The organism is Herbiconiux flava, from assembly GCF_013409865.1.
GTDB classification, from domain to species: Bacteria; Actinomycetota; Actinomycetes; order Actinomycetales; family Microbacteriaceae; genus Herbiconiux; species Herbiconiux flava.
The window spans coordinates 1,014,185-1,235,635 of sequence record NZ_JACCBM010000001.1; the positions used below are offsets into that span (position 1 = coordinate 1,014,185).

General features: G+C 71.6%; 222 protein-coding genes, 3 tRNA genes and 1 pseudogene (2 of these 226 only partly in view). 134 read left to right on the forward strand and 92 right to left on the reverse strand.

The genetic code is table 11. From position 1 onward, the window contains the following. Positions 1-789, reverse strand: the 5' portion of a protein-coding gene (locus tag BJ984_RS04735; protein WP_179547047.1) for an AAA family ATPase. Its footprint begins 186 nt before the window's first position; 789 of the gene's 975 nt are visible here — the first part of the coding sequence; the start codon lies at positions 787-789; its stop codon lies beyond the left edge, outside the window. Between the two features lie 22 nt (positions 790-811). Beyond that, on the reverse strand, positions 812-6,889 hold the full coding sequence (locus BJ984_RS04740) for an Ig-like domain-containing protein (protein WP_179547048.1): 6,078 nt from the start codon (positions 6,887-6,889) through the stop codon (positions 812-814). 228 nt (positions 6,890-7,117) lie between these two features. On the opposite strand from BJ984_RS04740, the gene BJ984_RS04745 reads away from it, so the two are divergent. From BJ984_RS04745 to BJ984_RS04755, 3 genes are all read left to right on the forward strand, one after another. Next, a complete protein-coding gene (locus tag BJ984_RS04745; RefSeq protein WP_179547049.1) occupies positions 7,118-8,044 on the forward strand; it encodes a M15 family metallopeptidase in 927 nt (308 codons plus the stop codon). A gap of 70 nt (positions 8,045-8,114) precedes the next feature. After that, positions 8,115-8,642 (forward strand): ArsR/SmtB family transcription factor, encoded by a 528-nt coding sequence (locus BJ984_RS04750; protein WP_179547050.1) that lies wholly within the window; start codon positions 8,115-8,117, stop codon positions 8,640-8,642. Between the two features lie 53 nt (positions 8,643-8,695). Continuing rightward, on the forward strand, positions 8,696-10,009 hold the full coding sequence (locus BJ984_RS04755) for an MFS transporter (protein ID WP_271206401.1): 1,314 nt from the start codon (positions 8,696-8,698) through the stop codon (positions 10,007-10,009). Between the two features lie 29 nt (positions 10,010-10,038). Here BJ984_RS04755 and BJ984_RS04760 read toward each other — a convergent pair whose 3' ends face one another. Further along, positions 10,039-11,517 (reverse strand): MFS transporter, encoded by a 1,479-nt coding sequence (locus BJ984_RS04760; protein ID WP_179547051.1) that lies wholly within the window; start codon positions 11,515-11,517, stop codon positions 10,039-10,041. A gap of 110 nt (positions 11,518-11,627) precedes the next feature. Between BJ984_RS04760 and BJ984_RS04765 the strand changes: the two genes are divergently transcribed. Continuing rightward, positions 11,628-12,230 carry a TetR/AcrR family transcriptional regulator gene (locus BJ984_RS04765; RefSeq protein WP_179547052.1) on the forward strand — a complete coding sequence of 201 codons (603 nt, stop codon included), beginning with the start codon at positions 11,628-11,630 and terminating at the stop codon, positions 12,228-12,230. On the opposite strand, the gene BJ984_RS04770 is transcribed toward BJ984_RS04765, so the two are convergent. The 4 genes from BJ984_RS04770 to BJ984_RS04785 all read right to left on the reverse strand — a co-directional run bounded on the left by BJ984_RS04770 (position 12,227) and on the right by BJ984_RS04785 (position 16,595). Then, a complete protein-coding gene (locus tag BJ984_RS04770) occupies positions 12,227-13,267 on the reverse strand; it encodes a LacI family DNA-binding transcriptional regulator (protein ID WP_179549314.1) in 1,041 nt (346 codons plus the stop codon). The two genes, BJ984_RS04765 and BJ984_RS04770, sit on opposite strands and share 4 nt — an antisense overlap. A gap of 52 nt (positions 13,268-13,319) precedes the next feature. Next, on the reverse strand, positions 13,320-14,177 hold the full coding sequence (locus tag BJ984_RS04775) for a carbohydrate ABC transporter permease (RefSeq protein WP_218869974.1): 858 nt from the start codon (positions 14,175-14,177) through the stop codon (positions 13,320-13,322). Then, a complete protein-coding gene (locus tag BJ984_RS04780; protein ID WP_179547053.1) occupies positions 14,174-15,196 on the reverse strand; it encodes a carbohydrate ABC transporter permease in 1,023 nt (340 codons plus the stop codon). Before BJ984_RS04780 ends, BJ984_RS04775 begins: the two co-directional genes overlap by 4 nt. Before the next feature lie 70 nt (positions 15,197-15,266). Then, positions 15,267-16,595: an ABC transporter substrate-binding protein gene (locus BJ984_RS04785; RefSeq protein ID WP_179547054.1), complete on the reverse strand. Its 1,329-nt coding sequence runs from the start codon at positions 16,593-16,595 to the stop codon at positions 15,267-15,269. 208 nt (positions 16,596-16,803) lie between these two features. On the opposite strand from BJ984_RS04785, the gene BJ984_RS04790 reads away from it, so the two are divergent. After that, positions 16,804-17,730 (forward strand): amidase domain-containing protein, encoded by a 927-nt coding sequence (locus tag BJ984_RS04790; RefSeq protein ID WP_179547055.1) that lies wholly within the window; start codon positions 16,804-16,806, stop codon positions 17,728-17,730. On the opposite strand, the gene BJ984_RS04795 is transcribed toward BJ984_RS04790, so the two are convergent. Next, complete coding sequence (locus tag BJ984_RS04795; protein ID WP_179547056.1) at positions 17,727-18,650, reverse strand: alpha/beta fold hydrolase; 924 nt, start codon at positions 18,648-18,650, stop codon at positions 17,727-17,729. The two genes, BJ984_RS04790 and BJ984_RS04795, sit on opposite strands and share 4 nt — an antisense overlap. A gap of 25 nt (positions 18,651-18,675) precedes the next feature. Here BJ984_RS04795 and BJ984_RS04800 point away from each other — a divergent pair, with 25 nt between their 5' ends. After that, positions 18,676-19,281 (forward strand): TetR/AcrR family transcriptional regulator, encoded by a 606-nt coding sequence (locus tag BJ984_RS04800; protein WP_179547057.1) that lies wholly within the window; start codon positions 18,676-18,678, stop codon positions 19,279-19,281. A 20-nt stretch (positions 19,282-19,301) separates the two neighbouring features. Here the strand turns inward: BJ984_RS04800 and pgm are convergent, their stop codons facing one another. Beyond that, positions 19,302-20,930, reverse strand: a complete 1,629-nt coding sequence (pgm, locus tag BJ984_RS04805; protein ID WP_179547058.1) for a phosphoglucomutase (alpha-D-glucose-1,6-bisphosphate-dependent) — start codon at positions 20,928-20,930, stop codon at positions 19,302-19,304. Between the two features lie 59 nt (positions 20,931-20,989). On the opposite strand from pgm, the gene pheA reads away from it, so the two are divergent. Then, positions 20,990-21,922, forward strand: a complete 933-nt coding sequence (gene pheA, locus BJ984_RS04810) for a prephenate dehydratase (protein WP_179547059.1) — start codon at positions 20,990-20,992, stop codon at positions 21,920-21,922. Here the strand turns inward: pheA and BJ984_RS04815 are convergent. Genes BJ984_RS04815 through BJ984_RS04825 form a run of 3 tightly spaced genes read right to left on the reverse strand, consistent with a single transcriptional unit; the run spans position 21,919 to position 24,508 of the window. After that, positions 21,919-23,334, reverse strand: a complete 1,416-nt coding sequence (locus BJ984_RS04815) for a maltokinase N-terminal cap-like domain-containing protein (RefSeq protein WP_179547060.1) — start codon at positions 23,332-23,334, stop codon at positions 21,919-21,921. The two genes, pheA and BJ984_RS04815, sit on opposite strands and share 4 nt — an antisense overlap. A gap of 48 nt (positions 23,335-23,382) precedes the next feature. Further along, the gene (locus tag BJ984_RS04820; protein ID WP_179547061.1) at positions 23,383-24,036 is read right to left on the reverse strand and encodes a formylglycine-generating enzyme family protein; all 654 of its coding nucleotides are present in this window, start codon (positions 24,034-24,036) and stop codon (positions 23,383-23,385) included. A 37-nt stretch (positions 24,037-24,073) separates the two neighbouring features. Continuing rightward, positions 24,074-24,508: a DUF5997 family protein gene (locus tag BJ984_RS04825; protein ID WP_179547062.1), complete on the reverse strand. Its 435-nt coding sequence runs from the start codon at positions 24,506-24,508 to the stop codon at positions 24,074-24,076. 42 nt (positions 24,509-24,550) lie between these two features. On the opposite strand from BJ984_RS04825, the gene BJ984_RS04830 reads away from it, so the two are divergent. Next, positions 24,551-25,372, forward strand: a complete 822-nt coding sequence (locus tag BJ984_RS04830; protein ID WP_179547063.1) for a LysR substrate-binding domain-containing protein — start codon at positions 24,551-24,553, stop codon at positions 25,370-25,372. 26 nt (positions 25,373-25,398) lie between these two features. Here the strand turns inward: BJ984_RS04830 and BJ984_RS04835 are convergent, their stop codons facing one another. Continuing rightward, positions 25,399-26,439: a diacylglycerol/lipid kinase family protein gene (locus BJ984_RS04835; protein WP_271206402.1), complete on the reverse strand. Its 1,041-nt coding sequence runs from the start codon at positions 26,437-26,439 to the stop codon at positions 25,399-25,401. Between the two features lie 137 nt (positions 26,440-26,576). Here BJ984_RS04835 and serS point away from each other — a divergent pair, with 137 nt between their 5' ends. The 3 genes from serS to BJ984_RS04850 all read left to right on the forward strand — a co-directional run bounded on the left by serS (position 26,577) and on the right by BJ984_RS04850 (position 28,846). After that, positions 26,577-27,839 (forward strand): serine--tRNA ligase, encoded by a 1,263-nt coding sequence (gene serS, locus BJ984_RS04840; RefSeq protein WP_179547065.1) that lies wholly within the window; start codon positions 26,577-26,579, stop codon positions 27,837-27,839. Continuing rightward, positions 27,836-28,678, forward strand: coding sequence for an HAD family hydrolase (locus BJ984_RS04845; RefSeq protein ID WP_271206403.1), 843 nt, complete (start codon positions 27,836-27,838; stop codon positions 28,676-28,678). The genes serS and BJ984_RS04845 overlap by 4 nt, the downstream gene beginning before the upstream one ends. 78 nt (positions 28,679-28,756) lie before the next feature. Then, positions 28,757-28,846 (forward strand) — tRNA-Ser (locus BJ984_RS04850). A 66-nt stretch (positions 28,847-28,912) separates the two neighbouring features. On the opposite strand, the gene BJ984_RS04855 is transcribed toward BJ984_RS04850, so the two are convergent. After that, positions 28,913-29,176 (reverse strand): hypothetical protein, encoded by a 264-nt coding sequence (locus tag BJ984_RS04855; protein WP_173181875.1) that lies wholly within the window; start codon positions 29,174-29,176, stop codon positions 28,913-28,915. Between the two features lie 113 nt (positions 29,177-29,289). Between BJ984_RS04855 and BJ984_RS04860 the strand changes: the two genes are divergently transcribed. Continuing rightward, positions 29,290-29,877, forward strand: coding sequence for a DUF1349 domain-containing protein (locus BJ984_RS04860; protein WP_179547066.1), 588 nt, complete (start codon positions 29,290-29,292; stop codon positions 29,875-29,877). A 125-nt stretch (positions 29,878-30,002) separates the two neighbouring features. Here BJ984_RS04860 and BJ984_RS04865 read toward each other — a convergent pair whose 3' ends face one another. Together BJ984_RS04865 and BJ984_RS04870 are read right to left on the reverse strand one after the other, a co-directional pair. Further along, a complete protein-coding gene (locus tag BJ984_RS04865; RefSeq protein WP_179547067.1) occupies positions 30,003-30,506 on the reverse strand; it encodes an SRPBCC domain-containing protein in 504 nt (167 codons plus the stop codon). After that, on the reverse strand, positions 30,503-30,895 hold the full coding sequence (locus BJ984_RS04870) for an ArsR/SmtB family transcription factor (protein WP_179547068.1): 393 nt from the start codon (positions 30,893-30,895) through the stop codon (positions 30,503-30,505). The genes BJ984_RS04865 and BJ984_RS04870 overlap by 4 nt, the downstream gene beginning before the upstream one ends. 75 nt (positions 30,896-30,970) lie before the next feature. Here BJ984_RS04870 and BJ984_RS04875 point away from each other — a divergent pair, with 75 nt between their 5' ends. The 3 genes from BJ984_RS04875 to BJ984_RS04885 all read left to right on the forward strand — a co-directional run bounded on the left by BJ984_RS04875 (position 30,971) and on the right by BJ984_RS04885 (position 33,044). Further along, positions 30,971-32,281, forward strand: coding sequence for an LCP family protein (locus BJ984_RS04875; protein ID WP_179547069.1), 1,311 nt, complete (start codon positions 30,971-30,973; stop codon positions 32,279-32,281). A gap of 4 nt (positions 32,282-32,285) precedes the next feature. Beyond that, the gene (locus BJ984_RS04880; RefSeq protein WP_179547070.1) at positions 32,286-32,969 is read left to right on the forward strand and encodes an alpha/beta family hydrolase; all 684 of its coding nucleotides are present in this window, start codon (positions 32,286-32,288) and stop codon (positions 32,967-32,969) included. Continuing rightward, positions 32,955-33,044: transfer RNA gene (locus tag BJ984_RS04885), tRNA-Ser, on the forward strand. The genes BJ984_RS04880 and BJ984_RS04885 overlap by 15 nt, the downstream gene beginning before the upstream one ends. A 59-nt stretch (positions 33,045-33,103) precedes the next feature. On the opposite strand, the gene BJ984_RS04890 is transcribed toward BJ984_RS04885, so the two are convergent. The 3 genes from BJ984_RS04890 to BJ984_RS04900 form a co-directional block, all read right to left on the reverse strand. Further along, a complete protein-coding gene (locus tag BJ984_RS04890; RefSeq protein ID WP_179547071.1) occupies positions 33,104-33,592 on the reverse strand; it encodes a hypothetical protein in 489 nt (162 codons plus the stop codon). 103 nt (positions 33,593-33,695) lie between these two features. Continuing rightward, the gene (locus BJ984_RS04895; protein WP_179547072.1) at positions 33,696-34,088 is read right to left on the reverse strand and encodes a VOC family protein; all 393 of its coding nucleotides are present in this window, start codon (positions 34,086-34,088) and stop codon (positions 33,696-33,698) included. A gap of 84 nt (positions 34,089-34,172) precedes the next feature. Beyond that, complete coding sequence (locus tag BJ984_RS04900) at positions 34,173-35,096, reverse strand: LysR family transcriptional regulator (RefSeq protein WP_179547073.1); 924 nt, start codon at positions 35,094-35,096, stop codon at positions 34,173-34,175. A 76-nt stretch (positions 35,097-35,172) separates the two neighbouring features. Between BJ984_RS04900 and BJ984_RS04905 the strand changes: the two genes are divergently transcribed. From BJ984_RS04905 to BJ984_RS04915, 3 genes are read left to right on the forward strand one after another with little or no spacing between them, the layout of a single operon-like run. Next, a complete protein-coding gene (locus BJ984_RS04905) occupies positions 35,173-36,909 on the forward strand; it encodes an L-aspartate oxidase (RefSeq protein WP_179547074.1) in 1,737 nt (578 codons plus the stop codon). 9 nt (positions 36,910-36,918) lie between these two features. Further along, on the forward strand, positions 36,919-37,569 hold the full coding sequence (locus BJ984_RS04910) for a mismatch-specific DNA-glycosylase (RefSeq protein WP_179547075.1): 651 nt from the start codon (positions 36,919-36,921) through the stop codon (positions 37,567-37,569). Between the two features lie 45 nt (positions 37,570-37,614). After that, entirely contained in the window at positions 37,615-38,010 is a 396-nt protein-coding gene (locus BJ984_RS04915; RefSeq protein ID WP_179547076.1) for a RidA family protein, read from the forward strand. Between the two features lie 31 nt (positions 38,011-38,041). Here the strand turns inward: BJ984_RS04915 and BJ984_RS18555 are convergent, their stop codons facing one another. The 4 genes from BJ984_RS18555 to aztA form a co-directional block, all read right to left on the reverse strand. Further along, entirely contained in the window at positions 38,042-39,004 is a 963-nt protein-coding gene (locus BJ984_RS18555; RefSeq protein ID WP_271206404.1) for a PhzF family phenazine biosynthesis protein, read from the reverse strand. Positions 39,005-39,087: 83 nt separating this feature from the next. Continuing rightward, on the reverse strand, positions 39,088-40,053 hold the full coding sequence (locus BJ984_RS18560; protein ID WP_246306431.1) for a hypothetical protein: 966 nt from the start codon (positions 40,051-40,053) through the stop codon (positions 39,088-39,090). 168 nt (positions 40,054-40,221) lie between these two features. Then, entirely contained in the window at positions 40,222-40,584 is a 363-nt protein-coding gene (locus BJ984_RS04925) for a hypothetical protein (protein WP_179547077.1), read from the reverse strand. Between the two features lie 70 nt (positions 40,585-40,654). Beyond that, the gene (gene aztA / locus BJ984_RS04930) at positions 40,655-41,359 is read right to left on the reverse strand and encodes a zinc ABC transporter ATP-binding protein AztA (RefSeq protein WP_271206405.1); all 705 of its coding nucleotides are present in this window, start codon (positions 41,357-41,359) and stop codon (positions 40,655-40,657) included. Between the two features lie 55 nt (positions 41,360-41,414). Between aztA and aztB the strand changes: the two genes are divergently transcribed. The 9 genes from aztB (at position 41,415) to BJ984_RS04975 (ending at position 49,981) form a co-directional block, all read left to right on the forward strand. Then, positions 41,415-42,410 (forward strand): zinc ABC transporter permease AztB, encoded by a 996-nt coding sequence (gene aztB, locus BJ984_RS04935; protein ID WP_179547078.1) that lies wholly within the window; start codon positions 41,415-41,417, stop codon positions 42,408-42,410. Next, the gene (locus BJ984_RS04940) at positions 42,407-43,702 is read left to right on the forward strand and encodes a hypothetical protein (protein WP_179547079.1); all 1,296 of its coding nucleotides are present in this window, start codon (positions 42,407-42,409) and stop codon (positions 43,700-43,702) included. The genes aztB and BJ984_RS04940 overlap by 4 nt, the downstream gene beginning before the upstream one ends. Then, the gene (gene aztC, locus BJ984_RS04945) at positions 43,702-44,649 is read left to right on the forward strand and encodes a zinc ABC transporter substrate-binding protein AztC (protein WP_218869975.1); all 948 of its coding nucleotides are present in this window, start codon (positions 43,702-43,704) and stop codon (positions 44,647-44,649) included. The genes BJ984_RS04940 and aztC overlap by 1 nt, the downstream gene beginning before the upstream one ends. Positions 44,650-44,706: 57 nt before the next feature. After that, complete coding sequence (gene aztD, locus BJ984_RS04950; protein WP_246306432.1) at positions 44,707-45,936, forward strand: zinc metallochaperone AztD; 1,230 nt, start codon at positions 44,707-44,709, stop codon at positions 45,934-45,936. A gap of 186 nt (positions 45,937-46,122) precedes the next feature. Further along, the gene (locus BJ984_RS04955) at positions 46,123-46,935 is read left to right on the forward strand and encodes a polyprenol monophosphomannose synthase (RefSeq protein ID WP_179547081.1); all 813 of its coding nucleotides are present in this window, start codon (positions 46,123-46,125) and stop codon (positions 46,933-46,935) included. A gap of 90 nt (positions 46,936-47,025) precedes the next feature. After that, a complete protein-coding gene (locus tag BJ984_RS04960; protein ID WP_179547082.1) occupies positions 47,026-47,982 on the forward strand; it encodes an AraC family transcriptional regulator in 957 nt (318 codons plus the stop codon). Between the two features lie 112 nt (positions 47,983-48,094). Further along, positions 48,095-48,466 carry a hypothetical protein gene (locus tag BJ984_RS04965; RefSeq protein ID WP_179547083.1) on the forward strand — a complete coding sequence of 124 codons (372 nt, stop codon included), beginning with the start codon at positions 48,095-48,097 and terminating at the stop codon, positions 48,464-48,466. Positions 48,467-48,561: 95 nt separating this feature from the next. Then, complete coding sequence (locus tag BJ984_RS04970; protein WP_179547084.1) at positions 48,562-49,416, forward strand: alpha/beta fold hydrolase; 855 nt, start codon at positions 48,562-48,564, stop codon at positions 49,414-49,416. Further along, a complete protein-coding gene (locus BJ984_RS04975; protein WP_179547085.1) occupies positions 49,409-49,981 on the forward strand; it encodes a TetR/AcrR family transcriptional regulator in 573 nt (190 codons plus the stop codon). Before BJ984_RS04970 ends, BJ984_RS04975 begins: the two co-directional genes overlap by 8 nt. A gap of 21 nt (positions 49,982-50,002) precedes the next feature. Here the strand turns inward: BJ984_RS04975 and BJ984_RS04980 are convergent, their stop codons facing one another. Genes BJ984_RS04980 through BJ984_RS04990 form a run of 3 tightly spaced genes read right to left on the reverse strand, consistent with a single transcriptional unit; the run spans position 50,003 to position 52,471 of the window. Beyond that, entirely contained in the window at positions 50,003-51,418 is a 1,416-nt protein-coding gene (locus BJ984_RS04980) for an MFS transporter (RefSeq protein ID WP_179547086.1), read from the reverse strand. After that, a complete protein-coding gene (locus BJ984_RS04985) occupies positions 51,415-52,083 on the reverse strand; it encodes an NAD(P)H-dependent oxidoreductase (RefSeq protein WP_179547087.1) in 669 nt (222 codons plus the stop codon). The genes BJ984_RS04980 and BJ984_RS04985 overlap by 4 nt, the downstream gene beginning before the upstream one ends. 40 nt (positions 52,084-52,123) lie before the next feature. Beyond that, entirely contained in the window at positions 52,124-52,471 is a 348-nt protein-coding gene (locus BJ984_RS04990) for an ArsR/SmtB family transcription factor (protein ID WP_179547088.1), read from the reverse strand. 175 nt (positions 52,472-52,646) lie between these two features. Here BJ984_RS04990 and BJ984_RS04995 point away from each other — a divergent pair, with 175 nt between their 5' ends. The 12 genes from BJ984_RS04995 to BJ984_RS05050 all read left to right on the forward strand — a co-directional run bounded on the left by BJ984_RS04995 (position 52,647) and on the right by BJ984_RS05050 (position 65,216). Continuing rightward, entirely contained in the window at positions 52,647-53,474 is an 828-nt protein-coding gene (locus BJ984_RS04995) for an ATP-binding cassette domain-containing protein (RefSeq protein ID WP_179547089.1), read from the forward strand. Positions 53,475-53,544: 70 nt separating this feature from the next. After that, positions 53,545-54,636 (forward strand): sugar ABC transporter substrate-binding protein, encoded by a 1,092-nt coding sequence (locus BJ984_RS05000; protein ID WP_179547090.1) that lies wholly within the window; start codon positions 53,545-53,547, stop codon positions 54,634-54,636. A gap of 140 nt (positions 54,637-54,776) precedes the next feature. After that, positions 54,777-55,706 carry an ABC transporter permease gene (locus BJ984_RS05005; protein ID WP_179547091.1) on the forward strand — a complete coding sequence of 310 codons (930 nt, stop codon included), beginning with the start codon at positions 54,777-54,779 and terminating at the stop codon, positions 55,704-55,706. Next, positions 55,703-56,713: an ABC transporter permease gene (locus BJ984_RS05010; RefSeq protein WP_179547092.1), complete on the forward strand. Its 1,011-nt coding sequence runs from the start codon at positions 55,703-55,705 to the stop codon at positions 56,711-56,713. Before BJ984_RS05005 ends, BJ984_RS05010 begins: the two co-directional genes overlap by 4 nt. Beyond that, positions 56,710-57,666 (forward strand): aldo/keto reductase, encoded by a 957-nt coding sequence (locus BJ984_RS05015; protein ID WP_179547093.1) that lies wholly within the window; start codon positions 56,710-56,712, stop codon positions 57,664-57,666. Before BJ984_RS05010 ends, BJ984_RS05015 begins: the two co-directional genes overlap by 4 nt. Then, the gene (locus BJ984_RS05020) at positions 57,659-58,351 is read left to right on the forward strand and encodes a ThuA domain-containing protein (RefSeq protein WP_179547094.1); all 693 of its coding nucleotides are present in this window, start codon (positions 57,659-57,661) and stop codon (positions 58,349-58,351) included. Before BJ984_RS05015 ends, BJ984_RS05020 begins: the two co-directional genes overlap by 8 nt. Next, entirely contained in the window at positions 58,348-58,863 is a 516-nt protein-coding gene (locus BJ984_RS05025; protein ID WP_179547095.1) for a hypothetical protein, read from the forward strand. Before BJ984_RS05020 ends, BJ984_RS05025 begins: the two co-directional genes overlap by 4 nt. Next, on the forward strand, positions 58,856-59,854 hold the full coding sequence (locus BJ984_RS05030; RefSeq protein WP_179547096.1) for a LacI family DNA-binding transcriptional regulator: 999 nt from the start codon (positions 58,856-58,858) through the stop codon (positions 59,852-59,854). Before BJ984_RS05025 ends, BJ984_RS05030 begins: the two co-directional genes overlap by 8 nt. A gap of 59 nt (positions 59,855-59,913) precedes the next feature. Continuing rightward, positions 59,914-61,962 (forward strand): beta-galactosidase, encoded by a 2,049-nt coding sequence (locus tag BJ984_RS05035; RefSeq protein ID WP_179547097.1) that lies wholly within the window; start codon positions 59,914-59,916, stop codon positions 61,960-61,962. Next, a complete protein-coding gene (locus BJ984_RS05040) occupies positions 61,959-62,927 on the forward strand; it encodes an aldo/keto reductase (RefSeq protein WP_179547098.1) in 969 nt (322 codons plus the stop codon). The genes BJ984_RS05035 and BJ984_RS05040 overlap by 4 nt, the downstream gene beginning before the upstream one ends. Further along, positions 62,917-64,224, forward strand: coding sequence for a multidrug effflux MFS transporter (locus tag BJ984_RS05045; protein ID WP_179547099.1), 1,308 nt, complete (start codon positions 62,917-62,919; stop codon positions 64,222-64,224). Before BJ984_RS05040 ends, BJ984_RS05045 begins: the two co-directional genes overlap by 11 nt. After that, positions 64,221-65,216 carry a prenyltransferase/squalene oxidase repeat-containing protein gene (locus tag BJ984_RS05050; RefSeq protein ID WP_179547100.1) on the forward strand — a complete coding sequence of 332 codons (996 nt, stop codon included), beginning with the start codon at positions 64,221-64,223 and terminating at the stop codon, positions 65,214-65,216. Before BJ984_RS05045 ends, BJ984_RS05050 begins: the two co-directional genes overlap by 4 nt. A gap of 45 nt (positions 65,217-65,261) precedes the next feature. On the opposite strand, the gene BJ984_RS05055 is transcribed toward BJ984_RS05050, so the two are convergent. The 3 genes from BJ984_RS05055 to BJ984_RS05065 form a co-directional block, all read right to left on the reverse strand. Continuing rightward, positions 65,262-66,326: a heparan-alpha-glucosaminide N-acetyltransferase domain-containing protein gene (locus BJ984_RS05055; protein ID WP_179547101.1), complete on the reverse strand. Its 1,065-nt coding sequence runs from the start codon at positions 66,324-66,326 to the stop codon at positions 65,262-65,264. Between the two features lie 124 nt (positions 66,327-66,450). Continuing rightward, a complete protein-coding gene (locus tag BJ984_RS05060) occupies positions 66,451-68,226 on the reverse strand; it encodes a cell wall-binding repeat-containing protein (RefSeq protein WP_179547102.1) in 1,776 nt (591 codons plus the stop codon). Positions 68,227-68,297: 71 nt separating this feature from the next. Continuing rightward, positions 68,298-68,627 carry a hypothetical protein gene (locus BJ984_RS05065; RefSeq protein WP_179547103.1) on the reverse strand — a complete coding sequence of 110 codons (330 nt, stop codon included), beginning with the start codon at positions 68,625-68,627 and terminating at the stop codon, positions 68,298-68,300. A 100-nt stretch (positions 68,628-68,727) separates the two neighbouring features. Between BJ984_RS05065 and lpdA the strand changes: the two genes are divergently transcribed. Both lpdA and BJ984_RS05075 read left to right on the forward strand, forming a co-directional pair. After that, positions 68,728-70,128, forward strand: coding sequence for a dihydrolipoyl dehydrogenase (gene lpdA / locus BJ984_RS05070; RefSeq protein ID WP_179547104.1), 1,401 nt, complete (start codon positions 68,728-68,730; stop codon positions 70,126-70,128). A 37-nt stretch (positions 70,129-70,165) separates the two neighbouring features. Further along, the gene (locus tag BJ984_RS05075; protein ID WP_179547105.1) at positions 70,166-71,398 is read left to right on the forward strand and encodes an MFS transporter; all 1,233 of its coding nucleotides are present in this window, start codon (positions 70,166-70,168) and stop codon (positions 71,396-71,398) included. Positions 71,399-71,467: 69 nt separating this feature from the next. On the opposite strand, the gene BJ984_RS05080 is transcribed toward BJ984_RS05075, so the two are convergent. The 3 genes from BJ984_RS05080 to BJ984_RS05090 are packed head-to-tail and all read right to left on the reverse strand — an operon-like array spanning position 71,468 to position 73,048. After that, on the reverse strand, positions 71,468-71,824 hold the full coding sequence (locus tag BJ984_RS05080; RefSeq protein WP_179547106.1) for a hypothetical protein: 357 nt from the start codon (positions 71,822-71,824) through the stop codon (positions 71,468-71,470). Then, positions 71,817-72,419 carry an Asp23/Gls24 family envelope stress response protein gene (locus BJ984_RS05085; RefSeq protein WP_179547107.1) on the reverse strand — a complete coding sequence of 201 codons (603 nt, stop codon included), beginning with the start codon at positions 72,417-72,419 and terminating at the stop codon, positions 71,817-71,819. The genes BJ984_RS05080 and BJ984_RS05085 overlap by 8 nt, the downstream gene beginning before the upstream one ends. Next, the gene (locus BJ984_RS05090) at positions 72,416-73,048 is read right to left on the reverse strand and encodes an RNA polymerase sigma factor (protein WP_309298934.1); all 633 of its coding nucleotides are present in this window, start codon (positions 73,046-73,048) and stop codon (positions 72,416-72,418) included. Before BJ984_RS05090 ends, BJ984_RS05085 begins: the two co-directional genes overlap by 4 nt. Before the next feature lie 132 nt (positions 73,049-73,180). On the opposite strand from BJ984_RS05090, the gene BJ984_RS05095 reads away from it, so the two are divergent. Further along, positions 73,181-74,170, forward strand: coding sequence for a helix-turn-helix domain-containing protein (locus tag BJ984_RS05095; protein ID WP_179547108.1), 990 nt, complete (start codon positions 73,181-73,183; stop codon positions 74,168-74,170). Positions 74,171-74,233: 63 nt separating this feature from the next. On the opposite strand, the gene BJ984_RS05100 is transcribed toward BJ984_RS05095, so the two are convergent. Next, a complete protein-coding gene (locus tag BJ984_RS05100; RefSeq protein ID WP_179547109.1) occupies positions 74,234-74,464 on the reverse strand; it encodes a hypothetical protein in 231 nt (76 codons plus the stop codon). A 92-nt stretch (positions 74,465-74,556) separates the two neighbouring features. Between BJ984_RS05100 and BJ984_RS05105 the strand changes: the two genes are divergently transcribed. The 8 genes from BJ984_RS05105 to BJ984_RS05140 all read left to right on the forward strand — a co-directional run bounded on the left by BJ984_RS05105 (position 74,557) and on the right by BJ984_RS05140 (position 83,288). Beyond that, on the forward strand, positions 74,557-75,573 hold the full coding sequence (locus BJ984_RS05105; RefSeq protein WP_179547110.1) for an NAD(P)-dependent oxidoreductase: 1,017 nt from the start codon (positions 74,557-74,559) through the stop codon (positions 75,571-75,573). A gap of 106 nt (positions 75,574-75,679) precedes the next feature. Continuing rightward, positions 75,680-75,844 carry a hypothetical protein gene (locus BJ984_RS05110; protein WP_179547111.1) on the forward strand — a complete coding sequence of 55 codons (165 nt, stop codon included), beginning with the start codon at positions 75,680-75,682 and terminating at the stop codon, positions 75,842-75,844. Between the two features lie 147 nt (positions 75,845-75,991). Further along, positions 75,992-77,950, forward strand: a complete 1,959-nt coding sequence (locus tag BJ984_RS05115; protein ID WP_179547112.1) for a cell wall-binding repeat-containing protein — start codon at positions 75,992-75,994, stop codon at positions 77,948-77,950. Between the two features lie 46 nt (positions 77,951-77,996). Then, the gene (locus tag BJ984_RS05120; RefSeq protein WP_179547113.1) at positions 77,997-78,938 is read left to right on the forward strand and encodes a hypothetical protein; all 942 of its coding nucleotides are present in this window, start codon (positions 77,997-77,999) and stop codon (positions 78,936-78,938) included. Between the two features lie 143 nt (positions 78,939-79,081). Beyond that, entirely contained in the window at positions 79,082-79,975 is an 894-nt protein-coding gene (locus BJ984_RS05125) for a carbohydrate ABC transporter permease (RefSeq protein ID WP_179547114.1), read from the forward strand. Continuing rightward, positions 79,972-80,838 (forward strand): carbohydrate ABC transporter permease, encoded by an 867-nt coding sequence (locus BJ984_RS05130; protein WP_179547115.1) that lies wholly within the window; start codon positions 79,972-79,974, stop codon positions 80,836-80,838. The genes BJ984_RS05125 and BJ984_RS05130 overlap by 4 nt, the downstream gene beginning before the upstream one ends. Positions 80,839-80,864: 26 nt before the next feature. Then, on the forward strand, positions 80,865-82,256 hold the full coding sequence (locus BJ984_RS05135; RefSeq protein ID WP_179547116.1) for an ABC transporter substrate-binding protein: 1,392 nt from the start codon (positions 80,865-80,867) through the stop codon (positions 82,254-82,256). A gap of 57 nt (positions 82,257-82,313) precedes the next feature. After that, positions 82,314-83,288 (forward strand): aldo/keto reductase, encoded by a 975-nt coding sequence (locus BJ984_RS05140; RefSeq protein WP_179547117.1) that lies wholly within the window; start codon positions 82,314-82,316, stop codon positions 83,286-83,288. Positions 83,289-83,295: 7 nt separating this feature from the next. Here BJ984_RS05140 and BJ984_RS05145 read toward each other — a convergent pair whose 3' ends face one another. Further along, on the reverse strand, positions 83,296-84,318 hold the full coding sequence (locus tag BJ984_RS05145) for a LacI family DNA-binding transcriptional regulator (protein WP_179547118.1): 1,023 nt from the start codon (positions 84,316-84,318) through the stop codon (positions 83,296-83,298). A gap of 98 nt (positions 84,319-84,416) precedes the next feature. Further along, on the reverse strand, positions 84,417-85,586 hold the full coding sequence (locus BJ984_RS05150; protein WP_179547119.1) for a glycoside hydrolase family 32 protein: 1,170 nt from the start codon (positions 85,584-85,586) through the stop codon (positions 84,417-84,419). Between the two features lie 199 nt (positions 85,587-85,785). On the opposite strand from BJ984_RS05150, the gene BJ984_RS05155 reads away from it, so the two are divergent. The 6 genes from BJ984_RS05155 to BJ984_RS05180 all read left to right on the forward strand — a co-directional run bounded on the left by BJ984_RS05155 (position 85,786) and on the right by BJ984_RS05180 (position 92,305). After that, positions 85,786-87,078 (forward strand): ABC transporter substrate-binding protein, encoded by a 1,293-nt coding sequence (locus BJ984_RS05155; RefSeq protein WP_271206406.1) that lies wholly within the window; start codon positions 85,786-85,788, stop codon positions 87,076-87,078. Between the two features lie 79 nt (positions 87,079-87,157). Further along, positions 87,158-88,051, forward strand: a complete 894-nt coding sequence (locus BJ984_RS05160) for a carbohydrate ABC transporter permease (protein ID WP_179547120.1) — start codon at positions 87,158-87,160, stop codon at positions 88,049-88,051. Then, the gene (locus tag BJ984_RS05165) at positions 88,048-88,887 is read left to right on the forward strand and encodes a carbohydrate ABC transporter permease (protein ID WP_173182999.1); all 840 of its coding nucleotides are present in this window, start codon (positions 88,048-88,050) and stop codon (positions 88,885-88,887) included. The genes BJ984_RS05160 and BJ984_RS05165 overlap by 4 nt, the downstream gene beginning before the upstream one ends. 61 nt (positions 88,888-88,948) lie before the next feature. Further along, positions 88,949-90,016, forward strand: coding sequence for a LacI family DNA-binding transcriptional regulator (locus tag BJ984_RS05170; RefSeq protein ID WP_179547121.1), 1,068 nt, complete (start codon positions 88,949-88,951; stop codon positions 90,014-90,016). Next, positions 90,009-90,971: a carbohydrate kinase family protein gene (locus tag BJ984_RS05175; protein ID WP_179547122.1), complete on the forward strand. Its 963-nt coding sequence runs from the start codon at positions 90,009-90,011 to the stop codon at positions 90,969-90,971. The genes BJ984_RS05170 and BJ984_RS05175 overlap by 8 nt, the downstream gene beginning before the upstream one ends. Continuing rightward, positions 90,968-92,305: a NosD domain-containing protein gene (locus BJ984_RS05180; RefSeq protein ID WP_179547123.1), complete on the forward strand. Its 1,338-nt coding sequence runs from the start codon at positions 90,968-90,970 to the stop codon at positions 92,303-92,305. The genes BJ984_RS05175 and BJ984_RS05180 overlap by 4 nt, the downstream gene beginning before the upstream one ends. Before the next feature lie 7 nt (positions 92,306-92,312). Here BJ984_RS05180 and BJ984_RS05185 read toward each other — a convergent pair whose 3' ends face one another. Then, the gene (locus BJ984_RS05185; protein WP_179547124.1) at positions 92,313-92,870 is read right to left on the reverse strand and encodes a P-loop nucleotide/nucleoside kinase family protein; all 558 of its coding nucleotides are present in this window, start codon (positions 92,868-92,870) and stop codon (positions 92,313-92,315) included. Beyond that, a complete protein-coding gene (locus tag BJ984_RS05190; RefSeq protein ID WP_179547125.1) occupies positions 92,867-93,511 on the reverse strand; it encodes a bifunctional 4-hydroxy-2-oxoglutarate aldolase/2-dehydro-3-deoxy-phosphogluconate aldolase in 645 nt (214 codons plus the stop codon). The genes BJ984_RS05185 and BJ984_RS05190 overlap by 4 nt, the downstream gene beginning before the upstream one ends. 41 nt (positions 93,512-93,552) lie before the next feature. Between BJ984_RS05190 and BJ984_RS05195 the strand changes: the two genes are divergently transcribed. From BJ984_RS05195 to BJ984_RS05265, 14 genes are all read left to right on the forward strand, one after another. After that, complete coding sequence (locus tag BJ984_RS05195; RefSeq protein WP_179547126.1) at positions 93,553-94,341, forward strand: DeoR/GlpR family DNA-binding transcription regulator; 789 nt, start codon at positions 93,553-93,555, stop codon at positions 94,339-94,341. Between the two features lie 79 nt (positions 94,342-94,420). After that, a complete protein-coding gene (locus BJ984_RS05200) occupies positions 94,421-95,686 on the forward strand; it encodes an ABC transporter substrate-binding protein (RefSeq protein ID WP_179547127.1) in 1,266 nt (421 codons plus the stop codon). Between the two features lie 54 nt (positions 95,687-95,740). Beyond that, on the forward strand, positions 95,741-96,664 hold the full coding sequence (locus tag BJ984_RS05205) for a carbohydrate ABC transporter permease (protein ID WP_179547128.1): 924 nt from the start codon (positions 95,741-95,743) through the stop codon (positions 96,662-96,664). Then, a complete protein-coding gene (locus BJ984_RS18565) occupies positions 96,661-97,521 on the forward strand; it encodes a carbohydrate ABC transporter permease (protein ID WP_179547129.1) in 861 nt (286 codons plus the stop codon). The genes BJ984_RS05205 and BJ984_RS18565 overlap by 4 nt, the downstream gene beginning before the upstream one ends. After that, positions 97,518-98,483 (forward strand): Gfo/Idh/MocA family protein, encoded by a 966-nt coding sequence (locus BJ984_RS05215; protein ID WP_179547130.1) that lies wholly within the window; start codon positions 97,518-97,520, stop codon positions 98,481-98,483. Before BJ984_RS18565 ends, BJ984_RS05215 begins: the two co-directional genes overlap by 4 nt. Then, entirely contained in the window at positions 98,480-99,475 is a 996-nt protein-coding gene (locus BJ984_RS05220; protein ID WP_179547131.1) for a Gfo/Idh/MocA family protein, read from the forward strand. The genes BJ984_RS05215 and BJ984_RS05220 overlap by 4 nt, the downstream gene beginning before the upstream one ends. Then, positions 99,456-100,445 (forward strand): LacI family DNA-binding transcriptional regulator, encoded by a 990-nt coding sequence (locus tag BJ984_RS05225; RefSeq protein WP_179547132.1) that lies wholly within the window; start codon positions 99,456-99,458, stop codon positions 100,443-100,445. The genes BJ984_RS05220 and BJ984_RS05225 overlap by 20 nt, the downstream gene beginning before the upstream one ends. Beyond that, complete coding sequence (locus BJ984_RS05230; RefSeq protein ID WP_271206407.1) at positions 100,442-101,002, forward strand: VOC family protein; 561 nt, start codon at positions 100,442-100,444, stop codon at positions 101,000-101,002. Before BJ984_RS05225 ends, BJ984_RS05230 begins: the two co-directional genes overlap by 4 nt. Then, entirely contained in the window at positions 100,999-101,898 is a 900-nt protein-coding gene (locus tag BJ984_RS05235; RefSeq protein WP_179547133.1) for a sugar phosphate isomerase/epimerase family protein, read from the forward strand. The genes BJ984_RS05230 and BJ984_RS05235 overlap by 4 nt, the downstream gene beginning before the upstream one ends. Beyond that, positions 101,888-102,874 carry a Gfo/Idh/MocA family protein gene (locus tag BJ984_RS05240; RefSeq protein ID WP_179547134.1) on the forward strand — a complete coding sequence of 329 codons (987 nt, stop codon included), beginning with the start codon at positions 101,888-101,890 and terminating at the stop codon, positions 102,872-102,874. The genes BJ984_RS05235 and BJ984_RS05240 overlap by 11 nt, the downstream gene beginning before the upstream one ends. Positions 102,875-102,887: 13 nt before the next feature. Then, positions 102,888-103,640 carry an SDR family NAD(P)-dependent oxidoreductase gene (locus BJ984_RS05245; RefSeq protein WP_271206408.1) on the forward strand — a complete coding sequence of 251 codons (753 nt, stop codon included), beginning with the start codon at positions 102,888-102,890 and terminating at the stop codon, positions 103,638-103,640. A gap of 230 nt (positions 103,641-103,870) precedes the next feature. Continuing rightward, positions 103,871-104,470, forward strand: a complete 600-nt coding sequence (locus tag BJ984_RS05255; protein WP_179547137.1) for a TetR/AcrR family transcriptional regulator — start codon at positions 103,871-103,873, stop codon at positions 104,468-104,470. Positions 104,471-104,532: 62 nt separating this feature from the next. Further along, positions 104,533-105,630: a zinc-binding dehydrogenase gene (locus tag BJ984_RS05260; RefSeq protein WP_179547138.1), complete on the forward strand. Its 1,098-nt coding sequence runs from the start codon at positions 104,533-104,535 to the stop codon at positions 105,628-105,630. Positions 105,631-105,752: 122 nt separating this feature from the next. Further along, the gene (locus BJ984_RS05265) at positions 105,753-106,760 is read left to right on the forward strand and encodes an LLM class flavin-dependent oxidoreductase (RefSeq protein WP_179547139.1); all 1,008 of its coding nucleotides are present in this window, start codon (positions 105,753-105,755) and stop codon (positions 106,758-106,760) included. An 84-nt stretch (positions 106,761-106,844) separates the two neighbouring features. On the opposite strand, the gene BJ984_RS05270 is transcribed toward BJ984_RS05265, so the two are convergent. The 6 genes from BJ984_RS05270 to BJ984_RS05295 all read right to left on the reverse strand — a co-directional run bounded on the left by BJ984_RS05270 (position 106,845) and on the right by BJ984_RS05295 (position 113,367). Beyond that, a complete protein-coding gene (locus BJ984_RS05270; RefSeq protein ID WP_179547140.1) occupies positions 106,845-108,341 on the reverse strand; it encodes an aldehyde dehydrogenase family protein in 1,497 nt (498 codons plus the stop codon). A 100-nt stretch (positions 108,342-108,441) separates the two neighbouring features. Further along, positions 108,442-109,590: a mandelate racemase/muconate lactonizing enzyme family protein gene (locus BJ984_RS05275; RefSeq protein WP_179547141.1), complete on the reverse strand. Its 1,149-nt coding sequence runs from the start codon at positions 109,588-109,590 to the stop codon at positions 108,442-108,444. After that, positions 109,587-110,558, reverse strand: a complete 972-nt coding sequence (locus BJ984_RS05280; protein WP_179547142.1) for a dihydrodipicolinate synthase family protein — start codon at positions 110,556-110,558, stop codon at positions 109,587-109,589. The genes BJ984_RS05275 and BJ984_RS05280 overlap by 4 nt, the downstream gene beginning before the upstream one ends. Continuing rightward, on the reverse strand, positions 110,555-111,958 hold the full coding sequence (locus tag BJ984_RS05285; protein ID WP_179547143.1) for an MFS transporter: 1,404 nt from the start codon (positions 111,956-111,958) through the stop codon (positions 110,555-110,557). Before BJ984_RS05285 ends, BJ984_RS05280 begins: the two co-directional genes overlap by 4 nt. A gap of 97 nt (positions 111,959-112,055) precedes the next feature. Beyond that, complete coding sequence (locus BJ984_RS05290) at positions 112,056-112,733, reverse strand: GntR family transcriptional regulator (RefSeq protein ID WP_179547144.1); 678 nt, start codon at positions 112,731-112,733, stop codon at positions 112,056-112,058. 73 nt (positions 112,734-112,806) lie between these two features. Beyond that, on the reverse strand, positions 112,807-113,367 hold the full coding sequence (locus BJ984_RS05295; RefSeq protein WP_179547145.1) for a TetR/AcrR family transcriptional regulator: 561 nt from the start codon (positions 113,365-113,367) through the stop codon (positions 112,807-112,809). A gap of 95 nt (positions 113,368-113,462) precedes the next feature. On the opposite strand from BJ984_RS05295, the gene BJ984_RS05300 reads away from it, so the two are divergent. Continuing rightward, a complete protein-coding gene (locus tag BJ984_RS05300) occupies positions 113,463-114,299 on the forward strand; it encodes an alpha/beta fold hydrolase (protein WP_179547146.1) in 837 nt (278 codons plus the stop codon). A gap of 69 nt (positions 114,300-114,368) precedes the next feature. Here BJ984_RS05300 and BJ984_RS05305 read toward each other — a convergent pair whose 3' ends face one another. The 6 genes from BJ984_RS05305 to BJ984_RS05330 form a co-directional block, all read right to left on the reverse strand. Then, positions 114,369-114,839, reverse strand: coding sequence for a DUF805 domain-containing protein (locus BJ984_RS05305; protein WP_179547147.1), 471 nt, complete (start codon positions 114,837-114,839; stop codon positions 114,369-114,371). A gap of 115 nt (positions 114,840-114,954) precedes the next feature. Next, positions 114,955-116,172, reverse strand: coding sequence for an MFS transporter (locus BJ984_RS05310; protein ID WP_271206409.1), 1,218 nt, complete (start codon positions 116,170-116,172; stop codon positions 114,955-114,957). A gap of 31 nt (positions 116,173-116,203) precedes the next feature. Continuing rightward, positions 116,204-117,022, reverse strand: a complete 819-nt coding sequence (locus tag BJ984_RS05315; RefSeq protein WP_179547148.1) for an ABC transporter ATP-binding protein — start codon at positions 117,020-117,022, stop codon at positions 116,204-116,206. Then, entirely contained in the window at positions 117,019-118,071 is a 1,053-nt protein-coding gene (locus tag BJ984_RS05320; protein WP_373877388.1) for a FecCD family ABC transporter permease, read from the reverse strand. The genes BJ984_RS05315 and BJ984_RS05320 overlap by 4 nt, the downstream gene beginning before the upstream one ends. Further along, on the reverse strand, positions 118,068-119,114 hold the full coding sequence (locus tag BJ984_RS05325) for a FecCD family ABC transporter permease (protein ID WP_271206410.1): 1,047 nt from the start codon (positions 119,112-119,114) through the stop codon (positions 118,068-118,070). Before BJ984_RS05325 ends, BJ984_RS05320 begins: the two co-directional genes overlap by 4 nt. Then, on the reverse strand, positions 119,111-120,139 hold the full coding sequence (locus BJ984_RS05330) for an iron-siderophore ABC transporter substrate-binding protein (protein WP_179547149.1): 1,029 nt from the start codon (positions 120,137-120,139) through the stop codon (positions 119,111-119,113). The genes BJ984_RS05325 and BJ984_RS05330 overlap by 4 nt, the downstream gene beginning before the upstream one ends. 149 nt (positions 120,140-120,288) lie before the next feature. On the opposite strand from BJ984_RS05330, the gene BJ984_RS05335 reads away from it, so the two are divergent. The 5 genes from BJ984_RS05335 (at position 120,289) to BJ984_RS05355 (ending at position 124,360) form a co-directional block, all read left to right on the forward strand. Then, a complete protein-coding gene (locus BJ984_RS05335) occupies positions 120,289-121,362 on the forward strand; it encodes a permuted SH3 domain-containing protein (protein WP_271206411.1) in 1,074 nt (357 codons plus the stop codon). Next, positions 121,359-122,126 carry an ABC transporter ATP-binding protein gene (locus BJ984_RS05340; protein WP_179547150.1) on the forward strand — a complete coding sequence of 256 codons (768 nt, stop codon included), beginning with the start codon at positions 121,359-121,361 and terminating at the stop codon, positions 122,124-122,126. Before BJ984_RS05335 ends, BJ984_RS05340 begins: the two co-directional genes overlap by 4 nt. Further along, positions 122,123-123,367, forward strand: a complete 1,245-nt coding sequence (locus tag BJ984_RS05345; RefSeq protein ID WP_179547151.1) for an ABC transporter permease — start codon at positions 122,123-122,125, stop codon at positions 123,365-123,367. Before BJ984_RS05340 ends, BJ984_RS05345 begins: the two co-directional genes overlap by 4 nt. A 145-nt stretch (positions 123,368-123,512) precedes the next feature. Next, positions 123,513-123,932 carry an Asp23/Gls24 family envelope stress response protein gene (locus tag BJ984_RS05350; RefSeq protein ID WP_179547152.1) on the forward strand — a complete coding sequence of 140 codons (420 nt, stop codon included), beginning with the start codon at positions 123,513-123,515 and terminating at the stop codon, positions 123,930-123,932. Continuing rightward, positions 123,929-124,360, forward strand: a complete 432-nt coding sequence (locus BJ984_RS05355; protein WP_179547153.1) for an Asp23/Gls24 family envelope stress response protein — start codon at positions 123,929-123,931, stop codon at positions 124,358-124,360. The genes BJ984_RS05350 and BJ984_RS05355 overlap by 4 nt, the downstream gene beginning before the upstream one ends. Before the next feature lie 88 nt (positions 124,361-124,448). Here BJ984_RS05355 and BJ984_RS05360 read toward each other — a convergent pair whose 3' ends face one another. The 5 genes and pseudogenes from BJ984_RS05360 to BJ984_RS05375 form a co-directional block, all read right to left on the reverse strand. Further along, on the reverse strand, positions 124,449-124,874 hold the full coding sequence (locus BJ984_RS05360) for a hypothetical protein (protein WP_179547154.1): 426 nt from the start codon (positions 124,872-124,874) through the stop codon (positions 124,449-124,451). A gap of 74 nt (positions 124,875-124,948) precedes the next feature. Then, on the reverse strand, positions 124,949-125,527 hold the full coding sequence (locus BJ984_RS05365) for a hypothetical protein (protein WP_179547155.1): 579 nt from the start codon (positions 125,525-125,527) through the stop codon (positions 124,949-124,951). Between the two features lie 116 nt (positions 125,528-125,643). Then, entirely contained in the window at positions 125,644-127,053 is a 1,410-nt protein-coding gene (locus BJ984_RS18570) for an L-serine ammonia-lyase (protein ID WP_246306600.1), read from the reverse strand. 291 nt (positions 127,054-127,344) lie between these two features. Next, positions 127,345-128,211, reverse strand: a pseudogene (locus BJ984_RS18895) (alpha/beta hydrolase); the annotation flags it as partial. Further along, entirely contained in the window at positions 128,211-129,059 is an 849-nt protein-coding gene (locus BJ984_RS05375; protein WP_179547157.1) for an alpha/beta fold hydrolase, read from the reverse strand. The gene BJ984_RS05375 and the pseudogene BJ984_RS18895, both read right to left, overlap by 1 nt. Positions 129,060-129,191: 132 nt before the next feature. Here BJ984_RS05375 and BJ984_RS05380 point away from each other — a divergent pair, with 132 nt between their 5' ends. Beyond that, positions 129,192-129,764, forward strand: a complete 573-nt coding sequence (locus BJ984_RS05380) for a TetR/AcrR family transcriptional regulator (RefSeq protein WP_179547158.1) — start codon at positions 129,192-129,194, stop codon at positions 129,762-129,764. Between the two features lie 19 nt (positions 129,765-129,783). Here the strand turns inward: BJ984_RS05380 and BJ984_RS05385 are convergent, their stop codons facing one another. Further along, entirely contained in the window at positions 129,784-131,139 is a 1,356-nt protein-coding gene (locus tag BJ984_RS05385) for an APC family permease (protein ID WP_179547159.1), read from the reverse strand. Positions 131,140-131,331: 192 nt separating this feature from the next. Here BJ984_RS05385 and BJ984_RS05390 point away from each other — a divergent pair, with 192 nt between their 5' ends. Together BJ984_RS05390 and BJ984_RS05395 are read left to right on the forward strand one after the other, a co-directional pair. Then, positions 131,332-131,607 (forward strand): type II toxin-antitoxin system HicA family toxin, encoded by a 276-nt coding sequence (locus BJ984_RS05390; protein WP_179547160.1) that lies wholly within the window; start codon positions 131,332-131,334, stop codon positions 131,605-131,607. Between the two features lie 72 nt (positions 131,608-131,679). Beyond that, positions 131,680-132,591: a cation diffusion facilitator family transporter gene (locus BJ984_RS05395; RefSeq protein ID WP_179547161.1), complete on the forward strand. Its 912-nt coding sequence runs from the start codon at positions 131,680-131,682 to the stop codon at positions 132,589-132,591. A 14-nt stretch (positions 132,592-132,605) separates the two neighbouring features. Here BJ984_RS05395 and BJ984_RS05400 read toward each other — a convergent pair whose 3' ends face one another. Continuing rightward, entirely contained in the window at positions 132,606-132,863 is a 258-nt protein-coding gene (locus BJ984_RS05400; RefSeq protein WP_179549327.1) for a type II toxin-antitoxin system RelE family toxin, read from the reverse strand. A gap of 95 nt (positions 132,864-132,958) precedes the next feature. After that, positions 132,959-133,480 (reverse strand): hypothetical protein, encoded by a 522-nt coding sequence (locus tag BJ984_RS05405; RefSeq protein WP_179547162.1) that lies wholly within the window; start codon positions 133,478-133,480, stop codon positions 132,959-132,961. 84 nt (positions 133,481-133,564) lie between these two features. Here BJ984_RS05405 and BJ984_RS05410 point away from each other — a divergent pair, with 84 nt between their 5' ends. Next, positions 133,565-134,785: a kynureninase gene (locus BJ984_RS05410; protein WP_179547163.1), complete on the forward strand. Its 1,221-nt coding sequence runs from the start codon at positions 133,565-133,567 to the stop codon at positions 134,783-134,785. A gap of 40 nt (positions 134,786-134,825) precedes the next feature. Here the strand turns inward: BJ984_RS05410 and BJ984_RS05415 are convergent, their stop codons facing one another. Beyond that, positions 134,826-135,281 carry a MarR family winged helix-turn-helix transcriptional regulator gene (locus BJ984_RS05415; RefSeq protein WP_179547164.1) on the reverse strand — a complete coding sequence of 152 codons (456 nt, stop codon included), beginning with the start codon at positions 135,279-135,281 and terminating at the stop codon, positions 134,826-134,828. 22 nt (positions 135,282-135,303) lie between these two features. Here BJ984_RS05415 and BJ984_RS05420 point away from each other — a divergent pair, with 22 nt between their 5' ends. From BJ984_RS05420 to BJ984_RS05445, 6 genes are all read left to right on the forward strand, one after another. Beyond that, positions 135,304-135,549 (forward strand): hypothetical protein, encoded by a 246-nt coding sequence (locus BJ984_RS05420; RefSeq protein WP_173183037.1) that lies wholly within the window; start codon positions 135,304-135,306, stop codon positions 135,547-135,549. A gap of 132 nt (positions 135,550-135,681) precedes the next feature. After that, positions 135,682-137,067, forward strand: coding sequence for an ABC transporter substrate-binding protein (locus BJ984_RS05425; protein WP_179547165.1), 1,386 nt, complete (start codon positions 135,682-135,684; stop codon positions 137,065-137,067). Next, positions 137,057-138,073, forward strand: coding sequence for a carbohydrate ABC transporter permease (locus BJ984_RS05430; RefSeq protein ID WP_179547166.1), 1,017 nt, complete (start codon positions 137,057-137,059; stop codon positions 138,071-138,073). The genes BJ984_RS05425 and BJ984_RS05430 overlap by 11 nt, the downstream gene beginning before the upstream one ends. After that, complete coding sequence (locus tag BJ984_RS05435) at positions 138,070-138,903, forward strand: carbohydrate ABC transporter permease (protein ID WP_179547167.1); 834 nt, start codon at positions 138,070-138,072, stop codon at positions 138,901-138,903. The genes BJ984_RS05430 and BJ984_RS05435 overlap by 4 nt, the downstream gene beginning before the upstream one ends. Positions 138,904-138,979: 76 nt before the next feature. Further along, on the forward strand, positions 138,980-139,270 hold the full coding sequence (locus BJ984_RS05440; protein WP_179547168.1) for a hypothetical protein: 291 nt from the start codon (positions 138,980-138,982) through the stop codon (positions 139,268-139,270). An 11-nt stretch (positions 139,271-139,281) separates the two neighbouring features. Next, a complete protein-coding gene (locus BJ984_RS05445) occupies positions 139,282-140,262 on the forward strand; it encodes an alpha/beta fold hydrolase (RefSeq protein WP_179547169.1) in 981 nt (326 codons plus the stop codon). 31 nt (positions 140,263-140,293) lie between these two features. On the opposite strand, the gene BJ984_RS05450 is transcribed toward BJ984_RS05445, so the two are convergent. Then, the gene (locus BJ984_RS05450; protein WP_179547170.1) at positions 140,294-141,187 is read right to left on the reverse strand and encodes a MurR/RpiR family transcriptional regulator; all 894 of its coding nucleotides are present in this window, start codon (positions 141,185-141,187) and stop codon (positions 140,294-140,296) included. Between the two features lie 208 nt (positions 141,188-141,395). On the opposite strand from BJ984_RS05450, the gene BJ984_RS05455 reads away from it, so the two are divergent. From BJ984_RS05455 to BJ984_RS05500, 10 genes are all read left to right on the forward strand, one after another. After that, positions 141,396-142,952, forward strand: a complete 1,557-nt coding sequence (locus tag BJ984_RS05455) for an ABC transporter substrate-binding protein (protein WP_179547171.1) — start codon at positions 141,396-141,398, stop codon at positions 142,950-142,952. 77 nt (positions 142,953-143,029) lie between these two features. Further along, the gene (locus BJ984_RS05460) at positions 143,030-144,004 is read left to right on the forward strand and encodes an ABC transporter permease (RefSeq protein WP_218869977.1); all 975 of its coding nucleotides are present in this window, start codon (positions 143,030-143,032) and stop codon (positions 144,002-144,004) included. Further along, positions 144,001-144,888 carry an ABC transporter permease gene (locus BJ984_RS05465; protein WP_179547172.1) on the forward strand — a complete coding sequence of 296 codons (888 nt, stop codon included), beginning with the start codon at positions 144,001-144,003 and terminating at the stop codon, positions 144,886-144,888. Before BJ984_RS05460 ends, BJ984_RS05465 begins: the two co-directional genes overlap by 4 nt. Beyond that, entirely contained in the window at positions 144,885-145,820 is a 936-nt protein-coding gene (gene murQ / locus BJ984_RS05470; RefSeq protein WP_179547173.1) for an N-acetylmuramic acid 6-phosphate etherase, read from the forward strand. Before BJ984_RS05465 ends, murQ begins: the two co-directional genes overlap by 4 nt. 11 nt (positions 145,821-145,831) lie before the next feature. Next, complete coding sequence (locus tag BJ984_RS05475; RefSeq protein ID WP_246306433.1) at positions 145,832-147,067, forward strand: anhydro-N-acetylmuramic acid kinase; 1,236 nt, start codon at positions 145,832-145,834, stop codon at positions 147,065-147,067. After that, on the forward strand, positions 147,067-147,687 hold the full coding sequence (locus tag BJ984_RS05480) for a GNAT family N-acetyltransferase (RefSeq protein ID WP_179547175.1): 621 nt from the start codon (positions 147,067-147,069) through the stop codon (positions 147,685-147,687). The genes BJ984_RS05475 and BJ984_RS05480 overlap by 1 nt, the downstream gene beginning before the upstream one ends. Before the next feature lie 14 nt (positions 147,688-147,701). After that, positions 147,702-148,910: a hypothetical protein gene (locus tag BJ984_RS05485; protein ID WP_179547176.1), complete on the forward strand. Its 1,209-nt coding sequence runs from the start codon at positions 147,702-147,704 to the stop codon at positions 148,908-148,910. Beyond that, the gene (locus BJ984_RS05490; protein ID WP_179547177.1) at positions 148,907-150,106 is read left to right on the forward strand and encodes a dipeptide epimerase; all 1,200 of its coding nucleotides are present in this window, start codon (positions 148,907-148,909) and stop codon (positions 150,104-150,106) included. The genes BJ984_RS05485 and BJ984_RS05490 overlap by 4 nt, the downstream gene beginning before the upstream one ends. Then, a complete protein-coding gene (locus BJ984_RS05495; RefSeq protein WP_179547178.1) occupies positions 150,103-151,290 on the forward strand; it encodes a serine hydrolase domain-containing protein in 1,188 nt (395 codons plus the stop codon). The genes BJ984_RS05490 and BJ984_RS05495 overlap by 4 nt, the downstream gene beginning before the upstream one ends. Continuing rightward, positions 151,287-152,933, forward strand: a complete 1,647-nt coding sequence (locus BJ984_RS05500) for an ABC transporter ATP-binding protein (protein WP_179547179.1) — start codon at positions 151,287-151,289, stop codon at positions 152,931-152,933. The genes BJ984_RS05495 and BJ984_RS05500 overlap by 4 nt, the downstream gene beginning before the upstream one ends. A gap of 36 nt (positions 152,934-152,969) precedes the next feature. Here BJ984_RS05500 and nagB read toward each other — a convergent pair whose 3' ends face one another. Then, complete coding sequence (gene nagB / locus BJ984_RS05505; protein ID WP_179547180.1) at positions 152,970-153,737, reverse strand: glucosamine-6-phosphate deaminase; 768 nt, start codon at positions 153,735-153,737, stop codon at positions 152,970-152,972. Between the two features lie 114 nt (positions 153,738-153,851). On the opposite strand from nagB, the gene BJ984_RS05510 reads away from it, so the two are divergent. Next, the gene (locus BJ984_RS05510; RefSeq protein WP_179547181.1) at positions 153,852-154,493 is read left to right on the forward strand and encodes a GNAT family N-acetyltransferase; all 642 of its coding nucleotides are present in this window, start codon (positions 153,852-153,854) and stop codon (positions 154,491-154,493) included. A gap of 10 nt (positions 154,494-154,503) precedes the next feature. Here the strand turns inward: BJ984_RS05510 and BJ984_RS05515 are convergent, their stop codons facing one another. After that, positions 154,504-155,742: a type II toxin-antitoxin system HipA family toxin gene (locus BJ984_RS05515; protein WP_179547182.1), complete on the reverse strand. Its 1,239-nt coding sequence runs from the start codon at positions 155,740-155,742 to the stop codon at positions 154,504-154,506. Beyond that, positions 155,742-156,041, reverse strand: a complete 300-nt coding sequence (locus BJ984_RS18900; RefSeq protein WP_271206412.1) for a helix-turn-helix domain-containing protein — start codon at positions 156,039-156,041, stop codon at positions 155,742-155,744. Before BJ984_RS18900 ends, BJ984_RS05515 begins: the two co-directional genes overlap by 1 nt. A 156-nt stretch (positions 156,042-156,197) precedes the next feature. Between BJ984_RS18900 and BJ984_RS05525 the strand changes: the two genes are divergently transcribed. Further along, the gene (locus BJ984_RS05525; protein WP_179547184.1) at positions 156,198-157,394 is read left to right on the forward strand and encodes an LLM class flavin-dependent oxidoreductase; all 1,197 of its coding nucleotides are present in this window, start codon (positions 156,198-156,200) and stop codon (positions 157,392-157,394) included. 105 nt (positions 157,395-157,499) lie between these two features. Here the strand turns inward: BJ984_RS05525 and BJ984_RS05530 are convergent, their stop codons facing one another. Both BJ984_RS05530 and BJ984_RS05535 read right to left on the reverse strand, forming a co-directional pair. Then, positions 157,500-157,814: a hypothetical protein gene (locus BJ984_RS05530; protein ID WP_179547185.1), complete on the reverse strand. Its 315-nt coding sequence runs from the start codon at positions 157,812-157,814 to the stop codon at positions 157,500-157,502. Between the two features lie 84 nt (positions 157,815-157,898). Next, positions 157,899-158,456, reverse strand: a complete 558-nt coding sequence (locus BJ984_RS05535; RefSeq protein ID WP_179547186.1) for a tetratricopeptide repeat protein — start codon at positions 158,454-158,456, stop codon at positions 157,899-157,901. A 108-nt stretch (positions 158,457-158,564) separates the two neighbouring features. Between BJ984_RS05535 and BJ984_RS05540 the strand changes: the two genes are divergently transcribed. Next, positions 158,565-158,726: a hypothetical protein gene (locus tag BJ984_RS05540; protein WP_246306434.1), complete on the forward strand. Its 162-nt coding sequence runs from the start codon at positions 158,565-158,567 to the stop codon at positions 158,724-158,726. Between the two features lie 136 nt (positions 158,727-158,862). Next, positions 158,863-159,150 carry a hypothetical protein gene (locus BJ984_RS05545; protein WP_179547187.1) on the forward strand — a complete coding sequence of 96 codons (288 nt, stop codon included), beginning with the start codon at positions 158,863-158,865 and terminating at the stop codon, positions 159,148-159,150. A gap of 141 nt (positions 159,151-159,291) precedes the next feature. Here BJ984_RS05545 and BJ984_RS05550 read toward each other — a convergent pair whose 3' ends face one another. Together BJ984_RS05550 and ypfJ are read right to left on the reverse strand one after the other, a co-directional pair. Next, positions 159,292-159,690 carry a tryptophan synthase subunit alpha gene (locus BJ984_RS05550; protein WP_271206413.1) on the reverse strand — a complete coding sequence of 133 codons (399 nt, stop codon included), beginning with the start codon at positions 159,688-159,690 and terminating at the stop codon, positions 159,292-159,294. A 104-nt stretch (positions 159,691-159,794) separates the two neighbouring features. Then, positions 159,795-160,673, reverse strand: a complete 879-nt coding sequence (gene ypfJ / locus BJ984_RS05555) for a KPN_02809 family neutral zinc metallopeptidase (protein WP_179547188.1) — start codon at positions 160,671-160,673, stop codon at positions 159,795-159,797. Between the two features lie 104 nt (positions 160,674-160,777). Here ypfJ and BJ984_RS05560 point away from each other — a divergent pair, with 104 nt between their 5' ends. From BJ984_RS05560 to BJ984_RS05585, 6 genes are all read left to right on the forward strand, one after another. After that, on the forward strand, positions 160,778-161,596 hold the full coding sequence (locus BJ984_RS05560) for a GntR family transcriptional regulator (RefSeq protein ID WP_309298935.1): 819 nt from the start codon (positions 160,778-160,780) through the stop codon (positions 161,594-161,596). After that, complete coding sequence (locus tag BJ984_RS05565; protein WP_179547189.1) at positions 161,593-163,101, forward strand: MmgE/PrpD family protein; 1,509 nt, start codon at positions 161,593-161,595, stop codon at positions 163,099-163,101. The genes BJ984_RS05560 and BJ984_RS05565 overlap by 4 nt, the downstream gene beginning before the upstream one ends. Further along, positions 163,101-164,006, forward strand: a complete 906-nt coding sequence (prpB, locus tag BJ984_RS05570) for a methylisocitrate lyase (protein WP_179547190.1) — start codon at positions 163,101-163,103, stop codon at positions 164,004-164,006. Before BJ984_RS05565 ends, prpB begins: the two co-directional genes overlap by 1 nt. Positions 164,007-164,050: 44 nt before the next feature. Continuing rightward, positions 164,051-165,172, forward strand: a complete 1,122-nt coding sequence (locus tag BJ984_RS05575) for a bifunctional 2-methylcitrate synthase/citrate synthase (protein WP_179547191.1) — start codon at positions 164,051-164,053, stop codon at positions 165,170-165,172. 64 nt (positions 165,173-165,236) lie between these two features. Next, positions 165,237-166,457 (forward strand): cation:proton antiporter, encoded by a 1,221-nt coding sequence (locus BJ984_RS05580; protein WP_173183054.1) that lies wholly within the window; start codon positions 165,237-165,239, stop codon positions 166,455-166,457. Positions 166,458-166,526: 69 nt separating this feature from the next. Then, a complete protein-coding gene (locus BJ984_RS05585; RefSeq protein ID WP_179547192.1) occupies positions 166,527-167,033 on the forward strand; it encodes a nucleoside deaminase in 507 nt (168 codons plus the stop codon). A gap of 45 nt (positions 167,034-167,078) precedes the next feature. Here the strand turns inward: BJ984_RS05585 and BJ984_RS05590 are convergent, their stop codons facing one another. Beyond that, the gene (locus BJ984_RS05590) at positions 167,079-167,591 is read right to left on the reverse strand and encodes an Lrp/AsnC family transcriptional regulator (RefSeq protein WP_179547193.1); all 513 of its coding nucleotides are present in this window, start codon (positions 167,589-167,591) and stop codon (positions 167,079-167,081) included. Positions 167,592-167,733: 142 nt separating this feature from the next. Here BJ984_RS05590 and ald point away from each other — a divergent pair, with 142 nt between their 5' ends. Next, complete coding sequence (gene ald / locus BJ984_RS05595; RefSeq protein WP_179547194.1) at positions 167,734-168,876, forward strand: alanine dehydrogenase; 1,143 nt, start codon at positions 167,734-167,736, stop codon at positions 168,874-168,876. Positions 168,877-169,023: 147 nt separating this feature from the next. After that, positions 169,024-169,425, forward strand: coding sequence for a hypothetical protein (locus BJ984_RS05600; protein ID WP_179547195.1), 402 nt, complete (start codon positions 169,024-169,026; stop codon positions 169,423-169,425). 9 nt (positions 169,426-169,434) lie between these two features. Here the strand turns inward: BJ984_RS05600 and BJ984_RS05605 are convergent, their stop codons facing one another. Beyond that, positions 169,435-172,569, reverse strand: coding sequence for a DEAD/DEAH box helicase (locus tag BJ984_RS05605; protein ID WP_179547196.1), 3,135 nt, complete (start codon positions 172,567-172,569; stop codon positions 169,435-169,437). A gap of 124 nt (positions 172,570-172,693) precedes the next feature. Here BJ984_RS05605 and BJ984_RS05610 point away from each other — a divergent pair. After that, positions 172,694-172,770, forward strand: a tRNA-Arg gene (locus tag BJ984_RS05610). Positions 172,771-172,857: 87 nt separating this feature from the next. On the opposite strand, the gene BJ984_RS05615 is transcribed toward BJ984_RS05610, so the two are convergent. The 3 genes from BJ984_RS05615 to BJ984_RS05625 form a co-directional block, all read right to left on the reverse strand. Next, positions 172,858-173,508 carry a DUF5701 family protein gene (locus BJ984_RS05615; protein WP_179547197.1) on the reverse strand — a complete coding sequence of 217 codons (651 nt, stop codon included), beginning with the start codon at positions 173,506-173,508 and terminating at the stop codon, positions 172,858-172,860. Between the two features lie 96 nt (positions 173,509-173,604). Next, positions 173,605-173,991, reverse strand: coding sequence for a hypothetical protein (locus BJ984_RS05620; protein WP_179547198.1), 387 nt, complete (start codon positions 173,989-173,991; stop codon positions 173,605-173,607). A gap of 113 nt (positions 173,992-174,104) precedes the next feature. Continuing rightward, positions 174,105-174,539 (reverse strand): YchJ family protein, encoded by a 435-nt coding sequence (locus BJ984_RS05625; protein ID WP_271206414.1) that lies wholly within the window; start codon positions 174,537-174,539, stop codon positions 174,105-174,107. Between the two features lie 88 nt (positions 174,540-174,627). Here BJ984_RS05625 and BJ984_RS05630 point away from each other — a divergent pair, with 88 nt between their 5' ends. Beyond that, on the forward strand, positions 174,628-175,488 hold the full coding sequence (locus tag BJ984_RS05630; protein WP_179547199.1) for an alpha/beta fold hydrolase: 861 nt from the start codon (positions 174,628-174,630) through the stop codon (positions 175,486-175,488). Here BJ984_RS05630 and BJ984_RS05635 read toward each other — a convergent pair. Beyond that, complete coding sequence (locus BJ984_RS05635; RefSeq protein WP_179547200.1) at positions 175,394-176,047, reverse strand: TMEM175 family protein; 654 nt, start codon at positions 176,045-176,047, stop codon at positions 175,394-175,396. The two genes, BJ984_RS05630 and BJ984_RS05635, sit on opposite strands and share 95 nt — an antisense overlap. A 159-nt stretch (positions 176,048-176,206) precedes the next feature. On the opposite strand from BJ984_RS05635, the gene BJ984_RS05640 reads away from it, so the two are divergent. Then, a complete protein-coding gene (locus tag BJ984_RS05640; protein WP_271206415.1) occupies positions 176,207-177,661 on the forward strand; it encodes an MFS transporter in 1,455 nt (484 codons plus the stop codon). 192 nt (positions 177,662-177,853) lie between these two features. Here BJ984_RS05640 and BJ984_RS05645 read toward each other — a convergent pair whose 3' ends face one another. Then, complete coding sequence (locus tag BJ984_RS05645) at positions 177,854-178,336, reverse strand: hypothetical protein (protein ID WP_179547201.1); 483 nt, start codon at positions 178,334-178,336, stop codon at positions 177,854-177,856. 100 nt (positions 178,337-178,436) lie between these two features. After that, complete coding sequence (locus tag BJ984_RS05650) at positions 178,437-179,372, reverse strand: aldose 1-epimerase family protein (protein ID WP_271206416.1); 936 nt, start codon at positions 179,370-179,372, stop codon at positions 178,437-178,439. A 212-nt stretch (positions 179,373-179,584) separates the two neighbouring features. Here BJ984_RS05650 and BJ984_RS05655 point away from each other — a divergent pair, with 212 nt between their 5' ends. The 4 genes from BJ984_RS05655 (at position 179,585) to BJ984_RS05670 (ending at position 182,413) form a co-directional block, all read left to right on the forward strand. Next, complete coding sequence (locus tag BJ984_RS05655) at positions 179,585-180,052, forward strand: DUF4190 domain-containing protein (RefSeq protein WP_179547203.1); 468 nt, start codon at positions 179,585-179,587, stop codon at positions 180,050-180,052. 156 nt (positions 180,053-180,208) lie between these two features. Then, on the forward strand, positions 180,209-181,147 hold the full coding sequence (gene cysK / locus BJ984_RS05660) for a cysteine synthase A (protein WP_173183069.1): 939 nt from the start codon (positions 180,209-180,211) through the stop codon (positions 181,145-181,147). 25 nt (positions 181,148-181,172) lie between these two features. Further along, entirely contained in the window at positions 181,173-181,796 is a 624-nt protein-coding gene (gene epsC / locus BJ984_RS05665; protein WP_271206417.1) for a serine O-acetyltransferase EpsC, read from the forward strand. 146 nt (positions 181,797-181,942) lie between these two features. Next, positions 181,943-182,413, forward strand: coding sequence for a hypothetical protein (locus BJ984_RS05670; protein ID WP_246306435.1), 471 nt, complete (start codon positions 181,943-181,945; stop codon positions 182,411-182,413). 93 nt (positions 182,414-182,506) lie between these two features. Here BJ984_RS05670 and BJ984_RS05675 read toward each other — a convergent pair whose 3' ends face one another. The 4 genes from BJ984_RS05675 to BJ984_RS05690 all read right to left on the reverse strand — a co-directional run bounded on the left by BJ984_RS05675 (position 182,507) and on the right by BJ984_RS05690 (position 186,572). Continuing rightward, on the reverse strand, positions 182,507-183,619 hold the full coding sequence (locus tag BJ984_RS05675; RefSeq protein WP_179547204.1) for a BMP family lipoprotein: 1,113 nt from the start codon (positions 183,617-183,619) through the stop codon (positions 182,507-182,509). 138 nt (positions 183,620-183,757) lie between these two features. Next, entirely contained in the window at positions 183,758-184,735 is a 978-nt protein-coding gene (gene add, locus BJ984_RS05680; RefSeq protein WP_179547205.1) for an adenosine deaminase, read from the reverse strand. Position 184,736: 1 nt separating this feature from the next. After that, the gene (locus BJ984_RS05685; protein WP_179547206.1) at positions 184,737-185,702 is read right to left on the reverse strand and encodes a nucleoside hydrolase; all 966 of its coding nucleotides are present in this window, start codon (positions 185,700-185,702) and stop codon (positions 184,737-184,739) included. Between the two features lie 99 nt (positions 185,703-185,801). Further along, positions 185,802-186,572: a nucleoside phosphorylase gene (locus BJ984_RS05690; protein ID WP_173183073.1), complete on the reverse strand. Its 771-nt coding sequence runs from the start codon at positions 186,570-186,572 to the stop codon at positions 185,802-185,804. Positions 186,573-186,674: 102 nt separating this feature from the next. On the opposite strand from BJ984_RS05690, the gene BJ984_RS05695 reads away from it, so the two are divergent. Continuing rightward, positions 186,675-187,454 (forward strand): GntR family transcriptional regulator, encoded by a 780-nt coding sequence (locus BJ984_RS05695; RefSeq protein ID WP_179547207.1) that lies wholly within the window; start codon positions 186,675-186,677, stop codon positions 187,452-187,454. A gap of 35 nt (positions 187,455-187,489) precedes the next feature. Here BJ984_RS05695 and BJ984_RS05700 read toward each other — a convergent pair whose 3' ends face one another. After that, on the reverse strand, positions 187,490-189,496 hold the full coding sequence (locus BJ984_RS05700) for a glycoside hydrolase family 15 protein (protein WP_179547208.1): 2,007 nt from the start codon (positions 189,494-189,496) through the stop codon (positions 187,490-187,492). A gap of 120 nt (positions 189,497-189,616) precedes the next feature. On the opposite strand from BJ984_RS05700, the gene BJ984_RS05705 reads away from it, so the two are divergent. From BJ984_RS05705 to BJ984_RS05715, 3 genes are all read left to right on the forward strand, one after another. Further along, positions 189,617-190,510, forward strand: coding sequence for an SDR family oxidoreductase (locus BJ984_RS05705; RefSeq protein WP_179547209.1), 894 nt, complete (start codon positions 189,617-189,619; stop codon positions 190,508-190,510). 321 nt (positions 190,511-190,831) lie between these two features. Beyond that, on the forward strand, positions 190,832-191,710 hold the full coding sequence (locus tag BJ984_RS05710) for an HpcH/HpaI aldolase/citrate lyase family protein (RefSeq protein WP_179547210.1): 879 nt from the start codon (positions 190,832-190,834) through the stop codon (positions 191,708-191,710). Between the two features lie 65 nt (positions 191,711-191,775). Beyond that, positions 191,776-192,108, forward strand: coding sequence for a hypothetical protein (locus tag BJ984_RS05715; protein ID WP_179547211.1), 333 nt, complete (start codon positions 191,776-191,778; stop codon positions 192,106-192,108). Positions 192,109-192,151: 43 nt separating this feature from the next. On the opposite strand, the gene BJ984_RS05720 is transcribed toward BJ984_RS05715, so the two are convergent. Next, on the reverse strand, positions 192,152-193,507 hold the full coding sequence (locus BJ984_RS05720) for an alpha-amylase family glycosyl hydrolase (protein WP_179547212.1): 1,356 nt from the start codon (positions 193,505-193,507) through the stop codon (positions 192,152-192,154). A gap of 55 nt (positions 193,508-193,562) precedes the next feature. Between BJ984_RS05720 and argG the strand changes: the two genes are divergently transcribed. Next, entirely contained in the window at positions 193,563-195,002 is a 1,440-nt protein-coding gene (gene argG, locus BJ984_RS05725) for an argininosuccinate synthase (RefSeq protein ID WP_179547213.1), read from the forward strand. A gap of 72 nt (positions 195,003-195,074) precedes the next feature. On the opposite strand, the gene BJ984_RS05730 is transcribed toward argG, so the two are convergent. After that, positions 195,075-195,254, reverse strand: a complete 180-nt coding sequence (locus tag BJ984_RS05730; RefSeq protein ID WP_179547214.1) for a hypothetical protein — start codon at positions 195,252-195,254, stop codon at positions 195,075-195,077. An 82-nt stretch (positions 195,255-195,336) separates the two neighbouring features. Between BJ984_RS05730 and BJ984_RS05735 the strand changes: the two genes are divergently transcribed. The 7 genes from BJ984_RS05735 (at position 195,337) to BJ984_RS05765 (ending at position 203,830) form a co-directional block, all read left to right on the forward strand. Then, entirely contained in the window at positions 195,337-196,941 is a 1,605-nt protein-coding gene (locus tag BJ984_RS05735; RefSeq protein WP_179547215.1) for an FAD-dependent oxidoreductase, read from the forward strand. Between the two features lie 53 nt (positions 196,942-196,994). After that, complete coding sequence (locus tag BJ984_RS05740) at positions 196,995-198,314, forward strand: MFS transporter (protein ID WP_179547216.1); 1,320 nt, start codon at positions 196,995-196,997, stop codon at positions 198,312-198,314. Between the two features lie 9 nt (positions 198,315-198,323). Further along, a complete protein-coding gene (locus BJ984_RS05745; RefSeq protein WP_179547217.1) occupies positions 198,324-199,907 on the forward strand; it encodes a carboxylesterase/lipase family protein in 1,584 nt (527 codons plus the stop codon). 72 nt (positions 199,908-199,979) lie between these two features. Continuing rightward, positions 199,980-200,648 carry a trimeric intracellular cation channel family protein gene (locus BJ984_RS05750; protein ID WP_179547218.1) on the forward strand — a complete coding sequence of 223 codons (669 nt, stop codon included), beginning with the start codon at positions 199,980-199,982 and terminating at the stop codon, positions 200,646-200,648. A 157-nt stretch (positions 200,649-200,805) separates the two neighbouring features. Continuing rightward, positions 200,806-201,297: an FMN-binding protein gene (locus BJ984_RS05755; protein ID WP_309298936.1), complete on the forward strand. Its 492-nt coding sequence runs from the start codon at positions 200,806-200,808 to the stop codon at positions 201,295-201,297. A gap of 47 nt (positions 201,298-201,344) precedes the next feature. Continuing rightward, positions 201,345-202,307 (forward strand): FAD:protein FMN transferase, encoded by a 963-nt coding sequence (locus tag BJ984_RS05760; protein WP_179547219.1) that lies wholly within the window; start codon positions 201,345-201,347, stop codon positions 202,305-202,307. Beyond that, on the forward strand, positions 202,304-203,830 hold the full coding sequence (locus tag BJ984_RS05765) for an FAD-dependent oxidoreductase (RefSeq protein ID WP_179547220.1): 1,527 nt from the start codon (positions 202,304-202,306) through the stop codon (positions 203,828-203,830). Before BJ984_RS05760 ends, BJ984_RS05765 begins: the two co-directional genes overlap by 4 nt. Positions 203,831-203,855: 25 nt before the next feature. Here BJ984_RS05765 and BJ984_RS05770 read toward each other — a convergent pair whose 3' ends face one another. Together BJ984_RS05770 and BJ984_RS05775 are read right to left on the reverse strand one after the other, a co-directional pair. After that, complete coding sequence (locus tag BJ984_RS05770; protein WP_179547221.1) at positions 203,856-205,235, reverse strand: cryptochrome/photolyase family protein; 1,380 nt, start codon at positions 205,233-205,235, stop codon at positions 203,856-203,858. A 57-nt stretch (positions 205,236-205,292) separates the two neighbouring features. After that, positions 205,293-205,739: a MarR family winged helix-turn-helix transcriptional regulator gene (locus BJ984_RS05775; RefSeq protein ID WP_179547222.1), complete on the reverse strand. Its 447-nt coding sequence runs from the start codon at positions 205,737-205,739 to the stop codon at positions 205,293-205,295. 408 nt (positions 205,740-206,147) lie between these two features. Here BJ984_RS05775 and BJ984_RS05780 point away from each other — a divergent pair, with 408 nt between their 5' ends. The 4 genes from BJ984_RS05780 (at position 206,148) to BJ984_RS05795 (ending at position 210,648) form a co-directional block, all read left to right on the forward strand. Beyond that, on the forward strand, positions 206,148-206,936 hold the full coding sequence (locus tag BJ984_RS05780) for a DeoR/GlpR family DNA-binding transcription regulator (protein WP_179547223.1): 789 nt from the start codon (positions 206,148-206,150) through the stop codon (positions 206,934-206,936). Further along, positions 206,933-208,030 carry a 1-phosphofructokinase family hexose kinase gene (locus BJ984_RS05785; protein WP_179547224.1) on the forward strand — a complete coding sequence of 366 codons (1,098 nt, stop codon included), beginning with the start codon at positions 206,933-206,935 and terminating at the stop codon, positions 208,028-208,030. Before BJ984_RS05780 ends, BJ984_RS05785 begins: the two co-directional genes overlap by 4 nt. A 93-nt stretch (positions 208,031-208,123) precedes the next feature. Next, entirely contained in the window at positions 208,124-210,280 is a 2,157-nt protein-coding gene (locus BJ984_RS05790; protein ID WP_179547225.1) for a PTS fructose transporter subunit IIABC, read from the forward strand. A 98-nt stretch (positions 210,281-210,378) separates the two neighbouring features. Continuing rightward, complete coding sequence (locus BJ984_RS05795; RefSeq protein WP_179547226.1) at positions 210,379-210,648, forward strand: HPr family phosphocarrier protein; 270 nt, start codon at positions 210,379-210,381, stop codon at positions 210,646-210,648. 62 nt (positions 210,649-210,710) lie between these two features. Here the strand turns inward: BJ984_RS05795 and BJ984_RS05800 are convergent, their stop codons facing one another. Next, positions 210,711-211,409, reverse strand: a complete 699-nt coding sequence (locus BJ984_RS05800) for a winged helix-turn-helix domain-containing protein (RefSeq protein WP_173183094.1) — start codon at positions 211,407-211,409, stop codon at positions 210,711-210,713. A 394-nt stretch (positions 211,410-211,803) separates the two neighbouring features. Between BJ984_RS05800 and BJ984_RS05805 the strand changes: the two genes are divergently transcribed. Further along, entirely contained in the window at positions 211,804-213,297 is a 1,494-nt protein-coding gene (locus BJ984_RS05805; protein ID WP_179547227.1) for an MFS transporter, read from the forward strand. A 22-nt stretch (positions 213,298-213,319) separates the two neighbouring features. On the opposite strand, the gene BJ984_RS05810 is transcribed toward BJ984_RS05805, so the two are convergent. The 4 genes from BJ984_RS05810 to upp all read right to left on the reverse strand — a co-directional run bounded on the left by BJ984_RS05810 (position 213,320) and on the right by upp (position 216,682). Next, the gene (locus BJ984_RS05810; RefSeq protein WP_246306436.1) at positions 213,320-214,384 is read right to left on the reverse strand and encodes an NAD(P)H-dependent flavin oxidoreductase; all 1,065 of its coding nucleotides are present in this window, start codon (positions 214,382-214,384) and stop codon (positions 213,320-213,322) included. 196 nt (positions 214,385-214,580) lie between these two features. Then, entirely contained in the window at positions 214,581-215,189 is a 609-nt protein-coding gene (locus BJ984_RS18905) for an HNH endonuclease signature motif containing protein (protein WP_179547228.1), read from the reverse strand. Beyond that, positions 215,179-215,952 (reverse strand): DUF222 domain-containing protein, encoded by a 774-nt coding sequence (locus BJ984_RS18910; protein ID WP_179547229.1) that lies wholly within the window; start codon positions 215,950-215,952, stop codon positions 215,179-215,181. Before BJ984_RS18910 ends, BJ984_RS18905 begins: the two co-directional genes overlap by 11 nt. A 97-nt stretch (positions 215,953-216,049) precedes the next feature. After that, positions 216,050-216,682, reverse strand: coding sequence for a uracil phosphoribosyltransferase (upp, locus tag BJ984_RS05825; protein WP_179547230.1), 633 nt, complete (start codon positions 216,680-216,682; stop codon positions 216,050-216,052). Between the two features lie 86 nt (positions 216,683-216,768). Between upp and tadA the strand changes: the two genes are divergently transcribed. Further along, the gene (gene tadA, locus BJ984_RS05830) at positions 216,769-217,197 is read left to right on the forward strand and encodes a tRNA adenosine(34) deaminase TadA (protein ID WP_179549336.1); all 429 of its coding nucleotides are present in this window, start codon (positions 216,769-216,771) and stop codon (positions 217,195-217,197) included. 45 nt (positions 217,198-217,242) lie between these two features. Here the strand turns inward: tadA and BJ984_RS05835 are convergent, their stop codons facing one another. After that, the gene (locus BJ984_RS05835; protein ID WP_246306437.1) at positions 217,243-217,998 is read right to left on the reverse strand and encodes a glutamine amidotransferase-related protein; all 756 of its coding nucleotides are present in this window, start codon (positions 217,996-217,998) and stop codon (positions 217,243-217,245) included. Then, positions 217,995-218,957, reverse strand: coding sequence for a cation diffusion facilitator family transporter (locus tag BJ984_RS05840; RefSeq protein ID WP_179547231.1), 963 nt, complete (start codon positions 218,955-218,957; stop codon positions 217,995-217,997). Before BJ984_RS05840 ends, BJ984_RS05835 begins: the two co-directional genes overlap by 4 nt. Positions 218,958-219,006: 49 nt before the next feature. On the opposite strand from BJ984_RS05840, the gene proC reads away from it, so the two are divergent. Beyond that, entirely contained in the window at positions 219,007-219,900 is an 894-nt protein-coding gene (gene proC / locus BJ984_RS05845; protein ID WP_179547232.1) for a pyrroline-5-carboxylate reductase, read from the forward strand. Positions 219,901-219,907: 7 nt separating this feature from the next. Here the strand turns inward: proC and BJ984_RS05850 are convergent, their stop codons facing one another. Then, entirely contained in the window at positions 219,908-220,579 is a 672-nt protein-coding gene (locus tag BJ984_RS05850) for a potassium channel family protein (protein WP_173183103.1), read from the reverse strand. After that, on the reverse strand, positions 220,572-221,451 hold the 3' portion of the coding sequence (locus tag BJ984_RS05855) for a TrkH family potassium uptake protein (protein ID WP_179549338.1). 536 nt of this gene lie beyond the right edge of the window; 880 of the gene's 1,416 nt are visible here — the last part of the coding sequence; its start codon lies beyond the right edge, outside the window; the stop codon is at positions 220,572-220,574. Before BJ984_RS05855 ends, BJ984_RS05850 begins: the two co-directional genes overlap by 8 nt.

The window sequence follows — 221,451 nt, forward strand, 5'->3', positions numbered from 1 at the left end:
GACCTTGGCGGCGCGGATCAGCGCCATCGCGCCGCGCACCGAGACGCCGAGGCGCGACTCGGGGGCGCTGCGGGTCTCCTCGGCGAGCTGCGCGGTGTAGCGCAGGATGGCCGGGTCGACGTGCACGGTCGCCGCGAGGTCGGCCATGTCGGCGACCGCGGAGGTGGTGATCACGGGCGAGAGGCCCGAGGAGGGGTTGCGGTTGGCGGAACCGGCGAGGATCTGCTCGGCCGACGCGAGGTCGGGGTAGCCGATCGACGTCTTGATCAGGAAGCGGTCGAGCTGCGCCTCGGGCAGCCGGTAGGTGCCCGCCTGCTCGATCGGGTTCTGGGTCGCGATCACGAGGAAGGGGCGGCCGACCTCGTGGGCGACGCCGTCGACCGACACGCGGGACTCCTCCATCACCTCGAGCAGCGCCGACTGGGTCTTCGGGCTGGCACGGTTGATCTCGTCGGCGAGCACGATCGAGGCGAAGATCGGGCCCTTGTGGAAGTCGAACGTGCGGGTGTCCTGGTCGTAGATCGTCACGCCGGTGACGTCGGAGGGCAGCAGGTCGGGCGTGAACTGGATGCGCTGGCTGGTGCCCTGCACGGTCGCCGCGATCGCCTTCGCGAGGCTCGTCTTGCCGGTGCCCGGGGCGTCCTCGAGCAGCACGTGGCCCTCGGCGATCATCGCCATCAGGGCCAGGCGCACCACGTGGTCCTTGCCCAGCACGGCCAGGCCGACGTTCTGGGTCAGCCGGTCGAAGGTGCCGGCGAACCAGGTCGCCTGCTCGGGGGTCATCGTCATCGTTCCTCTTTCATCACACGTGTCATCGTCTGACCTTCATCGGCGTGCCCTCGCAGTTCATGCGGGAGGCCTGGTTCTCGAGCGAGTAGGCGCCTGTGTCCTGCGTGTACCAGTTGAGCTGCTTCGAGCCGTTGCCGTTGCCGTCGACCGGGATGGTGGTGCTGAGGTACTCGCCCCCGGTCCACTCGCAGAACACGCTGCTCTGGCCGAGGAAGTTCTCGACCGTGATCTTCATGCGCACACAGGGCGGCCCGTTGACCAGGCCCTCGCCGTCGCAGCTCTTCCACGACGACAGGAAGGCGCCCTTGGGGGGAGCCGAGCCGCTCGACGCGCTCGTCGAGTTCTCGGAGCTCTGCCCGGCCGAGTCCTTCACCACGACGCGGATGGAGTGCTTCTCGCTGTAGGCGTCTCCGACGGTCACCGTGCCGTTGCCGGCGTTCGAGTTGAGGTTCCCGTCGACGTAGACCTCCACCGATGTGATGGGGCGTCCGTTGCCGGCCGGAGCGTTCCAGGACAGCGTCACCGACTTCGCGTTGCCGTTCGCCGACACCGAGGGCTGCGCGAGCGGGCCGAACGGCACTCCGGCGTTCGATTCGCCGCTCGCCGGGCCCTCGTAGTTCGTCCCGTCGAGCGGGGTCGTCGCCCGCACCCGCACCGTGTAGCTCGTGCCGTTCTGCAGTCCGGTGACCTGGTAGGCCTGGGCGTTCCCGGGGATCGGGGTCCAGCCGCCGCCGTTGACGCTGTACTGGTAGATCAGCTCGCCCTGGGAGGCGCCGTTGCCCGAGGCGCTGGCGCCGCGGTCGAAGGTGACGCTGCCGTCGCCCTCCGAGGTGATCGTCGCAGGACCGGCTGCTCCCGGCGGAGTGAAGCTCCGGCGGGGGGCCGAGGCCGCCGAGGGAGCGCCCTCGCCCGCCTTGTTGGTCGCGGTCACCGAGAAGGTGTAGTCGCTCTCCGAGGTGTCGAGCCGCACGGTCTGCTCGGTGGCGGTGAGCCCGGGCAGGCTGTCGACCGGGCTGCCGCCGCGGAGGATGGTCAGCGTGTACTTGAGGTTGTCGTCGCCGTTGCCCGAGGGCTTGCTCCAAGCAACCCGCATCTGCGACTGCCCGCCGACGGGGTCGAGCCGGGTCGTGCTCGGCTGACCCGGGGCCTCCGGCTTTCCGGCCGGGATCTCGGTCGCCGAGAAGGCGCTGAAGTCGGAGGGCTCGGGGGCCTTGTTCACGGCCTGCACCCGCACCTGGTAGGCGGTGCCGTTCTCGAGGCCCTCCCAGACGATCGAGTTGCCCGTCACGCCGTAGCGCGAGGGGGCTCCGCGCGCCGGGGCGGGGGAGATCTCGAGGTTGAACGACTGCACCGCCGAGCCGGGGGTCGGGGGCGTCACCCAGCTCACCTCGAGGCTCTTGTCGCCGAACTTCAGGGTCGGCGGCTGGGGCTGATCGGGACGCGCGTCCGGTCGGGCCACGGCCGAGGAGGGCGACGGGTCTGAGGTGCCCACCGAGTTCGTCGCCGTGACGGTGAAGGTGTACTCGACGTCGTTGGTGAGACCGTCGAGCGTGCACGTCGTCGACGCGCAGGTCTTCGTGTAGCCCTGGGGGCTCGTCACGGTGTAGCTCGTGATCTCGGCGCCGTTGTTCACCGGGGACGCCCAGTTCAGCACGACCGTGCGGTCCTGGATGCTCGTGACCGTCGGCGTCGCGGGGGCGTCGGGGCGGCCCTGTACGGTGAGCTGGATGCGCCCGTCTGCTTGGCGTGACGGGTCGCCCGTGGCGTCGATGATGCCGTAGCGCACGACCATGGTGCCCACGAAGTCGGCCGCCGGGGTCACGGAGACGTCCGAGCCCGAGAAGTCGGCGTTGCCGGTGCCCGTCTCGATGGCGACCTCGGTGATCCTCAGGGGGGTGTCGGGGAACGGATTGAAGTCGTTCGCCAGTACCGGCACCGAGACCGTCTGGCCCTGGTTGGCCTGCGGCACGATGTCGTCCGTGGCCGACGGGGGCGTGCGGGTGGTTGCGAGCACCGAGATCTGCACGGCCCCGCGCACCGGCGTGTTGACGCCGTCGGAGACCTCGATGTCGAGGGTGGAGGGGTTCAGCGGGGCATCGGCATCCGCCCGGGCCACGAGCGTCGAGCCGTCGAGGCGCACCGAGACGCCGGCCGGAGCGTCGCCGACGATCGCGAAGGTCAGGGCCTCGAGCTCGCCCTCGTCGGGGTCCTCCGCGGCGCCGCGCAGGTCGATCGACTGCTCGTCCTCGCCCGCCGCGACGGTGAGCTCGGCGCCCTTGAAGGTGGGCGGGGTGTTGTAGTCCGAGACGACGGTGATGGGGATGACGAGGGTCGCCGTGCGGCCGTCCGGGTCGTCGGGGCCCGTGCCGTCGGTGACCTCGAAGCTCAGGGCGTCGGGGCCGTCGTAGCGCGGCTTCGGCGTGTAGCGGAGGGTGTCGGCATCGGCGAGGAGGTCGTCGCCGTTCGAGTTCGCGGCCCTCACGGTGTCGGCCTCGGTGATGCGCACCGACTTGCCCTCGCCGACCAGCACGTAGTCCGAGAGCTCGACGTCGACCGTTTGGCCGTCGTTCACCACGAGCGGCTCGATGCCCGGCCGCAGCACGGGCGGCAGCGTGTCGCTGCCCGGCACGTTCACGAAGGCCGAGGCGGTCAGGCCGTCCTGGTCGGTGACGGTGTAGGTGATGATCTGCGAGGTCGGCAGCAGGGTGATCTGCAGGTTGCCGCTCGCGAGCGGGGTGGCGGCGGGGTCGGAGCTCGTGACCGTGAGGCCCTCGATCGTGCCGTCGGGGTCGTCGTCGTTCTCGCGCACGTTCACGTCGACGGTCTCGCGGTCGAGCATGTCGGCGACGGGCACCTGGTCGTCACGGGCGATGGGCGAGGCGAGCGGAGCATCCGGACTCACCTGCACCAGCAGCGTGCCGGCCGCCGCCGCACCCCAGCGGTCGACGATCGTGTACTGCAGCGTGTAGTCGCCGGCCTCACCCGGGGCGGTGACGAGCACGCGGCCGCCCTCGACCGAGGCGGTCACGCCGTCGGGCACGGTCAGGCCCTCGGAGCGGATGGCGATGGGGTCGCCGTCGGGGTCGTTGTCGTTCTCCATCACGTCGACCGCGACCGTGCGGCCGGGGCGGGCCGAGATGGCGTCCTTCACCGCGTACGGCGGCTGGTTCGACTCGCTCGCGGGGATGATGCCGACGAGCACGGAGGCCGTGGCCGAGGCGCCGAGCCGGTCGCGCACGGTGTATGTGAACGTGTCGGTCCCGGATGCGTCGGGGTACGCCTCGTAGACGAGCCACGCCTCCCCGACCTCGGTGATGCGCCCCTTGCCCGGCGCCGAGCTCTGGCCCACGAGCTCGACCGAGTCGCCGTCGGGGTCGATGCCGTCGAGCGGGATCGGGATGCGCACGGTCGTGCCCTGCAGCGCCCGGATCGTGACGTCCTGCGGTCGCGGCGGCGCGTTGGTGCCGTCGTCGGGGCCGACGATGCGGATGGTGATGTAGCCGGCGTCCTTCTGGCCCTGCGAGTCGACGGCCTCGTAGGTGGCGTAGACGGTCTTGGGCTCGGGCCCGGCGTTGAAGCGCACGGTGTCGCCGGCCACGAAGATGCTGCCGTCGGCCGGGTCGACCACGGGGTCGATCAGCGTGGGCGAGAGCGAGAGCGTGTCGCCGTTCGGATGGGTGTCGTTCGCGAGCACCGGGATCGTCACGATGTCGCCGACCCGCACCGTGACGTCGTCGTCCTCCGCGTTCGGCGGGAGCAGCCGGTCGGGGGCGGGGATCGGCGTGACGAACACCTCGCCGCGTGAGGAGGCCGCCCCGTTCGACACCGTGTAGGTGATGGTGATCGGGTCGGTGAGCCCGCGGTCGGTGATGCGCAGGATCTCGTGCTCGAGCACCTCGACGCTCACGCCCGCCTCGGCCGGCACCTGCACCGACTGCACGGCGAGGATGCCGCCGTTCGGGTCGGTGTCGTTCGACAGCACGTTGACGAGCGTGGTGCCGCCGTTCGGCAGCTGGGCCGTGTCGCGCACGGCGATCGGCGGGTCGGTGCTGTCGGTGACGGGCAGCACGGTGACGCGCACGAGGCCCTCGGCGGTCTTCGGGCCGTCGGAGACCAGGTACTGCACGTAGTAGTCACCCGGGGTGCTGCTGGTGAAGTCGAAGGTGCCGGTGGTGTAGTCGGGCTGCAGCGCGGCGCCGGGGGTCTCGTTCACCTTCGCCAGGCGGAGCGGTGCTCCCGACGGGCTGAGGTCGTTGTCCATGGGCGCCACGGTCACGCGCTCGTCGACGGTCGTGACGACCGTGTCGCCGTTGGTCACCGGCGCGAGGCTGCCGGGGTCGCGCACCTGGAAGCGCACGGTGCCCTCGGTCTCGGTGCGGCCGTCGGAGACGACGACCGTCACCTCCTTCGGGCCGGTGTCCTGGTCGATGCTGGTGAAGCTGATCTGGCCGTCGGGTCGGTACTGCACCTGGTCGTCGGTGCCGGTCGAGGCGCCGACGACGTAGAGGTCGTCGCCGTCGGGGTCGATGAAGTCGGGCAGCACGTTGTGGTTGACGCTCGCCCCGAGCTCGACCAGCACGTCGGTGACGCGCTTCTGCTTCGGCGGGGCGTTCTCCTCGTCGCCGCGCACGCTGAGCGAGACGGTGGCGGTGTCGCTGCCGCCGCGGCCGTCGTCGACGGTGTACCCGAAGCTCGCGCTGCCCGAGGCGTCGGGCGAGACGACGATCTGCAGGGCCGCTCCGTTCAGGATGCGCTGCACCTCGCCGATCCCGGGCTGGGAGCCCTCGATCTTCGCGGTGAGCATGTCGCCGTCGGGGTCGAGGTCGTTGTCGAGCACGGGCAGCACCACGGTGCGGCCGGGCCGCACGCCGAAGGCGTCGTCCTCGGCCGTCGGAGGAGTGTTCTCCTCGGAGCGGTCGGGCAGCAGCACCTGGAGTTCGTCCTCGGTGCTGTCCTCCTCCTCGTCGGAGTCGCTCTGCTCGGGCGGCGGGGCGATGTCGTCCCAGTTGTCGACCTTCTTCATGTCCTGGTTCACCAGGAACACGACGCCGGTCGACACGTCGTTCAGCACCACGACGTCGCGGTTCACCCGGAAGCGGAGGTCGGCGTTCGCCGCCAGGCCGTCGATCTGATCCTCGACGTCGTTCGCGTCGCCCGAGCAGTCGCGGAGGAAGGCCCCCGATCCGGACCAGGCGGCGTACGCGCATCCGTTCAGGAAGACCGGCGCGGCCGGTGTGCCGGGTTCGCCCCCGGCGGGGATCACGGTGGCCTCGCCGCCGTCGAGGGGCTGCCGGATGAGCGAGGTCTTCGTCGCGACCAGCACGTCGGAGGAGGCCGGCCCGGTGGGCTGCACGACACCGCCCTCGGCGTCGGGCAGCTCGACCACGGAGCCGCCGGGCAGGTGCAGGCTTCCGGAGGAGGCGTCGAAGACGACGGCCTGGTCGCCGACGGTGGTCAGGGTGAGGCGCGCGCCCTCCTCGACCTCGGGGAAGTCGGTGCTGGCCGGCTCGACGGGGAGGCCGCCGTTCTCGTCGCGGTCGTACTCGAGCAGCTTGCCGGCGGAGGTCGACAGCGCGTGCACGTTGCCCGCGGCGTCGGCCACGGCTGCGCCGGCGCCGCCGAGCTCGCCGAGCGGCTCGTCGGGGTCGAGCTGCAGGCCCGCGGCGTTCGACGAGGGGCCGGCCCAGAGCTCTCCGGTCTCGCGGTCGAGCACCGTGAGCGTCGGGCCTCCGAGTGACACCGATGACTCGGGAGGGAGGATGAGGGGCGCCTCGAGCGCCATGGTGACCGGGTTGACCGGGGTGAGGGAGGAGCCCGTGGTGTCGAGCATCAGCACCGTCTCGTCGCGCTGCAGCACGTCGAACTCGGTGGAGGAGGTGCGGAGGCCCCCGTCGATCACCTGCGCGGGGTGGTTGAGGTGCCCGAGCAGCAGCCCGGAGGGCTTCGTCACCCAGACACCGCCGTCGTTGAGGTCGACGTCGGCCGTCTCGATGCCCTCGTAGAGGAACGCCATCGTGGTCACGCCGATCGCCAGAGCGGCGATGGTGGCCACCGATGCCGTCGTCGCCTTGCGACGGCGGATCGCCTCGAACAGCCTCACACGGGTCTCCACATCGTCAACGGTGTCCAGCGGTGTGGGTAAGACGGCGGGTCAGGACACATGGGTGAGCGATTCCTGCGGCTCCCGACTTCGGGTGGGGGGAGCCCCGCACATCGGCAATTCAAGCACGGTTCCGAATTGCCGCCCAAATCGGGTGCCACCTTTTAAGGGGGGAGAACTCCCCATTGCGTCACGGGGTTCCGATGCACCGGGCGTTATGCTCGTCGGGTGTCGAGGTTGATGGACCGCCGGCAGCGGCGCTCGCGGCGTCGCGTGCGCGGAGTGCTGATCGGCGCCGCCTCCCTCGTGGTCGTGGCGCTCCTCGTGGGCGGTGCGCTCGTGGTGACCGGGGTGCTGCATCCCGCCGGTGGAGTGCTGGCGGCTCCGACGGCACTGCCGGCCCCGTCGTTCACGGCGGCACCCTCGTCGTCCCCTGCTCCGACGCAGCCACCCGTGGCCTCGGCCACCGTCTCACCGGCTCCTTCTCCCTCCGCTTCGCCCGAGCCGGCCGCCCCGCCGGCGCCTCCCGCCTTCGACCGATCGGCGAACTCCGTGGACGATCCGCTCAGCCCCTGGGTCGTGGTGAACAAGCTCCGCCCCATCCAGGACGGCGCCGACTACGGCCCGCCCGACCTCGTCGACCTGCCGGGCGACATCCCGAACCCGAACGGCTACCAGCTCCGCGCCGACGCGGCGTCGGCCCTGGTCGACATGTTCCATGCGGCGGCGGGCGAGGCGGGCATCCAGCTGGTCGCGCAGAGCGGCTACCGCTCGTACAGCGTGCAGGTGCGCGCCTACGACTACTACGTGAACTCGCTCGGTGTCGAGGGGGCCGACCTCACCAGCGCCCGCCCCGGCTTCAGTGAGCACCAGACCGGCATGGCGATGGACATCCTCGACACGGTCTCCGGATGCTCGACCGACGGTCGCTGCTTCGCGAACACCCCCGCCTACACCTGGCTGCAGCAGAACGCCCACCGCTTCGGCTACGTGCTGCGCTACCCCGACGGCGGCACCCCCGTGACCGGTTACGAGTTCGAGCCGTGGCACTGGCGCTGGGTCGGGGTGCCGCTCGCGACGGAGCTGCACACGACGGGCATCCCGACCCTCGAGGAGTACTTCGGGCTGCCCGCGGCCCCCGGCTACGCGGGCTGAGGCCCTTCTTCGCAGCCCAACCCCCAAAGAGCTATTTGACGGTCGGATGCGCGGCCCGCACGATGGCTCCATGTCCTCCCTCGACGTCCTCCGCGCCACCGCCCACCCCGTGCGCCTCCGGCTGCTGTCGCTGCTGACGGCCACCGCGATGAGCGCGGCCGAGGCCGGACGCGAGCTGCGGGTCTCCCAGGCCGCCGCCAGCTACCACCTGCGGGTGCTGGAGCGGGCCGGGCTCATCCGCGTCGTCGAGGTGGTGCGGGTGCGGGGCGGTGACGCGAAGCGCTACCGGCACGAGTCGTCGGCCGAGCCGTTCCGGTTGGACGAGGGGGTGGTGGCCGGCGGCGCGGCGTCGGAGGAGCGCGCCGAGTACGTGGAAGCGGTGATCGACGAGCTGCGCCGGCGCTCGGCACTGCGGGTCGCAGGGCCGCACCTGACGACCGACGCCGAGCTGTGGGTCGACCCGGTGACGTGGCGGCGCGTCGTCGGAGCCGTGGGCGCCGCCTCGGCGCTGCTGCACGAGGCCGCGCGTCCGGCGCGCACACCGGGCACGGTGCCCGTGTCGATGACGGCGGAGCTGTTCCCGCTGCGGCGACCGTGAGCGGCGCGCCGCCGCCTGCCTCGGGGTCGCCCGCCGTGCCATCGCCGGCTCCCGTGCCTTCACCGGCTCCACCGTCGCCTGCCGGCACGTCGCTCGTCGGGCGCCCGCGGCTGCCGGGGCCGCTTCGGCGCCGCGCGTACCGGTGGCTGCTCGCGGCCCGCACGACGAGCATCCTGGGCAACGCCGTCGCGCCGATCGCCCTGGCCTTCGCGGTGCTCGACCTCACGGGCTCGGTGGTCGACCTCGGTCTCGTCGTCGCCGCGCGCTCGATCACGAACGTCGCCGTGCTGCTCGCCGGCGGGGTGCTCGCCGACCGGCTGCCGCGCGACCTGCTGCTCGTCGGTGCCTCGCTCGCCGCGGCGCTGACGCAGGGCGTGGTCGCCGCCCTGGTGCTCACGGGCACGGCGTCGATCCCGTCACTGGTGCTGCTCGGCGCGCTGAACGGGGCGGTCGCAGCGGTGAGCCTCCCCGCCGCGGCGGCGCTCGTGCCCGAGACCGTTCCGTTCGCCGAGCTGCGCTCCGCGAACGCCCTGCTCCGGCTGGGGCTCAACGGCTCGAGCATCGTGGGCGCCGCGGCGGGCGCGGGTCTCGTGGCCGCGGTCGGGCCGGGCTGGGGGCTCGCCATCGACGCGGCCGGGTTCGCTCTGGCGGGGCTGCTCTTCTCGCGGATGCGGCTGCTCCGCGCATCCGTCACCCCGCCGCCGCCGGGTCGGCCCGGCCTGCTGACCGGCCTGCGAGCGGCGATCGGCGAGCTGCGCGAGGGCTGGCGGGAGTTCACCCGCCGCCGCTGGGTGTGGGTGGTCGTGGCGCAGTTCGGCGTGCTCAACGCCGCGTTCGTCGGCGCGACGACGGTGCTCGGGCCTCTCGTGGCCGACCAGACGTTCGGCCGGGCCGGGTGGGGCTTCGTGGTGGCGGCGCAGGCCGGTGGTCTCGCGCTCGGGGCGGTGCTGGCGCTGCGCTGGCGTCCGCGCCGGGCGCTCGCGGTCGGGGTCGGCGGGATGGCGCTGACGGCACTGCCCGTCGTGGCGCTCGCAATCGTCGCCGGCGGTCTCGGGCCTTCCGCCGCCGGGGCTGCGGCGGTGCCCGTGCTGATCGTCGCCTTCGCGCTCGGCGGGGTCGCCCTCGAGGTCTTCGCCATCGCCTGGGACCAGTCGCTTCAGACCCACGTGCCCCGCGGGGCGCTGTCGCGCGTCTACTCGTTCGACATGGTGGGCTCGTTCCTCGCGATCCCGCTGGGCGAGGTGCTCGTGGGCCCGCTCGCGCACAGTTTCGGCACCGCGCCGACGCTGCTCGGCTGCGCCGCGCTGGTCGTGGCGGCGACCGCGGCGGCCCTCACGGTGCCGGCGGTTCGGCGCTTGCGCGCATGACGTCGCGGGGGTCTGGGCCCCCGCGGCGGCTAGTGCCCCTCGAGCTCGGGGGCGTCGGTGACGCCCGCGGCGGCCGCCTCGCGACGGCGCGCCCGCAGCGACGGCGCCACGAGCGCCGCGAGGATCGCCAGCACGCCGACCCCCGCCGACGCCCAGAAGCCCACGGTGAACGCGTCGTCGAGCGGAGCCCCCTGCGGGGACACGTTCGACGAGATCAGCGCCGCGATCACCGCGGTGCCCACGCTGCTGCCGACCGTGCGGATGACCGTGTTCGCACTGATCGCCTCGCTGGTCTGCGCGGCCGGCACGCTCTCCACGATCGCGTTGGAGGTCGCGGCGAGGGCCATGCCGATGCCGATACCGGTCAGGATGCCCGACAGCAGGATCTGCCAGGTCTCCCCGTGCCCGAACGCCGGGATCAGGAACGCGACGGTCACCGACACCCCGCCGAGCACCATCGGGATCTTCGGTCCGACCCGCCTGATCAGGATGCCCGCGAGCACGCCCGAGATGACCATCGCCACGACCGTGGGCAGCAGGTAGAGCCCAGCCTCCGTCACCGACAGCCCGAACCCGTAGCCGAGCGCCGAGGGCAGCTGCAGCAGGGTGGGCACCAGGATGAACGTGCCGAACATCGCGAAGCCGAACGCCAGGGCGACGACGTGAGCGGTCCAGACGCCGCGGTGCGTGAACAGCCGCACGTCGATCAGGGGCTCCTTCACCCGCAGCTCCACGAGCACGAACGCCACCAGCGCCACGGCGCCGAGCGCGAGCAGGCCGATCGTCTTGCCGTCGCCCCAGCCCCACTTCTCGCCCTCGCTGATCGCGAGCAGCAGGCCGACGAGGCCGACGGTCAGGATGGCGGTGCCGACGAGGTCGAGCCGGCCGGGCGTCCGCACCGGCGACTCCGGGATGCCGAAGATCGCACCCAGCAGGGCGATGGCCACGAGCACGGCGGGCAGCCAGAACAGCCAGTGCCACGACAGGGCCTCGACGATCGGCCCGGCGGCCACGATGCCGACACCGGCGCCGATCCCGAAGATCGCCGAGAGCAGGCCGATGGTCACACTGACCCGCTCCTTCGGCAGCTCGTCGCGCACGATGCCGATCGACAGCGGCATCACCGCGCCGGCGGCACCCTGCAGGATGCGGGCGACGATCAGCACGCCGAGGTTCGGGGCGAGGGCGGCGAGCACCGTTCCGACGAGGAGCAGCGCGAGAACGACGATGATCACGCGGCGCTTGCCGACCATGTCGCCAAGGCGTCCGAGGATCGGCGTGAGCACCGACGCCGAGAGCAGGTAGGCGGTCAGCACCCAGCTCGCGTCGGTCGTCGCGACGCCCAGGTCGCTGCCGATGGTGCCGAGCGCGGGCGCGACCAGCGACTGCAGCACGGCGAAGGAGAGCCCGCCGAGCGAGAGGAACAGGATGATCGCCGTGCCCCGTCCGCGGGCGGCCGCGGTGGTGGGCACCGAACCTGTGTTCGGGCTCCGGGTGGTGGTGGTCATGACGCTCCTCGGGTATGTAAGCAGATGCTGACTTGAGAAGTATCGTCCTGTGGTTGCTCTAAGTCAACTTTTGTTTACACCCGCCCACGAGCCGGTACAGTGGCTCGGGCATGAGCATCGACGACGAACTGATCCGGTCGGGCCGCGACGCCGCGGTGACCCGACGGGCCCTCGTGCGCGCCGCCCGCCGCCGCTTCGCGACCGACGGCTACCGCGCCACCACCGTGCGCGCCATCGCGGCCGACGCGGGCGTGAACGTGGCCCTGATCAACCGCTACTTCGTCTCGAAGGAGGGCCTGTTCGAGGCGTGCATGGCCCGCACCTCCGACGAGCTCGACACCCAGACGCCGGCCCGCGCATCCGATCTCGAGGCCGTGATCGACCGCCTCGTGCTGCACGTCGTCAATGCACCGGATGGCGACGACCCCCTGCAGCTCCTGCTGCTGCTGCGCTCCTCCGGTGACGAGAACGCCGACCGCATCCGCCGCCGCACCCTCGAGCACTTCACCCGCCGCCTGGCGGCCGCGGCCGGCTGGCGCGAGGACGACCCCGCTACCGCCCCCGTCCTGCTGCGCGCGCAGCTCGCCATCTCCACCCTCCTCGGCGCGGTCATGCTCCGCAGCGCGGCGGCCGCCGAACCCCTCGCCTCGGCCACCCACGACGACCTCGCCGCCCCCCTCCGCGCCACCTTCCGCGCGCTCCTGGCCCGCTAGGCGTCGCGGGGCGTCGTCGACGCCCGCACGATCAGCCGCGTCGGCATCATCGTGACCCGGTCGACCGGCTTGCCCTCGATGCGCCGCACCAGCACCTCGGCCATCGCTCGCCCCAGCTCGAGCGACGGCTGGTCGATCGTCGTCAGAGCCGGCACCGCCGTCGACCCGAAGTAGTTGTTGTCGAAGCCGGCGACCGCGATGTCGTGCGGGATGCGCAGCCCCCGCTCGAGGATGACCGAGTAGGCCCCCGCCGCCATCTGGTCGTTCGCCGCGAACAGCCCGTCGATCGGCTCGCCGCGATCGAGCAGCCGCCGCATGGCCTCGGCGCCCGAGTCGGGGGTGAAGTCACCGTACTCCACGAGGTCGGAGCGCAGCCGCGCATCCGCCATCGCCCGTCGGAAGCCGCGCAGCCGGTCGAAGCCCGGCGGCATGTCCTGGGGCCCCGCGATCGTCGCGATCGAGCGACGGCCCGTCGCGATGAGGTGTGCGGTCGCCTCGGCGGCCCCAGCGACGTTGTCGACGTCGACGAAGTAGCTCTCGCTCTCGCTCTCGAGCAGCGGCCGGCCGCCGTAGACGATCGGCAGCGACAGGTCGAGCCGGTCGTAGGAGTGGTCGCCCTCGTGGTGCGAGACCACGAGCGCCCCGTCGGCGTTGCCGCCGAGCAGGTAGCGACGCGTCTTCTCCGAGCGCATCTCCGACGCGATCAGCATGTTCAGCGTGAAGTCGGTGTCGGAGAGGTAGAGCGCCACGCCCTGCACGACCGTGGCGAAGAACGGGTCGCTGAACAGCTTGGCCGTCGTCTCCGGCACCACCAGCGCGATCACCTGGGTGCGCCGGCTGACGAGGGAGCGTGCAGCGCGGTTCGGGACGTAGTTGAGCTTGAGGATGGCCTCGTTCACGGCCTCGGCGATCGCATCCGACACATTGGGAGCCGCGTTCACCACCCGCGAGACGGTCGCCCGCGACACCCCGGCGGCGGCCGCCACCATCTCGAGCGTGGGGGCCGGATGCGCGTCCCGCCCACGCCCCGACGACATCTCGCTCACGGGGCCTCCTCAGGGTCTGCCGATCTCCAGTGTAGAGCTCGGCTCAGCCCTTGACCGCGCCCGCCATGATGCCCGAGACGAGCTGCTTGCCCGCGAGCACGAACAGCAGCAGGAGGGGCAGGGTGGCGAGCACCGCGCCGGTCAGCACGATCGAGTAGTCGACGTACTTGGCCGACTGCAGCTGGCTCAGCGCCACCTGCAGCGTCGGGTTCTGCGGCACGACGAGCAGCGGCCAGAGGTAGTCGGTCCACGCGGTCATGAACGTGAACAGGCCCAGGATGGCCATCGCCGGGCGCGCGGCCGGGATGCCGACGTGCCAGAACGTGCTCAGCATGCTCGCGCCGTCGACCCGGGCGGCCTCGATCAGCTCGTCGGGGATGACGTCGACGAGGTACTGCCGCATGAAGAACACGCCGAAGGCGGTCACCAGGGTGGGCACGATGACGGCGCCCAGGGTGCCGGTCCAGCCGAACTGCTTCATCACCATGAAGAGCGGGATGATGCCGAGCTGGGTGGGCACCGCGAGGGTCGCGATGACGAACACGAGCAGCCCCTCGCGGCCGCGGAACTTCAGCTTCGCGAACGAGTAGCCGGCGAGCGTCGAGAACAGCACGACCGACACCGTGATGACGCTCGAGACGATGATGCTGTTCAGCAGCGACGTCCAGAACGGCACCGTGTTCATCACCTCGCCGACGTTCTGCCAGAACTGCCCGCCGGGCAGCAGCGGCGGCCACGTCTCGGTGAGCACCGAGCTCGGGCTGGTGCCCGCGATGAACGACCAGTAGAGGGGATAGGTGCCGGCGACGAAGAAGACGATCAGCAGGCCGTAGGTGAGGAACCCGGGTCGCTTGTCGATGCCGAGCGGCTTGCGGCGGCGGGCGATGGTGGTCGTGGTCACGAGCGCTTTCCCTTCTTGATGGCCTTCTTCGCGATGAATCGGCTCTCGACCGAGGCGATGCGCCGCGAGATCAGGAAGTTCAGCACCCCGAAGAGCACGATGATGAGGAACAGGAGCCAGGCGACCGCGGAGGCCTTGCCGAAGTTCTGCCGGTTGAACGCGAGGTCCCAGAGGTAGAGCACCGTGGTCTGGTACTGCCGCTGCGGGCCGCCGGGGGTGGCGGTGGTGGGGTTGAAGAGCTTCGGCTCGGTGAAGATCTGCAGGCCACCGACGGTGGCCGTGACGATCACGAAGATCATGGTCGGGCGGATGCTCGGCAAGGTCATCGAGAAGAAGCGCCTGATCGCTCCGGCGCCGTCCAGCGCGGCGGACTCGTAGATGTCACGCGGCACGGCCTGCATGGCGGCGAGCAGGATCAGGGCGTTGTAGCCCGTCCAGCGCCAGTTGACCATCGAGGCGATGGCGACGTGCGAGGGGAGGGTCTCGGTCTTCCACATCACGGGGTCGATCGAGAGGGTCTGCAGCACGTTGTTGATCAGGCCGTACTTCTCGTCGAAGGCGCTGGAGAAGATCAGCGTCACGGCGACGGGGGTGACGACGTAGGGGATGAGCACGCTCATCCGCCAGAAGGTCTTGGCGCGGATGTTCTGGTCGAGCACCGCCGCGATCAGCACCGCGCCGACCAGCTGCGGGATGGCCGAGAGCAGGAAGATGCTCACGGTGTTGAAGAGCGAGTTCCAGAAGAAGGGGTCGTTCAGCTCGGCGACGTAGTTGTCGAGGCCGACGAAGCCGGCGGGGCCGGAGAGCAGGTTCCACTCGTTCAGCGACACGATGAAGGTGTAGACGAGGGGGAAGAGCCCGACCAGGCCGAACAGCACGAAGAACGGGGCGATGTAGAGGTAGGGGGAGGCCTTCACGTCGAAGCGGCTGCGCCAGTACGCGAAGGGGGTGCGCTGCTTCGGGCGATAGGGCTCGTGCGGCGTCGTGTCCGACGTCGGCGGCGTGAGGGTGGCGGTCATGACGGCTTCCTGGTGGCTGCGGCAGGGAAAGGTGGGGGGTGGGCGGCCGAGGCCGCCCACCCCCGGGTGCTTACTTGTTGACGACGAGCTGGTTCAGCAGCTCGAGCGCGTTGTCCCAGGCCGTGGCGCCGTCGGCCTTGCCCGAGTCGATCTGCTGGATCGCGGGGCCGAAGACCTGCGACTGGATGACCGAGTCGTCCGGGCCCTTGTACTGGGCGACGACACCGTCGGCGCGCTGGGCGAGGATCTCACCGATGGGGGCGTCGTTGAAGAACGTCGACAGCTCGTTCGTGCCCGTCACGGCGGGGTCGGTCTGGGCGGCCGTCACGCTCGGGAAGGTGCCCGCGACACCGAAGGCCGCGGCCTGCGACTTCGCGTCGGTGAGGAAGGCGGCCAGCTCGGCGGCCTCCTTCGGGTGCTTGGACTGCGTGGGCACGGTCAGGAAGCTGCCGCCCCAGTTGGCCGCACCGCCGGGGAAGACGTTGGCGAAGTCCCAGCCGGTGGTGGCGTCGCCGCCCGCGGCGGTGACCTGGCCCTTCACCACGCCGAGCATCCAGCCCGGGCAGACGAAGGTCGCGAAGGTCTGGTCGGTGAAGGCCTTGCCCTTGCCCCAGTCCCAGGCGGTCTGGTTGGCCGACAGGCCCGACTCGGTGGCGGCGGAGAGGGTCGTCCAGAGCTTCTGGAGGTCCTTGTTGCCGTCGACGTTCAGCTCGCCGTCCTTGGTGTAGTAGCCCTCGGGCTGCTGGTTCACCATGGCGTTCCAGAGGAAGCCGGACTGGTCGTAGAACGCCTTGCCGGTCGCGGCCTTGTACTGCTGGCCGACCTCGAAGTACTTGTCCCACGTGGCGTCCTCGCCGCCGAAGAGCGTCGCAACCTCCTCGCGGTCGGTGGGCAGGCCGGCGGCCTCGAAGGCGGTGCGGTTGTAGCAGAGGCCCTCGGGGCCGATGTCCGAGCCGTAGCCGATCAGGCGGCCGTCCTTGTCGGTGGCCTGGGCGAGCTTCCAGTCGACCCAGCGGTCCTTGATCTCGTCGGCTCCGTAGTCGCTGAGGTCGTTGAACTGGTCGGAGACCTGCATCACGGCGCTCAGCCAGCCCTCCTCGACGGCCTGCACGTCGGGCAGCCCGGCGCCGGCGGCGGCCTTGGTCTGCCAGTCGGTCTTGGCGTTGTCGCCGGTGTCGATGTTGGTGGGCTTGATGGTGATGTTCGGGTGGTCGGCCTCGTACTGCGCGTAGAGGTCGTCGTAGCCCATCGTGCCGAACGTCGTGACGGTCAGCTCGACCTTGTCGCCGGAGCCCCCCGACGACGACGAGTCGCCGGCCGAGCAGCCGGCGGCGAGAAGGGCGATGGCGGCCGCGCCCGCAACGGCGGCTACGGCTTTTGTGCGTCGTGAAAGACTCACGGTCACTCCTTTGTGCGTGTCTATGAGAGCGCTCTATCACGCGACCGTGCGTGCTGTGAGAGCGCTCTCTTGGGATTACCAGGAGCGTAAGCGCGTGGTTGTCCCACGTCAAGGAGGACGGCGGAAAATCGTTCGACGGAAGTTCTCGGGCTGTCGAGCCCGTCCCCCTCATAGGGGACACAAATGAAGATGTGTTGCGATGGACCTCATGCCCCGAAGCAGTACCCGACGTCCTTCCGCTCGCCCCTCCCGCCGCCCGCTCACCGCTCTCGTCGCGGCCTTCGCCGTCGCGAGCCTCGCCCTCACCGGCTGCGCGGCCGGCGCCTCCGGCAGCGGCTCCGGTTCCGGATCCGCCGACTCCGCTGCGGCCGCCGCCCGCGTGGCCCTCGAGGCCGTCTCGCCCGCCACCGGCAGTCTCACCGGGGGCGCCGAGGTCACCGTCTCCGGATCCGGGTTCGACGGCGATTCACCCGTCGCCGCGGTGCGCTTCGGCACCGAGGCCGCACCCTCCTTCGCCGTCGTCGACGACCGCACGCTGACCGCGGTGACCCCCGCATCCGTCGACTTCGCCGTGGCCGCCGTGCCCGTGACCGTCACCCTCGAGGACGGCTCGGAGGTCGTGCTCGACGGCGGCTTCGGCTACGAGGTGCAGACTCCGGTCGACAGCCAGATGAACTACGCCTTCACCTACTGGAAGGACTACAACCTCGCCGAGTGGGGCCAGTTCCCCGACAACGACTGCGGCAACTTCGTCAACCAGGCCATGCTCGCGCGCGGCTGGGTGCAGGACGAGAACTGGTACAGCGAGTACGCGACCACCGGCGACTACAGCTACAGCTGGATCCGCGGCAACCAGATGGACGCCTACTACGCCTCCCGTCCCGACACCACGCGGCTCGAGATCACCCAGCGGGACCAGGTCAAGATCGGCGACGTCGTGATGTTCGACTGGGACCCGCAGAACGACAACGGGGTCGACCACACGATGATCGTCTCGAAGGTCACCCCGAACCTCGACGGCACCATCGCGATCAAGATGGTCGGCCACACGCTCGACGCGCAGTACCGCGACCTCGACACCGCCATCACGGTCGAGAAGCCGGGCGGCACCGCGCACTTCTGGTCGATCGCCTAAGAGGCGCCGGCAGAGGCACCGCCGCCGCTGCTGCCGCGACCGCGACCGCCACCGCCGTCGGACCCGGCTTCGACTTCGGCCCAGAAGTCCCCGACGACCCGCGCCAGGGCGGCGGGCTGCTCGAGCGGCACGAGGGTGCGCGCGCCCGCGATCGTGACCGACCGCGCGATCGGCCCGGCGGCGGCGGCCGAGCGCTCGGCGTCGGCCGGGCTCCAGTCGCCGCGGTCGTCGGAGGCCACGAACAGGCTGGGCACCGTGAGCCGCGGCAGCAGCGCCGACACGTCGACCCGGTTCAGGATGAACGATCGCAGCGCGAGGCCCATGCTCCGTCGCTCGGGCCGCCCGAGGCTCTCCAGCACGGTGCTCCGGATGCCCGGGTCGGCCGCCGAGGCGTCGGTGAGCATCGCGTCGAGCACGGCCGCGCGCACCGGACCCACCGGCCCGATCAGCCGCAGCACCGGCGCGAGCAGGTTGATGCGCTGCCGCAGCTCGACCGAGATGGGCTCGACCGGGGCGCTGACCGCGACGAACGAGCGCAGGAGGCCGGGATCGGCCGCCAGTTCGTAGCCGACGTGGCCGCCGAAGGCGTTGCCGAGCCAGTCGACGGGCCGCCCGTCCGGGTTCAGCACGGCGAGGGCGTCGCGTGCGGCGTCGGCGGCGCCACGGATGTCGGTGGCGCGCGTCAGCGCGTCGCTTCGGCCGAGGCCGGGCGGGTCGATCAGGGCGAACGCGCGGGTGGGGTGGGCGCGCTGCAGGAGCGGGAGCATCCGGAACCAGGTGCTGCTGTCGACGAACATCGACGACCAGAGCACGGTCAGGGGGCCGGCGGCGGGGCCGGTGGTGCGCACGTGCAGGCGGCCCAGGCGGGTCGGAACCAGTTGCGCGCGAAGACAGTCATTCGGAGTGAGTGAGGTTGACATGAAAAGTGATGTTAGCCTAAGTCACATGAAAGCGCGAGACTCCGGCGGCAAGCCCCGCGAGTACCGCATGTCGGTGCGGGCCGAGTCGGCCGAGGCGACCGGCGAGCGCATCGTGGATGCGATGCTGACGCGCTTCGCCGACACTCCGTACGAGCGCATCCGCCTCGACGACGTGGCCGCCGACGCGGGCGTGGCGGTGCAGACCGTGATCCGGCGCTTCGGCGGGAAGCCGGGGCTGATGACGACGGTGGTGGAGCGCGAGCTGGGCCGCATCGCCGCCGCCCGCGAAGCCGCGGCGCAGGCGTCGGTCGCGGCCACGGTGGAGGCGCTGGTCGAGCACTACGAGGTGTACGGCGCGCTCATCCTGAAGACCTACTCGGAGGCGCCGCTCGTTCCCGGGCTCGTCGACCTCGCCGCCCGGGGCCGGGCGTACCACGTGGACTGGTGCCGCCGCACCTTCGAGCAGCACCTCGACCCGTCGCTGGACGGCGCGACGCAGCGCCTGCGCCTGGCGCAGATCGTCGCCGTCTGCGACGCGACGACGTGGCGCATCCTGCGCGCCGACGGCGGGCTCACCGCCGCCGAGACGACGACGGCGCTCCGCGCCTTCCTCGCGCCGCTCCTGCCGTAGTTCGAGAGCGGGGCCGGGCGCTACGCGCCGAGGGCGGCGTCGACGATCAGCTTCGCCTCGGCCTGCACGCGGCGGAGGTGCTCCTCGCCCACGAAGCTCTCGGCGTAGATCTTGTAGACGTCCTCGGTGCCCGAGGGGCGGGCCGCGAACCAGGCGTTGTCGGTGACGACCTTGACGCCGCCGACGGCCGCGCCGTTGCCCGGGGCGTGCGAGAGCTTCGCGATGATCGGGTCGCCGGCGAGCTCGGTGGCCGTGATGGCGTCGCCGTCGAGCTTGCCGAGGGCCGCCTTCTGCGCCTTGCTGGCCGCGGCGTCGACGCGCTCGTAGACCGGCGAACCGAACTCCTCGGTCAGTTCGGCGTAGAGCTGCGAGGGGGTCTTGCCGGTCACGGCGAGGATCTCGGAGGCGAGCAGGGCCAGCAGGATGCCGTCCTTGTCCGTGGTCCAGACGGTGCCGTCGAAGCGCAGGAACGACGCTCCGGCCGACTCCTCACCGCCGAAGGCGACCGAGCCGTCGATCAGGCCGGGGACGAACCACTTGAAGCCGACCGGCACCTCCCAGAGGGTGCGGCCGAGCGAGCCCGCGACCCGGTCGATCATGGAGCTGGAGACGAGGGTCTTGCCGATCGCCGCATCCGGCTGCCAGCCCTCGCGACGCGAGTACAGGTACTGGATGGCGACGGCCAGGTAGTGGTTGGGGTTCATGATGCCGGCGTCGGGGGTGACCACGCCGTGCCGGTCGGCATCCGCGTCGTTGCCGGTGGCGATGTCGTACCGGTCGCGGCTCGCGACGAGGGAGGCCATGGCGTAGGGGCTCGAGCAGTCCATGCGGATCTTGCCGTCCCAGTCGAGCGTCATGAACGCCCACTGCGGGTCGACCGTCTCGTTCACCACGTCCATGTTGAGGCTGTAGCGGTCGCGGATGAGCTCCCAGTACTCGACGCTCGCGCCGCCCAGCGGGTCGGCCCCGATGTGGATGCCCGACTTCTGGATCGCGTCGAGGTCGATCACGTTCACGAGATCGGCGACGTAGTGCTCGCGGAAGTCGTAGGTGCCGGTCGGCGCGCCCTCACCGCGGCCCACGCGCTTGACGTCGGCGAGGCCTCCGGCGATCAGCTCGTTGGCGCGGTTCGCGATCCAGCCGGTGGCGTCGGAGTCGGCCGGGCCGCCGTGCGGGGGGTTGTACTTGAAGCCGCCGTCGGCCGGCGGGTTGTGGCTCGGGGTGACGACGATGCCGTCGGCCTGGTCGTCGTGGCCCGCCCGGTTGTAGGCGAGGATCGCGTGCGAGACGGCGGGCGTCGGCGTCCAGCTGTCGCGGGAGTCGGTCCAGACCGTGACGCCGTTGGCGGCGAGCACCTCGAGCGCTGTGTCTTCGGCCGGCTTGGACAGGCCGTGGGTGTCGCGGCCGAGGAAGAGCGGGCCGGTGATGCCCTGGTCGGCGCGGTACTCGACGATCGCCTGCGTGATCGCGGCGATGTGGTCCTCGTTAAAGGCCGTGTTGAAGCTCGAGCCGCGGTGCCCGCTCGTGCCGAACGCCACCTTCTGCTCGGGGTCGTTCACGTCGGGGTGCAGCTCGTAGTAGGCGCGCACCAGCGCGTCGACGTCGATCAGGTCTTCGGGAAGGGCCACAGTGCCGGCGCGTTCGAACATGCCCCAAGTCTGGCACCCGCCGCCCGCCCGTGCCATCGCCGCTCGCTAGGCTCAGGGGCATGTCGGAGACCTACAGCTACCTCGGCCCCTCGGGAACCTTCACCGAGGCCGCGCTCGCCCAGGTGCCCGAGGCACGGGGCAAGGAGTGGCGCTCGGTCAACAACGTGGGCGAGGCGTTCGACGACGTGGTGTCGGGGCGCAGCGTCGCCGCGATGATCGCGATCGAGAACTCCATCGAGGGCGGGGTCACGTCGACGCTCGACGCGCTGGCGAACATCCCGAACCTCAGGATCGTGGGGGAGTACCTCGTGCGGGTGCAGTTCGTGCTCGTGGCCCGGCCCGGCACGCGGCTGGAGGACGTGCGGGTGGTGAACGCGCATCCGGTCGCCTACGCTCAGACCCGCAGCTGGCTCGACGCGAACCTGCCGACGCACGGCCACATCCCGTCCACGTCGAACGTGGCCTCCGCGCTGGCGCTGTTCGAGAACGACCTCGCCGACGCGGCCGTGGCGCCGCCGCAGATCGTGCAGCACCACGAGCTCGAGGTGCTGGCCGAGAACATCGCCGACAACGCCAACGCGGTCACGCGGTTCGTGCTCGTGTCGCGCAGCACGGTGCTGCCGGCGGCGACCGGGGCAGACAAGACGAGCATCATCGCCGAGCTCCCGGATGACCGTTCCGGAGCCCTGCTCGAACTGCTCGAGCAGTTCTCGACGCGCGGGGTGAACCTGTCGCTGCTGCAGTCCCGGCCGATCGGCGACGCCCTCGGGCGCTACCGCTTCGTGATCGACGCCGACGGGCACATCTCCGACGAGCGGGTGGCGGATGCCCTGCTCGGCGTTCGCCGGTTCAGCCCCAGTGTGATCTTCCTGGGGTCGTACCCGCGGGCCGACCAGGCGCCGGTCGAGTACGTCGACCGCTACGACGACGAGGTCTTCCGCGAGGCGCGCGAGTGGCTGCGGGGGCTGATCGACGGCGAGCCGACCGCCTAGCGCGGCCTGGTTGCGAGGCGTTCGATCGCGTTCACCGGGATCGAGACCCAGTCGGGCCGGTTGCGCGCCTCGTAGCTGACCTCGTAGAGCGCCTTGTCGAGCTCGAACGCATCGAGCAGCACGCGCTGCGCCCGCAGGTCGAGCCCCGAGCGCGAGACGTAGCCGTCGATGAACGCGTCCCGCGCCTCGTGCGCCCACGCCCGCGCCGCCTCGGCGTGATCGGACTGCGCGAGCGTGCCCGCGACGTAGTCGAACGAGCGCAGCATGCCGGCGACGTCGCGCAGCGTCACGTCGGGTTCGCTCCGCTCGGCGAGCGGGCGCAGCGGCTCGCCCTCGAAGTCGAGCAGCACCCAGCCGCGCCCGGGCACGGCCAGCACCTGCCCGAGGTGGTAGTCCCCGTGGATGCGCTGGAACGCCGGCCACGAGGCCTCGGCCGCCGCCGCGAACACCTCGTCGACCGCGCTCGCCTGCGACGCGAGCGACGGCACCTCGACGAGCGCCTGCGCGGCCCGGTCGCGGAAGCTCGCGACGATGGCGCCCCGGTCGGCATCCGACGCCTCGTGCACCGGGAAAAGCCGCGCCAGCTCGGTGTGCACCTGGGCCGTCGCCTCACCGAGCGCCTTCGCGAGCTGCTCGAACGACTCGCCGGCCTCGGCCGAGCGCAGCGCCACCCGCCACGCGTCCTCCACCTCGGGGATGAACTCCTGCGCGAAGGCCAGGTGACCGGATGCCCGCCCGGCCTCGACCCGGGGATCGTTCCACGACCCCGAGACCGACCCCACGGCGCGCGGCACGAGGCGCGAACCGGCATCGCTCAGCGCCGACTGCACCACCACGTCGGGATTCTGGCCGTCGCTCAGCACGCGGAACAGCTTGCAGATCACCGGCTGCGCCGGCTTCCCGTTCAGGTGCACGAGATCGAAGATGATCGAGGTGTTCGACTGCTCGCCGCGCAGCACGCGCGAGTCGGTGACCCGGATCTCCGGACTCGTCAGCGCGTGGTGCCCCGTCGCCTCGGTGCCGTCGGGCGACTCGCCCGCGGTCACCTCGTCGTCGAGCATCAGCGCGAGCAGGGCCCGCGTGAAGGCGGGGTCGTGCGGGGCGTCGTAGACGTAGACGGAGCCGCTCGGCCCCTCGACGCGCTCCACGAGGGCGCGCTCACCGCCGAGCAGCGGTGACGAGCGGAACGACAGCGGCACCTGGTAGAGCACGGGCGCCGGTCCCGACTCGTCGAGCAGCAGGTGCGTCTCGAGGCCCACCTGGTGCTTGTGGTCGGTCAGCGTCCAGACGCCGACGCGGGTCAGCGCGGGGCTCTGCTCGGAGGAGGCGTACCAGCGCTGTTCGCGCATCCAGTCCGCGAGCTCCGGTCGCACATCGGTGTATCGGTCCAGGCTCACCGTGGGCACGCTCATGCTCGAACCGTACGCCCGGGGCCGCCGACCCGCCAGAGCGTGGGGGCGCTACTCAGCCGATCGGGCGAGCCGCAGGCCCACGTCGTCGTGCGTCGAGCGGGGTGGCGCGCCGCGTCGCACGTCGGCCCGCACGTTCCACGCGTCGTCGGCGAAACCGCCGCCGCGGAAGACCCTCGATCCGCGCGCGGGGTCGTCATCGGGGTCGAGCAGGTCGAAGCACCACTCCGAGACGTTGCCGAGCGTGTCGAAGAGGCCGAAGAGGTTCGGATGCCGTGCCCCGACGTCCTGCGGAGACCCGACCCCGTCGGCGGCCGACCACGCGACCTCCCCGAGCGGACCGTAGACCGGCCCGGTCGAGCCGGCGCGGCAGGCGAACTCCCACTCGGCCTCGCTCGGCAGCCGGTACCCCTCGGAGTCGCGGTGCCAGACCACGTCCTCGCCGTCGACGCCGTAGGCGAGGTCGAGGCCCTCCCACTCCGAGGCGGCGTTGCACAGGCGCACGGCGCGCAGCCAGCTCAGCTCGACGGCCGGGCGGCGCGGGTGCTCGGCGGTGACCCCGATCAGCTCGGCCACGAGTGCCTCGGTGACCGGGTAGACGCCGATCTCGAAGGGCTCGAGCTGCTCGGTGCGGCGGATCTTCCGCCTCGCATCCACGAGCTGCAGCGTGCCGCCCGGGATCGAGGCCAGCTCGATGTCGGTCACGCTGAAATCGCTGTCGAGTCGACCGAGTGAGCCCAGCTCACTCGGCGCTGGCGTCGCGGCGACGATCCACCGGATCGTCGCTTTCAGCTCCAGCGCGCTTACCTGCCTTGATGTCGTTCACGCGGTGGTTCTCTTCCCGCACCTCGGCCTGGATGCGGCGTTCGGTGACCAGCCACTCGGGCGGTGCCTCGAGCAGCTCCTTGATCTGGGCGGTGGTGAGCGCATCCGTAACCCCGGCGCGGGCGAGACCCGAGATCGAGACGCCGAGCTTGCGCGCCACGACGTCGCGCGGGTGCGGGCCGTTCAGCCGCAGCTCGACGAGCCACTCGGGCGGGGACTGCAGCAGCTCGTTCAGGGTCTCGCGCGTCATCGGCGCCTCCTGCAGCTCCGCGGGGGCCGCGGGCAGGTAGATGCCGAGCTTCTTCGCGGCGGTCGCCGGCTTCATGGTCTGCGGCGTCTTGGAGGGGCTCATCTGCACAGCGTATCCTGGGCGGGCTCGACGAAAGGGGGCGCCATGGTCCTCCGAGTCGCCTTCGTGCCCGGCGTCACCCCGTCGAAGTGGGTGCGCATCTGGGGCGAGCGCTTCCCGGGTGAGCGGCTCGAGCTGCTGCCGCTCGACACCGTCGCGCTGGGTTCGACCGACGATCTGGCGGTGCTCTTCGAGGTGCCGGATGCTCGCGCCGACGATGCGGAAGCCGCCGACGCCGAGCCGGCCGAAGTCGCCTCCGACGATGCCGGCCCCGCCGATGCCGAGCCCGCCTCCGGCCCCGCCGACGTCGTGATCGCGCGGCTGCCCGTGCGCACCGAGGGCGTGCACGCGATCCCGCTGTACGAGGAGCTGCCGGTCGTCGTCGTCCCCGCCGACCACGAGATCACCGCGGTCGACGAGATCGCGCTGGACGAACTCGAGGCGATGCTCGGCGAGCGGATGCACGCCCCCGCCGCCACGCCCACCGGCGGCCCCGACGCGGTCGCCCTGGTCGCGGCGGGCGTCGGCGCCGTGCTGCTGCCGAAGTCCCTCGCCCGCCTCTGGGCACGGAAGGACGTCGACTCCCGCCCCGTGACCGGCGCCCCGTCCACCACGGTCGCGCTGGTGTGGCGCACCGATCTCCCGGCCGAGCGCGCGGCCCTCGTCGAGGAGTTCGTCGGCGTCGTGCGGGGTCGTACCGCCAACACCTCGCGGGCGGCCGGATCCACGGAGCCCCCCGTCAAGCAGAAGGCGACCGCCAAGGCGAAGGCGCGCGCCGCCGAGGCCCGTGCCGCCGAGGCCAAGGCGAAGGCGTCGCGCAAGAAGACGGTGGTGCCGGGGCGCACCCGTCCGCGCCGGGCTCGCTGAGCATCCGCTCGCTTCGCTTTTCGGGGTCAGGCCCGACCGGCTGATTCGCGCGCCGTGACCGCCGCGGCCGTGACCGCGGGCGTGAGCGACGGCACGCGCACGAGCAGCGCCGCCGGAGCGACATGGCTGCGCACGGCCGTCGCGGTGCCCCACTCGTCGCCGTCGAGCTGGATCTCCTCCTCGGTCTCGAGCCGCAGCTCGAAGTCGCGGCCCTTCGCGTAGGTGACCGAGCGCACGTCGTGGTTGAGGTCGATGATGCGCCGGCCCGCGGCCGACTTGCGCAGCACGCCGTTCTCGAAGGCGATCTTGTTCCACACCTTCAGCCAGCCGAAGGGGCCCTCGGGCCGCAGAGCGACGATGTCGAGCAGGCCGTCGTCGGGCTCGGCGTTCGGGATGAGCAGCAGCCCGCCCGGCAGCAGTCCGCAGTTGCCCACGATGACGGTATGGGCGGAGGTCGAGCGCCAGGCCGAGCCGTCCATCCGGAAGCGCAGCCGCACCGGCTTCAGCTCGGGCAGCGCGCGGCCGATGCCGTCGACGTAGGCGAGCCAGCCGACTCGCTTCTTCAGCGCCTTGTTGGTCTTCGCGATCATCTTGGCGTCGAGCCCGAGGCCCGCCATCACGAGGAAGACGTGCTCGTCGACGGAGCCGTCGCCGCGGGTGGCCTGGACCACTCCGAGGTCGATCGCGCGATCGAACCCGGTGAAGGCGGTCATCACCGCGAGCTCGACGTTGGTGAGGTTCAGCTCGAGGTTGCGGGCCAGCAGGTTGCCCGTGCCCACCGGGAGGAGGCCGAGCGGCACCCCCGTGTCGCGCAGCGCCTCGGCCACGGCGCGCACGGTGCCGTCACCGCCGGCCGCCATCACGACCGCGGCCCCGAGGGCGACCGCCGTCGTGGTCGCCTCACCGCCGGCCTCGTGCACGGTGGTCTCGAACCAGAGCGTGGGGCCCCAGCCGGCCGCCGTCTCGGCCGCCTCGACGAGCCCGCGCAGCTTCGCCGCGTCGACCTTGACCGGATTGACCACGATCGCCGCCCGCGGGGGTGTGCGCGTCTCCGCTTCCCGTGCCACGGGATCACCGTACCGTGCGGGGGCGGGGCGTTCCCGCCGCGGGCTGTCCGGCCCTGGCTGTCCGGCGTGGATCCCGCCTGGAGTCTGCGCCCGCTCCCCGCCGCGGGCTGTCGGGGGCGGCCCGTAGACTGGCAGGCGTGATCGATCCCGTCCTCCTGCGTGAAGCCCCTGATGTCGTCCGAGCCTCGCAGCGTGCGCGGGGAGCATCCGTCGAGCTCGTCGACACCGCCCTCGCGGCCGACCTGGAGCGGCGGGCCGCGCTGACCGAGTTCGAGACGCTGCGGGCCGAGCAGAACGCCTTCGGCAAGACCGTCGCCGCCGCCCCCAAAGACGAGAAGAAGGCCCTCGTGGCCCAGGCCCAGGAGCTGGCCGCCGCGGTGAAGGCCGCGCAGCAGCGGGCGACGGATGCGGAGGCGGCGTTCACGGAGTCGGCCCGCCGCATCCAGAACATCGTCGTCGACGGCGTGCCCTCGGGTGGCGAGGAGAACTTCGTCACCCTGCGCGAGGTCGGCACCAAGCCCTCGTTCGGCTTCGAGCCTCGCGACCACGTGGAGCTCGGCGAGTCGCTGAAGGTCTTCGACCTCGCCCGCGGCGCCAAGGTCTCGGGGGCCCGCTTCTACTTCCTCACCGGCATCGGGGCCCGGCTCGAGATCGCCCTGATGAACCTCGCGCTCGACCGCGCGCTCGCCGCCGGCTTCACACCGCTGATCACCCCGACGCTGGTGCGGCCCGAGACCATGGACGGCACGGGCTTCCTCGGCGAGCACGCCGACGAGGTCTACTACCTCCCCGCCGACGAGCTCTTCCTCACCGGCACGAGCGAGGTGGCGCTCGCCGGGTTCCACATGGGCGAGATCCTCGATCTCTCGGCCGGATCGCTGCGCTATGCGGGATGGTCGACCTGCTACCGCCGCGAGGCGGGGTCGCACGGGAAGGACACCCGGGGCATCCTGCGCGTGCACCAGTTCAACAAGCTCGAGATGTTCAGCTACGTGCTGCCCGAGAACGCCGAGGCCGAGCACGAGGCGCTGCTGTCGTACCAGGAGGCCATGCTGACCGACCTCGGTCTCGCCTACCGCGTGATCGACGTGGCCGCCGGCGACCTCGGCTCGAGCGCCGCCCGCAAGTTCGACACCGAGGCGTGGGTGCCATCGCAGGAGACCTACCGCGAGCTCACCTCGACCTCGAACTGCACCACCTACCAGGCGCGCCGCCTCGACACCCGGTACCGCACCGAGTCGGGCAAGACGGCGCCGGTGGCGACGCTGAACGGCACGCTCGCCACCACGCGGTGGATCGTGGCGCTGCTCGAGACGCACCAGCAGGAGGACGGCTCGGTGGTCATCCCCGAGGTGCTGCGGCCGTACCTCGGCGGGCTCGCCGTGATCGAGGCGCCGTGAGCGGGGCTGCTGCGGCTGCTGGGGCTTCCGCCTCGGCTCCGGTCGCGCCATGGCTCGTCGCGCTCGACATCGACGGCACCGTGCTGCACGAGGACAGCTCGCTGAGCGACATCGTCGGCGCCGAGGTGCGCCGCGCCGCCGCCGACGGCCACGAGGTCATGCTCGCCACCGGGCGCTCCTCGGTGCACACGCTGCCCGTGATCGCCCAGCTCGGCATCACCCCGGAGTACGTGGTCTGCGCCAACGGCGCCGTCACGCTGAAGCGCGATCCGTCGGCACCGCTCGGCTATCGGCAGGAGCACGTCGAGACGTTCGATCCGGGGCCGGTGCTCACGACCATCCGCTCGCATCTCGCGGAGGCCGTGTTCGCGGTCGAGGACGACGACGGCAACTTCATGTACACCGACTCGTTCCCGCAGGCGGCGCTCGGCGAGCAGACGCGGCTGGTGACGTTCGAGGAGATGATCGGCATCCGCGCGACGCGGGTCGTCGTGGTCTCGCCCGACCACGACATGGAGGACTTCCTGCAGGTCGTCGACCGCATGGGCCTGCACCGGGTGTCGTACTCGATCGGCTGGACCGCCTGGCTCGACATCGCGCCCGACGGCGTGAACAAGGCCACCGGGCTCGAGCGCGTGCGCGAGGCGCTCGGCATCCCGCGGTCGCGCGTGATGGCGATCGGCGACGGGCGCAACGACCTCGACATGTTCCGCTGGGCGGGCGAGTCGGGGCGGGCCGTCGCCATGGGGCAGGCGCCCGATGACGTGATCGCCGCCGCGACGGAGGTCACCGCCTCCGTCTACGACGACGGGGTGGCGCAGGCGCTCGCGACGATCTGACGCGGCCCTTTTCCTGCGCTCGCAGGTGGGCGGGTATGCTCGTGGCTGATCGTTGCGCCCTTGGGGCGGCGGCGATCGGGAGGGCTGTCCGAGCGGCCGATGGAGCCAGTCTTGAAAACTGGTGGGGTGTCAAAGCCCTCAAGAGTTCGAATCTCTTGCCCTCCGCCAGGTCTTTCCGCTCCGCGGGTGGGCGGATGCTCGGCCCGATCGTCGACGGCCCCCTCCGCCGTGGAGTCACCGGCCCTCTTCGCTGTAGGGGGTGACCGCCTCGTCGGCGTCCTCGGGGGTGGCGCCGTCGGCGTCGCCGTCGCGTTCGCCCGACAGGGGTTCGGCGAGGCCGCGGAAGGTCGCGCCGAGCACGCCGCCGGTCTCCTCGTCGTCGTCGGGGGCGTCGCCGACCGTGCCGCGGTCGTCGCCCTCGAGGCCCTGGGCCAGGCCGTTGGTCTGGTCGAACGGCTCGTTCTCGCCGGTCGGTGTGGTGGTGCTGTCGTCGCTCATGATGGTCTCCTTCGACGTCGTGATGATCGCTCCCAGTCAATGACCATCGGCGAATGACGGCAACGGGGTCGCCCGCCGCGCAGCAGCTGCGTCGCATCCCGTAGCGTGGGGGGATGAGTGAAGGCGTGCGCGTTCCGTGGTCGGAGGGTGCGTGGACGCATCCGCCGGTCGACGCCGAGGAGCGGGGAGAGGCGCTCGTCGTCACCGCGGTCGAGGGCAGCGACGCCTGGCGCGAGACGTACTACGGCTTCGTGCACGACAGCGAGCACGGTCTGCTCGCGCCGTTCGCGGTCGGCACCGCGATGGAGGTCGAGTTCGAGGCGGAGTTCGCCGAGCAGTTCGACCAGGCGGGGATGTTCGTGCGGGCATCCGCTGATCGCTGGGTGAAGGTGGGCGTCGAGTTCGCCGACGGGCTGCTGCAGCTGGGCGCCGTGGTGACCCACGGGCGGTCGGACTGGTCGGTCGCGCCGATGCCCGCGTGGCTCGGGCGGCGGGTGCTCGTGCGGGTGAGCCGCGGCGACGACGCGCTGATCGTGCGGGCCGCGGTCGACGGCGGGCCCCTGCAGTTCGTGCGTGTGATCCCGTTCGAGGCGTCGCTCGAGGCGCAGGCCGGGCCGCTCGTGGCGGCGCCGACGCGCCCGGGCCTCACGGTGCGGTTCCTCGCCTGGCGACGCACCCCGGCCGACGTCTCGCTGCACTGACCCCCGCCCGCCGACGTCCTCGGCGGCTGAGTCGCGGCAGATGGTCGCGTTTCGGGCTGAGTCGCGGCGAAATGCGACGCATTGCCGCGACTCAGCCGCCGCCGCCGTTGCGCGCGGGGGCCGCTTCAGGGGGCGAGCAGGGCGTCGAGGCGGCGGTAGCCCTCGACGACGCCGCGCTCCATGCCGTTCTGCACCATGCCGTCGCGCGCCTCGACGCTCGGGAAGACGCTCCAGCCGCGGATGACCGTGCCGGCGCCGCCCGTGCCGCCGGTGCCGCCCGCCCCGCCGTCGCCCGCCGTGAAGCGGATGCTCTCGAGCGCCACCGAGTCGGGCATCCCCTCCCACTCGAACGTCTGGATGATCAGCTCCTCGGGCCGCACCGTGTGGAACGACCCGCGGAACGCGAACACGTCGCCCGCCGGGTTCGTGTGCAGGTAGCGGTAGTGCCCGCCGCTGACGAGGTCGTAGCTCTCCAGGTCGACGTCGTAACCGTCGGGCCCGAGCCACTGCGCCACGAGCAGCGGGTCGGCATACGCGGCGTAGACGGCGGCGACGGGCGCGTCGAACTCGCGCACGATCTCGATGAACGGCAGGCCCTCGGGGGCCGTGATGGTGGTGGGGTTCGTCATGATTCCTCCTCCTTCTCCTTCGAAGTCGTGGCGGGGGTGATGGGTTCCGGCGACGCAGGGGCAGCGGATGCTCCGAGCACCCCGTCGAGGCGCCGGAACCGCCGTTCGTGCTCGAGCCGGTACCCGTCGATCCACGCCGTCAGCCCCTCGAGCGCCGCCGGCGCCAGATGCACCGGCCGCCGCTGCCCGTCGCGGCTGCGCGTGACGAGCCCGGCCTCCTCGAGCACCCGGATGTGCCGCGACACGGCCTGCACCGTGATCGCGAACGGCTCGGCGAGCGACCCGACCGTCGCGGGCCCTCGGCTGAGGCGGGCGACGATGCTGCGGCGCACCGGATCGGCCAGCGCGAGGAACGCCCGGTCGAGCGCGGCATCGTCGCGAGCATCCATCGTCAACAACTTCGTTTATCAACCAATGCGTTGAATATAGCAGTGTGCCAGACTTCTGCAAAGGAGACCCCCACCATGACGAAGAAGACGCCGATCGCGCGCCACGGCCGCCTGCGCAGTCCCCATCCCCTTCGCGCCGTCGCGACCACCGCGCTCGCCGCCGTCGCGGTGCTCGGGATCAGCGGCGCCACCCTCGGCGCCTACGCCGCCTGGGACGTCACGCGGAGCATCCAGACCGTCTCGCTCGTCTCCGATCAGGAGGCCGCGGCTGCCCAGGCGAGTGGCGCTGACGGGGCCGACATCGCAGCCGCAGCCCCCGCCATCTCGGCCATCGACGGCGGCGTCAACCTCCTGCTCGTCGGCAGCGACAGCCGCACCGGCCAGGGCGACGCCTACGGCGACGACGAGGGCGCCGAGCTCAACGACGTCACGATGCTCATGCACATCGCGCAGGACCACTCGAGCGCCACCGTCGTCAGCTTCCCCCGCGACCTCGTCGTCGACCTCCCCGAGTGCCCCGAGGGCGGCGGCTACACCGCGCCGATCAACGAGTCGCTCGGCCAGGGCGGCCTCGCCTGCACCGTGCTGACGGTCGAGAGCCTGACCGGGCTGAGCATCCCGTTCGCGGCCGAGATCCAGTTCAACGGCGTGATCGAGATGTCCAACGCGGTCGGCGGCGTGCCCGTCTGCGTCGCCGAGGTGATCGACGACCCGTTCACCGGCGTCTACCTCGAACCCGGCACCCACCCGCTGAAAGGGGCGGATGCGCTCGGCTTCCTGCGCACCCGCCACGGCGTCGGCGACGGCAGCGACATCGGCCGCATCTCCTCGCAGCAGGTCTTCCTCTCCTCCCTCGTGCGCACCGTGAAGAGCGACTCGACCCTCACCGACTTCGGCAAGCTCTACGGCCTCGCCAAGGCCGCCGCGAGCAACATGACGCTCTCCGACCGGCTGGCCTCGCCCGACACGATGGTCTCCATCGCGCTCGCCCTCAAGGACATGGACCTCTCCAAGGTCACCTTCGTCGCCTACCCCAACTTCGCCGCCGACTGGGTTCCCGAGGGCAAGGTCGCGCCCGACACCGAGGCGGCCGACATCCTGTTCGCGGCGATCCTGGCCGACCAGCCGGTCGCGGTCGCGGCTCCGGGCGGGGTGGCGTCGGTCGTCGATCCGGCTTCGCCGGGGGCTCCGGATGCTGCCGCCCCCGTCGACCCGTCAGCCCCCGCCGCTCCCGCCGACCCGTCGGCGCCGGTCGATCCCGCGGCCCCCGTCGACCCCGCGGCCCCGGCTCCGGGCACCGTCCTCGCCGACGGATCCACCCTGCTCCCCGACTCCGTCAAGGGCCAGACCGCCGCCGACTACACCTGCTCGGTGGGCAACGAGTAGCGCCGTGCCCGAGCTGCTCTGGACCGGCCCCGCCGACGGCCCCGTGCTCGTGCTCGCGCACGGCGCCGGCGCGGCGATGGACTCGGACTGGATGAACCGGATGGCGGCCCTCCTCGCCGACCGCGGCGTGCGCGTCGCCCGCTTCGAGTTCGCGTACATGGCCGCCCGCCGCGGGCCCGACGGACGCCGCAAGCCGCCGCCGAAGGCCGAGACGCTGATGGGCGAGTACCGCGCCGCCGTCGCGGCGGTGCTTTCGGCCGAACCGGCCGCGCGCCCGGTGCTGATCGGCGGCAAGTCGATGGGCGGCCGCGTCGCCAGCCTCGTCGCCGACGAGCTGCGGGCCGACGGCGAGGTGCGGGGGCTGGTGTGCCTCGGGTACCCGTTCCATCCACCGGGGCGGCCCGAGAGGCTGCGCACCGCGCACCTGCTCTCGCTCGCCACGCCGACGCTCGTCTGCCAGGGCACGCGCGACCCGTTCGGCACGGTCGAGGAGGTGCCGGCGTACGGGCTGGCGGCGAGCATCCGCTTCGTCTGGCTGGAGGACGGCGAGCACGAGTTCAAGCCGCGCGCGAAGCTCTCGGGGCGCACCCACGCCGAGCACCTGACGGCGGCGGCGGATGCGGTGGCCGACTTCGCGCGAACCGTCGGCTATGATGGCACAGGCGAAAGCCAAGGAGACGTCGCATAGTTCGGCCTAGTGCACCACCCTGCTAAGGTGGAGTACCCGTCAAGGGTACCGTGGGTTCAAATCCCACCGTCTCCGCACTGCACCGTCAGATCCCCACGATCTGGCGGTTTTCTTTTTGCCCGTGTGCGGCGGGGTCAGTACCAGGTGACGGTGAAGTTCTTCGGGGCGGCGGTCCGGTCGACCGCGTTGAAGGCGAGGGTGTCCGACGCGGGGTAGTTCAGGTGCTGCGACTGGGGCTGCAGCAGCACGGAGTTGCTGATCGCACCGGGGGCCAGGATTCCCGACCAGGAGAGCGTGGTGGACGAGTACACGGTGCGCGTCACGCCCGACCACTGGGGGGTCTCGGCGATGGCGACGATGAAGAAGTTGTCGGAGTGCTGCACGAACATCCCCGACATGATGACGGACACGGTGCCGGAGAACTCCGTCGTCGACGTGTTCATGATCGAGAGGTTCACCGAGCTGCGGACGTCGCGGTAGGTGGTCGCCGACTCGGGCGACAGCACCAGGGCGAACGCGAACTCGGTGCTGGCTGCCTCCGCCGGAGCGGCGACGGCGGCGGCCACCACCGGCACGGACCAGGCGCCCATCGCGAGGACGGAGCGTCGGTTCAGGTCTGGCACGGTGGACTCCCTCGCGCAGTGATCGGGACTGCCCTTCAGGATCGGGCCCGGGCGCTATCCGACACAAGGCCCGGTTGCGGACATGTCCGCTTCCGGGCATGCGTCACGGGGTCGGGGTGAAGAACTCCAGGGCTGTGCCGTCGGGGTCGGTGAAGCTGAGGGCGGTGCCGTAGTCGGCGTCGACCAGGCCGCTGTGCGCGATGCCGACGGTGTCGAGGTGGGCCGCCCACGCCTCGAGCTCGGCGCGGTCGGCGACCGCGAGGCCGAGGTGGTCGAGGCCGGGTCGGAACGGGCTGAAGCTCTCGCTCGTCGCGGTGTCGTGCTGAGTGAGGCCGAGGTTGACGCCGTCGGGCAGGGTGAAGAGCCGTCGGTGCAGGTGCTCGTCGTCGATCCCGCCCGCGGGCGGGAAGCCGAGGACGCGCTCGTAGAAGGCGGCGGAGGCGGCGAGGTCGCTGACGGTGACGGCGACGTGGTGGATTCCGGTGAACTGGGGCACGCTCGCCACCGTACGCCGGGGCGCGGGCCGCCGCGGTGGCAGTGGCCGCGCCGCGCATCCACGGTCGACCTCGTGGGGCGGGGGTCAGGCGGGGCGCATCGTCGCGGTCGCGCGGGAGGCGAAGGCGCGGGCCGTGGTGGCGACGGTGCGCTGCATCACCTGCACGGCGCGGGACGGGGTGACGTCGCGCGGCCGGGCGAGGCTGATCGTGCGGGTGAGGGGCGGCCCCGCGAGGCGCAGCGAGCGGAGGCCCGGGCGGTCGATCAGCACCATCGCCGGCACGATCGCCACGCCGAGGCCGCGCTCGACGAAGCGGAGCACCGCGTCCATCTCGGCGCCCTCGAGCACGACATCGGGCGTCAACCCGGCGAGAGCGAAGGCCTCGTCGGTGGCCGCCCGCAGGTCGTAGCTGCGGCTGAAGACGATCTGGGGCAGCGCGGCCGCCTGCGACAGCGACAGCGTGGCTCCGGGCGCGACCGGGGGAGCCGCCGCCGAGGAGATCAGCACCAGCTCCTCCACGAGCAGCGGGCTCACGGTGAAGCGCTCGGCGGTGGTCGCGTGCGAGGTCGTGATCAGGGCCAGATCGAGCTCGCCGCCCGCGAGCTGGTCGAGCAGCCGCCGCGAGCCGTGCTCCGAGAGATGCAGCTCGACGCCGGGGTGCTCGGCGTGGAAGTCCTTCAGCACCTCCGCGACGAGGCTGATGCAGAGGGTCGGGGTGGCCCCGAGGCGCACCGTGCCGCGCTGGAGGCCGGCGAGTTCGGCGAGTTCGCGTCGCACGGAATCGGCGTCGGCGAGCATCCGCTTCGCCAGGGGCAGGAGTGACTCGCCGGCCGCCGTGAGGGTGCTGCCGCCGCGGGCGCGCGTGAACAGCTCGGCGCCGAGGTCGTGCTCGAGGGCGGCGATCTGCCGGCTGAGCGAGGGCTGGGCGAGATGCAGGTTCTCGGATGCGCGGGTGAAGTTGCCCTCGCGGGCCACCTCGGCGAACCCTCGCAACTGATCGAGGTTCATGGCGATAGCTTACGCGCATCGTCACAACGCTCAAGATGCATTGGAGTAATAAGAGCACCCATCCTAGCGTTGAGGCATGCGCCCCACAGAACGACAGATCTCCACCACCGTGCTCGTCATCGGCACGGGCGGCTCCGGCCTCCGCGCCGCCATCGAGCTGGCCGAGGCCGGCGTCGACGTGCTTGCCCTCGGCAAGCGCTCCAAGAGCGACGCCCACACCTCCCTCGCGGCCGGCGGCATCAACGCCGCGCTCGCGACGATGGACCCCGAGGACAGCTGGCAGCAGCACGCCGCCGACACGCTCAAGGAGTCCTACCTCCTCGCCAACCCCCATACGGTGCAGATCGTCACCGAGGGCGCCGCGCAGGGCATCGACGACCTCGAGCGCTACGGAATGCCGTTCGCGCGCGAGGGCGACGGCCGCATCTCGCAGCGCTTCTTCGGCGCGCACACCTACCGCCGCACCGCCTTTGCGGGCGACTACACGGGGCTCGAGATCCAGCGCACGCTGGTGAACCGCGCCGCGCAGCTGGACGTGCCGATCCTCGACACGGTGTACGTCACGCGCATCCTCGTGAACGACGACGGCGCGGTGTTCGGCGCCTACGGCTTCGACGTCGAGGACGGCACCCGCTACCTCATCCACGCGGATGCCGTGATCCTCGCCGCCGGCGGACACAACCGCATCTGGCGCCGCACCTCGTCCCGACGCGACGAGAACACCGGCGACTCGTTCCGGCTCGCCGTGGAGGCGGGCGGGCGGCTGCGCGACCCGGAGCTGGTGCAGTTCCACCCGAGCGGCATCATCGAGCCCGAGAACGCCGCCGGCACGCTGATCAGCGAGGCCGCCCGTGGTGAGGGGGGCATCCTGCGCAACGGTCTCGGCGAGCGGTTCATGCACAAGTACGACCCCGAGCGGCTCGAGCTCTCGACGCGCGACCGGGTGGCCCTGGCCTGCTACACCGAGATCAAGGAGGGTCGCGGTACGCCGAACGGCGGGGTCTGGCTCGACGTGTCGCATCTGCCGCGCGAGACGATCATGACCCGGCTGCCGCGCGTCTACCAGACGATGCTCGAGTTGCAGATGCTCGACATCACGACCGACCCGATCGAGATCGCGCCCACCGCGCACTACTCGATGGGCGGGGTCTGGGTGCGGCCCGAGGACCACTCGACCGACGTTCCCGGGCTCTACGCCATCGGCGAGGCCTCGTCGGGGCTGCACGGTGCGAACCGGCTGGGCGGCAACTCCCTGATCGAGCTGCTCGTCTTCGGACGGATCGTCGGGCAGGCTGCAGCAGCGTACTCGAGCGGGCTCACGGCGCAGAAGCGCTCGGCCGCGGCGGTCGAGACGGCGCGGTCGGAGATCACGTCGCTCCTCGAGGGCGACGGGCCCGAGAACGTGCGGGCGCTGCAGCGGGCCATCCGCAACACGATGACCGAGCATGCCGGTGTCGTCCGTGACGAGGAGGGGCTGCGGGCCGGCCTCGCCGAGCTCGACACCATCGAGGCGCGCATCGGCGACGTGGGCGTGCACCCCGACATCGCCGGGTACCAGGACCTCGCGCACGCCTTCGACCTCAAGTCGGCCGCGCTGGCGGCCCGGGCCACCCTCGAGGCGGCGCTCGAGCGGCGCGAGACGCGGGGGTGCCACAACCGGAGCGACTACCCGTCGATGGATCCTGCGCTGCAGGTGAACCTGGTGTGGTCGCCGTCGGGTGGGGTGACGCGGGAGTCGATCCCGGAGATCCCGTCCGAGATCGCGGCGCTGATGGCCGAGGAGGTCTCGGTGGGCGGGAAGCTGCTCGAGTAGCCTTCGGGCATGGCTTCCCCCACCGTAACCTGCCCTGGTGGCAGCACCCGCACCGGCTTCACGCGCGCCGATCTCGACGCGTTCCGGGGCCGGTCGATCCCCGACGTGGTGGGGCCGGCGCCGCGGCTGCTGCTCGTGGGCATCAACCCCGGGCTGCACACCGCAGCCGTGCAGGCGCCGTTCAGTCGGCCGGGCAACCGGTTCTGGCCGGCGCTGCACCGGGCGGGCATCCTGGATCGTGTCGTCGACGCCTCGGCGGGGCTGCTTCAGGATGACCGTGCCCACCTCTTCGCGCGCGGCGTCGGCATCACCACCCTCGTCGCCGGGGCGACCGCGCGGGCCGACGAGCTCACCGCGCAGCAGCTGCGCGACGGAGCCTCGTCGCTCGCCCCGCGCGTCGCCGAGCTGAGGCCGCGGGTGGTGGCGCTGCTCGGGATCACGACCTTCCGCATCGCGTTCGGGCAGCCGCGCGCCGTCGTCGGACGGCAGCCGGCCGATCTGGCGGGGGCGGAGCTGTGGGTGGTGCCGAACCCGAGCGGACTGAACGCGCACGAGAGCGTCGACTCGCTCGCGGCGGCGTATCGGGCGGTGGCTGTGGCGGCCGGGATCGACGTCTACCCCGTGCCGGATCCCTCCGTCGCGCGCGGGGCCGGAACGTAGTCGCAAGGGCTTCCGCGCGGGGGAGTCGGGGTGCCATCGTGGAGGATGGCCATCGAACGGATCCGCCCCGAGGGGCTCGTGCGCAGTCCCGCCTTCAGCCACGTCGCCGTGGTGCCGCCGGGCTCGACGACCGTCTACGTCGGCGGGCAGAACGGCGTCGACGAGTCGGGCGCGGTCGTCGCGCCCGACGTCGGGGCGCAGGCGGCCCGGGCGCTCGAGAACGCCCGCGTCGCGCTGGCCGCCGCCGGCGCCACGCTCGACGACGTCGTGCAGTGGACCGTGCTCTTCGTCGAGGGCGCCGACCTCCGGGCGGGCTACGGGGCGATCGCGGGGGAGCTCGCGTCGGAGCATCCGCCCCTCGTCACGGCGGCCTTCGTCGCGGGCCTCGGCGTGCCCGGCGCCCTCGTCGAGATCACGGCGATCGCGGCCCTGGCCCCCTGACCCGCCCCGTCGGCACCGCGCGCTCGCCGGTTCAGGGGATGGGGGTCGCGGTGCCCTCGACGCGGATGCCGCCCGCGGCCGGGATGGTGGCGACGAGGAGGCTGGGTCGGCCGACGTGGCGGCCCTGGTGGATGGTGAGGCGGGCCGGCGGGGTGAGCGCGCCGAGGTGTCGGAGGTAGCCGCCGAGGGAGGCGGCCGCCGAGCCGGTCGCCGGGTCCTCGGTGATGGCGCCGACCGGGAAGAGGTTGCGCGTCTCGACCTCGAGCTCGGCCGGGGCGGCGGGCGCCGGAGCGGCGGGCGCCGAGGAGGGCACCGAGGCGCGCGGGTCGAGGGCGCCTGCAGCGGGCGCGTGCATCACGGTGACGGTGCCCCGCCAGCCGCGGCGGTCCATCAGCGCGCGGAGGGCCGCCGGGTCGAAGGCGAACGCGTCGAAGGTCGCGGGGGAGGCCACGGCGACCACGGGATGCCAGTTGCCCGCGAACGACTCCAGCAGCGGGAAGCGGGGGTCGAGATCGGCCGGGGAGAGTCCCAGCAGGGCCAGCAGGTCGTCGGCGACGCCCTCGTCGGGCACCCGGACGTCGGGGGTGACGCTGGTGAAGGCGGCGAGCATCCGGTCACCGTCTCGGGTCGTCTCGATCACGATGGGGCCGACGGGGGTCTCGACCGTGAAGGGCCCAGGGCCGCGCTGCTCGGCGAGGGCGACCGCGGTCGCGATGGTGGCGTGGCCGCAGAAGGGCACCTCGGCCGTCGGCGAGAAGTAGCGCGCGCGCACGTGGCGCTCGTCGCCGTCGATGGCGGGGTCGACGAGGAACGCCGTCTCGGAGTAGCCGACCTCGGCCGCGATCGCCTGCAGCGCGGCGTCGTCGAAGCCGCCGGCCTCGAGCACCACCCCGGCGGGGTTGCCGCCCTCGGGCGTGGCCGCGAAGGCGGTGAGCCGCAGCACCTCCGGGGTCGTGTCGGGCGGGGTCGGGTCGGCCGGATGCGCGTCAGTCACCCCTCCATTCTGCCGAACGGCAGCGGGCACCGGGCGCGCCGGGCACGCATCGCCGACGGCACCGTTCCGGTAGGCGGCGGCGCTCAGCAGCGCAGACCGAGGAGGCCCAGGACGACGACGTTCAGGGTGTAGGGCGACCCCGCCGACACGGTGCCGTAGGTGCCGTCGACCGCTTGCACGAGTATCGGGACGGAGCCGAGGCTGAGGACGCCGAGCTGGCTGCCGTTGACCTTGATCGTGGGGGCGTTCGGGTCGGGCGGCACCGCGTTCACGATCACCGTGCCCGGCGTGCTCGCCCTGACGACGTTGTAGCTCGTCGCACCCACCGCCCTCGGGAACGACAGCGTCACCGTGCCGACGGGGTCGGTCGAGGTTCCGGTGCCGTTCGTGCAGGTGACCGTGCCCGGGTCGGGAACCCGGTAGACGCTCTGCGTGATCGCCGACGCCGCCGTCGCGCTCCAGTTCGCGCCGACGCGGCCGGTGAGGGTGAAGGTGGCCGTGACGGTCTGGCCCTGCGAGGCCGCCGTCGTCGTGGTCAGCCGCAGCGCGACGCAGAGGGCGAGCGAGCTGCCCGCCGGCACCGAGGCGAAGGCGGCCGGCAGGGTGAGCGCGCCGGTCAGGGCTCCCGAGGTGGTTCCCGAGGCGGGCACGCTGCTGCCGCAGAGAGCCGCCGTGCTCGCGCTCCAGAAGGTGACCGCGATGTTCGCGGCGAGGGTGCCGTTGGTGTTCGTCGCCGCGACGGTGAGCGCGAGCGGTACGGTGCCGGTGTTCGCGTAGGTGAACGCCCCGAGGTGCGTCGTCTCGGTCACGGGTGGTGAGGTGACCTGCACCGCGAACTGCCCGGTCGGAGGTGTCGTGACGGTCGAGGTCACCGACACGGATGCCGCCGCGGCCGAACCGGCGAGGGTGACGGGGGCCGCGGTCCACGAGGCGCTCGCCGCCCAGCTCGAGGTACCCACGGCGAACACCGACACGAAGACGACCACGATCAGGCGCCATCCCGCGAGCCGGCGCACGGGGCGGGGGCTCGGGTCGGGGCTGTTGGGCATGGTGGGCGAGCGCCTTTCGGGTCGCCGTCAAGTCTGCGGATGCCCGGCCCACCGGCCTCGGAACGCGACCCCCGACGTCGCCGGGGTGACGCATCCGGTCGCGCAGGTGACCACGCACGCCGCGGGCACGGGACCGGTGGCGGGCCTGCGCGCCGCTGGGAGCGCCGGTTACTGCGCCGCGGGCACGGCCGCGGGCACGGCCGCGAGGTGCTCGCGCGACTTCTGCTCCAGGAACGAGCACAGCTCCGCCGCCACCACCAGCTCCTCCGAGAGCTCGTTCAGCCGCTCGACGTCGAGGGTGAGCTCGTCGTGCCGGGGCGCGAACACGACCTGCCAGCTCGGGTCGCCGGGCGCGGTCGGTTCGAGGTAGGCGTAGGGGCCGGCGTTCTTCAGGCGAACCACCACGAGGCCGGTGTCGCCGCCGCTCAGGTCTTCGTGGCGCAGCACTTCGAGCTCGCCGGGCATCGGATGCTCCTCGGCGATGAATTCGGCGAGCCACTCCTCGAGCAGCTCCTTGGTACGGAACGGCACCGGTCCTCCTCTGCACTGGCGACGGGAATGGCCGCTCGGCCACAGCAGAATCATAGGGAATGCGAGCCGTTCACCCGAAGGCGCCCGGAGGGGTTGACGGCTGCCCCTCCGGTGCGACGGTGCCGGGCCCGGTCAGCCGCAGCACGAGTCCTCGGGGGCCGGCCCGCCCGGCCCAGGCGGGGTCGTGCGTGGCCTGCACGACGGTCGCCCCGCGCGCCAGCTCGGCGTCGACCGCCGCGCGGATGAGCTCCTGCGCCCGGTCGTCCACCCCCGAGGCCGGCTCGTCGAGCAGCACGAGCGCGGCCCGTTGGGCGAGCGCCTGGGCGACGAGCGCGCGCTGACGCTGTCCGCCCGACAGCTCGTGCAGCGGCCTCCGCGCGAGCGGCCCGATCTGCAGGGCGTCGAGAGCGTCGTCGACGATGCGGCGGTCGGCGGCGCGCAGGAGGCCGACGGGTCCGCGCGCCCGCCAGCGCCCCATCGACACGACCTCGCGCACGGTCAGGGGCATCCGTTCGGGGGCGGCGCTGCGCTGCACCACGAGTGCCACGCTCGATCGCGGCCGGCGTTCGAGGTGCCCCGAGCTCGGTTTCAGGATGCCCGCCAGCACCGCGAGCAGCGTCGACTTGCCCGATCCGTTCGGCCCGAGCAGCACGGTCAGCCGGCCCTCGGGCGGTTCGAAGTCGACCCGGTCGAGCACGAGCCGGTCGCCGTAGGCGGCGGACACGGCGGTCAGCCGCACGAGCGGCCCGGTCGTCGGAGCGGGTAGGGAGGTCACGCGCCGATCCTAACTTAATGAGAATGGTTATCAATTAACGCTAGGGTCGGTGACCATGACCGAACTGCTCGAGCCCTTCGCCGCCGGCTTCCTGCTGCGTGCCCTCGTCGGCGGCGTGCTGGTGGCGGTGCTCTGCGGGGTAGTGGGCACGTGGGTCGTGATCCGCGGCATGGCCTTCCTCGGGGAGGCGATGGCGCACGGGGTGCTGCCCGGGGTGGCCGTCGCGACGCTCCTCGGTCTGCCGCCCGTCGTCGGGGCGGCGGTCAGCGCCTCCGTGATGACCGCCGGCATCGGGGTCGCGTCGCGGCGGGGGCGGCTGTCGGACGACACCGCCATCGGTCTGCTCTTCGTGGCCATGCTCAGCCTCGGCGTGATCGTCGTGTCGCGGTCGCGGTCGTTCGCCACCGACCTCACCGCCATCCTGTTCGGTGACGTGCTGGCCATCTCGTGGGGGGACATCGCCCTGCTGGCGGGCGCTCTGCTGCTGGCGCTGGGGGTGTGTGCGGTGTTCCATCGCTCGTTCGTGGCGGCGACCTTCGACGAGCGGATCGCCGCGACCCTGGGGCTCCGGCCGTGGATCGCGCGGCCGGTGCTCGTGGGGTTGGTGACGCTCGTCGTCGTGGCCTCGTACCAGGCCGTCGGGAGCCTGCTCGTGGTGGGACTGCTGCTCGGTCCGGCGGTCGCGGCGGGGCGGTGGGTGCGGAGCATCCCGGCGACCATGGCGCTCGCCGCGGCACTCGGCGCGCTCGCCGTGCTCGGGGGGCTGCTCGTCTCGTGGCACGCGGCCACCGCCGCGGGCGCCACGATCGCGGCGATGGCAGCGCTGCTGACGGCGCTGTCGGCGCTCGCCCGAGCGCTCCTCACGGCGACCACCGCCCGCCGCGCCACCCGCCGAACCGCCCGCCGCGCCTCGGGCCGCCGCACCGCTTCTGGCCGCGCCTTTGCTCCGGCCCGCGCCGCCGGTGGCGCCGTCGTCCCCACGACGGCCCCTGTTCCCACCCCCGGCCCCGTCCGCCTCGGCGGCTCAGTCAAGGAGACCGCAGAACTGTGAGCACCTCGTTCATCCCCATCCGCCGGAGTGCCGTCGTCGTCAGCGCCCTCCTCGCCGTCATCGGGCTGACGCTGGCGGGCTGCACCTCTCCGCCGAGCGCGACCGATCGCGCTCCGGCGTCGACGGCCGGCGACGGGCACGGGTTCGTGGCCGGTGCCGCCGAGATGCCCGAACCGCAGCTGCGCCTGATCACGCTCGGCGAGACCGGCCTGCAGGCGTTCGACCCGGCCACCGGCGACTCGGTCGCGCTCCTCGACGAGGCCCAGGGAGCGCTCTCGAGCGACGGCCGCTACGCCGTCGTCACGGAGCCCGACGGCCGCGCGACGGTCGTCGACACCGGCACCTGGACGGTGCCGCACGGCGACCACTCCCACTACTACCTCGCCGAGCCGCGCTCGCTGGGTCGCCTCGACGACAGGGCGGATGCGGGTCCCGCCCGACTGGCGTCGAGCACCACCCTGACCGCCGTGTCCCTCCCGGGTGCCGGCGACAGCTCTGCGGGGGAGGGCCTGGGGATCGTCCTGGATGGGGAGGCGCTCGCTGACGGCCGGCTCGAGGAGCGCGCGCGCATCCCGCTCGCCGCTGGGGGAGCCCTGCTCCCGCTGGAAGATCTGCTGGTCGGCCCGGCACCCGACTCGGAGAACGTGGAAGCGGGCGCGCTCGCGTCGTATTCCGCGGACGGCATACGGCTCGATGTCGAAGCCGACTGCGCTGCGCCCGCCGGCGCCGAGCTCACCCGGGTGGGAGCCGCGTTCAGCTGCGCCGACGGCGCCGTGCTCGCGACCGCCGAAACCGGGGGTGGCTCGATCCGCTTCGAGCGCATCCCCTACCCCGACGACATAGCAGACGGGGATCGCGCGATGTCCTTCGCCGGCCGCCCCGGTCGCCCCGACGTCGCGGCGGTGGCCGGAGGCCGTGGCGCCTGGCTGCTCGACACCCGCGATCGCCGCTGGACGCTGCTGCCGAGTCCCGCCCCGCTGCTCCGCGCGACCGCCGTGGGCGACGCCGACGGCACCGTGGTGGGCGTCGACGTCGAGGGCCGGATCGTCGTGCTCGACGCGCAGAGCGCAGGGGACGGGGCCGCACCCGCACGGAGCGAGCCCGTGCTCGCCGCCGAGATCGTCGACGGGCAGGTGCCGGCCGAGCTCGTGTTCGAGGTCGACGCCGACCGCGCCTACGTGAACGCGCCGTCGGCCGGCACGGTGCTCGAGATCGACTACCGCGACCGGGCGCGCATCGCCCGCACGCTCGACATCCCCGGCGGCGCAGCGGCCCTCGCGGAGGTGGGATGATGACCGCGACCCGCCCGGCCCGCGTCGCCGCGACGGCGGCGATCCTCGCGGCGCTCGCCGCCCTGACCGGCTGCACCGCCACCACCTCCATGGCCACCGACCCGCCGCCCGCCGGCCGCCCCGTCGTCGCCGTCACCACGACCATCCTCGGCGACGTCGTCACCGAGCTCGTCGGCGACCAGGCCGAGGTGCTCACCCTGATGCCGCCCGAGGCCGATCCGCACTCCTTCGAGATCTCGGCGACCGAGGCGGCGCGCCTGCGAGACGCCGCGCTCGTCGTCTCGAACGGTCTCGGCCTCGAGGAGGGGCTGCAGCACCACGTCGACGCCGCCGCCGAGGACGGCGTGCCCACCGTCGAGGCCGGCGAGCTCATCGACCCGCTCGACTACACCGACGGCGACGCCCGCGGCGAGCCCGACCCCCACTTCTGGACCGACCCCGCCCGCATGATCGACATCGTCGACGGCCTCGAGCCGACGCTGGCTGCTGCCGAGGGCATCGACCCGGCCCGCCTCGCCGCCGCCGCCGATCGCTACCGGGCCGAGCTGCAGGCGCTCGACGCCGAGATGATCGGCCGGTTCGAGGCGATCCCGTCCGCGCAGCGGGCGCTCGTGACGAACCACCACGTCTTCGGCTACCTCGCCGACCGCTACGGGTTCCGCGTGATCGGCGCGGTGATCCCGGGCGGCACCACCCTCGCGGCCCCGAGCGCGTCCGACCTGCAGGAGCTCGTCGACGCCATCCGCGAGGCCGGCGTCCCCACGATCTTCGCCGACGCCTCGCAGCCCGACCGGCTGGTGCAGGTGCTCGCCGAGGAGGCCGGCGTCGACGTCGACGTGGTCGCCCTGCACACCGAGTCCCTCTCGACCCCCGGCGGGGGAGCCGCCACCTACCTCGAGATGATGCGCTCGAACGCGCAGCTGATCGCCACCGGCCTGTCGCCCTGACCGGCCGACCCCGACCACAGGCCTGTCGCCCTGACCGGCCGACCCCGAAAGGAAACGATGAACACCAGAACCACCACGCATCGACGGATGATCGCCGCGATCGCTCTGACGACCACGACGCTGCTCGGCCTGTCCGCCTGCGCGAGCACCGCATCCGGAGACCCGGCCGGCGACGCCGGACCCGTCAGCCCGAACGCGGCCGCGTCGACCGGCCCGCGCATCGCCCTCACCTACGACGGCGGACTGCTCGTGCTCGACGGCACGAGCCTCGACACGCTCGCCGACATCGAGCTGGCCGGCTTCAACCGGGTGAACCCCGCGGGCGACGGCCGGAGCGTGATGGTCTCGACCACCGACGGTTTCCAGGTGCTCGACACCGGCGCCGGCAGCAGCGACGGGCCCGAGCTCACCGACCTCGTCTTCGAGGCGCCTTCGCCGGGCCACGTCGTGCGCCACCACGGCCGCACCATGCTCTTCGCCGACGGCACGGGCGAGACCACGATCTTCGACTCCGCCGAGCTGCTCGCGAACGCCGGCGCGGGCCGGCTGCCCCAGACCGAGACGGTTCCCTCGCCCGAGGCGCACCACGGCGTCTCAATCGAGCTCGCCGACGGCACGCTGCTCACGACGATCGGCACTCCGGATGCCCGAACCGGCGTTCGAGCCCTCGATTCCGATCGCACCGAGACGGTCCGCAACGAGGAGTGCCCGTCGGTGCACGGCGAGGGAGCGGTGCGCGGCGAGGTCGCGGTGTTCGGCTGCAGCGACGGCGTGCTCGTCTACGACGACGGCGCCTTCACCAAGATCGCGGCACCCGACGCCTATGGCCGCACCGGCAACGCGTACGTCACCGAGACCTCTCAGATCATGGTCGGCGACTACGACGCCGATCCCGACGCCGAGGGCTACGTGCTCACCGCGCTGACGCTCGTCGACACCGAGGCGAAGTCGTCCCGGGTCGTGTCGCTGCCCGAGGGCGTCGGCTACACCTGGCGAGACGTCGCCCGCACCGCCGACGACGACGCGATCGTGCTCGGCACCGACGGGGCACTGCACGTCCTCGACGTCACGACGGGGGAGTTCGGCGCCTCGTTCCCGGTCATCGAGGCGTGGGAGGGCCCGGCGGAGTGGCAGGACGCGCATCCGGCCCTCGTCGTCGACGGCGGAACGGCCTACGTCACCGATCCCGCGACCTCGTCCATCCACGCGGTCGACGTGGCCACCGGCGAGGTGCTGGCGAGCAGCGAGCTCGCCGGCGTGCCGAACGAGATCGCCGTCACCGGCTGAGCCCGCGCCGCTGCTCCAGCCGCCCACCCTTGACCGGCACCCGGCCGTGCCCCGTCGCTGGGAGGCCGCTGGATGCCCGGCCGCAGTCTGCTGGAGGCCCGCCCCCATTCCGCCGCGAACGGGAGCGGGCCGCCGGCGTTCGCGGTTCCATGGACTCGACACGATGGCTTGAGGGAAGGCGCCGCGATGAACAGAGCCCTGGTGGTCATGCCGACCTACAACGAACTCGAGAACCTCGAGCCCATCGCCCGGCGGGTGCTCGCCACCGGCGCAGCCGACCTGCTGATCGTCGACGACAGCTCGCCCGACGGCACCGGTGAGCTCGCCGACCGGCTCGCGGCGGCCCACCCGGGCGCAGACGGCTCGAGCGCCGTTCACGTGCTGCACCGTGCCGGCAAGGAGGGCCTCGGCGTCGCGTACCTGGCGGGCTTCGCCTGGGCGCGCGAGCGCGGCTACGACGCGATCATCGAGATGGACGCCGACGGCTCCCACCAGCCCGAGGCCCTGCCCGAGATGCTCGCCCTGCTCGAACACTCCGACCTCGTGCTCGGCTCCCGCTGGGTGCCCGGCGGAGAGGTGCGCAACTGGCCGCTCAGCCGCAAGATGCTGAGCCGCGGCGGCAACCTCTACGCCCGGATCGCCCTGGGCATCGCGGTGAAGGACGCGACCGGCGGCTTCCGCGCGTACCGCACCACCGCGCTCGACACCATCGGCCTCGACGACGTCGCCTCGCACGGCTACTGCTTCCAGCTCGACCTGGTCTGGCGTGCGCTGCAGTCGGGCCTCCGCGTCACCGAGTTCCCCATCCTGTTCGTCGAGCGAACGCACGGCGAGTCCAAGATGAGCGGGTCGATCGTGCGCGAGTCGCTCGTGAAGGTCACGCAGTGGGGCCTCGACCGGCGGATGCGGTCGGCCCGCGAGGTCGTGCTGCACGGTCACCGGCTCCCGTCGGTGCGCGCCGGCTCGAGCGTCGCGGGCGCCGGCCTGGCCCGCCTCTAGCCCGAGCGCCGCCGCCGGGCCCGCCTCCCGCCCGAGCGCCGCCGCCGGGCCCGCTGGGAGCCGGACGACGTCTGTGTGAGAATTCGGGGGATGGACGGTGAACCGAGCGCACTGATCCGGACCGAGTCGTCCGGCACGGAGCTCGACGATGCCCGCGCGATGTACCAGGACGGCTACAACGGCTCGGGCTTCCGCGCCGAGCTGAGCGACGAGGAGTTCTCGTACCGCTACACGGTGGCCGGCGGCCCCGACATGACGCTGCGCTCCTCGACCTACCTCGGCACCATCACCGGCACGATCCAGCCCGAGAACGCCTACATCGTCTCGTGGCTGCTCGGCGGCCGCGGCACGATGGACGTCGGTCACGACGAGGTGTCGCTGGTGCACGGCGTGCCCGCGATGTTCCCGACGGGCAAGCCGTACGCCTTCGACTTCGCCGACTACCGGCAGAACCTCGTGCACTTCGACGCCGGCTTCCTCGAGCGGGTGGCGGCCGAGCACGAGGGGCTGCTCCCGGGGCCCATCCACTTCGCCTCGGGGGTGCTGCCGGCTCCGGATGCGCTGCGGCGGTGGAACGCCAGCGTCGACGAGGCGGCCCGGCTGATCATCCGGGGCGAACCGACCCCGCTGCAGCTGGCCGAGATCGACCGGCGCACCGCCGTCGCCCTGCTGGACGCGTTCGCGCATGAGGGCAGCGGCATGCCGACGGTGCTGCTGGCGCCCCGCAACGTGCGGCTGCGGCGGGCGGTCGAGCGGATGCACGCGAGCGCCCATCTGCCCATCGCACCGTTCGAGGTGGCCGAGGAGGTCGGGCTGACACCGCGCGGACTTCAGCAGGCGTTCGCCCGGCAGCTCGGAGTCACGCCGACCGAGTACCTGCGGGCCATCCGCCTGGATCGCGTGCAGGCCGAGCTGCAGCAGCTCGGCCCCGACGAGACCACGGTCGCACAGGTGGCGGCGCGCTGGGGCTTCACGCATGCCGGACGCTTCTCGCGCTCCTACGCGGCGCGCTTCGGCGAGTACCCCCGCACCACCCTGCTGCGCTGAGCTCCCCGACCGCTGTTCGTTCTGCGGACACGACGGGTGCGTTTTGTGGACAGAAGGAGCATTCTCCCAGCCCGCATCCACTCGAATGGATCCACCGACCCGAGGAGGTGCCGTGCCGTTCCGCACGCAGGAGATCCTGACGCAGTGGCTCGAGGACTTCCTCGCCGCCGGCCGAGCGATCGAGGGCACCGTGGAGGTGCTCCGCCAGGACGGCGCCGACGGGGCCGACACCGGTCTCGTGGTGATCGAGCTGGCGAACGCGCCCACCACCCTCTACCTCGAGCCGGTCGCGCCCGGCGACCCGCGCTGGTCGATCACCTTCCTCGCCCGCGACGTCGACGCGGCCCGGTCGCCCGACCGCGTCTCCGCCCTGGCGGCCGAGCTCGCCGTGATCGCGGAGCTCTGCCGGCACCTCGAGGCGCTCTCGGCCTCATGGGACGCCCCCGACCTCCGCCCGAGCGGCGGCCGCCCGGCCCTCCTCTGACCCGCCCTCGGACGACGATGCTTGACAGGCCTGGCTAATGGGATTAGCTTTGGGCTAACAACATTAGCCAGAGCATCCATCGCCGGGAGGCAGCCATGACCGAGTACCTCACCCTCGACGAGGGCGCCATCGCGTACGACCTCAGCGGAACGGGCCCGCTCGTCGTGCTCGCCCACGGCATGGGCGACAGCCGCCACTCGTACCGCTTCGTGGTGCCCGCCCTCGTCGCCGCCGGCTACCGGGTCGCGAACGTCGACCTCCGTGGCTGCGGCGAGTCGAGCACCGGTTGGGCCGGCTACAGCCGCACCGACATCGCCGGCGACCTCGTCGCCCTCGTCCGCCACCTCGGCGGCCCCGCCGTGATCGTGGGCCAGTCGATCAGCGGGGGAGCGGCGACCATCGCCGCGGCCACCGCGCCCGAGCTGATCGTCGGGCTCGCCGAGCTCGCGCCGTTCACCCGCGCGCAGTCGGTCGACCTCGGCGGCCTCCTCCGAAATAGGAACCACCGCGCGGGCACGGTGCAGCTCGCCAAGGTCATGATGACCGGCAGCCTGAAGGCCTGGCTCGCCTACCTCGAGCTCGCGATCCCCACGAAGCCCGCCGACTGGGCCGCGGAGCGTGCGCGTATCGAGACGTCCCTCGGCCAGCCGGAGCGGATGGCCGTCCTCAAGGCCATGACGAAGACCACCCCGGCCGACGCCGGCGCCCAGCTCGCGAACGTGCGCTGCCGCGTGCTCGTGATCGAGGGTGGGGCCGACCCCGACTGGGCCCGTCCCGAGGAGGAGGGTCAGCGCATCCTGGCCGACCTGCCCACCGGGCTCGGCGAGCTCGCGGTGATCGACGGTGCCGGGCACTACCCGCACACCGAGACCCCCGACGCCGTGGTCGCGCTGCTGCTGCCCTTCCTCGCCGCGACGCTCAGCCCCGCCACCCTGGGCGACCGTGCCTAGGGCCGGTCTCGACGCCGCCAGCGTCACCGAGGCGGCGGCCGACCTGGCCGACGAGCTCGGGCTGGGGCAGCTCAGCATGAGCCTCGTCGCCGAGCGCCTCGGCGTGAAGACCCCTTCGCTGTACAAGCACGTCGACGGCCTGGCCTCGTTGACGCATCGCATCGCGGTGCTCGGCGCCACCGAGGTGGGCGACCGCCTTCGCGACGCGATGCAGGGCGTCTCGGGAGGGGAGGCGCTCACAGCGGCCGCGCAGGCGCTCCGCCGCTTCGTGAAGGAGCATCCGGGGCGCTATGCGGCCACCACCGGAGCCCGGCCGGCCGGCCCCGACGACCCCCTGGCGCCGGCCCTCGGCCGCACCCTCACATCGCTCGAGGCGGTGCTGCGCGGCTACGGTCTCGACGACGCCGACCGCATCCACGCGCTCCGGATGCTCCGCAGCGTGCTGCACGGCTTCGCCACCCTCGAGGCGGCCGACGGCTTCCAGATCGACACCGACGTCGACGACAGCTTCCTCTGGCTGATCGACTTCGTCGATGGAGGGCTGCGCGCCCGCGCCTCGTCCTGACAGCCCTCCCGACCGCCCGGTTCAGCGGCGTCGCCGCAGGAACACCGCCACGAGGATCGCGGTCGCCACGGCGATCGCCGCGTTCACCCCGATGGCGCTCCGGATGCCCGGCAGCAGCGTCGCGCCGGCGAACGCCGTGACGATCGCCGCCATGACCGGCGTGCCGAGCGCGATGCCGACCTGCTGGCTCAGGGTGATCAGCCCCGTGGCGAGCCCCTGCTCACCGGCGGGCACGCCGGCCGTCGAGGAGACGGTGAAGGCGACGATCGCGACGAGGTTCGCGACGCCGCCGACGAACACCGCGGCGAGCAGCGGCACGATCCAGCCGGGGGAGTCCGTGACGAACGCGAGCGGCAGCGTGGCGGCGGCTTGCACGAGGAGCCCGGCGACGATCGCCGTCCGGGCGGAGGTGCGGCCGATGATCCGCGGGGCGATCAGCCCGCCCACGACCGTCCCGACGCCGAGCCAGGCGAAGATCAGGCCCGTCGTGATGGCGCCGTAGTCGAGCACCTCCTGCAGGTAGAGAGTCAGCGGGAACACCATCGAGGTCCAGGTCGCGAACGCGACGAGCCCGGCGAGGTTGCCCCAGGCGATGTTCGGGCGGCGCAGGAGGGCCGGGGCGACCAGCGGCTCGGCCACCCGCGACTCGATGCGGAGGAACACCGCGATCAGCACGGCCGCGACGAGCACGGCACCCCAGGCGAAGGGATCGCCCCATCCCTTCTGCCCGGCCGTCGTGATGCCGGAGACCAGGCTGACGAGGGCGAGGGTGACGGTGACCGCGCCGGGGGCGTCGAGCCGGGGGCGCCGCCCGGCCCTCGTCTCCGTCAGCACGAACGGCGCGACGATCAGCACCGCGACGGCGACCACGACGTTGACGTAGAAGGCCCACCGCCAGGAGACGGTGCCCGTGAGGAGCCCGCCGAGCGCGGCACCGATCGTGAACCCGGCTGCCATCAGCGCACCCGAGAGACCGAGCACGCGGGAGCGGGCGGGGCCTTCGGGGAACATGGTCGTCAGCAGGGCCAGCGCCGCCGGGGTGACCATCGCGGTCGCGAGCCCCTGACCGACGCGGGCACCGAGAAGGGTCGCCGGATCCGCCGCGAGGCCCGCGACCAGGGAGGAGGCGCCGAGCAGTGCGATCCCGATCAGGAACAGGCGCCGACGGCCGACGAGGTCGGCCACCCGGCCGAAGAACAGCGTGAACCCGGCGGCGCAGAGCGCGAACGCGGTCACGATCCACTGCAGCTCGGCCGTGCCGAACCCGAGGTCGGCGCCGATGCGGGGGAGGGCGACGCCGAGGATGGAGAAGTCGACGGCCAGCGTGAAGTTCGCGGTCAGCAGCACGATCACGGCTGCGCGCATCCGCACCGGCGGTCGCTCGCGGCCGGAGGACGCCGGGACGGTGACCGAGGTGGCCCGGTCCGCGGGCGTCATCGCGTCACCTCGAGGGCCGGGAGGTGGAAGGCCACCTCCACCGCGAGCAGACCGGCAGCCCGCTCCGCGTCGTCCAGGTGGGCCGGCCCGTAGGTGATGACCGGCTCGAGCACCTCGTAGCCGACGAACTCGAGCATCCCGCGGTGGATGTGGAACAGGAAGCGGTCGATGTCACCGAACGCTCCGTCGGGGGCGAATGCCTCGGCCGGCCCGCCCGTGGTGGTGAGCACGACGGCACGCCGTCCGGCGAGCCGGGCGGTCTCGAACAGGCCGGCGTCACCGCCGGCGACGCCGCCCATCACGAACACCCGGTCCAGCCAGCCCTTGAGGATGGCCGGCACCGAGAACCACCAGAGCGGGAAGGACAGCACGAGCAGGTCTGCGGCCAGCACCCGGTCGAGATCGGCCCGCACCTCCTCGGCGAGGGTGCCCTCCCGCACGGCGGCCCACTGTTCACGCTGGGGTTTGAACGGCCCGTCGACCGGCGCGAATTCGCCTCGGTCGAGCACCGGGTCCCAGCCCCGGGCGTACAGGTCGAGGAGCTCGACGACCCAGCCGTCGGCCTCCAGGGTCCGGCGCGCTCGATGCGCCTGGGCGGTGCTGAACGAGGAGGGCTCGGGATGAGCGTGCACGATCAGCGCGGTCGGAGGAGTGGTGTCAGTCACCCCGACAACATATCGTTAAAACGCGATGCGTTGATATGTACTAGATCGAGCCCGACCCGGCGGCACCGGTGACGGCGTCACCGACCTGCTTCATCCGCTCCTCGTCGAGCCGATAGTGGGTGTACTTCCCCACCCGGGTCGGATGCACGAGGCCCGCGCGCTCCAGCGTCGCCATGTACGACGAGACGGTGGACTGCGCGAGGCCGCTCTTGGCCTGGATGTGGCTGACGCAGGCGCCCACCTCGGCGCGGTCGGCGATCGGGTCGTAGTCGGCGAACGCGGCCTCGGGGTCGCGCAGCCAGCCGACGATCTCCAGGCGCACCGGATTCGACAGCGCCTTCAGCGCGTCGACCAGCGCCTCGGCCGGAATCGGCACTCCATCCACCATGTCACCCGCCTCTTTCCCATCTACGGATCACTCTATGTCGATGGGTGGAGCGAAATGACGACGGGCGGATCGAGCAGGTTCGAATCGGCGTCTTGACACGCTCCGAAGCGTGTGGCAGTTTTACCTAGAACGTTTCAGATGAAACGTTTCAGATCACGAACGACGAGGTTCATCGATGGTTCCCTCCGCACCCGGAACGCAGCCGGCCACCCCCGACGTGGCCCTTCAGGCCAGCAGCATCTCCCGCCGCTACGGCGCCGTCGTCGCTCTCGCCGACGCGTCGATGACACTGCGCCGCGGCGAGGTCATGGGCCTCGTCGGCGACAACGGCGCGGGCAAGTCGACCTTCCTCAAGGTGCTCTCGGGCGCCGTCGTCCCTGACGGCGGGGAGATGGTGGTGGGTGGCTCGCCCGTGAGCTTCCGCCGCCCCTCCGACGCGCTCGAGGCGGGAATCGAGACCGTCTACCAGGACCTCGCCCTCGTCGACACCATGTCGGCCGTGCAGAACGTCTACCTCGGCCGCGAGGAGCTCTCGAAGAACCCCTTCCTGCGCCTGCTCAACGTCGTGAACGACGGCGGCATGCGCAAGCGCTCGCGGGAGGTGCTCTCCGAGCTCGGCGTCGGAATCCAGTCGGTCAACGTCTCGGTGAAGGGCATGTCGGGCGGTCAGCGCCAGTGCCTCGCCATCGCCCGGGCGCTGCTCTGGGGTCGCCAGATCGTCATCCTCGACGAGCCGACCGCCGCCCTGGGCGTGCGGGAGTCGGCCCAGGTGCTCGAGCTGATCGGCCGCCTCCGCGACCACGGCGTCAGCGTCATCCTGGTCAGCCACAACATGCAGCAGCTCGTCCAGGTCGCCGACCGGGTGACCGTGATGCGCCTCGGCCGCACCATCGCCACCCGTGACGTCGCCGACGTCACCCCCGAGGGCATCGTGGGCCTGATCACCGGCGCCGTGCCGGCCGACGTCGCCACCCCCGAGGACACCTCGTCCGTCGTCCACTGACGGTCCCCCCCAGCCACCACCGCGCACCACCCCTGCAATCCCTACCCATCTCACTGAGGAGAACACTGCAATGACGCACTTCACCCGCGGGCGCCTCGCCCGATTCGGACTGGTCGGCGTGGCCGCCGCCGGTCTCCTGCTCACCGGCTGCAGCACGGTCGGCAGCACCTCCGACGCCGGCTCGACCGGCGCCGCCGACGACGGCACCTTCACCGTCGGCTTCGCCGTGGGCGGCCAGCCCGACGCCGACTGGCAGGACCTCCAGGGCGACGTCGCCGAGGGCCTCGCGAAGCAGCGCGGCTGGGACTTCGTCGAGCTGAGCAACGACAACAGCGAGGCGACGGCCACCAAGAACGCCGACATCTTCATCCAGAAGGGCGTCGACGTCGTGATGATGTTCAACGGGCAGCCCTCGGCCAACCCGGTCATCGCCAAGAAGTACGAGGCGGCGGGCATCCCGGTCGTCACCTTCGACATCGCCCAGCCCGGCTGGTACTTCGTCGGCGTCGACAACGCGGCCGCCGGCACCGACGGCGGCACCCGACTCGGCGAGCTCGCGAAGGAGAAGTGGGACTGCAAGGTCGACCTGGTCATCTCGGCCGAGGGCACCGCCGCCGGCCAGATCAACACCTGGCGCACCGGCAACGCCCGCGACGCCGTCAAGGAGACCTGCCCCGACATCCCCGAGGGCAACTACGTCTCCTACGAGGCCGACGGCAACCTCACCACCTCGCTCGCGAACGCCCCCGGCATCTTCGCCGCCCACCCCGACGCGAAGAACATCCTCGTCGTCGGCCTGAACGACCAGGCCGTGGTCGGCGCCCTCCAGGCCGCCACCCAGCTGGGCCGCGACGGCTCGATCATGGGCTGGGGCCAGGACGGCGGGCTCATCACCGGGCCGAACGTCGACCCGAACCTCGTCGGCAGCGTGATGTACTTCCTCGAGGGCTACCCGGCCGGTGCCTTCGAGATCGCCGACGAGATCGCCGCCGGCAACGCCCCGGCCGTGAAGGACACGGGCGATGACGCAGCCGTCAGCGTGCAGCCCTGCGCCGTCACCGCGGACGAGGCGGCGGAGATCCCCTCCATCGACCAGCGCGTCTCCGAGCTCGCCGACGCCCCCAAGGGGACGACGGAGTACGACCTCTACTGCAAGTCCTGATCACCTCACGGTGACCCCCTGCCCGGATCAGCCCTGAACGGTACTGGAACATGACCACGTCACTCATCACCCCGGCCGATCCGGCCGCACCCCGGAGTCCGGGCGGCCCCAACCGCCGCCCGGACTCCCGGGGGCTCCCCGTGAGCGCTCGCGACGCCCTCAGCATCGCGGGCGTCTGGATCACCCTCATCATCGCCACCGCGATCGTGCGGCCCGACTTCCTCTCGACGCAGTCCCTCCTCGCGGTGACCTTCACGATGTCGATCTCCGGCATCCTCGCGGTGTCGCAGGCCATCATCGTCATCTCGGGCGGACTGCTCGACCTGAGCCTGCCGGTCTCGCTCATCCTCAGCGCCTGGGCGACGGTCACGGCACTGAACAACGGCCTGCCGACGCCGGTCGCCGTGCTGATCGGCATCGTCACCGGCATGGCCTGGGGCCTGATCAACGCGCTGATCGTGGTGTTCGGCAAGCTGAACCCGATCATCGTCACCCTCGCCACCGGATTCGGCGGCCTGGCCGTGATGCTCATCTTCTTCAAGTCCGCCCAGATCCCGGCGGCGTCGGACCTGCGGCTCTACGGCCTCGGCCGCTTCCTCGGCCTGCCGAACGTGTTCTGGCCGATGGTGATCGTGATCCTGCTGGGCGGACTGGCCTTCGCCTACACCCGCTGGGGTCGCCGCCTGATCGCGGTGGGCGGCAACGCGTCGGCCGCCAAGGCACGCGGCATCGACCTGCGCCGCATGCGCTTCGCCAGCTTCATCGGCGCCGGCGCCGTGGCGGGGCTCGCCGGGGTGATGTTCTCGGCGGTCACGCCCAGCTTCACGCCGGCCGCCGGGGCGGGCTTCCAGCTGATCGTCATCGGCGCGGTCATCCTCGCCGGCATCAGCCTCTCGGGCGGCAAGGGCAACCTGCTCGTGCTCCTGCTCTCGGTCGGCTTCTTCGCCACCATCCCCACCTCCATCGCCTTCTTCGGGCTCGCCCCCGCCTGGGCGCTCGTGTTCCAGGGGGCGCTGCTGATCATCGCCGTCGGGATCGACGGCTACCGACTGAAAAGGACGGCGCGATGACCGCCACCGCCACCCCACCGGCCACCCTCTTCGACGACCCGGTGCTCCCCGCGCACCGCCGCATCCTGAACTCCTTCCGCGGGCCGGTGGGCAGCATCAGCGCCACCCTCGTGGTGACCCTCCTGGTCGGCCTCGTCTGGGTCGGGCCGAGCTTCTTCTCGCCCTCGAACATCCAGATCGTGGGCGTCAGCGTCGCGATCCCCCTGATCGTCGGCGTGATGGCCTCGTTCGCCCTGCTGGCCGGCGTGGTCGACCTCTCCATCGGATCGATGGTCGGCTTCGGCGCCGTGATCTTCAACCAGCTCGTCGCCGCCGGGCTCGACCCGTGGCTCGTCGCCCTGATCACCGTGGTGGTGGGCGTCGTGGTGGGCCTCACCAACGCCTTCGTGATCGTGCGTTTCGGCGCCGAGCCGCTGGCGGTCACGCTGGGCATGCTGACGCTGCTCCGCGGTCTCTCCCAGGTGATCGTGGTGAGCGCGCCCCCGTCGACCCTGATCGAGCCGCTCTACAACGTCACCCAGGGCGCCATCGCCGGCTTCCCGACGCTGCTGCTGATCGGTATCGGCGTGACCCTGATCGCCGCCGGGATCGTCTCGAAGACCCGGGTCGGCCGCAAGGTGCAGGCCGTGGGCGGCGACGACCGGGCCGCGAGCCGGGCCGGCATCTCGGTGCCGAAGGTTCGGGTTATCGCGCTCGTGGTCAGCTCGGTCGGGGCGGCGATCGGCGGCATCCTCTACGTGGGGCAGCTGGGCTCGGCGTCGAACGTGCTGGGCACCGGACTGGAGTTCCAGATCTACGCGGCCCTGATGATCGGCGGCTACTCGATCACCCGGGGAGGGGTGGGCAACCCGATCGGGGCGCTGCTCGGCCTCCTCGTCGTGGCCGGGATCACGAACATCCTGAACGTCACCTTCACCGACCCGAACTACCTCGACCTGATCACGGCGCTGATCCTGCTGGCCGCCGTGCTGGTCGACCGGTTCCGCGGGGGTGACTCGTTCGAATGAGCGTCGCCACCGTTCCCACCGCCGTACTCGGCCGCACCGGTCTCGAGGTGTCGTCGCTCTGCGTGGGCACCGCCGCGTGGGGCGTCAGCTCGCCCGTGCACGGTGTCACGGTGTCGACCGACGACGCCGTCGCCACCGCTCTGCACGCCTTCGGCGGACCCGTCACCTTCCTCGACACGTCGAACAACTACGGCGACGGGGAGGCCGAGCGCCGGGTCGGCCTCGCCATCGCGCGGGCCGGAGGGGTGCCCGAGGGCTTCGTCGTGCAGACCAAGCTCGACCGCGATCCGGTCACCGGCTCGTTCGATGCCGAGCGGATGCGCGCTTCGCTCGCCGAGAGCCTCGAACGCCTGGGGCTCCCGAGCGTTCCGGTGCTCTACCTGCACGACCCGGAGCACATCGGTTTCGAGGCCGCGATGGCCGACGGTGGACCGGTGGAGACGCTCCGGCGACTGCGCGACGAGGGCTTCGCCGAGCACATCGGCATCTCGGGCGGGCCGGCCTCGATGCTGCTGAGCTTCGTGGAGACGGGGCTGTTCGACACCGTCATCACCCACAACCGCTTCACCCTGGTCGATCGCACCGCCGACGAGCTGCTCACCGCGGCCCACGAGGCAGGTCTCGGCGTGCTCAACGCCGCCGTCTACGGCGGGGGGCTGCTGGCGCAGTATCCCCGAGTCTCCGACCGCTACCACTACGCGGCCGCGCCGGCCGAACTCCTCGACGCCGTCGACGCGATGGGCGCCGCCTGCGCGCGGCACGACGTGCCGCTGCTCGCCGCGGCGCTGCAGTTCTCCACCCGCGACCCCCGCGTCACGTCCACCGTCTGCGGAGTGGTGACGCCGCAGCAGCTCGACGACGCCGTCTCGAGCATCTCGCTCGAGATCCCGGATGCGCTCTGGGAGGAGCTCGAGAGCCTCCGCCCCGGCCGCTCGAACTGGATCGATGACTGACGCGGCGACGACCACGGCCACCGGCCGGCCGCTCGCCGTCGTCGTGCTGGTCGGGGAGGCGGAGCACGGCGACCCCTGGCACGCCCTCGACCAGACGGGGCGGCGGGCGGCCGAGGTCATCGCCGACGAGCTCGGCCAGGCGGTGTCGGTGCGCCTCGCCCGCACCTCCGACGACGCGGAGACCCTGCTCGACGGAGCAGACGTCGCGGTGCTGGACGTCAGCGGCGACCTCGCGGAACCCGAGACCGACTCGTCCGCGCTGGTCGACGCCCTGAGCGCGCACCTCTCCGCCGGCCGCGGTCTCCTGGCCCTGCACAGCTCGGCGATCGCGTTCCGCGACGATCCGCGCTGGGCGGCGCTCCTCGGCGGTCGCTGGGTGCCCGGGGTGACCATGCATCCGCAGATCGGCCACGCGCTGGTGCAGACCTCAGGCGTCGTCGGTGCTCCGCCAGAGAGCGACTTCGTGCTCTACGACGAGCGGTACACCCACCTCGAGACGGACGAGGGGGTGGAGGTGCTGGCGTTCCACACCGAGGACGGCATCGCGCATCCGCTGGTCTGGCGCGCCGAGGCACCCGGCCGGGGGCGGGTCGCCTACGACGCTCTGGGTCACGGCGTGGAGTCGTTCGACTCCGCCAAGCACCGGGCCCTGCTCGCCGCCCTGGTGCGTTGGGTCGCCTCGTGAGGGCGATGTGGCGCGGGCTCCAGCTGGACGCCGTGGACTACGAGATCGTGCGTCTCTCGGCGAGTGCTGGGCGGCCGGATGCCGTCGCCTTCGCCGATGCGCACCACGTGACCAGCCCCAGCTGGCGCCTGGTCAGCGGGTACTTGTCGTTCGAGGTGCAGCCCGAGGACGGCTCACCGCGCGCGGGTGACCAGCTGGTCGTGCGCAGTCATGGTCACCTCGTCGCCCGCGTGCGCCGCATCGCCGAGGGAGGCCGCACGGCCGAGGGAGCCGGCGTGCGGATCGAGTTCGAGCACGATCCGATCACCGGCCCCGACGGCGTAAGGTCCGAGGGAGGCATCGCGATCGTGCCCGACGAGGGTTCTCGGGTCGTCGTCGAGGGTCGCGTGGCCGAGCTGCGGGGCGGGCCGCAGTGGGGCGCGGCGCTCGTGCACGGGCCCGCCGAGATCAAGCTGGACAACCGCATCCGGTTGCTGCGCAGCCTGGAGCGAGTGGGGGGTCGACATGGATGAGGTGGGGATCCGCGACGTCGCGGCTCTCGCCGGGGTCTCGGTGAGCACGGTGTCGAATGCGCTGAACCGGCCGGAACTGGTCTCGCGGAAGGCCGCGACGCGGGTGGCGGAGGCGATCGCCGAGCTCGACTACGTGCCGAACGTCGCCGCCCGGCAGCTGCGCGCCGGTCGCAGCAACGCGATCGGGATGGCCGTGCTCAACATCACCAACCCGTTCTTCTCCGACGTCGTGCTCGGCGCGGAGGAGGTGGCCGAGGAGGCCGGCTACTCGGTGATCGTCGGCAACAGCTACGACTCCGTCGACCGCGAGGCGCGCTACCTCAGCCTGTTCGAGCAGCAGCGCCTCGACGGCGTGCTGATCGCACCCGTCGGCGAGTCGATCGAGATGCTCGACCGCTTCCGTCGTCGCGGAGTGCCCGTGGTGCTGATCGACCGGGTCGACACGAGCGGGGTGCTGCCCTCGATCTCGCTCGACGACGTGCTCGGCGGGAGGCTGGCGGCGAAGCTGCTGGTGGAGGGGGGCGCCCGGCACCTCGCCTTCATCGGCGGGCCGCTGCGGGTGCCGCAGATGCGCGAGCGGCTGAGGGGCTGCCGCGAGATCGTCGAGGCCGCCGGCGCCCGTTTCACGTTCATCGAGACCAGCACCCTGAACCCGCAGCTCGGTCGCGAGATCGGCGACCGCCTCTCCGCGCTGCCGTCAGGGGAGCGCCCCGACGGCATCTTCGCCGGCAACGACCACGTGGCCCTCGGCGTGCTGCAGAGCCTGATCAGTCACGGAATCTCGGTGCCGGGCGAGGTCTCCATCGTCGGGTACGACGACATCGACTTCGCCTCGGCGGCGGTCGTCCCGCTCACCACCGTGCGGCAGCCGAGCCACGACATGGGCGGCAACGCGGCCCGGCTGCTGCTGGGTCAACTCACCGACCGGCACGACCCGGGGCTGCGCATCCGCTTCGACCCGGTGCTCGTGACGCGCCAGACGACACGCTGACCCGGCCGCGGCTCCCACCGCACCACCGACCGACACCACGACAGGAAGACGACACACACATGCACTACGGCGGCGACTACAACCCGGAGCAGTGGGACGAGGCCACCTGGCTCGACGACGCACGATTGATGCGCGAGGCCGGGGTGAACCTGGTCAGCCTCGGCATCTTCGCCTGGTCGCGCATCCAGCCCGACGAGGAGACCTTCGACTTCGACTGGCTCGACCGGGTGATCGACCTGCTGCACGAGAACGGCGTCTCGGTCGACCTCGCCACCGCCACCGCATCGCCGCCCGCGTGGGCCGCGGCGCGCTACCCCGGCATCCTGCCCCAGGACGAGAACGGCGCCACCTACTGGCCGGGCAGCCGCCAGGCCTACAGCCCGAGCTCGCCCGACTACCGGCGGCTGGCGGCGCGCCTGGTCACGGCCATCGCGGAGCGGTACCACGCGCATCCGGCCGTCGTGCTCTGGCACGTCAACAACGAGTACGGCTGCCACCTGCACTACGACTACTCCGACAACGCGGCCCGCCACTTCCGGCGCTGGCTGGAGCGCGAGTACGGCGACATCGAGACGCTCAACCGCATCTGGGGCACCGCGTTCTGGTCGCAGCACTACGGCTCGTTCGACGAGATCGTCCCGCCGCGGAAGGCGCCCTACAGCCACAATCCGACCGGACTGCTCGACTTCAAGCGCTTCACCTCCGACACGCTGCTCGAGCTGTTCACCATGGAGCGCGACATCATCAGGGCGAGCGGGGCGGCCCAGCCCGTGACGACCAACTTCATGGGGGCCTTCCCGCCGCTCGACTACGCGAAGTGGGCGGCCGAGGTCGACGTCGTCAGCGACGACAACTACTTCGACCCGAACGACCCGCTCTCCTTCCGGGGTGCGGCGTTCAGCCGCGACCTGATGCGGTCGCTGAAGCCCGGAGTGCCGTGGCTGCTGATGGAGCAGGCCACGAACTCGGTGAACTGGCGGCCCTCGAACGCCCCCAAGGCGCCCGGCCAGATGGCGGCCCTGTCGATGCAGGCGGTGGGTCGCGGAGCCGACGGCATCCTGTTCTTCCAGTGGCGGCAGTCGCGTCGCGGCAGCGAGAAGTTCCACTCCGCGATGGTGCCGCAGGCGGGCCTGGCGACGCGCACCTGGCGTGAGGTCACCGCCCTCGGTGCCACCCTGGCCGGCCTGCCCGCCCTGCCCTCCGGGGCCGAGGGGGGCAGCGGCGCCCGCGTCGCGCTCGTCTTCGACTGGCAGAACTGGTGGGCGATCTCGAGCCCCGACCACCCCGTGCGGCTCGACTGGCTCGCCCTGGTGCAGCGCTGGTACGCGGCCCTGCACCGCCAGAACATCGCCGTCGACCTGGTGCAGCCGACCGCCGACCTCTCGGCCTACTCGCTCGTGCTGCTGCCGCACGGCTACCTGTTGACGGAGGCGGCGGCCGGATCATTGACGGCGTTCGTCGAACGGGGCGGCCACCTGCTGGTCACCCCGTTCAGCGACATCGTCGACGAGCACGACGCCTTCCGCGAGGGCGGCTTCCAGGTGGGGCTGCGCGGGGTGCTCGGCGTCACCGTCGAGGACTTCGGTGCCCTCGTCCCGCCCGCAGCAGGGCCGGGGCAGAGCTCGGCCGGCGAGACGGCGGGCGGCGTCACGGCGCTCGCCCAGCCCGGGCAGGACCATGCCCTCGTCGACGCGCCGTTCGGCTCGTTCCGCGGCGAGTACGTCGCGGAGGAGCTGCAGCTGCTGGCCGACGACGTCACCGTCGAGGCGCGCTTCTCGAGCGGGCGCACGGCGGGGCTGCCGGCGCTGACGACGCGGTCCTCCGGCGACGGGGCGGCCCACTACCTGGCGACCGTCCCCGATGACGAGGGGATGCTCGCGCTCACCCGCTGGGCCACCCGCGCCGCCGGGGTCGAACCGCTCCTGGCCACGCCGAGCGAATGGGTCGAGGTCGCCCGTCGCGGCGACGTGCTCACGCTGATCAACCATGGACCGGACACCGTGTCGATCGCGATCGCGGGCGTCGACGTCACCACCGGCGCCGCCGTCGACGGGGTCGAGCTGGGCCGCTACGACTGGGCCCTCATCCGCACGGAGGAGAACGCATGAAGTACACCCGGCTCGGCGACTCGGGCGCCCTCGTCAGCCGCATCGCCCTCGGCACGATGAACTTCGGCCCGGTGATCGGCGCCGAGGAGTCCTACGGCATCCTCGACCTCGCGGTCTCGCACGGCATCACCTTCATCGACACGGCCGACGTCTACGGCGGCGCGCCCTGGGGCGACGAGCCCGGCCAGAGCGAGAGGCTGCTCGGCGACTGGATGCGCGAGCGGGGCAACCGCGACGAGCTCGTCGTCGCCACCAAGGCCCAGGGCCGGATGGGGGCCGGGCCGAACGACCGAGGCCTCTCGGCGGTGCACATCAGGGCCGCCGTCGACGCCTCGCTGCGCCGGCTCGGCACCGACCGCATCGACCTCTTCCAGATGCACCACATCGAGCGGGAGGTGCCGCTGGACGAGGTGCTCGACGCGATGACCCTGCTGCGTCAGCAGGGCAAGATCCTCTACCTGGGCTCGTCGAACTTCGCCGGCTGGAACATCGCCCAGTACCGCGAGCACGCGGCCGCCCGGCAGCAGGTGCCGCTCGTCACCGAGCAGTCGGTCTACAACCTCGCCCAGCGCACCCTCGAGCTCGAGGTCGTGCCCGCGGCCGAGCACTACGGGATGGGCCTGCTGCCCTGGTCGCCGCTCGCCGGCGGGCAGCTCGGCGGCGTTCTGAAGAAGGCCGACCGCTCGCGCTCGAAGGACCTCTCGCACCTCGGCGGGCGGCGCCCGCAGATCGAGCGGTACGAGGCGTTCGCCGAGGCAGCCGGTCACGACCCGGCCGAGCTCGCCCTGGCCTGGCTGCTGCACCAGCCGGTGGTCACCGCGCCCATCGTCGGACCGCGCACGGCCGGGCAGCTCACCGGCGCGCTCGCAGCGCTCGAGCTCGAGCTCTCGGCCGAGGAGCTCGCGCAGCTCGACGAGATCTGGCCCGGTCCTGGAGGGCAGGCGCCGGAGGCGTATGCCTGGTAGCGCCCGCCGGCCGGCCGCCGCACCGGGCCGGCTGCCCGCGGTGTTCTTCGTCACGCTCGGTTTCATCCAGGCGATCTGGCCGCTGACGATGGACCTCTACCTGCCGTCGTTCCCGCAGATCGAGCGGGAACTGGCGACGGCGCCGTCACTGGTGCAGTTCACGCTCACCGGGGCGTTCATCGGCATGGCGGCCGGGCAGCTGGTCGCGGGGCCGCTGTCGGACCGGATCGGGCGCATCCGGCCGCTGCTCGCGGCGCTCGCCGTGTACACGGTCGCCAGCGTCGGCTGCGCCCTCGCCCCGAGTATCGAGGTGCTGATCGGGGTGCGGGTGGCGCAGGGGATCGGCGCGTCGGCGACGGCGGTGATCATCCTGGCCATCGTGCGCGACCGCGCCGAGGGCCCGGTGATGGTGAAGCTGCTCGCGCGGCTGCAGCTGATCAACGGCGTGTTCGTCGTGGCCTCGCCGGCCCTCGGGGCGCAGCTGCTCGGGGTGACCGACTGGCGCGGGCTGTTCTGGCTGCTCGTGGTGTACGGGGCGGTGATGCTCGTGGCGGCCGCGACGGTGCTCGGGCGGGGACTGCCGAGGCCCGCGACGGGGGCGAGGGCGGGTGCGACCGGTCGTGCCGAGATGGACGGGGGTGACACGGCTGCGACCGACACCGCTGCGACCGGAGCGCCGGCGGTGCCGGGGGCGCGGCTGATCGATGACTACCGGGCATTGCTCGGAGACCGCCGCTACCGGGCCGCCGTGGGAGCCGGTGCGCTGCAATGGGCGGCGATGATGAGCTACATGGCGTCGTCCGCCTTCCTGTTCCAAGGGGTCTTCGGGCTCGACGAGCTGCAGTACGCGATCGTCTTCGGCGGGCACGGGGCACTGATGATCGCCGGCGCCCAGATCAGCGCGAGGCTGGCCGGTCGCGTCGACATCACCGTGGTGGCGCGGGTCGGTGCCGTGGTGCTCTTCGGCACGGCGCTCGTGCTGCTGGCCGGTCAGCTCTGGCTGCCCGGGCTCGGGCTGCTGGTGTTCCTGCTGCCCCTGTTCGCCTTCACCACCACGTTCGGCGTCATCTCGCCCACGCTTCAGAGCACCGCGCTCGCCGACCACGGCAGCCGGGCCGGCGCGGCCGCCTCGCTGATCGGGGCCACGAACATGATCTCGGGGGCCGTCGCCTCACCGCTGGTGGGGCTGTTCGGGGTGGCCACGACGGTGCCGGCGGCGACCGTCATGACGATCGCGAGCGGGGCGTCGGCGCTCGTGCTCGTGCTGGGATTCCGGACGAGGAGGCGGTGGCGATGAGCACGATCGATCTGAGGGGCGTGGTCGAGGAGGCCGAGCGGGCCGTGGCCGCGCAGCGCCGAGGGGAGGGGTACGCGCGCTTCGCCGAGCGTGACGGCGGCAGCGACCGTGACGGGGGTCCCGACCTCTACGGCACGGCCGACGCCGTCGGGGTGTTCGCCACGCTGGGCCGGCTCGATCCCGACCCCGCGGTGCGCGATCGCCTGGCGGCCGCCGTCGTGGCGTTCCAGCAGCCCGACGGGCGCTTCGTCGACGACAGCCACGGAGTGCTGCACTCCACGGCCACCGCCGTCGGAGCCCTCCACCTGCTCGGACGCCCGGCCCCTCCGCCCGCCTTCCTCGAGCCCCTGTTCCAGCCGTCGGCCGTCGAGCCGTTCCTCGACGGCCTCGACTGGGCCGATCCCTGGCTCGCCTCGCACGACGCCGCGGGTCTTCTCGCGGTCGCCGTCATGACCGGCCTCGACCGGCCCGGCTTCGTCACCGCGTACCTCTCGTGGCTCGACGCGCACGTCGACCCCGCCACCGGTCTGTGGCCCCGCGGCGGAATCGGGCGCCTGGAGGAGTGGCCCGGCCTCTTCGGCAACCTCGGATGCTCGTTCCACCTGCACTTCCTGCTGCGGCACCTGGGCCGCCCCATCCCACACGCGCCCCAGGTGGTCGACACCTGCCTCGAGCTCGCGAGCGGCACCCGCGCGGTCTTCGACGCCGGGTCCTGGGGCTACCCGCAGCTGGACTGGGCCTACTCCCTCTCCCGGGCTTCCCGCCAGTCAGGCCATCGCGTCGCGGAGACGCAGGAGGCGCTCCGCGCGCTCGCCCGTGCGCTGCAGCACGACCTCGAGCACGACGGCGCTCCCTCGGTCACGGGCTCGCACGACCTGCACACCGTCGGCGCGGTGACCGCCCTGGTCGCCGAGCTCTCCGCCGCCCTCGGCGACGAGCTGCGCACGGGGGCCGACCTCACGCCGACCACCGATCTGAGGCCCTTCATCTGACACTGGCCGGGCGTGATTCAGACCTGGCCCGGCCTGACCGCTGCGTCAGGAGCCGGCCGGCTCGCGGGGCCGGGACAGCGCCGCGAGCGCCCGCTCGAGCGGCCCCTGCCCGAGGGTCGCCGTCCAGACGCTCGCGAACACCAGGCTGGCCGCGCTGAGCAGGGCGAACGGCAGCCAGGTGTCGGCGAGCGCTCCGCCCGAGCTCCGCCACACGGCCAGCGCCACGACGTGGGCGGTGTACACAGTGAGGGGCATCGCGCCCACGGCCTGCAGGGGCCACAGCACCGCTCCCGTCACCCGCCGCCAGCCGCTCGCCGATTCGGTGACCAGGAGCAGCGCTGCGATCAGCGCCACGGCGGCGCCGATCGCTCCGAGGTGCACGAGCAGCTCGGTCGAGAGGGGGCGCTCGCCGGGGCCGCCGGTCGCCCGCGGGGCCAGTGTCGCGAGGGCCAGCACTGCCCCGCCGCCGAGCAGCAGGAGCTGCGTGCTCCGGCGGCGCAGCGGGAACCGGGAGATCGCGAACCCGATGGTGAGGAAGCCGAACCAGAGCAGCAGCGGGTACTGTCCGATCGCCGCCCACTCGAACAGCTGGTTCAGCACCAGGTTCCGGGCGAGCTCGTCGCGGGCGGTGATCGGCAGGGCGGCGGCGAGGGCCGAGCCGGCGAAGACGGCCGCCGCGGCGCCGGCCAGCAGCAGCGGGGTGCGCACCCGCAGGACGGGCAGCGCGATCAGGAACAGCACGCCCCAGGTGTCGAGCACCACAGCCACCCCGGAGGCCATGGTCTGCAGCACGAGACCGAGGGCGATCAAGGCCACCCCGCGCACCGCGATCTCACGGCGGATCTCCCGGTCGGAGAGCCCGCGGCGGTCGGTGCTCGCGACGAACAGCCCGAGTGCGATCCCCCCGACGACGGCGAACAGCGTGCGCGGGCGCTCCCCGCCGCCCGCCACGGCGATCAGGTCGAGTGCGCCGGTCGGCAGCGTGGGCTGCACGTGCGCGACGAACATCGTCAGCACGGCGATGCCGCGGGCGATGTCCACGGCGGGGATGCGGTGGGCCGCCCGGGCGGGGAGGCGGCGTGCAGGCGCAGGGGCGGTGGAGGTCGTCACCCCTCCGATCCTCCGGGTGCCGGCCGGCCGGCACCCTCGCCCGCCCGGCGCCCGTCGTCGAGATGACGGGCGGTGTCGCCGGAGTGACCTTCCGGGAGCGACCTGCTCGACACGCCCGGCCGGCTCAGCAGGTCGTGAGCGACGCCACCCCGTCCTCGAGCGACACCGGTCCGCCGAGCAGCGTGACCTTCGTGTTGGAGAAGGATCGGAAGCTCGCCTTCACGTCGGCCGGCACGCAGTTCTGCGGCACGACGAGCAGGGGCGCGCCGAGGGCTCCGGCGTAGGCGGAGCCGGCCAGGGCGTCGGGGAAGTTCACGCCCGTGGCCAGGAAGACCCGGTCGCTCGTGCCGTACGCGTCGTCGTTCACGGCGAGGGCCGTCTCGTAGCGGTCGTCGCCGGCGAGCCGCTTCACCGAGACGCCGGGCAGTGCGTCGAGCGAGGAGGCGACGCCCGCCGAGACGGTGTTCGGCCCGCCCGCGATCGCGACCGTCGAGACCTCGAGGCTCTTCAGCGTCGCCGCGGTGGCCGAGTCGATCGACGAGGCGCCGCCGTTCACGAGGATGACCGGCCGCCCGAGGGCCCCGCCGGCGCCGCTCGCGCTCAGGGCGTCGGGGAAGTTCAGGCCGGTGGCGACGTAGGCTCCGGATGCTCCTCCCGGGAACGCGTAGGCGGCGAGGCCCCGCGACACGGCGAACCGGTCCGCCCCGTCGATGCGCTTCACGGAGTTCGTCAGCTTCGACACCTGCTGCTGCACGGCGCCGGACACGGCGTTCGTGCCGCCGACGATGACGACCTTGGAGGGCTCGAGCCGCACGATCTCGGCCCGCACCTCGTCGGGCAGCGCATCCGGGGTCGTCAGGAGCAGGGGGCCGTGCGCCGCCACCGCCGCGGGGCCGGCCGAGAGGGCGTCGGCGTAGCCGGTGCCGGTGGCGAGGTAGACCGTCTTCGCGCCATCGGGGTAGGCCTTCTTCGAGATCGCGACGGCGCCCTCGAAGCGGTCGTCGCCCTGGATGCGGTCGACGTCGATGTGCGGGAACCCGAACCAGTCGGTGTAGACGAACCAGAAGTTGAGGTTGCCGATGCTCGAGCACCGGTTGCCGTCGCTGCCCGTCACCTTGGCCGCGTCGTTGGGTTGATACGGCGTGTACGAGTAGAGGGCCGCGGTCGCCACCGTTCGGAGGGTGATCGTGGCCGCGCCGCAGCCGGAGTTCGGCGAGTAGTCGATGGACGTCGGGGTGCCCACGGGGAAGCGGGGGTCGGTGCGGTAGTCCTTCAGCTGGCGGGCCGCGTTGTAGACCTGCAGGAAGAAGCCCTTGTAAGCGGGGTCGCAGCTCGAGGTGTCGGGGCATCCGTAGCCGGTGGCCTGGTCGTAGGAGGCGTTGCTCGGGTCGTTGCTCAGCACGACCGAGGACTCCTTCTGGATCAGCGCGAGCAGCGCTTTCTGGCTCACGCCGCAGGCCTTGCCCGAGGCCGCGATCATGGCCGAGGCCTTCGTGTAGCCGGCGGGGACGGCGGTGCAGTCGTTGTTCGCGGGCTGCGCGGGCGAGGCCGAGAAGGAGCGGATGTCGATGCAGTTCGTGCTCGCGCACTGCGGGGTGTTCTTCACCAGGAAGTCCTGCACCTGGTCGGCGCTCATCGCGCCGCCGTCGTACATCTTCTTGTCGGTGATGATGTCGTCGTTGCGGAAGCTCGCCACGCTGCCGGCCGCGAGGTAGGCCTCGAACTCCGGGGACGGGGACGGGGGCGGCGTCTCGGCGGCCGCACTCGGCGTCGGCGTCTCGGCCGCGACGGACGGGGCGGGAGACGGGGACGGCGACGTCTCGGTGGCGGCAGCGGGCGCGGCGGCCGCCGTGAGGAGAGCGGCGACGAGCGACAGCGACCAGAGCATCCGGAATCTCATGGGGGAACGCTAGCCGTCATCGACAGCTGTCGGAAGAGACGCGAGGTGAACTCCCGGTCAGAACGGTGCGGTCAGTACTCGTCGCCCAGGGCCGGCGCCGAGGCATCGGGGTCGGGCTGAGCGCGGGCCGGCCGCAGCCGTGCCGTCTTCTCCTGCATCGACGTGACGGCATCGGGATCGTCGAGGTCGACGTCACGATCCAGCGCCGGAGCCGCGAAGAGCTGGCTCGCCGGGCCGATCAGCAGCCGAACCGTGCCGCGCAGACCCTCGTCGGAGAGGGCCGGCACGACGACCAGATCGGACTTGCCCACATCGGCCAGAGCTTGGGCGTATTCGACGACCGCGTCGCAGATGGCGTCACTCAGCAGAATGAACCCACCCGCGTAGAAGAGCTTCTGCATCTCTCCATACTCCCCCCATCCGGCGAGTTCGCCAGGGGCGACTAGTGTCGATAGCAGGCCGAGAAGCCTCATCCCCACTGTTCTTCCCCGAAGGAGATCCATGTCCTCGCACTACGACGTCGTCGTCCTCGGAGCCGGCCCCGGCGGCTATGTCGCCGCCATCCGTGCCGCCCAGCTGGGCAAGAAGGTGGCCGTGATCGAGTCGCAGTACTGGGGCGGGGTCTGCCTCAACGTCGGCTGCATCCCGTCGAAGGCGCTGCTCCGCAACGCCGAGCTGGCGCACATCTTCCACCACCAGGCCGAGCAGTTCGGCATGTCGGGCCAGGTCGACTTCGACTTCGGCGTCGCCTTCGATCGCAGCCGCTCGGTGGCCGACGGTCGCGTCAAGGGCGTGCACTTCCTGATGAAGAAGAACGGCATCACCGAGATCGACGGCCGCGGCTCGTTCCAGGATGCGCACACGATCGAGGTCATCCTCGGCGCGGGCGGCACCGAGACCGTCACCTTCGACGACGCCATCATCGCGACCGGCAGCACCGTGCGGCTCCTCCCCGGCGTCGAGCTGAGCGACAACGTCGTGACGTACGAGACCCAGATCCTCACCCGCGAGCTGCCCGGTTCGATGGTGATCGTGGGCGCCGGTGCCATCGGCATGGAGTTCGCCTACGTGCTGAAGAACTACGGCGTCGACGTCACCATCGTCGAGTTCCTCGACCGCGCGCTCCCCAACGAGGACGCGGACGTCTCGAAGGAGATCGCCAAGCAGTACAAGAAGCTCGGCGTGAACATCCTGACCTCCACCAAGGTCGAGACCGTCGTCGACGACGGCTCGCAGGTGACGGTGACCTACACGGCGAAGGACGGCTCGCAGGGAACGCTCGTCGCCGACAAGGTGCTGATGTCGATCGGCTTCGCGCCCCGCGTCGAGGGCTTCGGCCTCGAGACGACCGGCGTGCAGCTGACCGAGCGCGGCGCCATCGCGATCGACGACTTCATGCGCACGAACGTCGAGAACATCTACGCCATCGGCGACGTCACCGCGAAGCTGCAGCTCGCCCACGTGGCCGAGGCCCAGGGCGTGGTGGCGGCCGAGACGATCGCCGGCGCCGAGACCCAGTCGCTCGGCGACTACCGCATGATGCCGCGTGCCACCTTCTGCCAGCCGCAGGTCGCCTCGTTCGGCCTCACCGAGCAGCAGGCCCGCGACGAGGGCCACGAGCTGCTCGTGTCGAAGTTCCCGTTCACCGCGAACGGCAAGGCCCACGGCCTCGGCGAGCCGACCGGCTTCGTCAAGCTGATCGCGGATGCCCGGTACGGCGAGCTGCTCGGAGCCCACCTCATCGGCCCCGACGTCTCCGAGCTGCTGCCCGAGCTGACGCTGGCGCAGAAGTGGGATCTCACCGCCACCGAGCTGGCCCGCAACGTGCACACGCACCCCACGCTGAGCGAGGCGCTGCAGGAGGGCTTCCACGGCCTCACCGGCCACATGATCAACATGTGATCCGGTGCGGCATCGCCGGGCGTGGCAGGCTCGTGGGGTGAACCCGCCCGCCGAGTCGCCCGCCTGGCGCGGCTTCGAGCGCGGCGAGCGGGCCTACGCGCGCATCGTCGTGGCCCTCTTCGCGGCCGGTTTCGCCACCTTCGCGCAGATCTTCGACGCGCAGGCGGTGCTGCCCGCCCTCGGCCGTGAGCTGGGCGTGCCGGCGGCCGGTGCCGCGCTGACGGTCTCGGCGACCACCATCGGCCTGGCGATCTCGGTGCTGCCCTGGGCCTCCGTCGCCGACCGCATCGGCCGCATCGCGGCCATGAAGATCTCGCTGGTCTCGGCCACGCTGCTCTCGCTGCTGGTGCCGCTGATGCCCGGTTTCGAGTCGGTGCTCGTGATGCGCGGGCTCGTCGGCCTCGCGCTGGGGGCGGTGCCGGCGATCGCGGTCGCCTACCTCGCCGAGGAGCTGCACGGCTCCTGGGTCGGCGTGGCCGCCGGCACCTACGTGGCGGGCAACACGATCGGCGGCATCGCCGGCCGGCTGGTGGCCGGGCCGCTGTCGGAGGTCGTCGGCTGGCGGTCCGGGCTGCTGGCCGTGTCGGTGCTCGGTGCGGTCGCCGCGGCGACCTTCTTCGTGCTGGTGCCCGCGGCGCGGGGGTTCGTGCGCGTGCGGGAGGTCGCCGTGCCGCTGCGCACGCGCATCCTGTTCCAGCTCAGGGACCCGGTGATGCTCGCGCTGTACGCGGTGGGGTTCCTGCTGATGGGGGCGTTCTCGGCTGTCTACAACTACCTCGGCTTCCATCTGACGGGGGCGCCCTTCCTCGTGCCGGAGACCCTCGTCAGCCTGCTCTTCGTCGCCTACCTCTCGGGCACGGTGGCGAGCCGGGTCTCGGGCGGGCTCGGGCAGCGCATCGGCTACCTGCGCGTGATGCTCGGCGGCATCGCCGTCATGGTGGCCGGGCTGGTGCTGCTGTTCAGCGACTCGCTCGCCGTCGTGATCGTGGGGCTCGTGGTGTTCACGGTCGGCTGCTTCAGCGCGCATCCGGTCGCCAGCGGACTGAGCGGGCGCTGGGCCCAGCTCGGCCGCGGCCAGTCGACGGCGCTCTACCAGCTCGCCTGGCTGAGCGGAACGGCGTTCTTCGGCTGGGCCGTGGGGGTCGTCTACGACGGGGCGGGGTGGTCGGCGACGCTTCTCACGGTGCTCGGGATGTGCGGGGCGGCGGCGCTCGCCGCGGGCGTCGGCATCGGGCTGCTGGGGCGGCGGAGGCCGGTGCCGCCGGCCTGAGCTCGCGCTGCCGTCCCAGGCCTCCCGCTCCTCCGCTCGACTCCGTCGGCGCGCAGCCGGGCCGCGACGTCACGGGGCGGGGGTGGGGGTGGGCGCCTCCGCGTCGACCAGGCGCACGGTGACCGCGATGACGACCGGGGGCGCGAGCGTCGGCTCGTTTTCGATCGCGTGGCGGAGGAGCTCGCCGACGCGGCGGAGGGTGGCCGGCGCCGGGAGCGCGTCGGCGGCGGCGATCTGCGCGCGCACCGTCACGACCCCGAGGGCTCGCTCGACGTCGACGTACGAACCCGGGGGCCGCAGCTCGAGGGTCTCGGCCACCACCTCGGCCGCGGCCTCGAGCGGCGGCTGGGCGGGATAGACCGCGGTCACGCCCTCGGCGGCGCGCACCAGAGCGTTCAGGCGCTGCGAGAGCTCGGCGTCAGACATCGGCGGCACCGCCCCTCGGGTGGACGTCGTCCACCGCCACGTCGACGGCTCCGACCACGAGCTCGGTGTGCCGGGCGAGCTCGGCGCGCACCCGGTGGCGCAGTCGCTCGACGGTCGCGCCGATCGGCAGGCCGTACTCGATCGCGCAGCTGAGGTCGAGGCGGATCACCGCCCCCGGCTCGTCGACGTCGCCGTCCAGCCGGCAGCGGCCCATCACCACCCCGCCGAGGGTGTCGCCCGCGCGCCGCACGATGCCGCGCACGGCCGCCTCGGTCAGGGTGAGTCGCAGCGCGGGGTCCGGATGCGCGACCGGCACGTCCCGTCCCGAGACGATCTCGGCGCGGATGATCTCCAGCAGCCCGGCGATCCACAGCTCGTCGCGGGCGGGCTCGCTCTCGGCCTGCCGGCTCAGCAGCCCGGTCGACAGGCCGGCCAGCCGGCTCAGGTTCGCGAGCGCGAGGCGGCAGCCCGCGGATCCCTCGATCGAGGGGTCGAACGGCGTGCGGCCGCGGTCGAGGTACTCGCCCAGCTCGGCCAGGGTGTGGCCGTCGAGCCCGGGCTCGGGGGCGGAGGCGGCGGAGCGGTCGGGGGTCATCGCCACGCCTCCATCTCCCGCAGCAGGGACTGCCGCGCCCGGGCGAGCAGCCCGCGCACGGTCGACACGGGCAGGCCGAGGGCCTCGGCGATCTCCTGGTAGCGGTAGCCGCCGATCTCACGAAGCAGCCAACACCGCTGCTGCTCCGGCGGCAAGCGGTTCAGCGCCAGCCACATCGCGTCGAACTGCAGTCGCGTCTCGACGATGCGGTCGGGGGAGGAGGCGTCGGGAGCGGGCGGATCCCAGTCGTCGATGTCGTCGTGGCTGCGGCGGACGCGCATCCGGTCGATGGCCTTGGAGCTGACGATGCGCATCAGCCAGGCCCGCACGTGCTCGGGTCTGTCGAGGTCGGCGAGCCGGCGCCAGCCGATCAGGAACGACTCCTGCACCACGTCGTCGGCTTCGCCGTCGCTGCCGAGAAGACGCGAGGCGTAGACGCGCATCAGTGGTCCGTGCCGCCGGGCGAGCTGGGCGAACGCCTGCACGTCGCCGTCGACCGCGCGTGCCGCGAGGAGGGCGTCGTCGGCCGTGAGCAGGGCGTCGTGCTCGATGATGTCCGCCTCTCTCCCGGGTCCAGGGCTCCCCGGTGAGAGTCCCTCGGAGTGCCTATCACCGTCGGCCCGGAACACGACCCGAATATGTCCGTGCAGCGAAAGTCGTGACGAAACGTTCGTTCTCCACGTCTTATCTGTGACCGCGTGTCTGCGACCCCGCAGACGGCTGCCGGGCAGACCCGCCCCGGGGGCCGCGCGGTGCGTGAGATGGAGAGAACGACGAGCAGCTACACAGCAGGCCACGAACCCGGTGGAGCCCTGCGCCGCTTCGAGAGCGCGGGCGCCGACCCGCGTGAGGCGGCGACCACCTATTCCGACGCGTACGGCGGCGGAAGTCTCCGCGTGCGCGCCGCGTCCGGCGACTTCGCCTACCGCTACGCCTACATCGGCGACGAGCGGGTGACCCTCCGCACCTCGGAGTGCTCGGGCGTCCTGAGCGGCGACGTCCTGCACCTGCAGGAGTACGTCGTGGGCTGGTTCCGGCGCGGCGGCGGCACGCTCGACCTGCGCCCCGTCACCCGACGCGGCTCGGACACCTCCGACCCGCTGCTGCTCCCCGCCGAGCGGCGCTTCAGCCTGGAGTTCGAGCCGCACCGGCAGAACCTCATCCACTTCGCGCCCGAGTTCCTCGAGAAGGTCGCGACCGAGCAGCACGCCGGCCCGCTGCAGCCGATCTCGTTCGACTACGCCGCTCCCGCCGACCCCTCGATGCTCGACCGGTGGCGCACCGCCGTCGGTGAGGCGACGCAGGCGATCGCCCGGGTGGGCGCCGGCCCGCTGGTGCGACTCGCGGCCGAGCTCGACCTCGCGCGCGTGCTGCTGCGCCTGTTCCCGTGGCGGGCGTGGGACGTGCCGGAGAGCATCCGCACCCCCGCCGCCTGGCGCACCCGGGTCGCCCTGGACTACCTGCACCACCACGCGCACGACCCGATCGCACCGGCCGACGCGGCCGAGGCGGCGGGGATCCACACCCGCACCCTGCAGCAGGCCACGCGCCGGCACTTCGGCATGTCGCCGTCGACGTACCTCAGGAACATCCGGCTCGACCGGGTGCACCGTGAGCTGACCGAACGCGATCCGGGTTCGGCGACCGTGGCCGAGATCGGGCGCGACTGGGGCTTCGGCAACCTCGGGCGCTTCGCGGCGTCGTACTCGGCGCGGTTCGGGGAGCGGCCGAAGGACACGCTGCGGCGGTAGGCGAGCATCCGCTCGGGCTCGGCTGGTCTGCGCGGCCTCGGCGTCGCTCGCGCATCCGCTCGGCTACAGCTCGCGGCGCTCCTTGAGGCGCAGCCGCCGCGCCTGGAACGCCGAGAGGCCGCCGAGCAGCAGCAGGCCGATCGCCAGTGCCACCGCGACCTGCCAGAACTCGTTGCGGGTGAGCAGGTTGGCGAAGAGCACGATCAGGCAGCCGCCGTTCAGGCCGAGGGCGAGGTAGGACCACTGGGCCGAGGTCCAGCGCGGGCGGTCGGCGGGCGGGACGGGGCTCGGCATGCGTCCATTCAAGCAGAGCGGATGCGCGGGGCCCCGTGTGGGGGCGGTGGCGTGGTGGCGCGGGGGCTGCGCGGCGGCTCTAGAGTGGCCCCGTGAGCGAGAGGGCGGCCGGCGGGCGGATCGCGGTGCTGGGGCTGGGGCGGATGGGGCTGCCGGTGGCGGGGCGGCTGGCGTCGCGGATGCCTCCGGGTGCGGTGACCGGGTTCGACCCCGTGGCGAAGCGGCGGGCCGCGGCCTCGGCCGCCGGCCTGGACGTGGCCGCGTCGGCCGAGGCGGCGGTGCGCGGAGCCGATGTGCTGGTGCTCGTGCTGCCCGGGTCGGCCGAGGTGGAGGAGTTCGTCGCGGGGGCGGACGGCGCGAGCATCCTGAACCTGCTCGAGGCCGGCGCCACCGTGCTCGACCTGACCAGCACCGACCCGAGGGTGGCCGAACGCGCCGCCCACGCGATGGCGACCGGCCGCCCGGGGCGGGCGGGCTCGGACGGCCGGGCGGGCGACATGGGCCGCCCGGGGCGGGTCGGCTGGGTGGGTGCGCCGATGGGCGGAGGCGTGGCCGGGGCCGGGAGCGGCGGGCTGACGCTCTACGTGGGCGGTGCCGCGGGCGACGTCGAGCGGGTGAGGCCGCTGCTCGACGCTCTCGCCGATCCGGCCGGGGGCGGGCGGGTCGAGCTAGCCGGCGCGGGGCCGGGTGACGGATGCACGGCGAAACTCCTGGTGAACGCCCTCTGGTTCGGCCAGGTCGCCGCGGCGGCGGAGGTGCTGCAGATCGGGCGCGAGCGCGGTCTCGACCCGTCGCGACTCGTCGGGCTGCTGGCGCGGAGCGCGGCCGGCGGCGCGGTGCTCGAGGGCTACGGGCAGGCGATCGTCGACGACGAACCGCTGGCGGTGTTCGGCCTCGACCGGGTCGTCGAGGAGCTCGAGATCGTGCGGGGGCTCGCCGCCGACGCCGGCACCGACGCCCGGCTCGCGGATCTCGTCGCCCGCCTGCACCGGGAGGCGCTCGCCGAGTTCGGGCCCGTCGACGGGGAACTCCTGGTGGCACGGCTGATCGCGCGACGGTCCGGCAGATCCGGATCGCCGTCGCCCGATCGGGCGACCCGGGGGGATTGACAGCGGCCGCGATCTGAGCGGCTGGCGTTCCCGGCCGGGTGTGCTGCACAATCGCCTGGTCGGAGAACCCGCCCGACGCCCGATCGATTCTGGAGACGCATCCCCGATGGTCACTCTCGGACTCACCAGCCCCACCGCGGCATCCTCGTCCGCCGCACCCGCTTCCCTGGGCACGGCCCGGTGCGAGCACTGCGGCGACGTCGTCGAGCACGGCGGTTCGTTCTGCTCGGACGATCACGCGGCCGCCTGGCTGGAGACGCCGTTCAGCTGAGGCCGCCCCTGACGTCCCGCTCGCGACCGGTGCTTGGCGGGCTGCGCCCTCCTGGGCCACACTGATCCCGATGGCGTCGTCGACGTCATCGGGGGATCGAGGGGGAACAGGATGACCGGTCGCGCGTTCCGGCGGACAGCAACCATCATGAGCGGGCTGGCCGTGTCGGCCGCGCTGGCGCTCGCCGCACCACTGGGGGCCGCCGCGGCTGCGCCCGCCGCGCTCCCTGCGCCCGCCGTCGGATCGTCGGTCGCCGACGCCCCGACCCCGACGGTCGACCGGTTCGGCGGCGCCGACCGCACGGCCACCGCCGTCGCGATCTCGAAGCAGGCCTACCCGGGCACCGCCCCCGTCGTCTACGTCGTCACCGGCACCGGGTACGCGGATGCGCTCTCCGCCGGTCCCGCCGCGGCCGTGCAGGGCGGCCCGCTGCTGCTCACTGCGGGAGCCACCCTCCCGCAGTCCGTCGCCGACGAGATCACCCGGCTCCACCCGGAGCGCATCGTCGTGGTCGGTGGCCCCGCCGCGGTCGGCCGCGCGGTCATCTCCGCCCTCACCCCGCTGGCGGCCGAGGTCGAGCGCGTCGCCGGGGACACCCGCTTCGCGACCTCCCGCGCGGTCGCCGACTACGCCTTCGGCGAGGGTGCCGCCGAGGCCTACGTCGCCACCGGCCGAGACTTCCCCGACGCGCTCACCGCGGGTGCCGCCGCCGGCTTCCACGACGCCCCGGTGCTGCTGGTCGACGGCCTGGCGTCGGTGCTCGATGCCCCGACCCGCGATCTCGTGACGCGACTCGGTGTCGACGGCTTCGTCGTGGCAGGCGGGCCCGCATCCGTCACCCCGGCCCTCGAGGAGGACCTCGAGGCCATCGCGCCCACCACCCGCCTCGGCGGCGCCGACCGCTTCGAGACCTCGACCGCCGTGAACCTCGACGGCTTCGCCGCCGCGGAGCGCGCGTTCCTCGTGACGGGCACCGACTTCCCGGATGCGCTGGCCGGCTCGGCTGTCGCGGGCAGCGTCGGCGCGCCGCTCTATGCGGTGCGGCCCGACTGCGTGCCCGAGTCGACCCTCGCCGCCCTGCGGCAGCAGGGAGTCACCCGGGTGACCCTGCTCGGTGGCCCGAACGCCCTCGGTGTCGGCGTCGAGGCGCTCGCCGGCTGCGGCGCGGAGCCCCAACAGGCGCCCGTGCGCGTGCCGGTCGCGTGCGACGCAGTGTTGCCGGAGGGCACGGCCGAGGCGCTCGGGGGGTCTGCGCTCGACCCGGTCGCCCTCGCCGGGAACCACCCGCTCGACTTCGCCGACGCCCGGGCCGGCGCGCTCACGTGCAGCTTCAGCGGCCCCGACGTGCCGGCGGGGAGCTACCGTGCCGGCGCGTACCTGACCATCGTTCCCGACGTCACCGACGAGGACTACGAGTGGACGGCGAACGGCGAGACCTTCGGCGGCAGCCCGGCCATCCCGGGCGGCGGCCCCGAGTCGAAGGAGTTCTGCACGGTCGGCGGCACCTTCCCGATCTGCGGTCTGGTCGACCATGTCGCCGGCTACGGCGTGCGCCTCTCGGTGTCGCCCGCCTCGGGCGCGATCACACCCGAGCTGGTCGCGGCCGCCCGCAGCGCGTTCGCGAGGGCGACCGCCGCGGTGGCCGCGGGCGGGGAGCCGGGCCCGCTCTGGCACCCGGCGGGCGCCGACCTCGCGGGTGCGTCGAGCTGTGACGAGCTGATCCCCCTCGACCGGCTGGCGGGCATCGTCGGCGATGCGACGGTGAACGTCTACCGCAGCTACGAGGGCGAGTACGCGCTGGCGAGCTTCCGCAGCAACCGGCAGGTGGGCGGCTTCGGCTGCGGCTGGGCCGGGGACGTGGCGCCGATCCTCTCGGCCGCGGTGCTGCCGGGCGGCGCCGGCTACTTCCCCGAGTCGACGCCGGTCGGCGGAGGCACCTGGGCGCCGGCCACCGGCTACCCGGGCGAGGCCTACGTCTCCTCCTCGGGCGACCAGGTCGCGGTACTGCTCGACAACGCGTGGTTCTCCCTCCGCGTCACGCCGGGGCAGGAGGCGCTGCTGCCGCAGTTCGCGGCGGCGGTCGTCGACACGGTGACGGCCGACTGACCGGGGTGCGGGGCCGACGCCGACGGCGGGAGCCTAGACTCCCGCCATGACGACCGTCGACGACCTGGCCGAGTACGACGCCTTCGGCCCCTGGATCGACGAGGTGCGCAGCCCGTCGGAGGTGCCACGGCTCTTCCGCGCGCATCCGCTCGACCTCGGGGCCGCGTCGCTCGTGCTCAAGGTGCCGCGCAACATCGTGCGCCGCGACGCGAACCCCGCGATGCACCTCTACGACGCCCTGCTGGCGCTCGACCCCGAGGGCCTCGTCGTGCTCACCCGCACCGACGACGCCTTCTCCGCCCGCCGTGTGCCCCTCGCCTCGATCGTCGCCCTGCAGAACGATTCCCTGCTGCTCGACGCCCGCTTCACCGTGCACACCACCGACGGCGACCCCCTCGTCGTGCCCTACAACGGCTCGGCCCGCGAGAGCATCGACCGCCTGATCACGCGGATGCGTGGCCTGCTGACCCCCGCGGCATCACGCCCGCCCGCCCAAGCGCCCGGGGGCTCGCCCACCCCGACGCCGGCGGCCCCGCCTGCCCCGCCGGCGGGCACGCCCGCCGCTACCGGTGTCCGCCTCCCCGACCACCCGCGTGACGCCGGGCTCGTGGCGGCCTACGCCGACTTCGCGGCGGGGGAGCCCGAGATCACCCTGCTCGCGGCCCACCCCACGCTCCGCCTCCGCCCCGCCGGCGGCGCGCTCACCCGAGCCCTGCACGCCGTGCGCCCCATGACGCTGCACGGCGCCGTCGTCGCCGCGACCCCCGGCGAGCTGCACGTGCTCCACCGCCGTGAGTGGCTCGCGCGCGGCAGCCAGGCCGACATCTCCGACGCCCACACGCTGGTCGTGCGGCGACCGGATGCGCGGCCGGCCTCGCACGCGCATCCGCTCTACCCCGACGCCGTCGTGGTTACCCTCCCCACGGGCGGAGCCCCCCTCGAGCTCGTGCTCGACGCGGACACGGCGGCGGCCCTGCTCGCTCACTGACGCCCGGGGAGCAGCGGCGGGCGGCTCCGCACCGGCGAGCATCCGCGGCTGAGGCCGGCCTGTTGACATCTCCCGGCGGCTCTCTTATGCTCGGCCTATCTGGTAGCGCTACCAGAATGGAATGACTCGACGAGGAGACCCCGATGCACCGAGAGAAGCGCAGGCGCGCCAAGCTCACCGGCTGGTGGTTCTTCGGCCCCTTCGCGCTCGTCTTCATCGCCACGGTGATCGTGCCGCTGGCGTACGCGCTCGGGCTCAGCGGGTTCCAGGACAAGTTCATCGGCGGCCTGCAGTTCACCGGTCTCGGCAACTACGTGAAGGTGCTCACCGACCCGGCGCTGGTCGCCGGTCTGGGGCGGGTGATCCTGTTCATGGCGATCCAGGTGCCGATCATCCTGCTGCTGGCGCTGCTCACCTCGATCGCGATCGACAGCGGCAAGCTGCACTTCAGCGGCCTGTTCCGGATCGGGATCTTCATCCCGTACGCCATCCCGACCGTGGTCGCGGCCCTCATGTGGGGCTATCTCTACGGCGACCAGTTCGGGCTCGTCGGTCAGTTCTTCACGGGCCTCGGCCTTCCGGCACCCGACCTCCTCTCGAAGGACCTGGCGATCCCGTCGATGGCGAACATCTCGATCTGGCAGTTCACCGGGTACAACATGCTGATCTTCTACGCGGGGCTGCAGAGCATCCCGCGCGAGCTCTACGAGGCGGCGGCGATCGACGGGGCCGGCGAGTTCCGCAAGGCCTGGAGCATCAAGCTGCCGGCGCTGATGCCGTCGGTGCTGCTCGCCCTGTTCTTCTCGGTGATCGGGGGCATCCAGCTCTTCACCGAGCCGAGCATCCTGCAAGTGCTGGCGCCGACCACGATCAGCAACGACTACACGCCGGCCCTCTACATGTACAACCTCGCCGTGAAGAGCGGCCAGTTCGAGTACGCCGCGGCGGTGGCCGTGTTCATGGGGCTGGTCACCATCGCCGGCGTCCTCATCGTGCAGATCGTTCTGGCACGCCGAAGCAGGAAGGCCCTCGCATGAAGACCGCCACGACGAAGAAGTCCTTCCTCCTGACGGCCGTGATGACCGTCGCCCTGGTGTACTACCTCCTGCCCCTCGTCTGGCTCGTGATCAACTCGACGAAGAGTCAGGGCGACCTGTTCAGCACGCCCGGCCTGGCCTTCGGCAACTCGTTCGACCTGTTCGCGAACATCGACCGGCTGTTCGCCTACGAGGGCGGCATCTACGGGAGCTGGCTCGCCAACACCCTGTTGTACGCGGCGGCGGGGGCCCTCGGCTCGGCCATCCTGTGCTCGCTCGGCGGCTACGCGCTCGCCCACTTCGCCTTCCCGGGCAAGAAGGCGGCGTTCGCCATCATCGTCGGCGCCGTGATGGTGCCGGGGTCGGTGCTGGCGTTGCCGATCTTCTTGCTGTGCAGCCAGGTCGGCATCACGAACACGGCGCTGGCGGTCATCCTGCCCTCGCTCGCGAACCCGTTCGCGCTCTACCTGATGGCCATCTTCGCGGCGCAGTCGGTGCCGCCCGAGCTGCTCGAGGCAGCGCGGATGGACGGGGCGGGCGAGCTGCGCATATTCTTCTCGATCGCGCTGCGGCTGATCGCGCCGGGGCTGGTGACTGTGACGCTGTTCCAGATCACGGCGGCGTGGAACAACTACTTCCTCCCGCTGATCGTGCTGAACGACTCCGGCCTGTTCCCGCTCGGTGTCGGGCTGGCGCAGCTCAACGCTCGGGCCACCCAGAACGACAGCGCGCTGAATGCCGCTGGCCTGTACCCGACGGTGCTGGTCGGGTCGCTGATCGCCATCATCCCGCTCGTCCTCGCTTTCCTCCTCCTCCAGAGGTTCTGGCGCTCCGGCCTGGCCGCCGGCGCCGTGAAGCTCTGACCCACCCCCGAAGAAAGGCAACAATGATGTCCGTCCTTCCTGCCCGCACCGGCCGCACAGGCCGCACAGGCCCTGCCGGCCGCACCCGGCGCACCGGCCGTGTCGTCGGTGCCGTCGCCGCCGCCCTGATGGTCCTTCCCCTCGCGGCCTGCGCCGCCGGCGGTTCGGATGCCGCGTCCGGCACCAGTGACGAAGACCGCTTCGGCTCGCCCGACAACCCGATCACCCTCACGATGTGGTCGTGGGGCGGCGGAGACACCGCCGCCACGGAGAAGGCCTACGAGAAGCTGCACCCCGACGTCGACGTGCAGATCACCCAGTTCGGCGGCAGCGGCGACGTCTACACGAAGCTCGGTGTCGTGCTGAAGGCCGGAGACGGAGCGCCCGACATCACCGCGGTGGAGCTGATGAACATGCCGAGCTTCGCGGCCCAGGGCTACCTGGTCGACCTCGCCGACTACGGGGCCTCAGCCGATTCGTACAACCCCTCGGCCGCGGCCGCCGCATCGTTCGACGGCTCGCTCTACGCGATCCCCACCGACACCGGCCCGCTCGTCATGTACTACAACCAGGCGCTGTTCGATCAGCTCGGCATCGCCGCTCCGACCACCTGGGACGAGTACCGGCAGGCGGCCGAGACGCTGAAGGCCTCCGGCCACTTCATCGCCGACATCGACCCGGGCGACGCGAGCCTGTCACTCGGTCTGCTCCAGCAGGCCGGGGCCACCCCGTTCTCGCTCGAGGGCGACGACGCCGTCACGATCGACTTCACCGGGAAGGAGGCGAGCGCGGTGCAGGACTACTGGAGCTCGATGATCACCGACGGCCTGATCGACACCGAACCGGCGTGGTCGCAGGAATGGTTCAACCACTTCGCCGACGGAACCTACGCGACCTGGCTCACCGGAGCCTGGGGCGGATCGGTGCTGTCCGGGTCGATCCCGCAGGCGAACGGTCAGTGGCGGGTCGCCCCGCTGCCGAACTGGTCGGCCGATTCCGTCAGCGACGGCGTCTGGGGCGGCTCGGGAAGTGCGGTCACCACGCAGAGCAAGCACCCGGCGGCGGCAGCGGCCTTCGCCGAGTGGTTCTCCCGCGACCAGTACCTCGACCAGCTCGACAACGCCGCCAACATGCCCTTCCCGGCCAACCAGGAAGTGCTCGACGACCCCCGGTACGTCGACGCGTCGAGTGAGTTCCTCGGGGGCCAGAAGCCGGGTCAGCTGTACATCGATGCGGCCGCGACGGTCAACACCGACTTCCAGTTCCTTCCCTTCCAGCTCTACGCCAACAGCGTGTTCAAGGACACCGTCGGACAGGCGATCGTCGGCGACGGCGACCTGAGCGCCGGGTTCCAGGACTGGCAGAAGAAGATCGCCGCCTACGGCACCGACCAGGGCTTCACGGTCACCTCCAAGTAGCAGCACCCGCCGGCCCCGCAGTGCGCTGCGGGGCCGGCCCTACGAGAAACGGCACCCATGCGATACACGACCGTCGGCCGCAGTCGACTCGAAGTCTCCCAGCTCTGCCTGGGCACCATGAACATCGGCAGGTTCGCCGACCGCGAGCAGTCCTTCGCACTGCTGGATGCGGCCGTCGACGTGGGCATCAACTTCGTCGACACCGCCAACAGCTACGGAGTGCAGGGCGAGCGGGGCCTCACCGAGACGATCATCGGGGAATGGTTCGCCTCCTCGGGGCGCCGTGACCGGATCGTTCTTGCGACCAAGCTCTACGAGGACCAGGGTGACTGGCCGAATTCCGGCGGGCTGTCGGCGCTCAACATCCGCCGCGCCTGCGAGGCGTCGCTGAAGCGTCTCGGCACCGATCACATCGACGTGCTCCAGATGCACCACGTCGATCGCCGGGCCCCTTGGGAGGAGATCTGGGAGGCGTTCTCGGTGCTCCGCGACCAGGGCAAGATCCTCTACGTCGGATCGTCGAACTTCGCCGCCTGGCAGCTCATGGCTGCACAGCACGCCGCTCATGAGCTGGGATCGTTCAGGCTGCTCTCCGAGCAGTCGGTCTACAACCTGACCCAGCGCAGCATCGAGCTCGAGGTGGTGCCCGCCCTCGAGCACCTCGGGGCCGGGCTCCTGGCCTGGAGCCCGCTCGCCGGTGGTCTTCTGGGCGCTGCGCCGTCGGAGACGACCGTGGGGGAGGGGCGCCGGTCGGACCCGTCCTTCCGGGAGCGCCAAGCGCAGCAGTCCGAAGCGCTGGAGAGCGCTGCGGCTGCGGCTGCCGGCTTCGGCCTCACTCTGGCGCAGGCGGCGATCGGGTGGTTGCTGGCGCAGCCGGTGCTCACCGCCGCGATCGTCGGGCCGCGCACCGCCGATCAGCTCTCGCAGCTCGCGACCAGCCTCGACGGCCACGACGACCGTGGGGCTCTGTGGGCTGAGTTGGACGCGCTCTTCTCCGGGCCGGGAGCCGCCCCGGAGGCCTACGCCTGGTAGGAGACGGTCAGCCCGACGACCGGACGATCAGGGTTGAATCCACGACGGTGCGCGAGCCCGGCCGACCCGGCTCGCGCACCCTCTCCCAGACGAGCTCGGCCATTCGCGCCCCGATGTCGAAGAACGGCACCCGGGTGGTCGTGAGGGGCGGCACCGTCGTCTCGGCCAGCGACGAGTCGTCGAAGCCGATGACCTTCACGTCCTCGGGGACTTTCCGCCCCTGCTCCTGCAGCGTGGTGATGGCTCCGACCGCCATCGCATCGCCGCAGACGACCAGTCCGTCGACGCGACCGGCCCCCAGAAGCTCACCGGCCGCCGTGCTCCCGGCCCGAACCGAGTAGTCGCCGCGGGCCACGGTGCGAGGATGCGCCGCCGGCAGCTCGCGGTCGTAGGCCGCGTACTGCAGCTGCGAGCGAGGGTCGTCGAGTGGCCCGGCGATGAGGCCGATGGCGGTGCAGCCTTCGTCGAGCAGCCGCTGCACCGATCTGGCCACGGCCGATTCGATGTCGACGTCGACGACGTCGAGGCCCGGGCGCTCGTCGAGCGACCCGGTCGCCGCCAAGGGGACGTTCGCGTCGAGCAGCTTCTCCATCACGTCGGGGATGATCTGCGGCGACAGGATGATCGCCCCGTCGACGTGCCGAGCGAGGACGTGGTCGCGCGCGCGGTCGGCCTGCTCGGAACCGCCGGCGATCAGCACGACCAGCTGAGATCCCAGCTCGGTCAGGCGGGAGCTCGCCCCCGCGATCATCGGGGCGATGTTCGGGTCGTTGAAGAACCGCTCACCGGCCATCGGAGCGATCAGGGCCACGCTGTCGGTGCGATTGGTCGCCAGGCTCCTGGCGCCCTGGTGCGGTACGAAGCCGAGTTCGGCCGCGGCCGCGCGCACCTTCTCCGTCGCGGCCGCGCTGACGTAGCGCTCACCGTTCATGGCCCGCGACGCCGTCATCATCGACACCCCGGCCAGTGCTGCGACATCCGTCAGCGTGGGCCGCTTCGGCCCCGGCTGATCGCCCTTCCTGCTGCGCACCCCTGCACCTCTTCCGCTAGCGCTACCAGCAACAGTATCGGGCAGCAACATCCGGTCGCCGAATACGGTCAAGGAGGAAGTGGGTACGACCGGAACGTCTAGCGCACCGCGAACGGCGACGCCGCCCCCACCCCGAACAGCGCCACCCCCGTGAACACCTCGACGGTCTCGCCGTCGACCAACACCTCCACCGCGCCGTCGCCGGCCGGCACCACCGTCTCCGCGCCCTGCCAGGTGCAGACCACCGAGTCGAGCTCGCGCCGGATGGTGAGCGTCCCGTCGGCGCTCGACGCCGTCCACTCCTCGCCGACGGCGATCGCGGTGCGCGCCGAGGCCGAGGCCTCCGCGACCGCGGGGTGCGGCGACGCGACGAGGGTGTCGCCCTCGAGCCGCAGCACGTGCGGCACGCTGAGCGCGCTGCTGCGGCCGACGTCGGGGTCGCTCGCGCCGCGCATCCACGAGATCAGGCAGGGCCGGCCGTCGCGGTCGCGGAAGAACGAGGGTGCGTAGTAGCTGTCACCGTACGTCAGGCGTCCCCAGCTGCTCGCGGTGAAGCGGCCGTCGGCGAACGCGCCCACGGCGTAGGCGACGTAGTGCAGTTCGTCGTCCTGCCAGACCGAGGTGACCATCACGTCCCGGCCGTCGATGCTGAAGATCTGCGGGCACTCCCACAGTGCGCCCGTCCACACCGGGTCGGTCTCGGTCGTGCTGCGCGATGCCGCCAGGCCGTCGAACGACCAGGAACCGAGGTCGTCGGAGACGAACGAGCTCGCCGCGGCGTCTCCGCCCACGATGGCGGTGCCCACGAGCATCCGCCACCTCTCACCGTCGCGCATCACGAAGGGGTCGCGGAAGGCCACGAGATCGAGCGGCGGCGCCTCGGCGACCACCTCTCCCTTGGTCCAGACGAGCCAGTCGTCGTCGGCCGGGGTCGCGGTGCGGATACGGCCCACCCCGAACTCGGGCGTCGAGACCGCGGTGTAGAAGATCGTGGCGCGGCCCTCGTCGTCGACCGCGAGGGAGCCCGACCAGATGCCGTCGTCGCCGTCACCCGGTTCGAGGGCGACCGGATGCTCGGTCCACGAGATCAGGTCGGGGGAGCTCGCGTGACCCCAGCGGCACTCGGGAGCCCACGTCGTGCGGTCGGGCACGTACTGGAAGAACAGGTGGTAGCGGCCGTTGTGCCAGGTGAGCGCGAGCGGGTCGTTCATCCAGCCGGAACCGGGCGTGAAGTGCCAGCGGGGGCGGGCGCGCGTCGCGTGCGTCATGAGGGCGGCTCCTTCTGCTGCCGCCGTCGATGGCGGGCCTGCTGGACAAGTATGGACTTGACAAGACGATTTGGCAAAACGTATTGTCAGTGCTGTCGCCCCGGCGATGCGCGCCGGCACCCACGGCACGTACCCTCGCAATCACGCAACGTCGCACAGAATTGGAGTCGAAGTGATGATGCTTCGCACACACCGACCGGTGTCCCGCCGGGTCCTGGCCGGAGCCGCCGGCGCCCTCGCCCTCGCCACCGCCGTCGTCCTGTCGGGCTGCGGTGCCGGAGGAGGAGCCCCCGCAGCGGGCGACGACTCGATCACCGTGCTCGTCGAGGCCGGTGGCCACGGCGAGCTGCAGCCCATCGCCGACCAGTTCGAGAAGGACACCGGCACGTCGGTCACCTTCGTCGAGCTGCCCTACGACGGCCTCTACAACCGCCTGAACAGCGAGTTCAGCTCGGGGTCGCTCTCGTTCGACGTCGCCGCCCTCGACTCGATCTGGCTGCCGACCTTCGCCGAGGCGCTGACGCCGCTGGATGACATGATGACCGACGAGGTGCAGTCCGACCTCTTCCCGGCGCTCGTCACCGAGGCGCAGGTCGACGACTCCTTCGTCGGGATGCCCGCCTGGACCAACTCCGAGATCCTCTACTACCGCACCGACCTCTTCGAGGACCCGGCCCAGCAGCAGAAGTTCAAGGCCGAGTACGGCTACGACCTGGTCCCACCCACCACCTGGGAGCAGTACGCCGACGTCGCGAAGTTCTTCACGCAGGACACCGACAGCGACGGTCAGGTCGACGTCTACGGCACCGACGTGAAGGGCGCGGTCGAGACCGAGTGGCTCGCCACCCTCTCGCAGACCGGCGAGAAGGACATGGTCGTGGGTGACGACGGCACCGTCTCGCTCGGCGACGCGGACAGCCTCGCCGCGCTCGACTTCTACACCAGCCTCCTGCCGTACGCCCCGTCGGGTGCCGCGCAGCTGGACTGGGCCGGATCGCAGAATCTCTTCAACCAAGGCCAGCTCGCGATGATGCGCTTCTGGGCGCACGCCTACAAGCAGATCCCCGCCGACTCGGCGGTCACCGGCAAGGTCGGCGTGACCACGATGGTGGGCGGCCCCGGCGGGGTCGCCGGCGTGCCCGGAGCCTGGTACCTCTCGGTGCCGGCCGGCACGAGCAAGCAGGAGAAGGCGCTCGAGTTCGTGCAGTACGCCTACGACCACAACGAGCTGTCCGTCGACACCGACCTCGGCCTCGCCTCGCGCATCTCGGTGCTCGAGAAGTACCAGGACGAGCCCGGCTACGAGAACTACAAGCCGCTGGTCGACACCCTGAACGCCACCGCGACGATCCCGCGGCCGGCGAACCCGAACTGGCAGGAGATCGTCGACTCGGCGCTCATCCCGATGATCCAGAAAGCCGTCGTGCCGGGCGCCGACAACCAGCAGCTCCTCGACGACGCCAAGGCGCAGGTGGAGTCCATCACCGAGTGACGCGGGCTGCGGCGCCCCGACCCGACCGGGGCGCCGCAGCGCTCTCCCGCCATCCGTCCCCCGACCCGAAAGTCTCCTCGTGCGTCTCACCGATCGCCGGTTCGCCTTCCTCCTGATGCTGCCGGCCACCGCCTTCCTCGCCGTCTTCGTGGCGTGGCCGCTCGTGCAGTTCGTCTCGGACTCGTTCTTCGAGATCAGCAAGTTCGCCGGCGGCCCGCGCACCTTCGTCGGCCTCGACAACTACGTCGAGGCGTTCACCTCGGGCGACTTCGGCAACGCCGCCTGGCGCACCGTGGTCTACACCGTCATCGTGGTGGTCTTCGAGTTCGTGCTCGGCCTCGCCGTCGCGCTGATGTTCACAGCCCTCGGCAACTCCTCGCGGGTGTTCCGCACGATCTTCCTCTACCCGCTGATGATCGCCCCGATCGTCGCGGGCCTGCTCTGGCGCTTCCTGCTGATCGACAACTTCGGCATCGTCAACCAGCTTCTGACGGATGCCCACATCCTCAGCGACCCGGGCCAGATCCAGTGGCTGAGCGACCCGAACATCGCCCTGTTCTCGGTCGCGATCCCCGACATCTGGCTGACGACGTCGTTCATCTCGCTCGTGCTGTTCGCGGGCCTGCAGAACATCCCCGGCGACGTGATCGAGGCGGCGAGGCTCGACGGGGCGCGCTACCCGACGATCCTGTTCCGCATCATCATCCCGCTGCTGAGGCCCGTGATCGCGGTGGCCCTGATCCTCCGCGGCATCGACGCGGCCCGCGCCTTCGACGTCATCCTGATCCAGACCAACGGCGGCCCTCAGCAGAGCACCGAGACGATGTCGCTGCTCGTCTACCGCACCATGGTTCGGTTCGGCGACCCGGGCCTCGCGAGTGCCATGGGCACCGTCTACCTCGTGGCCATGCTCGCGGTCTCGGTCGCGGCCATCCTGCTCATCTGGCGACCCGGAAGTGAGAACATCCGATGAACGGCCTCGAAACCACCCGAACGAGCTCCCGGGCCATCCTCTGGGTCGCCCTCGTGCTGCTCGTCGTGCTCTACGGCTTCCCCTTCCTCTACATGCTCTTCACCTCGTTCAAGACGCCGCTGGAGACCATCGCGGTACCCCCGACCGTGCTGCCCTCGAGCTGGACGATCGAGAACTACGCCTCGGCCATCGGCCGTGACGGAGTGGTCGCCTCGTTCGTGAACAGCGTCGTGACGGCCGTGCTCAGCACTGCCATCTCGCTGGTGCTGGCGCTGCCGGCGGCCTACGCCGTCACCCGCTTCCGCACCCGCTTCGGTCGCTTCTTCATCGTCGGGGCCCTCGTGATGCGCATGGTGCCGCCGATCGTGATCGGTGTGCCGATGATCGGCATCTTCCGCAGCCTCGGCATCTCCGACACCTCGTTCGCCCTGGCGATCGCCCACGCCACCATCTCGCTGCCGCTGTCGATCTGGCTGATGTCGAGCTTCTTCGAGGCCGTGCCCGAGGAGCTCGAGGAGGCGGCCAAGATCGACGGTGCGAGCCGGCTCGGCGCGCTCTGGCGGGTGGTGCTGCCGGTCACCGCGGGAGGGATCGCGGTCACCGCGATCTTCGCCTTCCTGGCGTCGTGGAACGAGTTCCTGTTCGCGCTGCTGCTCACCGCCACGCGCTCGCAGACGACACCCATCGTGATCGCGAACTTCCAGACCCAGTTCGGCCTCGACTGGGGCGCGATGACGGCACTCGCGGTGCTGTACTCGGTGCCGGTCATCCTGCTCGCCCTCGTGCTGCAGCGTCACATCGTCGCCGGACTGACCGCCGGGGCGGTGAAAGGGTGACCGACTCGGTGAGAATGGTCGCGAGCCGAATCGCCCGGCCTCGAGCATCCAAGGGGACACAGTGGCACGCAAAGCGGTAGGCATCAAGGACGTGGCCCGCGAGGCGGGGGTCTCGGTGACCACGGTCTCGCACATCCTGAACGACGTGGAGTTCGCGCGCGCGAGCGACGAGACCCGCGAGCGGGTGAAGTCGACGGCCGAGCGCCTGGGCTACGGCGCGAACCGCATCGCGCGGAGCCTGCGCCGCCAGCAGTCCGAGATGATCGGGCTGCTGAGCGAGGAGATCGCCACCACGCCGCACGCCGGCCGGATCATCCTCGGTGCGCAGGAGGCGGCCCGGAAGCGCGGCCTCACCCTCGTGCTCATCAACACCAGCCGCGACGAGCTCGACATCCAGCGCGACACGGATGCCCTGCTGCGCCAGCAGGTCGACGGAGTGCTCTACGCCACGATGTACCACCGCGAGATCGACCTCCCCCGCTCGCTGCGGTCGGTTCCGACGGTGCTGATCGACTCGACCTCGCAGGACGGAAGCGTGCCGTCGGTCGTCCCCGACGAGGAGGGCGGAGCGTACGTCGCCGTGAACGAGCTGATCGGGCACGGCCACCGGCGCATCGGCTTCGTCACCAACTCCGACGACGTCCCGGCGACCCGCGGCCGACTCGCGGGCTACCGGCGTGCGCTGGCCGAGGCGGAGGTGGAGTTCGACCCGCGACTCGTGGTCGCCGAGCAGTCCGAGACCCCCGGCGGGTACAAGGCCGCCCGCTCGGTGCTCGACCGCGACCGCGCCGACCGGCCGACCGCCCTGTTCTGCTACAACGACCGGATGGCCATGGGTGCCTACCGGGCCGCGGCGGAGCTCGGGCTCCGCATCCCCGCCGACCTCTCGATCGTCGGCTTCGACAACCAGGAACTGATCGCCGAAGGTCTCTACCCGGCCCTCACCACCGTCGCTCTGCCGCACTTCGAGATGGGCGAGTGGGCCCTCGGCGCCCTGGCCGAGCTGATGGTGGGCGACGCCGACTCCGCCGCGAAGGACAGCTACCAGCCCGCGGTGCTCTCCTGCCCGCTGGTGCGGCGCGACTCGGTCGCGGCACCCCGCCCGGCCGGAGGATCCGCCGGTGACTGAGCTGCTCGTCGTCGGCGAGGCGCTCGTCGACGTCGTGTCGACGCCCGTCGGGCGGCAGGAGCACCCGGGCGGCAGCCCGATGAACGTCGCCATCGGTCTCGCTCGGCTCGGAGCATCCGTCGCCCTGGCGACCCGCCTCGGCACGGATGCCCGGGGCCGGCTGGTCTCGCGCCACCTCGCCGACTCGGGCGTGCGTCTGGCGCCCGGCTCGCTCGACGAGGCGATCCGCACCTCGAGCGCGACCGCCACGATCGGGGCCGACGGCTCGGCGAGCTACGACTTCGACATCGCCTGGGACGTCTCCGACCTGCCCGCGACCGGCTTCGAGCTGGTGCACACCGGATCGATCGGGGCGCTCTTGGCGCCCGGAGCCGACGCGGTCGCCGCGTGCTTCGAGGCCGTCGACGAGGGAGTGCTCCGGTCGTTCGACCCCAACATCCGGCCGTCGGTGCTCGGCAGCCGCAGCGAAGTGCTCCCGCTCGTGGAGCGACTGGCCCGGGCGAGCACGGTGGTGAAGCTGAGCGACGAGGATGCGCGCTGGCTGCATCCCGAGCTCGATCCGCTCGGGGTGACCGCCCATTACGCGCGCCTCGGCGCGCAGATCGTCGTGGTGACGCGCGGCCCGGAGGGGAGCCTCCTGCGTGCCGGCGCCGAGACGGCCGCCATCTCGTCGCCGACCGTCGACGTCGCCGACACGATCGGTGCCGGCGACTCGTTCATGGCCGGGCTGCTGTTCGGCCTCACGACCTCGGTCGGCGCCGAGACGGTCGTCGGGCGAGCGGCGGCCTTCGACGACATCGTGCAGGCGGCCCGGTTCGCCGCCGCGTGCGCCGCGATCACGGTCGGCCGCCCCGGCGCCGACCTCCCGCGACGGCACGAGGTCGGCGTCCTGACGACAGCACCGGCACCGGCACCCGCACCGGCACCCGCACCCGCAGAGAGAGGCAGACGATGAGCAGCGCCAACCGCTACGACGTCACGACGTGGCCCGTCGGGGATCCCGCCCACGACATCGGGGAGGTGCTGAACAGCATCATCGCCGACGTCCACAGCCGCCAGTCGGCCTCGGTCGACTCCGACGGCGGCCGGCCCGGTGCGGTGATCGTCATCCCGCCGGGCGACTATCGGCTGCGCACCCAGGTCGTCATCGACCTCAGCTTCCTCAGGATCGAGGGGTCCGGCCACGGGTTCACCTCGTCGAGCATCCGCTTCAACGTGCCCGAGGAGGAGTGGACGGACCTCCACGAGCTGTGGCCGGGAGGCAGCCGCATCCTCGTCGACCTGTCCGTCGCCGCCGGGGCGAGCGAGCGCGAGGGGGCCGCCTTCGTGGTCTCGCGGAGCGGCAGCCCGCGGATCAGCTCGGTCGAGTTCGCCGGCTTCTGCATCGACGGGCTGCACTTCACGGGCGAGCGTTCGGGCCGGCATCCGGAGAACAGCTACTTCAACGGCAAGACGGGCATCTACGTCGAGAGCGCCAACGACTCGTTCCGCATCAGCGAGATGGGGTTCGTCTACCTCGAGCACGCACTCACGATCTGCAACGCGGATGCGCTGTCGATCCACGACAACTTCGTCGCCGAGTGCGGCAGCTGCATCGAGCTGCGCGGCTGGGGCCAGGCCTCGAAGATCACCGACAACCTGATCGGTGCCGGCCCCGACGGTTACTCGATCTACGCCGAGAACCACGGCGGGCTGCTGATCACGGCCAACAACGTCTTCCCGCGCGGGGCGAGCAGCGTGCACCTGGAGTCGGTGAGCCGCTCGAGCGTGACGGCCAACCGGCTGCACTCGTTCTACCCCGGGATGCTCGTGCTCGCCGGCGGCAGCTCGGAGAACCTCGTCGCCTCGAACCACCTGCTGCGCGACCACGAGCCGTGGACGCCGTTCCTCGGCGTCGACAACGGCCTCGACGACCTCTACGGCCTCGTGCGGGTGGAGGGCAGCGACAACTCGATCATCGGGAACCACGTCTCCGAGGTGATCGATTCGGCGAGCATCCGCCCCGCCGGTGCGCGGCCGGTCGTCATCCGTCTCGCTTCGGGCAGCGGCAACTACGTCGCCACGAACCATGTCGTGGCGCGGGGCGTGCACGCGTCGACGGGTGGTTCGGCCTTCGAGGCCCAGGTGGATGCGCTGCTGGCGACCTCGGCGGCGGAGACCCTGGCCGTCACGGCCGTCGCCGTCGACCCGGCCTCGACGCGGAACACGATCCTCGACAGCGGCACCGACGCCGAGGTGCAGGCCGACCGCGCGGTCAACGCGGTCCGCCCGACCCCGACCGTCGACTGACCCGAGCTCAGAGGCGCGCCACGACGTCCTCGATGTTGGGATGGAGGTCGTTGTTCAGGCGGAGTACGCGCACCCCGGTCCATGAGATCGTGAGGTCTCCCCATTTCGGCCAGAATGCGTCCCAGTCGGCGAGCTTGACCGTGTCGCGGGGGAGACCGCGCTCGGCGAGGCGGCGTCGCGTCGTCGTCTCGGACGCGGACACATGGAGCACGGTGTGGGGTAGAGCAGGCCAACCGGCCTTGTCCGCGGCCTCGGTGAAGAAGGCGGGCTGGTCGAGATAGGCGGCGAACGGCGCGTCGATGACGACGGAGCGACCGAGTCTCAAGTTGTCGTTCGCCACGGCGAACAACGCGGCGTACTCGGCGGGCATCACGTGCTCGAGGTAGTACGCGTTCGACTCCCGCTCGTCGCCCGGCTGCCCGTTGGCGGCGAGCGCTGCTTCCACGAGCGGCCCGGCGAGAGCGTCCTTGTCGAGGTAGACCGCTCTCGTGCGCCGGGCGAGGCGGCGGGCGACGGTGGACTTGCCCGAGCCGGCACCGCCGACCACCGCGAGTGCGAAGGTCATCGCTGTCGGGCTCCGCGGACAGCGGTCAGGAAGTCGGCGGCCGCCGTCGTGACGCGGGAGTAGTCGCCGTCGGGCCTGGCGGCCTTGGTGATGGTGCTGCCCACGCCGACGGCTGCGACTCCGGCGTCGAACCAGGTCTTGGCGTTGGCGGCGGAGACCCCTCCCGCCGGCATCAGGGCGACGTGGGCCAGCGGTGCGAGGACGGCCCTGGCGTACTCGGGGCCGATCTCGGCGGGGAAGAGCTTCACGATGTCGGCGCCCTCCTCGATCGATTCGACGATCTCGGTCGGAGTGTACGCGCCGCTGATCGTCGGCACCTGGTGCCTGTTGGCGGTGCGGATCATCTCTCGGCTGAGGTGGGGGCTGACCAGGAACGAGGCTCCTGCCGAGATGGACGCGTAGGCGCTCGGACCGTCGAGCACGGTGCCGGCGCCGATCGACGCGGCCGATCCGTGGGTCTCGACCAGGCGCTCGATCACGCGGAGTGCTCCCGGGGTGGAGAGGGTGATCTCGATGGCGCGAATGCCTCCGGCGATGGCCGCGTCAGCGGCTCGGTAGGCCTCGTCGGCGTCGTCGAGGCGAACGATGACGATGGTTCCGTCCTCGATGATGTGATTGAGGGTGACGAGTTTGTGCAGCATGCTCGCTAAACTACAACAAAGTGCGACAGAAAGCGACAAAGATGATCACATCGTCCGCTCTGCTGGCCGGGGACCGCCAGGCGCGCATCCGCGCTCAGATCGCCGATCGGGGTTCGGTGCGCTCGGCCGAGCTCGCCGCGGAGCTCGGAGTCTCGATCGTCACCATCCGGCGCGATCTGGCCGACCTGCGGAAAGCCGGCGAGGTCGAGCTCGTCTACGGTGGAGCCCGCTCGGCGGGCGGGCGTGTACCGCCACCCGATCGTCGGGAGCGCACCGGGGTCGAGGTCGAAGCGAAAGCAGCGATCGCGCGGGCGGCGGCAGGTCTGCTGAAGGCGGGTGACACGGTGTATCTCGACTCGGGGACGACCTGCGCGGCCATGGTGCCGTATCTGGCAGCCGTCGACGGCCTGACGGTGGTCACCAACGACCTCACGACGGCGGTCGAGCTCACCGGCGCCGCTCCCGAGGTCTCGGTGATCATGGCGCCGGGCGTCATCGACCCCGCGACGCTCTCGACGGTCGGCGAACTCCTCCCGCCCGTGCTGGCGAACTTCGTCTTCGACGTCGTCTTCGTCAGCGCCAGTGCCTGGCAGCCCGGGGTAGGAGCCACCACGGGCGACCTCAGCTATGCCGCGGTGAAGAGAGCGGTGATCGAGCGGGCCAAAGCGTCGTATCTCCTGGTCGACGCCAGCAAATTCGGCGTGGCCGAGCCGCACGTCGTGCAGCGGTTGCAGGATTTCGATGCCGTCGTGACCGACGAGTCCCTCTCGGCCGAGCACCGTCGAGAGCTCGACCAGTGCGGTGTCGAACTGGTCGCGGCGTCCGCCTGAGATGACTCTTGACACTCGACGGTGGCTCGGTTAGCTTTTCTGCAACCGATCTCAGCAACCGATCTCATTGGAGAGATACATGATCAACAAGCGATGGGGCTTGACGCTGGCCAGCCTGACCATGGCCGGTCTCCTGCTCGCCGGGTGCTCCGCATCCTCCGACTCCGGATCCGCAGACTCTGCCGGACCGGTCACTCTCACCTACTGGGACTTCCTCGACCCGAGCCAGGACAACCCGCGCTCGAACGCTCTGAAGGAGAACATCGCGAACTTCGAGGCGGCGAACCCCGACATCACGGTCGACCTGTCGGTCGTATCACTCGGTGACATGCTCAACCGCCTGCCCCAGGCGGCGGCCGCCGGGCAGGCTCCCGATGTCTTCAAGATGTTCACCCCGACCGTGCCGCAGATGGCGGCGGCCGGAGCGTACGAGCCTCTGCCGGAGGCGGCGACGGAGATCAGCGACTGGCTGCGTCCGACCGACGCGCTGATGGGGCGCGATGGTAAGCAGGTCGCCGTTCCCTACGAGTACCGCACCTGCGCCCTCTACTACAACCAGAAGATCCTCGACCAGATCGGCGCTCCCGTGCCGACGACCTACGACGAGGTCATCGACGTGGCGGGCAAAGCCGCCGCCGCGGGCTTCACCGGGTTCGGGACCGGCTTCTCCGACACGGACAACTCGGCGATCATCAGCACCTTCTTCGACTGCTTCATGAGCCAGGTCGAGCAGGAGATCTGGAACGGCGACGGCGACCCCGACTTCGCCACCAAGAAGGGCGAGGAGTTCGGTCAGTTCCTGGCCGACCTCCGCGATGCCGGAGGGCTCGGGAGCAGCGTCGTGTCCGACAGCTACTCCACCGTCACCGACGGCCTCACCAACGGCACCGTCGCCATGGCCGTGCTCGGCAGCGAGCGGGTCGTCACCCTCACGAAGGCCAATCCCGACGTGAAGTGGTCGGCTCTGCCCACCGCCTCGACGGGAGACTCCACCGGAGCGACCATCGGCTGGACGCTCGGCATGGGTGCCGGCACGAAGCACGCCGACGCGGCCTGGAAGTTCATCGACTACATGACCGGAGCGGAGGCAGGAGCCGTGATGGCGACCGGTGGCGAGGTGCCCACGCGTTCGTCCACCTACGAGCAGCCGTACTTCTCCACGCCCGAGGCGGAGACCGTGAACGCGGTCGCGGACTACGTCGAGAAGAACAGCAAGCCGCACGCCTACTCAGATGACTGGATCTCCATCGCGACGGGGCTCTCCTCGGCCGGACAGGAGCTCTACCTGAACGGGCTCAGCGGCAGCGAGTTCATCCAGTCCGCACAGGACTCCGCCAGCAAGTAGCTCGATCGACAATCCGGGGGGCCCGACCAGGGTCCCCCGGGGAAACGAGTCGTCATGACCCTCACCAGTGCGCCTGTCCTGCAGACCCCCACTCCCGTGGGAGAACGCACCTTCCGCCGCCCCCGCCGAGACCGCAGGGTGTGGCTCTACGTCATCCCGGTCGTCGCAGTCTTCCTCTTCGTGTTCGTCGGCCCGCTGTTCTACACCGCGTGGACCGCGCTGCACGAGACGAACTACTACCAGATCGGCGAGTTCTCCGGTCTCAGCTCGTTCAGCAACCTCTTCGCCGACCCCGACCTGCTGGGGCAGATCGGCACCACTCTCGTCTTCTCCCTCGGAGCGCTCGTCATCGCGCTGCCGGCGGGCCTCCTCTCGGCCATCGTGCTGAACAACCTGCACCGCTTCAAGCGCACCGTCCGCAGCCTGTTCCTGCTGCCGTGGCTGATGTCCCAGGCGACGGCCGGAACGATCTGGCTCTGGTTCCTCAACCCGAACTTCGGTCCGGCATCCGCCATCACCAAGGCGCTCGGGTTCGGCCCCACCGATGTCTTCTCGACACCATCCGCAGCCCTCGTCGCGGTCACCCTGATCACGGCCTGGTGGTCGTATCCGCAGGCGATGCTCCTGTTCCTCGGAGCTTTGCAGACCATCCCCGTGGAACTCCGCGAGAGCCTCACCATGGACGGCGGCGGCATCTGGCGCGGCTTCGTCAGCATCACACTGCCCTACCTCCGCAACACGATCGTCTCGGTCGTGGTGGTGCTGCTCATGCTCTACGTGCAGATGATCACCATCATCCTCGTCACCACCCGCGGTGGCCCGCTCGGGGCGACCGAGACCCTCTCCATGCGGGTCTACAACCAGACCTTCAACGACTTCGACCTGTCGGGAGCCTCGGCGACCGCGCTCCTCCTGTTCGCGATCAACGCCCTCCTGACCCTGGTCGCCATCCGGTTCCGACGTAAGGAAGCCCTGTGACCGCCGCACCTGTCAGCCGCCGCCATCGCGCCGGCAAGGCACTCCGCAACGTCCCCGCCTGGATCTACATCGTGCTGTCGGCCGCGATCGTGCTGCCGCCCGTGGCCTGGATCCTCTCGACCTCGCTGAAGCCCGAGGCCGACACGATCCAGTTCCCACCCGAGTGGATCCCGAGCCCGGTGACCTTCGACGCCTTCACCGGGCTGTTCACCTCCACGAACATCCGCTTCTTCGTCAACTCGCTGATCTACGCCGGCGGCTCGATCGTGCTCGCGCTGATCATCTGCATCCCGGCCGCCTACGTGGCCACCCGCCATCACAGCCGCCGCATGGAGACCCTCATGACGGGCATCCTGGTGCTGTCGATGGTGCCGGCGATCGTGGTGTTCATCGCGCTCTACTCGATGTTCGTCAAGACCGCCTTCATCAACACCTATCCCATGCTGATCGTGGTCTACACCGCGATCATCTGCGGCCAGACCATCCTGTTCCTGCGGAACTTCATCGAGAACATCCCCGTCGAGATCGAAGAGGCCGCTGCGATCGACGGATGCTCGCGATTCCAGATCCTCTGGCGCATCGTCCTCCCCCTGATCCGGCCCGGAATCGCCGCCATCGCGATCTTCATCTTCGTCTTCGTCTGGAACGACTTCCTCGTCGGCACCGTGCTCGCCACGACCGAGGACATGAAGACGGTGCAGAACGGCATCGTCCGCTACGTCACGACCGGGTTCGGCAACTTCTGGGCCCTCTTCTCCGCCTTCGTGATCGTCGCGTTCATCCCGGTGCTCGCCATCTTCGCCGCCTTCCAGCGCTGGTTCATCGCCGGCCTCACCTCAGGTGGGGTGAAGGGATGACCGGGGAGCAGCAGACCAGGGTCGCCGTCATCGGCGCTGCCGGGTGGGCGGGCAGTCGTCACGTCGCCGCCTTTCACCAGCTGGGAGCAGATGTCACCGCACTGATCGATCCGTCGCCCCGAACGCAGGAGCTCGCGACGTCGGTCGGGGCCGAGGTGCTCGGCTCGGCCGAGGAGTTGAGCCCGGACTCCGTGGACCTCGTCGTCGTGTCGCTGCCGAGCAGCTTCCAGCCCGAGGCGGCGGCCGGCCTGCTCCGTCGGGGCTTCCGAGTGCTCGTCGAGAAGCCGATCGGCTCGTCCTCCGACAATGCGGCCGTGCTGGAGGGCATCGAAGGCATCGACGAGACCCTGATGGTCGGGTACACCCTGCATCAGCACCCGGCGGCGCGCGAGCTCGCCGAGTGGATCTCGGCCTCGCACGTCATCGGCGTCAGCGTGCGATCCGCAGCCCGGAAGCTCAGCCTCGACTCGTGGCGGGTGGCTCCCGACGAGGGCGGTGTCGCGGTCGTCAACGGAATCCACGCGATCGAATTCGTCTCGTCGCTCTTCCCGGGCGACGCCGAGGTCATCAGCAGCCACGCCAGCGATGGACTGCACGGAGCCGCTGTGCCGGACTACGCGGCGGCCACCGTGGCGTTCGACGGCGGACCGCTGTTCCGGTTCGAGAGCTACTGGAACCCGTGGAATCACAGCTCCGGACTGAACCGCGACGACTGGTCACTGGAGATCGACGTCGTCGCGCACGAGGGTCGTCGGGTCTGGAGCAATTGGGAGATCCACGCCTGGGACCGGCTGGGGTCGGAGACCGTCCGGCATCTGCCCGAGGTCGACCTGTTCCTCGCCCAGGCCGCGGACGCTCTCCGCTTCGCCGAGGGTCAGGCGCCGACCGTCGGCTACCGGCAGGCGCTGCGCGCCACCCGGTTGGCCGACGAGATCATCGCGCGGGCGGGGGCGCTCGGATGATCCGCGCGCGCACGCTCGTCATCGGGCCCACCCATTGGCACGTTCCGCTGTATACCGACCGCATCGCCACACGGCATGAGGTGATCGGTGTGAGCGACCTGGACCAGGCCGGTGCTGCACCGTTCGCGGAGAGGTGGGGAGCGCCACTCGTGGGGAGCTGGGAGCAGCTCCTCGACGAGCATCCGGATGCCGAGCTGGCTTACGTCTTCGCTCCGCACGACACCATGCGGGACATCTGCCTGGCCCTGATCGACCGCCGCATCCCCTTCGTCGTCGAGAAGCCGGCGGGGATCTCGCTCGAGCAGCTGCGGGAGATCCGCGACGCCGCCGAGATCGCCCACGTGCCGATCGCCGTGCCGCTCGTGCAGCGGGGCGGCCCGACCGAGCGGTGGCTCGAGCAGGCGGGCCGCGCGGTCTACGAGAGCTCGCAGTTCATCGCCGGCCCTCCCGACCGCTACCTCGTCAACGGCAGCCCCTGGATGGTCGACCGGGCGAGGGCGGGTGGGGGCTGCGCCGTGAACCTGGCGCCTCACTTCGTCGACCTGTTCCTGCGGGCCGGCGGATCGACCGTCGCCCACGTGACGGCCGCGATGTCGTCGGCGCTGCACGGCCGCGGAGTCGAGGACTTCGCCTCCCTCGTCCTCACCACCGCCGACGGGCGGGTTGCCACGATCGAGGTCGGCTACGCCTTCCCGGGTTCGCCGCTCAAGCGGCACTGCTCCTTCCTGCGGATCGGCGCTGCCGGCACCGCGACGATCTGGGCCGACGGCCGCGCGAGTTTCACCACCGCCGACGGAGTCACCACGACAGCCGAGCTCGACGTCGACAGCGACCCGCTCTACGGCCCGTTCGTCGACGCCGTCGCCGACACTCTCGCGGACGGCTTCACGGGGCTTCCCGGGATCGAGGATCTGGAGGCCACCATGGCGGTCATCTGGGACGCTTATGCACATGCAGCACGAGGGGGATCCGATGTCCATACCGAGCATTGACGAGGTCGCGGCGGCGGCCGGCGTGCACAAGTCGACGGTGTCCCGCGCCTTCTCCCGCCCCGAAGCGGTGAAGAAGCAGACCCGCGACCACGTGCTGCAGGTCGCCGCCTCGATGGGGTACACGATGAGCCCCCTCGCGCAGGCCCTGCGCACCAAGACGAGCACCCTCGTGCCGCTGATCGTGCCCGACATCACCAACCCGTTCTTCGCCGAGCTCGCGCAGGCCATGACCGCGGCGGCGGGGAAGCGCGGCTACCAGCTCGTGCTGGGCATCGATGATCACGGGGGCGCCACCGGTGGCTACTTGCAGGCGATGCAGTCGATGTACGCGCCCTTCGCCATCATCGCCCCGTTCAGCCGGATCGATCCCGCCGACTACGAGCGGTTCGGCTTCGGCAGCCGGCTGGTCGTGATGGACAGGATCGAGTCGGAGCACCAGGTGTCCACCGTCACGGTCGACAGCGGTGTGGGCATCCGTCTGGCCTTCGATCACCTGGTCGAGCTCGGGCACACCTCGATCGCCTACGTCTCGGGCATCGCCGGCACGCACACCGCCGCCGACCGCCGAGCCGCCTACCTCGAGCTGGCCGAGAGCCACGACATGGCGCCGGTCGAGTTCGACAGCGGCATCGGTGCAGAGGCCGGCGAGCACGGTGCCGAGAGCCTGATGGCGATGGCCGACCGGCCGACCGCCGTGATCGCCGCGAACGATCTCGTGGCGTTCGGCCTGATCAGTGCCCTCGGTGCGCGCGGGGTGCGGGTGCCCGATGACGTCTCCGTCGTCGGGTTCGACGGTCTGCCACTCGGGGCCCGCAGCAACCCGCCGCTCACCTCGGTGCAGCAGCCCATCGCCGAGATGGCACGCATCGCGGTCGAGCTGGCCGAGCATGCCGCCGAGGACGGGCGGGTCGAGCACGTGGTGCTCGAGCCGAGCCTGCTGGTGCGCTCGTCGACGGGACCGGCGCTGTGAGCGAGCTGCGGATGCCCGGGCTGCAGTACGTCGACCATGCCGCCTACACCGTGCCCGATCTCGATGAAGCGGTGCGCTTCTTCGTCGACGTGCTCGGCGCCGAAGAACTCTACCGATCCCGCCGGGGCCCCGACGAGCACTTCATGCCGGCGAACTTCGACGTTCCCGCCGACGCGGTGCTCGAGCTGTCGATGCTCCGGATGCCGCCGAACCTGAACATCGAGCTGTTCGAGTGGGCCACCGGTGATCGTCGCACCGAGCATCCGCGTCACAGCGACCGCGGCGGCCACCACCTGTGCTTCGTGGTCGAGGACGTCGACGCCGCGGCCGCGCACCTCGCCGGTGTTCCCGGAGTGCGGATGCTCGGCGAACGCAAGGAGGTCGCCGGCGACAGCCCCGCGGTCGCCGGCAACCGCTGGACCTATTTCGTCACGCCCTGGGGGCTGCTGATGGAACTCGTGGACCGGTCGCGCGTCGCCGATCCGCCCCCGCTGGTCGGACCGGCGGACTGGACCCGCCCGACAGAAAAGCCTCCAGAGAAGAGTGAGACCTCATGATCATCGCCGGACACACCCTCGGCACCCCGGGCCGCGACCTCGCCGAGGCCCTGAGCCTCTTCAAGGAGGCCGGGCTCGACGCCGCCGAAGTCATCTACCAGGAGGGCTACCCCGCCGCCATCGACCCGGCCGACCCGGGCAGTGCTCGGTCGGCCGTCGCGGCTGCTTCTGCTGCGGGTCTGCCGATCGTGGCCCTCACCCCGTACACCACCGCCATCAACAGCCTCGATCAGGGCGAATGGCAGGCCGGTGTCGACGAGTTCCGGGCCTGCATCGAGGCCGCGCAGCAGGTGGGCGCGAAGCGGGTGCGGGTCTATGCGGGTTCGTGGCACCCCGGCGATGCCGATGAGGCCGCGCGGTGGCTGAGGCTGGCGGCAGCACTCGAGACCCTCTCCGTCGACGCGGTGCACGCCGGTGTCGTGCTCTGCGTCGAGAACCACTTCGGCACGATGACTCAGACGGCGGCTGACACCGCGCGCCTGGTGAGGCAGATCGATGCGCCGTCCGTGCGGGTGCTCTATGACCAGGCGAATCTCACGTTCACTCACGACGAGGAGTGGAGGGCGGCCTTCGCAGTGCAGGGTGACCTGATCAGCCATGTCCACGTGAAGGACCTCGTGTTCAAGGACCCGGATGCTCCGTTCCGGGCATCCGACACCGCTCGCGTCAAGGCGGAGGAGCGGGCGGTCCGGTCACGGGTGGTGGGGGAGGGTGTGGTGCCCTGGGCCGAGATCGTGGGCGAGCTCGTGCGACGCGGGTACGACGACGTGCTCACGCTCGAGTACGAGTACCGCTGGCACCCTCAGGACCTCCCGGATCCTGAGATCGGATTCGCCCAGTCGGCGGCGGCGCTGCGCACCATCCTCGACTCGACGGTCGTAGCGAATGAGTACTGAACGGCTGCGCGTCGGGGTCGCCGGCGCCGGGAACATCGCGACCATCGCCCAGCTGCCCACCTTGGTCGCCCGGGATGACATCGAGCTGACCGCTCTCGTCACCCGCCGTGACGACCCCCAGCCGCTGATGCGGCGGTGGGGGTTCCGCAGCGCCTACCCGGCCGTCGAAGCGATGCTCGAGGCCGAGAACCTGGACGCGTTGTTCGTCCTGACTCCCCGCTCGGAGCATCTGGCCTCGACCCGGTCTGCGCTCGAAGCCGGGGTCGACGTCTTCTGCGAGAAGCCACTGGCCACCAGAGCCGAGGACGCCCAGGAGCTCGCCGAGCTCGCGGACCGCAGCGGCCGCATCCTCATGGTGGGCTTCAATCGCCGCTTCGCGCCTGTGTACGAAGCGGGACGGGCCGCCTTCGGTGAGAGCGGCGCGAGTTTCTGCGTCGCTCAGAAGAACCGCGCCGGGTCGGAATACCGGGCGACGTTCGAGAACGCCATCCACATGGTCGACCTCCTCCGCTGGTACTGCGGCGGCGAGCCCGTCGACGTGACGGCGCACGCCGCCGGTGACGACCCCTGGCAGGAGGACGGGCTGAGCGCCCTCGTCCGCTTCGACAACGGGCACACCGGTGTGCTGATGGCCGCTCGCAACGCCGGAGGCTGGAGTGAGAAGCTCGACGCCTACGGCGACGAGGTCACCGCTGCCGTCACGGCCCCGGACCGGGTGGCCGTCACCCGCGACGGTGCCACGACCGTGCGCGACATGTCGCCCGAAGCGTTCGGCTGGGCGACCGCGACCCAGACCTTCGGCTTCGCCGGAGCCGTGCACCACTTCCTCGACCGGGTGCGGGACCGCCGGGAACCCCTCACCTCGGGTGCCGAGGCCGCGAGGACCCAGCTGCTGCTGGACCGCATCCTCGCCGCAGCCGGTCTGCCGACCGAGGAGCAGCCAGGCCGGACTTGGGCGAGTTATGCCAAGAAGTGAGAAGGAGCAGACCGTGAAGGACCAGATCGTCGTCGTCACCGGATCCAACGGCGGCATCGGCGCCGCGATGGTCGAGGCCTACCTGCGCGCCGGCGCCACCGTCATCGGCGCCGATCGCGGTGACGAGGGCGTCGACGGCCTCGCCGCCTACTACCCGCTCGACGTCACCGAGGAGGCGGGGGTGGTCTCGGCCGTCGCCGACATCGTCGCGACGCACGGGCGCATCGACGCCCTCGTGCACGCCGCGGGCGTGCTCGGCGAGACCCCGGACCCGATGCGGACGAGCACCGCAGAGTTCGAGCGGATCATGTCGATCAACGCGACCGGCACCTTCACGATCGTGCGGGAGACAGCGCAGTCCATGCTGGACACGGGCGCCGCCGGCACGCTGCTGCTGTTCTCCTCGGTCGCGGCGAAGGAGGGGCGGCGCACCTACCTGCCCTACAACGCCAGCAAGATCGCCGTGCTCCACATCATGTGGTCGATGGCCCAGATCCTCGGCCCCTCCGGCATATCCGTCAATGCGATCACGCCCGGCCCTGTCGAGACGAACATGTGGACCCAGCTCGCCGACGCTGCGGGCACCGCGGTCGACTCGGCCGCCCGGGCGCGGGCGGAACGTGCGGCCCAGCTGCCGATGCAGCGCTTCGCTCAGCCTGACGAGGTCGCCCGTGCGGCGCTGTTCCTGACAGACCCGGCGAACCGGTACATCACCGGCGTCAGCCTCGACGTGGCGGGCGGGGCGCACCTCGGCATGGGCTCATAGCCTCCCGGGCTTCTCCATCGGCGGCCTCCTCCAGAACCGCCACGTCATGCCCCCGCTCACCCGCATGCGTGCGAGCGGATCGGGGGTGCCGGGGCAGATCATGGCCGAGCACAACGCGCAGCGCGCATGCAGGCCCGGCGTCAGCTCGCGCGTTCGACCGACGACGTCGTCTCCCCCTCTTAGACCACAGATTCTGTACACCTGTCCAGAACAGGCGTAGGGTCGAGGGCATGAGCGCTGCCGCCGGGTCGAACGAAGAGCTGCGGCGCGGCCTGCAGGAGTCGCTCGACCCCCGGGTCGCCCGCACCCGCACAGGCATCGCGGCGGCGGTGCACCAGCTCTCCGACGCCGGAGGGGAGCTGAGCGTGGCCGCCATCGCGCGCGCCGCCGGCATCAGCCGGGCCAGCTTCTACGCGCACTACGCGAGTCTCGACGAGCTCGCCGACACCCTCCGGCGCGACGCCTTCCTCGCCATCGCCGACCTCTACCAGAACGACGAGCGGCCCGACGCGATGCGCGCCTCGCAGGATCGCCTGGTCGCCCACTTCGCCGGCAACCGCGCGCTGTACGCGGCGGTCGGCGCGCTGCCGGTCACCAAGGAGGGCTACCTCGCGGGCGTGCGCGCCATGGCGGCGGTGATCGAGGAGGCGCTGCTCGAGCATCCGGCCCGCCCCGCGGAGCTCGCCCCCGAGCCCACCGCCCGCTACATCGTCGGCGCCGCGTACGGGCTGCTCGACGCCTGGATCGCCGGCGAGATCGTGCTCGAGGAGGAGGCGCTGGCCGACCATCTGACCCGCCTCCTGCCGAGCTGGTTCAGCGGCATCCGCTGACCCGAACCCGAAGAACGGGGGCGACTCCGAGAGCCGAGCCCCACCCGAAGAGAGGAACACCCATGAAGGCCACCCTGGTACGCGAGATCGGTGCAGGATTCGTCACCGAGGACGTCGAGCTCGCCGATCCGATCGGCCGGGAGGTGCTCGTCGACGTGAAGGCCTCCGGGCTCTGCCACACCGACCTCACCTATTCGCGCAACGACCTCGGCAGCCCGCTGCCCATGCTCCTCGGCCACGAGGTCGCCGGCGTCGTCGCCGCAGTCGGCCCCGGTGTCACCGAGTTCGCCGTGGGCGACCACGTCGTCGGCTGCCTGGTGCAGTCGTGCGGAAAATGCGAGGCCTGCCTCACCGGCCGCACCTTCCAGTGCGAGCATCCCGAGGCCACGCTGCGCACGGGCGACGAGCCCGCCCGCGTCAGCGACTCGCACGGCCACCGGGTCGAGCAGGTCTTCGGCCTCGGCGGCTTCGCGCAGCAGGCGCTGATCCACGAGAACCAGCTGGTCAAGGTCAGCGACGCCATCCCGTTCGCCCAGGCGGCGCTGCTCGGCTGCGGCGTGGTCACGGGCGCCGGCGCGGTCATCAACACCTCGAACACCCAGGCCGGCGATTCCGTCGTGATCATCGGCGCGGGCGGCGTGGGCCTCAACGCGATCAACGGTGCCGTCGTCGCCGGAGCCACGACGATCATCGCGGTCGACGTGGCCGACGACAAGCTCGAGAAGGCGAAGCGCTTCGGCGCGACCCACACCATCAACTCCACGAAGACGGATGCGGTGGCCGAGGTCATGGCCATCACCGGCCGGGGTGCGGATGCGGCCTTCGACTTCGTCGGCATCCCCGCCGTCACCGCCTCCGGTCTCGAGATGGTCCGCCCGGGCGGCGGTCTCTACCTGATCGGCATCATCGACCCGTCGGCGACGCTGCCGCTGCTGACGATCGGGCTGATCGGAGCGCAGAAGCGCATCCAGGGCGTGTACATGGGGTCGACGACGCCGAAGCACGACATCCCGCTCTACGCCGAGCTGTACCTGCAGGGGCGCTTCAACCTCGACGACCTGATGTCGCGCGAGATCGCGCTCGATGGCGTCGAGGCGGGGTACGAGCTGCTGAGGGATCCCGAGGTGACGCGGGTGGTGATCACCTCCGGGCTGAGCTGAGCGTCGCTCGGCCGAGGCGGGGCGAGGCGGGGCGGGCCGAGGCGGGGCGAGGCGGGGCGAGGCGGGGCGAGCTGGTCGGTCGAGTCGGGAAGGGTGCGCCGCCCGCCGGCGTTGACCCTGACATGACCGTTCCCCTCTCGATCCTCGACCTCGCCCCGATCGCACCCGGCGAGACCGCGCGCGACAGCTTCGCCGCCTCCGTCGCGCTCGCCCAGCAGGCCGAGACGAGCGGCTACCGGCGGGTCTGGTACGCCGAGCACCACAACATGGAGTCGATCGCGTCGAGCGCGACCGCGGTGCTGATCGCGCACGTGGCCTCGCAGACGTCGACGATCCGGCTCGGGGCCGGCGGCGTGATGCTGCCGAACCACGCGCCGCTGACGATCGCCGAGCAGTTCGGCACGCTCGAGGCGCTGCACCCCGGGCGCATCGACCTGGGGCTCGGGCGGGCACCCGGCAGCGACCAGGCGACCTTCCGGGCGCTCCGCCGCGACCCGGCCTCGTCGGAGCGGTTCCCTGAGGACGTGCTCGAGCTGCAAGGCTTCCTCGCCGGCGAGTCGCGCGTGCCCGGCGTGGGCGCCACACCGGGTGCCGGCTCGCGGGTGCCGCTGTACATCCTGGGCTCGTCGCTGTTCGGCGCCCGGCTCGCCGCCGCCTACGGGCTCCCCTACGCCTTCGCGTCGCACTTCGCTCCGGATGCTCTGCACGACGCCGTGGCGACCTACCGACGTGAATTCACCCCCTCCGAGCAGCTCGACCGGCCGCACGTCATCGCCGGGGTGAACGCGATCGCGGCCGACGACCGTGACGACGCCGAGCAGCAGTTCGCGCGCATGAAGCGTGCCCGGCTGATGATGCTGCTGCGCCAGAGCGGCCGCATCTCGCTCGAGCGGCAGTTCGGCGACGACGAGCTCGACTACCTGCTGACCACCCCGGCCGGTGCGCACGTCGCCACCATGACGACCTACACCGGCATCGGCACGGGTGCCGAGGTCGCCGACTACGTCGAGGACTTCGCGCGCGCGGCCGACGTCGACGAAGTGATCGTGGCGCACGCCTCCCTGGCGACGGACGCGCGGGTGCGCTCGGTCGAGCTGCTCGCCGACGCGCACGCCCGCGTCGCCGCCTAGGGCGGCCGGGCCGCCGGCTCAGCCTGAGACGCCCGCGTCGCCGCTAGCCGGCGCCACCCGGGAGGGCCGGGAGGGCAGGCGGCCTCACGGCAGCACGAGCACCCCGTCCACGCGCCGCGGGAAATCGACCGGCCCGTCACGCAGCTCGGCCGGCAGCTCGGCCTCCGGCGCGTTCTGCCACGCCACCGGCCGCAGGTACCGCCGGATCGAGGTCGCGCCCACCGAGGTGTGCACCGAGTCGGTCGAGGGCCACGGCCCGCCGTGGTGCTGCGCCCAGGCGACGGCCACTCCCGTCGGGTACTGGTCGTAGAGGATGCGCCCCGCGCTCGCCGTGACCGCGGCCCGGGCCGCGGGAACGCCGGCGTCTCCGGGCTCGAGGAACAGCGTCGCGGTCAGCGTTCCGGGCAGGCCCGCGGCGAGCCGGGCGGCGTGCTCGTCGTCGCGGTAGCGCGCCACCACGGCGACGGGCCCGAAGCACTCCTCGGCCAGGCGGCCGGCCAGCTCCTCGCCGTCGAACTCGACGACGGCCGGGGAGGTCGACCCGGTGGCGGATGCCGAGCCACCGCTCAGCAGCGAGGCGCCGGGAACGGCCGCGAGCGAGGCGAGCCCGTCACGGTAGGCGTCGGCCATGCCGAGAGTGAGCGCCGGCTTGGCGTCCACGGCGGCGACCGCAGAGGCCAGAGCCGCGACGAGGGCGTCGCCCGAGGCGCCCGCCGGCACGAGCGCGATGCCCGGCTTGGTGCAGAACTGCCCGCCGCCCTGCACGATGGACGCGGCGAGACCCGCGGCGATCGTGTCGGCCCGGGCCGCCGCGGCGGCGGGCGAGACGAGCACCGGGTTGATGCTGCCGAGCTCACCGTAGAACGGGATCGGCGACGGCCGGGCCGCCGCCAGCTCGGCCAGCGCGCGTCCGCCACCGGGCGACCCGGTGAAGCTCGCGGCGCGGATCGCCGGCGCCTGCACGAGGTCGATCCCCGCCTGGTAGCCGTAGACCACCGACACGGCGCGCCCCACCACGGGATCGGTCACCTCGGCGGTCACCGACGCGACGAGGGCGCTGGTGGCCGGATGCGCGGGATGCGCCTTCACGACGACCCCCGCTCCGGCGGCCAGCGCGGCCGCGGTGTCCCCGCCCGGCACCGAGAAGGCGAGGGGGAAGTTGCTCGCGGCGTAGACGGCGACGGGGCCGAGCGGAACGAGCATCCGGCGCAGATCGGGCCGCGGGCCCATGGGGGTGTCGCCCGCGTGGTCGATGACGGCCTCGAGGTAGGAGCCCTCGCGCAGCACCTCGGCGAAGAAGCGCAGCTGGAAGGCCGTGCGGCTGAGCTCGCCGTTCAGGCGGATCGAACCGAGGGCCGTCTCGGAGTCGGCGGCGGCGACGACGTCGTCGCGCCGGGCCTCCAGCGCGTCGGCGATCGACTCGAGCAGGCGGGCCCGGCCCGTGCGGCCGAGGGCCTGGAGGCGGGTCGTCGCGGCGGTTGCGGCCGAGACGGCGGCGGCGAGGCCGGCCGAGTCGGTCTCCTCGAGGTCGAGGGTGCGGCGCACGCCGGTCGCCGGGTCGGTGGTGGTGATGGAGGTCATGCTGTCGTGCTCCTTCGTCTCAAGGGGTCGGGTCGGGTCGAGCCGGGCCGCCAGGTCGACGGCGGGCGGCCGGCGGGGCGGCGGTCGGTGGGCTGGCGCCCTACATCCACCCCGTCGACCCGTCCGGCTTCACCGGCACCCGCCGCTCCCAGTGCACCCAGTCGTCCTCCACCAGGGCCGTCTCGTCGATCGTGATGCCCCAGCCGGGCCGGTCGGGCCGCAGCTCGAGGTGACCGTCGACGGGCGTGTAGGGGTCGTGGCACCACGAGACCGGGTCGGGCTTGTACTCGAGGATCGAGAAGTTCGTCGTCGCCGCCGCGAAGTGCACGTTCGCCGCGGTCGCGAGCGGCCCGAGCGGGTTGTGCGGCGCCACGGGCACGTAGTGGGCCTCGGCGAGGTGCGCGATCTTGACCATCTGGGTCAGCCCGCCCACCACGCAGATGTCGGGCTGCACGATGTCGGCGCCCTGCACCGAGAGCAGCCCGAGGAACTCGTTGGGGGAGTAGAGCGACTCGCCGGTCGCGAGCGGCACCGAGAGCGCCGACAGCTCCGCGCGGATGCGCGCCCAGGCCGGCAGGTACTCGGGCCGGATCGGCTCCTCGAGGAAGAGCGGGTCGTTCGGCGCGAGAGCGGCGCCGAGCGCCACCGCCTGCTGCGGCGACCAGAGGCAGGCGTGGGCGTCGAAGGCGAACTCGAAGTCGTCGGGATGCGCATCCCGCACCTCACCGAAGTACCGCCCGAGCTCGGCGGCCACCACCCCGAAGCGGTGCCGGTGCAGCTCGGTGCGGTAGGGGCTCAGCTTGAAGGCGGTGAAGCCCTCGGTCTCGTGCAGCCGGGTGGTGCGGTCGAGCAGCTCGGGCACGTCGGGGGCCGAGTAGAGGCCGGCGTAGACGCGCACCCGGTCGCGCACCGCGCCGCCGAGCAGCTGGTAGACGGGCAGCCCGGCGGCCTTGCCCGCGATGTCCCACAGCGCGTGGTCGATCGCCGCGAGGGCCGCGAGGCCGAGGGCGCCGGGCGGGAACCGCGACGACTGAAGCAGCAGCTGCGCCACGAACGAGGTGCGGCGCGCGTCGATGCCCTTGATCTGCTCGAACAGGTACTCCAGCAGCGGCGGGAAGGCGAGGTCGGGGCCGTGGTTGTACACCTCGGCCCAGCCCTCGAGGCCGTCGTCGGTGGTGATCTTCACCAGCACCCGGGGGCGGTCGCCGACGCGCTGCAGGTAGGTGTCGAGCCGCTCGATCACGGTCATGCGGGCACCGCGGCAGTCTCGACGTCGCGCTGCAGGGGAGGCGCGGCGGGCCAGTCGGCGATCGACTCGCGCACCTCCTCCCGGGCGCTCGCGGAGAGCGGGGCGCTCGGTGGCCGCAGCTCGCGGCGGCAGAGGCCGAGCTGGTGCATGGCCTCCTTGACGACCGCCACGTTGTCGGCCGAGCGGCCCCGGGCCCGCAGGTGCTCGAACTGACGGATGCTCCGCCACACGGTCTCGGCCTCCGCCGGGTCGCCCCCACGGAGCGCCTCGAGCATCGCGAGCGAGGTGGCGGGCACCACGTTCACCAGCCCCGAGGTGAAGGCCCGCGCGCCGCCCTGCCAGTACGACGGGGCGTACGACTCGGCGAGCCCGGCGATCCACAGCACCTCGGATGCCGTGGCGGCGGCCACCTCCGAGCGCACGGTGGCGAACACCACCGGGTCGGGCACCGAGTACTTCAGCGCCACCACGTTCGGCGCCGCGTCGATCAGCCGAGCGATCTCGGCGCCGCCGATCAGCGTCGAGCTCAGGTAGGGCACCACCCCGATCTCGGGCACGGCCGAGGCGATGGCGACGTTGTAGTCGATCCAGCCCTCCGGCGAGAGGTAGGGCAGCACCGGCTGGTGCACCATCACGGCGTCGGCCCCGGCGTCGCGGGCGAAGCGGGCGTCGGCGATCGCGGTGGTGAGGTCGAGCCCCACTCCGCCGATGATCGTCACCCGGCCGGCCGCCGCATCCGTCACCGTTCGGAGCACCGCGCGGCGCTCCTCGGGCGAGAGGGCGTAGAACTCGCCCGTGTTGCCGTTCGGCGTGAGCGCCGTGACGCCGGCGACGACGAGCCGGTCGACCAGGGCGGTGAGCAGCGGATGATCGATCCCACCGCTCGCGTCGAACGGCACGACGGGGATGCCGACGACGGTGGAGAGTCGGGCGATCAGGGCGTCGCGGTCGAGGCCGGATGCGGTCATGACGAGGTCCTTTCGGAGGGCGGGACGGTGGTGCCACTGGGCGGGACGGTGGCGTCGGCGGGTGGGACGGTGACGTCGGAGAGGGGGACGACGGGCTTGATGCGCACCCAGAACCCGTAGATCGCGGCACTGATCAGGCAGCTGAGCGCGGCGAAGACGAGCGGGCCGACGTAGGAGTTGTCGCTGAAGGTGAGGAACAGGCCGATGGCGATCGGGCTGATCAGGTTGCCGAGCTGCGAGCCGAAGTTCTGGAACCCGGCGACCGAGCCGACGGTGTCGCGCGACTCGGCGACCTCGGCCGGCAGGCTGAGGATGGCCGCGCCGGCGAAGGAGTGCGCCGCGCTGGAGACGGTGAGCACCACCATCACGAGCACGTTCGACTCGATGAAGGGGCTGAAGCCGATGCAGGCGCTCAGCACCAGTCCCGCGATGATCGGGATCTTGCGCGCGGCTCCCGCCGAGACCTTCCCCGAGGCCAGCAGGCGGTCGGAGACGATGCCGCCGAGAACGGTCGCGCCGATCGCGATGACGGCGGGGATCGCACCGACCAGCCCGAACTCCTCCTTCGACAAGCCGCGGTCGTTCAGCAGGTAGCTGGGGTACCAGGTGAGGAAGAAGGCGCCGGCGAGCGAGCGGAAGACGTAGCCGAACATCAGCGCCCAGACCTGGTTGTTGCGCAGCAGCGCGCGCCACGGCTTCTTCTCACCGGTCGACGCGGCGGCCACCATCTCGCCCTGGTCGGAGTTGATGTACTCGAGCTCCTCCGCGTTGACGCGGCGGTGCTTCTCGGGGGCGCGGTACACCGCCAGCCACCCGACCACCCAGAGTGCGCCCACGACACCGATGAGCAGGAAGGCGAAGCGCCATCCGGCGAACACCGCGAGCGCGGTGACGACCGGGATCGACAGCGCGGTGCCGATCTGCTGCCCCATGTCGAACAGGCTCGACGCGAAGGCGCGCTCGCGGCGGGGGAACCAGCGCGAGACGACCTTGACGTTGGCCGGCTGCACCGGCGCCTCGCCGATGCCGAGGCCGAGGCGGAAGACGATCGTCGAGACGACGCCGGTGGAGAGGGCGGTGAGGGCGGTCCAGATCGACCACCAGCCGACGGCGATCGGGTAGATCACGCGCGGCCCGAACTTGTCGAGCAGCCAGCCGCTCGGGATCTGGAACAGCGCGTAGGTCCAGAAGAACGACGACAGCAGCACGCCCTGGATGGCGGGGCCGATCTCGAACTCCTCGGCCATGAAGGGCAGCGCCACGGCGAGCGCGGCGCGGTCGAGGTAGGCGATGGTGAGACCGAGGGCCGAGAAGCCCACGATCGTCCAGCGCATGTTCGAGCGCTTCCGGCGGACGTCGGGCGTGGCCGCGGGGGCCGGTTTTGTATCATTGTGAAGCATCGTTGCTCCTTCGTAAGCGACGGTGACCGCTCCGTGAGGAGCGTTGAACGACGGGGCGGCTCGGGATCTTGGCGGTGAACGAGCCGTCTCCCCACTTCTAGGCGGATCCCCCTTCCGGAGTCGGGTGCTCAGCCGGCACGACGTGCCGGCGGGCGAAGTCGGCGATGTGCTCGCGCACGAGTCGCGCGGCGCCCTCGGAATCGCCCGTCTGGGCGACCTCCAGGATGCGGGCGTGCTCCTCGGCCTCCCGCTGCCACGAGGCGCTGCGCGCCCAGGAGCCGGCGGAGATGAGGGCGATCTGGTCGCGCAGGCCGTCGAGGGTCTGCAGCAGCAGCGGGTTCCCGGAGTGGCGGTAGAGGGCGCGGTGGAACTCGCGGTTCGCCATGCTGCGCTCCGAGCCGCTCTCGGCGGCCGAGGCGCGGGCGAGGGCGTCGGCCGCGCCCGTGAGGTCGGCGCCGGAGGCGATGCTGCGCCGCACGGCCTCGGGCTCGAGCAGGAGTCGCATGTCGTAGATGGCGACCGCGTCGTCGTCGCTGAACACCCGCACGATCGCGCCGGTGTACGGGCGGATGACCACCAGGCCCGTTCCTTCGAGCGTCTTCAGTGCCTCGCGCACGGGAGTCTTCGAGACGCCGAGGCGGCCGGCGAGCTCGGCCTCGACGAGCGCCTCACCCGGTTCGAGCTGCCCGTTCAGGATGGCGCTCTTCAGGATCTCGAGCACGTGGGACGTGCGGGACGTCGTCCCGACCGGCCCGAACTGCGTCGTCGCTGCCATGCGCACTCCCTCGTGGTATTTCGTACATCATATATGACGGCCCACCGAGCGCAAGAGCGCGGCCACCCGAGGATCAGGCCAGGGCGGCGTCGACCAGCACCTCGGCCGCCGCGCGGGCGTGGCCGGCCGCTGAGGCGTCGCCTGCGATCGCGGCAGTGGTCTGCGCGCCCTCCGCGAGGATGGCGAGCTGCGGAGCGAGCGACGGCGGAGCGCCCGCCTCGGCCGCGAGGCGCGCCATCTCGTCCTGGAACGACTGCTTGTGGGAGCGGATCAGTGCGCTCACCGCCGGGCTCACGCCGCCGAGCTCGCCGAAGGCGTTGATGAAGCCGCAGCCCCGGAAGCTCTCGTCGGCGAACCAGGCCGAGAGGTAGTCGTAGACGGCGAGGATTCGCGAGCGGGGGTCGCTCCGGGCTCCGACGACCGCGTCCAGTCCGCTGGTCCACTGCTCGTGCCGCCGTTCGAGCATGGCGAGCACGATGCTCTCCTTCGACGGGAACACCGAGTAGAGGCGCCGCAGGCTCACGCCGGCCGCGTCGCGCACCTCGTCCATGCCCACGGCGCTGAAGCCGCGGGAGTAGAAGAGGGCGTCGGCGGCGTCGAGCACGCGATCCCGGGCATCCGTCTCTGCAGTCATATGACCAGTGTACTTGCGCTGAGAACGATGGTTCTCCTATACTCGGACGCAGATGAGAACGAGCGTTCTCACTGTCGGAAGGAAAGGCACACACCATGGGCTACATCACCGTCGGCACCGAGAACACCGACTCGGTCGAGCTGTACTACGAAGACCACGGCACGGGCCAGCCGGTCGTCCTGATCCACGGCTTCCCGCTCGACGGCCACTCCTGGGAGAAGCAGTCGGCCGCGCTGCTCGACGCCGGCTACCGCGTCATCACCTACGACCGCCGCGGCTTCGGGCAGTCGAGCCAGCCGACCACCGGCTACGACTACGACACCTTCGCGAGCGACCTCAACACGGTGCTCGAGACCCTCGACGTGACGGATGCGGTGCTCGTCGGGTTCTCGATGGGCACCGGCGAGGTGGGCCGCTACCTCGGCCGCTACGGTTCCGGCCGCGTGGCGAAGGCCGCGTTCCTCGCATCGCTCGAGCCCTACCTGTTGAAGACCGACGACAACCCCGACGGCGCCGCCCCGCTGGAGTTCTTCGAAGGCATCGTCGACGCCGTGAAGGCCGACCGCTATGCCTACTTCACCGGCTTCTACCAGGACTTCTACAACCTCGACGAGAACCTTGGCAGCCGCATCTCCGAGGAGGTCGTGCGCGCCAGCTGGAACACCGCCGCCGGCAGCGGCTTCTTCGCCGCGGCCGCCGCCCCGCTGACCTGGTTCACCGACTTCCGCGCCGACATCGCGAAGATCGACGTGCCGGCGCTCATCCTGCACGGCACCGGTGACCGCATCCTGCCCATCGACGCCACCGGCCGCCTCTTCGCGAAGGCCCTGCCGAACGCCGACTACGTCGAGATCGAGGGCGCCCCGCACGGCCTGCTCTGGACGCACGCGGCCGAGGTCAACGAGGCGCTGCTCGGCTTCCTCGCGAAGTAGCCCCGCGACGACGAAGGGCCGGCTCGATGCCGGCCCTTCCGATGTTCCTGGGTGCGAGCGCAGCCCCGCCTAGCGGTCGAAGCGCCGGCCGGCCGGGTCGGAGGCCGACACGAAGAACACGAGCAGGATGATCGCACCCACGATCGGGATGAGGATCAGCAGGTACCACGCGCCGCTGCGGTTCGTGTCGTGCAGCCGGCGCCACGCGAGCGCGAGCGTCGGGATGATCGTGGCGAGCGCCCAGATGCCGGCGATCACGGAGACCACGGTGGCGCCGGCCGACATGGTGGTCTCGCCGCTCATGGCCATGCCCGCGCCGCCGGCGGCGAACGAGGCGATATTGAGCACGGCGCTGACGATGAACACGACGAGCGCCCACCACCAGTACTCGCTGCGGCTGGCCCGCCCCGAGAAGGTCGCGTACTTCTGGAAGAAGCGCTTCGCGGCGACGCCGAACGGCGCCCCGTAGTAGGGCTGGTCGAGCGGCGGCTCGCCGCCCTGGGTCTGGTGCGGGTAGGTTGCCGGGCTGCCGGTCGTCATGGCGATCTCCTCGTTGTCGTGCGTGGTCGTCGCCGAGCCTAGGGCCGCGGCGGCCCCGGCCTCCGGATGCCGACGCGCCCCAAAACGGGGGCGGTGCAGGCGGAGAGCCGGCACGCTAGGCGGCCCCGGGAACCCGCCGCCGTGTCGAGAGCACGCCCGCGAACACCAGAGCCAGCAGCCCGGCGATCGGCACGATCAGCAGGCCCACCCGCAGGCTCGTGGCGTCCGCCACCGCCCCGACGATCGGCGGGGAGACGAGGAAGCCCACCCGCAGCAGCCAGCTGACGATCGTCAGCCCCGTGCCGGGGCGGAACCCCGGCAGCTCGTCGGCCGCCTGCATGGCGGCGGGGATGAGCGTGGACACCCCGAGTCCCGCGAGCCCGAACCCCGCGATCGTGCCCCAGACGGTCGGGAAGGCCAGCGCGAGCCCCATCCCGACCAGCACGATCGCGCCGCCGGCCCTAGCCACCGCGCGCTGGCCGAACCGGTCGACGAGGCCGTCGCCGAGCATCCGGCCCACGAACTGCATGCCCTGCAGGGCGACGAAGCCGAGCCCTGCGAGGAAGGCCGAGGTGCCGAGCGAGCCCGAGAGATAGAGCGCCGACCACGAGGCGCCCGAGTCCTCGACGACGGCGCCCACCGAGGCGATCACCACCAGCGCGAGCAGCACCCCGTACTTCGCGAGCGCGCCGACCCGGGCGCGCACCGCAGCGGGGGTGACGGATGCCGCCGGCTCCACGACCTCGAGCGGCTCCGGGCCGGGCAGCAGCAGTCGGTAGGCGACGAGGGCCGCCACCGAGAACAGCACCCCGCTCAGTGCCAGGTGCAGCGGGATCGGCACCGCGAACTGCGCGGCGGCCGCGCCCAGCACGCCGCCCGAGACGGCGCCGATGCTCCAGATGGCGTGGAAGGAGTTCAGGATCGAGCGCCCGTAGAGCCGCTGCACCCGCAGGGCATGGGAGTTCTGCGCCACGTCGGTGATCGAGTCCATCGCCCCGGCGACGAACAGTCCGCCCGCGAGCACCGCCCACGACGAGCCGGAGCCCGCGACCAGGATGCCGACGGCCGACAGGATGGTCGCCACCACCGCCACCCGCGAGGAGCGGAACCGCCGCACCAGGGCGCCCGCGCTCAGCCCGGCGAGCAGGGCGCCCACGGGGAAGGCCGCGACGGCGAGGCCGAACGAGGTCTTGCTGAGGTCGAGCTGCTCGACCAGCTCCGGGTAGCGCGGCAGCAGGTTCGCGAAGATCGCGCCGTTCGTGAAGAACAGCACGGCCGCACCGAGGCGGGCCCGGCGGGCGAGGGACGTCGGGCGCGGGCGTTCGGCGGTCACCGTCCTCACGCTAACAGTCGGAGCGCCGGCCTCAGGCGGGGGAGCGGTCGGCCACCACGTGGTGCCGCCCGAGCGGCAGCATCAGCGGCTTCCCCGAGGTGGGGTCGGCGATGATCCGGTTCTCGAGCCCGAAGACGGTGCGCACGACGTCCTCGGTGAGCACCTCGGCAGGGGTGCCCGCGGCGTGCACCCGTCCGTCGGCGAGCGCCACCAGGTGGTCGGCGTAGCGCGCGGCCAGGTTCAGGTCGTGCAGCACCATCACGATCGTCGTGCCGCGCGTGCGGTTGAGGTCGGTGAGCAGGTCGAGCACGTCGATCTGGTGGCTGACGTCGAGGAAGGTCGTCGGCTCGTCCAGCAGCAGCAGGTCGGTCTGCTGCGCGAGCGCCATCGCGATCCAGACCCGCTGGCGCTGGCCGCCCGAGAGCTCGTCGACGGGACGGTCGGCGAGCGCGACGGTCTCGGTGGCCTCCAGGGCGGCGGCGACCGCGGCGTCGTCGGCGGCGTTCCAGCGGGCGAACAGGCTCTGGTGCGGGTGCCGCCCGCGGCCCACGAGGTCGGAGACCGTGATGCCCTCGGGCGCGATGGGCGACTGCGGTAGGAGACCGAGGGTGCGCGCGAGCTCCTTGGCGGGCATCCGATGCACCTGCTTGCCGTCGAGCAGCACCTGGCCGCCCTTCGGGGCGAGCAGCCGCGACATCGAGCGCAGCAGCGTCGACTTGCCGCAGGCGTTGGCGCCCACGATGGCGGTCACCGCGCCGGGCGGCACGGCCAGGTCGAGGCCGTCCACGACGGTGCGGTCGCCGTAGCCGAGGGTGAGGTCGGCGGCGACGAGGGTGTGGCCACGGGTCACAGCGAGCCTCCTGAGCGGTTCGAGCGGATGATCAGATAGACGAGATACGGGGCGCCGAGCACTCCCGTGACGACGCCGACGGGGTAGCGCGTGCCGAACGCGAACTGGCCCACGAAGTCGGCGACCACCACGAGCAGTGCGCCCACGAGCGCCGCGGGCACGAGCAGGGAGCCGCCCGGCCCCACCAGCCGCGCGGCGATCGGGCCGGAGAGGAACGCGACGAACGCGATGGGCCCCGCGGCGGCCGTGGCGAAGGCGATCAGGCCCACGGCGGCGACGATGACGATGAGCCTCGTGCGGTCGACGCGAACGCCGAGCGCCGAGGCGGCGTCGTCGCCGAGCTGCGTGACGGCGAGGTTGCGGCCCTGGCCGAGCAGCACGGGGGAGAGCAGCACGACCGCGGCGAGCACGGGCAGCACCTGCGGCCAGCTGGTGCCGTTCAGGCTGCCGGTGAGCCAGCGCATGGCCTCCTGCAGGTCCCACTGCGCGGCCTGCGAGAGCACGTAGGCGGTGACGCTGTCGAGCATCGCGGCCACGCCGATGCCGATCAGGATGAGCCGGGTGCCGGCGACCCCGCTGCGGTACGAGAGCAGGTAGATCAGCAGCGCGACGGCGAGCCCGACGACGATGGCGAAGACCGAGACCTCGGTGGCGCCGAGCGAGAGGGTGACGATCGCGAAGGCGGCGGCGGCGCTCGCGCCCGAGCTGATTCCGATGATGTCGGGACTCGCGAGCGGGTTCCGCAGCATGGTCTGGAAGGCGACCCCGCCGAGGCCGAACGACAGCCCCGCCAGCACGGCGAGGGCCGTGCGTGGCAGCCGGAGGCGTCCGACGGTGAACGAGGCGCCCGGAACGTCCTGCCCCAGGATGACGCCGAGCACGTCGGCGGGCGGGTAGAAGGTGCGGCCGGCCATCAGGCTGACGGCGGCCATCACGGCGATGAGCAGGGCGAGCAGCACGATCACGGTGCGGCGGCGGCGGGCTCTCGTGGCGCGGCCGTGCTGCACCGCATCCGTCGTCGCCGTCGGGGCGCGGTCGAGCAGCGTCACAGGCTCTTCACCTTCTGCCGGCGCACGATCGCGATGAAGAAGGGCGCCCCCACGAGCGCGGTGATGATGCCCACGTCGATCTCGGCGGGGCGCGCGACGACGCGGCCGAGGATGTCGGCGGCGGTCAGCAGGCACGCGCCCACGACGGCCGAGAACGGCAGCAGCCAGCGGTGGTCGACGCCGACCAGGAGCCGGCAGGCGTGCGGCACGACGAGGCCGACGAAGCCGATCGGCCCGGCGATCGCGGTGACGGCGCCGCAGAGCACGACCGCGCCGAGGGCCGCTCCGCCCCGGGCCAGGGCCACGCGCTCGCCGAGGCCGGCCGCGAGCTCGTCGCCGAGGGCGAGGGAGTTGAGGCCGCGCGCCGAGAGCAGGCAGATCACGAAGCCCGATATCACGAACGGCAGCACCTGCTGGATGCTCGCCGCGGTCGCCCCGCCGACGCCCCCGATCTGCCACGAGCGCACGCTGTCGGAGATGTCGCCGCGCGGCAGCACGATGGCGCTGGTGAACGACACGAGGGCCGCGGAGGTGGCGGCGCCCGCGAGCGCGAGTTTCAGCGGGGTCGCCCCGCCGCGGCCGAGCGAGCCCACCACGTAGACGAAGACGGCGGCGATCGCGGCGCCGGCGATGGCCACCCAGATCTGCGCCGAGGCGCTCGCCAGGCCGAAGAAGGCGATGCCGGTCACCACGGCGAGCGACGCGCCCATGTTCACGCCCAGGATGCCCGGGTCGGCCAGCGGGTTGCGCGTGACGCCCTGCATCACGGCCCCCGACACGGCCAGGGCGGCCCCCGCCAGCACGGCGAGCAGGGTGCGGGGGATGCGCGTCGCGACCGCGGCCCGGTCGAAGCCGTCGGTGGCGCCGCCGAGGGCCGCGACGATGTCGTCCCAGCCGACTTCGCGCGACCCCACGGCGACGCTCGCCGCCGCGAGCGCCACGAGCACCGCCGCCGCGATCAGCAGCCAGAGCGCACGCAGCCGCCTCGGGCGCCGCACGGCGGCGGCTCCCGAGGCGGCGGGTGCGACGGCGGTCGAGGTCACGCCTTGTCGGCGGCCTCGGCGAGCAGTGCCAGGTAGTCGTCGAGCACCCACGAGATCGACAGCGGCGTGGGGTTCGCGGCGGTGCCGAGCGGGGTGGTGCCGGGCAGGGCGACGATCGCCTTGTTCGCCACCGCGGGCATCTGCGACAGCAGCGGGTCGGCCTCGAGCGCGGTCAGCAGCTCGTCGCCGCCGTACGTGACGATGATGTCGATGTCGGTGAACGCGTCGGCCTGCTCGGCGCTCTGGGTGAGGGCGAAGAGGTCGGTCGTGGCCGAAGCAGTGGCGATGCTCTCGGGGGTGGTCAGGCCGAGGTCGTCGAAGAACATCGCCCGGGTGTCGTGGGTCGTGTAGAAGCTGACCTCGCTGAGGTCGGCGGTGTCGACGTGGGTGAGGAAGGCGGCCGAGGTGCCTTCGAGCTGCGGGTACTCCGCTGCGGCGTCGGATATCTGGGTCTCGAGGTCGGCGATGAGCTCCTCGCCCTCGGCCTTCTTGCCGATGGCCTCGCTGTTCAGCTCGATCATCTCGCGCCACGGGGTGCCCCAGGCGGTCTCGGGGTAGGCCACGACGGGGGCGATCTCGCTCAGCGTGTCGTAGTCCTCCTGCGTGAGCCCGGAGTAGGCGGCGAGGATCACGTCGGGGTCGGTGTCGGCGACGGCCTCGAAGTCGATGCCGTCGGTCTCGTCGAAGAGCACGGGGGTCTCGGCGCCGAGCTCGGTCAGCTTCTCCTCGACCCAGGGCAGCAGGCCGTCGCCGTCGTCGTCGCCGAAGTTGGCGGCGGCCATGCCGACGGGCACCACCCCGAGGGCGAGCGGCACCTCGTGGTTCGCCCAGTTGACGGTGGCCACGCGCTCGGGCTGCGTCTCGATCACGGTGGTGCCGAGGGCGTGCTCGATGGTGATCGGCTCGAAGGCGCCGTCGGTCGACGAGGCGTCGGTGCCGGCCGACGAGGGCGACGAGCAGGCGGCGAGCGAGGCGGTGAGCAGGGCCGCCGTGGTGAGGGCGGCGAAGCGCGTGACGCGGGGCATGGAGGTGCCTTTCGGTGGGATGCAGGAGGGTGCGGAGCTGCGCTGCTGTGACGGCGCATTAGGATTGCCTAACCAAACTACGTGAGTCGTCGGTCCGATTGCAAACCCCCTAGGATTCGATGCGGGGGACAGGAAGGTACGACGTGGGTGTGGCGAGGAGATGGGTCTTCCCGGTCATCCGGATCATTCTGATCGCGGTGATCGCAGTGGCTCTGGGCAAGCTGGCGTTCTTCCCGGACAAGCCGGCCGAGGCCGACCCGGCGGTGCCCACGGGCGCGCTGGTCGAGCCGACGGTCGCCGTCGCGCGGGGCACGATCACGAACGACGTCGTGCTCGACGCGACCGTCTCGGCCGACCCGGCGGTGCCGGTCAAGTCGACCGCCGCGGGCGCCGTCGACGAGGTGTTCGCCGCGGTCGGTGCCTCGATCGCGGCCGGTGACGTGGTGTTCGACGTGAAGGTCGAGATCGAGCGCGACCCCGGCGAGACCGTCGACGCCGAGGGCAAGCCGCTGCCGGCGATCTTCCGCTACGAGCAGGTGCTCGCGCCCATCACGGGCACGCTCAGCTCGCTCGGCGTGATCCCCGGGCAGACGGTCACGATCGGCGAGGCCGCCGGGCAGATGGCGCCGCCGACCTTCTCGGTGTCGGGCTCGCTGCAGCCCGCGCAGCAGTACCGCCTGGTGAGTCAGCCGACCGAGGCGTCGGTGGCGATCACCGGCGGGCCGGCTCCGTTCACCTGCACGGGGCTCAGCATCCGCACGCCGCTGGCGGGGGCGTCGGAGGGCGGCTCGGGCGGGAGCGGCGGGGGCGTCACGGGTGGCGCGACCGACGGCGGGGGAGGCGCAGGCGGGGGTGGAGCATCCGGGAGCACCACCACCGTGAGCTGCCCGGTGCCCGACGGCGTGACGGTGTTCCCGGGGCTCGCCGCTCAGCTGACCATCGCGGGCGGGAAGGCCGAGAACGTGCTCGTCGTGCCGACCACGGCCGTGCGCGGAGCCGCCCAGACCGGCGCCGTCTGGGTCGTCACCGCCGACGGAGCGAACGAGGAGCGGGCCGTCGGACTCGGCCTCAGCGACGGCAGCACGGTGGAGATCACCGGCGGGCTCGCCGAGGGCGACACCGTGCTGCAGTTCGCCCCCGGCGCCTCGGCCGTGCCCGCCGACGGCATGGAGGGCTGCACCACGCTGCCCGACGGCAGCGGCGTCTGCGGACCGGTCTCGTGACCCTGCTGCACCTCGCGTCGGTGACGCGCACGGTGCTGCCTCCCGACCAGCCGGCGCTGACCATCCTGAACGGCGTCGACCTCGACGTGGAGGAGGACGACCGCATCTCGGTCGTCGGCCGGTCGGGTTCGGGCAAGTCGACGCTGCTGAACCTGCTCGGCCTGCTCGACACCCCCACCAGCGGCGTGCTCGAGTTCGCCGGGCGGCCCGTGAAGGACTACTCCTCGGGCGAGCGCGACCGGGTGCGCGGGCGCGAGATCGGCTTCGTCTTCCAGCAGTTCAACCTGCTGCCGGGGCGCACCGCGCTCGAGAACGTGATCATGCCGCTGCTCTACGCCGAGGGGCGGCAGTTCTGGCGGCGGCGGGCCATCGCGGCCGAGATGCTCGAGGAGGTGGGGCTCGGGCACCGCCTCGAGAGCCTGCCCGACCGGCTCTCGGGCGGAGAGCAGCAGCGGGTCGCGATCGCGCGCTCGCTCGTGCGCGGGCCGCGGCTGATCCTGGCCGACGAGCCGACCGGGGCGCTCGACCTCGACACGGGGCAGAGCGTGATGGAGCTGATCGACGAGGTCGCCGCGCGCACGAATGCGGCGCTCGTGGTGATCACGCACGACCCGGCGATCGCCGAGCGGTCGCGGGACCACTACCGGCTCGATCACGGGGTGCTGACGCGGGTGGGGGCCGGTGTTGGTGCGAATGCGAGTTCTGCCGCCGGGGCCGGGGCTGAGGCCGTTGCCGGGGCTGACGCCGGGGCCGGGGCCGCATGAGCCGCCTGCTGACCGGCCTGCTCGGGGCCGTGCTCGAGGCGTGGCAGGAGCTGCGCATCCACCGCACCCGCGTGCTGCTCTCGCTGATCGGCGTCGCCGTGGCCGTCTGCTCGCTCACCACCGTCGTCGCGCTCGGCGGCATCCTGCAGCAGTCGACCGCCGAGCTGAGCGAGCGGCAGAGCGGACGGCCGGCGACGCTGTACGTCTCGGCCTACCGCGACGACGGCGGGCAGGTCGACGCGGAGACGCTCCAGACGGCGTGGACGGAGACCGTCTCGCGCTACGGCATCGATTACGCCAGCCGCGTGGTGAACGCCTCCGTGCCCGTCGACTCGCCGAACGGGGTGCTCTCGGTCGGCACCCAGGCCGTCGACCAGCCCTACGGCGAGATGCACCGGGTGCGCATCTCGGAGGGGTCCTGGTTCAGCGCGGACGACGACGAGCAGCTCGCGCCCCGCGTCATCGTCAACTCGGTCTTCTGGGACTCCCTCGGGCAGCCGGCGCTCGACGCGCATCCACTGCTCTCGCTCGGCGGCGACGAGGGTACGACGGCGGTGATCGTCGGGGTCTACCCCTCGGCCGACTGGGAGACCGAGCCGGCGATGTTCATGCTCGCCGACCAGCTCGCGGCCTTCCAGCAGGCGGATGCCGGGGCCGGCGCCGCGACGGACCCCTTCGCCGGGTCGTCGGTGCAGTACGAGCTGTGGGTGCCGACCGGTGACTGGGAGGCGCTCGCCGCGGCGGTGAAGCGCGACCTCGCGGCGGCGGTCGGAGACGGGGCGACCGTCGACGTGCAGCGGCAGGACGCCGCGCAGTACGGCGACGACCCCTTCCTCGTCACGCAGATGATCGTGGGCGGCATCGCCCTGCTGGTGCTGCTGCTCGGGGCGCTCGGACTCGTGAACATCGCCCTCGTGACGGTGAAGCAGCGGGTGCGGGAGATCGGCATCCGTCGCAGCTTCGGCGCGACCGCCGGGCGGGTGTTCTTCGCGGTGATGATGGAGAGCGTCGTCGCGACGATCGCCGCGGGCGCCGTCGGGGTGGCCGCGGCCATCCTGATCGTGCAGAGCCCGATGGTGCACGACCTCGTCGGTCAGGGGCTCGTCACCGACTTCCCGCCGTTCCCCGTCGACGCGGCGGTGCTGGGGCTCGTGGCGGCGTCGGCCGTGGGGGCGCTGGCGGGCATCCTGCCGGCGCTCGTCGCGGTGCGCGTCAAGGTCATCGACGCCATCCGCTACTGAGCCCGCACTGCGGCGCTGAGCCCGGTGGCGCATCCTCTCTGAATGCTGCCTGGGTGCGTGTGCGCTCCTCGATCCTGATCACGTCTCACTGGTGAAGACCCGCTTCGGAGCCTCCACCCGGGAGGCCCCCACCCAAGGAGAGATCATGACCGACACCACCACCGCCAAGCACTCCACCACCGCCTCGAAGGGCAGCAACACCATCGCCGACGGCGTGGTCGAGAAGGTCGCCGGCATCGCCGCGCGCGAGGTCCGCGGCGTGCACGACCTGGGTGGCGGGGCCGCTCGGGCCATCGGCGCCATCCGCAACGCGATCAACGCGCAGGACCGCGGCCAGGGCGTCAAGGTCGAGGTCGGCGAGCGCCAGGTCGCCGCCGACATCACCGTCGTCGCCGAGTACCCCGTCGACCTGCAGAAGCTCGCCGACGACATCCGCGAGAGCGTCAGCCGCGCGATCACCACCGTCGTCGGCATGGAGATCGCCGAGGTCAACGTGACGGTCTCCGACGTGCACATCCCCTCCGACGACGAGGGCGACGACGCCGCCGAGAGCCGCGTCGCGTGACCTCGCCGACCGCCGCGGGTCGGCACGTCGAGCCGATCGATCTGAGCCAGGTGCCCGCGCCGGCCGGGGTCGAGCCCGATCCCGCCGAGATCCTGGCGCGCACCGTCGCCGACACCGCCCTCGGCGTGAGCGGCGTGCACCGGCTCGGCACCCCCTTCGGGCGGGCCGTCGACTCGGTGCGCCGCTCGGCCTTCGGGTCGGGCTCCAACCCCGGCGTCGTGATCTCCCAGCGTGACGACGGTCTCGCGATCTCGGTGTCGCTCGTGGTCGAGTACCCGGCGAACGTCACCGAGGTCGCGGAGACGGCCCGCACCCAGATCGCGCACGCGGTCGGGCAGCTGCACGAGCATCCGATCGCCGTCGACGTGACGATCACCGACGTGCACGGCCCCTTCGACGCGACGACGAGCACGGGGTCACCGGAGTAATCGGGCGCCGTACGCTCCGGACGAATAATCGGCACCACGGCGACCACTTTGGCGGCGGAGGGCCGGAAACCCGTCCGGAGCGTACGGGTCAGGCGGGGAGCAGGGTGACGGGTGCGTGCTCCTGGCGGATGACGCCGTCGATGACCGCGAAGCCGCGCACCTCGGGCTGGGAGTCGAGGCAGAGGGCGGGCTCGGCGAGGTCGAGCGTGACGCAGACGGGGCCGTCGGGGTAGGTGACCTCGGCGTCGTCGTGCCGCCGCTCGAGGTCGCCGCAGCGGCTGAACACGTTCACGGACTGCGGCTCGAACACCGCGTAGAGGGTCACCCGGCGGCCCGCCCCGTCGCGCAGCGCGTCGACCCCCAGCACGACGGCCTCCACGCGCCCGGCCGGCAGCACGTCGGACAGCGCGAACGTCAGCACCAGGCAGTAGTCGACCGCCGTCTCGACGAACGCGCCCAGCATCGGCCAGCCCGCCCGGTCGGTGCCGCGCGCCTCGGCCTCGCGCTCGCGCATGTCGTCCCTCCTGCCCTCGGTGCGTCCACCGTCGGCCCGAAGGCGATCGACGGAGTGGGGGTTGACATCGCCGCCTACTCGACGCGCCTCGGCTCCAGCTGGTCGCTGAAGGAGAGCGAGTTCTCACCCGGCAGCGTGATCTCGAAGCTGCCCGCGATCACGAACCCGTCGATCTCGGGGTTGTCGGCCGCCCAGGAGACGGCGACGCCGACGTACACGGTGCCCTGCGGAAGGGCCAGACCGGGGGCGACGAGGACGAGCGGTTCGTCGCCCGGGAGCGAACCGCGCACGAAGGCGGGATTGCTCAAGGGGACCACGTCATTGCTGTCGCCGCCCACCGGTACGGTGTCGGTCAGGTCGTCGTCGAAAGCCATCGTGACGACGCCCGCCGTGAGGCCCGTCGACGGGGTGTACCCCGTCAGGGTGATCGTCGCCGAGTCGGCGGTCACCGCCGCACCCGAGTTCGTGATCGCGATCACGGCCAGCACAGCGGTCTCGTCCGGGAGCTCGATGTAGGCGGCAGCGAAGTCGACCGTGATCGTCGTGCTGGCGGCGGCCGCGGGGGCGCCGACGGCGACGGCGATGACCGGCACCGACCACGCGGCTCCGGCGAGCACGGTGCGGCGGTCGACGGGCGTGGTGGGGAGGGCCATGGCGTCAGCCTAGGGAGCAGCCGGCCCCGGACGCGCGCCCCCGACCGGGGCAGGGCCCGGCGGCGATACCCGCAGCAGCCCGAGCGGCACGCGCAGCAGCACCCTCAGCAGCACCCTCAGCAGTTGGGGACGTTCACCGCGAGCCCCCCGCGCGCCGTCTCCTTGTACTTGCTCGACATGTCGGCGCCGGTCTCGCGCATCGTCGCGATCACCTGGTCGAGCGAGACGTGGTGCGTGCCGTCGCCCCAGAGCGCCATCTTCGCCGCGTTCACGGCCTTCGCGGCGGCGAGGGCGTTGCGCTCGATGCACGGCACCTGCACGAGCCCGCCGATCGGGTCGCAGGTGAGGCCGAGGTTGTGCTCCATCGCGATCTCGGCCGCGTTCTCGACCTGGCGCGGGGTTCCGCCGAGCACCGCAGCGAGCCCGGCCGCCGCCATCGACGACGCCGATCCGACCTCGCCCTGGCAGCCGACCTCGGCACCCGAGATCGAGGCGTTGCTCTTGTAGAGCGCCCCGACGGCCGCCGCCGTCAACAGGAACTCCGTCACGATGCCGCGGTGCGCATCCTGAACCAGCGAACGCGGCGTGTAGTGCAGCGCGTAGTACAGCACCGCCGGGATGATGCCCGCCGCCCCGTTCGTCGGCGCCGTCACGACCCGCCCGCCCGAGGCGTTCTCCTCGTTCACCGCGAGGGCCACGAGGTTCACCCGCTCCTGCCAGAACTCGGGCCGCCGCTCGGGGTCGACCACGTCGAGGTGCGCGTGCAGCACCCCGGCCCGCCGCCGCACGTTCAGCCCGCCCGGCAGCACGCCGGTGCGCGTGAGGGCGTTCCGCCAGCACGCGTCCATCGCCTGCTCGATCGCGACCAGGCCGTCGTCGAGGGCCGTGGCCGGGCGCGTGGCGAGCTCGTTCCGCCGCACGACCTCGGCGATCGACAGTGCCGTCTCGTCGCAGCGCGCGAGCAGCTCGTCGCCCGTGGCGAAGGGCAGGGGCACCGGATGCTCGTCCCGCCCGATCGCGCCCTCGTCGTCGCCCTCGCGCAGCACGAACCCGCCGCCGACCGAGTAGTACGTCTCGGTGACGAGCCCCGCGCCCGCCGCATCGACGGCCGAGAGCGTGAGCGCGTTCGGATGCCGCGGCGCGATCGTCAGCGGCCGCAGCACGAAGTCGGCCACGGCGCACCGCACCGCGAACTGCCCGGCGAGCCGCACGACCCCCGAGGTGCCGATCGCGGTGAGCCGCTCCTCGGCCTCCGACGGCAGCGTCGTCTCGGGCCGCAGCCCCTCGAGCCCGAGCTGGATCGCGCCGAAGGTGCCGTGTCCCGACCCGGTCGCCGCCAGCGACCCGAAGAGCGTCACCCGCACCTCGGCGGTGGCGTCCAGCACAGCGGGGGAGAGGGAGTTGGCGAAGGCGTTCGCCGCGCGCATCGGCCCGACCGTGTGCGAGCTCGAGGGCCCGAGACCGATGGTGAAGAGGTCGAAGACGCCGGCCAGTCGTGGCGGCGTCGCCGTGGATGATCCGCTCATCGCGCACTGCTCCTTCATGCCCGGCGTCGTGTGCCGGGCGCTCCGGCCGCGCGGGGTGGGCGGGCGCGGAGTCGTTCGACTGTACCCGCGCGCCCACCGCCGATCAAGACCGCGCCCGGCGGCAGACCGCGGCCGCCCCCGCGTCAGCCGGCGCGTGCAGGAGCCGGACGCGATCGCCGCCGCATCCGGCCCCCTTCGTCGCAGCGCGAGACGCCGCCGCACCCACTCGCCGCGGGTGCGCCGAGCCGCCCGGGACAGTTCGGCGTCGGGCGCGAGCAGCTCGAACAGGTGGTAGCCGCCCGGCCAGACGTGCAGCTCGGCGTCACCGCCCGCGGCCCAGATGGCGCTCGCGTAGGCCACGTCCTCGTCCCGGAACACCTCGGCGGACCCCACCTCGATGTACGTCGGCGGCAGCCCGGCGAGACTGTCGGCGCTCGCCGGGGACTCGTAGGGAGTCAGCGACCCACCGTGCCGGCGGTCGCCGAGGAGGAAGTCCCAGCCCGTCTCGTTGCTCGTTCGGTCCCAGATGCCGACGCCGTCGATCTGCCGCGCGGACACCGAGTCGTTCCGCTCGTCGAGCATCCCGTACATGATCACCTGGCCGGCGAGGACTGGCCCGCCGCGGTCCCTGGCCATCAGGGTGATGCCCGCCGTGAGCCCGCCCCCGGCGCTGCCGCCGATGGTGAACAGCCGCTCGGGGTCGATGCCGAGCTCGGCGGCGTGCGCGGCCGTCCAGCGCAACGCGGTGTAGCTGTCCTCGAGAGCGGCGGGTGCCGGATGCTCGGGGGCCAACCGGTACTCGACGGTCACGACCACGGCATCGAACTGATCGACGTAGTCCAGCACCGGCTCGACGCCCACGAAGCGGTCGCCGAAGATCATCCCGCCCACGTGGGTGAAGAAGAATCCGGGACCGGTGGTGTGGCCCGGGCGGCTGAACACCGAGACAAGGAGCTCGGGTGCGCCGTCTGGCCCCGGCACGATGGTCTCACGGTGCTCGAGATCGCGCTCGGCGAGCAGCTGATCGAGCGTCTTCGTGAAACCCGGACCGCGGAGCGCCTCGAGATGCTCCGGCAGCAGCGTCGGACTGATGGACTGGTTGACGACGTCGAGCACGACCTTCAGTTCGGGGTCGAACGGGGGAGGCGAGATCGTCATCACTTGCCCGCCGCCCGTTCGATCAGCTTCGCCACGTCGGCGGGCTTCTCGAGCATCGAGAGGTGGTCGGCCTTGACCTCGACCACGGTTCCGCCGGCGCGCGACGCCATGGCGCGCTGGCCGTCGGCCGGGATGACCCGGTCCTCGGTACCGATCAGGAAGAAGCTGGGCAGCGTCTTCCACGCCGGGGCACCGGACGGCTCCTGGAGGGCGCCACCGGCGATCGGCCGCTGTGAGGCCGCGAGGACAGCGGCGTCGTGTCGGTCGAGGTGCGCGGCGAACGCCGCCGCGAAGCCAGACCGCTTGACGTAGAGGTCGGGGTTCCCCGCGGGCAGGTTCGGATCCTGCACCGCGTCGAACACCTCACTCGGGTCGGCAGCGAGGGCCGAACCGGGTACCGCCCCCGCGAGCTGCACGATCGTCTCGCCCTGATCGGGTGCGAACGCGTCGATGTAGGCGAGCGCGGTGACGCTGGGGGTCTGAGCCGCGGCGTTGGTGATCACCGCGCCACCGTAGGAGTGGCCGACGAGAACGACCGGTCCGGTGGTGGCCTGGTTCACGAACGCGGCGACGGTTCCGGCGTCGGCGGCGAGGCCGCGCAACGGGTTCGGCGCGGACAGCACCGTGAAGCCGTCCTTCTGCAGGCGGGCGGTGACCGGGGCGAAGCTCGAGGAATCCGCCCAGGCGCCGTGCACCAGCACGATCGTCGGCTTGGCGGAGGGACGAGCGGCGATCTCGGCTGCCGCGGCAGGGACGGCCGAAGCGGCGGCGAGGCCGGTCAGCGCGGCGACTGCGGTGACAGCGGCGGCGAGTCCCCGGTGGGAGCGCCGCGAGCGATGGAGTGACATGGAATGCCTTTCGGTAAGTAGAACGATCGGTCGTTCTTGGTTAAAGAAAGCACTCGGTCCGGCTCCTGTCAACCTGGTTTAGAACAATTTCATCGGTAGATATACCGTTCGTTCTTGTGTATGATCACGGGCATGCCTGCACGCACCCGCGACTCACTTCCGCCTCGCGAGCATCTGCTCGAGGTGGCCGCCGGGCTGTTCTACCGCGAGGGCATCAACTCGGTGGGCATCGACCAGATCGTGCGGGCGGCCGGTGTCACGCGGGCCACCCTGTATCGGCACTTTCCCGGTAAGGAGGCGCTCGTCGTGGCCTACCTGCAGCGCGAGGACGAACTGCTCCGGGCGGTCTTCGCGCAGGGCGAGGCGCAGGCGGTGTCACCCGAGCACATGCTGGAATCCGCGCTGGAGGGCATCGCCGACGATGCGACGCGTCACCATCAGCGGGGCTGCCCCTTCATCAACGCCGCCGCGGAGTTCCCCGACGCCGACAGCGCCGTGCGCCGGGTCGTGGCCGACCATCGGGCCTGGTTCAAGGAGTCGCTCGCGCGCTATCTGAGCGACGCCGGCCGGCCCGAACCGGCCGAGACGGCCGACGCCCTCGGCATCCTGCGCGACGGGGTGCTGATCGGCAGCTACCTCGACGACTCCGCGAGGGTGCGCCGGGCCTTCCTGCGAACCGCGCGGCCTCTCGCCGGGCTCTCCTGAGGAGGCCGGGCGGGTGCCGTCAGGCGCGGCGGCGGTCGCGCATCCGTCGACCGAGCACGGTGGCGAAGTGGAGCACCACGCCCAGCACCAGGAACCCGCCCCCGAAGGCCCAGACGATCGGCTCCTGCTGGGTCAGCAGCAGGATGCACGAGAGCACGCCGAGCACCGGCACGAACGTCCAGACCCGGAAGTGCTCGTGCGAGACCTTGTCCCGCCGCAGCACCAGCACCGCCACGTTCGTGCTGATGAACGAGAACAGCAGCAGCAGCACGACCGCCGAGGCGAGCGTCGCGAGGTCGCCGACGAGCGTCAGCAGCATCGCCACGATCGTGGTGCAGATGATCGCGACCCACGGGGTGCGCCGCTTCGGCAGCACCTTCGCGAGCGGGCTCGGCAGCAGGCCCTCGGTGGCCATGCCGTAGCTCAGCCGGCTCGTCATGATCATCGTGAGCAGCGCCCCGTTGGCCACCGCGATCAGCGCGATCAGGCTGAACAGCCAGTCGGGGATCGGCACACCGCTCGCGGCCACGACCGCCAGCAGCGGCCCCGACGACTCGCCGAGCTCGTCGGCCGGCAGCGCGATCGACGAGGCGAGCCCGACCAGGATGTAGACCACCCCGGCCGTCAGCAGCGCCCCGAACAGCGCCTTCGGGTAGACCTTCGAGGGTCGGCGCACCTCCTCGGCCACGTTCGCCGAGGTCTCGAAGCCGACGAAGGAGTAGTAGGCCACGATGGCGCCGCCGAGCACCGCGAGCGCCGGCGAGGCGTCGGTGGGGAACTGCCCGACGCGCGAGACGTCGCCGCCCCCGCCGCCGAGCATGAGGCCCACGACGACCACCACGATCACGAGCCCCGAGACCTCGATCACGGTCATCACGACGTTGCTCTTCACCGACTCGCTGATGCCGCGCGCGTTGAGCGCCGCCACGAGCAGCAGGAACACCAGCGCCGCGGGGATCGTCGGCACGGGCAGGAACGTCTGCAGGTACTCGCCCGCGAAGGCGATCGCGAGCCCGGCCGCGCTCGTCACCCCGGCGGCGAGCATGCAGAAGCCCACGAGGAACGACACGATCGGCGCCTTGAACGCCCGCTGCGCGAACACCGCGGCGCCGCCCGCCTTCGGGTACTTCGTGACGAGCTCGGCGTACGACCCCGCGGTCAGCAGCGCCAGGATCAGCGCGAGCGCGAGCGGCGCCCAGAGCGCCCCGCCGACCTCGCCGGCCAGCACGCCCATCAGCGCGTAGATGCCCGCCCCGAGCACGTCGCCGAGGATGAACAGGAACAGCAGCGGCCCCGTGATCTTCTTGCGCAGCGGGGTGTCGCCGTCGCCGTCCTCGGTGCCGCTCGGAGCGGTCTCGCGTGTCTCGCTCGTCATGGGGCACACCGTACCCGGCTCGCGTCCCGCTGCCTCCCCCCTTGCCGACCGCCCCGCGTCGAGGCATCTTGCGACAGATGACGGGGCGCCGGCGCTCGGTGCGCGGCTAGGTTGGCGAGCGGATGACCGTGCCCACGGGCATCCGTTCACCATCGTGAACCCACCGAGCTGCACCACCGAAAGGGGCCACCGATGTCCGGCATCGACCACGTCAGCCAGCACCACCGCACCACCCTCGAGAACATCGGCCACCACCCCACCACCCACAACCTGGAGTGGAACGACGTGATCGGCCTGCTCGAGGAGATCGCGGAGGTGCGCGAGGAGCACGACGGCAAGTTCGTCGTGAAGCTCGGCGACGAGCGCCTCGTGCTCACGAAGCCCCGGCACAAGGACGTCGACGAGCAGATGGTGCTCGACCTGCGCCGCATGCTGCGCGGGGCCGGGTACCTGCAGGCGAAGCCCTAGCGGCCGGCCGGCGCTCAGGCGACCCGGCCCGACCAGGCCCCGCGATGCCCGCGCGGGCGTAACGTCGCTCGCATGACCGTCGTCATCGCGTTCCTCGCCAACATCCTCGTGGCCGCCGCCAAGTCGGTCGTCGCCGCGCTCACCGGCTCGGCGTCGATGCTCGCCGAGGCGGCCCACTCGTGGGCGGATGCGGGCAACGAGATCTTCCTGCTGATCGCCGACCGGAGGGCCGAGAAGAAGCAGGACCCCGCGCATCCGCTCGGCTACGGCCGGGACGCCTACATCTTCTCGCTGTTCGCGGCCTTCGGCATCTTCACGGTGGGCGCCGTGGTGTCGGTCTACCACGGCATCCAGAGCCTGGCGGAGCCCGAGGCGGTCGAGGACTACGCCCTCAACTACATCGTGCTCGCGGTGGCCTTCGTGCTCGAGGGATTCTCGCTGACGCAGTCGGTGATGCAGGGGCGTCGCGCCGCGAAGCAGTACGGGCGCGGCTTCTTCGACTACGTCGTGAACGGCTCGAACACGACGCTGCGCTCGGTGTTCTTCGAGGACACAGCGGCCCTTGTCGGCCTCGTCATCGCGGCGGGCGGCATCGGCCTGCACCAGGCGACGGGCGACCCGATGTGGGACGCGGTGGGCTCGATCCTGATCGGGCTGCTGCTCGGCGGGGTGGCGCTGCTCCTGATCAGCCGCAACCGGCGATACCTGCTGGGGGCGGGGCCGAGCAGCTCGTACCGGGCCGAGACGGGGCGGATGCTCCTCGCGCACCCCGAGATCCAGCGCGTCACCTCGCTGTACCTCGAGTTCTCGGGGCCGGGCAAGCTCTTCCTGGTAGCCGCCGTCGACCTGGTCGGCGACCAGAACGAGGACGGCGTGGCCGTCCAGCTCCGCCGCCTCGAGGCCGACCTCGAGCGCGAGGAACTGATCGGCAAGGCCGTCCTCACCCTCGCGGTCAGCGACGAGCCCTCCCTCGACTTCGCCTGAGCCACCCCCGCGCTTCAGCGGTAGACGTCGCGCCGGTTCCGGGCCGAAACCACCACGACCCTGAGCACGCCGTCGTCGATGCGGTAGATCACGCGGAAGTCGCCGGTGCGCACGCGCCGCTCGGGTCGCGCCACGAGCCTCTTCGCAGCGGGAGGACGCGGGTCGTCGGCCGGCAGCTCAATCGCCGCCTGCACCCGCCGCTTGCCCTTGGGCGGCAACTTCTTGATCTCCCTCACCGCCGAGGGGAGAACCTCTACTCGATACCGGCTCATGCGAGACCGAGGTCGCGCTTCACGTCCTCCCACGGGATCGGGGTCAATCTGCACGTCGCCGAACCTGCGCCGCCGTCGGCTCGTTAGGTAGAGCGCTATTCGAACTTGATGTACCACTTGGCTGTGGTCGCGGTGGTGCCGTCGATCCTGAGTACCGCAATGGATCGCGTGACATGGAGTTCGCGCTGGTCGTAGGTAGCGACCGTGCAGTTGTCGGACGTACTGTTCGGCGGCACCTCGGTCGTCCAGCGAAGCAGGGCACCCCAATGGGGAGCGTGAAAGACTCCGTAGATCATCGGCCCGAAGCGCTGATACGAATCGCTGCACGTGAGATAGACGGAGAATTCGGTCGGGTCTCCATCGCTGCGGTGAGGGTCCAGGGACAGCGTGCTGACGTCGACGTTGATCTCGTTGTGAAACCGAGGGTCGAGAGTGATCGAGCGGGAAAGAGTAGGTGGAGCTGTCGGTACTGGGCGTGGTTCGGGTGAACATGCCGGCGGAGGCTCCTCGACGTCGCATTTCGGAAGGCCCGCCGCAGGGCTTGCGTGGGCCATGGCCACAGACCCGAGTAGGAGGATTGCGAAAGTCATCGACCGGGACTTCCAGTTACTGGTCATCTGGCCATCGTAAAGAGAAAGTGAGCAAACGTCACTATATTGCCCCGCTTTGACCCCCGGGCCCGCGTGATGTGTCATAGGGGGATGACCGACCGAACCACGCTCGCCGCGCGGGCCGCCGAGCTCGACGCCGCCGATGCGCTCGCGCCCTTCCGCGACGAGTTCGTCGCCGACCCCGGCGTGCGCGCGTACTTCGACGGCAACTCCCTCGGCCGCCCCTTCGCCGTCACGAAGGAGCGGATGGCGGCGCTCCTCGACGCCTGGGGAGGCCGACTCATCCGCGGCTGGGACGAGCAGTGGATGGTCGCGCCCGAACAGGTCGGCGACCGCATCGGCGCCCTCACCCTCGGCGCCGCCCCCGGCCAGGTCGTCGTCGGCGACTCGACGACGGTACTGCTCTACAAGCTCATCCGGGCCGCGGTGGCCGCCCGTCCCGGCCGCGACGAGATCGCGATCGACGACGACGACTTCCCGACCGACCGCTTCCTCGTCGAGAGCATCGCGCGCGAGTGCGGTCTCACCGTGCGCTGGATCCCGGTGCCCCGCGACGGCGGCCCCGAGCCCGCGCAGATCCAGGAGCTCGTCACCGAGCGCACGGCGCTGCTGCTGCTCAGCCACGTCTCGTACCGGTCGGGCCACCTCGCCGACGTCGAGACGCTCACCCGCCTCGCCCACGACGCCGGCGCGCTCGTGCTCTGGGACGTCTGCCACTCCGTCGGCTCCGTGCCCACCGAGCTCGACCGCTGGGGCGTCGACCTCGCGGTCGGCTGCACCTACAAGTACCTCAACGGCGGCCCGGGCGCTCCCGCCTTCGCCTACGTGCGGGCTGGACTGCAGCCCGAGCTGCGCCAGCCGATCACGGGCTGGATGGGCGCGGCCGATCCCTTCGCGATGGGTGAGCACTACGAGCCGGCGCCGGGAATCCGCCGGGTGCTCAGCGGCACGCCCTCGATCCTCGGCATGCAGCCGATGCTCGACATGCTCGACCTGATCGAGCGGGCGGGCATGCCGGCGGTGCGGGCCAAGTCGGTCGCGCTGACCGGGATGGTCGTCGACGCACTCGACGGCGAACTCGCCGGCCTCGGCCTCACGCTGGCGTCACCCCGCGACCCGTCGCGGCGCGGGGGCCACGTCACGCTCGGGCATCCGGATGCGCAGGCCGTCGTCGCCCGGGCCTGGCAGCGCGACGTCCTCCCCGACTACCGCGCGCCCGGCGGCATCCGCATCGGGCTGTCGCCCCTCAGCACCTCGTTCGCCGAGGTGGCCGACGGGCTCGGCGTGATCGCGGAGTGCATCCGCGGCTGAGCCGACCCCCGCCGCTCGTGTCCGGCCAGGCGGGCGGGGTTCAGGATGCGCTGGCCGGCACCGGCGCGATCCGCCCGATGATCGCCGTCAACCGGGCCTGCAGCTCGAGCAGCTCCTCGACGTCGACGCCGAGCGCCTCGACCACCTGCGACGGCACCTGCTCGGCCCGATCGCGCAGGCGACGCCCTTCCGGCGTCAGCTGCACCGCGAGCTGCCGCTCGTCGCTGGCCGACCGGGCCCGGGTGACGAGGCCCGCCGCCTCGAGTCGCTTCACGAGCGGCGACAGCGTCGCCGGCTCGAGCCGGAGCGCGGCGGCGAGATCGCCGAGCGAGCGAGGCTCCCGCTCCCAGAGCGCCAGCATCACGAGGTACTGCGGATGGGTCAGCCCCAACGGCTCGAGGATCGGCTTGTAGACCCCGATCACCGAGCGGGACGCGACGGCGAGCGCGTAGCAGAGCTGCCGGTCGAGGGCGAGCAGATCGGTGCCGGTCGTCATGATCGTTAGTATACTAATTGTTATGGCACGAAAGAAGGCCCCCCGCGAGCCGAACCCGATGAACCCCTTCGACGGCAAACCCGGCTTCGTGAACCGCCTCAACCGCATCGTCTTCACCTTCACGGGCCCGGCCCAGGTCGGCATCGGCCGCCCCGAGGCGCCCTACGTGCCACCCGCCGACCCCCGCTGCCCCCTCTGCGGCAACCTCATGGCCGACCACACCATCGACCGCACGGGCGAACGCACCCAGCTCCACTGCCCCGCCTGAGGCCGACCCGAACAGGGGGCGTCGTGTCAAGCCCCTTGCCGAGAGGAGAAGCGGTTCTAGCGTTTCTCTCGGTTCCAGGGCCGGAGCCCGGTGCGACAGGTCGTGCCGCGATCGACAGCGACGAGGGCGACGATGGACAGCGCACGGAGGGCATGGGCCGCGACCGCGGTCGTCACGGGGATCGCACTGGGGCTCGGCGGCTGCGCCGTCGGCACCGGCGGAACCGCGAAGCAGGACGACACCGACTACGACTCCTCGGCGGCCCTGGAGGGCGAGCTCACCGTGATGGGCTTCGGCGCGGGTGACGAGGTCGCCACCGCCCGGGTCGATCTCACCGAGAAGGAGCTCGACAGCGACGTCGACGTCGAGCTGATCGAGGGCGACCTCGACATCCAGCAGTTCCTCTCCTCGGTCGCCTCGGGCCAGCCGCCCGAGCTGCTCTACGCCAATCGCGACCAGATCGGCTCGCTGGCCGCCCGCGGCGCCCTGCTGCCGCTCGATGCCTGCATCGCCGGCGAGGGCATCGACACCGGGCAGTACCGCGACACGGCACTCGCGCAGGTCACCTTCGGCGACGAGATCTACGGCATCCCCGAGTTCAACGGCATCCAGATCACGATGGCCAACAGCGACCTCCTGAACGCGGCCGGCCTCACGCTCGGCGACGTGAACGGCAGCGACCCCGCCGCCGTGACCGCGGCCAGCGCGGCGCTCGCGAAGCCCGATGCGAACCCGCCGGTGATCGGCTACGACAGCAAACTGCCGGAGTTCCTGCCGCTCTGGGCCAAGGCGAACGGCGCCGACCTCATCTCGGAGGACGGCCGCACCGCCCAGCTCGACGACCCCGCCGTCGTCGACGCGCTCGAGTGGGCGGTCGGCATCTACGACGCCCAGGGCGGCTTCAGCTCCGTCAAGGCCGTGCGCGACTCGGCCGACTTCTTCGGCTCGGGCAACCAGTTCGCCACGAACGTCCTCGGCGCGATGCCGATGGAGCAGTGGTACCTCAACGTGCTGAACGACGTCTCGCCCGACGCCCCGCTCGTCTTCGACACCGTGCGCGACCGCCAGGGCCAGCCGCTCGCCTACGCCAGCGGCTCGGCCTGGGCCATCCCGGCCGGCAGCGAGAACACCGCGGCGGCCTGCCGCTGGGCGCGGGTGATGACGAGCGTCGACGCCTGGCAGGCGGCGGCGGATGCCCGGCTCGCCGCCCGGCAGGAGGAGGGCAAGCCGTTCACGGGCATCCTCACCGCGAACGTCGAGGCCGACGAGGCGATCCGGGCGATGGTCACGTCGGGCGGCGAGCCCTGGGACTCGGGCGTGACCGCGATGTACGAGGCCAACGACCACACCTTCTCGCTGCCGGCGAACCCGGCCGACGCCGAGTTCAAGGCGGCCTGGCAGGACGCGGTCAACCGCGTGCTGAACGGCCAGCAGGAGCCGCAGGAGGCGCTCGCCCAGGCGCAGGACGAGGCCCAGAAGGCGCTCGACGAGGCCTGGGCGACGCTGGATGGCGAGTGACACGACGGCCCGCCCCCGAGCGAGCCGCGACGCAGGCGGGGTCGACGGCAGCGCCGCCGCCGGTCCCGCACCGAAGACGAAGGCCGCCCCGATCCGCCCGAGCCTGAGGCGGGCGCGGCGCCGCAACCTGGTAGCGGCCCTCGCCTTCCTCTCGCCCTGGATCGTCGGCTTCCTCGTCTTCACGCTCTGGCCCCTGATCTACAGCGGCTACCTCTCGCTGACCGACTACGACGTCATCAACGATCCCTCGTTCGTCGGCCTCGACAACTACGCGCAGCTCTTCGCCGACCCCAAGGTGGCGCTCGCGCTCGGCAACACCCTCTTCTACGCGGTGCTGCAGATCCCCGCGTACGTGATCGTCTCGCTGGTGCTGGCGGTGCTCCTGGATCGTGCCGGGCGCGCATCCGGATTCTTCAGGACCGTGTTCTTCCTGCCCAAGATGACCCCGCCCGTGGCCATCGGCGTGCTCTTCCTGCTGCTCTTCAACGGCCAGAACGGCCTGGTGAACGGCGCGCTCGGGCTCGTGGGCATCGACGGGCCGGCCTGGACGACCGACCCGGCCTGGGTCAAGCCCGGCCTCATCCTGATGAGCCTCTGGACGGTCGGCTCGTCGGTGATCATCCTGCTCGCCGCCCTGCGCAGCGTGCCCGAGGACGTGCTCGAGGCCGCTCGCCTCGACGGCGCCAACGGCCTGCAGGTCACCTGGCGCGTGACCGTGCCGCTGATCAGCCCCGCGCTGTTCTTCATCGTGATCATCAACACGATCAACGCGCTGCAGACCTTCGACGAGGTGTACACGGCGTTCTTCGGCGGCGGCAACACGACCTACAGCAACGACGCCGCGCTGTTCTACGTCATCTACCTCTTCCAGCAGGCCTTCGAGTTCCTGCACATGGGCTACGCCTCGGCGCTGGCCTGGCTGCTGTTCGTGATCATCATGGCGATCACGGTCGTGCAGTTCGTGGTCTCGCGCAAGGTCGTCTACTACGAGGGGGGCGAGCGATGAACCGGCGACGGATGCGCGGCGTGCCCCTGGGCATCGCCCTCGTCCTGGTGTCGGTGGTGTTCCTCTACCCCTTCGTCTGGCTCGTCAGCGCCTCGTTCAAGCCGCGCGGCGAGGTGTTCGACAACGCACTCATCCCGAAGACGTTCACCCTCGAGAACTACGTGACCGTCTGGCAGGAGGCCCCGATGGCGCTGTGGCTGCTGAACACGGTGCTCGTCACGGTGCTGGCCGCGACCGCGGTCACACTCTCCAGCGCTCTCGTCGCCTGGGGCTTCTCGTACTACCGCTTCCGCGGCCGCGGCGTGCTGTTCGCCTTCGTGCTCGGGTCGATGATGCTGCCCGGGGCGGTCACGATGATCCCGACGTTCCTGATCTGGAACTCGCTCGGTGCCGTCGGCACGCTCGTGCCGCTCTGGGCGGGCAACCTGTTCGGCAGCGCGTTCTACATCTTCCTGCTCCGGCAGTTCTTCCTCGGAGTGCCGCGCGACTACTTCGACGCGGCCCGCATCGACGGTGCCGGCCACTTCGGCATGTTCTGGCGCATCGCCCTGCCGCTGTGCAAGCCGGCGCTCGTCGTCACGTTCCTGTTCGAGGCGCAGGCCGCCTGGACCGACCTCATGCGCGGTCTGATCTACCTCCGCGACACCTCGACGTTCACCATCCCGCGAGGCCTCAAGTCGCTCGTCGACGCCTACGGCTTCGGCGGCGAGTGGCACTGGGAGATCATCGTCACGGCGTCGGTGATCACGACCGTGCCGATGATCATCCTGTTCTTCCTCGGTCAGAAGCAGTTCGTCAGCGGCATCAGCACCTCGGGCCTGAAAGGCTGAGCGAGCGGATGCGCGGCCGGCGCTCCTCGTCGGCCGCGCCCGTGCGGCAGACGGGTGCCCGGCATACGGTGAGGGCATGGCACTCGAACTGACCGACACCACCATCGAGCACCGCGGCTCGAGCTACGCGCTCAGCGGCGGCCCGACAGAGTGGGCCATCACCCGGGCGGGCACGCCACTCGGGCACCTCGTCGTGAAGTCCTCCGCCGGCGAGGAGGGCGAGCCCGTCTACACGACCCGCCTGCTCGACGGCGCGGCCGGCAATCTCGAGGGCACCGACTGGGAGCAGGTCGTGCGCGGCCACCTGAACGAGTTCGACCCCGAGATCGCCGACCCGACCTCGGACGTTCCGAGCGCCGGCGGCTGAGCCGCACGCGGATGGTGGAGCGCGGAGGGGACCCGAGTGAGCCGAACACCTCGATCGAGGTGCGGCGCGTCGAGCGCGGCGACGTCTACGCCCGGGTCTCGACGATCGGCTCGCCCGGCGGCCGCGCCTTCGTGCTCGTGGCCGGCCTCGGCGTCGCCGCCACCTACTTCGAGCGGCTCGCGCCGAACCTGAACGAGTTCGGACCCGTGCACGCGCTCGACCTGCCCGGGTTCGGCGGGGTCCCGCATCCGCCCGCCGCGATGAGCATCGAGCAGTACGCCGACCTCGTCGAGGCGGTGATCGACGAGCTCGACCTCGACGACCCGGTGCTCGTGGGTCACTCGATGGGCACCCAGATGGTCGCCGAGGTCGCGGCCCGTCGGCCCGACATCACGACGGTCGTGCTGATCAGCCCCGTCGTCGACCCTTCGGCGCGGCGGCTGCCGATGCTGGCGTTCCGCTTCCTGCACGCCGCCTGGCACGAGCCGTTCAAGGTCAAGCTGCTCGCCGTGGGCTCGTACCTGACCTGCGGGCCGAAGTGGTTCCTGCGGGTGCTGCCGGCGATGATGCGGTTCCGCATCGAGGACCGCTTCCCGCGCATCCGGGCCGCCACCCTGATCGTGCGCGGCGAGCACGACGCCGTGGTATCGGAGGCCTTCGCCGAGTGGGCGGCCACGCGCATCCCGTTCGCCTCGACCTGGGAGATCGGCGGCGCCGCCCACTCGGTGATGCACCAGCACGCCGAGGGCGTGGCCCGGCTCTGCGTCGAGTTCGCGCGGGCGCCCCGCGACACCGACGGCCTGCTCAACCGCATGTCGCACGAGGCTGCCGAGACCCCCGAGCCGACCCACGCGAGCCCGGCGCTCGCGCTCAAGGCGCTCGGCGGGCGGCTGCGCGAGTTCGTCGGGGTCGTGCGGCGCGACGACCGGCTGATCGCCGAGGGCAAGAGCGAGCACGCCGAGGCGATGGCGGAGGAGCAGGGCGAGCGCTGACGCGTCTTCTCCGCGGGTTGTCCCCGTCTTCTCAGCCCAGAGTTCGCTTGCGCAGTGCGGTGTAGGTCTCGCGCAACGCGTCGACCGAGCGATCGAACGAGGCCTGCGCCACGCCCGTGAACAGGCAGTCGATCACCATCAGCTGCGCGATGCGGCTGCCGAGCGCGCCCGAACGGAAGCGGGTCTCGCGAGCCGCGGTGGTGAGCACGACGTCGGCGCCGCGAGCGAGCGGCGACTCCGAGAAGTTCGTGACCGCGACGGTCGTGGCTCCCGCCCCGGCGGCGAGGCTGAGGAACTCGGTGGTGTCGGTGGTGGCTCCGGAGTGCGAGATGGCGATGGCCACGGCCCGGTCGTCGAGCACGGTCGCCGCGGTCCACGCCGCGTGGGCGTCCGGCCAGGTGATGGCCGTGCGGCCGATGCGGGTGAGCTTCTGCTGCAGGTCGAGCGCGACGACCGAGCTCGCGCCGACCCCGAAGATGTCGATCCGTGCGGCTCCTGCCACCGCCGCGACTGCGGCACGCAGCGACTCGATGTCGAGCGTCTCGACGGTGTCGGCGATCGAGAGGGTCTCGTTCAGAGCCACCTTCGACACGATGTCCTCGAGCGTGTCGGAGCGGTCGATGTCCCCACTGACGGAGTTGTAGGCGCTGCTCTCGACGGTCTCTCGAGTGGCCTCGCGAGTGAGATCCATCCGCAGGTCTTGATATCGGGTGTAGCCGATACGACGGTAGAACCTCACCACCGAGGTCGGCGACACCTGGCAGGACTCGGCCAGCTCCGCGATCGACAGCGCGGCGGCGTGCGCCGGGTCGGTGAGGAAGGCCTCGGCGACCCGACGCTCGGACGGCCGCAGCCCTGGCATGGCGGCGCGCATCCGCACCAGGACGGTGCGGGGATCGGGGCGCTCGACGGCCTCGTTCTTCATCCTGCAGCTCCTCGCGGGTCGGTGGAGGCCACATTACTGGCAGCCGGGGTAAGCAATTTACGGAAATCAGTTACAGAGCCGAAACATTTCTTGTAACTTTGTACCCTACGGTTGGTTCAACGTCGACACCGTGGCCCGATCGGGTCCGTCGGCAGCCGCCCCACTGCCCCACATCACACGTCCGATCAGGTAATCCAGGGAGTTCAACATGTCACACGGTTCCCGAGCCGCACGCTGGCTCGCCGCAGGCGCTGCCGCGGTGGCCCTCTCGGTGATCGCCAGCGGTTGCACCGCCGGCGGCACCGCCAGCCCCTCCACGAGCGGCGCATCCTCCAGCGATGGCGCCCTCGTCGTCGGCGTCACCAGTGACCCCGACACGCTCTTCCCGTGGAAGGCGACCCAGTTCCAGTCGGTGAACGTTCTGCAGAACATCTACGGCACCCTCACCGAGTTCGACCAGGACCTCAACGTCGTGCCCGGCCTCGCCGAGTCGTGGGACGTGTCGGAGGACGGGCTGACCGTCACCTTCACCCTGCGCGACGGCGTCACCTTCGACGACGGGAGCGCCTTCGACTCGGCAGACGTCAAGTACTCGCTCGACACGATCAAGGAGGAGGCCACCGCCGCAGTCGCGGCGGCGACCCTCACCTCGGTCACCACGGTCGAAGCGCCTGACCCCACGACAGTGGTGCTGACCCTCGCCACACCCGACGCCGGGTTGCTTGCCGGCCTCGCGAGCGTGAACCTCGCGATCCTGTCGTCGGACGACACGGAGGAGTCGCTGAACACCACGCCGAACGGAACCGGCCCCTTCGAGTTCGACCAGCGCACGGCCAGCCAGTCGCTCACGCTGTCCCGCTTCGACGAGTACTGGGGAGACCCGGCCACTCTGGCTTCAGTTGAGTTCCGTGTCATCCCCGACGAGACCTCGATCGTGTCGGCCCTGCAGTCGGGCAACGTGCAGTTCGCGGTGTTCGACGATCCGCTGGTGGCCCAGACCGCCGAGACCGGAACGGTGACCGTGGAGGAGACCCCGCAGTTGAGCTACCACGCGCTGCAGCTCAACGCGAGCCGCGACGTGCTCTCCGACGTCAACGTGCGCCTCGCCATCCAGTGCGCGATCGATCGCGATCAGGTGCTTCAGACCGCGGCGCTCGGCGAGGGCGAGGTGACCGGCCCGATCACATCGCCGGCGTACAAGTCCGACCCTGACGCGCGGCCCTGTCCCACCCGCGATCTGGACAAGGCGAAGGACTACCTCGACAAGGCCGGCCTCTCCGGCGGCGTCACCATCGACACGATCGTGTCGCAGGGTGAGTACGCCACCAGCGTGAACGAGGCCCAGAACCTCCAGTCGCAGCTCGCCGAGGCCGGCATCACGCTCAACCTCGAGGTGCTCGAGTCGGGTGCCTATGTCGACCGCTGGGTCGCGGGCGACTTCGACGCCGCGGTCGCCCTGAACGGCGGGCGACCCGACCCCGACGGCATGTACGGCCGGTACTTCACCAGCACCGGCAATCTGAACAAGGTGGCCGGCTACAGCTCGCTCGAGCTCGACGCGCTGTTCGCCGAGGGCAAGGCCACCGCCGATCCGGATGCCCGTAAAGCCATCTACGACGACGTGTCGAAGCTGCTCGAGGACAACGCCGTGTGGATCTGGATGTTCACCAGCTACACCTACACGGCAACCGACTCCTCGGTGCAGGGCTTCCAGCCCATGGCCAACGGCTCCCTGCAGTACCTGCGCACCACGACCGTCGGCTGATCCACGCTCGGCTCCCGGGGCGGCGGGCCCGATCCGTCGCCCCGGAGACCGCCGCCCCGGAGGGGAGAAAGGCTTCCATGATCCTGCAGAGAATCATCCGCAACGGCGCCGTGCGCCGGGTGGTGCAGGCGGTGCTGACCCTGCTCGGGGTGGCCGTCTTCGTCTTCATCATGCTGCGCGCGATCCCAGGCAACCAGATCACCGCCGGGCTCGGCACCGAGGCCGCCGCGCTCACCCCGTCACAACGGGCCGCACTCGAGTCGTACTACGGACTCGACCAGCCGCTCGTGCTGCAGTTCTTCAGCTGGCTGGGCAACATCTTCACCGGCAACCTCGGCTTTTCGTCGCGGGCGCAGCAGAGCGTGCTCGATCTGATCACGGCCGCTCTGCCGGTGACCATCGAGCTGGCGATCATCTCGATCGTGCTCGCGCTCGTGATCGGCATACCGCTCGGCATGCTGTCGGCTTCCAAGCCCGACTCCGTCCGCGACGGCGTCGGCCAGGTGGTGGGCCTTGCCGGACTGTCGGTTCCGGCGTTCCTGCTCGGCACCACGCTGCTGTCGGTGCTGGCATCGACGTTGGCGTTCAACCCGAACGGCCAGACCTTCGCACCGCTGCTACAGAATCCGGCCCTCAACCTGCAGCAGATGCTGCTGCCGGCCTTGGTGCTCGGATTCGGCATCGCGGCGCCCATCATGCGCACGGCGCGCACCGCGCTGCTCGAGGTGCGCTCGCTCGACTTCGTGCGAACGGCCAAGGCGAAGGGCGTCCCACCGCGACGCCTCGCGGTGAAGCACGTGCTCGGCAACGCCATGGTGCCCATCGTCACCATGACGGGCCTGCAGTTCGGCTACCTGCTCGGCGGTGCCGTGGTCGTGGAGCAGATCTTCTCGCTGCCCGGCATCGGTCGCCTGGTGCTGCTCGGCATCCAACAGAAGGAGTACGCCCTCGTGCAGAGCACCGTGCTGGTGATCGCGCTCGTGTTCGTGATCGTGAACCTGCTCACCGACCTGCTGTACCGGGTCATCGACCCCCGGGTGCGTGTCGCATGACCGGCGTCGTGGAGACCGCCGGCATCCCTCCGGCGACGAGCGCGAGGGGCGAGCGGCTGCGCGCCATGCTGCGCAGCCCCAGCGCGGTGGCGGGTCTTATCATCTCGGCCATCTTGGTGCTGCTGTCACTGATGGCGCTGTTCGGGCTCACCCCTTACGACCCGGTGGCACAGGACCCGCCGTCGCGGCTGCAGCCGCCGAGCGCCATGCATTGGTTCGGTACCGACCAGTTCGGCCGCGACATGTTCTCGCGTGTCGCCGCCGGGGTGGCCAACTCGACGGTGATCGCCGTGGTCGCCGTGACCGTGTCGGCAGTCGTCGGCACCGCAGCCGGTGTGGTCTCCGGCTTCTACCGGGGTATCTCCGACACCGTCATCGGTGGGATCACGAACGTGCTCTTCGCCTTCCCTCCTCTGCTCCTCGCCCTGTCGCTCGCCTCAGTGTTCGAACGCAACTGGCTGACGGTGGCGGTCGCGATCGCGATCGTCTACGTGCCGATCTTCGTTCGCGTCACGCGCGGGCCCGTGCTGTCGCTGCGGGAGATCGACTTCGTGCGCGCTGCGACGAGCACGGGCATGCGGCGATCGCGCATCATGCTGCAGCACGTGCTGCCGAACATCACGTCGATCATCATCGTGCAGGTCACCCTGTCGCTGTCGTGGGCGGTGCTGACGGAGGCGTCGCTCAGCTTCCTCGGTCTCGGAACGCCGCCACCCGCGCCCTCGCTCGGCTCGATGATCTACGACGCCCGAACCCTGCTCTCCATCGCGCCCTGGACGATGATCGCGCCCGGAGCCGTGCTGGTGCTGCTCATCGTGGGCCTGAACCTGCTCGGCGACGGACTGCGCGACACGCTCGACCCCCGAAACAGAGGAACCCGATGAGCTCCACCGGAATCGACCGCGACGCGACAGGCCGCCTCACCACCGAGGCCGTCGACCCGCGCTACGCCGACATCGACCGGCTGCCGATCGCCGAGCTCGCCCGGCTGATGAACGAGGCCGACACCACGGTGCCGGGTGCCGTGGCGGCCGAGCTGCCCCACATCGTGCCCGCCCTCGAGGCCGTCTCCGAGCGGATGGCCGGGGGTGGCCGTCTGGTCTACGTGGGCGCAGGCACCCCTGGCCGCATCGGCGTGCTCGACGCCTCGGAGAGCCCGCCCACCTTCGGCACCTCTCCCGAGCAGGTCTTCGGCATCATCGCCGGCGGCCCCGGCGCGATCGTCTCGCCGATCGAGGGCGCGGAGGACGATCCGGAGGCCGGCCGCCTCGCGGTCGCTGAGGCCGGAGTCGGCCCAGGTGACAGCGTGATCGGCATCGCGTCGAGCGGCCGGACACCCTTCGTGATCGCGGCCGTCGAGGAGGCGAGGCGCCGCGGTGCGGTGACCGTCGGACTCTCGTGCAACGCCGACGCCGCTCTCAGCCGCGCCGCCGAGTTCCCGATCGAGGTGGTCGTGGGTCCCGAGTTCATCAGCGGGTCGACACGACTGAAGGCCGGCACCGCGCAGAAGCTGGTGCTGAACATGTTCTCGACCATCGTGATGATCCGGCTCGGCAAGACCTACGGCAACCTCATGGTCGACGTGCGCGCCACCAACGACAAGCTTCGGGCCAGGGCGGTGCGCATCGTGGACACGATCACGGGTGCCGGGCCGGCCGAGTCGGCGGCGGTGCTCGAGTCGTCGGGCTTCGACGTCAAGGCCGCCGTGGTACGCATCGTGCGCGGGGTGGGGCTCGACGAGGCCCGCCACCTGCTCGACGCTTCCGACGGGCGTCTCAGACGCGCGCTCGAGGCCGGCGAGGAGGTCACCTCATGAGGGTGATGGGCATGATCTCGGGCACCTCGCATGACGGCATCGACGTGGCGGTGGTCGACATCGACGAGCCGTCAGGCCCTCCGGCGCAAGAGCCGCTCGACAGGTCGGCCGTCGACGGCGCTCCTCTCGTGCTGACGGCCCGGGTGGTCGCCGCCGAGAGTGCACCCTACGAGCCGGTGCTGCGGGCGCGCCTGATCGCCGCGCTGCCGCCGGCGCCGACCACCTTCGCCGAGATGACCGAACTCGACACTCTGATCGGGCAGGCGTTCGCCGCCGCGGCGCAGGAGGTCGCGGCCGGCCTCGACGACCCGGTCGACCTCATCTGCTCGCACGGGCAGACCGTGTTCCACTGGGTGGAGGGCGGCCGGGCGCTCGGCACCCTGCAGATCGGTCAGCCGGCGTGGATCGCCGAGGCGCTGGGTGTTCCCGTGGTCTCCGACGTCCGCATCCGCGACATCACCGCCGGTGGGCAGGGTGCGCCGCTGGTGTCGTTCCTGGACGAGCTGCTGTTCCGACAGGTGCCAGGCCGGGTCGCGGCGCTCAACCTCGGAGGCATCTCGAACATGACCGTGCTCGCTCCGGGCGAGCCTCCGGTGGCCTTCGACATCGGCCCGGCGAACGCGCTGATCGACGCGGTGATCGTGACCAGGGCCGCTCATCCCCGCGGCTACGACGAAGACGGAGCTATCGCGGCAACCGGGACTGTCGACCGGCTGCTGCTCGAGCAGCTGCTCGCCGAGGACTACTACGCGCTGCCGTCGCCGAAGAGCACCGGCAAGGAACTGTTCAACGCCGCTTACGTCGATGCCGCTCTGAGGCGGCGCGCGGCGCCCCTCACGACACCTGACCTGGTGGCGACGCTCACGGAGCTCACCGCCGTCACCGTCGCCGACGCGGTGCGGGTCCAGGACGTGAGCACCCTCGTGGTGTCCGGCGGAGGCTGGCGCAACGGCACCCTGGTGTCCCGGCTGCGGGAGCTGCTGCCCGGCGTCACGCTGCGGGCCACCGACGAGTTCGGAGCGGCGAGCGACGACAAGGAAGCCATCGCGTTCGCCCTGATCGGCTGGTGCACGGCGCACGGGGTGCCGGCGAGCGCTCCTAGTGCGACCGGGGCGAGGCAGGCGCGGGTGCTCGGCACCATCACGCCCGGTTCGGGGCCCTTGCGACTGCCCGAGCCGGTCACGACGCCGCTCGGCTCGATGTCGCTGACGGATGCCCGGGTGACGGACGGCGGGTCGGGGCGCTGATGGCCACCACTCTGAGGCAGGGGACGGCCGCGGATCTGGACGGCGTCGTGGCCGTCTTCCTCGACTGCTGGCGCACGAGCTACGCGACCGTGCTGCCGGCGCGCGTGCGTGACTCCATGACCGAGGCGTCGGCGCGCGAGCTGTGGCGCACCGCTTTCGCACGAGCGAGCGACAGCACCGTGCTGGTGGCGGTCGAGGGCACCGTCGAGGTAGACACAGCGGTCGCCTCGTCCACTCCTGGCTCCCCGGCGGGCGCCGTGCTCGGGGTCGCCCGTTGGTCGCAGCAGGTCGGCTCGACGCGCGGCGACGTCCATTCGCTCTACGTGTCGCCTCGCGCCCAGGGTCGAGGGCTCGGCACCGTGCTGCTCGACGCCGCGGTCGCCCGGCTTGCCGCGTCCGGTGCCGAGGTGGCCCGGCTCTGGGTATTCGAAAGCAACCGCGCCTCCCTCGACTTCTACCGGTCGCGCGGCTTCGCCTTCGACGGACGCCGCCGCACCGAGGCCGCTTACGGAGTGTCCGAGCTCGGTCTCTCCCTGCCGATCACCCAGCGTGCGCCGGCTACGGCTGAGGTTGCGTCGGCGCGCACGACGAAAGCCGGCACCGCGGAGGCAGGAACGTGAGAGGCGACGACGGCATGACCGGCGTGCCCGTCTCGATGCGGTGGCTCGTGCTCTCGTTCGCGGGCCTCGGTGCCACGGCCGCGACGGTGCCGTCGATGATCCCGGCGGTCGCCGAGGGCTTCGGGGTCGACACCACCGCGCTCAGCCCCGCAGTGCCTGCCTTGTTCGCCGGGGTGCTGCTGGGCGTGCTGCTCACCCCGATTGCCGGGCGCCTTCTCGCCCCCTCGACGCTGGTGCGGGCCGGAGCCATCGTGCAGGCTACAGCCCTGCTGCTCGTCGCAGTCGCGCCGACTCCGGCGGCCTTCGTGGCGGGCGCGGGTGCAGCAGGTCTCGGCTTCGGTCTCGTCGAGGCCGCGGGCACGGCGTCCGCTCGTCTCGGCGCCGGTGCCGCCACCCCGCGGCTGCTGGTGCGTCTGACGCTGGCCGTCGCCGCGCTGGGTACCCTGACCCCGATCGCGGTCCTCGCCACTTCGAGCGCCGGTGCCGTGCGGGCGGTGCCGGTGGTCGTCGCTCTGCTGCAGCTGCTCGCCGCTCTGCAGCATCGGCCGCGCCGGTCGCCGGGTGCGGCCGATGTCGTCGCGGGCGGTTCGGGCGGTGCTGCTCCCGCCGGTGCCCGGGTTGAGACGAGGGGCGCCGCATTGCCGGCACTGGGCCTCGCCTCCACGGCCATTGCCTGTTATGTAGGCGTCGAGACCATCCTGTCGGGCTGGTCGGCGACCATCGTGGCCGTCGAGCTGGGAGCCGATCCCGCCGTGGCGGCGCTCGGCACCTCGGCCTTCTGGCTGCTGATCAGCCTGGGCCGGCTCGCGGGCGTGCTCGCCGGCCGACGTCTGCCGGCTGAGGGCCTGGGCATCGGCGCCGCGGTGGCCGTCGCCCTCGCGGTGGCTGGCGCCGCCGTGGTCACGTCCGTGTCGGGGCCGGCTGGTGTCGCGCTGCTGGCGGTGGCGGTCTTCTTCGCAGGGCCCTGCTACGCCATCATGCTCGGCCTCGGACTCGACGCGGTGTCGTCGGCGCGATCGGTCACGGTGGCCTCGGTGCTCGTGGCGGTCGGTGCGGTCGGCGGTGTCGTCGTGCCGTCGATCGCCGCCGTGCTGGACGGAGAGACGGGCTCGGTGCCAGTGGCTCCGGCCGCCGGGGCAGCCGCACTGATGCTGGCGGCACTCGTCGGGTCGAGGATGCTCGTACGCCGCTCGGTGTCGCTCTCGTCCGAGGCTCCGGCATGACCCGCATCGAGCGTGTGGTCGTCCACACCGTCGCCATCCCTCTGGTCCGTCCGTTCGTCACGGCCGTGCGCACGGCGCGGGAGCTCGACACCGTCCTCGTCGAGCTCGTCGACTCCGACGGGCGGAGCGGCTGGGGGGAGGCACCCGCCAGCTGGCGGGTCACGGGCGAGAGCCGACAGGGGATCGCGGCAGCCGTGAAGGGCCCGATCGCCGCTGCCGTGATGGGGTCGCGGGTCGAGGACCTGTCGGCCTCCGCGGCCGCAGTCGTCGGCTCGGTGGTGCGCAATCCGGCGGCGCGTTCGGCGGTCGACTGCGCTCTGCACGATCTCGCGGCCCAGGCGGTCGGGCTGCAGCTCGCCGACGTGCTGCGTCGCACGGTCGCCAGTGGCCGGGGCCTGCCGCCGACGGAAACCACGGCGCCGATGGATGTCGTCACCGACATGACCGTGTCGGCGAGCGACGATCACGACGAACTGGTAGCCGATGCGGTGGCGCAGGTCGCGGCGGGCTTCACGACGCTTAAGGTGAAGGTCGGATTCTCCGGCGGTGGCGCCCGAGACCGGGAGGGGGTGCGCCGGGTGCGTGAAGCGGTGGGCCCGGGCATCCGTCTTCGCGTCGACGCCAACCAGGCGTGGTCGGCCGGCGACGCCATCGCAGTCATCCGGGGCTGGGAGGACGACGGCATCGACCTCGAGTTCGTCGAGCAGCCCGTCGCAGCCCGGCGGCTCGACCAGCTGGCCGATGTGGCGCGCGCGGTGAGTACGACGGTGATGGCCGACGAGTCGGTGTGGGATGCCGCCGACTTGCGCGAGCTCGTGCTCCGCGAGTCCGCCCCGGCCGTGAACGTGAAGCTCGCCAAGTCCGGCGGCCTCACCGAAGCCCTCGCGATGATCGAGCTGGCCGCGCGGTCGGGAATCGATGTCATCGTGGGCTGCATGATGGAGAGCAGCGTGGGCATCGGCAGTGCCGCCGCTCTCGCGTCGGCGCTGCTGGACGAGCCAGCCGGAGAGTCCCGCGACCGCTCCGTCAGCCCTCGCGCCCATGACCTCGACGCCGGCTTCTGGCTGGCCTCTGCCGCAGTGGGCGGCGGACCGGTCGCTGTCGGTGAGCGTATCCGTCAGTCGCCGGGGGCCGGTCTCGGCATCACCGGCCTGACCACGTCGACCGCGGATCGCGCAGCGGGGGTGCCGGCATGAGCGCCTCTGACGTGCTGGGAATCGGCGTCGGCGCGCTGCTCGCCCACGGATTCTCGGGTGCCGTCCTCGGCGTCGCCGCGGGGGGCGAGCGCAGCATCGGCGTCGCCGGGCGCACCGGCCCTGCCGCGGCCGATCCTCCGCTGACGGCCGCGGCGCGCTTCGACATCGCCTCTGTCACCAAGATCCTCGCGACGACCACGAGCCTGCTGCGCCTCGTCTCGCAGCGCCGCGTCGGGCTCGACGATCCGATCGGCCGCTTCCTCCCGGCCTTCAGCGGCGCCGACCGTGCCGAAGTGACCGTGCGCCACCTGCTCTCCCACCGCGGAGGGCTCGCGCCTTGGTGGCCGCTCTACATCGACGCGCAGCGCTCGGGTCGCGATCCGTTCGAGATCGCGGTCGGCCTGCCGTTGGCTTCGCGACCCGGCTCCACTCGCGTGTACTCCGATCTCGGCTTCCTGCTCCTCGGCGGGGTGATCGAGGCGGTCACCGGCACCGGACTGGCGGAGGCGGTGACCGCGCTGGTGATCGACCCGCTCGGCCTCACGGGAACCGGCTACGCGCATCCGACCCCAGGTGACGCCCTGGTGCTCGCCTCGGCCGACGGCGACGAGGTGGAGCGCCGGATGGTGGAGACCGGTCGACCGTACGCGGTGCCGTTCGCCGCCGAAGACTTCGACGGGTGGCGCGAACGGGTGATCTGCGGCGAGGTGAACGACGGCAACGCGTTCCATGCCTTCGGGGGAGTGGCCGGCCACGCCGGGCTGTTCTCCTCGGCCGACGACCTGCTCACCCTCGGCTCCGCCCTCGCCGGGGGGCCATCGGGTGAGGGTTTGTGGAGCTCCGCCGTGGCGGAGGAGTTCTTCGCCGCGAGCCCCGATCCCGAGCAGGCGCTGGGGCTCCGGCGCTACCGGGCAGACCTCGGCCGTGGCGAAGAGGACGTGCTCGGACATCCGGGATTCACCGGTGTGGCCTTCGGGTTCGTGCCGGGTGCCGACACCGCTGTGATCATCGCCACGAATCGCCTGATCGGCAGCGAGGTGACGAACGACCGACTCTGGCGCGATGCGATGCCCGTGTGGCGCGAGGCGCTCGCCGCGCTGCCCCCTGCGCCGTCGCCCCACGATCACATCCCCGAGAACCACCTCCCCGAGAAGCACCTCCCCGAGAAGCGAGAGAACAAATGACCTCCTCATCACCCCTCCTCGCCCTCCGCGACCTCTCCGTGGCCTTCCGCACCGGTGCCGGCGAGGTCTCGGCCGTGCGTGACGTGAGTCTCGAGCTCGCTCCCGGCGAGACGCTCGCGGTCGTCGGCGAGTCCGGCTCGGGCAAGTCGACCACCGCTGCCGCCATCAACAGGCTGCTCCCCGGCAACGGTCGCATCACTGCCGGGAAGGTGCTGTTCGAGGGTCGCGATCTGGCGTCGCTGCGTGAGAAGCAGATGACGGGCATCCGGGGTGCGCAGATCGGCCTCGTGCCGCAGGACCCGATGTCGAATCTCAACCCGCTGCAGCGCATCGGCCATCAGATCGAGGAGGCGCTGACCGTGCACGGCAAGGCCGGTCGAGGCACGGCTCGCGGCAAGGCGGTGGAACTGCTCGAGCTCGTCGGCATCCCCGATCCGGAGAAGAGGGTCGATCAGTACCCGCACGAGTTCTCGGGTGGAATGCGCCAGCGCGTGCTGATCGCCATCGGTCTCGCTTGCCGGCCGCGGCTGCTCATCGCCGACGAGCCGACCTCGGCGCTCGACGTCACCGTGCAGCGCCGCATCCTCGACCAGCTGGCGCTGCTCACCCAGGAGATGGGCACGTCGGTCTTCCTCATCACTCACGACCTGGGGCTCGCGGCCGAGCGCGCCGACCGTATGGTGGTGATGCGCCGCGGCGAGATCGTCGAGTCGGGCGACTCGGCGCAGATCCTCTCGAACCCCGAGCACGAGTACACGAAGCAGCTCATCGCGGCGGTGCCGAGCCTCGCGGTCGAGCGCGCACCGGCGCGTGAGGCCGTCCGCGTCGCCGGGGGTGCTCCGGATGCCCGTGCCGACGACGCCCTGGTGCGCATCGACGAACTCACCAAGGTGTTCACTCTGCGCGGCCGTGGAGGCGCCACGAACGACTTCGCGGCCGTGGACTCGGTGAGCTTCGACATCCCGCGAGGCCGCACGGTCGCCATCGTCGGAGAGTCGGGATCGGGCAAATCGACCACCGCCAATCTGGTACTCGCGCTCGAGACGCCCACCTCGGGCCGCATCGACTTCGAAGGCACCGACATGGTGTCACTCGACCGCAAGGGCCTCTTCGCTTTCCGCCGTCGCGTGCAGCCGGTGTTCCAGAACCCCTACGCGTCGCTCGACCCGCGGTTCCCCGTGGGCCGTTCGATCGCCGAGCCGCTCGTGGTGCACCGCATCGGCGATTCCCGCTCGCGCCGAGACCGAGTGGTCGAGCTCCTCGAGCAGGTGGCTCTGGCACCGGCGCTCGCCGACCGGCTGCCGCACGAGCTTTCGGGCGGGCAGCGGCAGAGGGTCGCCATCGCCCGGGCGCTCGCGCTGTCTCCCGACCTCGTGGTGCTCGACGAGGCCGTCTCGGCGCTCGACGTTGTGGTGCAGGCGCAGGTGCTCGACCTTCTCGCCGAGCTGCAGCAGCAGCTGGGGCTGAGCTACCTCTTCATCAGCCACGACCTCGCCGTCGTTCGCATGGTCTCCGACGTCGTGCACGTGATGCAGCGGGGCCGCTTCGTCGAAAGCGGGACCCCGGAGCAGATCTTCGGGTCGCCGCAGCAGGAGTACACGCGTGAGCTGTTGGCGGCCATTCCGCGCGCTCGCGCGGCCTGACCAGGCGGTTCAACCCGTGGCTCGCGGCACGCTGGCTCAGGCCGGCTTGGCCGCGGCGATCTGCCGGTAGTAGTCGATCAGCCGCAGCCTGCTCGCCGCGGCTTCGTCGACGATCACCGTGGCATCGGCATGCAGCTGCAGCGCCGAAGCGGGCACGAACGCCGAAAGCGGGCCCTCGACGGCCGCAGCGACCGCATCGGCCTTGTGGTCCCCGCTCGCGACGAGCACCAGCTTCCGGGCGTCGAGGATGGTGCCGATGCCCTGCGTGAGGCAGTGCCGAGGCACCTCGTCGGGCGAATCGAAGAAGCGGGCGTTGTCGAGCCGGGTCCGCGTGGTGAGCGTCTTGATGCGCGTGCGCGACGCCAACGACGAGGTCGGTTCGTTGAAGCCGATATGGCCGTCGGTGCCGATGCCGAGAAGCTGAACCGTCACGCCGCCGGCGTCACGGATGGCCTGCTCGTAGTCCTCGCACTCGACCGCGAGGTCGGCCGCCCGTCCGTCCAGTACCCGCACGCGGGCCGGGTCGAGGCGGAGCGGCAGCACCGCCTCCAGCCGGATCACCTCGTGGTAGCTCGCCGGATGGTCTGCGGGTATGCCGACGTACTCGTCGAGCGCGAAGGCGCTCGCCCTGGACAGATCCAGCCCGGCGTCTACCCGGGCGGAGAGCGCTCGGTAGGCCGAGAGCGGGCTGGATCCGGTCGCGAGCCCCAGGGTGAGCTCGGGATCGGTTTCGGCGGCCCTGGCCACGATGCCCGCGGCGACGTCGCCGGCCTCATCGAACGACTCGACGATGATGATCTCCATCAGTGACCTTTCGGGTAAATATGTTTCTCGACCAGGCGTAGCGTTGAAAGAAGTTTACCCATGGGTGCCGAGAGGCGAGGCGGGCGCCGATGACCGTCTTCTACTCTTGTGGTCATGAGCATCGAAGACGTGTGGCCGCTGTTCGCCCTCCGCCTCGAGACTCCGCGGCTGGTGCTGCGGGTCGTGCGCGACGACGACCTGCCGGGTCTCGCCGATGCGGCGCTCGCGGGCATCCACGGCGAGCGGATGCCCTTCATGCGACCCTGGAGCGAGGAGGAGCCCGCGACCCTCCGCCGCTCGCTGGCGCAGTTCCAGTGGCGGCGCCGCGCCGAGCTGCGGCCGGAGTCGTGGGGCCTGAACTTCGCTGTGCTGCGGGACGGGCATCCGATCGGCGTGCAGGACCTCGAGGCCGACGACTTCGGCACCCTGCGCACGGTGGCGACCGGCTCGTGGCTCACCCGCTCGGCGCAGGGCCAGGGGTTCGGCACCGAGATGCGGCAGGCGGTGCTCACCTTCGCCTTCGACCACCTCGGCGCCGACTACGCCGACTCGGGGGCCTTCGACTGGAACGAGCCCTCGCTCGCGGTCTCCCGCAAGCTGGGCTACCAGCCCAACGGCCTCGCCTTCGCGAGCCCGCGCCCGGGCGAACGCGCCACCGAGCAGCGCCTCCGCCTCGCGGCCGCCGACTTCGCGCGACCCCCGTGGCCCGTCGCGATCACGGCCCCGCCGGCGGCTCTCGCAGCCCTCCTCGGGTGACGCTGTTCGCTCACACTCCGCCCGCGGCGGCGACCAGCTCGACCGTGACGTCGAGGGTCGGCGCGAAGCGGTCGAGCTCGCCCCGCGCGATGCGGTGCCGCTTCGCGACCGGGCGCCACTCGCGGGCCGCGTCGGCGACCTCCCGCAGAACGCCCCGCGCCCCGGCAGCGTCGAGGTCGAACGAGGGCGCGTAGTCGAGGAGTGTGCGCAGCTCGGCGTCCGGAGTCGACGCACCGCCGACCGAGGTCACCCGCTGGGCGGCGAGGGCCGGTTCGGGGTTGACGTCGAACGCCGGCGACAGCGTCCAGCCCCCGCGAGCGCGCAGGAAGCCGTGGTTGCGCAGATGGTCGTCGGTGTTGTGCAGGGCGATCGAGAACGCGATGCGCCGCCAGAACTGGCGGAGGTCGGCCGTGGCGCGAGCACTTTGCGCGGCCAGGGCCTCGGCGATCTCGAGGTAGTCGCGCGGTTCGCCGTCGCTCGTCTCCAGCATCGTCATGGCGGAGATGTAGCCGACCCGCTCGGTGCCCGCCCGGTCGAAGCGCTCGAGCAGCAGCACGCTGCGGCCGTCGAGCTCGAGGTGCTGTGTCACCGGGACGTCGATCCCGGCCTTCCCGGCGAGTTCCAGGGCGACGCCCTCCCACGCGATTACGTCCCACTCGTCGCCGGGGTGGGGGAACTTCGCGATCAGGAGGCGCTCGCCATCCTGTACCGAGGCCTTCGGGCGGGCTCCGCCGAGCGATCCCGTTCCGGCGTCGAGCAGCAGCTTCACGGCGGCGAGGTCTCCGGGCTCGTCGCGGGCCACGCGGTCGGCCGCCCGCATCAGCTCGGGCAGTGCGATCAGCTTGGGCACGGTGTCGGCCGGATGCTCGAACGGGCCGTCGGGCGAGGTGCGGAACCGCAGGGCGCCGTGCCGGGTCGCGTCGCTCACGCCGAGCAGGTAGTCGCGGTCGTCGATCATCCCCATGACCTCGCCGGCGGCCGACGCCTCGGCGCGCAGCCGCTTCCCGATCAGCGCGCGTCCCCAGCGATCGGGGGCGGCGTCGGCGAAGGCCCGGGGCAGCGGGGTGGCGAGCGCCTGCGACCCGGCGTGCAGCGGGAGGGCTGGTTCGATCGCGTAGGCCGACGGGTCGGCGAGGTAGCTTCGGTCGTAGCCGAACGACGAGACGACCGTGCGGCGCCGCACCGTCGAGAAGAGCTCCCCGACCGGGCGCGTCGTGCCGCCTTCGTCGAGCTCGGCGAGGATGCGCATCAGGGCCGCACCCGGATGGGCAGCGCCTCGTCGGCACGGGCTCGGCCGAGGTCGGTGCGGTACGGGTCGCTCGCCTCCACCAGCGCGTCGAGCACGCCGAGCGCCCGCGACACCGCGAGCACGGAGCCGAGGCCGACGCCCGGGTCGCCGTGCTCGATCTTCGAGAGCGTGGAACGGGAGATGCCGGCGCGCTCGGCCAGCTGCGCCGAGGTGATCGACTGGAGCTTGCGCCACGCTGCGAGGTTCTCGCCGATCTCAGCGGCGGACCGGGTGACGCGAAGTGGGACGGGTCGGGCCACTTTGGCTCCTTCCGTCTGCAGATGACGACGCAAAGCGCTTTTACGTCGTTGATCTGAGACAATAGCACGCCGCACTGCTGATGCGGGAATACCTGCGGGAGTCAGGCGTTGTAGGAGATACATGCAAACGCATTGATCTGAGAAAGGGTCGCAGCCATGCAGTTCGGAATCTTCACCGTCAGCGACGTCACCACCGACCCCACGACGGGCCGTACCCCGGATGACACCGAGCGCACCCGCGCCATCCTGACCATCGCCCAGCACGCCGACCAGGCGGGCCTCGACGTCTTCGCCACGGGCGAGCACCACAACCCGCCGTTCGTCGCCTCCTCGCCCACCACCATGTTGGGCTACCTCGCGGGCACGACCGAGAACATCGTGCTGTCGACCTCGACGACCCTGATCACCACGAACGACCCGGTGAAGATCGCCGAGGACTACGCGATGCTCCAGGTCATCTCGAACGGCCGCATGGACCTCATGATGGGCCGCGGCAACACCGGGCCGGTCTACCCCTGGTTCGGCAAGGACATCCGGGCGGGCATCCCGCTCGCCGTCGAGAACTACGCGCTGCTCCGCCGCCTCTGGGAGGAGGAGGTCGTGGACTGGGAGGGCAAGTTCCGCACCCCGCTGCAGGGCTTCACCTCGACGCCCCGCCCGCTCGACGGCGTGCCGCCGTTCGTCTGGCACGGCAGCATCCGCAGCCCGCAGATCGCCGAGCAGGCCGCTTACTACGGCGACGGCTTCTTCCACAACAACATCTTCTGGCCCATCCAGCACACCGAGCAGATGGTGTCGCTCTACCGCAGCCGCTTCGAGCACCACGGGCACGGCCGCGCCGACCAGGCGATCGTGGGCCTCGGCGGGCAGTTCTTCGCCCGCAAGAACTCGCAGGACGCCATCGACGAGTTCCGCCCCTACTTCGACAACGCCCCCGTCTACGGCCACGGCCCGTCGATGGAGGACTTCACCGAGCAGACGCCGCTCACCGTCGGCTCGCCGCAGCAGATCATCGACCGCTACGCCACCATGCGTGACCACGTCGGCGACTACCAGCGCCAGATGTTCCTGATCGACCACGCCGGGCTGCCGCTGAAGACGGTGCTCGAGCAGATCGACATCCTGGCCGAGGAGATCGTGCCCGCCCTGCGCGAGATCAACGACTCCCAGCGCCCCGCCGGTGTGCCGAGCAACCCGCCGTCGCACGCCGAGCGCGTCGCCGCCGCCCGGGCCGCGGGCGCGGTGGGCGAGGGCCACGTCGCCGGTGAGGACCACTGGACCGGTTCCACCGCCGAGGACGACCGCACCCCGGCCGCCGCGGGCGCCCACACCGGGGCTGCCTTCGGCCTCTGACCCGCGCGGCGCTCTCTCGCCGTACGCTCCGGACGAATAAAGAGGCCCTCCGCCGCCATAGTGGTCGCGGAGGGCCTTTTTATTCGTCCGGAGCGTACAGCGGCGTCAGCGCTGGGTGATCGCCAGGGCGACGAGGGTCGCGGTGCCGCCGACGAGCAGCACCCAGCCCAGGATGCGCACAGCGAGGTTGCCCCGGAACCGCTGCCAGCGCGTCCGGAGCTCGGGCCGCGCGAACGAGCCGCCCTTCGCCGCGACGGGCCGCCGCGGCACCGCCGTCGGTCCGGCCGGTGCCGGTGCCGGTGCCGGTGCGGTCGCGCGATCGAGGTCGGCGCGCTCGCGGGTGACGTCGAACTCCCAGAGCAGGTCCTCGATGGCCGCGTCGTTCTCGGCCGTCCTGTCCTGTGAAGTGTGCTTCGTCATCAGGCTCCGAGCGTAGGCGCGGCAGCGCGGAGTGCGCGATGGGGAGAACTCCCCATGGCCGCAGCCGCGAGCGCTCGCGGGGCGTCAGTCGGTGGGCCCGCGCAGGGCGGCGGCGTAGTTCGTGAGGGAGCGCCGATAGCGCGGCACGTGCGGCGCGAGCGCCCCCAGCGCGACCCCCACGGCCTCGCGCTCCCGGCCGGCGTCGGCCAGGGCGAGCGCGAGGAAGGCGAGCACCGCGTCCTGCAGCTTCTCGGCCTCGCGGGCGTTCTCGTCGTCTCCGATGATCGGATGCGCGGCCTCCGCCTCGAGCAGTGCCACCGCCTCCTCGGCCTGCCCGAGGGCGCGGAGCGAGCTCGCCAGCTGCACCGTCGCCTGCCTCCGCCGCCACGCGTCGAGCCCCGGCTCCCGGCCGTCGGATCCCGCCTCCAACGCCGCGCGGTAGAGCGGCACGGCCTCCTCGGTGCGGCCGACCGAGTCGAAGCCGCCGGCGCGCTCGAACTCGACCACGGCGCGGGGCACGTCGTCGGCGGCCTCGGCCGTGACGCGCTCGAGCTCGGCCACGAACGCCTCGGGGTCGTAGTCGTCGAACCGCGCCCAGAGATCGTCGACCCGGGACTGCCAGCGTGCATCCGTCGTGCTCATCGCTCCAGTCTCGCACCCGGCTCGGCACCCGCCGGGAGCGGGCTGGGCGAAGCGCGCCCGACCGGCGTGGCTGCCGCCGATGTCGGTGGTGCGGCGCACAATGTCGGCATGAACGATTTCGACATCTGCGAACGCTGCGACGGCTCCGGGGCCGACCCCCTGCAGAGCTTCCACGACGACGAGTTCACCCACTGCCGCGACTGCCGCGGCGACGGCGTGACGCTGTCGTTCGACGAGCTGATCGAGGAGCCCCTGCGCCTCTCGGCCTGATCGCCACCGCCCGTCGCAGCACCCCGCCGCGACACAGCACCGCCGAGAAGTCAAGCCGCAACGAAGCGATAACGAATCGTGGCGCATCGTGCGAAACTTCCCGTAAGCGAGGACGATTTTCCCCAGGGGAGGCGAGATGGGCACCAAGCACTACCGGCGCGGCGACGGTGCCGGCGCCACCGCCGTCGCTCCCGATCCGAGCGATCCCTACGCCGCCTACCTCGACTGGGTCGCCGAGGGCCGCCCGTCGCTCTCCGGCGGCCTCAGCACCGGCCCCACGCCCATGCCGGCGGGGCCCGCGGCCGAGGCTCCGGCCATCCGTGTCACGGCCCACGTGCAGGTGCAAGACCTCGGCGGTGTCGCCGAGCAGCCCCTCCGCCCCTCCCTCTGGCGGCGCCTCACGGCCTTCGGCCGCTCCCGCTGACCCGGCCCGTCGCCTGGGTGCGAGGCGTGCGAGGCGTGCGCGGTTCGCGCGGTGCCGGAAGGTGCCCGACCGCCCGGTTTCGCATTCCGGCCATTCCGGCGAGGACGCCGACGCCGGGTTCGATGGACGGCTGCTGAGACGTCAGCCGGCGCGGCGGTCGGGGGTGTCGGCGGTGTCGGGGGCGCCCGGGCGGGCGATCGAGCCGTTGCGGCCGGGGCCCGGGGCCCAGTCGGGAGCGTCTTTATCGCCGATGAGGCGCCAGACCGAGGGGGTGAGGTCGGGGTGATCGAGCGCGATCTGCCGCAGCACGCGGTAGTTGCGCGCCGCGGAAGGCCGACGCCCGCCGTTCGAGGCGATGTTGTCGGCACGCAGGAGGTAGACCACGAGCTCGTCGACGGTGGGCAGCTCGTCCATGAAGTCCCACGGGTCTTCGCCCGAGAGCAGCCGCTCCTGCACGATCGTGGCGAGCTCGTCGGCCGCCTCGGCCCGCAGCACCTCGAGGCTGGCGTGCCCCCGGGGCAGATGCTCGTCGTACGTCACCCGAAGAGCCTAAGCGGCACCCCCGACACCTGCCCAACCAGAGCATCACTCACGACACGACCCCATCGCTAGGGCGGCAGTGCAGGCAGTGCAGGCAGCGCCGGTCAGAGCTGCGAGGCGTCGACGCCGAAGGTGTCGCAGGCCGTCGGCCCGCCCGCCAGCCCCGCCGAGAACCACTTCTGCCGCGACTGACTCGACCCGTGCGTCCACGCCTCCGGGTTCACCTGCCCGCTGCTCTTCTCCTGGATGCGGTCGTCGCCGATCACCGAGGCGGCGTTCAGCGCATCCGCGATCTGGGCGTCGGTGACCGGCTCGAGGAACGTCGTGCCGTCGGCGTCCGCGATGGTCGACGCCGCCCCGACCCACGATCCGGCGTAGCAGTCGGCCTGCAGCTCGGTGCGCACCGACGCCGAGGCGGGCCCCGTGTCGCCCGAGTTCTCCGACGCCAGCACCCCGGTCAGGTTCTGGATGTGGTGTCCCCACTCGTGCGCGATCACGTACATCTGCGACAGCGTGCCGCCGCTCGCCCCGAACTGCGTGCGCAGCTCGTCGAAGAACTCGGTGTCGAGGTAGATCTGCTGGTCGGGCGGGCAGTAGAAGGGCCCGACGGCGCTGGTGGCCTGGCCGCAGCCGGTGTTCGTCGTCTGCTCGAACAGGATGATGTCGCCCGGCGCCCGGTACTGCGCCCCCACCTGCGCGGCCGCATCCGTCCAGTAGACGTCGAGCGAGGTCGCCGCGCCGGTGATCAGGCAGTCGGTGCCGGCGTTGGCGTCGGCGCCGGTCTCGCATGAGACGGCTTGGTCCTGCGAGCTGTCCGAGCCACCGCTGCCGCCGCCGGCGAGCCCGGTCAGGTCGATGCCCGTGAGCTGCGACAGCAGGAACAGCCCCACGACGACGACCACGCTGCCGCCGCCAATCGCGACCCCGCGACCCCGCTTCGAGACCTTGCCGGAGTCGATCTTCGCGTTCGGGTCGAATGTCATGTGCTGAATGTACTGCGGAACGCGCATCCCGGCCCGTGTATACACAGACGCTTGAAATGACCGGCGAAGGCGCGTAGATTGACCTTGATGTATACAGAGAGCGGATGCGCGTGATGGCCCGCGCCGGTGAACTCGCCTACGAGGCGCTGCGCTCCGAGATCCTGTCGTGGCAGCTCGCGCCGGGCGCCGTGCTGGCCGAGGTGGAGCTCTCGGGCCGTCTCGGCATCTCCCGCACCCCCGTGCGCGAGGCCCTCGCCCGGCTCGTCGCCGACGGTCTTGTGGAGCCGCAGGGCGGCCGCGGCCTCATCGTCACGCCGGTCTCGGCGGCGAACGTGACCGAGCTCTTCGAGCTGCGGCGTGCGCTGGAGACCGAGGCGGCCGCACTCGCGGCCCGCCGCCGGAGCGCCCCCGTCTTCGTCGCCCTGCAGAACGAGCTGCGGGAGGTGCCCGCCCTGCTGACCGATCCCGACCCGGGCCGCCATGCCTACTACGACCTCGCCGTCCGCTTCGACGCGGCCATCGACGAGGCCGTGCGGAACCCGTTCCTCGTGCAGGCTCTGACCGGCGTGCGCACCCACCTGGCGCGCCTGCGTCGGCTCTCCCGCGACAATCCCGCGCGGCTGCTCGAGGCGGCCCGCGAGCACCTCCTCATCGTCGACGCCATCGTCGACGGCGACCCGCAGCTCGCGGCCGACGCCACCCGGGTGCACCTCGCGCGGAGCCTCCGCGCCACGCTCGGCTCCCTCGACGCCGACCCGCCCACGACCCCCGCGCGAGCATCCGGCCCCACCGACGCCCCCGGCGACGCCACCACCGATGCCACCGGCGACGCCACCACCGATGCCGCCAGCGACGCCCCGGGCGACGCCACCCAGACCTACCAGCCCCTCACCACCCCACCGAAAGGCGCCCCCGCCCGATGAACCTCCACGACGTGCGCGTGCACCGCAGCGACGAGAACCTCCCCCGCGAGGGCCAGCTGGCCCACAAGATCGCACGGGTCGCCGCCGATCCGGTCGCGGTGTCCCCCGAGGTGACCGAGATGGTCATCAACCGCGTGATCGACAACGCCGCCGTCGCGGTCGCGAGCATCACCCGCGGTCCGGGCGTCGCCGCCCGCGCCCAGGCGCTCGACCACCCCTACGCCCCGGGCGCCTCCGTCTTCGGCGTGACCGGCGGGTACAGCCCCGAGTGGGCCGCCTGGGCGAACGGCGTCGCCGTGCGCGAGCTCGACTACCACGACACCTTCCTCGCGGCCGAGTACTCGCACCCGGGCGACAACATCCCGCCGATCCTCGCGGTGGCCCAGCACGTCGGCCGCACCGGTGCCGACCTCGTGCGCGGCATCGCCACGGGCTACGAGATCCAGGTCGACCTGGTGAAGGCGATCAGCCTGCACGAGCACAAGATCGACCACGTCGCGCACCTCGGCCCGTCGGCCGCCGCCGGCATCGGCACCCTGCTCGGCCTCGATGTCGAGACGATCTTCCAGGCCGTCGGCCAGGCGCTGCACACGACCACCGCCACCCGCCAGTCCCGCAAGGGCGAGATCTCCACCTGGAAGGCGCACGCCCCGGCCTTCGCCGGCAAGATGGCCGTCGAGGCGGTCGACCGGGCGATGCGCGGCCAGACCAGCCCCACCCCGATCTACGAGGGCGAGGACGGTGTGATCGCGTGGCTCCTCGACGGGCCGGATGCGCGCTACGACGTCCCGCTCCCCGCCGACGGCGAGGCGAAGCGCGCCATCCTCGACACCTACACGAAGGAGCACTCGGCCGAGTACCAGGCTCAGGCGTGGATCGACCTGGCCCGCAAGCTCAACCGCGAGCATCCGGAGACCACCGACCCGGCGAACGTGGTGAGCGTGACGATCCACACCAGCCACCACACCCACTTCGTGATCGGCTCGGGCGCGAACGACCCGCAGAAGTACGACCCGACGGCCAGCCGGGAGACGCTCGACCACTCCATCCCGTACATCTTCACCGTCGCGCTGCAGGACGGCGCCTGGCACCACGTCGACTCGTACAGCCCGGCGCGGGCGGCGCGACCCGACACCGTCGAGCTCTGGCAGAAGGTGCAGACGCTCGAAGACCCCGAGTGGACGCGCCGCTACCACTCGCTCGACCCCGCCGAGAAGGCGTTCGGCGGACGCGTCGAGATCGTGCTCGCCGACGGCTCGACCGTCGTCGACGAGATCGCCGTGGCCGACGCGCACCCCCTCGGCGCCCGGCCCTTCGCCCGCGCCGACTACGTGCAGAAGTTCCGCACGCTCGCCGCCGGCGTGATCGAGGAGGCCGAGATCGAGCGCTTCCTCGCCCTCGCCGAGCGCCTGCCGACGCTCACGGTCGACGAGGTGCGGCAGCTGAACGTCGTCGCCCGCCCCGGCCTGCTCGAGGGCATCACCACCCCGAAGGGACTCTTCTGATGCTGTACTCCACCGTTCCGGCGCACGAGAAGCGCGCCGCCTTTCGCTCGGCGCTGAGTTCCGGCCGACTGCTCAGGATGCCCGGCGCCTTCAACCCGCTGAGCGCCCGCCTGATCGAGGAGAAGGGCTTCGACGGCGTCTACATCTCGGGCGCGGTCATCGCCGCCGACCTCGGCTTCCCCGACATCGGGCTCACCACGCTCAGCGAGGTGGCGACCCGCGGCGGCCAGATCTCGCGAATGACGAACCTGCCCACGCTGATCGACGCCGACACGGGCTTCGGCGAACCCATGAACGTCGCCCGCACGGTGCAGACGCTCGAGGACGCCGGGGTCTCCGGCCTGCACATCGAGGACCAGGTCAACCCGAAGCGGTGCGGACACCTCGACGGCAAGGCGGTGGTCGACGCCGACACGGCGGTCAAGCGCATCCGGGCCGCCGCCGACGCGCGCCGCGACCCGAACCTGCTGATCATGGCGCGCACCGACATCCGCGCCGTCGACGGCCTCGGCGCCGCGATCGACCGCGCCAAGCAGCTCGTCGACGCGGGCGCCGACGCGATCTTCCCCGAGGCGATGGCCGACCTGTCGGAGTTCGAGGCGATGCGCGCCGCGATCGACGTGCCGATGCTCGCGAACATGACCGAGTTCGGCAAGAGCGAGCTGTTCTCGGTGTCGCAGCTCGAGTCGGTGGGCGCGAACCTCGTGATCTACCCGGTCTCGCTGCTGCGCATCGCGATGGGCGCCGCCGAGCGCGGGCTCGACGCACTCGTCGCCGAAGGTTCACTGAAGAGCGAGGTCGCCACGATGCAGACGCGTGCCAGACTCTACGAACTGCTCGACTACCCGGCTTACAACGCGTTCGACTCCTCGGTCTTCGATTTCGAGGTTCCGGATGCTCGCTGAGCACCTCACCGGCCGGCCCACGTTGTTCACGAAGGAGTGCTGACATGACCGATGCGCAGGAGATCAAGAAGGGGCTGGCCGGCGTCGTCGTCGACCACACGGCGGTCTCGAAGGTCAACCCCGAGACGAACTCGCTGCTGTACCGGGGGTACCCGGTGCAGGAGCTGGCGGCGTCGTGCTCCTTCGAGCAGGTCGCCTACCTGCTGTGGAACGGTGAGCTGCCTTCCGACGCCGAGCTCGAGGCCTTCGAGCGGGCCGAGCGGTCGCAGCGCGCCCTGGATCCGGCCGTGAAGCGGGTGATCGACGAGCTGCCGCTGACCGCGCATCCGATGGACGTCGTGCGGACGGCCGTCAGCGTGATCGGCGCGCTCGACCCCTCGTGGGACGACTCGTCGGAGGAGGGGACGCTCGGCAAGGCCGTGCACCTGCTCGCCGCGCTGCCCGCGATCGTGGCGTACGACCAGCGACGCCGCCGCGGGCAGGAGCTCGTGGAGCCCGACGAGTCGCTCGGGTACTCGGCGAACTTCCTGCGGATGACTTTCGGCGACGTGCCGTCGGACGTGGTCGTGAAGGCGTTCGACGTGTCGATGATCCTGTACGCGGAGCACTCGTTCAACGCCTCGACGTTCACCGCGAGGGTCGTGACCTCGACGCTCAGCGACCTGTACTCGGCGGTCGTCGCGGGCATCGGGGCGCTGAAGGGCCCGCTGCACGGCGGCGCCAACGAGGCGGTGATGCACGTGTTCGACGAGATCGGCACGGCTTCTGCGGCCGAGGCGTGGCTCGACGAGGCGCTGGCGTCCAAGCGCAAGATCATGGGCTTCGGGCACCGGGTGTACAAGAACGGCGACTCGCGGGTGCCGACGATGAAGGCCTCGCTGGACACGCTCGTGGCCGAGTACGACCGGCCCGATCTGCTCGACCTGTACGTGGCTCTGGACGAGGCGATGCAGTCCCGGAAGGGCATCAAGCCGAACCTCGACTACCCGTCGGGGCCGGCGTACCACCTGATGGGCTTCGACACCGAGATGTTCACGCCGCTGTTCGTGGCGTCGCGGATCGTGGGCTGGACGGCGCACATCCGCGAGCAGCTGGCGTCGAACGCGCTGATCCGGCCGCTGTCGGCGTACAACGGGGTCGACGAGCGGCACGTGCCTTCGGCCTGAGCGGCACGGCTTGTCGACGCCGCCGCCGTGCGCCAGGATGGTGCTGACGAAGGCGGGGTAGGGGATGGACCAGGCTGATCCGGTCGGCATCGTGCTGATCGCGGCGCTCGCCGTGGCGGCTCCGCTCGTGGCCGCGGCCGTGGGCCGGGTGGCGCGCGTGCCGCTGGTGGTGTTCGAGATCCTGCTGGGCGTGCTGGTGGGGCCGAGCGTTCTCGGCTGGCTCGGCCCCAGCCCCTTCTCGGGAGCGATCGCCGAGTTCGGGCTCGCGCTGCTGTTCTTCATGGCGGGCCGCGAGATCGACTTCGCCGCCATCGCCGGCCGCCCGATCGCCCGGGCCGGCCTCGGCTGGGGCATCTCGCTCGTCGTCGCGATCGCGGTCGGCTACCTGATCGCCCCCGACCTCGAGGCCGCGGTGTTCATCGGCGTCGCCCTCACCTCCACCGCGCTCGGCACGATCATGCCGATGCTCCGCGACGCGGGCGAGCTGTCCACCCCGTTCGGCCGGGCCGTCACCGCGGTCGGCGCCGTGGGGGAGTTCGGGCCGCTGATCGCCATCTCGCTCTTCCTCAGCGGCCGCTCGCCCGGCATCTCGGCCGTCGTGCTGATCGGCTTCACGGCGATCGCGCTGCTGGGCATCCTGGCCGCCTCGCGCGGACCGCGCACCGGCCTCCACCGCATCGTCACCACGACTCTGCACACCAGCGGACAGTTCGCCGTGCGCCTCGTGCTGCTCGCGATCGCGGCGCTCGTGGTGCTGAGCGTGATCCTCGGGCTCGACATGCTGCTCGGCGCCTTCGCGGCCGGCGTGATCTGCCGGGTGCTGCTCTCGGGCGTGAACAAGCCCGACCTGGAGCTCGTCGACGCGAAGCTCGAAGCGGTCGCGTTCGGCTTCCTGGTGCCGGTGTTCTTCATCTACACGGGCATCACCTTCGACCTCGAGGCGCTCCTCGCCGACCCGGTCGCGCTCGTGCTGCTGCCGGTGTTCGCGGTGCTGCTGCTTCTCGTGCGGGGGCTGCCGAGCATCCTTGCGGCGCCCGCCGGATCCTCCCGCGTCGACCGTGCGGCCATCGGCCTGTTCGGTGCGACCGGCCTGCCGATCATCGTGGCGGTCACGGGCATCGCGCTCGACCGCCAGGCCATCCTCCCGGGCACGGCGGCGGCGCTGGTGGGCGCGGGGATGATCTCGGTGCTGCTGTACCCGCTGATCGGCCTGACGCTCCGCCGCCGCTCCCGCGGGGGCGCGCCGCTTCCGCCCGACGACGAGCACGTCCCGGTCGAGGCGTAGCGGCACGCACGGCGGCCGCCGAGCCCGTGACAGCGGCGGCAGCCGCGTGGCGTGTGCCAGGCTGGGCGGATGACCGTGCCGACGCTCGCGCCCTCCGACCTCGCCCCCGCAGACCTCGCGCACCTGGAGCGGGCCGTCGCGCTGGCGGCCGCCGCCCGCGACCGCGGCGACCACCCCTTCGGCGCCCTCCTCGTCACCGCCGACGGCCGCGCGATCGAAGCGATGAACACCGTCAACACGGGGCACGACCCCATCGGCCACGCCGAGACCAACCTCGTCCGCGACTCGGGGCAGCAGCTGGAGCGCGACGAGCTCGCCGCCTCCACGCTGTACACGAGCACCGAGCCCTGCGCGATGTGCACGGGGGCGATCTACTGGGCGGACATCCCGCGCGTGGTCTTCGCCCTGTCGGAGGAGGCGCTGCGCGACCTCGTCGACGCCCAGGAGGGCGTGCCGACGTTGGCCCTGCCGTCGCGCGAGGTGTTCGCCCGGGGCGGCCGCGTCGTCGAGGTCGTCGGCCCGGTCGCGCTCCCCGGGGCCACCGCCGTGCACGAGGGGTACTGGGACGAGGACTGACCCGGCGCCCGCCCCCGCGCGCGGCCCGGGCCCATGGCACTCGGCCTACAGCGCCTCGCGCACCTCGCTCCACGAGCTGCCCTGCTGCATGTGCTGCACCCCGATCAGGTGGTCGAAGACGATGTTGGTCTGCGTCGAGGCGACCGAGTTGTCCATGCTGAGCTCGGTGGCCACGAAGTCGCGCAACTGCCCCGTCGAGGTGCACGCCACGTGGATCAGGAAGTCGTCGGCCCCGCCGAGGAAGAACACGTTCAGGACGTTCGGCAGCGTGATCACCCGCTGCGCGTAGCTGCGGATCTCGGCCCGCGCCTGCGCCTTCAGCCGCACCTGCACGATCGCCTCGATCGGCAGCCCGAGCGACGCCCAGTCGGGCTGCGCGTGGAACGACCGCAGCACCCCGCTCGCGTGCAGCGCCCGCACCCGCACGAGGCAGGTCGACGGAGCGATGCCCACGCGTTCGGCCAGCTCCTTGTTCGGCAGCCGGGCCTCGCGGCAGAGCTCCCAGACGATCCGCTCGTCGATGTCGTCGATCGCCGCTGTTCCGTCGGTGCGCGCCATCACCCTCGTCCTCCGAACCGCGCGGCCAGAATTGCCGCCTCGACCGAATGATATTCGGGAATGATGACAGCGAGCATCCGATCGCCCGATAATCGAGCCAGATCGCGAATGAGACGATCGACGACGAGCGAAGGAGCCCACCGTGATCATCGGGGTGCCGAAAGAGATCAAGAACAACGAGTTCCGGGTGGCGATGACGCCGTCGGGCGTGTTCGAGCTGGTGAAGCACGGGCACACGGTTCTCGTCGAGACGGGGGCCGGCGTCGGCTCGGCGATCGTCGACGAGGAGTATGCGGCGGCGGGAGCATCCGTCGTCGATGTCGATGCGGTCTGGGCCGCCGAGATGATCGTGAAGGTGAAGGAGCCGATCGAGCCCGAGTACGAGCGGATGCGCGCGGGGCAGCTCATCTTCACCTACCTGCATCTGGCCGCCGCCGAACCGCTCGTGGCCGCGCTGATCGCGTCTCGGGCGACGTCGATCGCCTACGAGACCGTGCAGCTCGCCGACGGGTCGCTGCCGCTGCTCGCGCCGATGAGCGAGGTCGCCGGTCGGCTGTCGGTGATGGTCGGCAGCTACCACCTGATGGGGTCGAAGGGCGGTCGCGGGGTGCTGCTCGGCGGCGTGCCGGGGGTGCGGCCGGCGAAGGTGACGGTGATCGGCGGCGGTCAGGCCGGCGAGAACGCCGTGCAGCAGGCGGTCGCGGCGGGGGCGGACGTGACGGTGCTCGACCTGTCGATCCCGCGGCTGCGGCACATCGACGAGGTGTTCGCCGGGCGCGTGAAGACCGTGGTGTCGAACGCGTTCGAGGTCGAGCGGAGCGTGCTCGAGGCCGACCTCGTGATCGGCGCGGTGCTCGTGCCCGGTGCGGCCGCACCGAAGCTCGTCTCGCACGAGCTCGTGTCGCGGATGAAGCGCGGCTCTGTGCTGGTCGACATCGCGATCGACCAGGGCGGCTGCTTCGAGGACTCGCGACCGACCACCCATGACGAGCCGACCTATCCGGTGGAGGAGACGATCTTCTACTGCGTGGCCAACATGCCGGGCGCGGTGCCGGCGACGTCGACGGCGGCGCTGACGAACGCGACGCTGCCCTACGTGGTGCGGCTGGCCGACCGCGGGTGGCGGGAGGCCGTGGAACGGGACGCGGCGTTGGCGGCGGCGGTGTCGACGGTGGACGGGCGGCTGACGCACGGGCCGACGGCGGAGGCGTTCCCGCACTTCGGGTACACGCCGCTCGCGTCGGCGCTTGCCGCGGAGCCCGCGGCTGCGGCTTCGGCGGCTTAGCCCGCCTCGGCCTGACCGCCGGCCCGCGGAGCCGCTGGGCGACGGTCTGGGCGGCGGATGTGACGAAGCGGGGCGCGGGAGCGTCTCAGAGGTGACGCGCGTGGACGAAGCCGCCGCGCGCGGAGCCGCCGCCATCCGAGGAGCACCATGCGATCGTCCCGTTCTCGCCGAAGCCGTCCGCGCGCCGTCTGGGCCGCCGTCATCACAGGGATCGTCGTCAGTCTGCTGATCGTGGGCGGCGTGATGCTGCCCGTGCTCGGCCTGATCGCGGGCGCCGACGCCACGACCGTCGGGGTGCTCGACGTGCCGGTCGGTGCGATCGCGGTGTCGATCCTGATCTGCTCGGTGGTCGCGCTGGGGTGCCTGGGACTGACCTTCGTGTCGCGGAACGGCGCGCTCTCGTGGGTCGCGGCCGTCGCTGCGGTGGTGGCGACGCTGATCGGGTCGGTCTGGCCGCTCGTCGCGACCGGGATGTCGAGCGTCGGCCAGGTGCAGGACCTCGTCCCGTTCATCCAGGAGCTGATCGGGCGCGTCGCAGCCTTCGGCTAGCGCCGCCCGTCAGCCGAGCAGCGCCCGCAGGTCGTCGGCCGTGAGCGCGCCCGCGAACAGCGCGTCGTCGTCGAGCACCGCGTCGAAGAGCTCGGCCTTGTGCTCCTTCAGGGCCATCACCTTCTCCTCGACGGTGTCGGTCGCGACCAGCCGGTAGACGTTCACCGGGTGCTCCTGCCCGATGCGGTGCGTGCGGTCGATCGCCTGCGACTCCGACGCCGGGTTCCACCACGGGTCGAGCAGGTAGACGTAGTCGGCCTCCGTCAGCGTCAGCCCGAAGCCGCCCGCCTTGAGGCTGATCAGGAACACCGGCGCCGTGCCCTCCCGGAACCGCTGCACCACCTCGGGCCGCTGCCGTGTCGAGCCGTCGAGGTATTCGTAGGCGATGCCCTCGGCGTCGAGCCGCGCGGCCACCTTCGCCAGGTAGCTCGTGAACTGGCTGAACACGAGCGAGCGGTGGCCCTCGCCGATCACCTCGCCGAGCTGCTCGACCAGCACGTCGAGCTTGGACGAGGGGATGGACGAATGGGCGTCGTCGATGAGCGAGGCATCGAGGCTGAGCATCCTGAGCAGTGTCAGCGAGCGGAAGACGATGAAGCGGTTGCGGTCGAGGTCGTCGAGCAGCCCGAACAGCTTCTGCCGCTCGCGCTGCAGCACGGTGTCGTAGAGGTGGCGGTGCGCGGGGGAGAGCTCGACGGGCAGCACCTGCTCCTGCTTCGCCGGGAGCTCGGGCGCGACGGCGTCCTTCGTGCGGCGCAGCAGCACCGGGCGGATGCGCTGCCGCAGCGTCGCGAGCGCCCGCGGGTCGATGCCCCGCTCGATCGGGCGCTGGAACTTCTCGGCGAACAGCCGCGCCGACGGGAACAACCCCGGCGCCACGATGTCGAGCAGCGCCCAGAGCTCGAGCAGGTTGTTCTCGAGCGGGGTTCCGGTGATGGCGAGGCGGAACGGCACGTCGAGCTCGCGCGCCGCCTCATGCGCCTTGGAGAGGTGGTTCTTCACGAACTGGGCCTCGTCGAGCACGAGCCCGGCCCAGTCGAGGGCGCGGTAGTGGGCGGCGTCGAGGCGGAACAGGGCGTAGCTCGTGACCACGATGTCGGCCCCCGCGGCGACCTCGGCGAGCCGCGCGGTGCTGCCCTGGGTGGTGGTGACGGCGCGCACGACGAGGCCCGGGGTGAAGCGCGCGGCCTCGGCCTGCCAGGTGCCCACGACCGACGTCGGCGCCACCACGAGGAAGGGCGGCGGATGCGCGGTGGCACCCGCCCGTGCATCCGTCGTCGTCACGGGCTCGCCGACCGCGGCGGCACCCGCCCCGCCTTCGGCCGGGTGCTCGCGGGCGTGGGCGATCAGCGCGAGGGTCTGCAGCGTCTTGCCCAGGCCCATGTCGTCGGCCAGGACGCCGCCGAGCCGGTTGCCGTAGAGGAACGCCAGCCAGTCGAACCCCGCCTTCTGGTAGGGGCGGAGGGTGGCCGAGACGGTGGCGGGCACCGGTGTGGGCGGCACCGGAGCATCCGTCGCCCGGGCCAGCTGCTGCGCCGCCCGCACCGCCTGCCGCCAGGCGAGCGTGTCGGGGCTCTCGTCGGCCGTGTCGTCGAACTCGGCGAAGCGGACGGCCTGGTGGCGGCTGACGCGCAGGCCGGTGTCCCACTCGTCGAGCGCGGTCGACTCCTCGAGCAGCTCGCGCAGGCGGTCGAAGGCCGGATGCTCGAGGGACAGGTACGTCTTGTCGACCATCAGCAGCCGCGTGCGCCCCTTGGCCAGCGCCTTGAAGAGCGGGCCGAACGGCACCCGGTAGCCGCCGATGTTCACCACGATGCCGAGATCGAACCAGTCGCGCTTCAGCGTCTCGACGTGGGTGATGCTGATGTCGGGGTGGCCGATCAGCTCCCGGTACGCCGGCCGCGGCCCGATCACGTCGACCCGCACGTCGGGCAGCGCATCGAGGGCGGGCAGCGCCTTCTCGGCGAAGGCCGCCGCGGTGACGCCGTCGAGGGTGACCGGTGGCGCATCCGCATCGATCTCGAGGGCGGCCGCCGCAGGGAAGCGCCGCAGCGCGCTGTCGAGCTGCTCACGCGCCGATTCGGCGATGCGCAGCTCGGACGTCGGGTCGCGCAGCCCCGCCCACTCCCAGTCGAGCGTCAGCACGTCGTCGGCCAGGAACCGGGCCGTCAGCACGAGCGTCGGCGGCGGCACCGTCGGCAGCGCGACGCTCCCGTCGGCGCTCGCGAGCAGGATGCCGCGCCGGAGTGCGGGGTAGTACTCCTCGAAGAACTGCCCGGTGTCGGCCGCCGGCACGGTGATGGCGGGGCGACCGAGCGCGCGCTGCTCTTCCGTGCTGAGCGGATGCGCGGACGGCGCCAGCACGATCCGCGGCCGCTTGGCGCTCGTCAGGTCGTAGGAGTAGATGCCGTGGTCGCCGATGGCTCCGGCGTGCTGGGCGGGGTGGTGGGCATCGTCTTCTTCATCGTCGCCGTGGTCGCCGCGACCTGCGCCGCCACCGGAATCGGCGGACGTCTCTGTGAACGAGACGAGCGGGGTGAGGCGGAGGTCGCCTGAGCGCTGGCGGGCGTCGAAGGAGACGGACGCGCATCCGCTCACCTGCACCGTGCCGGCCTTGGCCGAGCTGACTAGCGCGATGCCCAGCCGGCGCGCCTCGGCCAGAAGCTGCCAGAGCAGCGGGCTGAGGAAGTCGTCGAGCGTGAGCCAGTCGGTCTCGGGCACGACGTGGGGCGGGCGCGTGGCGCGATGCAGCGCGGCGAACTGCGCGAACCAGCGGTGGTGAGCGGGGTCGAGCGCGAGCCGGTTGACCTGGTGGGTGAACGACCCCCAGGTCACGTTCGCCTTGACGTACGACCCCGAGCCCGCGCGGATGACCGGCCGAACCGCCAGCCGCCTCGGCGCCCCCTCGGACGCCGCCCCCTCAGCGGTCGCCGCGCGGGTGCTCGGGCCGCGCCAGCGGTCGTGGTCGCGCGGAGCCTCTTCGCGCACCTCGAACTGCAGGCCCATGGGGGTGCTGCCTTCACTGCCCGACCCGCCCGACCTGCCCGTCTCGGCGGTTCGTGCGCCCGCCGGCGCGCGCTCCGACCCGGGCGGCGACAGCTCGTCGACGGCCGAACGCCAGTTCGGGGGCGGTGCGGGGGGCATGGGTCAATCGTGGCATCCGCCCCCGACATCGAGGCACTCGCGAGCTGAGGCTGCGTCGACTTTGTGTTGCCCGAACCACCTGCTAGGCTCTGATGTTCGTGCGGGAGATCGTTTCTCACACACTGCGCCCTTAGCTCAGCTGGATAGAGCGTCTGACTACGGATCAGAAGGCCAGGGGTTCGAATCCCTTAGGGCGCACCACACGAAGGCCCCGGTTCCACGAACCGGGGCCTTCGTCGTTCCCTCCGCCCACTGGCCGACGCGGCACCCGGCCGACGTCGATGAAGGTCAGGCTGCGGCGGCCGAGGCGTGGCCGAGCCAGGGGTGGCGGTTGCCCGCCCAGCACCAGCCGAGCTTGGCGGCGCCGCGGCGGGGGCGGCCGTCACGGCCCGTGCCGCCGCTGATCCACAGCGCCGGGACGCGGGCGTCGAGCGTGCCGTCGGACTTGCGGTGTGGGGAGGCGATGGTCATGAAGCAGTGGTTCGGGGCCAGCTGCTCGGGCTGCTGGAGGAGCCAGCTGATGCCCTCGCTGATCGTCAACGGGCGGCGGCCTCGGGCGAGGATCTCGGGCAGCGCCTCGTCGGGCGTGCGGTTCGCCAGGTCGTCGCCGCGGTCGATTCCGTGGGCGAGCGAGAAGCCTTCGGGGCAGGCGTCGAGGTCCGGATGCTCGGTGAACGCGTCGAGGTCGGTGAGGTCCTCGACGACGAACCCGGGCTTCCCGCCCCGACGCAGCAGGGTGACGAGCTGTGAGGGCGCGGCGATCGCGGGGCCGACCACGAGGATCGAGTCCGGACGGCCACGGAGACTCGACGCGCGGCTCCGCAGCTCCTCGGCGCTGATGCCGGCGAGTTCGGGCAGGCCCAGGTCGATCAGGCGCTGCAGCTGCTCGCTGAGCGGTGGGGTGCGGTGGGTCGTGGGGGTGGCGATGGTCAAGGTCATGGTCGGCCTTCCAGGTCACCCGGTCCAACGCCTGGCTGGGTGCCGCCATTCCCCCGCCCGCCTGCCCTTCGGTGGTGGGACGAACGGGGGAGAACGTCAGGCGACGCCGTCGGCGTCGGGGTCGGGGCTGTCGGCGTGGGCGTCGGCGGCCTCGGCCGAGGCGTCGGCTCCGTCGCTGTAGGCGCCGATGCCGTCGGGGCTGCTCGTGCCGGATCCGTTCGGGCCCGAACCCTCGGAGTGCGCTTCGCGGGCGGCGAAGCTCTCGTGGTCGGGATCGAGCGACGACTTCTCGCCGCGCTCGTCGACGCCGTCGGGCTGGTCGGCGGTGTCGCGCTCGTCCGTGGTGTCGCCCGTCGCGCCGTCACCCGCAGAGCCGTCACCTGTCGAGGCGTCGACGGTCGGGGCGCCGAACGAGCCGCCCTGATCGAGGACGTCGGGCTGATCGGCGTCGTCGGGCGCGGGGGTGGTGCTGCTGTCGGTCATGGTGACTCCTCTGTCGGTGCTTCCACCTTGGGCCCGATCCACGGATGCGCAAGCCCGCGAGTGCGCGCCGGTTTCGCGCGGTCGCGGAGCCGGGGCCCTGCGGGGGTCTCGCCTCAGAGGGCGTCGACGTAGTACCAACGGCCTCCTTCCCGCACGAAGCGGCTCGTCTCGTGCTGCGCGCCGGCCGTGCCCTCGTGGCCGGGGTGGGGACGGTGATGCGCCGCGAACTCGACGACGCCCTCGGTGTCGAGGGGGCCGCCCGCCGAGCGGGAGAGGATGTCGAGGCGGTACCAGCGCAGCGAGTCGTCGAGCTCGAGAGACGCCGGACGGGTCGAGGGATGCCACGTCGCGAGCAGGTAGCCGGCGTCACCGACGGCGAAGGCCGAGAACCGCGATCGCATGAGCTGCTCGGCGGTGGGCGCGACGGCCGTGCCGGCGTGGAACGGGCCGCAGCACTCGCCGTAGGGCGAGCCGCTGAGGCAGGGGCAGCGGGCATCGGCGGCGAGGCCGGGTGGCCCGGCGGCGGCTGAGGCGGCGGAGTCTGTCACCCGGCCATTCTCGCGCGCCTAGGGTGGTCGAGTGACTGCGGGTGAGGCGAACGGTGGAGTGACTCCGGATTCCATCGGCGGTGCAGGAGTGGACGCAGAAGCCGCGGACGAGGGCGCGCGCCAGGTCGCCGGCGCCGGTGGCCTCCCGATCGCCTACGAGACGGCGGGCCCGGCGGGCGCAGCGACGGTGCTGCTCGTGCACGGCTTCGCCTCCGACCGCCGCTCGAACTGGGTGCGCACGCGCTGGGTGTCCACGCTCGCCGATGCGGGCTTCCGCGTCATCGCCGCTGACCTCCGCGGCCACGGCGAGAGCGCCCGCCCGCACACGATCGCCGCCTATTCACTGGGTGCCTTCCGCGAGGACCTCACCGCCGTCCTCGATGCCGAGGCGCCCGGCGAGAGCGTTCACCTGATCGGCTACTCGCTCGGCGCCCGCCTCGCGCACGACTACACGCAGACCCACCCCGAGCGCGTGCGGTCGGTGACGATGGGCGGCCCACCCGTCGACGGGTCGTTCGCCGGTTTCGACCTAGCCGCCGCCAGAGCCGCCACCAGAACCGCCGCCAGAACCACGGCGGGCGGTAGCCGGGCGATGAACGGGGAGACCGCCCGGTACGTGGGCATGGCCTCATCCGCGGGCAACGACCCCGACGCTCTGCTCCGGCTGGCCGAGGCGGTTCGGCGGCGGGCGTTCCGGCCGCGCGCGGGTGCGGTCGCGCATCCGCTCTTCATCGTCGCGGGGGAGGACGACCCGGTGCACGACGGCTCCCGGATGCTCGCCGGCGAGCTGCCCGGTGCCCGGTTCCTCGGGTTGCCGGGCCGCGACCACGTCAGCGCCGTGACGTCGCGCGTGTTCAGGACGGCGGCCGCGGCGTTCGTGACCGACGTCGAAGAGGCCCGTCGGAGTGACCCGTCACCCGCCGGGCGATCGCCTGCACCGGGCCGGTGAGCACGAGCAGGAACAGCCCCCAGAGGCCGAGCCCCGGCACGAGCACCACCGCGAGGAAGGTGACGAGCATCATCCCGGCGGTCACGACCGAGGGCACGATCGAGAGTGTGCCGCGCACCGCGGGCGCCACGAGCTCGGGTCGGCGGATCAGGATGGCCTGCTGCCAGAGCAGTGCGAGGCTGCTGAGCAGCATCGTGCCGACGTAGATCGCCGCCCGGCCGTCGTCGGCGCTCGTGCCCTCCGACAGCAGCTCGGTCGGATACGGCAGGAAGACGATTGTGATCAGCCAGAACAGGTTCGCCCAGAGCAGCCACGAGTCGTAGTCGACGGCGCGTTCGTAGACGCGGTGGTGCGCGATCCAGAAACGTCCGATCACCGCGAAGCTGATGATGAAGACCATGAACTTCGGCAGGTCGTCGAGCACGACGTCCCAGACGCTCTGCCCCGAGGCGACGTCGGTGACGCTGTCGACCAGCGGAAGGATGAGCAGCGTGATGGCGATGGCCACGACGGCGTCGCTGAAGTTGACCAGTCGATCGAAGCCCCGCTCGGTGTGCATGGGGCCATTCTGTCGAAGAAACGCGTCGGCGTGCCCGCGGTGCCGGGCGAGCATCCGTCGACCGATCAGGAATAGAGCGGATGCCCGTGCGGTTGCACCCGCGTATCTACTTCACAGGGGGCAATCATCTCGTCGACGCAATCGGGTAACGATCAGAACGTGCAGCAGGACGTGCCGTGGCTCAGCGACGAGGAGCGCGCCCGTCTGAGCGCGCCCGTCAATCAGCGGGCCGTCGTGTTCACGCTCGCGTTCACGGGGCTGGTCGCGGCGTTCATGATGACGCTGCTGACGCCGCTCGTGCCCTCGTTGCCGGCGCTGCTCGACGTCTCGCCCGAGGACGGGCAGTGGGCCGTCACCGTGACGCTGCTCGCCGCGGCCGTGTCGACCCCGATCGCGGGGCGTCTCGGCGATCTCTACGGCAAGCGCCGGATGGTGCTGGTGCTGCTCGCGCTCGTGATCGTCGGGTCGGTGGTCGCGCTGTTCTCGAGCTCGCTGATCCCGCTGATCGTGGGGCGGGCGCTGCAGGGCGCGGGGATCGGCGTGATCCCGCTGGGCGTGAGCATCCTGCGCGACGTGCTGCACCGCGACCGGCTCGGCGGGGCCGTGGCGCTGGTCTCGGCGACGCTCGGGGTCGGCGGCGCGGTCGGTCTGCCGGTCGCCGCCGTGATCTCGCAGTACCTCGACTGGCACGCGCTGTTCATCGTCTCGGGGCTGCTCGCGGCCGTGGGGCTGGTGCTGGTGTGGCGGATGATCCCCGTGAGCACCCTGCGGAGTGAAGGGCGTTTCGACGTGCTCGGCGCCATCGGTCTCGCGGTGGGGCTGACGGGTGTGCTGCTCGGGGTGTCCAAGGGCGGGAGCTGGGGCTGGGGGTCGCCGCTGACGCTCGGCTCTCTCATCGGCGGCGCGGTCGTGCTGCTCGCCTGGGGCGTGTTCGAGCTGCGCACGTCGAGCCCGCTGATCGACCTGAGGGTCGCCGCGAGCCGCACGGTGCTGCTGACCAACCTCGCCTCGATCACCGTCGGGTTCGCGTTCTTCGCGAGCACCGTGGTGCTGCCGCAGCTGCTCGAGGCACCGACCGGAACCGGCGTCGGGCTCGGGCAGACGATGCTCGTCGCCTCGCTCTGCCTGATGCCGAGCGGGCTCGTGATGTGGGCGATGTCGCCCGTGGCCGCGCGGCTGATCAAGGCCCGTGGAGCGCGCTCGAGCTTCATGCTCGGGATCGCGATCATCGCCGTCGGATACGTGCTGGCGCTGTTCCTGATGACCGAGGTGTGGCACACGATCGTGATCGCCACCGCGGTGGGCTTCGGCGTGGGGTTCGCGTACTCGTCGATGCCGACGCTGATCATGGCGGCGGTGCCGGCGACCGAGACGGCCGCGTCGAACGGGCTGAACTCGGTGATGCGCACGCTGGGGTCGACGATCGCGAGCGCGGTGCTGGGCGTGGTGCTCGCCGGGAACCTCGTGACGGCGAACGGGGTGACGACGCCGAGCGCGTCGGCGTTCCAGGTGACCTTCGTGATCTCGGCGATCGCGGCGGCGGTCGGCGTCGTGCTCACGGTGTTCATCCCACGGCACTCCGCGGCCGTGCGCGGCGCGAGCCTGCCCGACTAGCCAAGCGGCTGCCCGACTAGCCAAGCGGCTGCCCGACTAGCCGAGCGGCTGCCCGACTAGCCGAGCGGCTGCACGACCAGCCGGGCGGCTGCTCGACCAGCCCGTGGCACCCCGGCTAGGAGGTGCGAGCCTCACTGACCAGCCGAGCGGACACCGGTCGTCGTGGAGTCTGATCAGGATCGTCGCTCGGAGTCAGTCGCAGAACTCGGTTGCGTACTCCTCGAACTGCTGAGGGGTGAGGAGCGGACTCTCGATCTGGTCGCCTGATGCTGGGGTGAGGACCCGGCCCGGCTTGATCGCGTCCAGATCACTCGAGGTGAAGGCGGCGGAGAAGGCGTTGCCTTCGGAGCCGGACGAGCGCAGTTTGTAGCGCACCTCGTCCTGCACAGATCCCTCGTCGAAAGGCAGGGCCACGTCCCCGCTGGCGGTGACGGACGGCGAGAGAGTGACTTCCTGATCCGGAATCGATTCCCAGCTGCTGTCGTCCGGCTCGTCAGTCGCCCCGCGGTGGAGGGGACCGACGGCCTCGAGCCCCAGGTCGTCGATCGATCCGCGGCAGATCCGGATCAGGACGTCGAGCGATCCGTCGTCGAGCCGGGCGATGCCGAGGGTGCCGATTATGGAAGGGCTGCAGGCGGTCAGCACGAGGAGCAACCCGCCCAGCAGTGACACCACCAGGGGCGATCGGAGTCGTTTCATGAGGTCGGGGTGATCGGTGAGGTGATCGCTCTTGGGACTGGTGGCCGGGCGCGGATCTGGATTCAATGTGGGCGGGTTAGACCGCGGCGATGGTCCAGGCGGCGGTGGTCGACTCGTTCGGCGCCAGGACGATGAGGTCGGTGCCCGAGTTGAAAGCGTCGGGCGGGCAGGTCATCGGTTCGACCGCGAGGCCCGCGCGGTGCATCGTGGGGTCGACGTTGTCGGCCGTGTGCACCTGCACCCAGGCGCACTCGGCGCCGAAGGTCATCGCGGTGGCGGTGCCCTCGGGGGAGCGGACGGTGACCGTCGCGGTGCCGTCGGCGTCGCGCGAGAGCGAGCGGAACGCGTGGTCGATGAAGGTGTCGGCGATGAGGCGCTCGGTGCGGAAGTCGAAGACCCCGCTGTCTTCGCTCGCGACGTCGGCGATCGCGACCGGGATGAGACGGTCGGGCGTGACGGTGAGCACCTCCGCTGCCGGGAGGGTGAGCATCCACTCGTCGACCGGGCCGGGGCCCGCCACGAGGTAGGGGTGCGGGCCGGTGCCGTAGGGCGCGGGGGTCCCGGAGACGTTCGTGGCCGTGACGGACTGGCGGAGGCCGCCGTCGGCGTCGAGCGCGTACTCGACCGCGAGCTCGAGGCGGTGCGGGTAGCCCGCCTGCGGCTCTACGGTCGCGCCGAGGACGACGCGGGAGGCGTCGCGCTCGAGCACCGCGAAGTCGAGCCAGGCCGCGAGCCCGTGCAGGGCGTGGCCGCGGGCGGGCTCGGTGAGGGCCAGCACCTGGTCGATGCCGTCGAAGGTGTAGCGGCCGTCGACCACGCGGTTCGGCCAGGGCGCGAGGGTGGCGCCGCGGTAGGCCGGGCGCAGCTCGTCGAGCCCGAACGGCACCACGAGGTCGCGGCCCCCGTGCTGGAGCAGGCGCAGCGTGGCGCCGATGCTGGCGATCGAGGCGCGGTAGTCGCCGGCTTCGAGGTCGATCCGCGATCCGGACAGGGGGCGGCGGGAGGCGTTCACGGCAGAGCTGCTTTCAGACGAGGCGAGACGGGACGGCAGGCACGCGACGTCGGTCGGTGGACCTGATCGCGCCTCCACGCTAGCGCCTCGTCGGCTCCCGGCCGGGCAGCGGAGGGCTGATCTGTGGACGGTCCGCCGCGCATCCGAGCCTGTGCAGGAGCTTCGCGGTAGGTTCGTGATGCACCTGCTCATCAACTGAAGGGGACACGACGATGACCGACGACAGCCAGCGCCCGGGCGAACCCACGCCGCCTCCCGCCGCACCGCAGTACCAGGCTCCGCAGGGTCAGCAGCCCGCCCAGCCCTACCAGGCCGCCCCTCAGTACAACGCAGCGCCGCAGTACAACGCCGCTCCGCCCGCCGGTCAGGGTCAGGTGGTGCCCGGCAAGACGCTCGGCATCGTCAGCCTCGTGCTCGGCATCGTGGGCTTCTTCTTCCTCGCGTTCGTCGCGCCGATCGCGGGCATCATCACCGGTGTCATCGCCGGTCGCCAGTCCAAGGCCGCCGGGGTCAAGAACACGCCGGCCAAGGCGGGTCTGATCATCTCGATCGTCGCACTGGTGCTGCAGATCATCGGCACGATCATCCTCGTCGTGGTGCTCGGTGGTGTCATCGCCCAGTGCGCCGACCTCGGCCCCGGCGTCTACGAGGTCGACGGCACCACCTACACCTGCGGCTGATCCCGCATCTGATTCGCACCGAAGCCCCGAGGGTCGCCCTCGGGGCTTCGTCGTCCCGCCGCAACATTCGGGCTCTGCGGAGCCTGGCGAACTAGAGTTGGCAGCGACGCTCCACGACCAGTTCACGCTCCAGAAGCTCCCAGAAAGACGGTACCCATGGCTGCTCGCATCTACGACGACGTCACCCAGCTCGTCGGCCGCACCCCGCTCGTGCGCATCAACCGGCTCACCGAGGGCATCGACGCCACGGTGCTCGGCAAGCTCGAGTTCTACAACCCCGCCAACAGCGTCAAAGACCGCATCGGCGTGGCCATCATCGACGCCGCCGAGAAGTCCGGCGAGCTGAAGCCCGGGGGCACCATCGTCGAGGGCACGAGCGGCAACACCGGCATCGCGCTGGCCATGGTCGGCGCCGCACGCGGCTACAAGGTCGTCATCACGATGCCGGAGACGGCCTCGACCGAGCGTCGCGTCGTGATGCGGGCGTACGGTGCCGAGATCGTGCTCACCCCCGGCCCCGAGGGCATCCGCGGTGCGCTCGCGAAGGCGCACGAGATCGTCGACGCCACCCCCAACTCCATCCTGGCGCGCCAGTTCGAGAACGCCGCGAACCCCGAGATCCACCGCACCACCACCGCCGAGGAGATCTGGGACGACACCGACGGCGCCGTCGACATCTTCGTCGCGGGCATCGGAACCGGCGGCACCATCACGGGCGTCGGCCAGGTGCTGAAGCAGCGCAAGCCGGGCGTGCAGGTCGTCGGCGTCGAGCCGCTCGACTCGCCCCTGCTCACTCAGGGCACCGCCGGCCCGCACAAGATCCAGGGCATCGGCGCGAACATCGTCCCCGACATCCTCGACCGCGAGGTCTACGACGAGATCATCGACGTCTCGCTCGACGACGCCCTGCGGGTGGGCCGCGAGCTCGCCAGCGAGGAGGGCATCATGGCCGGCATCTCCTCGGGTGCCATCATGTGGGCGGCCCTCGAGGTCGCGAAGCGTCCCGAGAACGCGGGCAAGACCGTGGTCGCCATCGTCTGCGACCTGGGCGAGCGCTACATCTCGACGCCCCTCTGGGCCGGACTGGGCGACTGACGCGCGGGCAGCGGGCAGGCGAGGCGTGAGCGACCGGTCGGCGCTGCCGGCGGGCGGGTTCGCCCGCGCGCGGGCGCGGCTCCGGGAGGACGTGCGGACGGCGCGGCTGCGTGATCCGGCGGCGCGGTCGGGGCTCGAGATCGTGCTGGCGTACCCGGGGGTGCACGCCGTGTGGGTGCACCGGGTCGCGCATCGGTGGTGGCGCAGCCCGGGGCTCCGGCTGCCCGCGCGGCTTCTGTCGCAGTTCGCCCGGTTCCTCACCGGGGTCGAGATCCACCCCGGTGCCCGCATCGGGCGCCGCCTGTTCATCGACCACGGCATGGGCGTCGTCATCGGCGAGACCGCGGTGATCGGCGACGACGTGATGCTCTACCACGCGGTGACGCTGGGCGGGAAGAGCACCCGGCGCGAGAAGCGGCATCCGACGCTCGGCGATCGCGTGACGGTCGGCGCGGGGGCGACCATCCTCGGGCCTGTGCACATCGGCTCCGACTCGAGCGTCGGTGCAGGAGCAGTCGTCGTGAAGGACGCACCCGCCGGCGCCATCCTCGTCGGCATCCCGGCCCGCGACCTCTCGCAGCACGCCTCGACCGGCCCCGGCTCGCTCACCGACCCCGCCTTCTACCTCGACCCCGGCATCTACATCTGACCGACGCGTCACGCCGCGTCACGCCGAGCCGCGTCACGCCGAGCCGCGTCACGCCGAGCCGCGTCACGCCGAGCCGCGTCACGCCGCGCCGGGTCGGCCGCGCAACCCGGGTGGTCGCGCATCCGTCATCGGGGCAAGCTCGAAGCATGAGCGAGCAGAGAGACGAACGGATGCCCGACCCCACCGATCGCGACAGCGGGCCCGATGCGGCCCACCGCCGGCCCGAGGGAGTGGACGACGCCACCGTCGAGGCGCTCGGCAAGCTGTCGGAGGCGCTCGAGGTGATGGAGCAGGCCCGCGGATTCCTCTACGGCTTCCATCGTCTGACCGGCAAGGCCGACCTCGCGCTGGGCGAGGCCGTCGGGTTGCTGCGCGACGCCGGCCACGAGGAGCTGGCCGAGCGGATCGACACCGAGATCGTGGGGCGGAACGTCATCGAGGGCCGCTGGACGTTCCAGATCGTGGAGGACTTCGACGACGACTACTACGCCGCCTTCAAGGCCGCCGAACGAGACGCCCGCGACCAGCTCGCAGAAGGCCGCCGCCACCTCTTCGAGGCGGAGATGAAGGAGGACCGCCGCACCCACGGCCGCCGCCACCACGAAGCGCGCCCCTGAGCCGCCCACGCCGAAGGGCCCCTGCCGAAGCAGAGGCCCTGAGGCAAAGGGCCCGAGGCAAGACCCTTCGGCGGAGGCCCCGCCGCTCCTGGATCAGCCCTGTGAGGGCGACGACGGCGACTCGACGACGACGGTGCCGGCAATGATGTCCGCCTTCAGCTGGTCGAGCTCGGCGATCACCGACGGGTCGATGCGGCTCTCCCAGTCGTGCAGCGGCGCGATGCCGACGCCGTCGTTCTCGAGGGTGCCGACGTAGGGGGTGCTGTCGAAGTCGCCGGCGCCCGCGGCCGTCGTGACCTCGGAGGCGGCGGTCGTCAGGTTCTTCAGCACCGACGTCAGGTAGTAGGGAGCGCCCTCGGGCTCGGCCTCGTAGGCGTCGTTGTTCACGCCCAGGATGGCGCCGTCGACGCCCCGGTCCTTCATGGCCTCGATCGACGCGAGGAAGAGCGAACCGGCCACCGGCATGATCACGTCGACGTTCTGGTCGAGCAGGCCCTCGCTCAGCGTCTTGGCCTGCACCTGGTCGTCGAAGTTGCCGACGAAGAGGCCGTCCTGGGCCGCCTTGTCCCAGCCGACCACCTTGACCGCCGCGCCGTGCGCCTCGTTGAACTTCGCGACGCCGTCGACGAACCCGTCCATGAACACGGTGACCGAGGGGAAGGGCATCCCGCCGTAGGTGCCGACGACGCCGGTCTTCGAAGCGGCGGCCGACAGGTATCCGGCGAGGTAGGCGGCCTGGGCGGTGTCGAAGAGCACGGGCTTGACGTTGTCGACCTCGACCGGCGTCCCGTCGTCGTCCGAGACGGCCGAGTCGATCAGGGCGTAGTCGATGTCGGGGTTCTCGGCGGCCGAGTCACGGGTGGCGGCGGCCAGCGCGAAACCGACGGTCACGATCAGGCTGCAGTCCTCGTTCACCATGGCCGAGATGTTGCCGGCGTACTGGTCCTCCGAGGTCGACTCGGCGGTGCGGGTGTCGACGCCGAGCTCGTCCGCGGCCTGGGCGACGCCGTCGTAGGTGAGCTCGTTGAACTGGCCGTCCTTGAACCCGGTCAGGTCGGAGACGGCGCACGGCAGGAAGTCGCCGGCGGCGGTTCCGGATGCTCCCGCCTCCGTCTCGGGTGCGCTGGCGCAGCCCGCCAGAACGAGGGCGGCGGCGGCCGTGACGGAGCCGAGGCCGAGGAAGCGGGTTCTCGTGGTGAGGGTCATCGTGATCTCCAGGGTTCGCTGATGCGGTGTCGGAACGGTGCAGGTGGTGCGGGTGGAGCTGATCGGTGCTGCAGGTGCTGCAGGTGCTGCAGGTGATGCGTGGTGCGGTGGTGCGGTGGTGCTGGGGGAGACGAGTGCCTATCGCCCTCGTCCCGCCGCCGCGATCAGACCCGCCCGCACCGAGTCGTCGGCGAAGACCGCCGCCGCACTGGTGCGGTCGAGCCGCTCGAGGTCGGCGGCCGTGAAGCCGAGGGCCGGGCCGAGCAGTGCCCGCTCGGCCGAGAGCGGCGACCCGGTCTGCACCGGGTTGTCGTCGCCGAGCGCGAGGGCCGCACCCGCGCGGGCGAACAGCCCCGCCGGATGCGCGTCCACCGACGGGATGGCCCCGGTGTACCAGTTCGACGTCGGGCAGATCTCGATCACGATGCCCTCATCGACGATCCAGGCCAGCGCCTCGGGGTCGCTCGCGAGGTGCGCCCCGTGCCCGATCCGGCTGGCGCCGAGCAGTTCGACCGCCGACCGCGCGGCGCGGCCCGGAGCCGATTCGGCGGCATGGCAGGTGAGCCCGAGCCCGGCGGCCCGCGCGAGGCGGAAGGCGTCGACGTGCGGCTCCAGCGCGGGGAAGAGCAGCTCGTCGCCGGCCAGGTCGAAGCCGACGACGCCGCGTCCGGCGAAGCGCGCGGCGCTCGCCGCGACCTCCTCGTTGACCGTGGGCGAGTGGTGCCGCAGCGCGGCCACCACGACGCCCGCGGGCATGCCCGTCAGGGCGACGCCGTCGGCGACCCCTTCGCAGACCGCCGCCACGACCTCGTCGAGCGGCAGCGCCTCCGAGACGTGGGTGGCCGGTCCGAAGCGCAGCTCGAGGTAGTCCCCGCCGTCGGCGGCCGCGTCCTCCACCGCCTCGCGGGCGATCCGGGTGAGCATCTCGCGGCGCCGGAAGAACGGGTAGCTCGACGCCACCTTCTGCAGGTAGACGGTGAGGTCGGCGGGGCCGGTGAGCTGCAGAGCATCCGCCCAGCCCGCCGGCGGCTGCGACAGGCCGGCCGCCCCCGCGAGCTCGGCGGCCGTCGACGGGCGCAGCCGCCCCTCGAGATGGGAGTGCAGATCGATCAGCACGTCACACCTCCAGCAGCCGGTCGAGCAGCACGGGCGCGAAGTCGGAGCCGAGCTCGAGCACGACCCGCACGTGCGCGCCGGGCTGGTCCGGATGCCCGAGGAAGCGACCGCGCAGGTCGCAGATGGTCTGGCCCCGGCCCGGCCCGTCGGTGGTGTCGACCTCGACGTGCACCCGCGGCGCCACCGAGGGGCGCACCGTGCCGGTGGCGATGGCCGCCGCGAGCGGGTCGTGCAGCGCCGAGCGGCGTTCGCCGTAGAACGTGGAGTTGAAGTCGAAGTAGAAGTCGAGCATCTCGCCGAGCGCGGTGGCGAGAGGCCGTCCCGAGTCGAGCAGCCGGTGGCGGCCGGCCTCGTCGAGCGGATGGGCCAGCGTCACGTCGAGCGGCACGAGCGTGACCGGCCACGGTGCCGAGAGCACGGCCTGGGCCGCCTCGGGGTCGTTGCCGATGTTGGCCTCGGTGACGGGCGAGATGTTGCCGGGCACGAGCGCCGCGCCGCCCATGATCGTGACCTCGGCGATCAGGGAGGGCAGTGCCGGCTCCCGGCGCAGGGCCTCCGCGAGGTTGGTCAGCGGGCCGACGGCCAGGATGCGCAGCGCTCCGCCGTGCTCCCGGGCCAGCGAGATCAGCAGCTCGGCGGCGTCGACGTCGAGAGGGCTGGCGGCGGCGAGGGGCGCCGAGAATCCGCCGAGCCCCGACGGCCCGTGCACGTGCGTGGCACCTCCATCGAAGCCCGACCGGGTGAACCCGCCCTCGGACGGCTCGGCCGCGCCGACCGCGACCGGCCAGGACCGGCCGGCCAGCGCGAGCACGTCGATCGTGTTGCGGGCGCCCTGGGCGGCGGACACGTTGCCGCTCACGGTGCCGACTCCCACCACCTCGACCTCGGGCGACGCGGCCAGCCAGCCGAGCGCGAGGGCGTCGTCGATGCCGGTGTCGCAGTCGACGTACAGGGGTGCGGGGCTCATCGGTTCTCTCCAAAAGGGCGGGCCAAAATGGCGGGAGCGGGTATGAAGTTGGATGTTATACGTCCAATGTGTCAACGGTGTTACGGAAGAACCGAGTTCTCACAGCTCCAGCCGCACCGCGGTCTCGAGCGCGGCCTCGATGCTCGTCATCCATCCCGCCGCCAGCGCCTCCTTGACGCCGTCGTACAGACTCGTCCCGTCATGCAGGTTGCTCGAAGCCGCACAGATCATCCCGGCCCGCACCCCGCGCAGTCGCGCGACGACGAACAGGGCCGAGCTCTCCATCTCCACGTTCAGGATGCCCAGGCCGTTCAGCTCGGCGATCCATTCCGGCGTCTCGGCGTAGAACGCGTCATCGCTGACGTTCAGGCCCGAGTGCACCGTGGTCGAGGTGCCCGCGGTGAGAGACCGTGCGGTCTCCGCGAGGCTGGTCGCGATCTGCAGGTCGGGCACGGCGGGGTATCCCGGGTGCGCGTAAGCGGCCGTCGTGCCGTCGTTCCGCAGCGTGCCCTCGCTGACGAGCAGGTCGCCGGGGCGGATGCCCGTCTGCAGCCCGGCCGACGAGCCCACGCGGATGAGCGAGGTGACGCCGACCCGGATCAGCTCCTCGGCCGCGATGGCGGTCGACGGGCAGCCCATGCCGGTGGAGGTCGCCGTGATCAGCCGCCCCTTGTAGAGCCCGGTCATGGTGAGGTGCTCCCGCTGGTGCGCGACGGTCTTCACGTCGGTCAGGAACTCCGCGATCATCGGCACCCGGAAGGGGTCGCCGGGCAGCAGGGCGACCGTCGAGACCTCGCCCGGAGCGATCCCGATGTGGTACTGCCGCTCGCCGAGTCCGACCGAGTTCTTGTCGACCGCTGTCGTTGCCATGGTGTCTCCCTGTCTTGAGTGAGTATGATGTTATACATCCGGCTCGGCGTCAATGACCGACGGATGATCGGCACCGACGTCCGCGCGACGAGGAGAACGTCCATGGCAGCTGCAGTCACCACCCTCCGGCTCGACCCGCTCGTGGTGCCCACGGGTCAGCCGCTGCGGGTAGCCGTTTACTCCTCGCTGGCCGAGGCGATCCGCGGCGGGAGGGTCGAGCTCGGCTCGCTGCTTCCGAACGAGGCCGATCTCGGCGTGGCCCTCCGGGTCAGCCGCACGGTGGTGCGCGAGGCTCTGATGCTCCTCGAGGAGGACGGCCTGATCCGCACCCGCCGGGGCATCGGCCGCTTCGTCGCCGAAGCGCTGCCGCAGGTCGGTCTCGAGCAGCTGCGCCCGCTCGAGGCGATCGCCGCGACCGGCGACGTCGCCATCGAGGTGGTGCGAACGCTGCACGAGCTGCAGCCGACGAGTGACTTCATCACCCGCGGGCTGCAGCTCGGGGCAGACGACGACACCTGGGTGCAGGAGAACGTGCTGAAGCGCGACGACGAGCCGGTGGCCCAGATGCTCGAGGTGCTTCCCGCCGGAGCGGTGCTGGCCGAGCGGAGCCCGGAGCTCGCGGCCCGGCTGCCGGAGCTTCAGACGGAGGGCCGCAGCCTCCTCGCGGCCGTGATGGACGTGCTGGGCGGCCGCCTCGGGCCGGCCGTCTACGACGTCTCGGTCGGCCGGGCCGGCGCCGAGCGCGGCCGCACGATCGGCCTGCCGGCGAAGGCCCCGGTGCTGGTGCTCACGCACAACGTGCTGCTCGACGGCAAGCCGATCTACCTGGCGAAGAACCTCATCACCCAGGGCTTCGGCAGCCTCACCATCGCGCAGGGCTGAGAGCGGTCAGCCCCGGCCGAGACGCAGGCTGCAGCTCACTCCGACGACGACGACTCGGATGACGAGGCCGAGCGGATCGACAGCGCCGCGTTGATCAGCGCCAGGTGGCTCAGCCCCTGCGGCAGGTTGCCGAGGAACGCGTGGTCGTCGGCCGCGATGATCTCGGAGTAGAGCCCGACGTCGTTGGCGAGGGGGAGCAGGGCGCGCATCCGCTCGGTCGCATCGCCCACCCTCCCGGTGCGCGCGAGAGCCTCGGTGAGCCAGAAGGCGCAGGCCACGAAGGTGCCCTCCTCCTCGTCGACACCGCTGTAGCGGTAGAGCAGCGGGCCGGCCGAGAGCTCCTCGTCGATGCGGGCGATGGTGGCGTCCATGCGCGAGCGCGGCCCGAAGGCGCGGTCGGCGTGCAGCAGGATCGACGCGTCGAGCCGGTCGCTGCCGGGGTGCATGAGGTAGGCGCCGCGCTCCTCGCTCCAGCCGTGCTCGGCGACCCACTCCTCGATCAGGCGGCGGTTCTTCCGCCAGTGCGACAGGTCGTCCTCGCTCGGCTTGATCTCGCCGATCTCGGCGAGGTGCAGCGCGTCGGTGATCGCCTGCCAGCAGCCGACCTTGCTCGAGACGTAGTGCTCCTCCTCGGGCAGCTCCCACATGCCCGAGTCCTTCTTCGGCCACTCGTGGCAGGCCGCGTCGGCGAAGGCGACGATGAGCTCGCTGGTGCGCTCGTCGAGGATGTTGCCCGCATCCACGTAGCGCGCCATGATGCCCACGACGTCGGCGTAGACGCCGAGCTGCAGCTGGTCGCTGGCGTCGTTGCCCACGCGCACGGGGCCGATGCCGCGCCAGCCCTCGGCGGGGGCGTCGTGCATCCGGCCCGGCAGCGAGCCGTCGAGGCGGAAGAAGATGTGCAGCTCGCCCTCGTACTGCTTCAGCGTCTTCAGCACCCACGACACCGCCGCGTGCGTCTCCTCACGCAGGCCGAACTCGACGAGCGCGCCGACCGTGTAGGCCAGGTCGCGCACCCAGGCGAAGCGGTAGTCGTAGTTCTTGCCGCCGGTGCGGTTCTCGGGCAGGCCCGTGGTGGCGGCGGCCGCGATCGAGCCGGTGGGGCTGAAGATGAGCAGCTTGAGGGCGAGGGCGCTGCGCTGCACGACGTCGGTCCACTCGTCGTCCTCGTCGCCGTCCGGGCCGTCGAACTCGCGGGTCCAGGCCTGCCAGCTCTCGATCGAGCGGTCGATGCCGCGGTCGACGTTCTCGGGCACCGGCACGTGGATCGGCTCGTCGTCGGTGCCGCAGAGCGTCAGCAGGTGCCGCGACCCGGCCGACGCCGTGAAGGCCCCGTAGAACGACAGCGGCCCCTCGGGGAACCCGTCGCCCGGCTCGGAGGGGTCGAGGCGGCCGTGCTCGCTGCCGACCAGCACGAGGTCGATCTGGCCGACGCGCAGGATGGGGCCGTGCACGGTGTCGACGCGCTTGACCCCGGGGATGTCGCTGCCGTTCCCGCCCCCGTCGTCGGCGGTTCCGGATGCGCGTCCCGCGTCGTCCCCGCGGGCCGAGCTGTCGCTGCCGTCCGTGTCGCCGCCTTCGCTCCCGTCGTCCAGCCCCGCCCCGTCGTCCTGCAGGCCGTCGAACACGGCTCCCGGGACGACCGCCCACCGCATCGGCACCGACCCCTCGAGCCCCTCGATCCGCCGGGCGAGCTCGAGCCACGGCAGCCGACCGGCCACACCGGTGACCAGCGCATCCGTCACCCGCACCACGCCGGTCGCGGTGGTGAACGTCGTCTGCAGCACGTTGGTGCCGGTGACGTACTCGCGCTCGGCCGTGAAGTCGTCCTCGGGGCGCAGCTCGAAGCGGCCGCCGCCGGGGCCGTCGACGAGGGCCGCGAAGACGGGGGGCGAGTGCAGGGCCGGCACGGGCATCCAGTCGACCTGCCCGTCGAGGGCGATCAGGGCGACAGTCCGGCCGTCCCCGATGGCGGCGTAGTCGCGCAGGTCGACGTAGCGGGTGGGCAGCTGGGGTGCGGCGTCGGCCGGTGAGGTGGTCATCGCTCTCGATCATGGCCCTGCGCGCACCGCACGGCACCGCTTCGCGCCCGTGAGTACGCCGACTGCCAGCTGTCTGCAAGCCCCGAGCGGATCCGGGGCGACCGTCGTAGCGTGGCGGCCATGTCCGACACCATGTACACCCCCAAGGATCCGACCACCCAGTACCCCCGCCCCCCGTTCCCGCCGCAGCAGCAGGACGGCCCCGGCGACAGCCGCAAGATGGACCCGGCCCCCGACCACGGCGAGACCACCTACGTCGGCACCGGCCGCCTGCCCGGCCGCAAGGCGCTCATCACCGGAGCGGACTCGGGCATCGGGCGCGCCGTCGCCATCGCCTACGCCCGCGAGGGTGCGGACGTCGCCCTGAGCTACCTCGCCGAGGAGCAGGCGGAGGCCGAGGAGGTCGCCGAGCTGATCCGCGCCGAGGGCCGCACCGCCGTGCTGCTGCCGGGCGACCTGCAGGACGAGGCCGTCGACCAGCAGGTCGTCGCCGACGCCGTCGAGGGCCTCGGTGGCCTCGACATCCTCGTCATCAACGCCGGCACCATGCCCACGGTCGACAGCATCGACGACTTCGAGACGGAAACCCTTGACCACGTGCTGAAGGCCAACATCTACCCGCTGTTCTGGCTGACGAAGGCGGCCTCGCCGCACCTCAAGCCGGGCGCGTCGATCATCACCACGTCGAGCATCCAGGGCTTCGTGCCGTCGCCCTCGCTCGCCGAGTACGCGGTCTCGAAGGCGGGCATCGCCAACTGGACCCGGGCCATGGCGCAGCAGTTGATCGAGCGCGGCATCCGCGTGAACGGCGTGGCCCCCGGCCCCGTCTGGACGCCGCTGCAGCCGGCCTTCGTGCCGAACGAGAAGATCGAGGAGTTCGGCAGCGAGACCCCCATGGGCCGCGCCGGCCAGCCGGTCGAGCTGGCTCCGGCCTTCGTGTTCCTCGCCTCGCAGGAGTCGAGCTACGTCGTGGGCGAGACGATCGCCGTCACCGGGGGATCACCCACTCACTAGCTGCAGGCTTGAGGGCCCGGTGCGACTGCGTCGCGCCGGGCGCTCGAGCGGCGGCTGCGCGCTTCGCGCGCGGCCGGGCGAGGCCGGGGGCCTCGCGGTTCGGCGCAACCGTGTCACTCGCGCCCTGTCGGGGGCGAGTTGGGATGGAGAACCGGTCGCCGTAGAGCGGGCGCGGTGGTTCGGGCTCGCGGCAGGGGGCTGAGGGGCGGATGCAGGGGTGACCCTGTGTCCGCCCCTTGCGTTCGTTATGCACGCAATTCGGGAGGTGGGGCGGGGGACCGTAGGGTTGAGGGGCAGCCTGTCGATGAAGAGAGAAGCACCATGACGTCAGAGACCACGACCACGCCGACCAGCGCGCCCACGCCCGCCGCCGAGCGGCACGAGGTGCCCGCCGAGATCTCGCGCTCGTGGCTGCTGCTGTCGGCGCGGCGCACCGACGACTTCGATCGCGCCTCCCGCTCGCGCGCCGACCAGCTCGTGCTCGACCTCGAGGACGCGATCGACCCCAAGCACAAGGACTCCTCGCGCGACGACGTCGCCGCGTGGCTGAGCGGCGGCGGCAGCGCCTGGGTGCGCATCAACGACCGCGCCAGCGACTTCTGGAGCGACGACGTCGACCAGCTCAAGGGCCTGCCGGGCCTGAAGGGCGTGATGCTCGCCAAGACCGAGGACGCCTCGCACGTCACCGAGACCTACGACCGCCTCGGCGGCACCACCCCCGTGCTCGTGCTGATCGAGTCGGCCCTCGGCATCGAGGAGTCGGTGAACATCGCGCGGGCCCGCGGTGCCTTCCGGCTCGCCTTCGGCAGCGGCGACTACCGCCGCGACACCGGCACCAGCGCCGAGGACATCGCGATGGCCTACCCGCGCTCGCGCCTCGTCGTGGCGAGCCGCGTGGGCGGGCTGCCCGGCCCGATCGACGGCCCGACCGTCTCGTCGAGCCACCCCGTGCTGCGCGAGCAGTCGGCCACCGCGGTCGCACTGGGCCTCACCGGCAAGCTCTGCCTCGACACCGATCAGCTCCCCGTGATCAACGAGGCGATCAGCCCGACGCAGTCCGACGTGACCTGGGCGCGCGACTTCCTCGCCGACTTCGAGGCGCGCGGCCGCGTGATCCGCGACGGCAGCGACCTGCCCCGCCTCGGCCGTGCCGAGAAGATCGACCGGCTCGCGCGCGCGTTCGGGGTCGGCCCGCTCTAGGGAGCCTCAGCCGCAATTCGGCCACCGTCGCCCCCGGTGTCGGTGGCGCCCGATATCATCGGCAGATGCCGTTCCGCAGCAAAGAGACCCTGGAGGCCTGGCTCGATGAGTTCCGCACCACCCGCGAGGGGGGTCAGCTCATCAACGTCCTGGTGCAGCATGGAGGCGATGGTGCCGACACCGGCCTCGTCGTCGTGCCCCTGAAGAACGAGACCACCGAGATCTACATGCAGCCGGCGAGCGTGGGCGATCCGCACTGGACCGTGACGCTCGGCGAGCGCACCAAGCCCCTCGAGCTCTCGTCGCTCGACCTCCAGGCACTGGTGGCCGAACTCGCGGTCGCGGCGGCCCTCTGCCAGTTCCTGCAGGACAAGTCGGCCTCCCACACCGAGGCCTGACCCGCCCCACCTGACACGAGAGGTGTCAGGTCGAGCGGGCGGGTCAGTCGCCGAGCACGGCCCAGCCGTGCGGCGGGAGGCTCGCCCGGCCCGCCGCCAGCGACGCCGAGCCCGCCAGCACCGCCGAGGCGCCGCCCGCCGGCACAGCGACGGCCTCGTCGCCGATGTTCAGCGCCGTCACCACCGCGCCCGATCCGGTGGCCGTGCGCACGACCAGCGCCGTGTTCGTGACGTGCAGCACGTCCGACCGTGCCGAGTGCAGCCACGCGTGCCGCCGCCGCAGCGCGATCAACTCACCGTGCAGAGCGAGCAGCTCGCGCGCATCCGGCCCGGCGCCCGGCAGCGAGGAGGGCAGCGACTCCACCGACGGCGGCGAGTCCGGGAACTCCGGCCGCACCGCGTCGTCGCCGCCGAGCCGCTCCTCCTTCACGGCGCGCAGCCCGTACTCGTCGCCCGCGTAGACCATCGGCGTGCCGGCGAGGGTGAACAGCAGGGCGAGGGCGTGCGGCAGATGCCGCGCATCCGGGATCGCCGACGCGATGCGTGACACGTCGTGATTGCCCACGAAGGTGGTGGGAACGAAGCCCTCGAGCAGCTCGTTGCCGCGCTCGACCGCATGCTTCAGCTCGAACAGGTTCGCGTCGGCGATGCCGTGCCAGAGTCCCTGCCACAGCTCGTACTGGGTGAGCGAGTCGAGCCCCGACTCGGCCACGATCGCGAGCGCGTCGCCGTGGATCACCTCTCCCGTGAACCAGGCGTCCGGATGCACGTCCCGCACCCGCGGCAGCACCTGCGCCCAGAACGCCGGCGGCACCGCGTACGCCGCGTCGAGCCGCCAGCCGTCGGCGCCTCGGCCGAGCCAGTAGGTCATGACCTCGACCACGAGGTCGGCCACGGCGGGGGAGGAGTGGTCGAGCGCGACGAGCTGGTCGTGCCCCTCGAAGACGTCGGCCCGCACGGGGTCGCCGGGCTGCCAGCCCTGCCAGTCGACCCGGAAGAGTGCCGCGGTCGCGGCAGACGGCCCCGATTCCTCGAGGGCCGCGAAGGCCGGATGAGCGCGTCCGACGTGGTTGAAGACACCGTCGAGCAGCACGCGGATTCCCCGCTCGTGCGCGGCGGCGACCAGCCGGTCGAAGTCGGCCTCGTCGCCGAGCCGCGGGTCGATGCGGAAGTGGTCGGTCGTGTCGTAGCCGTGGGTGGAGCTCGCGAAGACGGGGCCGAGGGCGAGGCCGTTCAGGCCGAGGTCGACCACGTGGTCGAGCCAGGACTCGATGCGGCCGAGGCGGTGGGCCGGAGCATCCGCCGACGCGCCCTCACCCGCCTCGGGACGCACGGGTGCCCCCGTGAAGCCGAGCGGATAGACATGCCACCACATCACGTGGTCGACCCAGGAGCTCATGCCGTCAGTCAACACCGTTCCGAGGCGGGTGCGGCGAGACCATAGGATTTAGGGCATGTCCAAGGTTCTGAGCAGGCTCCCCGTCGGCGAACGCGTCGGCATCGCATTCTCGGGAGGGCTCGACACCTCCTGCGCGGTGGCGTGGATGCGCGAGAAGGGCGCGGTGCCCTGCACGTACACGGCCGACATCGGCCAGTACGACGAGCCCGAGATCGACAAGGTGCCGGGCCGCGCACTCGAGTACGGCGCCGAGATCGCCCGCCTCGTCGACGCGAAGGCCGCCCTGGTCGAGGAGGGCCTGGTGGCGCTGCAGTGCGGCGCCTTCCACATCCGCTCCGGCGGCAAGACCTACTTCAACACCACGCCGCTCGGCCGCGCCGTCACGGGCACGATGCTCGTGCGCGCCATGAAGGAGGACGGCGTCGACATCTGGGGCGACGGCTCCACCTACAAGGGCAACGACATCGAGCGGTTCTACCGCTACGGGCTGCTCGCCAACCCCCGCCTGCGCGTCTACAAGCCCTGGCTCGACGCCTCGTTCGTGGGCGAGCTCGGCGGCCGCACCGAGATGAGCGAGTGGCTCGTCGAGCGCGGCTTCCCCTACCGCGACTCCACCGAGAAGGCCTACAGCACCGACGCAAACATCTGGGGCGCCACCCACGAGGCGAAGCGCCTCGAGGAGCTCTCGGCCGGGCTCGACCTGATCGAGCCGATCATGGGCGTCGCCGCCTGGCGCGACGACGTCGAGGTCGCCACCGAGGAGGTGTCGGTGCGCTTCGAGGCCGGCCGGCCGGTCGCGATCAACGGTGTCGAGTACGACGACGCGGTCGCGCTCGTCTTCGAGGCCAACGCCATCGGCGGGCGGCACGGTCTGGGCGTCAGCGACCAGATCGAGAACCGCATCATCGAGGCCAAGAGCCGCGGCATCTACGAGGCCCCGGGAATGGCGCTGCTGCACATCGCCTACGAGCGCCTGCTGAACGCCATCCACAACGAGGACACGGTGGCGAACTACCACACCGAGGGCCGCCGCCTCGGCCGCCTGATGTACGAGGGCCGCTGGCTCGACCCTCAGTCGCTGATGCTCCGTGAGTCCATCCAGCGCTGGGTCGGCTCGGCCGTGACCGGAGAGGTCGTGCTGCGCCTCCGCCGCGGCGACGACTACACGATCCTCGACACCACGGGCCCGGCGCTCAGCTACCACCCCGGCAAGCTGTCGATGGAGCGCGTCGGCGACGCCGCCTTCGGCCCCGACGACCGCATCGGCCAGCTCACGATGCGCAACCTCGACATCGCCGACTCGCGCGCGCGGCTCGAGCAGTACGCCCTGGCCGGCATCATCGGCGGCGCGACGGCCGAGCTGGTGGGCGAGCTCGAGCAGGGCGAGGCGAGTTCGATCCTCGAGGGCGGGCACGTCTCCGACTCCGAGGATGCGCTGGAGCGGGCGACGGATGCGGCCTCCGAGGGCGCCGCGTTCGACGCCGGCACCGACTGACGGCCTGCACACGCACGACGGCCCCGGTCGCCCGCTCATCGAGCCGGGCGGCCGGGGCCGTTCGCGTGACCGCTACTCGTCGTAGTTGAGGTTGTCGGCGATGACCTCCTGGTCGTCGCCGAACACGGGGTTGATCTCCTCCGCGTCGTCCTCCTGCACCTCGTCGATGCTGACGGTTTCGTCGAGATCGACGTCCTCCGCGCCGATGTCGGTCAGATCGGGGTCTTCGATTCGGTCGTTCACGTCGGACATGCCGTTCCTCTCGGGGAAGTCGATAGCTGCAACCCCTCCAACTTACGCACCTTTCGGGCAGCGGGAGGAGTGTACTGAGGAGATGTCCCCCACTCACCCCAGTGCCTCGGCCCAGCCGCCCGCCGGACGCTCGCTCTGGCGCGACCGGCCCGCCCGCGCATCCGTCGCGACGCCGTTCGACCCGACCCCCGTCTACGACGTCGCCGTGGTCGGCGCCGGCCTGACCGGGCTGATCACCGCCCTCCGGCTGGCCCGCGCCGGCAAGCGCGTCGTCGTGCTCGAAGCCCTCGACATCGGTGCGCTGGCGTCGGGCAACACGACCGGGAAGGTGTCGCTGCTGCAGGGCAGCCGCTTCTCGAGCATCCGCTCTCACCACTCGTCGCGCATCCTGAAGGCCTATGCCGCCATGAACCGCGACGGGCAGGAGTGGCTGCTGGGCTTCTGCGAGGAGCAGGGCGTGCCGGTCGAGTACCGCACGGCCTACAGCTACGCCCAGCACGCCGACCCGAAGGCGGCCGACACGGTCGACGCCGAGTACCGCGCCGCCCGCGAGGCCGGGCTGCCGGTGTCGCTCGTCACGCCCGACGACGTCGACGTGCCGTTCCCCTTCGCCTTCGGCGTGGCCCTGCCCGAGCAGGCGCAGCTCGACGCGATGGACGTGCTGGAGGCGCTCGCCGCCGCCTTCACCGGTCTCGGCGGGGTGCTGCACACGCAGACCCGCGTCACGGGGGTGCGAGCGTCGAAGCCGGCGCACGTCCGCACCAGCCGCGGCGAGCTGCGGGCGCAGTCGGTGGTGCTCGCGACCGCGACGCCCATCCTCGACCGGGGCCTCTACTTCACGAAGGTCGAGGGTCTTCGCAGCTACGGGCTGGCGTTCGAGGTTCCGGATGCCCGTCCCGGCGCACTCCCGGACGGCATGTTCATCTCGGTCGGCGACTCGGCCGCCGAGGGTTCGCGGTCGGTGCGCACTGCCCCGCACGAGGGGACGGAGCTGCTGGTCATCGGCGGCGACGGCCACTCGGTCGGACGGCCCGGCGACCGCTCCGAGAAGGAGCGCGTGGAGCAGCTCGAGCGCTGGACCGAGGAGCAGTGGCCCGGTGCGCGGCTGACCCACGCCTGGTCGGCGCAGGACTACGAGTCGCACAACCTGATCCCGTTCGTCGGCGCCCTGCCCCGCGGCCGGGGACGGGTCCACGTCGCGACCGGCTACGCCAAGTGGGGGCTGACGAACTCGGCGGGGGCCGCCATCCGGTTGACCGACGAGCTCACCGGGACGCCCCGGCGTGATCGGGCCCACTGGCAGACGGTGCTCGGCACGCGGCTCACGCGGCCGGCCGACCTGGCCAAGGGGGCGGCGGCAGGAGCATCCGTGGGCCTGCAGACGGTCAAGGGGTGGCTGGGCGCCGAGACGCGGTCGACCCCGGTGCCGCAGCCGCGCGAGGGCGAGGGCGTGGTCGCGAATTCGGGAGGGCGGCCCGTCGGCATCTCGACGGTGGACGGCACGACCTGCGCCGTCAGCGCGGTCTGCCCGCACCTCGGCGGGGTGCTGGCGTGGAACGACTCCGAGCGCAGCTGGGACTGCCCGCTGCACGCCTCGCGGTTCGCGGCCGACGGCACGCGGCTGGAGGGGCCGGCGCTGAGCGACCTGCCGACGCTGCCGCGCACGCGTCACCGGCACAGCGTGTAGGGGTGCGGGCCCCCGTCTTCCCCGGTGTCGGTGGTCATGTGTACGCTGTTCACATGACCACCACCGAGGCGCCGGCGCACTGGAAGCGGAACGCCGGTCTGTTCCTCACGGGGCAGACCGTGTCGCTGTTCGGGTCGATGATCGTGCAGTACGCGGTGATGTGGTACGTCACCTTCGAGACCAGGTCGGGGCTGGCGGTCGCGCTCTACGCGCTCGCCGCCTTCCTGCCGCAGGGCATCGTGTCGATCTTCGGCGGGGTGATCGCCGACCGGGTCAACCGCAAGGTGCTCGTGATGATCGCCGACAGCAGCATCGCGCTGGCGACGCTCGCGCTGGCCCTGCTGATGCTGAACGGGCTGACCGATCTGTGGATCATCCTCGTCGCGGTCGGCGTGCGCTCGATCGGCGCCGGGGTGCAGTCGCCGGCCGTGCAGGCGATGATCCCGCAGATCGCGCCGCCCGATCAGCTGATGCGGGTGAACGGGCTGTTCCAGACCATCCAGTCGGCCATGGCCCTGCTCGCCCCGGCGGCCGCGGGAGCGGTGTTCGGCGTGTTCGGCATCGTGCCGGTGTTCTTCATCGACGTCGTCACGGCCGTGATCGGCGTGGGACTGCTGGCGCTCGTGACGGTGCCGACGCTCGCCTCGATCGCGGCGAAGGAGACCAGCTTCCGCTACGACCTCGTCGAGGGGCTGCAGTACATCTGGCGGCACAAGGTCGTGCGCTGGCTGCTGGTGGTGTTCGCCATCATCTTCCTGCTCACCGTGGCGCCCTCGTTCATCACCCCGCTGATGGTCGCCCGCACCTTCGGCGACGAGGTGTGGATGGTCACGGTGCTCGAGCTCGCGTTCAGCGTGGGCATGATCATCGGCGGCATCCTCGTGTCGACGGTGCTCGCGCGGTTCAGCCGGATGGGGCTGATCCTGTTCGCGACCTTCGGCTTCGCGGTGTTCACCACGGCGCTCGGGCTGAGCCCGAACCTCTGGGTGTTCTACGGCTTCATGTTCGGTTTCGGCCTGCTGGTGCCGCTGTTCTCGGCGCCGTTCATGACGCTCGTGCAGGAGACGGTCGACCCCGACAAGCACGGGCGGGTGTTCAGCTACGTCGGCATCGTGATGGCGCTGGCTGCCCCCATCGGCATGAGCGTGTTCGGGCCGCTGGCCGATGTGATCAGCGTGCAGCTGCTGCTCGTCGTCGCGGGGGCGCTGACCGTGGTCGTGGTGGTCGTCGCGATCGCGTTGCCGTCGGGGCGGGCGGCGATCGCGGCGTCGCGGGCGGTGGCGGTGAAGGAGGTGGCAGAGGGCGGCGATGCGTCGCCCGCGGCCGACGGCGGGGTCGTCGACGCCCCGGCCGAACCCAGCCGGCGTGAGTAGCATCGGAGCATGACGCGCGCGGTCCGGGAATCCCTCATCCGCCAGACCATCGCCGGAGCCGTCCGCGGAGCCCGCGACGGCGAGGTGCTCAGCTGGAAGGGCATCCCGTTCGCGGCCTCGCCCACAGGGGAGCGGCGCTTCCGCCGGCCGCAGCCGCCCGAGCCCTGGCACGAGCTGCGCGATGCGACGGCGTTCGGGGCGATGGCGCCGCAGCACGTGCTGAAGTCGATGGAGGTCGACCCCTCGGTGCCGCTCGGTGAGGATTGCCTGACGCTGAACGTCTGGGCGCCGGCCGGGTCCGCGCCGGGTGCGGCGGGTGCGGCCGGCAGACCGGTCATGGTCTGGATCCACGGCGGCGGCTACTTCGCCGGCTCGACCGCCCAGCGCTTCTACGACGCCACCACCCTCGCGGCCGAGGGCGACGTCGTCGTGGTCACCGTCAACTACCGCCTGGGCATCCTGGGCTTCGTCGACTTCTCGAGCCTGAACCCCGGCACCGACTCCGCGTTCCGCCACGGCTTCGACGCGAACGTCGGCCTGCGCGACCAGATCGCGGGCCTCGCGTGGGTGCAGCGGAACATCGCCGCGTTCGGCGGCGACCCCGGCAACGTCACCCTTTTCGGCGAATCGGCCGGCGGAGCATCCGTCATCGCATTGATGGCGTCGCCCCTGACCACCGGCCTGTTCCACCGGGCCATCGCGCAGAGCGCGCCCGTCACCTCGGTCTACGGCCGTGAGCGCGCCGCGACGGTGGCGCACCGCTTCCTCGACATCGTCGGCATCGATCCGGGCGACGCCCACCGGCTGCGGGAGCTCGACCCCTTCGACCTGGTCGATGCGGGCGCCGAGCTGGTGCACGAGGTCTCGGGCGCGGTGCCGGGCACCCTGGCGATGGCCCCGGTGATCGACGACGAGGTCGTGCCCGAGTATCCGCTGACGGCGTTCCGCGAGGGGCACGTGCCCCGCATCCCGCTGATCATCGGCACGAACCACGACGAGTCGTCGTTCTTCAAGCTGATGCGCTCGCCGCTCCTGCCGATCACCTCCGAGAAGGTCGAGCAGATGTTCGCCGAGATCGCCGCCGACAACCCCGGCAGCCCCGGCTTCGACGAGGCGGGCGCGCGCATCACCGGCGCCTACCCGAGCTACCCGCGCCGGCGCACCCCGGCCGAGGTCTCCCGCGACGCGGGGTTCCGGATGCCCAGCATCTGGCTCGCGGAGGCCCACAGCCGGCACGCCCCCACCTGGATGTACCGCTTCGACCACGCCACCCCCCTCCTCCGGGTCACGGGCATCGGCGCCACCCACGCCGCCGAGCTCGCCTACGTCTTCGGCTCGTTCGCGCCGCGCGGCCGCGACATCGTGTTCGGGCTGGGCGGCCGGGCCGAGGCGCTGCGGGTGGCGGGGCGGATGCGCGGCCGCTGGATCGCGTTCGCCCGCGGTGAGGCGCCCGACACCGACGCCGTGCCCTGGCCTCCCTACGACACCGAGGAGCGCCCCACCCTGATCATCGACCGGGAGGAACGGGTCGACAACGACCCCGACGGCGAGATCCGCGAGGCGTGGGGGCCGGAGATCCTCGCCTTCCGGTGACGCGCCGGGCGAGCATCCGCCCCCGTCCCGAGCCGCGCCCGAGGCGCCTCACCGTCGTGATAGGAATGCTGCATGGTCGCCGAGCAGTTCGTCACGCCGTTCTGGCTCGACCTCGCGGCGACCGGCCTCGGCAGCGTGCAGGGCGCGTCGTTCGCGGCCCAGTTCAAGGACAAGCGGCTCGACCTGCTCGGCGTCGGCCTGATCGGGGTGGTCGCGGGCTTCGGGGGCGGTCTCATCCGCGACCTGCTGCTGAACACGGTGCCGGCCGCGCTGGAGTCGAACTGGTTCATCCCCGTGGCGATCGTCGCGGCGCTGCTGGGCATGCTGCTCGAGCGCGTGTTCACCCGCCTGAACGTGCTCGTCACGGTGCTCGACGCCGTCAGCCTCGGGCTGTTCTGCGCGATCGGCACCAGCAAGGCGCTCGCGTTCGGCCTGCCCGTCGTGCCTGCCATCTTCGTGGGCATCGTCGCGGCGGTCGGTGGAGGCATGCTCCGCGACATCCTGCTCGGGCTGCCGATCGGTGTGATGCACGTCGGATCGCTCTACGCCGTCGCGGCGGGCGCCGGTGCGATCTTCCTCACGGTGGCGTTCGGGATGGGCTCGAACATCACCGTCGCGGGCATCGGCTGCGTGATCGTCACGACCCTGATCCGCCTGCTGGCCGTGCGCTTCGGCTGGAGCCTACCCGAGCAGCGCACCATCAGCACCCTCCGGCGGCTGCGCCGGCAGAAGCGCGCCTGAACGTTTCGTCGCCGGGCCCCGTTGTCCGAGGATGAGGCCGTCGGCAGCCCTCCTTGCACACCGGCCTCAGGCCAGGTGCAAAGAAACGCCATAGGGCTCTGCCAGCTTCGCTGAATACCGTCGAGACCGCCCCCGCCCCCAACGACAGGATGCGCCCATGATGACCACCCGACAGAAGAAGATCGGCCTCTCCGCCCTCGCCGGAGTCTCGCTCTCGGTCGCCCTGGCCGGCTGCGCCACCGATGCGACGGCCGAGTCCGGCTCCGGCTCGGCCGACACGGACTCCACCCCGGCCGCCTCGGCCGCGGCGACCCCCTCGTCGACCGCTGCGGCCGACGACTCGACCGGCTCGTCCACCTACCAGGACGGCACCTACGAAGCCACGGGCAGCTACACCTCGCCCAACGGCCAGGAGGAGATCGACGTCTCGCTCACCCTCGCGGGCGACGTCATCACCGCCGTCACGGTCACGCCGGAGGCCACCAACCCGAACTCCGTCAACTACCAGACCCAGTTCGCCGACGGCATCTCCGAGGTCGTCGTCGGTAAGGACGTCGACGAGATCGACGTCTCCCGTGTCGCCGGCTCGAGCCTCACCAGCGGCGGCTTCAACGAGGCCGTCGAGACCATCAAGTCCGACGCGGCCTGACGCCGCCGGTCGTCACCCCACCCGTCGTCGCCGCGCCCGTCTCCGCCATGCTCGCCGATCCCTCCGCTCCCGTCGATCCGTCCGCTGACGGTGCCCTGGCACCGCGGCCGTCGCGGTTCGACTTCGAGGCGATCGGCACGCATTGGCAGATCGAGACGCCGCACTCGCAGCCGCTCGGGCCGGCCACCCGTGCCGCCGTGCTCGAGCGGGTCGAGGCCTTCGACCGCGACTACTCGCGGTTCCGGCCCGACTCGCTCGTCACGGCGCTCGCCCGCGGCGCCGCCGAGGTCGACTTCCCGGCTGACGCAGAGCCTCTGTTCGAGCTCTACGACCGGCTGCACGCCGCCACCGAGGGGGCGGTCGACCCGCTGGTCGGGGCGCGGCTCGAGCAGCTCGGGTACGACGCGGAGTACACGCTGCGTGCGTCGCCCGCGGGTGAGCCCTCGGTTCCGGATGCTCGTGACCGACCCACCTGGCCCACCACCGTCACCCGCACCTCAGCTTCGCCGCGCTCCGGCGTCTCCGTCTCGGCGCCCGCCGGGACCGTCATCGACCTCGGCGCCGCCGGCAAGGGGTATCTCGTCGATCTCGTGGCCTCCGTGCTTCGCGACGCCGGCCACACCGAGTACGTCGTCGACGGGAGCGGGGATCTGGCGCACTCGGGCAGCACCCCCGTGCGGGTGGGGCTCGAGCATCCGCTCGACCCGAGCAAGGCGATCGGCGTCGCCGAGTTCGCCGGCCTCTCACTCTGCGCCTCGGCGAGCAACCGCCGGGCCTGGGGCGGGGGACTCCACCACATCGTCGACCCGCGCACCGGATCGCCCGCCCGCGAGGTGATCGCCACCTGGGTCATCGCTTCCTCGACGGCTCTCGCCGACGGCCTCGCGACCGCCCTCTTCTTCACCGGCGCCCACCAGCTGGCGAAGACATTCCACTTCAGCTATGTCCGCATGTACGCCGACGGGCGCGCCGAGCGCTCCCGTGACTTCCCCGGGGAGCTCTTCGCATGAAAGCACGACTCGACACCTTGATCGGGCGCGTCACCATGTACAACCTGATCGTGCTGGTGCTCGCCGCGCTGGTGGTGACCGCCATCGTCGCCGGCGCGCTGGGGCAGCTGTTCTACACCCCGTTGCAGCTGGTGCTCTCGACGGTGGTCGCGGTCGTCGCGACCGGTGCGGTGAGCTGGCTGCTGGCGCGGCTGTTCCGGACCCGCGCGCACCTGCCGTCGTCGGCGATCTCGGGGCTGATCATCGTCTTCGTCTTCATGCCGACGGCCGACCCGGCCGGGCTCGCGCTGATCGCCCTCACCGGGGCCATCGCAGCGGCGTCGAAGTTCGTGCTGGCCTTCCGGGGGCGGCACGTCCTGAACCCCGTCGCCGCGGCGGCCGTGGTGATGAGCGTGACCGGGCTGTACCCGTCGGCGTGGTGGGTGGCGACGCCGGTGCTGCTGCCCTTCGTGGCGATCGGCGCCTTCCTGGTGCTCTGGCGCACCCGCAAGCTCGCGCTCGGGCTCACCTTCGTGGTGGCCGCCGGGGCGATCACCATCGGGCGGATCATGCTCACCGGAACCGCCTTCCCCGACGCGCTGGTGCTGGCGTTCGGCTCGTTCCCGATCGTCTTCCTCGCCGGCTTCATGCTGAGCGAGCCGCTGACGCTGCCGCCGCGCCGCTGGCAGCAGCTGCTCGTCGCCGTGGTCGTCGCGGTGCCGTTCTCGATCCCGTTCACGCTCGGGAGCGTGTACTCGACGCCCGAGATCGCGCTGGTGATCGGCAACGTCGTCGCCTTCGCGTTCGGCCAGCGGCGCGGGGTGCGCCTCCGCTTCGCGGGCAGCCGCACGCTGACCCCGACCTCGGCGGCGTTCGACTTCGAGCCCGCCTCGCCCGTTCCGTTCCGCGCCGGACAGTACCTCGAGCTGTCGCTGCCCCATGCTCGCACCGATGCCCGAGGTGCGCGGCGGATGTTCAGCATCACCACACCGCCGCCGGCTCGCCTGCACGCGGAGACGCCGGCGCCGGTCTCGCTCGGCGTGAAGCTGTCGGATCCGTCGAGCTCGTTCAAGCGGGCGCTGACCACCCTGTCGCCGGGAGCGACCGTGCACGCGACCTGGGTGGGCGGCGACTTCCTGCTGCCGTCCGACGTCTCGGTTCCTCTGGTGCTCGCCGCCGGCGGGATCGGTGTCACACCGTTCGTCAGCCAGCTCGCCGAACGGGCCCGCCGCGGCTCGGCGGGGGACGTGGTGCTGATCTACTCGGCGTCGGCTGCGGACGAGCTGGCGTACACCGACGAGATCGCCGCCACGGGCATCCGCGTGCTCGTCATCGCGCCCGATCGGCCGGCCGAGCTGCCGCCGGGGTGGACGTACCTCGGGCCGGCCCGACTCACGGCCGATGTGGCGGGCGAGGCGATCCCGGATCTCGCTGCGCGGCGGGCCTACGTCTCGGGCCCTCCCGGGTACGTCGACCATGTCTCGGCGCAGCTGCGGCGGGCAGGGGCGCGGCGGGTACGCACCGACGCGTTCGCGGGGTACTGAGCGGAGCGCCTGACTCGCGCCCGCCTCAGCGGATCGTCGCGTAAGCGTCGAGCGCCGCGCGCCGCGACTCCTTCAGGTCGACCATCGGCTCGGGGTAGGCGGGCGTGCCCGCCTCGGGCACGTAACGGTTCACGTAGGAGCCGTGCTTGTCGAACTTGGAGGCCTGCAGCTCGGGGTTGAAGATGCGGAAGTACGGCGCCGCATCGGGCCCGGACCCCGCGACCCACTGCCAGTTCAGTGCGTTGGCCGCCGGGTCGGCGTCGACGAGCGTGTCCCAGAACCAGGCCTCGCCGACCCGCCAGTCGACCCGGAGGTTCTTGACGAGGAATGACGCCACGACCATCCGCACCCGGTTGTGCATGATGCCGGTCTGCCACAGCTCACGCATGCCGGCGTCGACCAGCGGGATGCCCGTGTCGCCCTGCTGCCATCGCTCGAGCTCGTCGTCGGTGACCTCGGCCCAGGGGAAGCGGTCGAACTCCGAACGCATGTTCTCGGTGGTGATCGAGGGCAGGTGGAAGAGCAGGTGATACGAGAACTCGCGCCAGATCAGCTGACGCAGCACGGCGGCCGCTCCCTCGGCGTCGCTCGAGGCCCGCGCGCGATGCCCGTCGAGCGCATGCCAGAACTGGAACGGGCTGATCTCACCCCAGCGCAGGTGCGGTGAGAGCATCGAGGTGCCCTCCTCGGCCGGAAGGTCCTGGTCGGCGACGTAGTGCGACACCCGCTCGGTGAGGAACGTCTCCATTCGCTCGGCCGCGCCGGCTTCTCCCGGACGCCAGCGCTCGCGCAGGCCGCCGGCCCAATCGGGCACCGGTGCCGCGGGCAGCAGCCCCCAGTCGCCCAGCGCGTCGGACGCGACCTCTCGATGATGTAGCCCGTCGGTCTTCGTCGGCGCCGCCAGCGGATGCCGCGGCGTCGGTTTCGCCATCACCGCGCGGTAGAAGGGGGTGAACACCTTGTACCAGCCGCCCTGCCCGGTCAGCACGGTCCACGGCTCGGCGAGCAGCGAGCCCTGGGAGCTCTCGGCCTCCACCCCCGCCTCCCGCAGACTCGCTTTGAGGTCGCCGTCGATGCCGCGCTCGACCTCGCCGTAACGCCGGTTCCAGAGCACCCGCGTCGCTCCGACCTCGTCGACGAGCCCGGTCACGACCTCGCGCGCCGGACCCCTCCGCAGCGTCAGCGTCAGCCCCACGTCGCGCAGCGACTCCCCGAGCGCCTCGAGCGAGTGATGCAGCCACCACCGCGACGCCCCACCGATCGGCCGGATGCCCGGCGACTCGTCATCGAGCACGTACACGCACACGATCGGATCGCCGCGCAGCACGGCCTCGTGCAGCGCCGGGTTGTCGGCCACGCGCAGGTCGTCGCGGAACCAGACGACGGAAGTTGCTCTCTCGCTCACGTCCCCAGTCAACTCCACGCCGCCGACACCCGCCGCGCCGTCGTGCGGCGGCAGCGCTCAGTGGCCGGAGACGCCCTCGCGGAGCTTGTCGCAGAGACGGGCCAGCTCAGCCAGCTCGTCGGGCGAGAGGTGCCCGGTCATGTGGGCGGTGATCGACTGGGCGTGCACGACGGCGGCCTGGCGGTACACGCCGACCCCCGCATCCGTCAGCCGCACCAGGGTGCCGCGCCCGTCGTTCGGGTCGTCGGCCTTCTCGAGGATGCCCCGCGCGACCAGCCGGTCGACGAGTCGGCTGATGCTCGGCTGGGTGAGCAGCACCTTCTCGCCCAGGTCTTTGATGCGCAGCGTGCGGCCCGGGCACAGCGACAGGTTGAACATGACGTCGTACTCGTTCAGCGACACGATGCTCGACGGGAACTCGGCGGCCAGCTCCCGCATCACGCTCACCTGAGCGCGGAACAACGACTCCCACGCCGCGACCGGCGACACCTCCGCGGCGGCCATGGCACTCCTTCTGCAACGTAGTGGAAGCTCATTCTTCCACGCCGGTGCTCGGGTGAGGCCCGCGCCCGGAGTGCCTGCGCCTTAAATGATTGAGGGCCCGTCGTAGAGGCTAACGACGGGCCCTCTCCCTTGCACCAAGAGTGTCCTGCAATCACATTCCGCGGGAGCTGCCACAGCAAACAACTTCCGCTCCATGAATATATAACGGTCAGATAACGGAGCGCTAGTTATCGAATCGTTATTTTTCTGGGAGTTCGCTGTGTGCCGCGAATGGGGGTCAAACGAGCTCCGATGGCGTGCTCCTTCTGTACTAAGGGCTTGATTCCCCACACAAACAGACATAGAGTCACCGAAACGAAGATTTGCGCAGAAACACGAACAGACGCAGAAGCTGAGGTCAGAGTCGACATGTACGCCATCGAACGCCACGAGCGCATCCACGCTCAGCTCAGCGACGCGGGCCGGGTCACGGTCGTCGACCTGGCGACGAGCCTCGGCGTCACCCCCGAGACCGTGCGCCGCGACCTCGACGCCCTCGAGCGGGCCGGCGTGCTGCGACGGGTGCACGGGGGAGCGGTCGCCAACGGCAAGACGAGCCTCGTCGAGCCGACCGTCGCCGATCGGGCGAACCGGGCCCGCGCGGCGAAGTCCGCGATCGCCGACGCGGCCCTCGCCCTGCTCGGCGACGACTTCAGCGGATCGATCCTGCTCGACTCCGGCACCACCACCGCCGCGCTCGCCGAGCGCCTGGCGCACTGGCGGCCGTCGACGCCCGGCACCCAGCTCACGGTCATCACCAACTCGGTGCCCATCGCATCCCTCCTGCACCTGAACGACGCACTCGAGCTGCACCTGCTCGGCGGCCGGGTGCGCGGTGTCACGAGTGCCGCCGTCGGCAGCCCCGCGATCGACCAGCTCGCGCGCCTCCGCCCCGACATCGCCTTCATCGGCGCCAACGGCCTCAGCGCCGAGTTCGGCCTGAGCACCCCCGAGGAGCACGAGGCCTCGGTCAAATCCGCCATGGTGCGCAGCGCCCGTCGCGTCGTCGCGCTCGTCGACGCGACGAAGCTCGGCGACGAGGCCCTGCACCGCTTCGCCGAGCTGCGCGAGCTCGATGTGCTCATCTCCGACGCCGACCCGGCCGGCACCCTCAGCGCGGCGCTCGACGCCCATGAGGTGGAGGTGATCGTGGCGTGATCGTCACCGTCACCCTGAACCCCTCGCTCGACCGCACGATCGAGCTGTCCGATCGGCTCCTCCGCGGCCAGGTGCAGCGCGCTGCCCGCACCACGCAGCAGCCCGGCGGCAAAGGTGTCAACGTCTCCCGCGCCCTGCACGCGGCGGGCGTCGAGACCCTGGCCATCCTCCCCGGGTCGCTCGACGACCCGATGATCGTCGCCCTCCACGCCGACGGCATCCCGGCGGCGAGCGTCGCGGTGCGGGGCGCCGTCCGCGCGAACACCACCATCACCGAGCCCGACGGCACGACCACGAAGCTCAACGAGCCGGGCGAGCCCCTGAGCGACGAGACGACGGATGCGCTGATGACCCTCATCGTCACCCACTCCCGCGCGGCGAGCTGGCTCGTGCTCGCGGGCTCCCTGCCTCCCGGCGTGCCCTCCGACTTCTACGCGCGGATCGTCCGGGCGGTGCGGCACGATGCCCGCGACCGTGTCGGGGCGACGGATGCACGGCGCACCGCCGACGGCCGCCTCCGTATCGCCGTCGACACGTCGGGCGCTCCGCTGGCCGCCCTGGTGGCGTCGGGCGAGCCCGTCGACCTCATCAAGCCGAACGCGGAGGAGCTGCTCGAACTCGTGCAGTCCCTCCCCGGCGGAGCCGTCCCCGCCGGTGCTGCATCCGAGACCGAACCGGGGCGCCCGACCGGCCCCGAGATCGTCGCCGACCCGGAGCAGCTCGCCGCGGGCGACGAGCGCATCGAGGAGCTGGCCGCGAGCGTGCTGTCCGAGTCCCTGGGCGCGGTGCTCGTCACGCTGGGCGCGAACGGCGCCGAGCTCGTCACGCGGCATGCGGTGCATGCCGCCGCCGCCCCGCGCATCGAGGCGCGCAGCACCGTCGGCGCCGGCGACTGCTCGCTCGCGGGCTACCTCCTCGCCGCCGACGGCGGACGGGACGACCCCTCCCGCCTCGCCCAGGCGATCGCCTACGGTGCGGCGGCCGCCGCACTGCCCGGCTCCACCGTTCCCCTGCCCGCGGAGGCCCCGGCCGACGCCATCGTCGTGAGCACCCGCTCGCGTCGCACCCTCGGCCGGCCCGTCGCCGTTCGCTGAGCATCCGCCCCACCCCCGTCAACCACCACCTCCCGTCACCCCCCCCCCCGCACCCCGCCGCACCGCCGCGGCGCCCGCCCCGAAGGAGCACCGATGTCCGCCCTCATCACCCCCGAGCTGGTCGTCCTCGACCAGGATCTCGGCCGCGACCGCGCCCCGGTCATCCGCCGCCTCGCCCAGCTGGTGGTCGACGCCGGTCGCGCCACCGACGTCGACGCGCTCTTCGCCGACGCCTGGGACCGCGAGAGCAAGACCGACACCGGCATCCCCGGCGGCCTGGCCATCCCGCACTGCCGGTCGACCGCCGTGCTCGAGCCCACGCTCGCCATGGCGCGGCCGGCCCCGGGCGTCGACTTCGGATCCTCCGACGGCCCCGCCGACCTCATCTTCTTCATCGCCGCCCCCGACGGCGCCGACCAGGAGCACCTGAAGCTCCTCTCGACCCTCGCCCGCTCCCTGATCAAGCCCGAGTTCGTGGCGTCCCTCCGCACGGCGGCCACCCCGGCCGAGATCGTGGCGATCGTCGACGGGGCACTGGCCCCGGCCCCGGCTCCCGAGAAGGCCCAGGCCGCAGCCACGACGGCGACGGATGCTCAGCCCGCCCCTTCGGCGACGACCACCTCGCCCGCCACCCCGGCCCCCGCATCCGCGGCCCCGGCCCCGGCCTCCCGCCCTGTCATCGTCGCCGTCACCGCCTGCCCCACCGGCATCGCCCACACCTACATGGCGGCGGACTCCCTGGTCGCGGCCGGCGAGCGCGCCGGCGTCGAGCTGCACGTCGAGACCCAGGGCTCCTCGGGAGCCACCCCGCTCGACCCCGCCCTCATCGCCCGTGCCACCGCCGTCGTCTTCGCGGTCGACGTCGACGTGCGCGACAAGGCCCGGTTCGCGGGACTCCCGGTCATCCAGGCCCCAGTCAAGCGCGGCATCGACGAGCCCGACGCTATGGTCGCCGAAGCGCTGGCCGCGGCGGACGACCCGAACGCCCGGCGAGTAGCCGGCGGCGGCAACGACACCGACGGCACAGCGGCCGGCAGCACCGACTCCGGCCCGAACGAGCACATCGGCCAGAAGCTCAAGCGCTACCTCCTCACCGGTGTCAGCTACATGATCCCCTTCGTCGCCGGCGGCGGCCTCCTGATCGCCCTCGGCTTCCTGCTCGCGGGCTACCAGATCAACGGCAACGCCACCGACATCGTCCTCGGCAACAGCCTCTGGAACCTCCCCGAGGGCGGGCTCTCCACCTACCTGGGCGCCGTCGCCTTCGTCATCGGCGCGGCCTCGATGGGCTTCCTCGTTCCGGCGCTGGCGGGTTACATCGCCTACGCCATCGCCGACCGGCCCGGCATCGCGGTCGGCTTCACGGCCGGAGCGGTCGCGCTGGTGATGAACGCGGGCTTCCTCGGCGGCCTCGTCGGCGGTCTGCTCGCGGGCTTCATCGCCTGGGCGATCGGCCGTATCCGGGTGCCTCGAGTCATCCGCGGACTGATGCCCGTCGTGATCATCCCGCTGTTCGGCTCGATCTTCGCCTCCGGCCTGATGCTGCTCGTGCTGGGCGGCCCGATCGCGCTGCTGATGAGCGGACTGAACGACTGGCTGTCCTCGCTGACCGGGGCCTCCGCAGTGCTGCTCGGCGTCATCCTCGGCACGATGATGGCCATCGACCTCGGTGGCCCGATCAACAAGGTCGCCTACGCCTTCGCGGTCGCCGGCCTCGGCGCCGGCACCATCGCGAACCAGGCCCCCTGGCAGATCATGGCCGCGGTCATGGCCGCCGGCATGGTGCCACCGCTGGCCCTGGCGCTCGCCACCCTGATCGACCGCAAGCTGTTCAGCGCCGCCGAGCGCGAGAACGGCAAGGCGGCCTGGTTCCTCGGCGCGGCCTTCATCTCCGAGGGAGCCATCCCGTTCGCGGCGGCCGACCCGCTGCGCGTCATCCCGGCCGGCATCGTGGGCAGCGCGCTCACCGGCGCCATCGTGATGGGAACCGGCGTCACCTCTCAGGCCCCGCACGGCGGCATCTTCGTCTTCTTCGCGATCGGCAACGTTGGCATGTTCATCGTCGCGATCCTCGCGGGCATGGTCGTCTCCGCCGCCCTCGTCGTGCTGCTGAAGCGCTTCGTGCGCCGTCGCCCGGTGCAGGCCGGTGCGGCTGCCGACACGTCCGCGCAGGCTCCGGATGCTCGCGCCACCGCCCCGGCCGGCGCCCCCGCCCCGGCTGCCACCCGCACCCCGGTCCCGGCCCGCTGACACCGGTCACCGACGCCACGCGTCCCACGTCGCCGACCCACGGCGCCGGTGACCGACCCCGCCCGTCCACCCCGCCCCACCACCACCGAAGGATCCCCATGCCGGAACGCACCGCCACCATCGCCAGCCGCGTCGGGCTGCACGCCCGCCCCGCCTCGCTCTTCATCGAGGCCGTGAAGCGCCAGAACACCAAGGTCACCATCTCGAAGGACGGCAGCGCGCCGATGGACGCGTCGAGCATCCTCTCGATCATGAGCCTCGGCGCCGCCAACGGCGACACCGTCACGCTCGCGGCCGAGGGCCCCGACGCCGACGCGGCGCTGACCGAGCTGGTCGCCCTGCTCGAGACGGATCTCGACGCCGAGTAGCGACGCCGCGCATCCGCTCGTCTCAGAACGCCCTTCCGCCAGCAGCGGAGGGGCGTTCTGCGTCAGAACAGGTCGGGGGAGGGTGTCGAGGTGTGGCGCACCGAGACGTCGGCGTGCCGATCGAAGCGGTACCCGACGCCGCGCACGGTGCGCACGATGTCCTCGTAGTCGCCGAGCTTGGAGCGCAGGCGCCGCACGTGCACGTCGATGGTGCGCTCGTTCGGCACCTCCTCGTCGCCGGCAGACCAGAGCGACGAGATCAGCTCGGCGCGCTCGATGGTGCGGCCCTCGCGGAGCACCAGGTACTGCAGCAGCTCGAACTCCTTGTAGGTGAGGTTCGCGGCCTGGTTGTCGAGCAGTACGCGCTTGCGGGAGAGGTCGACGACGACGCCGTCGCGGGCGCGGTCCTGCTCCTCGTCAGGGGCCTGGCGGTGCTTGGCGAGCGCGGCCGGGTCCTGCAGGGCGAGGCGCACGACCTCGACGTCGCGTCCGCCGGCCCCGCGGGGGGCGAGGGCGACGGCGGCATAGGTCTCGGAGGAGGGGGCGATCTGAGCGGCGAGGGCCTTCAGCTGCTCGACGATGCGGCCGAGGTCGGTGCCGTCGGCGGCCGCCTTGTCCTCGTCGATGCCGACGTAGAGCACGAAGCCGCGGGCCTCGGTGCCGTCGGGCACGGCGCGGATGCGGGGGGTGGGCTCCGCGGCGACGCGCGAGCGGAGGGGGGTGACGGTGGAGGGGCGGGAATCGAGGTGGGCGATCGACATGGAGGCGTGTCCTAGCGGGAGCGGCCCGTGGTCGACGGGCCGGAAGTGTGTCATTCCGAAGGATCCTGGTGCGGATCCGGAGACGGCAGACCGAATCAGACGAGACGGATGCCGGGGAGCACGACGCTCTCCGCGATCAGATGCGCGGGGGTCGGTGCTCGAGCGAGAGGGTGAGAGTTCTCGTCAGCGACACATTCGACAGCACATGACGGCGCCGCCGGCCATCATGCCGGCGTTCCCGGGGGCCTCAAAGGAGGTCGGGGTGAACGCGTTGTCAGTCATGTCCCCAATCAAAGCGGATGCGCGAGACGGATGTCAAGCATCCGCTCGACTTCTGTGCAGTGGCACGGCGACGGCTGAGGTATAGGTTCGACCCCATGACCCGGAGCGAGGCATGACCCAGACGTCCCCACCGATCGCCGATCGGGCACGCTGGCAGGCCTTCGCGGTCTGCGTCGCGGTCGCCGCGCTGACGATCCTCGACCTGTCGAAGGTGAACGTCGGACTGCCGTCGATCGAGAAGTCGCTCGGCGCCGGCCCGACCGAGCTGCAGATCATCGTCGCGGGCTACGCCCTCGCGTTCGGTCTCGCGCTCGTGCCCTCCGGCCGTCTCGGCGACCTCTACTCGCGCAAACTGCTGTTCATCATCGGGCTCAGCGCCTTCACCCTCGCCAGCGCGGCCTGCGCAGTCGCGCCCGACATCAACACGCTCGTCATCGCGCGGATCGTGCAGGGTGTGGCGGCGGGCATCCAGATGCCGCAGGTGCTCGGTCTCGTGCAGCAGCTCTTCCAGGGCGAGGAGCGCGGCCGCGCCTTCGGGCTCTTCGGGGCGACGATCGGCGTGGCGACGGCGTTCGGTCCGACGCTCGGCGGGCTGCTCATCGCGATCGGCGGGCCGACCGACGGCTGGCGCCTGCTGTTCTGGATGAACGTGCCGCTCGGCATCGTGCTGCTGCTGATCGCCATCAGGCTGCTGCCCAAGGCGCAGGTGCGCGACCCCGGTGCGAGGAACCTCGACCTGATCGGGATCGTGCTGCTCGGAGCATCCGTCTTCACCTTCATGCTGCCGTTCGTGCTGACCACCGGAGGGCCCGACGACAGCAACTTCCGCTGGTTCTGGCTCGCGGGCACGGTCGTCGCGGTGGCGCTGTTCATCTGGTGGGAGCGGCGGTACCAGGCGAGCGGCAAGTCGCCGGCCATCCGCTTCTCGCTGTTCACGATCAGCTCGTACCGCAACGGGCTGCTGCTCGCGACGGCCTGGTTCGCGGCGGTGCCGGCGGTGTTCCTGCTGACGACGCTGTTCCTGCAGGAGGGGCTCGGGTTCGAGCCGGTGTTCGCGGGGATGGTGAGCATCCCGTTCGCACTGACCTCGGCGATCTCGTCGCTGATCGGTGGGCGGCTCGTGATGCGGCTGGGGCGCAAGCTCGTGGTGATCGGCGTCGTCGTGGCGATGATCGGGTTCGTGCTGGTGCTGCTCGCAGCCGTGCTGCCGCCGGCCGGCTGGTCGATCTGGCTGATGGCGGGGGCGATGGCGGTCGCGGGTGCCGGTGGCGGCTTCGTGATCTCGCCGAACCAGACGCTGACGCTCGCCGAGATCCCGGTGACCGAGGGCGGCGTGGCCGGGTCGATGGCCCAGGTGGGGCAGCGCGTCGGCACGGCGATGGGCGTCGCGGCGGCCTCGTCCATCTTCTTCGCGACGCTGTACCGCGAGGGGCCGGGCAACGCCGACAACGTGATGATCTACCACGACGGGTTCCGCAACGCGTTCTTCGTGGCGCTGGGGCTGCTGTCGGTGGCGCTCGTGATCGGGCTGCTCGACCTGCGGCGGCGGGCGAAGCAGGCGGCGGGCCCGGATGCCGAGGAGCCGGCCTCTTCCGCGGCTTCGTAGGCGGGCTTTCGCTCGGTGCGGGTCAGTGTGCGGGCGGGAAGCCGGCTCTGAGCTCGTCGAAGACGGCGCCCGCGTCGTCGAGCTGGGCGAGCGCCGCTGACTGGCCGGCCCAGAGCGAGAGGAGCTCGCCGCGATCGAGTCGGGAGGCCTCGGCTCGGAAGCGTCCGGTGAGCCAGTTCTGCGTGGGGAAGGGAGCAATGGCGCCGGACTCCTCGACGATTCGCGTCGCCCGGTTCGGGAGGCCGCGGGCGAGCCGTCCGCTCATCGCGCGGGTGAGCACGGTGTCGTGGGCGGCCGCAGCGGCGATGGCCTGTCTGTGCGACTCGGGCGCCGCCGACTGCCGGGTGCGCAGGAACGCGGTGCCCACCTGCACACCGTCGGCGCCGAGCGCGGCGGCCGCAGCGACCCCGCGCCGCTCGGCGATGCCGCCGGCCGCCACGACCGGCACGCCGACCGCGTCGACCACCTGGGGCACCAGCGCCATCGTTCCGACGAGCGACTGCTCGGGCGGGCGGAGGAACGAGGTGCGGTGCCCGCCGGCCTCCGACCCCGAGGCGACGACGACGTCGACTCCGCCGTGCTCGAGCGCAAGGGCCTCGTCGACGGTCGTCGCGGTGCCGATCACGACGATCCCGGCACGGTGGGTGCGCTCGACGACGTCTTCGGGCGGCACCCCGAACACGAACGACACGGCGGCCGGGCGCGCCTCGAGCACGGCGTCGACCTGCTCGCCGAACGGCGGAAGGAAGGCGTCGGGCAGCCCGGGCATCTCGAGTCCCACCTCGGCGAACAGCGGGGCGACGGATGCCGCCGCCTTCGCGAACGCCGTCGCCGTCGCCGACTCGGCAGGCGCGGCCTCGTCGCCCGTCGGCACCCACAGGTTGAGGGCGAACGGCCGGCGCGTGCGGGCGTGGAGTTCTGCGGCGACCTGCCGGATGCGCGCGGCGTCGTACCCGTACAGCCCGAAGGACCCGAGACCGCCCCGGTCGCTCACGACCGCAGCGAGCTCCACCGACGAGACCCCGCCGAACGGCCCCAGCACGATCGGTACCTCGACCCCGATCGCGGCTCCCAACGACATCGTCATGCTCCGAGTATCCACCCGCCGCGGCGCCCGGCTCGCAGTGCGATCATCCATCTCTGGAACCCGCGCACTCCGCGGTCCTGCCGACCGGACCCGATCTCCTTGATCCAGCCATGACCATCTCGGGCAAGCGCGTGAGCGCGCGGCAGTCGGGTGTGCTGCCGCGCGCTTCGCGCTTGCCCTCGGATGCGGTGGCTGGCTAGGCGGCGGGTCGCTGGATGGTGCGTCGCCGGGTGGTTGGGATCGGTGTCTGTTCCGTGTCGACCCATCTCGGCGGGATGAGATGAGGCACCCCGTCGTGCATGACCAGTTTCCACGGTGATTTGTGCAGGTGCGAGTGATGGAAGTGACAGAGAAGTACGCCGTTGTCGATGTCGGTGCGGCCGGGCGGATGATCGTCTGAAACCCACTCGTTCGCATGATGTGTCTCGCAGTATGAGGGTGGCCGGTCGCAGCTGGGCCACACGCATCCGCCGTCGCGGGCGGCTAGTGCCCGGTTCTGCGCCGGGGTGAAGAGGCGCTTGGTCTTGCCGTGGTAGAGCACTTCGCCCTTGTCGCCGAAGAGGGTCGCTGCGACGGGGGATGCGCAGCGCAGTTGCGCGACGGTGGAGGCGGGGATGGGCTGGTCGATGCCGTCGATCCACCCGACTCCGCGGCCTGCCAGGAGGTCGTCGAGGGTCATGTGCACGTTGACCGTGGCGATGGCCCCGTTGATGCGAGGCATGTCGTCGGCGCCAGCGGCGCGGGCGATGAGTTCGGTGACGGTGTCGGCGTTCTTCTGCGCTGCGGTACGGCCATCAGCAGTCACGTACTCGTCGCCATCGACGAACCGTGGCCCTGTCACGCGCGGGCTCTGCAACGCCCGGATGCTCGACATCCACACCCCCGCCCTGCTCGGGGGTGAGCGCGAACTTCCCCCGGTACATCCCATCCGACGATTGCGCGATAGTCAGTGACCGCTGCATCTGCAGCACCTCGTCCCGCGGCTCCGCACCATCGGGGTCGAGTACTTCGCGCAGGTGGATGGCGGCCCTGAACGTCTCATCGGCGGTCAGCCGACACGAGAGGGTCTGATCGACCAGGGTCTCTTCGGCGAGGGCTACGACGTCGGGCGAGCATCCGCGATCGGCGAGCACACTGCACTGCTTCACGATGGCCGCCGCCGCCTCGACGCCGAGCACGCCTTCATCGAGCACGCGAGCGACCACCGAGAACGGCACCGGCCCCTCGCCACCACCCAGCAGCACCGCGCCCCGCAGTCGCCGACCGAGCTCGAGCCGGGCCTTGCACGCCCGCGCCGATGCCCCGGTGACCTTCGCGATGAGCGCGACGGGGCTGGTGAAGTTCTGCGACCGGCTGAGGCCCTCGTCGCCGAGCTCGGTGCGTGACCGTACCGCGACCTCGCCAGCGGTGTGCACCTGCCCGGCCGAGACCAGCCGTGCAACCGCCTCGAAGTCGGCCATCAGCTCCAACACGGCCTCGTCGGAAAGCCCCGCCAGCCTGCTGCGCGCCGCACCCAGAACGCCTTGGAGATCGCGGGCGATCTCCTTGAGCGAGACGTCTGGTTCCATGCTGAGATTCTATCAGAAATACCTGATGAATGCTCTATTAATCCGCGCGTCCGTAGCCTCTGAGCGGGTGCGGAGGGACAGGTGCGGGTCGGTCGGACTAGACCAGCCCGTAGAGGCGGTCGCCCGCGTCGCCGAGGCCCGGGACGATGTAGCCCTTCTCGTTGAGGCGCTCGTCGAGGGCGCCCAGCACCAGGGTGACGTCGCGGCCCTCGGTGGCCTTCTCGAGGGCGGCGACGCCTTCGGGAGCTGCGAGGAGGCAGATCGCCGTGACGTCCTGCGCACCGCGGTCGAAGAGGAACTTGATCGCCGCCGACAGCGAGCCGCCGGTGGCGAGCATCGGGTCGAGCACGAAGCACTGGCGGTCGGAGAGGTCGTCGGGCAGGCGCTCGGCGTAGGTGGTGGGCTCGAGGGTCTCCTCGTTGCGCACCATCCCGAGGAAGCCGACCTCGGCCGACGGCACCAGCTTCACCATGCCCTCGAGCATGCCGAGCCCGGCGCGCAGGATCGGCACCACGAGCGGACGCGGCTCGCTCAGCGCCAGGCCCTGGGTCTCGGCGACGGGGGTCTGGATTGTGATCGGCTCCACGCTCACGTTGCGGGTGGCCTCGTAGGCTAGGAGCGTCACGAGCTCCTCGGTGAGCGCGCGGAAGGTCGGCGAGGGTGTCGTGCGGTCGCGCAGCACGGTGAGCTTGTGGGTGATGAGCGGGTGATCGGCAACGTGAACTCGCATGAGGCCAATCTACTGGAGAGGACGGCGCCACCGTGCCCGAGAACGCCGCCCCGCCGCTCCCGCCCGCGAGTGTGCTCGACGAGTGGATGCGCGCCGCCCTCGTCGAGGCCAGGGCCGCGCTCGACACCGGCGACGTCCCGGTCGGCGCGATCGTGCTCGATGCCGCCGGCACCGTGATCGGCGTCGGACGCAACGAGCGCGAGGCCCGCCACGACCCGACAGCCCACGCCGAGGTGCTGGCCCTCCGCCAGGCGGCGGAGACGATCGGCGACTGGCACCTGACCGGGGCGACCCTCGTCGTCACGCTCGAGCCATGCGTCATGTGCGCGGGCGCGATCCTGTCGGCGCGGGTGCCGCGGGTTGTCTACGGCGCCTGGGACGAGAAGGCGGGAGCCGCCGGCTCGGTCTACGACGTGCTGCGCGACCGTCGCCTCAACCACCGGGTCGAGGTCGTCGCCGGCGTGGAGGCCGCCGCCTGCGCCGCGCTGCTCACCACCTTCTTCCGCGGCGCCTGACGGCCGCGGGCAGGGGGCTGCCCGGGGTGCTGCTCGGAGGGCGGCTCAGAGGGCCGCGATGCGGGTGAGGTAGTCGTCGAGGAGGCGGGACGAGGCGGTCTGCATCGCGTCCGAGTACCGGGCCCGCTCGGCGCGGAGCGCTGCGGGGGAGTAGCCCGCCGCCGTCACGTAGGCCTCGTCTCCCGTGAGCCACTGCTCGTGCATGTCGGAGGTCAGTTCCGGGTGGAACTGCACCGCGAGCATCCATTCGCCGATGCCGAAGGCCTCGTTCGGGTACTCGGCCGAGGAAGCCAGCAGGGTCACGCCGTCGGGCAGGTCGAAGGTGTCGCCGTGCCACTCGGCCACGGGCACACCGGCGACGTGGCGCACCGGCGAGCCCGCACCCGCCGCGGTGGGCTCGACGACCCGGTAGCCGACCTCGACGGGCCCCGGATGCACGGACGACCCCAGCGCCGCCGCCATCGCCTGCGCCCCGAAGCAGACGCCGAGCACGGGGCGCTCCGCGTCGAGGCGGGCCCGCAGGAAGTCGAGTTCGGGGTCGATGTAGCCGAGCCGGTCGCGCTCGTAGACGCCGTCGGTGGAACCGAGCACGATCACCAGCTCGGCATCCCGCGCCCGCGAGAGCCCCGCCGCGAACTCCGCCGCCGGGCCCGACGCGTCGACGAGCTCGATCGAGTAGCCGTGACGCGTGAGCACCGGGGCGAAGTTGCCGAGGTGCACCGACGCCTGATGCTGCACGACGACAGCGCGGCGAGCGCCGGCCGGCCCGGCCATCTGCTCGGTCGCTCGGAGCTCGGTCAATCGGCGCTCTTGATCACGATCGCCGAGGTGTTGAGCTCGACGTCGACGGGCGGCACGTAGACGTCGGGCTCGAGGTAGATGACGCGGGCGATGGGCACGACCTCGCGGATACGGCCCTCGACCTCGTCGATCGTCTCGGCGACGTCGCGCAGCTCCGAGTCGGGCGCGAGCGCGATCTTCGCGCCGACGAGCAGCTCGTCGGGCCCGAGGTAGAGCGTCTTGATGTGGATGAGGCGGTCGACCTTCGGCGTCGACTCGATCGCCCGCACGATCTTCTCGTGGTCGGCATCGGTCGCGCCCTCGCCGACGAGGAGGCTCTTGGTCTCGATGCCGAGGATGACGGCGACGACGACGAGCAGCACGCCGATGAAGAGCGTCCCGATGCCGTCCCACACCCCGTCGCCCGTGATCACGGAGAGGCCGACACCCACGAGGGCGAAGGCGAGACCGGTGAGGGCCGCCGTGTCCTCGAGCAGCACGACGGGCAGCTCGGGCGCCTTGGCGCGGCGCACGAACTGCACCCAGCTCTGCTTCCCGCGGGTGTGGTTGCTCTCCTTGATCGCGGTGCGCAGCGAGAAGCCTTCGAGCCCGATGGCGATCACCAGCACCGCGAGCGGCACGATCGGGTTCGAGATCTCCTCGGGGTGGGAGATCTTCTCGATGCCCTCGTAGATGGCGAAGACGCCGCCGACCGAGAACAGGATGATCGACACGACGAACGCGTAGACGTAGCGCTCGCGGCCGTAGCCGAAGGGGTGCTCGCGGTCGGCCTGCTTCTTGGCCTTGCGGCCGCCGAGCAGGAGCAGGAGCTGGTTGCCCGAATCGGCGAGCGAGTGCACGCTCTCGGCGAGCATCGACGACGATCCCGAGATGAGGAACGCGACGAACTTCGCGATGGCGATGCCGACGTTGGCCAGCAGAGCCGCGACGATCGCCCTGGTGCCGCCCGATGCACTCACGTGAGACCTTCTTCCTGCGGTGGGGTGATGCCAATCCTAGGATGGCGGGATGACCGACGCAGAGCCCACCGTGCCGACCGCTACCGAGCCGACCGACCAGGTGCCCTCCCCGCTCGCACTGCCGACGATCGCCCTGCTCGGAGCCGGGTCGATGGGCCGCGCCATCCTGAGCGGGCTGCTCGCGCCGACGGTCGAGGTCGACGGCCCGATCCGCGTGACCAACCGCAGCGCCGCAAAGGCCGCCGAGCTGGCCGGCACGCCGGGCGTGACGGCGTTCGCGACCGACGACGACGCCGAGGCGAACCGGCGGGCCGTCGCGGGCGCCCACGTCGTGCTGGTCGCGGTGAAGCCCTCGATGGTGGTCGATCTGCTCGACGAGATCGCGGATGCGCTGGAGCCGGATGCCGTGGTCGTGAGCGTGGCAGCCGGGGTGACCGTGGCGACATTCGAGGAGCACCTCCCTTCTGGTGTGTCTGTGGTGCGGTCGATGCCGAACACGCCCGCGGTGGTGGGACGTGCCGTCACCGGCGTCTCGGCAGGAACCCGCTCGAGCGACGACGACCTCGCGCTGGTGCGCCGCCTGTTCGAGACCGTGGGGACGGTGGTCGAGGTTCCGGAGAGCCAGCTCGATGCTCTCAGTACGATCTCGGGCTCGGGCCCCGCCTACGTCTTCCTGTTGATAGAAGCGCTGACCGAGGCCGCTGTGCAGAAGGGGTTCACGGATGCTCAGGCCGCCGAGCTCGTGAACGGCACCTTCGCGGGCGCCGCCGAGCTCCTCGTGGCGTCGGGGAAGACCCCGACCGAGCTGCGCATCCAGGTGACGAGCCCCAAGGGCACGACGGAGCGCGCCGTCGCGGTGCTGCAGGAGGCGGGCCTCCCGGAGCTTTTCGTCCGCGCCACCGACGCCGCCCTCGCGCGGGCCCGCGAGCTCGCCGCCGGCTAGAGCTGCGCTAGTTCCCGAGCGCCGCGAACGTCTCGATGTCCGACGACTTCCCCGACACGATGATCAGATCGTGGTTCGACACCACGGTCGACTCGGTCGCGTAGGTGAACGGCTTCCCCGGGCTCTTCACACCCACGACGGTCACGTGATACTTCGACCGCACCCCCGACTCCGTGAGGTTCAGCCCGCGAATCGGCTTCGGCGGGTACATCTTCACCAGCGCGAAGTCGTCGTCGAACTCGATGAAGTCGAGCATGCGCCCCGAGACGAGGTGCGCGACGCGCTCGCCGGCCTCGGCCTCGGGGTAGATGACGTGGTTGGCGCCGATGCGCTCGAGGATCTTGCCGTGCGAGCGCGAGATCGCCTTCGCCCAGATCTGCGGCACCCTCAGGTCGACGAGGTTCGCCGTGATCAGCACCGAGGCCTCGATCGACGAGCCGACCGCGACGACCGCGATCTGGAACTCGGGGGCCCCGATCTGGCGCAGGGCCTCGACGTTGCGGGCATCCGCCTGCACCGTGTGGGTCACCCGCTCCGACCACTTCTGCACGAGCCGCTCGTCCTCGTCGATCGCGAGCACCTCGCGGCCCAGCCGGTCGAGCTCGCCCGCGGTCGCCGCACCGAACCGGCCGAGGCCGATCACGAGCACGGGCGCGTCGTGTCTGATGCGATCAACCAACGATGGGCCTCTCTTCCGGGCGCTTGTAGAGCTGCTGCCGCTGGCTGGCCGCCAGGGCTGCGGCGAGTGTCACTGTACCAACGCGGCCCATGAACATCGTGGCGGCCATGATGTAGACGCCCGCGTCGGGCAGCGAGGCCGTGAGACCGGTCGTCAGCCCCGAGGTGGCGAACGCCGAGATCACGTCGAACAGCACGAAGTCGAGCGAGGCCTTCGAGATCTGCAGGATCAGGATGCTCGACACCGCGACCGTGGTGGCCCCCCACAGCACCACGGACACACCGAGGCGCAGCACGTCGCTCGGGATGCGGCGCCCGAACGACTCCATGTCGTGCACACCCCGCGCCTCGGCGAACGCGGCGAGGAACAGCACCGCCAGCGTCGTCACCTTGATGCCGCCCGCCGTCGAGGCCGAGCCGCCGCCGATGAACATCAGCATGTCGGTGACCAGGAGACTCGAGCCGTTGAGATCGGGGATGGAGATGGTCGAGAAGCCGCCCGAGCGCGTCATCACCGAGAGGAAGAAGCTCTGGAAGACGGTGTCGCCGGCGTCGAGCTGGCCGAAGGTCTTCGGGTTGTCGAACTCGAGTGCGATGTAGAGGGCCGCCCCTACGACGATCAGAAGCAGGCTCGTCACGATGGTGAGCTTCACGTGCACCGACCAGCGCACCCGCGTCTCGGTGCCGTGCACGCGTCCGGTGCGGCGGCGGATGCCCCACGCCCGCAGGCTCCGCGACAGCGTGTAGATCACGGGGAAGCCGATGGCGCCGAGCACGACGCCGAGCATCAGCACGCCGAGGAAGAAGTAGTCGTCGGCGAAGGGGGCGAGTCCTTCGGCGTTCGGCGCGAATCCGGTGTTCGTGAACGCCATG

Excerpts from the sequence above, each read along its gene's own strand:
- BJ984_RS05510 (WP_179547181.1), top strand. The coding sequence starts at position 153,852 with ATGAGCATCGAAGACGTGTGGCCGCTGTTCGCCCTCCGCCTCGAGACT.
- cysK (WP_173183069.1), top strand. The coding sequence starts at position 180,209 with ATGGCTGCTCGCATCTACGACGACGTCACCCAGCTCGTCGGCCGCACC.
- BJ984_RS05780 (WP_179547223.1), top strand. The coding sequence starts at position 206,148 with ATGTACGCCATCGAACGCCACGAGCGCATCCACGCTCAGCTCAGCGAC.
- BJ984_RS05675 (WP_179547204.1), bottom strand. The coding sequence starts at position 183,619 with ATGACCCTCACCACGAGAACCCGCTTCCTCGGCCTCGGCTCCGTCACG.
- BJ984_RS05805 (WP_179547227.1), top strand. The coding sequence starts at position 211,804 with ATGACCCAGACGTCCCCACCGATCGCCGATCGGGCACGCTGGCAGGCC.
- BJ984_RS05535 (WP_179547186.1), bottom strand. The coding sequence starts at position 158,456 with ATGAGCACGACGGATGCACGCTGGCAGTCCCGGGTCGACGATCTCTGG.
- BJ984_RS05290 (WP_179547144.1), bottom strand. The coding sequence starts at position 112,733 with ATGGCAGCGACGACGCAGTTCGGGCCGGTCGGGACGACGTCCCGCACG.
- BJ984_RS05270 (WP_179547140.1), bottom strand. The coding sequence starts at position 108,341 with ATGACCTCCATCACCACCACCGACCCGGCGACCGGCGTGCGCCGCACC.
- BJ984_RS05265 (WP_179547139.1), top strand. The coding sequence starts at position 105,753 with ATGACCGTTCCCCTCTCGATCCTCGACCTCGCCCCGATCGCACCCGGC.
- BJ984_RS05375 (WP_179547157.1), bottom strand. The coding sequence starts at position 129,059 with ATGTCACTCCATCGCTCGCGGCGCTCCCACCGGGGACTCGCCGCCGCT.
- BJ984_RS05435 (WP_179547167.1), top strand. The coding sequence starts at position 138,070 with ATGAACCGGCGACGGATGCGCGGCGTGCCCCTGGGCATCGCCCTCGTC.
- BJ984_RS05120 (WP_179547113.1), top strand. The coding sequence starts at position 77,997 with ATGACGACCGTCGACGACCTGGCCGAGTACGACGCCTTCGGCCCCTGG.
- BJ984_RS05130 (WP_179547115.1), top strand. The coding sequence starts at position 79,972 with ATGAAGACCGCCACGACGAAGAAGTCCTTCCTCCTGACGGCCGTGATG.
- BJ984_RS05690 (WP_173183073.1), bottom strand. The coding sequence starts at position 186,572 with ATGGCAACGACAGCGGTCGACAAGAACTCGGTCGGACTCGGCGAGCGG.
- BJ984_RS05760 (WP_179547219.1), top strand. The coding sequence starts at position 201,345 with ATGCTCGCCGATCCCTCCGCTCCCGTCGATCCGTCCGCTGACGGTGCC.
- BJ984_RS04800 (WP_179547057.1), top strand. The coding sequence starts at position 18,676 with ATGAAAGCGCGAGACTCCGGCGGCAAGCCCCGCGAGTACCGCATGTCG.
- BJ984_RS05730 (WP_179547214.1), bottom strand. The coding sequence starts at position 195,254 with ATGTCCGACGTGAACGACCGAATCGAAGACCCCGATCTGACCGACATC.
- BJ984_RS05705 (WP_179547209.1), top strand. The coding sequence starts at position 189,617 with ATGTCCGACACCATGTACACCCCCAAGGATCCGACCACCCAGTACCCC.
- BJ984_RS05305 (WP_179547147.1), bottom strand. The coding sequence starts at position 114,839 with ATGACGACCGGCAGCCCGGCAACCTACCCGCACCAGACCCAGGGCGGC.
- BJ984_RS05345 (WP_179547151.1), top strand. The coding sequence starts at position 122,123 with ATGAGCCGCCTGCTGACCGGCCTGCTCGGGGCCGTGCTCGAGGCGTGG.
- BJ984_RS05600 (WP_179547195.1), top strand. The coding sequence starts at position 169,024 with ATGCGATCGTCCCGTTCTCGCCGAAGCCGTCCGCGCGCCGTCTGGGCC.
- BJ984_RS05365 (WP_179547155.1), bottom strand. The coding sequence starts at position 125,527 with ATGGCCCTCCCCACCACGCCCGTCGACCGCCGCACCGTGCTCGCCGGA.
- BJ984_RS04765 (WP_179547052.1), top strand. The coding sequence starts at position 11,628 with ATGAGCATCGACGACGAACTGATCCGGTCGGGCCGCGACGCCGCGGTG.
- aztC (WP_218869975.1), top strand. The coding sequence starts at position 43,702 with ATGACCGCGACCCGCCCGGCCCGCGTCGCCGCGACGGCGGCGATCCTC.
- BJ984_RS05235 (WP_179547133.1), top strand. The coding sequence starts at position 100,999 with ATGATCATCGCCGGACACACCCTCGGCACCCCGGGCCGCGACCTCGCC.
- BJ984_RS05015 (WP_179547093.1), top strand. The coding sequence starts at position 56,710 with ATGAGCGTCGCCACCGTTCCCACCGCCGTACTCGGCCGCACCGGTCTC.
- BJ984_RS05350 (WP_179547152.1), top strand. The coding sequence starts at position 123,513 with ATGACCGACACCACCACCGCCAAGCACTCCACCACCGCCTCGAAGGGC.
- BJ984_RS05095 (WP_179547108.1), top strand. The coding sequence starts at position 73,181 with ATGGAGAGAACGACGAGCAGCTACACAGCAGGCCACGAACCCGGTGGA.
- BJ984_RS04870 (WP_179547068.1), bottom strand. The coding sequence starts at position 30,895 with ATGGATGCTCGCGACGATGCCGCGCTCGACCGGGCGTTCCTCGCGCTG.
- BJ984_RS05715 (WP_179547211.1), top strand. The coding sequence starts at position 191,776 with ATGCCGTTCCGCAGCAAAGAGACCCTGGAGGCCTGGCTCGATGAGTTC.
- BJ984_RS04770 (WP_179549314.1), bottom strand. The coding sequence starts at position 13,267 with ATGTCGTCGGGGCGTGGGCGGGACGCGCATCCGGCCCCCACGCTCGAG.
- BJ984_RS18560 (WP_246306431.1), bottom strand. The coding sequence starts at position 40,053 with ATGCCCAACAGCCCCGACCCGAGCCCCCGCCCCGTGCGCCGGCTCGCG.
- BJ984_RS04825 (WP_179547062.1), bottom strand. The coding sequence starts at position 24,508 with ATGAGCCCCTCCAAGACGCCGCAGACCATGAAGCCGGCGACCGCCGCG.
- BJ984_RS05125 (WP_179547114.1), top strand. The coding sequence starts at position 79,082 with ATGCACCGAGAGAAGCGCAGGCGCGCCAAGCTCACCGGCTGGTGGTTC.
- BJ984_RS05080 (WP_179547106.1), bottom strand. The coding sequence starts at position 71,824 with ATGTCTGACGCCGAGCTCTCGCAGCGCCTGAACGCTCTGGTGCGCGCC.
- BJ984_RS05415 (WP_179547164.1), bottom strand. The coding sequence starts at position 135,281 with ATGACGACCGGCACCGATCTGCTCGCCCTCGACCGGCAGCTCTGCTAC.
- BJ984_RS05430 (WP_179547166.1), top strand. The coding sequence starts at position 137,057 with ATGGCGAGTGACACGACGGCCCGCCCCCGAGCGAGCCGCGACGCAGGC.
- BJ984_RS05685 (WP_179547206.1), bottom strand. The coding sequence starts at position 185,702 with ATGAGCCCCGCACCCCTGTACGTCGACTGCGACACCGGCATCGACGAC.
- BJ984_RS04995 (WP_179547089.1), top strand. The coding sequence starts at position 52,647 with ATGGTTCCCTCCGCACCCGGAACGCAGCCGGCCACCCCCGACGTGGCC.
- BJ984_RS04790 (WP_179547055.1), top strand. The coding sequence starts at position 16,804 with ATGCCCCGAAGCAGTACCCGACGTCCTTCCGCTCGCCCCTCCCGCCGC.
- BJ984_RS18910 (WP_179547229.1), bottom strand. The coding sequence starts at position 215,952 with ATGGAACCAGACGTCTCGCTCAAGGAGATCGCCCGCGATCTCCAAGGC.
- BJ984_RS04905 (WP_179547074.1), top strand. The coding sequence starts at position 35,173 with ATGCGCCCCACAGAACGACAGATCTCCACCACCGTGCTCGTCATCGGC.
- BJ984_RS05500 (WP_179547179.1), top strand. The coding sequence starts at position 151,287 with ATGACCTCCTCATCACCCCTCCTCGCCCTCCGCGACCTCTCCGTGGCC.
- BJ984_RS05740 (WP_179547216.1), top strand. The coding sequence starts at position 196,995 with ATGACCACCACCGAGGCGCCGGCGCACTGGAAGCGGAACGCCGGTCTG.
- BJ984_RS05300 (WP_179547146.1), top strand. The coding sequence starts at position 113,463 with ATGGGCTACATCACCGTCGGCACCGAGAACACCGACTCGGTCGAGCTG.
- BJ984_RS05410 (WP_179547163.1), top strand. The coding sequence starts at position 133,565 with ATGACCGACCGAACCACGCTCGCCGCGCGGGCCGCCGAGCTCGACGCC.
- BJ984_RS04760 (WP_179547051.1), bottom strand. The coding sequence starts at position 11,517 with ATGACCACCACCACCCGGAGCCCGAACACAGGTTCGGTGCCCACCACC.
- BJ984_RS04875 (WP_179547069.1), top strand. The coding sequence starts at position 30,971 with ATGACGAAGAAGACGCCGATCGCGCGCCACGGCCGCCTGCGCAGTCCC.
- BJ984_RS05060 (WP_179547102.1), bottom strand. The coding sequence starts at position 68,226 with ATGAGATTCCGGATGCTCTGGTCGCTGTCGCTCGTCGCCGCTCTCCTC.
- BJ984_RS05385 (WP_179547159.1), bottom strand. The coding sequence starts at position 131,139 with ATGACGAGCGAGACACGCGAGACCGCTCCGAGCGGCACCGAGGACGGC.
- BJ984_RS05180 (WP_179547123.1), top strand. The coding sequence starts at position 90,968 with ATGAGCAGCGCCAACCGCTACGACGTCACGACGTGGCCCGTCGGGGAT.
- BJ984_RS05465 (WP_179547172.1), top strand. The coding sequence starts at position 144,001 with ATGACCGGCGTCGTGGAGACCGCCGGCATCCCTCCGGCGACGAGCGCG.
- BJ984_RS05765 (WP_179547220.1), top strand. The coding sequence starts at position 202,304 with ATGAAAGCACGACTCGACACCTTGATCGGGCGCGTCACCATGTACAAC.
- BJ984_RS05260 (WP_179547138.1), top strand. The coding sequence starts at position 104,533 with ATGAAGGCCACCCTGGTACGCGAGATCGGTGCAGGATTCGTCACCGAG.
- BJ984_RS05585 (WP_179547192.1), top strand. The coding sequence starts at position 166,527 with ATGACCGTGCCGACGCTCGCGCCCTCCGACCTCGCCCCCGCAGACCTC.
- BJ984_RS05800 (WP_173183094.1), bottom strand. The coding sequence starts at position 211,409 with ATGTCGATCGCCCACCTCGATTCCCGCCCCTCCACCGTCACCCCCCTC.
- upp (WP_179547230.1), bottom strand. The coding sequence starts at position 216,682 with ATGCGAGTTCACGTTGCCGATCACCCGCTCATCACCCACAAGCTCACC.
- BJ984_RS05735 (WP_179547215.1), top strand. The coding sequence starts at position 195,337 with ATGTCCCCCACTCACCCCAGTGCCTCGGCCCAGCCGCCCGCCGGACGC.
- lpdA (WP_179547104.1), top strand. The coding sequence starts at position 68,728 with ATGTCCTCGCACTACGACGTCGTCGTCCTCGGAGCCGGCCCCGGCGGC.
- pheA (WP_179547059.1), top strand. The coding sequence starts at position 20,990 with ATGTCGGAGACCTACAGCTACCTCGGCCCCTCGGGAACCTTCACCGAG.
- BJ984_RS05695 (WP_179547207.1), top strand. The coding sequence starts at position 186,675 with ATGGCAGCTGCAGTCACCACCCTCCGGCTCGACCCGCTCGTGGTGCCC.
- BJ984_RS05455 (WP_179547171.1), top strand. The coding sequence starts at position 141,396 with ATGTCACACGGTTCCCGAGCCGCACGCTGGCTCGCCGCAGGCGCTGCC.
- BJ984_RS05575 (WP_179547191.1), top strand. The coding sequence starts at position 164,051 with ATGACCGATGCGCAGGAGATCAAGAAGGGGCTGGCCGGCGTCGTCGTC.
- BJ984_RS05360 (WP_179547154.1), bottom strand. The coding sequence starts at position 124,874 with ATGCGCGAGCGCGAGGCCGAGGCGCGCGGCACCGACCGGGCGGGCTGG.
- BJ984_RS05215 (WP_179547130.1), top strand. The coding sequence starts at position 97,518 with ATGACCGGGGAGCAGCAGACCAGGGTCGCCGTCATCGGCGCTGCCGGG.
- BJ984_RS05425 (WP_179547165.1), top strand. The coding sequence starts at position 135,682 with ATGGACAGCGCACGGAGGGCATGGGCCGCGACCGCGGTCGTCACGGGG.
- BJ984_RS05010 (WP_179547092.1), top strand. The coding sequence starts at position 55,703 with ATGACCGCCACCGCCACCCCACCGGCCACCCTCTTCGACGACCCGGTG.
- BJ984_RS05620 (WP_179547198.1), bottom strand. The coding sequence starts at position 173,991 with ATGACCGACAGCAGCACCACCCCCGCGCCCGACGACGCCGATCAGCCC.
- BJ984_RS05490 (WP_179547177.1), top strand. The coding sequence starts at position 148,907 with ATGACCCGCATCGAGCGTGTGGTCGTCCACACCGTCGCCATCCCTCTG.
- BJ984_RS05405 (WP_179547162.1), bottom strand. The coding sequence starts at position 133,480 with ATGACCAGTAACTGGAAGTCCCGGTCGATGACTTTCGCAATCCTCCTA.
- nagB (WP_179547180.1), bottom strand. The coding sequence starts at position 153,737 with ATGGAGATCATCATCGTCGAGTCGTTCGATGAGGCCGGCGACGTCGCC.
- BJ984_RS05565 (WP_179547189.1), top strand. The coding sequence starts at position 161,593 with ATGAACCTCCACGACGTGCGCGTGCACCGCAGCGACGAGAACCTCCCC.
- BJ984_RS04795 (WP_179547056.1), bottom strand. The coding sequence starts at position 18,650 with ATGTCAACCTCACTCACTCCGAATGACTGTCTTCGCGCGCAACTGGTT.
- BJ984_RS05710 (WP_179547210.1), top strand. The coding sequence starts at position 190,832 with ATGACGTCAGAGACCACGACCACGCCGACCAGCGCGCCCACGCCCGCC.
- BJ984_RS04915 (WP_179547076.1), top strand. The coding sequence starts at position 37,615 with ATGGCCATCGAACGGATCCGCCCCGAGGGGCTCGTGCGCAGTCCCGCC.
- BJ984_RS04910 (WP_179547075.1), top strand. The coding sequence starts at position 36,919 with ATGGCTTCCCCCACCGTAACCTGCCCTGGTGGCAGCACCCGCACCGGC.
- BJ984_RS04780 (WP_179547053.1), bottom strand. The coding sequence starts at position 15,196 with ATGACCGCCACCCTCACGCCGCCGACGTCGGACACGACGCCGCACGAG.
- BJ984_RS05390 (WP_179547160.1), top strand. The coding sequence starts at position 131,332 with ATGTCCGGCATCGACCACGTCAGCCAGCACCACCGCACCACCCTCGAG.
- BJ984_RS05775 (WP_179547222.1), bottom strand. The coding sequence starts at position 205,739 with ATGGCCGCCGCGGAGGTGTCGCCGGTCGCGGCGTGGGAGTCGTTGTTC.
- BJ984_RS05795 (WP_179547226.1), top strand. The coding sequence starts at position 210,379 with ATGCCGGAACGCACCGCCACCATCGCCAGCCGCGTCGGGCTGCACGCC.
- BJ984_RS05540 (WP_246306434.1), top strand. The coding sequence starts at position 158,565 with ATGAACGATTTCGACATCTGCGAACGCTGCGACGGCTCCGGGGCCGAC.
- BJ984_RS05240 (WP_179547134.1), top strand. The coding sequence starts at position 101,888 with ATGAGTACTGAACGGCTGCGCGTCGGGGTCGCCGGCGCCGGGAACATC.
- BJ984_RS05135 (WP_179547116.1), top strand. The coding sequence starts at position 80,865 with ATGTCCGTCCTTCCTGCCCGCACCGGCCGCACAGGCCGCACAGGCCCT.
- BJ984_RS05195 (WP_179547126.1), top strand. The coding sequence starts at position 93,553 with ATGATCACATCGTCCGCTCTGCTGGCCGGGGACCGCCAGGCGCGCATC.
- BJ984_RS05635 (WP_179547200.1), bottom strand. The coding sequence starts at position 176,047 with ATGCACACCGAGCGGGGCTTCGATCGACTGGTCAACTTCAGCGACGCC.
- BJ984_RS05225 (WP_179547132.1), top strand. The coding sequence starts at position 99,456 with ATGTCCATACCGAGCATTGACGAGGTCGCGGCGGCGGCCGGCGTGCAC.
- BJ984_RS05295 (WP_179547145.1), bottom strand. The coding sequence starts at position 113,367 with ATGACTGCAGAGACGGATGCCCGGGATCGCGTGCTCGACGCCGCCGAC.
- BJ984_RS04865 (WP_179547067.1), bottom strand. The coding sequence starts at position 30,506 with ATGACGAACCCCACCACCATCACGGCCCCCGAGGGCCTGCCGTTCATC.
- BJ984_RS05100 (WP_179547109.1), bottom strand. The coding sequence starts at position 74,464 with ATGCCGAGCCCCGTCCCGCCCGCCGACCGCCCGCGCTGGACCTCGGCC.
- BJ984_RS05515 (WP_179547182.1), bottom strand. The coding sequence starts at position 155,742 with ATGCGCATCCTCGCCGAGCTCGACGAAGGCGGCACGACGCGCCCGGTC.
- BJ984_RS05110 (WP_179547111.1), top strand. The coding sequence starts at position 75,680 with ATGGTCACTCTCGGACTCACCAGCCCCACCGCGGCATCCTCGTCCGCC.
- BJ984_RS05220 (WP_179547131.1), top strand. The coding sequence starts at position 98,480 with ATGATCCGCGCGCGCACGCTCGTCATCGGGCCCACCCATTGGCACGTT.
- BJ984_RS05140 (WP_179547117.1), top strand. The coding sequence starts at position 82,314 with ATGCGATACACGACCGTCGGCCGCAGTCGACTCGAAGTCTCCCAGCTC.
- BJ984_RS05790 (WP_179547225.1), top strand. The coding sequence starts at position 208,124 with ATGTCCGCCCTCATCACCCCCGAGCTGGTCGTCCTCGACCAGGATCTC.
- BJ984_RS04980 (WP_179547086.1), bottom strand. The coding sequence starts at position 51,418 with ATGACGCCCGCGGACCGGGCCACCTCGGTCACCGTCCCGGCGTCCTCC.
- BJ984_RS05285 (WP_179547143.1), bottom strand. The coding sequence starts at position 111,958 with ATGCTTCACAATGATACAAAACCGGCCCCCGCGGCCACGCCCGACGTC.
- BJ984_RS05030 (WP_179547096.1), top strand. The coding sequence starts at position 58,856 with ATGGATGAGGTGGGGATCCGCGACGTCGCGGCTCTCGCCGGGGTCTCG.
- BJ984_RS05165 (WP_173182999.1), top strand. The coding sequence starts at position 88,048 with ATGAACGGCCTCGAAACCACCCGAACGAGCTCCCGGGCCATCCTCTGG.
- BJ984_RS04960 (WP_179547082.1), top strand. The coding sequence starts at position 47,026 with ATGGACGGTGAACCGAGCGCACTGATCCGGACCGAGTCGTCCGGCACG.
- BJ984_RS05380 (WP_179547158.1), top strand. The coding sequence starts at position 129,192 with ATGCCTGCACGCACCCGCGACTCACTTCCGCCTCGCGAGCATCTGCTC.
- BJ984_RS05450 (WP_179547170.1), bottom strand. The coding sequence starts at position 141,187 with ATGAAGAACGAGGCCGTCGAGCGCCCCGATCCCCGCACCGTCCTGGTG.
- BJ984_RS05580 (WP_173183054.1), top strand. The coding sequence starts at position 165,237 with ATGGACCAGGCTGATCCGGTCGGCATCGTGCTGATCGCGGCGCTCGCC.
- BJ984_RS05400 (WP_179549327.1), bottom strand. The coding sequence starts at position 132,863 with ATGAGCCGGTATCGAGTAGAGGTTCTCCCCTCGGCGGTGAGGGAGATC.
- BJ984_RS05745 (WP_179547217.1), top strand. The coding sequence starts at position 198,324 with ATGACGCGCGCGGTCCGGGAATCCCTCATCCGCCAGACCATCGCCGGA.
- BJ984_RS04955 (WP_179547081.1), top strand. The coding sequence starts at position 46,123 with ATGAACAGAGCCCTGGTGGTCATGCCGACCTACAACGAACTCGAGAAC.
- BJ984_RS05460 (WP_218869977.1), top strand. The coding sequence starts at position 143,030 with ATGATCCTGCAGAGAATCATCCGCAACGGCGCCGTGCGCCGGGTGGTG.
- BJ984_RS05720 (WP_179547212.1), bottom strand. The coding sequence starts at position 193,507 with ATGAGCTCCTGGGTCGACCACGTGATGTGGTGGCATGTCTATCCGCTC.
- BJ984_RS05040 (WP_179547098.1), top strand. The coding sequence starts at position 61,959 with ATGAAGTACACCCGGCTCGGCGACTCGGGCGCCCTCGTCAGCCGCATC.
- BJ984_RS05045 (WP_179547099.1), top strand. The coding sequence starts at position 62,917 with ATGCCTGGTAGCGCCCGCCGGCCGGCCGCCGCACCGGGCCGGCTGCCC.
- aztD (WP_246306432.1), top strand. The coding sequence starts at position 44,707 with ATGAACACCAGAACCACCACGCATCGACGGATGATCGCCGCGATCGCT.
- pgm (WP_179547058.1), bottom strand. The coding sequence starts at position 20,930 with ATGTTCGAACGCGCCGGCACTGTGGCCCTTCCCGAAGACCTGATCGAC.
- BJ984_RS05420 (WP_173183037.1), top strand. The coding sequence starts at position 135,304 with ATGGCACGAAAGAAGGCCCCCCGCGAGCCGAACCCGATGAACCCCTTC.
- BJ984_RS05810 (WP_246306436.1), bottom strand. The coding sequence starts at position 214,384 with ATGACGATGTCGTTGGGAGCCGCGATCGGGGTCGAGGTACCGATCGTG.
- BJ984_RS05615 (WP_179547197.1), bottom strand. The coding sequence starts at position 173,508 with ATGACCTTGACCATCGCCACCCCCACGACCCACCGCACCCCACCGCTC.
- BJ984_RS05000 (WP_179547090.1), top strand. The coding sequence starts at position 53,545 with ATGACGCACTTCACCCGCGGGCGCCTCGCCCGATTCGGACTGGTCGGC.
- BJ984_RS05065 (WP_179547103.1), bottom strand. The coding sequence starts at position 68,627 with ATGCAGAAGCTCTTCTACGCGGGTGGGTTCATTCTGCTGAGTGACGCC.
- BJ984_RS05560 (WP_309298935.1), top strand. The coding sequence starts at position 160,778 with ATGCGCGTGATGGCCCGCGCCGGTGAACTCGCCTACGAGGCGCTGCGC.
- BJ984_RS05750 (WP_179547218.1), top strand. The coding sequence starts at position 199,980 with ATGGTCGCCGAGCAGTTCGTCACGCCGTTCTGGCTCGACCTCGCGGCG.
- BJ984_RS04815 (WP_179547060.1), bottom strand. The coding sequence starts at position 23,334 with ATGAGCGTGCCCACGGTGAGCCTGGACCGATACACCGATGTGCGACCG.
- BJ984_RS18570 (WP_246306600.1), bottom strand. The coding sequence starts at position 127,053 with ATGAGCGGATCATCCACGGCGACGCCGCCACGACTGGCCGGCGTCTTC.
- BJ984_RS05330 (WP_179547149.1), bottom strand. The coding sequence starts at position 120,139 with ATGCCCCGCGTCACGCGCTTCGCCGCCCTCACCACGGCGGCCCTGCTC.
- BJ984_RS05200 (WP_179547127.1), top strand. The coding sequence starts at position 94,421 with ATGATCAACAAGCGATGGGGCTTGACGCTGGCCAGCCTGACCATGGCC.
- BJ984_RS05150 (WP_179547119.1), bottom strand. The coding sequence starts at position 85,586 with ATGACGCACGCGACGCGCGCCCGCCCCCGCTGGCACTTCACGCCCGGT.
- BJ984_RS05755 (WP_309298936.1), top strand. The coding sequence starts at position 200,806 with ATGATGACCACCCGACAGAAGAAGATCGGCCTCTCCGCCCTCGCCGGA.
- BJ984_RS04830 (WP_179547063.1), top strand. The coding sequence starts at position 24,551 with ATGGTCCTCCGAGTCGCCTTCGTGCCCGGCGTCACCCCGTCGAAGTGG.
- BJ984_RS05590 (WP_179547193.1), bottom strand. The coding sequence starts at position 167,591 with ATGGCGCGCACCGACGGAACAGCGGCGATCGACGACATCGACGAGCGG.
- tadA (WP_179549336.1), top strand. The coding sequence starts at position 216,769 with ATGCGCGCCGCCCTCGTCGAGGCCAGGGCCGCGCTCGACACCGGCGAC.
- BJ984_RS05670 (WP_246306435.1), top strand. The coding sequence starts at position 181,943 with ATGAGCGAGCAGAGAGACGAACGGATGCCCGACCCCACCGATCGCGAC.
- BJ984_RS05255 (WP_179547137.1), top strand. The coding sequence starts at position 103,871 with ATGAGCGCTGCCGCCGGGTCGAACGAAGAGCTGCGGCGCGGCCTGCAG.
- BJ984_RS05485 (WP_179547176.1), top strand. The coding sequence starts at position 147,702 with ATGACCGGCGTGCCCGTCTCGATGCGGTGGCTCGTGCTCTCGTTCGCG.
- BJ984_RS05395 (WP_179547161.1), top strand. The coding sequence starts at position 131,680 with ATGACCGTCGTCATCGCGTTCCTCGCCAACATCCTCGTGGCCGCCGCC.
- BJ984_RS05085 (WP_179547107.1), bottom strand. The coding sequence starts at position 72,419 with ATGACCCCCGACCGCTCCGCCGCCTCCGCCCCCGAGCCCGGGCTCGAC.
- BJ984_RS05700 (WP_179547208.1), bottom strand. The coding sequence starts at position 189,496 with ATGACCACCTCACCGGCCGACGCCGCACCCCAGCTGCCCACCCGCTAC.
- BJ984_RS04900 (WP_179547073.1), bottom strand. The coding sequence starts at position 35,096 with ATGAACCTCGATCAGTTGCGAGGGTTCGCCGAGGTGGCCCGCGAGGGC.
- BJ984_RS05655 (WP_179547203.1), top strand. The coding sequence starts at position 179,585 with ATGACCGACGACAGCCAGCGCCCGGGCGAACCCACGCCGCCTCCCGCC.
- BJ984_RS05275 (WP_179547141.1), bottom strand. The coding sequence starts at position 109,590 with ATGACCGTGATCGAGCGGCTCGACACCTACCTGCAGCGCGTCGGCGAC.
- BJ984_RS05050 (WP_179547100.1), top strand. The coding sequence starts at position 64,221 with ATGAGCACGATCGATCTGAGGGGCGTGGTCGAGGAGGCCGAGCGGGCC.
- BJ984_RS05475 (WP_246306433.1), top strand. The coding sequence starts at position 145,832 with ATGATCTCGGGCACCTCGCATGACGGCATCGACGTGGCGGTGGTCGAC.
- BJ984_RS05020 (WP_179547094.1), top strand. The coding sequence starts at position 57,659 with ATGACTGACGCGGCGACGACCACGGCCACCGGCCGGCCGCTCGCCGTC.
- BJ984_RS05205 (WP_179547128.1), top strand. The coding sequence starts at position 95,741 with ATGACCCTCACCAGTGCGCCTGTCCTGCAGACCCCCACTCCCGTGGGA.
- BJ984_RS05115 (WP_179547112.1), top strand. The coding sequence starts at position 75,992 with ATGAGCGGGCTGGCCGTGTCGGCCGCGCTGGCGCTCGCCGCACCACTG.
- BJ984_RS05280 (WP_179547142.1), bottom strand. The coding sequence starts at position 110,558 with ATGACCGCATCCGGCCTCGACCGCGACGCCCTGATCGCCCGACTCTCC.
- BJ984_RS05480 (WP_179547175.1), top strand. The coding sequence starts at position 147,067 with ATGGCCACCACTCTGAGGCAGGGGACGGCCGCGGATCTGGACGGCGTC.
- argG (WP_179547213.1), top strand. The coding sequence starts at position 193,563 with ATGTCCAAGGTTCTGAGCAGGCTCCCCGTCGGCGAACGCGTCGGCATC.
- BJ984_RS04750 (WP_179547050.1), top strand. The coding sequence starts at position 8,115 with ATGTCCTCCCTCGACGTCCTCCGCGCCACCGCCCACCCCGTGCGCCTC.
- BJ984_RS05185 (WP_179547124.1), bottom strand. The coding sequence starts at position 92,870 with ATGACCTTCGCACTCGCGGTGGTCGGCGGTGCCGGCTCGGGCAAGTCC.
- murQ (WP_179547173.1), top strand. The coding sequence starts at position 144,885 with ATGAGCTCCACCGGAATCGACCGCGACGCGACAGGCCGCCTCACCACC.
- BJ984_RS05495 (WP_179547178.1), top strand. The coding sequence starts at position 150,103 with ATGAGCGCCTCTGACGTGCTGGGAATCGGCGTCGGCGCGCTGCTCGCC.
- BJ984_RS05530 (WP_179547185.1), bottom strand. The coding sequence starts at position 157,814 with ATGACGAAGCACACTTCACAGGACAGGACGGCCGAGAACGACGCGGCC.
- proC (WP_179547232.1), top strand. The coding sequence starts at position 219,007 with ATGACCGACGCAGAGCCCACCGTGCCGACCGCTACCGAGCCGACCGAC.
- BJ984_RS05440 (WP_179547168.1), top strand. The coding sequence starts at position 138,980 with ATGGCACTCGAACTGACCGACACCACCATCGAGCACCGCGGCTCGAGC.
- BJ984_RS04970 (WP_179547084.1), top strand. The coding sequence starts at position 48,562 with ATGACCGAGTACCTCACCCTCGACGAGGGCGCCATCGCGTACGACCTC.
- BJ984_RS05605 (WP_179547196.1), bottom strand. The coding sequence starts at position 172,569 with ATGCCCCCCGCACCGCCCCCGAACTGGCGTTCGGCCGTCGACGAGCTG.
- BJ984_RS05545 (WP_179547187.1), top strand. The coding sequence starts at position 158,863 with ATGGGCACCAAGCACTACCGGCGCGGCGACGGTGCCGGCGCCACCGCC.
- BJ984_RS04990 (WP_179547088.1), bottom strand. The coding sequence starts at position 52,471 with ATGGTGGATGGAGTGCCGATTCCGGCCGAGGCGCTGGTCGACGCGCTG.
- BJ984_RS04855 (WP_173181875.1), bottom strand. The coding sequence starts at position 29,176 with ATGAGCGACGACAGCACCACCACACCGACCGGCGAGAACGAGCCGTTC.
- BJ984_RS05190 (WP_179547125.1), bottom strand. The coding sequence starts at position 93,511 with ATGCTGCACAAACTCGTCACCCTCAATCACATCATCGAGGACGGAACC.
- BJ984_RS05035 (WP_179547097.1), top strand. The coding sequence starts at position 59,914 with ATGCACTACGGCGGCGACTACAACCCGGAGCAGTGGGACGAGGCCACC.
- ypfJ (WP_179547188.1), bottom strand. The coding sequence starts at position 160,673 with ATGACATTCGACCCGAACGCGAAGATCGACTCCGGCAAGGTCTCGAAG.
- BJ984_RS05525 (WP_179547184.1), top strand. The coding sequence starts at position 156,198 with ATGCAGTTCGGAATCTTCACCGTCAGCGACGTCACCACCGACCCCACG.
- BJ984_RS05445 (WP_179547169.1), top strand. The coding sequence starts at position 139,282 with ATGGTGGAGCGCGGAGGGGACCCGAGTGAGCCGAACACCTCGATCGAG.
- aztB (WP_179547078.1), top strand. The coding sequence starts at position 41,415 with ATGACCGAACTGCTCGAGCCCTTCGCCGCCGGCTTCCTGCTGCGTGCC.
- BJ984_RS04860 (WP_179547066.1), top strand. The coding sequence starts at position 29,290 with ATGAGTGAAGGCGTGCGCGTTCCGTGGTCGGAGGGTGCGTGGACGCAT.
- prpB (WP_179547190.1), top strand. The coding sequence starts at position 163,101 with ATGCTGTACTCCACCGTTCCGGCGCACGAGAAGCGCGCCGCCTTTCGC.